We start from the raw sequence: 230686 nt of genomic DNA on the forward strand, positions 1-230686 counted from the left end.
TTGCTCCGGGAGGAAGTCACCATGGCCATAGGCTGGATCACCTTGTTGAAGACCGTCCCCTGGGCGGATGTCATCGCCACTGCACCGGTGGTCGCCGACGGTGCGAAAAGGCTCTGGAAGACGGTTGGCAGGAAGACGCAGTCCGACACCGTCGCAACTGACGAGAGCGCGGAGGCGGTACCCGCCGACGCTGATGCTGCGACGAAGCTGCAGTCGAGGCTGCTTGCGCTCGAGAATACCTCGCAGGATCTGCACGCCCAGATGCTGGCGTCGTCCGAGCTGATCAATGCGCTCGCCGAACAGAATACCGAACTGGTGAAACGGGTCGAGGCCAACCGCGTTCGCCTGCTATGGCTGTCCGTTTCCACGCTTGTCACCACCGCAGCGGTGGTGCTCTGCCTGATTTTGCTGCTGCGCGCCTAGACAGGCGACAGTCGATCACCGCGAGCCTGCGCGGACGCCCCCTGTCCCGGCTTCGGCGCATACGTGCCGGACAACACGCTCCGGATTGAAAAACCCCCTCCATAGCCTATGTTGAGATCACACGGCATGGTGGAGGTCGTTACCATGATCACGGAATCGCACTGCATTGCGCGCTTCGCTTCCGGCTGGCGCGCGCTGACCGGGCTGTTGGCCGCGGCCACCACAGCATTCGCCCTGCCGGCCGCAGCGGCGGCACAGGAGGAATGGCTCTCCCTCGGCAGCAAGCACTGGTCCCCGACCGTGTTTTCCAAGACCGGCGCAGGCACCGAGAACGCCGTTGCCGAGGCGCGTGTCACACGGGCTGCGATCGAGGGCTGGTGCGCCAACTGGACCCCCGGCGACCGCGACTGCGTGCGCAGCCAGCTTTCCACCCCTGAGGCGAAAAAGACCTGGCGCGCCACGGCCAACTGTATCAAGGGCCGCATCACGGCGGTCGATGGCAACACCTACACCCTGGCCGGACGCTGGGACAACGCCGACATCGGTGGCGGACGCACGCGCTGGCGGGATGCCTCGGGGCAAATCGTCGGGCGTGACAACGCCAGCGGCGGACTCGGCATCTCACAGCAGTGGGAGGTGCTGTGCCCCGCAACGGCCGCCTCTGCACGCCCGGCGGCGCCATCCAGCAGCGGCGTTCAGCGTCCGGCGCAGTCCGCTGCGACAACGGCAGGCTTCACCGTCGGCGAAACCGTATATGCCCGCTACGGCGCCGCCTGGGTTCGTGGCAAGGTCACCCGCATCAGCCGGGTCAGTGGCGCCAAAGGCCCGGAGCTTGCCTATAACGTCACACTCGAAAACGGTGAGCGCGGGCTGCTGCCTGCACACATGATGCGAAAGACGCAGGGCAGATAACGCCCCAGCGCCAGCGCGGTCGCCCAGCCACTCCCGCGTCTCCGTCACCGTCAGTCCGGTGGTCGTCACCGGGGCGCGTTAAAATGCGTCCTCAACGACAAGAAGAACACGGGAGACCCGATGAGTCCGGACATTCAGTCGTATTTGCAGCGCCTGCCCGATTTGCTGACGGAACTGGCAACCGTGGAACTGTTTTACGAACTCGGCGTGCTTGCGCTCGCAGGCCTCATCGCCTGGGTGATTCACCGCACGATGCGCGAGTCCTTGCGCGCCGGGCTTGAGGCCGCATCCAGCAAAGGCCTGCGTCATCTGACCCTGCGCACTGCCCAACGCATCCTGCTGCCGGCAACGATGCTGCTCGGGGTGCTGCTCGGCCGCGGCGCCCTGCGTTCGGCACAACTGCCTGTCGGCCTGCTCGATGTCGCCGTGCCCCTGCTGCTGTCGCTGGTCGCCATCCGCCTGCTGGTGTACGTCCTGCGCAAGGGTTTCCCGGTGACCCCGGCGCTGAAGACGTGGGAGAACCTCATCTCTGGCAGCATCTGGGCCATGGTGGCACTGCATCTCGTGGGCTGGCTGCCTGCCGTCGAAGCCACGATGGACGAACTCGCCTTCAATATCGGCGCCTCGCGCATCTCGCTGCTGGCCACGGTCAAGCTCGTCGCACTCGTCGCCCTGCTGCTGACCCTCGCGTTCTGGGTGTCCGGAGTGATCGAGCGGCGCATGCGTGCATCCACCCACATGACGCCCTCGCTGCAGGTCGCCTTCGGCAAGTTCAGCAAGGTGTTCCTGATCGCGCTGGCCTTTCTGCTCGCCATCGACGCGGTGGGCATCGACCTCACCACGCTCACGGTGTTCGGCGGAGCGCTCGGCGTGGGCATCGGTTTCGGCCTGCAGCGTATCACCAGCAACTTCATCAGCGGCTTCATCCTCGTGCTCGACCGCTCGATCAAGCCCGGCGACGTGATTTCGGTCGGCGGCAACGATGCCAAGTTCGGCTGGGTGCAGGAGTTGCGCGCGCGTTACGTGGTGGTGCGCGACCGTGACGGCGTCGAGCGACTGATCCCGAACGAAAACCTGATCACGTCCGAAGTGGTGAACTGGAGCTACTCGGACACCAACACCCGTGTGCGACTGCCGGTGCAGATCAGTTACAGCGACGACCCCGAGCAGGCCATGGCCCTGCTGCTCGAAGCGGCCAAGGCCTCGCCGCGGGTGCTGCCCCTGCCGGAGCCCGCCGCGCGCATGCTCGACTTTGCGGACAGCGGCATCCAGCTCGAACTACGGGTGTGGATCAGCGATCCGGAGAACGGCATCGGCAACGTGCGCACCGACATCAACCTCGCGATCTGGAAGCTGTTCAAGGCCGCAGGCATCTCCATCCCCTTCCCGCAACGGGATGTGCACCTTCACACCGTAGCCGCACCGGAACTGGCCGCTGCACAGGAGCGCCCCGCGTGAGCGCGCGCAGCGCGGGACGGGGCGATGTGGATCAGATGCCGGTGAGCTCGCGGTAGGCGCGCCGCGTCTCGGGCGACACCGCTTCCAGCACCTGTTCGTGACTGGTCTTGTGGCGCGCCAGCAGGCGGGCAGAAGCAATCGTCCGCGATTTGCAGAACCAGTGGCAGGTATGCTGCATCAGGTACATTTCTGCCGACAGCAGAAAGGCGCGTTCGCGCGGCGAGCGGCCCGCTTCGTTTTCCACTGCGCGCTCGAAGCCGCGGGCATGGATGTCGAAGGCCTTGCCCAACGCGAAGGTCGAGGACGGAAACAGGCGGTCGGCGTGGGGCAGAGCAAGCGGCAGCGTGCTGATGAGCACCTGCGCAGCGTCGATCCGCGCGATGTCCGCAGCAAGACGACGAAACTGACTGGCGAGTGCGGTCTCGTGCGACTGCATCAGCGCGAGAACCTGATCCTGACGGTTCGGGTCCTGCTCGCCAAGGGCACGGTCATAGCCCTCGGCCAGCGTCTCCATGAGTTTTTCGATCTGGTAGTTGCTCAGGTGGCTGCCCAGCAGGGTGATGCGGCGACGCTGATCCCGGGACTTGAGCACCAGAACACCAACGGCCGCGAACATGAAGATAAAATAGGTTTCCATCCCGCTATTGTCCTGTGTGCCACGCATATTGGGCAACTCCGGCAATCAGGAAGCCTTGCACAATTCATGTCAGGCACGACTGTTACCACGCCGGCGCCACGACAGCCGGCGGGACAAGGTATCATCCGTGCGGTAGCGACGAAGCCCGACACCGCGCCCTCGCCTTGCAAAGCCAGGCCAGCCGTTCACCGGGCACGCCGTGAAGCCGTTCATCTGCTCACGCGCGCCATCAGGCCTCGCCACCGTCACCCACACTTTCCGCACTGTCGACCGCGCCGGCGATGATGGCGGGCACTCCATACCGGCCCGCAGCAGGACAGAACCCAATGTCGTCAGAACACTTCACCGCAGGCAAGGACGCCGCGCTCGGCCACGCCAAACTGCACAGGACCCCGCAGGCAGCATGAAAACACCGCACAGAATCGCCCCACTGGTCGAAGACGGCCTCGTCGACAGCGTGCTGCGTCAGCTCATGAGCGGCAAGGAGGCAATGGTCTACGTCGTCCAGTGCGGCGACGAAGTACGCTGCGCCAAAGTGTACAAGGAGGCCAACAAGCGTGGCTTCCACAAGGCAGTCGACTACACCGAAGGCCGCAAGGTGAAGAACAGCCGTCAGGCGCGCGCCATGGCCAAGGGCTCGCGCTACGGCCGCCAGGAACAGGAAGCAGCGTGGCAACACGCCGAAGTCGACGCCCTGCGCCAGCTCGCCGCAGCCGGTGTGCGCGTGCCCGTACCCTACGACTTCCACGAAGGTGTGCTGCTGATGGAGCTGGTGGCCGATGAAGACGGCGAACCCGCACCGCGCCTCAACGACATCGAACTCAGCGCCGACGACGCCCGCACGTTTCACGCCTTCCTGATCCGTCAGGTGGTGCGCATGCTGTGCGCCGGCATCGTGCACGGCGACCTGTCCGAGTACAACATCCTGGTCGACCATGCCGGCCCGGTCATCATCGACCTGCCACAGGCGGTCGATGCCGCGGCCAACAACAACGCCAAGCGCATGCTGGCGCGCGACGTGGACAACCTTGCCGACTACTTCGGCCAGTTCGCCCCCGAACTGCTCCAGACCCGCTACGCCGATGAAATCTGGGCGCTGTACGAAACCGGAAAACTGCTTCCCGACAGCCCGCTCACCGGCACCTTCAAGGACGTCGAGACCCTGGCCAATCTGGATGAAGTGATGCAGGTGATCGACGCCGCGCGCCGCGAAGAAGCCGCACGTCAGGCAAGAATGGCCGGCGAAAGCACGGACGGCGCCGACGACAACTGAGCCACGGGCTCAGGACGCCTCGCTGGCATCGAGCAGGCGCTCGCACTCCAGCATCATCGCCTGCGCCAGCTCTGACTGGTAATTGGGGTCGAGCGCCTCCATCATTTCATACGCAGTAAAAAGCCCGGCCTCACGCGACAAGGTGGCGGCGATCTGCCGCGCCATGTCGTCGCTCAAGCCAGAGAGCTGCTTGCGCTCGGACTGCGGCAGCGTGCGTTTCGTGCGCCGCAGCCAGTCCGCCGCCAGCGTCGCCCCCTGCCCTTCGTTCATCCACTGCCCATGCTCATAGAAGGCCGACAGGCGTTCGGCAGTGAGCGCGAAGATCAGCGCAATGCGGATGCCGCGCTCAGTGGGCGGCGTGCCCTGCGGGTTGTCGAAAATCATGCGTCTGGGTCCGTGTGTTCGCGCTGCCACTGGATTTGATAACGGGTACTGCGACCACCTCCGGGCAACCTGACGAGGCAGCCCTTGGCGATGAGGTCTGCGAGATGGCGGGTGGCCGAGGACGCGGTCAAGCTGCGCTTCGGCGCAGTGAATGGCGCTGCGCAAGCTTACAAGGAAGCACTGCAACCAGGGTGTGAGATTGATGGCCTGCTCAGGCTCGGGCAGTGTCTGCGCTCGTTTGAGCTGCTGTTAACAGCCCTTGCGATCAGCCAGGATGGCAACAGAGATGGCGTAGAAACGGATGCTCTGCGGCTCGCACTGTGCGAGCGCGGCATCGGTGCGTTTGCAGTTGGAAGAGTGATGCGAATGCCAACGTTATTCGGCTCATGCAATGAGCCGAATAACGTTCCGGGAAAGACGCCACGCTTACGGGAAGGATGGCGAGCGGGTACGTCCAGTCGCTATCAGGCTCCGCCCGGCTTCCCGGCGCGCTTGACGATACCGCGCTGCGGGTCGTAACCCCATGCGGCGAGCAGGAAAAACACGGCCAGGCAACCCACGACGATCGCCAGCGATTGCGGCGCCCACTGCCCGTACAGCGCAAAGCGCGTCGCCTCCACCGCGTGGCTGAAGGGGTTCCAGCTGGCGATGAAGTGGATCACGCTGGCGCCGGATTCTTCCAGCTTCCACAGCGGATACAGCGCCGGCGACACGAAGAACATCGGGAAGATGACGAAATTCATCGTGCCGGCGAAGTTCTCCAGTTGCTTCACATGCACCGACAGCAGCAGCCCGAGCGCCCCCAGCATCATCCCCGACAGCACCAGCACCGGCAGCGCATACAGCCAGCCCGACCACGGCACGCCCACGTCGAACAGCGCCGCGATCGCCAGAAACACGTAGGCTTGCAGCACCGACAGCAGCGTACCCGCCAGCAACTTGGCAAACAGCAGGTAGGCGCGTGGCAGCGGCGCGGTGAGCAGCAACCGCATCACCCCCATCTCGCGGTCGTACACCATCGCCAGCGAAGACTGCATGCCGTTGAACAGCAGCACCATGCCGAGCAGACCGGGCACGATGTAGGTCTGATAAGGGATATAGGTGTCGTAAGGCGGGATGATCGACACCCCGAACACGTTCTGGAAGCCGGCGGCAAACACCACCAGCCACAGCAGCGGACGCACCAGGGCTGAGGCCAGACGGCCACCCTGGCGGACAAACTTGGCCACCTCTCGGCTGGTGACGGCCTGCAGGGCGAGGAGCGCATGGCTCAGTTTCATGTCGGGGTTCCAGGTCGGCTGGTGGGTTCAGGGTCAGGGTTTGCAGCGGCTGTCGCGCTGATCGAAGCCCAGCGTGTCCATATTGTTCTGCTGATGCAGGAAGCCCTGGATCGGCGCACGCTCGATCACCGAGTTGTGGGTGGCGAGCAGGATGGGCTGGCGCAACTGGCGATCCCAGGGGCGAAAGCCGAGCCGGTTGCCCTTGAAGCCATCGATCGTGATCTCGTCGCCGGCGAGGTAGCTCACCAGCTTGGCGAAAGGCGCATTGTCGGTGCGCACCACCGCCTCGATCACCGACTTGATCGCAATCCACGCCGCCCAGTCGGGGCTCGACGGCTGGCGCTCGGCCTGCTTCTGCATGCGGCTGGACAGTTGCGGCGCGCCGTGGCGCTCCCACGCCCAGTGCCAGGCCTCGGCAACCAGGCCCTCACTGCCCACGACCGGACGCGGGCGCACGGTTCGATACGGCAGATTGCGCGCGAATTCGCCGTCGCTGTCCGCAACGAACACCACATCGTGATCGGCTCCACCCGTCAGCAGCAGGGGATTGCCCTGATCACGTTGGCGCGGATCGTTGCTGAGCACGAAGCTGCGCTTGTCCACGATCTTCAACCCGAAGCGTTTTGCCGACGTCTCGAAGGCTGCGCCCAGCAACTTGTCGGCCGCCAGCGGCCCTTCCAGCAGCAGCACCGAACGCCACTTGCGCGACACCAGATACTGCGCCATCGCGTCGGTCTGCATCGCATGGTTGGGCAAGGTGTGGAAGAGATGCGGCTGGCATTGCTCCTGACGTAGCACGTCGTCTGCGGCCGACACGTTGAACAGCAGCAGTTCCTTGCCGCGAGTGGCCCTGGCCAGTTCGGCCACGACCTCGGCCGGCGCGTCGACCAGGAAATAGCGCACCCCCGCAGACTGCAGCGTATTCACCTGCGCCAGCAATGCTGCGGCGTCGGCACCCTTCACCCGTTCGAGCGCGAACTCGAGCTTGAGCGCCTGGCCGACGAAACGCGCTTCCCGCATCGCCACCTCGGCGCCGGCAAAGGGCCTGCCAAAGGCTTGCGACAGATTGCGATGGAAGGTTCGCTTCTCGTCGTATCGCGCATCCTTGTCGAGCTCAAGGAAGGCGAAGCGGATGGTCTCTGCGGCAGCAGGCAGGCTGAACAACAGCACGGCGACGATGGCCAGCGATCGGCGAAGGAGAGTCGAAAATGGCATGTGAAATTCCCTGGAGTCTGGCGACTGCCGGGCAAGCAGCGGCCCCGCAGTCGCACCAGCAGCGTTCGGATCAGTCGTCAATCACCGCGGTATGCGGCACGCGCCCGACCGGAACCGAACGCAACACCTTGTTGTTCCTGGTATCAACGATCGACATGTCGTCCGACAGCCCATTCACAACGAACAACCGACTTTGGTCGCGGCTCAGGGTGACACCCCACGCGCGCTGCCCGACCAGCACGTATTCCTTCACCGCACGGCTGGCGACATCGACCACGGCGACATGGTTGGCACGCCCCAGGGTGACATAGGCGGTCTTGCCGTCGCGGGTCATGGCGATGCCGACCGGGGTCACATCGTCGGCACGGAAGCCCTTGGGCGCGAACGATACGGTGCCCTTGATCTCGTTTTTCCTGCCATCGATGATGGTGACCGAGCCGCCGAGTTCGTTGGTGACCCAGATCTCGCTGCTGTCCGGGGTGGCGGCGAAGCGGCGCGGCCGGTTGCCGACCACGATATTGGCGGCGATTTCGTTGGTCGCGGTGTCGATCACATGCACCATGTTGGCAACTTCCGAGGTCACATACAGGCGCTTGCCGTCAGGGCTCATCATCACGCCCTCAGGCTCCTCGCCGACCTCGATCTCGGCCACTTTCTTGCCGGCCGCGACGTCGATCACCGACACCTTGGCGTCTTCTTCCATCGACACATAGAAGCGCTTGCTGTCAGGGCTGAAGGCGAACATCTCCGGATCTTCGCCGACTTCAATCGAGCGTTCCACCGCCAGCCTGGCGATGTCGATCACGTCCACCCGCTCGGAATTGCTCGCGATCACGAACAGTTTCTGGCCGTCAGTGCTGAGCCTCATGTCGCGCGGTCGCTCACCGGTGGGAATGGTCTTCACCACCGCGTAGGTCTTGCCGTCGAGCACGGTCACCGCATTGTCGTTCTCGCTGCTGACAAAGATCTGGCCGGAGCCCTTGGCGTGCACGGCGCTCACAGGCAGAAGTAACAGCGCACTGGCAGCGAGTGCCATGCTGAGGGAGTTCAGACGCATGAGGACAATCTCCTGTTGGTTATTCATTTTGACGACTGCAGCGATCCTGATGAGGGTTCGCCACCCTCCGTCATGGTCATGAAAGCCTCGGCCAGCGACGCCACACCGGAAGCGGCCACCAGCGACTGCGGCGTTCCTTCGGCGAGGATCTTTCCACGGTGCAGCACGATCACGCGATCGGCTTCCTCAGCCTCATCCACCAGGTGCGAGGCCCACAAAATACCCACGCCGCCCTCGCGCAGCGCCAGCACCTCGTCCAGCAGCTGTCGACGCGAGGCAGGGTCGAGCCCCACCGTGGCCTCGTCCATCAGCAAGACCGAGGGTTTGTGCACCAGCGCCCGCGCCAGTTCGACCTTGCGCCGGTTGCCGCCGGAGAGCTCGCGTACCCGGTCGTGGGCGCGTTCGGACAGCCCCAGCCGTTGCAGCGCATCCGCAATCCGGGCCTTCGATTCGCGCCCGGCGATGCCATGCAGGCGGGCGTGAAACACCAGATTGGCCTCCACGCTCAGGTCGAGGTCGAGCGTCATCTGCTGAAACACCACGCCGATACGGCCCAGCGCTCGCACCGGTTCGCGCTGCATGTCGTGACCGCACACCCGCACCACGCCGCCGTCGGCATTGAACAGGCCGGTAAGCAGCTGGAACAGGGTGCTCTTGCCCGCCCCGTTCGGCCCCAGCAGCGCAACGAACTCGCCCGGCCTCACCGTCAGGCTGACGCCCTTGAGCGCCTCGCGCGTGCCGTAGGATTTGCGCACCTCCTCGACCTGCAGCGACCACTGCGCGACCACCACGTCCTCATGCATCCGTGCGCACCTCAATGTTGTTTCTGCCCTGTGCCCTTCCCTGACCTGCATTTCCACTTTGATCCAGCAAACCGGCCAGCAGGGCCGGATGGCGGTCGAGCAGTTCGCGCTGCAGTGCGAGCACCGCGGCATCGTTGGGCAAGCGCGGACCGCTCAACCCTTCCCGCCACTCCAGCATCACCCTGCCCGGCGCACCGGACATGAAACACACGCGACCGCCCAGCGCCAGTGCCTCGCGCAGGTCGTGGGTAACGAACAGCACGGAGGTATTGCAGCGCTGCCACAAACTGACCAGCATCGCGCGCAGGCGGTCGGCGGTGGGCGCGTCGAGCGACACGAAGGGCTCGTCCATCAGCAGCACCCGGGGCTCGATCACGAAGGCCCGCGCCAGCGCCACCCGGCGCTGCATGCCGCCGGAGAGCCGGCCCGGATAGGCGTCGAGCACGTCGCCCAGTTCCATCGCCTGCAACAGGTCGCGCGCCCGTGCCGGTGCAGTCGGATCATCGCCCGCCACCAGCAGCACGTTCTCGATCACGGTCAGCCACGGCATCAGACGCGGCTCCTGGAACATGAAGCCGATGCCGTCCTGCAAGGGACTGCCATCCAGGGTGACGCGCCCGCTCACATCGTGATCGAGCCCGCCGACGACGTTGAGCAAGGTGCTCTTGCCGCAGCCCGAGGGGCCGACCACACAGACAAATTCGCCCGGCTGGACCTGCAGCCGCAAATCTGCCAGCGCAATATGCGAGCGCCCGCCCCGGTCCGGATAACACTTGCGCACAATCTCGATATCCAGCATCGCTCAGCCCCTCCACCGCGTCAGCCGGCGCTCGAGCGGGCGCAGCGCAAAGGCCTCGACCACCAGCACGATCGCGGCGAACACCAGCGTATAGGCCAGGATGCCGGCGATGTCGAAGAACTGGAAGAAGACATTGAGCTGGAAGCCGATGCCGTTGCTGCGCCCGAGCAGCTCCACCACCAGCACGATCTTCCAGATCAGCGACAGCCCGGTGCGCGCGGCTGCCATCAGATAGGGGTAGAGCTGCGGCAGATACACCCGTGACAGCGTGCGCCAGCGCGGCAGGCGATAGGCGCTGGCGACCTGCATCAGGCGCGGATCGACCGCACGTGCGCCCTCGCGCACGGTAACGATCACGGTGGGGATCTTGTTGATCGCCACCGCGACAATCGCGGCGGTGTCGTTGAGGCCGAACCAGACGTAACACAGGATGATCGTGACCAGCGCCGGCACATTGAGCCCGAGCACCAGCCATCCGTCGAGGAAGAGATCGAGCGTGCGCCAGCGCCCCATCGCGATGCCGATCACGGTGCCAATCACCATCGCGGCGGCAAACGCGATCACCACCCGCGACAGGGTGATGCCCAGGTGATACGGCATCACCAGCGACAGGGTTTCGTCGATCACACGACCGAACACCGTCAGCGGCGCTGGCAGCGCGTTGCTCTGCAGCACGGACGCCAGCACATGCCACAACACCACGAACACGAGCAGCGAAGCGAGGCGAACGCCCGCGTCGCCGCCATGGCGAAAGCGCCTGGAAAGTGGCGCGGATGCCGCAGCCAGATGCTGTGCAGCGGTGTCGTGGCCGGCGCCCTGGACCCGCTCGATCACCGTTCCAGGCCCCCGGCCCAGAAGGTACCGCTGGCAAGCGATGTGGCCTTGCCGACCAAGGCCTGCCCGCCCTCGGCGGCGAGGATGGCGAACACCTTGCGTGCCACCTGCTCGGACTCACCCATGCTCGCAGCGGGAATGCCCGCACGGAATCCCTCGCGCAGCGCCACGAAAGTGGCATCGTCCGTGACCTTCATCATCGGCCGCAGCTCATCCCACACCGCGTCCGATTCAAGCATGTGCTGCTTGGTCGCGGCCGAGGCGCGCAAAAAACTGCGTATCGCCTGCGGATGCGCCGCCGCCCACTTCTCACGAAAAACCCAGCCCACCAGCGGCAACTCGGCATCCACGTCGAGGGTGCGCAGGATCTCGCCCATGCTCAGCAGCGGCACCATGCCCGCGGCCCGCAGGCGCGCGCCGTAGTGCCAGAAGTTCATCGCCGCGGGAAATTCCCCGCGCAGCATCAGCTCGTTGAGCAGCGGCGGCGCAACGAAAGCCGGCTCCAGCCAGCCTGCGGCGTCCGCTCCCACGGTGCGGCGGGCATAGGCGCGCAGCAGCAGCCAGCTCTTGTCGAGTGGCCCGCCGGCCACACCCAGACGCTTGCCCTTGAGGTCGGCGAACGTTTTGACCCCGGCGTCGGGACGCACCATCACCCCGCCCACCGCCAGCGAATACGGCACAAAGGTGAAGTCCTGCCCCTCGGCGCGCTGACGCGCAACCCAGATCCAGTCATTGACCACGACATCGACTGCACTGCCGAGCATGGCGATATTGGCTGCATCCTTCAGCGCCAGCGGCACGACCTCGATCCGCACGCCCTCGCGCTCGGCAAACCCGCCTTTCTGCATCACCGCCAGTTCCCAGCTGACCGTGCCGAACTGCAGCACGCCAACCCGCAGCACCGGCAGTTCGGCAGCACGAACCGGCGCCGCCGTGAGGCATAGCAGCGCGAAGAGCGCCAGGCCGGCTCTCAGAAACGACATCATGGCGCTCTCCCCCGTTCTTGTTCGCTGTATTCCCGTGGGCAGGAAGCAACGCGGCAACCAGTTTCTGCGGGGCCGACGCTGTATGCGCCACCCCGCCCGATCACCTTAACGGGTGGCGATGTACATCGTGATTTCAAACCCAAAACGAAAATCGCAGGCTGCAGGGGTTTCCCATTTCATGACGTGTCTCCTGTTGGTCGGTAAAGCGACATGGCGTTCTGGATGACCGCTCACAGCCCCAGTGTGCCTTCGGCGTCGCATCCGCCGCATCAGGATTCCGACCGAAATCGCCTCATGATTTTCATGAGATCCAGGATCAAAGGGATCAAAGGGGTCAGAGTCGTTTGATCGCTTCGTTTCGCCTCAACCCACCGCGCGCTTGAAGATCCAGTTGCGGTTGGTATTGCTGTCCGGTGCCTGCATCAGCTCCCAGCCCTGGGCGCCGAGCTTGTTCAGCTCCGCCAGCACGACCTCCGTATAGGCGCGCAGGCGGTCTTTTTCGCGGCTGCCGTGGGCGCGGGCGACGTCTTCGGCGATCTGGTGGATGTCGCTGCGGATCTGGTACTCAAAGCATTGCATAGGGTGCTCGATAGGGTGATGAGGTGCGCATGGCAGGACGCCAGCACATGGGCGACAATAACACCCAACTCCTGCACCGGCCGCCCCGCATGCGCATCCATTTCACCATCCTGCCGGAAGAAGTCGACATTACCGCCATCCGCGCCCAGGGCTCGGGTGGGCAGAACGTCAACAAGGTGTCGAACGCGGTGCACCTGCGCTTCGACATCGCCGCATCGTCGCTGCCCGAGGCCATCCGCGAGCGCCTGCTGCGCCTCGGCGACCAGCGCATCAGCAAGGACGGCGTGATCATCATCAAGGCACAGGCCTTTCGCAGCCTGGAAAAGAATCGTGCCGAGGCAATCCGCCGACTGGAGGAACTCATCGAGAGCGCGGCCACGGTGCAAAAGACGCGCCGACCGACGCGCCCCACCCGGGGCTCGGTTACGCGCCGGCTTGAAGGCAAGACCCGGCGCGCCGCGGTCAAGGCCGGAAGAGGAAGGGTCGGCGAGTAGCATCCGTCGGCAACCCTGTCATAATGGAGGCGCTGCACGAGCGGGCGAGGCTCTGCCTGACCACCGAATCAGCGCATCATGCCTCTCCGCGCAAGGCGCGAACGCATGACCGCCAATGACATCCCCCACAACGGTGCCCTCGTGGAGGACAAGCCTCCGACCGGGGTCATCCGGCGGCGCCCATTTATCTTGTGCTGCTCCCCTCGGAAACGGAAGCATCAAGTAACCGTTTCTCCTTCCTTCACCCGCGTTCGATTCTGCCCTACGGGGCAATCAGAGGAGGCCACTTGGCCAAGCCAAATTACCAGTTCGAGAAACGCCAGCGAGACCTGGCAAAGAAGCGCAAGCAGGAAGAAAAACGCATCCAGAAACTCGCCGCCAAGGCGGCAGGCGGCAGCGACGACAATGCCGACGCCGAGCCTGAAGTTGAAGCAGCAGAAAGCAACACCCCGCCGCTTGCCTGAGGCCTGAAGCGGTCAAGCGCAGCGACGGCCACACGGGATGGTGCGCCACCATCCTCAGTGGCTGGCGAAAACCTCGTGACTGCCGTCGCTGCCGAAACTGACGACCTTGTAACGATCGGCCGGATACGGCCCCTCCATGCCAGGCGAACCCATCGGCATGCCCGGCGCCGAGATGCCGACGATCTTCGGCTGCTCGGTCAGCATCCGCTTCACATCAGCGGCCGGCACATGGCCTTCGACCACATAGCCGCCCACCTTCGCGGTGTGGCACGAGCCGAGCGCCTGCGGTACGCCGGCGCTGCGCTTGACGTCGCTCATCTGCGCTGAAGCGATCTCTTTCACCTTGAAGCCGTTCTCACGCATGTGCTCGGCCCATTTGCCGCAACAGCCGCAATTCGGGTCCTTGTACATCGTCACCTCCTCGCCGGCAGCCAGTGCAGGCGAGGCCGATACGGCCGCGACCAGCGCGGTGGCGAGCACGAGTCGATGCGGAAGACGGAATCGTGTGGAATGCGGGTTCATGAAACCTCCTTGTGACAGTTTGATATCCGGGCCAATCAGGAAAAAGACGCCAGCGGAAGGACAATCTCGAAGACCGTGCGCCCCGCGTCCGATACTGCGCTCACGCGCCCGCCGTGGGCCTCGACAATCGAGCGGGTGATGGCCAACCCCAGTCCGGCGCCCTCGCCATGCCGGTGACGCTCCGGCCCTGCGCGGTGAAAGCGTTCAAAGATCCGGCCAAGCTGCTCGGGGGCGATGCTGTCGCCGGCGTTGCACACCCGCAGCACGGCCTCACCCTTCGAAGCCGAAACATCGATGTCCACCGTTGTGCCGCGCGACGCGTGCCTGAGGGCATTCGACAGCAGGTTTGAAACCGCGCGCCGCAACATCAGTCGGTCGCCGCTGACCCGTGCTTCTCCGTTGACCTCGACACGCACGCCCTGTTCCTCGGCGAGCGCATCGTAGAACTCTGCCAGCGCGCGTGCCTCGTCGGCCAGCGACACCACTTCGGCGGGTCGCGGCAGGTGTCCGTTCTCGGTCTGCGCCAGAAACAGCATGTCGCTCACCATGCGCGCGATGCGTTCGTACTCCTCCAGATTCGAGCCAAGCACTTCGCGGTACTCTTCGGTGCTGCGCGCACGCGACAGCGCGACGGCGGTCTGCGTCATCAGGTTGGAGACCGGCGTGCGCAGTTCGTGGGCGATATCGGCGGAGAAGTCGGCGAGGCGCTGGAAGGACCGTTCGAGGCGTTCGAACATGCCGTTGAGCGCCTCTACCAGTTCGCGCACCTCGGCCGGCGCATCGCCCTCGATCAGGCGTACGCCGAGACGATCCGCCGACTGCCGCCTTGCCACCTCGGTCACCCGGCGCAGGGGTGCGAGACCTCTGTGCGCGGCCAGCCAGCCCAGCAGCGCGGCCACGGCCGTCGCCACCACGATACCGATCCACATCCGCATGCGCACCTCGTCGAGGAAGCGGGTGTGATGAACAATATCAAGCCCGAGCAGCACCCGGACCGGACGCGAGGAAAGCGGCATCTCCAGCACTGTTTCGCGCCCCACGAAGTCACGCCCGTCCAGCCGCCACGCCCCGCTACCATTGGCGAGAGCCTCGCCTGCGAGTTGGGCAGGGGCAAACTGTGATGCGTTGAGCACGTAGATCACGCTGCCCTCATCGTCGCGCATCAACAGCGACACCCCGTCGTGACCGGTAAAGGCATCGTCCAGCGCCTGCGGAAGCGCCTCCAGCTCCGCAGCAGAACCCACCCGCTGCAACAGCTTGGCGATCAGGCTGAACTTGCCCGACAGTTCGTGCTCGTCCAGCTCGCGAAAGTGATCCTCGGCAGCACGTCCGAGCACGACCCCGACGACAATAAGCAGACAGGCGGTGAGTACCGCGAAGAGCAATCCCAGGCGTGCGGTCAGCGACAGCGGAACGCGCACGCTCAGCTCTCCCCGGTCGCTTCGAGCACGTAGCCCATGCCGCGCACGGTACGGATCAGGCGCGGCTCGAAGGGCTCGTCCACCTTGGCGCGCAACCGCCGCACGGCCACTTCGATCACGTTGGTGTCGCTGTCGAAATTCATGTCCCACACCTGCGAGGCGATCAGCGAACGCGGCAGCACCTCGCCCTGCCGCCGCAGCAGCAACTCAAGCAGCGCGAACTCCTTGGCGGTGAGGTCGATGCGCACACCCGCGCGCAGCACGCGCCTGCGCACGAGGTCGAGTTCGAGGTCGGCCGCACGCAGCAGCTCGGGCTCCTTCGCCTTGCCCCGGCGCAACAGGGTACGCACACGGGCAAGCAGCTCGGAAAAGGCAAACGGCTTCACCAGGTAGTCATCGGCCCCGAGCTCCAGGCCACGCACCCTGTCCTCGACCTGGTCGCGCGCCGTAAGAAAGAGCACCGGCATCTCCTGCCCCTGCCCGCGCACGGTCTGCAATACGCCCCAGCCATCAAGCGAGGGCAGCATCACGTCGAGCACGATCAGGTCGTAACCGCCGCCAAGCGCCAGGTGCAGACCGTCGAGTCCGTCGCGCGCGAGATCGACCACGAAGCCCGCCTCGACCAGGCCCTGGCGCAGGTAGTCGCCGGTTTTGGGTTCGTCCTCGACAATCAGGATCTTCACGGCTTGCCCGCCTCGAATGCAGTGTTCCCCATATTGTGCCCGCCGCCGCCCAGCGTCGAGCCAGGATTACAAAGATGTAATGTTCGCGTCAGCTTTCTGTCCGTCACCGACAGGCAAGATTGCGTGGCTCAAGTCGGACACGTATCTTCGTTGCCCCGCCTATCACCAAGACTGACCATCCATGACCTCTTGCGCCCGCAACAACAGCTTCAACGCAATTTCCACGCTGCCCGGGCACGAGCGGAGGCAGCCATGACCAGCCGCCGCCGCTTTATTGCTGCCGGTATCGCCAGCGGCTTGCTTGGCTTCACCTCCATGGCGCGCGCCCATGGCGACGCTGCCCACACTGGCAAGGCAAAGACACCCGATGCCGCCGAGCAGCAGGCGTGGGGAATTGCCGGCGCACCCGGCAAGGCGCACCGCACGATCCGCATCGAAATGAGCGACGACATGCGCTTCACCCCGGACCGTATCGCGGTGAGGCTGGGCGAAACCATCCGCTTCGAGCACCACAACACGGGTGCGGTACTGCACGAGATGGTCATCGGCACGCCGGAAACACTCGCCGAGCACGCAGCCCTGATGATGCGTTTTCCAGACATGGTGCATGACGAGCCGTGGATGGCGCACGTCCCGGCCGGCGAGAAGGCGGAAATGACCTGGACCTTCAACCGCGCAGGGGATTTCGAATTTGCCTGCCTGATGCCGGGCCACTATCAGGCAGGCATGAAAGGCGCGCTCATCGTCCGTTGAGCCGGAGGCTAACGCCACTCACCGCCACGGCAATCACTCGTACAGACCCACATAAGGAACAGCCATGAAAACCACCCTCGCCACCCTTGCCGTCGCCACCTTCGCCACCCTCGCGATCAGTGCCCCTGCGCTTGCCAGCAACGACCACGCTGGGCACCAGGCCGGCATGGGCAACATGCACGACGCTGCCGGGATGATGTCAGAGGGCACGGTGAAAAAGCTCGACGCGGCTGCAGGCAAGCTCACCATCAGCCACGGCCCGCTCGCCAACCTCGACATGCCGCCCATGACCATGGTGTTTCGCGCCAGCGATCCTGCCCTGCTGAATGGCGTAAAGGTTGGAGACAGGATCCGCTTCAAGGCGGAGCGCGTCAGTGGTGCCTTTACCGTGACCGAACTGGAAGTCGCCAAGTAATCCGTCCCCCGGTGATCGCTCCCCACGGGGCCGGGGCGCAGCACGGGTCGGGCCGGCTACGCACCAGCGCGCACCGTCGAATCCACTGCTGGAACCGCCCCGCATGCCTCGCCTGAACGCGAACTGCAAGCGACTCCTTGTCTGAAACTCTCTTTCATCAAGGCCGCCATGACTGATCTGCGCCTTCCCCGGGGACTGCTGGCAACTTCGGTCCTCTATGCCTTGCTCAGTGCCGCGCCGGCGCTGGCCGACGGCCCGATGCTCGGCGGCAGCGTCGACGGACTGATCGAACATGCCCGCCTCCACAACCCGGCCTTTGCCGCCGAACGGGCCGAGGCCGAGGCTGCACGCGAGCGCATCGAACCCGCCGGCGCGCTGCCAGACCCGGCATTCCAGATCGAACTGATGGACGCCACCAACACCATGCGCGGTGGCGGCACAACGATTCTGCCGGGCGAGGTGGGCGAAACCCGCTATCGCGTGGTGCAGTCGTTTCCCGCCTGGGGCAAACGCGAACTCGACGTCCGCGCCGCCACCGCACGTGCAGGACGCGCCGACGCCGGACGCGAAGCAGTGTGGCTGGAGCTGAGCGCGAGCATCAAGGGCGCGTGGCTGCGCTACTACGCAGCCGACCGCGAAGCCGTATTGAACCGGGACGCACTGCGCCTGCTGCAGGGTCTTGAGGAAATCACCCTCTCACGCTACCGCCTCGGCCTGCTGCCGCAGCAGGCCGTACTGCGCGCGCAACGCGAGATCACCGCCCAGCGCCTGTCCCTGGTTGCCGTCGAGCAGCGCCGCCGCACGGCCGCCGCCGCCCTCAACGCACTGCTCGCGCGCGCACCGAACAGCCCGCTTGCCGCACCGGCGGAACCGGCGCCGCTCGTCGACCTGCCGCCCATCGACCAGCTGCTGACACATACCCGCGACCGTAACCCGCTGCTTGCAGCCGAAGCCGCCGGCGTTGAAGCCGCCCGCTTCGAGCGCGACCGCACCTGGCGCGACCGCTACCCGGACTTCAGCATCGGCCTCACCAACAACCGTCCGCGCGGGGGCGACCCATCATGGGATGTGATGTTCGAGGTCATGATTCCGCTGCAGCAATCGGCACGGCGGGCCCGCGAGCGCGAGGCGACCTACATGCTGACAGCTGCCGACGCCCGCCGCGAAGCGGTGGAGGCGAAGCTGCAGGGTGAGCTTGGCAGCGCACATGCAGCCTACAGCGCGGGCCACGACAGCCTGCGCCTGTTGCGCGGCACCCTGCTGCCGCAGGCAGAAGCCACGCGTGACGCCAGCCGCTCGGCCTTTGCCGCCGGCAGCGTCGACTTCGACACCGTGCTCGAAGCCGAGCGCCAGTTGGTGGCCACCCGCCTCGCCCTGCTGCAGGCCGAACTCGACGCACGCCTTGCATTGACCGAACTCGAAAAGATTGCTGGAGAGCTGCCGTGAATTCAGGCCTGAATCGCTCGCTGACCGCACTTGCGGTCGTACTCGCCCTTGGCGCAGGCTACTGGGCAGGCAGCCGTAACGATGCCATGCCCAACGCGATGGACACGGCAGCAGCGCCTGCAGGCACTGCACAAGGCGACGCCAGCGGTGAGGCGCGCAAGATTCTTTATTACCGCAACCCGATGGGCCTGCCCGACACCTCGCCCGAGCCCAAGAAGGACTCGATGGGGATGGACTACATTCCGGTGTATGCCGACGACACGCCGGACGACAGCGGCGTGGTCCGTGTCAGCCCTGCGCGGGTACAGACCCTGGGGGTGAAGACCGCGCTGGCTGAAAACAAGGTGCTCGACGCCGTTGTTCGCGCCGTGGGTCGTATCGAAGTCAATGAACGCACCGTGGTCGACGTTGCCCCCCGCTTCGAAGGCTGGATCGAACGCCTCTACGTCAATGCCGTGGGCGACCCGGTTCGTCGCGGCCAGCCGCTGTTTTCGGTGTACAGCCCCGAGCTGCAGTCCGCCGGCGAGGAGCTGAATATTGCCGAACGCCTGCAGCGCAGCAGCGCCGGCAGCGATCCCGTCGCCGCCGAAGCGGCCGCCCGCCTCGCCGATGCCACCCGCGCACGCCTGCGCAACTGGGAGATCGCGGCGCCGGCCGGCGGAAAAGTCCCGTCGCGCCAGACCTTCAACGCCCCCGCCAATGGCGTGGTGCTGGAAAAACGCGCGGTTCAGGGGGCACGCTTCATGGCAGGCGAGGCGATCTACCGCATTGCCGATCTCTCCACCGTGTGGGTCATCGCCGACATCTTCGAGCAGGACCTGGCCCGGGTACGGGTCGGCCAGGCGGCGACGATCAGCCTCGACGCCTTTCCCGGACGCAGCTTCGAGGCCCGCGTCGATTATCTCTACCCCACGCTCAACAGCGCCACCCGCTCCACGCCGGTGCGACTGACGCTCGACAATCGTGACGGTCTGCTGCGCCCGGGCATGTTCGCGCATGTCGATCTGGCCAGCGCTGGCGCTGCGCCACGCGTGACCGTGCCGATTTCGGCAGTGATCGACGATGGCGCCCGTCAGGTCGTGCTGCTCGCCCTCGACGAGGGCCGCTTCAAGCCGCAGCCGGTCAAGCTCGGACAACGCGGACGCACCGAGGTGGAAGTGCTCGACGGCGTGCAGGCAGACGACCGCGTGGTGGTGTCGGCCAACTTCCTGATCGACTCCGAGAGTCAGCTCAAGGCCGCGCTCTCCAATCTGAGCGAAGCGGACGAAGCCGCAACCACCAGTTACGAGGCCTCTGGCGTATTCGAGGCCGCCGACACCGAAAGCGGCACGGCGACCTTCACCCACGAGCCGATTCCCGCCCTGAAATGGCCGGACATGACCATGGATTTTGGCCTCGACACCCCCGAGCTGACCGCTGACATCGCGCCGGGCACCCCGGTCCGCTTCACCTTCGAGCAACGTGCGCCGGGCGAATTCGTCATCACCCGCATCGACGAGGTGAAGCCAGGCGCCGCAAGCGCTGCGTCCGACAGCGCCCACGGGAGCCACTGACATGCTGGATCGCGTCATCGACTGGTCCGCGCGCAATGTCTTTCTCGTCATTCTGGCAACGCTGTTCCTGATCGGCGGTGGCCTCTATGCGGTCAAGAAGACGCCGCTCGACGCCATCCCCGACCTCTCGGACGTGCAGGTCATCGTCTACACCGACTATCCCGGACAGGCGCCGCAGGTGGTCGAGGATCAGGTGACCTATCCGCTCACGACCTCGATGCTCGCGGTGCCGCGGGCCAAGGTGGTGCGCGGCTTCTCGATGTTCGGCGCGTCCTATGTGTACGTGATCTTCGAGGACGGCACCGACATCTACTGGGCGCGTTCGCGCGTGCTCGAATACCTCAGCTCCGCCGCGGGGCGTCTGCCTGCCGGCGTGGCGCCGCAGATTGGCCCGGACGCGACCGGCGTCGGCTGGGTGTTCCAGTACGCGGTGACGGGCAAGAACATGTCGCTTGCCGACACCCGCAGCCTGCAGGACTGGTATCTGCGCTATCAACTCACCCAGGCCGAGGGCGTCTCGGAAGTGGCCAGCGTCGGCGGCTTCGTGCGCGAGTACCAGGTGACGGTCGACCCGCACCGCCTCGCCACTTTCGGCATCGCGCTCGACGAGGTGGGCAAGGTGATCAGCGCCTCCAACCGCGACGTTGGCGGACGCGTCATCGAGATGGCGGAAAAGGAGTACATGGTGCGCGGCCGCGGCTATCTGCGCGGCGTGGAGGACATCGAGAACCTGGTGCTGAAAAGCGTGGGCGGCACGCCCGTTACGGTGGCCGACATCGGCCGGGTGGAGCTGGTGCCGGCCGAACGGCGCGGCATCGCCGAACTCAACGGCGAGGGCGAAGTCGCTTCCGGCATCGTGATGGCCCGCTTCGGCCAGAATGCGCTCGACGTGATCGCCAGCGTCAAGGCCAAGCTCGCCGAGCTCGCGCCCGGCCTGCCGGAAGGCGTCGAGATCATTCCGGTGTACGACCGCTCGACGCTGATCGAGGACGCCATCGCCAACCTGAAATGGACGCTGATGGAAGAAAGTTTGATCGTGGCTGCGGTGTGCGTCATCTTCCTGCTTCATGTGCGCAGCGCGCTGGTCGCCATCATCACCCTGCCGCTGGGCATCCTGGTCGCCTTCATCGCCATGCGCGCGCTCGACCTGGGTTCCAACATCATGAGTCTGGGCGGCATTGCGATTGCCATCGGCGCCATGGTGGACGCGGCGATCGTCATGATCGAGAACGCCCACAAACGGCTCGAGCGCCTGCCACCCGATGCCACGCGTGCCGAACATGCGCAGACCATCATCCGCGCCTGCAAGGAGGTAGGGCCGGCGCTGTTCTTCTCGCTGCTGATCATCACCGTGTCCTTCCTCCCGGTGTTCACGCTCGAAGGCCAGGAGGGCCGCATGTTCTCGCCTCTGGCCTTCACCAAGACCTTTGCCATGGCCGGCGCGGCGCTGCTGTCGGTGACGCTGGTACCGGTGCTGATGCTGTTCTTCGTGCGCGGGCACATCCTGCCGGAGGCGAAGAACCCGGTGAACCGCTTCCTGATCTGGGTCTACCGCCCGATCATCCGCCAGGTGATGCGCTTCAAGGTACTCACCATCCTCGTCGCCCTGGTCGCGATGGCGGCAACCGTCTTCCCGGCTCGCCAGATCGGCTCCGAATTCATGCCCACGCTCAACGAAGGCGCAATCTTCTACATGCCCGCGGCCCTGCCCGGCATGTCGGTGACCGAAGCCGGACGCCTGCTGGCCACCACCAACCGCATCATCAAGACCTTCCCCGAAGTGGCCTCGGTCTATGGCAAGGCCGGTCGTGCCAACTCCGCCACCGACCCGGCGCCGCTGGAAATGTTCGAGACCGTCATCAATCTAAAGCCCAAGGACGAATGGCGTCCCGGGCTGACGGTGGATGGATTGATCGCGGAGATGGACGCCGCACTCAAGTTCCCCGGGCTGGCCAACTCGTGGACCATGCCGATCAAGGCCCGCATCGACATGCTCTCCACCGGCATCCGCACCCCGGTCGGGGTCAAGGTGTTCGGCAAGGACCTCGACACCCTTGAGCAGGTGGCACGCCAGGTCGAAGCCGCCGTGCGCAGCCTGCCCGCCACCTCCAGCGCCTATGCCGAACGTGTCGCCGGCGGCTACTACGTGGATATCGAGCCGCGCCGCGACCAGATCGCGCGCTACGGGCTGAGCGTCGGCATGGTGCTCGACGTGGTCGCGACCGCACTCGGCGGCGACAGCGTCACCACCACCGTCGAAGGGCTGGAGCGCTACAACGTCAGCGTGCGCTACCCGCGCAGCCTGCGCGATGATCCGCAGCGCATCGCCACCGAGATCTATGTGCCGACCGCCAACGGTCCGATCCCGCTCGGCCAGCTGGCAACGGTCAGCCTGCAGCGTGGCGCGCCGGCGATCCGCACCGAGAACGCGCTGCTTGCGGCCTACGTCTATGTCGACACCCGCGACGGCGACATCGGCGCCTTCGTCAAGCGCGCACAGCAGGCGGTGACCGAGCAGGTCAGCTTCCCGCCCGGCTACTACGCCACCTGGAGCGGCCAGTTCGAGAACATGGAACGCGCCAAGGCCAAGCTCGCCGTGGTCGGACCGCTGACGCTGGCGCTGATCTTCGTGCTGCTCTATCTCAACTTCCGCCGCTTGAGCGAAACCCTGATCGTGATGCTGTCGGTGCCTTTCGCCTTGGTGGGCGGCGTCTGGCTGATGTGGTGGCTCGACTACCAGATGAGCGTTGCGGTGGCGGTCGGCTTCATCGCGCTCGCCGGGGTGGCGGCGGAAACCGGCGTGATCATGCTGATCTACCTTGATCAGGCGTGGAAGGAGATCCGGGCCAGACGCGCTGCGGAAGGTCTCGCCCCGACCCCGGCCGACCTCTACCACGCCATCATGGACGGCGCGGTGGAGCGCGTGCGCCCGAAGATGATGACGGTGGTTGCGATCATGGCAGGCCTGTTGCCCATCATGTGGAGCACCGGCACCGGTTCGGAAGTCATGAGCCGCATCGCCGCCCCGATGGTGGGCGGGATGATTTCTTCCACCGTGCTGACGCTGGCAGTGATTCCGGCGCTGTATGCCCTGGTCAAGGAGTGGCAACTCAAGCGCGAGGGGCGTATATAGCAGGCATGAGCGACCCCGGCCCCGCGAGCGAAGCCTCTCCTCTCAAACCGTCTCCGAAGGCGGGGCTGCCACCTGCGATCTGGATGCTGGGCTTTGTCAGCCTGCTGATGGATGTGTCTTCCGAGCTGATCCACAGCCTGCTGCCGGTCTTCCTGGTCACCAGCCTGGGCGCGGGGACGCTGGTGGTCGGGCTGATCGAAGGCGCGGCCGAGGCCACGGCGCTGATCGTGAAGGTCTTCTCCGGCGTGCTGTCCGATTACTGGGGCAAGCGCAAACCGCTGGCAGTGCTCGGCTACGGTCTCGGCGCACTGTCCAAGCCACTGTTCGCACTCGCCAGCGGCCCCGGTCTGGTGCTGGGTGCGCGGCTGATCGACCGTGTCGGCAAGGGCATCCGCGGCGCGCCGCGCGACGCGCTGGTTGCCGACATCGCCCCGCCCGAGATGCGCGGCGCGGCGTTCGGTCTGCGCCAGTCGCTCGACACCGTCGGAGCCTTCGTCGGCCCGCTGCTCGCCATGGGGCTGATGCTGCTGTGGGCAAACGATTTTCGTGCGGTGTTCTGGGTCGCCATCGTGCCCGGCGTGCTGTCGGTGGCGCTGCTGCTGTTCGGCGTACGCGAACCCGAACGTCCGCCACAGGCAAGGCGCACCAACCCGCTCAAGCGCGAAAACCTTCGCCTGCTGTCCTCAGCGTACTGGTGGGTGGTCGCGATCGGGGCCCTGTTCACGCTGGCGCGCTTCTCCGAAGCCTTCCTCGTGCTGCGGACGCTCGATGGCGGACTGGCGATCGCACTGACCCCGCTGGTGCTGGTTGGCATGAACGTCGTGTACGCCCTCACCGCCTACCCCTTCGGAAAGCTGTCGGATGGCGCGAGCCACACGCTGTTGCTGGGACTGGGGCTCGCGGTGCTGATCGCGGCCGACCTCATCCTCGCCTCCGGCACGCACTGGACGTCGCTGGTGGCAGGCATTGCGCTGTGGGGGCTGCACATGGGCATGACGCAAGGCCTGCTCGCGCGCATGGTGGCCGACAGCGCCCCTGCCGAACTGCGCGGTACCGCCTACGGCTTCTTCAACCTCGTCAGCGGCCTCGCCATGCTGCTGGCCAGCGTGCTCGCCGGCTTGCTGTGGGAAATGCACGGCGCACAATGGACATTCATCGCCGGCGCCGGCTTTGCCCTGCTTACGCTGCTGGCGACGTTTCTGCCCCGCCGGGCCGGCACACCGGCCAGCGGCGCCTAGGCGTGTAGATCCACTAGGCCGGCCCCGCACCGGACTCGGGCTCCGCCTTGCGGCTCATGCCCGACTCATTGATGAGCCAGTTGCGGAACGCCGCAACAACCGGCCGTTCGGCGGTCTCCTCCGGCGTCACGATGTAGTAGGCAAAGCGCCGCCCGAGCGATATGTCGAAGGGTGCGATCAGCTGTCCTGCGGCAATCTCTGCGGCAACGAGCGGCCGCGACAGCAGGGCAACGCCAAACCCGCCCAGCGCCGCCGCAATCGCAAGACCCGAGTCGGTGAAGTGCGGCCCCGCCGTCGTATCCACCCCCTTCACACCCGCCACCTTCAGCCACTCGGCCCAGTTCGGCCGCTCCTGCAGATCCTGAATGGTGTCGTCATGGATCAGCGTCTGATAGCGCATGTCCGCCGGCTTGCGCAATGGCAGCTTGCCGCGCAGCAACTGCGGGCTGCACACCGCGGTGTAGTCGGTTTCGAGCACCAGATCGACGCGACAGCCGGGATAGCGGCCGTGACCGTTGCGAATCCAGACTTCAGGCGCATTACTAAGTGCCGCCTCGACGTCGGGCAGACGCTGGGGCGCCGCATCGCCGCGGTCGATCATGGCCGCCGAGCCTGACAGATGCAGCTCGACATCCGGATACATGCTGGTAAAGCGCTGCAGTCGCGGCAACAGCCAGCGCAGCGCAAGCGATGGCGGCGCCAGCACGACCAGACGCGGGTCGGGCGCACATTCGCGCACGGCCGCAACCGCTGCCGTGAAGCAGTCCATGCCCTCGCGCAACTTGGGCAGCATCGCCATGCCTTCCGGCGTCAGCTCCAGCGCGCGGGTCAGGCGACGGAACAGCGAAACCCCGAGATGCTCCTCGAGCGTGCGAATCTGGTGGCTGATCGCGGTCGGCGTGACAGACAGTTCCTCTGCCGCACGGCGGAAGCTGAGGTGGCGGGCAGCCACCTCGAAAGCACGCAGGGCATTGAGCGGAGGAAGACGTTCGACCATACAGATGAGATTTTCTAATCCGTCGGATGACAATTCATCGTTTGTTGCGCCGCAACATTCGCGCTAGATTTACACCGTTCCCACACGACGGGAACACGTAAAAGGAGCGTCAAAATGGAATACAAGCCCGAACAGATCGACTCAATCGTCCGTGAGGCCAACCGCCTCCGCAGCGAGGAGCTCGGCCGCCTGATCGCGGCCGGCCTCAGCAGTGCCCAGCAACTGGCTGCCTTCGTCATGCACAAACTGAACCTGTCTTCGCGTCACGCCCATCGCTGAGCCTGACCCGTGGCCGCCCTCGAGTCCCCCTCGGGCAGCACGTATCTGATCGAAAACACCGAACTGGCACGTCAGCCGCGCCCTTGCGCACGCTGATGTGCCAGCTTCGTTTACGGCGGCAACAGCCTTACTGCAGCTGATCCAGCGCCTGCTTCAGGCTGGCCACGGTGCGCTCGACGTTGTGCAGTTTGTCGAGACCGAACAGCCCAAGGCGGAAGGTCTTGAAATCGGCCGGCTCGTCACACTGCAGCGGCACGCCTGCTGCGCTCTGCACCCCGACTGCAGCAAACTTGCTGCCGGTACGGATGCCGTCGTCCTCGGTATAGCTCACCACCACACCGGGCGCCTTGAAGCCATCGGCAGCCACACTCCGGATGCCCCGGCCCTCAAGCAGCTCGCGCACTCTCGCACCCAGTTCGATCTGTTCGGCGCGAACCTTCTCCAGGCCGTAGGCTTCGGTTTCCTTCATCACGTCACGCAACTTGACCAGTGAGTCTGTAGGCATCGTGGCGTGATACGCATGTGCGCCGCCTTCGTAAGCCTCCATGATCTGCAGCCACTTCTTGAGGTCGCAGGCGAAGCTGGTGCTGGCGGTATTCTCGATGCGCTCACGCGCCAGCCTGCTGAACATGACCATCGCGCAGCACGGCGATGCGGTCCAGCCCTTCTGCGGCGCACTGATCAGGATATCGACACCGGTTTCGGCCATATCGACCCACATGGCGCCGGATGCGATGCAGTCGAGCACGAACAGGCCGCCTTCGGCATGCACGGCCTGGGCAACGGCCTTGATGTAGTCGTCGGGCAGGATCATGCCGGACGAGGTTTCGACATGCGGCGCAAACACGACGTCGGGTTTGTGCTGACGGATCGCGGCGACCACATCCTCGACCGGCACCGGCGCAAAAGGCGCCTGCGGGCCGGAGTTCACCGGGCGGGCCTTGAGCACGACAGCGGTTTCGGGAATGCGCCCCATGTCGAAGATCTGCGTCCAGCGGTAGCTGAACCAGCCGTTACGGATCACCAGCGCGCGCTTGCCGGTGGCGAACTGACGCGCCACGGCTTCCATGCCGAAGGTTCCGCTACCGGGCACGATTGCCACGGCATCGGCATTGTAGGCGCGCTTGAGCATGGCCGACAGGTCGCGCATGACGCCCTGGAAAGCCTTGGACATGTGGTTGAGCGCGCGGTCGGTGTAGACCACAGAGTATTCGAGCAGGCCGTCGGGATCGACGTTATCTAGCAAAGCGGGCATCGTGCCTCCTTATTGATATCCTGGCCGCCCGGTGGCACACGGGCCCTGCCGGGACGGTTGAAGGGCGGTCATTGCAACTGCCGTTAGCCGATGATTGTAACCACTCCTGTCGCAGCCGTGGTTTCAACCTCAACGCGAGCTCAGCCGATGATGGACCTGGCAGCGAGCCCCAGCAGCGCACAGCCCGCAATGACGTGGATCACGTTCATCCTGAAGCGGAACAGTGCCAGCGCGGCGACAAGCGCAATCAGCGCCGAGGGCCAGTCGAACGCGCCCTCGAAGCCGGCCGGCCACAGCACGTGATAGCCGAAGAAGAGCGCCAGGTTCAGGATCACCCCCACGACCGCTGCGGTAATCGCGGTGAGCGGCGCGGTGAACTTCAGGTCGTCATGGGTGGATTCCACCAGCGGCCCGCCCGCCAGGATGAAGAGAAAGGAGGGCAGGAAGGTGAACCAGGTCACCAGCGCTGCGGCCACGGCGCCCGCCAGAAAGCGCGTTTCGGGGCCGAACAGCTCAGCGACGTAGCCGCCGACGAAGCCGACGAAGGCGACCACCATGATCAGCGGACCGGGCGTGGTTTCGCCCAGGGCAAGGCCGTCGATCATCTGCGTCGGACTCAGCCAGCCGTAGTGCCCGACCGCCCCCTGATACACATAGGGCAGCACCGCATACGCGCCGCCAAAGGTCAGCAGGGCCGCCTTGGTGAAGAACCAGCCCATCTGCGTGAGCGTGTCATTCCAGCCGAAGGACGCCGTCAGCAGCCCCATCGGCACCACCCACAGCAAGGCGCCGCAGGTGAGCACCATCGCCAGCCGGCGCCAGCTGAAGCGGGCGTGCACGGGTGTCGGCGTGTCATCGCCGATCAGGGCAGCGGTGGCCGTGCTTGCCGCGCCTGCATGCCCGCCACCTGCGCTGAACCGGGCCGGGGCAATGCGCCCGCCGATGAAGCCCGCCAGCGCCGCGCCAGCCACAATGGCGGGAAACGGCAGATGCAACGCAAAGATGGCGACGAACGACGCCCCCGCGATTCCCCACAAGGCCGAGTTCTTCAGCGCGCGCGAACCGATGCGGTGCGCGGCCTGCAGCACGATCGCGGTCACGGCAGGCTTGATGCCGTAAAACAGCCCCGCAACCAGCGGGACATTGCCGAACGCGATGTAGATCCACGACAACGCAATCAGAATGAACAGCGAAGGCAGCACGAACAGCGCGCCGGCCATGAGCCCGCCCCAGGTCCGGTGCAGCAGCCAGCCGATGTAGGTCGCCAGCTGCTGAGCCTCGGGGCCGGGCAGCAGCATGCAGTAGTTGAGCGCATGCAGGAAGCGCTTCTCGCTGATCCAGCGCCGGCGCTCGACCAGCTCGGCGTGCATGATCGAGATCTGCCCGGCGGGACCACCAAAGCTGATGAAGCCGAGCTTGAGCCAGAACAGGAAAGCCTCACCCGGGCTGACGCTGGCGGGCGGCTCGCAATCAGGTACCGGCACAGCCGCGGAAGCACGATCGGACATCATCGCTCGACAAATCACTGAGAGGCGGCGAGCTTAGCGTGCACAGGCTTCAATCAATAGCGTTTCAGGACCGCGGCATGAGCGCGCGCAACACCGGGCCGGAACTCGCCGCCCGCCACAGGCTCTACCCACTTTCCCCCACGGCGTCTTCCTCATGCGCAATCAAGCACTCTGCACGCTCCTGCTCGCATGCGCTGCCATCAGCGGCGTCCCCACGGTTGCGGCAGCGCCCGCCGCCCCTGTCGGTGATCGCACGCCCGGCTGCATCGGACCAGCCACCTGGGCCAACCCGCAGGCCAGCGGCATCCGCGCCACGCCCGGACCCGCAACCGTGGCCTCGATGGCGCTGCGGGATGTAGTCCTGCTCGGCGAGCAGCACGACAACGCCGACCACCACCGCTGGCAGCTCCAGACCCTCGCTGCCCTGCACGCCCAGCGCCCGGACATGGTGATCGGATTCGAGATGTTCCCGCGCCGCCTGCAGGCGGTGCTGGATCAGTGGGTCGGGGGCAGCCTGAGCGAAGCACGCTTTCTGGAGCTCACCTCATGGGACACGATCTGGCGAATGCCCGCAGAACTCTACATGCCGCTGTTCCAGTTCGCGCGCCTCAACCGTATCCCGATGCTTGCGCTCAACGTCGAGCCGCAACTGATCCGCGACACCTCTGCGGGTGGCTGGGCGTCCGTACCGGAATCGAAACGCGAGGGCGTTGGCCGGGCGGCTGCGGCCCCGTCCGCGTATGTGGATGAGCTGTTCGAGGTGCACAAGGCACATGCCGACATGCGTGGCCACATGCGCGGGCATGGTGCCGGCGGCGCCCGGGGCGCAGCCGGCCGCAACGACCCTGCCTTCCGCAACTTCGTCGAGGCGCAGCAGGTATGGGACCGCGCAATGGCCGAGGCGCTGGCGAGCCGCTCACGCGCCACCGCCGACGGCGGCAGCAAACCCCTTGTGGTCGGCATCATGGGGGGCGGACACATCCGCGGCGGGCACGGCGTGCCCCACCAGCTGCGGGATCTCGGCATCGACAGCATCGGCACGCTGCTGCCGATCGCGGCGTCGACCCCGTGCGCCGACATTCCCGGCGGCCTCGCCGACGCGGTGTTTGCCATTCCCGAACAGGCGCTCGACGCCCCGCCCCCGCCCCGCCTCGGAGTCGGGCTGGAGGCCCATCGCGAAGGCGTGCGGGTTGCCACGGTATCGCCGGCCAGTCTCGCCGAGCGTTCGGGCTTTGCCGTCAGTGACATCATCATCGAAGCCGCGGGCGAGAAGACGCCAACGCTGGCCGGACTGATCGCCACCATTCGCACGCAGCCTGCCGGCACCTGGCTGCCGATGACAGTGAAGCGCGGCAGTGAAACCCTCGAGCTGATCGTGCGGTTTCCGGCGAAGTCATGAGCGCAGTGCTCACCTGCGTGCTGCGGCCGGGGGTGTGGCTCCGGGCCATGTGGCTCGCGCTCGTCGTGCTGCACTCAGGCGTCGCCAGCGCAGCGGCGGATGACCGGCTGCCCTCGATCGCCCTGAAGCTGAGCCTCGACCCCGACACCCGTGCCTTCGACGCCGTAGCCGAAATCCGGCCGCAGTCGGCAGACTTCATCTTCGCGCTGCATCAGTCGCTCAGCGTCACCTCGGCCAGTGTCGACGGCCGTCCGCTTCGCGTCGAGCCGGGCGGCCGCCGGGGCGAGATCCGCAGCTGGCGCATCGTCCTGCCGGCCAACGGAACCCTGCAGCTGCACTATGGCGGCACCCTGCCGGCGCTCGACGCCCGACTCGATCACCGCGACGTCCTTCAGCGCCTGCTGCCTGCCGCCTCGACCGCCGGCAGCTTTCTGCCCGCCGGCAGCGGCTGGTACCCGCACCCCGGCGCCATGTTCACCTACCGGGTCGAGCTCACCGTACCCGCCACACAGCGTGCGCTCGTGGCCGGCCGCCTGATCGCCGAAACACAGCCGCAGGCGGACGACGCCACTTACCGCGCAAGTTTCGAGTTCCCTCACCCCGCCGACGGCATCGACCTGATGGCCGGCCCCTGGCAAATCAGGGAGCTGCAGGTGCCGCGCACGGACGCCGGCCCGCTGCGGCTGCGCACCTACTTTCCCGCCGACCTCGACGCCGTCGAAGGCCTGCCGGCTGCCTACCTGGACGATACCCGGCGCTACATCGAGCGCTACAGCGAAGCCATCGGCCCCTATCCCTTCGACAGCTTTTCGGTCGTCGCAAGCCCCCTGCCTACCGGCTTCGGCATGCCCACGCTCACCTACATCGGCGCGCAGGTGCTGAAGCTGCCCTTCATCCGTGCCACTTCGCTCGGTCACGAGGTTCTGCACAACTGGTGGGGCAACGGCGTGTTTGTCGATTATCAGCGCGGCAACTGGTCCGAAGGACTCACCACCTTCATGGCCGATCATGCCCACAAGGAAGAGGAGTCCGCTGCTGCCGCGAGCGCAATGCGCATGGGCTGGTTGCGCGACTTCGCCGCCACCCCCACAGCGGACCAGCCCACGCTGACCTCGTTTCGCTCCCGCACGCATGGCGCGGCCGCAGTGGTGGGCTACGGCAAGTCGGCGATGCTGTTCCTGATGCTGCGCGACCTCATCGGCGAAGAGGCGTTCAAGCGTGGTATCCAGCTGTTCTGGACCCAGCACCGCTTCAGGGTGGCAGACTGGGACGCGCTCCGCAGCAGCTTCGAGACCACCTCGGGGCGGTCACTAGCAACCTTCTTCGAGCAGTGGCTCACACGCCCCGGTGGGCCAGCGCTCACCCTCGACAAGGCCAGCGCAACGCAGCACGGGAGCAGCGTCCGGCTTACGCTCGAACTCAGTCAGTCGTTCCCCGCCTATGTGCTTGAGGTGCCGCTCAGCCTGAGCTATGCCGATCATCATGAAACACGCCGGGTCAGTCTCGATCAGCGCCGGCAGCGCCTGATGCTTGAACTTCCGGCGCTGCCTCAGCGGGTCGCACTCGACCCCGAGCTGCGACTGTGGCGGGTGCTGTCCGCGAACCAGTTGCCGCCCATCCTGCGCCAGTGGATCAGCGCCCGTTCCCCGCGCCTGATCATCGCCGACGACCAGGCAGGACCGGACGCATCAGGCTTCACGGCATCGGCGCAGGCGCTGGCAGATGCAGTGTTCGAGAACCCTGCCCGGCGTACATCCATTGCTAACCTGAAGACCGACACGACCCCTGTGCTGCTGATCGGTCGCCATGCCGCCGTCGACGCTTCACTTGCCACCGCCGGGCTGCCGCCCCGCCCTGACCAGCTGGGAGTGCGCGGCAGTGCGCAGGTGTGGACCACTGCAGACCAGGCGCATGCGCCGCTGGCCGTCGTTTCGGTCGCAGACACCGATGCGCTGCGCGCCTTGCTGCGCCCGCTGCCACATTACGGCGCCCGCAGCTGGCTGGTCTTCGATGGTCGGCGCGCAATCGAACAGGGGGTGTGGTCTGCGTCGGGAATGGAGATCCCGGTTCGAACCGGCAACTGAGCCCGGACGCGAATCGCGCTGGCAGGCACACAGGGAGAACCACACTATGCAGTGAGCCTCGTCCGTCTACAATCTTCTAAACAGGATGGAGACAGCAGCCCATGAGCCAGCACACCCCAGGCGCCAGCGATAACACCACCCGCGTCGCCCCGCCGCCACGCGCGCCGCGAAGCTACCCGGCGCAGAAACCAACCGATGTCTATCTGTTCGGCACCTGCGTGCTCGACCTGTTTTACCCGGATGCAGGCATGGATACGATTCACCTGCTCGAACGCGAAGGCATCCGCGTGCATTTCCCCCAAGGGCAGACCTGTTGCGGACAGCCCGCCTACACCTCGGGCTACACGGATGACGCACGTGAGGTAGCCCGCGCCCAGCTCAAGCTCTTTGCGCGCGACTGGCCGGTGGTCATCCCGTCAGGGTCGTGCGCGGGGATGTTCTGCCATCACTATCCGGAACTCTTCGCCGCAGAGCCCGACACCCTGAAGCAGGTGGAGTCACTTGCCGGACGCACCTACGAGCTGGCCGAGTTCCTGCTGGAAGTGTGCAAGGTCCGTTTCGAGGACAGCGGCGAGCCGGTCAAGGTGGCGCTGCACACCTCGTGCTCGGCGCGCCGGGAGATGGGCACGCACATGCACGGTCGCGCACTGCTCGCACAGCTCGAGCAGGTCGAACGCGTCGATCACGACCACGAGAGCGAGTGCTGCGGTTTCGGCGGCACTTTCAGCGTGCGCATGCCGGACATCTCGGGCGCAATGGTGCGCGACAAGACCGCGGCCCTGAAGGGCTCGGGCGCGGCCGAGGTGGTCAGCGCCGACTGCGGCTGTCTGCTCAACATCAATGGCGCGTTCGAGAAACAGTACGACCGCCTGCGCGGCGAGCACCTTGCCAGCTTCCTGCTGCGCCGCTCCGGCGGCAAGACCACGGGAGCTCAGTCATGAACGCACCAGCCCCCAGCCAGGCCACCACCCCGACTGCGACAACGGCTGCGCACGCACCCGCCATTCCGATGACGTTCAAGCAGCGCGCACACGGCGCAGTGCACGACAAGCAGCTGCGCAGGAACTTCCGTGGCGCGATGGATTTCCTGATGGCCAAGCGCGCGGCGCAGTTTCCCGACGGCGACGAGCTCGAACGCCTGCGCACCTTCGGCAACCACGTGCGCGCACGCGCGCTGTCGAAACTGCCCGAACTGCTTGAGCGCCTCGAAACCAACCTGACCCGCAACGGCGTCAAGGTGCACTGGGCCGAGACCGTCGACGAGGCCAATGCGATCGTGCATGAGATCGTCAGCGCGCATGAAGCGAAGCAGGTGATCAAGGGCAAGTCGATGGTGAGCGAGGAAATGGAGATGAACCATTACCTCGAGGGCCACGGCGTCGATTGCCTCGAGTCCGACATGGGCGAGTTCATCGTCCAGCTCGGCAACGAGAAACCGTCGCACATCATCATGCCGGCCATTCACCTCAATGCCGGCCAGGTGGCCTCGCTGTTTCACGACAAGCTCGAAGTCGATTACACCGAGGACGTCGACAGACTCATCCAGATCGGACGCGAGACGTTGCGGCGCAAGTTCTTCGAGGCCGATATCGGCGTATCGGGGGTGAACTTCGCCATCGCCGAGACCGGCTCGCTGCTGCTGGTGGAGAACGAGGGCAACGGCCGCATGTCGACCACGGTGCCGCCGGTCCATATCGCGGTCACGGGCATCGAGAAGGTGGTGGAGAACCTGCGCGACGTGGTGCCGCTGCTGTCGCTGCTCACCCGCTCCGCCACCGGACAGCCGATCACCACCTATGTGAACGTAATCTCCGGCCCGCGCAAGGCGGAAGAGCTCGATGGCCCGCAGGAAGTGCACCTGGTACTGCTCGACAATGGCCGCAGCCAGGCCTTCGCCGACAGCGAGCTGCGCCAGACCCTGAACTGCATCCGCTGCGGCGCCTGCATGAACCATTGTCCGGTCTATACCCGTATCGGCGGCCATGCCTACGGCACGGTGTATCCCGGCCCAATCGGCAAGATCATCACCCCGCACATGCTCGGACTGGAAGAGACCAAGGACCTGCCCAGCGCATCCTCGCTGTGCGGCGCCTGCGGTGAAGTGTGTCCGGTCAGGATTCCGATTCCGGCCATCCTGCGTCGCCTGCGCGAGGAGAACGTCCGCGCGCCCGACGCCAGCCCGCAACACATGCGCGGTCAGGGCAGCAAGTATTCGCGCGCCGAGGGCATGGCGTGGAAGGGCTGGCGCCTGCTCAACACCTCGCCCCGCCTGTATCGCGTCTTCAACCTGGCAGCCACCCGCCTGAGCGCGCTGACCCCGCCCAAGCTCGGCCCCTGGACCCAGCACCACAGCGCCCCGAAGGCCGCCCCGCGCAGCCTGCACGAACTGGCCCGCGACCATCTGGGAGAAGACTGAATGAGCGCCAAGGAACGCATCCTCGCCAAACTCGGGCACAGCCTCGCCGGCACCACGCCGCTCGCCGACGACTACGACGAAGCCCTGCTCACCGAACCGTGGACCTATGCGCCCGAACAACGCATTCCGCGCCTGCGTGAATTGCTCGAAGCCGTGCACGGCGAAACGCAGCTGACCACCACCACCGACTGGCCTGCGCGGGTCGTCGAAGCGCTGACCGCACGGGGCATCGACGAGTTGCTGATCTCGCCCGACACCCCGCATGGCCAGCAGTTCGCCAGCCACCTTGCGGATCAGGCCAAGGCAATCCGGCTCAAGGCCTACGACCGCCCGGTGGAGGAATGGAAGGACGAGCTCTTCTTCAATACCCCCGCCAGCCTCACCGGCACGCTCGGCGGCATTGCGGCCACCGGCAGCCTGATCATGTGGCCGACCACGACCGAGCCGCGGCTGATGAGCCTGGTGCCGCCCCTGCACATCGCCCTGCTCAAGGCGAGCGAGGTCTACGACAATCTGTACACCGTGCTGCAGGCACAGTCCTGGGCAGCAGGCCTGCCCACCAACGCCCTGCTGGTGTCCGGCCCATCCAAGACGGCGGATATCCAGCAGACGCTGGCCTACGGCGCCCATGGCCCGAAAGAGCTGATCGTGCTGATTCTCGAAGACGCCTGACGTCTCCGCCCCGCGGGCCGGACCGGCTCGCGGGACACCGGTGCCGTTTTCTCGAGCAAGGTTCTTGAACCGGCATCGCCCCCGCGGCGAGAATATGCGCCGACAGATCACTGGCCCACCCCCATGAGCATCCCAATCCGTTACGTCGAACCCGTCTTTCGTCCGCCGAGCGAAGCCGACTCCCTGATCCTGCCGGTTACCGACGGCTGCTCGTGGAACAAATGCACCTTCTGCGAGATGTACACCGCACCTCAGAAGGCGTTTCGTGCGCGCAGCGAGGACGAAGTGCTCGAGAGCATCCGCAAGACCGGTGCGCGCTACGGCGACCGCATCCGGCGCATCTTTCTCGCCGACGGTGATGCACTGGTGCTGCCGACCCGGCGCCTGCTGAACATTCTCGAGACCATCCGGCGCGAGATGCCTGCCGTGCGCCGGGTGTCGAGCTACTGTCTGGCCCGCAACCTGGCAAAGAAAACCGTCGAGGAATTGCGCGCGCTGCGCGAGGCCGGGCTCTCGCTGGCGTATCTGGGTGCGGAGTCGGGCGACGACGTGGTGCTGGCGCGGGTCAACAAGGGCGAGACCTTCGACTCCACCTGCGAAGCGCTGGACAAGCTCGGCTCGGCCGGCATCACGCGCTCGGTGATGATCCTCAACGGCCTCGGCGGCCAGGTGTTCAGTGAGCAGCATGCCGACAATTCCGCACGCCTCGCCAACGCCACCCAGCCCGAGTATCTGGCCACGCTGGTGGTGAGCTTCCCCACCGGCGAAGCGCGCTTCCGTGCCGACTTCCCCGAGTGGGAGCCGCTCGATCAGCACGGCCTGATCGCCGAGATGGAACGCTTCCTGTCGCAGCTCGAATTGCGCCGCACGGTGTTCCGCTCCGACCATGCCAGCAACTGGCTGGTGCTGAAGGGCACCCTGGGCGCAGAAAAGGACCGTCTGCTGACGCAGGTCCGCGCCGCCCTCGCCGACCCGGAACATGCCCACCTGCGTCCGGCCTGGGCGCGCGGACTCTGATCTGCGGACTTACCCGAATCGGGATCACAAACCCCCACGACAAGGTCTATGCTTGATAAGATCGCGGGTTCGCGCACGCACCCAAGTAACTGATCGCAGTGCGATTTAGTGGCAGGAGCCTTTCATGTTCTACGGCATCACCGACCTGACGACCTTCATCCTCGGCACCATTTTCATCGTGTTGCTGCCGGGGCCGAACTCGCTCTATGTGATGTCGGTTGCCTCGCGCCTTGGCGTGGCTGCAGGCTATCGCGGCGCCTGTGGCATTTTTGTCGGTGACATGATCCTGATGATTCTGGCCACGACCGGCGCGGCCTCCCTGCTGCGGGCGACGCCCGAGCTGTTTCTGGTCATCAAGTATGCCGGTGCGGGCTACCTCGCCTGGCTGGGCCTGAGCCTGCTGCGCAGTTCATTTGCAAGCTGGAAGCAGCGCGGCGAAGAATCCGGCGAAACCACGCCACCCGTCACCAACGCATCCAGCCCCTTCCGCACCGCGCTGATGATCAGCCTGATGAACCCGAAGGCGATCCTGTTCTTTGTTTCCTTCTTCATCCAGTTCGTCGACCCGGGCTACGCCTGGCCGGGCCTGTCCTTCATCATTCTCGGCATCATCGTGCAGATCTGCAGCGCGCTGTACCTGTCGGCGCTGATCTTCGGCGGCGTGCATCTGGCGCGGCAGTTCCGCCGCCGGCGCCGCCTTGCCGCTACCGCAACCGGCAGCGTCGGCGGGCTGTTCATCGGATTCGGGCTCAAACTGGCCAACGCCACGCTGGGATGAGCGTGGCGCGCCAGCGCAAGCGGTTCAGCGACCGTTGCTGAACAGGGCTTTGAGCTTTGCCGCATTCTGCGGGCTGGCCTGCTCGATGCCGGCCCATCCTGCCTCGTAGGCCTTGGCACGGAAGAGATTGACCTGCGCTTCCGGAAGCGCGTAGGTCTCGATGCCGGCCTTGGCCTGCTTTGCCTTTTCCTCGGTCGCGGTCGCCAGATCCTTCTCGTTCTGGGCTTCGGCCCACGCCAGCTGCTTTTCAAGGAAGGCTCGCTGAGCCGCGTCGAGCTTCTTCCAGGTGTTCTGGTTCATGAAGAAGCTGACTTCGACGTTGTAGAAACCGGGCTCCACGCGATACTTGGTTTTCTCCTGCCAGCCGAGATCGAACATCCCGATCGAAGGCCAGCCGTAACCATCAACCACCCCGCGCTCGAGCGCGGTATAGACCTCACCCGGCGGCACCTGCAGCGGCGCGGCACCGACCGCCTGGAAGAAGGCACGATAGACCGGCACGCTGCGCAGCTTGAAGCCGGAGAAGTCACTCCCGCTTGGCTTCTTCGTGGTGTAGATGTGGTAATCAAGCCCGTCCGACACACGCGCCAGCCAGACCATGTTCGCCTTCTGGCGGTGGATGCTGTCCAGCAGCGCGTAACCACCGTTGGCGCGGATTTCCGACATCGGCTTCTCGGCCAGCGTCATTGCCAGCGCCTCGGGCACGAGATTGGCGTGAAACACCCCCGTGCTGTTGGCGAAGTCCACCACCCCGGCACGCACTGCGTTGCCCACCTCGAACGGCGGCATGGACTCTGGACCGCCCACTACCCGGATCTGCATGATGCCCTTTCCCTCGGCGTTCACCTTGTCGACGAAGGCGTTGAAGCGCTGCGAGAAGAAGGTGTCCTTGCCAAAGGCGCTGACCGCCTTGAGCGTGATTTCCGCCGCCTGTGCTGAGGTGGCGAGCAGCGAGAGCAGCACACTTGCGGTGAGTATTCCGTATTTTCTCTGCATGGTAGATCTCCGTGGGGTTGGTGCAGTCGGGTGGGGAACGCTCAGCTCATCAGCCGTGGCAGGCCGACAGCCAGCCACGGCACGGTGAAGATGAGGCCGAGGACGATCAACTCGATCACAAGGAAAGGGGTCGCTGCCGCATAGATCTGCGGCAGGCGGATGTGCGCCGGGGCAACGCTCTGCATCACCATCAGCAGCAGGCCGAAGGGCGGTGTGAGCAGCCCCATCTCCATCGCGATCAGCATCATCACCCCGAGCCAGACGGGGTCGATGCCAGCCGCAGAGGCCAGGGGCATGAAAAAGGGCAGCGTGATCATCATCATGCTGACCTGGTCGATGACGCAGCCCAGCACCAGCAGCAGGAGCAGCATGCCGACGACCAGCATCACCGGCGACAGCTCGAGTTCGGTGATCAGCCCGAGCAGGCCCGACGTTGCGCCGGAGAAGCTGAGCAGCTGCGAGAAGGTCGTCGAGGCCACGAGCACGAACAGGATGATGACCGAGATGCGGGCCGTTTCCATCAGCGCCTTGAACAGCGCATGCAGCGTCAGCGCGCGATAGGCCATGGTCGCCACCACCGACGCCAGCGCACCGATTGCAGCCGATTCGGTCGGAGATGCCCAGCCTGCCAGCATGCTGCCCACGACGGCGACGAAAATGCCGAGCAGCGGCACCACATCACGCAGGAAGGGCCACCAGCGCGCCCAACCCACAATGGCCGGCCCGTCCTGTGCGTCGACCGGTGCCAGTTCGGGGTGCGCGCGGCAGCGCAGAATCACGTAGCCGAGAAAGCCGATCGACATCACCAGGCCGGGCAGGATGCCGCCGATCAGCAACTGGCCGATGGAGATGCCGGCCAGACTGCCCAGCATCACCGCCAGCGCCGAGGGCGGAATCAGCATCGCAATGCCGCCCACGGCCATGATCGGCCCCATGGCGAGCGTCGGGTGATAGCCGCGTCGCAGCATCTCGGGCAGCAGCGTGCCGCCCATCATTGCCGTATTGGCGATGGTCGAACCGGACAGGGACGCGAAGGTCGTGCCGCCCAGCACCGCCACGACCGACAGGCGTCCGGGCAGGCGGGTGATCAGACGTTCGATGGCCTCGATCGCCCGGTAGGCGAGGCCGGTATGGAACAGCACCTCGCCCATCAGCACGAAGAGCGGGATCGGGGTGAGCGAGAAACTGCTGATCGAGCCCACCGAGTTGCGCACCAGTTGCCCGAGTCCTGCCTCGCCGCCGAGGAAGATCCAGGCGCCGAGCAGATTGACGCCGAGAAAGCCGAATGCGACCGGCACGCCGATCAGCATCAGCGCAAACAGGGTGCCCAGCATCAGGGCAAGTGCTGCCTGCCATTCCATCTCAGCGTCCTCCGCGGCGACGCGTCGCCGCATGCAGCCGGCGTGCGAATTCAACCGTCAGCAGGATGAAGGCGAAGCCCATGGGCAGGTTCAGCCACCACTCGGGAAAGATCAGGACCTTGAACACCATGCCGCCCTGCTGTGCGGCGTCGAGCGCCACCAAGACGCACTGCCACGCAAGCACCGCACTGATGAGCAATCCAAACGTATCGGTCAGCAGTTCGAGCCACCAGCGACCGACTGCAGACGAAGCTCGCAGCAGAATGTCGATGCGGATGTGGTCACCCACGTAGAGCAGCCAGGGGGCTGCGATGAAGGTGGCAAGCATGAGCATGTACTCGGTGACCTCGACACTCCATGTCAGCGAACCAAGGCCGAGATTGCGCATGAACACGTCGGCACAGACGAGCAGTCCCATTGCGCCGAAGAGCAGCGCCGACACCAGTCCACAGCCCGACATCAGGGCGTGATAGGCGCGGTTTGCGGGGGAGCGGAAGGCGGGCTGTGAATGCTGAACAGTCATACGTTGGCACCTGCCGTAAAATTAATTTAGGCATCAACATATCAGCAGTAAATCTTCATGTCCACGCGCGTTCATCGCGACTCGCCGACAAACCGTGCGACACCGCGCAGCACCCCGACGCCAGCGTAAAACCACAATCAAATCATGGCGATAGCGCCGCACCACGGGGGTGCAGGGAACACCCGCATGCACCTTAAAGGATCACGTTTTCGCGACTCGATCAAACGGATGCTGCATAGCACAACGGCTTATTTCATTGCAAAACAAGGTCTTGTCGTTTTCCTTCGTCATGCTTTGAAGCTGGCATGATTGACGCTTGACTGTAGAGGCGCAGTCACACATGAACCGGCAGTTCCGAACGCGCTTCTGCGGCGTTTGCATGGCTTTCGCAGCATGCCTGAGGGGGCCGGTGCAGTGACGAGCAGATCTTTGAATGCCCTACAAAAAGTAAAGGAGACAGATCATGCCGAGCCGCCCTATCCACCACGTCCTTGCCGACCGCAAATTCGTCTGCGTGCCATTTGACATGCCCGTGCGGGAGGTCACCCGTCTGATGCTTCAGCACAACGAGAGCGCTGCACTCGTCACCGAGCATGGCATCCTGACCGGCATCTTCACCGAGCGTGACGCCACCTTTCGCGTGCTGGCCACCGGCATCGACGCCGACCTCACGCCGGTTGGCGCAGTGCTCACGCACAATCCCCAGGCCATCACCGAAGACCGTCCCTTCGGTCACGCCCTGCACATGATGTTCGAGGGCGGTTTCCGCCATGTACCGGTGGTGAACGCAAGCGGGCGGCCGACCGGCGTCGTGACCGCGCGCGACGCGCTCGGCCTCGAGGCCGAGGCCTTTGGCGCCGAACTCGTCCGACGGGAAGAGATCACCGTCATTCTGTAAGTAAAGACGCCCTGTTTCCGCAACGGGGACAGGGCGCGTTCTGCTTCATTTCCGGAAACGGATCTGCCGGCAGGCAGCTATCGCGATCAACCGCATCGCCTGCACCCGGCCGTAGCTCACCTTCCCAGTGCCAGAATCCAGTCGACGAGACGGCGTGCATTGCCTTCAGTGATCGCAACCGCATTTGGCGGCATCGACAAGCCGCTGACCTTGCCCTTCCAGTGGCTGCTGTAGGGGCTGGAGCCCTCAAGGACGATACGGGTCAGGAACTCGCCTGCGCCGGGCTTGCCTGCGTACTGCTTGCCCACGTCCTGCCACGCCGGCCCGATGGGCGCCAAACCGTTCGGCCCCGGCTTGCCCGATTCGATGCTGTGACAGGTCAGGCATCCGCTTGCGGAGGCGAGCTTCATCATCTCGGCGTCGGCCATCGGGTCAGCTGCGTGCGAACTGGCAGCAAGGGCGAACACTGCAATACCTGCAAATGATCGAATGGAAATCACGTTAAAAGCTCCTTCTGGATGAATGCTGGTTGTTCCGGGGCGGAAACGGCGCACGAGCCACCCGCGCCAGGGCACGGAAGCCGCCACCGCCCGCGTGCTGCCCGGTCATGCGGACCGGGCAGCATTCACATCAGGACTTGTGCAGCTTGAACACCCACACCGAGCCACCCTGCTCAAGCGTGTTGATGCGGCGGGCAACATCGCCCCCCCACAGCGGCACCGCACCGCCCCAGCCGGAAACGACGGCGATGTACTGCTCGCCATTCTCTTCCCAGGTCACCGGGGGCGCGATCACGCCGGAGCCGGTCTGGAACTGCCACACTTCCTCACCCGTCGTGGCGTTGATCGCCTTCAGGTAACCCTCCGGCGTACCGTAGAACACGAGGTTGCCTGCGGTGGTCATCACGCCACCCCACAGCGGTGCGCTGTTCTTGACCTCCCACACGATCTTTCCGGACACCGGATCGACTGCGCGCAGCGAACCGATGTAATCCTCGTACAGCGGCTTGATGGTAAAACCGGCGCCCAGATAGGCTGCGCCGCGCTTGTACGACACCGGCTCGTTCCAGATGTCCATGCCCCACTCGTTGGCCGGCACGTAGAAGAGACCGGTCTTCGGGCTGAAAGCCATCGGCATCTGGTTCTTGCCACCGAGGAAGGACGGTGCGGCGAACACCACCTCACCCTTCTGACCATCGCCCCCCCCTTCGGTGAAGGGGTTGCCCGGACGCTTGTCGTCGTTGTACATCGGACGGCCGGTCTTGAGGTCGTAACCCTTTGCCCAGTCGATGCGGCTCACGAAGGGGAAGGCATTGATCAGCTTGCCGTTGGTGCGGTCATTGACGAGGAAGAAGCCGTTCCGGTCGGCCTTGCCACCGGCCTTCACCATCTTGCCGGTCTTCGGATCGTTGTATTCGAAGGAGATGAATTCGTTCACCCCGTCGAAGTCCCAGCCGTCATGCGGCGTACCCTGGAAGTGCCACACGATCTTGCCGGTATCGGGATTGATCGCGATCGTGGAGGACGAATACAGGTTGTCGCCCGGACGCAGCCAGCTGTTCCACGGTGAGGGGTTGCCGGTGCCGATGTAGATCAGGTCGGTATCCGGATCATAGTAGGCCGCCTGCCAGGGAGCCGCGCCGCCCGTCTTCCACAGGTCGCCGGGCCAGGTTGCGTTGGTCTTGCCGGAGATGCCGTTGTCGCTCGGCTTGCCGTCCTTGTCGAACTTCTGCCCCATGTGACCTTCGACCGTCGGTCGGGTCCAGATCAGCTTGCCGGTCTTCGCATCGCGTGCATCAACGCGGCCGACTACGCCGAACTCGCCGCCCGAGTTGCCGGTGATGACCATGCCCTTGACGATCTGCGGCGCAGCGGTAAAGGAGTAGCCCGCCTTGTAGTCCTCGATTGTCTCGCGCCACACCACCTTGCCGGTGTCCTTGTCCAGCGCCACGAGCTTGGCGTCGAGCGTGCCGAAGATCACCAGGTTGTCGTAGATCGCGGCGCCGCGGTTGATCACGTCACAGCACGGCATGATGCCGTCGGGCAGACGGGCCTCGTACTTCCACAGCTTCTCGCCGGTCTTGGCATCGAGCGCAAACAGACGGCTGTAGGAAGCCGTTACGTACATCTTGCCGTCGAAGATGAGGGGCTGGGATTGCTGACCGCGCTGCTTCTCGCCACCGAAGGAGAACGACCAGGCCGGAACGAGATCCTTCACCGTTTCCGTATTGACCTGCGTCAGCGGGCTGTAGCGCTGACCCTTGGTACCCAGACCGTGAGTGACCACCTGGGTGGTGATCGTGGCGTCGTTGACGATGTCGTCATTGGTGACTTCTTTCGCGGTGGCCTGCGTCGCTCCCAGCACCAGCAGCGCGCCGGCAATGACGCTCAGCCGGCGTGGTGCGGCAGACATCCTTGATCTTGTACTCATCGTTTTCCTCCTTGGTCTCTCGGTATTTGTCTCAGGCAAGCTCCTGCGGATCGTGCAGACACCGCAGACCTCCTGCCCTCCCTGTCTGCAAGCGTCATGCCATCCCGCAAGCACTGGCCCTTCGGTTTCACCCGGTGCCAGCGCCTGTATCAAATCAAGGCAAGTGCTCCAGAATGGAACACGAAACAACACATGGAACACCCGTAAAGCGAGCGAGTCCCGCGTCGGGCCTGCGGGGCAAGGCGACTGGCACAGGCATTGCATGTAGACGCGCAAGAACGGCGCGGCACGAACCGCGCCTCAGAGGAGACACAATGCGTCTGATCACACTGATCGCCGGCGCGGCCCTGGCATTCGCCCTGGCGCCGCTTGCGTTCGCAGCAGCTGAAAGCCCCGCGCAGGACCCGCTCGGCTCCTCGCGCTGGGGCGACATGAAGCGCGAGTTCTTTCGCGACGAACGGGTCGTCTTCGATGAGCGCGTGAAGGTGTCCGCGCCCGCCACCGCAGAGGACGCCATGAACGTGCCGGTCAAGGTCGATGCCAGCGCGCTCGCAGGGGTCGAGGAAGTGCTCGTCTTCGCCGACTTCAACCCCATCGTGAAGGCGCTCAGCTTTGAACCCGGACGGGCACGCAGCGTCCTCGGCTTCCGCCTCAAGCTGCAGCAATCAACCCCGGTTCGCGCTGCAGCGCGCACGGCGGATGGCATCTGGCATGTCGGCGGCATCTGGGTCAATACCACCGGAGGCGGCTGCACCCTGCCCTCGACCGGCGCCGGATCGCCGGAGTGGGAACAGCGCCTGAACGAGGTCAGTGCACGCCTGTGGCCGCGAATCGATGGCGGCACCCGGTTGCGCCTGCAGGTGATCCATCCGATGGACACCGGACTGGCCCCGGGCATTCCGGTGTTTCACATCGATGAACTGGGCGTGCTGCTGGCCGGGGGCGAGCAGCTGATGATGATCCGTCCGGCCGAACCCGTTGCCGAGAATCCGCTGTTCACCATCGACATCCCGCCCGGCATCCTCGGCACCGGCGTGCTGAAGATCAACGGACGCGACAACAACGGCAACCGCATCGACGCAGAGGTGACGCAATGAGCAGGCGGCACACCGCAAGCCGTGGCCCGAAGCTGATCGCAGCCCTCGCGCTCGGCCTGCAGGCCCTGCTGTTCTCCCCCTCCGCCCTCACCGCTTCCTTCGACTACGAACTCGCGCCGCGCGAGATTGCCGACGGCGTCTACGTGCTGGTCGGCCTCAAGGAGGACTTCTCCTTCGACAATGGCGGCAACATCGTAAACACCGGCTTCATCGTCGGCCCCAGCGGCATCACCGTGATCGACACCGGCTCGTCAAAGCGCTACGGCGAGCAGCTGCGCAACGCCATCGCCCGCATCAGCCCCTTGCCGATCGTGAAGGTGATCAACACCCACCATCATCCGGACCATTTCCTCGGCAATCAGGCCTTCCCTGCGGACACGCTGTCGGCCACCGCGGTGACCATGCAGGGGATCGGCGACGAAGGCCCGGCCTTTCTTGACAACATGTACCGCCTCAACGGCGACTGGATGCTCGAAACCGAGATCGCCGCGCCGCACGCCGCGCTCGCTGCGGGCCGGATCGACGCGGGGGGGCGCACACTCGAACTCATTGCCTTGAGCGGCCACACCCCGGCCGACCTTGCCGTGCTCGACATCGCCAGCGGCACCCTGTTCGCCTCCGACCTGGTGTTCAACGGCCGTGCGCCCACCACGCCGCATGCCAGCATCGACCAGTGGCTGAAGGCCCTGGATCAGCTGCAGCAGATCGACTTCCGCCACATCGTCCCCGGACACGGCGACCCTGCCACGGACAAGGCGCCCATCGAGCAGACCCGCCGCTACCTGCAGTGGCTGCAGCAGTCCATCCGCGAGGGCGCCGAACAGGGGCTGGACATGACCGAGATGCTGGCACGGCCGGTACCGGCCGAGTTCTCCGGCCTCGCCGAGGTGTCGCGCGAATACCTGCGCTCGGTGACCCATCTGTACCCGGCGGCGGAGCAGGCCGCCCTGAGCCGAGGCAGCCGCAGATGATCCGCCCTGAGCACCGCATGTCGACGACGGAGGCGCATCCGCGATGAAGACCGACACCGGCAGCACACCCCAGCGCCCGCAGCGGGGCGGTATCCGCATCAGCCTGCATGCGCGCCTCAGCCTGATCATCACCGCTCTGCTCGCGCTTGCACTGATGGCAGGCGCGGCCGTGTGGACGAGTGAAGCCCGCAATACCATCCATGAGGAAACCGAGGCGGCCAATCGCGTCGCAGCTCAGTGGCTCAGCGTGCTGGTCGCCGAAACCCGGCGCGACCCGCTGCAGGCCGAAACCAATCTGGTGTCCGCCCTGCACGAAATCGGCCGCATCCGCGCCCATGTGATCGAGGCGAGCACGGCCAGCGGCGAACTCGTCTATCGCTCGCCCGGCCCCACCTACAAGGCCGGGCGCAGCGCCCCGGAATGGTTTGCGGCACGCCTCACGCCCCAGCTGCCGCTGCGCCATTTCGCCACCGGAGAGCTGCAGCTGAGCCTGATCCCCGACCCGTCGCGCTCGGTGCTCGACGCATGGGACGACCTCCGTGGCCTGTCGGGCTGGTGCCTGGCCCTGCTCCTGCTGGCCTGGGTCGGCAGTCACGCCGCACTCAACCGTGCGCTGCAGCCGCTACGGGCGATTGACGACGCCTTCGCGCGGGGCGCCGCAGGTCATTTCGACCGCCGCCTTGCCGTGGGTGGTGTGCCCGAGCTCGATCGCCTGGCGCACAGCTACAACCTGCTGGCCGAACGGCTCGACCACAGCCTGGCCAACAACACCCGGCTCGAAGCGGACCAGCGTTTCGCACGCGCGCTGCAAAGCCATCTGGAAGAGGATCGCCGAGCCATCGCGCGCGAGCTGCATGATGAACTCGCGCAGGGCATCACCGCCGTGCGCGCCATCGCAGGCGCGATTCAGCAGCGCAGCGCCGACCAGCCCGGCATCCATGGCAGCGCCCAGGCCATCGTCTCCATGGCGGGTCAGATGCATGACGGGGTGCGCGCAATCCTGCAGCGCCTGCGCCCGCCCAGTCTCGGCCACGGCGGCGTCGACGAGGCAGTGAAGACCCTGTGCGAACAATGGTCTGCGCTGCATCCCGACATCCGCCTCAAGTGCAGCACCGAGACGCCGGGGCGCGAAGTCGACGATGCGCTGCAGCTCACGGTGCAGCGCCTGCTGCAGGAGGGGCTGACCAACGTGGTACGCCACGCCGGGGCCAGCGAGGTCGAGGTCGCGCTGCACTGCGCGGACAGCAGCATCGAGCTGCGCATCACCGACAACGGCTGCGGCCTCGGTGCGCCCTGCACTGACGACCGCCCGCGCTACGGCCTGACCGGCATGCAGGAACGCACGCTGGCACTCCGCGGCGAACTGCGCTTCGAGCCCGCGCCCCGGGGCGGGCTGAGCGTTTGCGCCACCCTGCCCCTGCACACCCCCACGGAGACCACGACATGACATCGCTGAACGGACTGCGCATCCTGCTCGCCGACGATCACGCCATCGTCCGCATGGGCTTCCGCCTGCTGATCGAAGGCGCCGGCGCCACCGTCGTCGCCGAAGCCAACAGCGGCGAAACCGCGCTGACCCTGCATGCCGAACACCGGCCCGACGCCCTGGTGATGGATGTATCGATGCCCGGCATGGGCGGGCTCGCCGCGCTCGACCGCCTGCTCGCCCATGACAGCGATGCCCGGGTACTGATGCTGTCGGCGCATGAGGACACCCAGATTCCGTCGCGTGCCCTGCAGGCCGGCGCCACCGGCTATCTCTCCAAGCGCGCAGATCCGGCCGAGCTGATCAGGGCGATCGCTGCGGTGGCGGGCGGTCAGCGCTATATCGACGCCGATCTCGCGCCCCGCCTCGCGCTCGCGTGCCTGGGCAACAGCAGCGACCCGGCGGACACGCTGACTGGCAAGGAATTCAGCGTATTCCTGCAGCTCGCCCGCGGGCACTCGGTGACCGAAGTCGCCGGCACGCTCAAGCTCAGCACCAGCACCGTCGGCACCCACCTGTATCACATCAAGCAGAAGCTCAACGCCGCAAATGCGGCCGAGCTGGCACTGATCGCGGTGCGCTCAGGCCTGGTGGAAGCCTGAGCGGAAGCGCCTCAGCGGTAGACCAGGTCGCGCAGGGCCAGGCTCAGCTGCGGCACATAGGTGATCAGCAGCAGGCAGGCGACGACCGTGCCGACAAAGGGCAGCAGGGGGCGGATCAGCCGCTCCAGCGGCACCCTGGCAATGGAGCCGGCAGCGAACAGGTTCACCCCGAACGGCGGGGTGATCATGCCCAGTGCCAGGTTGATCACCATGATGATCCCGAAGTGCACCGGATCGATGCCAAAGGCCACTGCCACCGGCAGCAGCAGCGGCGCCAGCACGACGATCGAGGCCGACGTCTCGATGAACATGCCGATCACGAACAGCGCCGCATTCACGCCCAGCAGAAAGCTGACCTTGTCGCTGAAGACCTGCGCCAGCCACTGGCCGAGCGCATCCGGCACGCCGGCGCGGTTGAGCAGAAAGCCGAACACGCCCGCATTGGCGATGATGAACATGATGGTCGCGGTCGACACCACCGAGCGATGCAGGGTGGCAGACAGCGTGGAAAAGCTGATGCGGCGGTAAATCAGCATGCCCACCACCACCGCGTACACCACCGCAACCACCGACGCCTCGGTCGGGGTGAAGATGCCGCCGTAGATGCCGCCCAGAATGATGGCCGGCATCAGCAGGGCCAACCACGCGCGCTTGAACGCCGGCCACAGTGCGAGCCGGCCCTCGCCGTCTTTGAGCCCCAGACCATTGCGACGGGCGTACAGCCACACGTAGGCCATCAGCGCACCGGCAATCAGGATGCCCGGCACCACGCCGGCAATGAACAGCTCGCCGGTGGAGGTGTCGGTGGAAACCGCAAACAGGATCATCGGAATCGAGGGCGGAATGATCACGCCCAGTTCGGCCGCGGTCGCCTGCAGCGAGGCAGCAAAGGGCGCGGGGTAGCCGTGGCGTACCATGGCCGGGATCAGGATCGCACCGACCGCAAACGTGGTGGCGACACTGGAGCCCGCGACGGCGGCGAAGATCATGCAGGTGAGGACACAGGCCATCGCCAGCCCGCCCTGCACGCCGCCAACCAGGCCCTTGGCGAACTCGACCATGCGTTCGGAGATGCCGCCGGCCTCCATCAGGTTGCCGGCCAGAATGAAGAAGGGAATCGCGACCAGCGGATACTTGTCGAGCGCGGCATAGAGTTGCTGTGCCACCACCAGCGAGGGCAGATTTGCCGCACTCACGCCTGCCATGGCCCCAAGGCCGATCGACACCGCAATCGGCACCGTCAGGCCGAAGAACACGAGCATCGAGACGATCATCAACTGGGACATGGTGGGGCTACCGCATTGTTCGTGAAAAGGTGGATCGGGTCGGGCGGGTGTCAGCCCTGTGCGTCGTTACGCAGGGCCGGGGTATCGGCGCTGTCGCCGAGCCGGGCCAGGACGGCGATCGCGGCCAGCGCGGCGCCAATCGGGATGGCGACGTAGACCCAGGAAATTGAAATGTCGAGACTGGGCACGGTCTGAAAGCGCACCCGCCAGGTCATCTGACCGCCGATCCAGGCAAGGAAGCCGAGGAAGCCGGCGCAGATCAGGCTCACCAGCAGGTCGAGCCAGCGCCGGTAGAACGTGCCGAGCAGATTGCGCAGCAACTCCACCCCCAGCATCATGCCCTGGCGAAAGGCCAGCGCGACGCCGAGCAGGACGGTCCAGATCAGCAGTGCGCGGGTGAGCACCTCGCTCCAGTCCGCCGGCGCTTCCAGTACGAAGCGTGCGATGACCTGCCAGAAGCCGGCTGCGACCGCAGCGACCAGAAACAGCTGGGCGAGGATGGACACACTCTTGAACAGGATGCGGTCCAGACGACGAATCAAAGTCATTTTGCTGCCCGGAAAAAACAATGTCGGCCCTCAGGCCGACAGATGCACGGGGCATGCGGCGGGCCCGCGGGGGCCTGCCACATGGGTCTTCCGCATGGGACTCAGCGGGTGTTCCTGATCGATTCGATCAGCGCCTTGTCGAACTTCTTGTAGTACTCGGGGTACACCGGCGCCATCGCGTCCTCGAAGGACTTGCGATCAACCTTGGTCACGATTTCCATGCCTTCGGCCTTGAGCTGCTCCACGCCTGTCTTCTCGACATTGTCGACGAAATCCCGCATGGCCTGCGAAGCCTTCCTGGCGGCTTCGAGGAATTGCTGCTTTTCGGCGTCCGACAGGCCTTCATAGACCGTCGGCGAAACCATGATCACCGTCGGCGCATAGACGTGGCCAGTCAGCGACAGGTGTTTCTGCAGCTGTGACAGCTTGGCCGAGGTGATGACCGACAGCGGATTCTCCTGGCCGTCGATGGTGCCCTGCTGCAGCGCCGTGGCCACTTCCGGCCAGGCCATCGGCGTCGGCAGGATGCCGATCTGGCGGAACGCGAGAATGTGGATCTGGTTCTCGGTGGTACGGATCTTCAGGCCCTTGGCATCGGCCGCGCTGGCTACCGGGCGCTTGCTGTTGGTGAGGTGCCGGAAACCCTGCTCACCCCAGGCCAGCGCAACCAGACCGCGCTTCGAGAACTCGGACAGCATGTCCTGACCGATCTTGCCGTCCAGCACCTTGCGTGCGTGCGTGAGATCGCGCATCAGGAAGGGAATGTCGAACACGCCGGTCTGCGGCACGAAGTTGAGCGTCGCACCGGTCGACAGGATGGCCGCGTCGATCGTACCCAGCTGCAGGCCTTCGATGACTTCGCGCTCACCGCCCAGTGCGCTGTTCGCAAACTGCTGGACCTTGAACTTGCCCTTGCTCGACGCCTCGAGCGACTTCGAGAACGCTTCGCCGCCGGCACCGTAGTGCGAACTGGCCGACAGCGCATACGCCATCTTCAGGGTGGTTTCCGCTGCTGCGGGCGCTGCGGCGCCGACACCGGCGATGGCGGTAAAGGCAGCAAGAATGGGAGCAAGCCAGGGTTTGCGCATCGAATTTCTCCGGGGAATTTCTGAAAACATGCCGATCAGATCGGCAAAAAAGCGGCTGCAATGCGAAGAGGATCAGGCTCCCTTCACCGCACGAAGCCGGCAATGCTACCCCGCACAAGACCTCGCTTCAAGAACGCATTGAAAAACAGGCCTGTACGCCACGCCCCAGGGGGCGCCACCGGAGCGGATCCGGAAATGCAAATGCCATTCTCAAAAACACCGGCCCAGGACCGTCGCGGCGAACCGCGCACGCAGCGTGCGGGCCGGCGAGGTCTGCACCCGCCCCCCGCCGTGGCCGCACGCCCAAAGCATTCTCCTGATCGATCACCTCCCGCCGGCGCATTACGCATAGTGGGCCCCAGCTTCACGATGGACTTGGCGTCGCGGGCGAAGCAGAGCCGCAAACGGCCACCGCCCTTTCCCTCACAGGAAGGCAACATGATCAGCTTGTACTACTCCCCCGCCGCAACCCGCTGAAGGTTGCCCTTTTTCCTTGAAGAAGCCGGACTCGAGTACGAAGTGCGCGGAAAAACGGCAGCTGCTCACGGTCGCCCTCGAGCAGGTACTGGCGGATCTCGGGGCGGATGGCCTAGACCAGATAGCGGATGTTCCCGATCACCGGATAGTTTCGCCGGACGGCCTGGCGTGTCTGCGCCAGATCGACGATGGCGACCACGCTCAGCGCACCGGACACAAGCGCGACCGGCCACGCCCATTCATGCTGCAGAAACGGCAGGCTGCCCAGTGCAAGCAACACGCAAAGCGCAAGAAATGCGTAACGACTGAGCAGCGACAGACTCATGAGGGCTCGCGTACAGGCTGATGCGGATGTCTGGAATATGGCGCCGACGGCCGTGGTCGACCGCAACCACCGACAAGGAAAGTTCTGTCCGGCGAGCCGGAGCCGCGCCCTTTCGGCCAAGCGCAACAGGTTCCGATGCGCGCACGATGATTGCGAGCGAATGCGGTTGCAGCCATCTCCGGACGCAGCCTTGCACTGCGTCAAGACGTCGGCAAGGCAAGGCGCGTAGGCTTGAATCAGAGCTTCTTCCGCTCTGTTTTTTCATTCTGTCCTTCATTCGGGGCAACATCATGACGACCAGCATCTTCTTCATCCCCAGCGTCAACCTGATGGGCAGCGGCTGTCTCAAGGACGCCGCGCTGGCCATACAGTCGCACGGCTGGAAAAAGGCGCTCGTCGTGACCGACGCGCCGTTGGTGCGCGCCGGTCTCGCAGGACGCGTCACCGAACTGCTCGGCGACGTGGCACGTGCGATGGGCTGCGACGTGCAGGGGCTCGATGCAGACGCTGCGGCCGTGCTCTGCCAGCAGGCCATCCGGGATCTGGCCGCCGACGTGGACATTCCGGCCGGGGTGGGACAACTCGGGGCCAAGGAGGCCGACATCCCGACCCTCGCCGCCAACGCAATGAAATACGCCTGCGGCCTCACCAATCCGGTTCAGCCGAGTTTTGAAGAGGTCTGCGCCATCTATCGCGCCGCCCTGTAAGCGAAAGCGCCGCGCCGCCGGGTCTGTAAGGCGGTGCGGCGCTCGGCTGCCCACGGGAACGACACTACATCCCGAGTGAATTCAGCAATTCATCGTGCTCGCTGGTGCCGGACACGGCTGGCGCAGGCCGCGCGGCCGTTGCGCCATGAACCTGATCCATCAGCGCGTCCGGGTCGGGCACTTCGCTGGCATCGAAGTCATTGAGCTTGATGAACTCGGTGCGGTCGATGGCCAGCTCAAGGTAGAAGATGTTGTTGCGACCGGTGAAGAAGGTGGCGCGCCGCGCCTCGGGCTTCTCCAGGTGGGTGTCCACGCTCAGGATGACCTGCTTGCTGAGCGCCATCATCTTGGGCTGATTCTGCGTAATGTGGGTCTGCAGCTCGCGCGCCACCTTGGCGGTGAAATCGCCCACGGACTGATTCATCAGCTCACCCATCACGTTGCTGACCTCGTCCGAGGTGTGGCTGGTAGTCAGCTCGTCCTTGGACATGCCCATGTTCAGCATGTACTGCTCGTACAGCTCCATCGCCGCCGGGGCGGAAAAATTGATGACAACCAGACCGGAAAAGCCGCCGTCGAACAGCACAAAGCAGCCGATATCGGGCTTGAGACAGGTTTTCGAGATCCGCTGCACCATGCCGGAGTAGCGGATCTGGCTCTGCGTGGTCACACTCAGGACCCGGCTCACCGAATCGCACAAGCTTCTGAGGATGTCTTCAGTGCCAAAGACAACGGGGTAGTTTTCGTTACTCATCGTTCTGCTGCCGCCTTGCCGAAGAAGTGTAGGCCAATATATAGCACGCTCTCGACCGATACCCACAGCCCTGATGCTGCCATTATGCAGACTGCGCCGCGGATCAGCGCAGACATCCTGCACGCATCATCGTGACCGGGAACCCACACGCCCTGCGCCGCCCGCTCGCATCCTCCCTCATTTGACCGCTGCCTCGCCGGCCGGCCCACTGTTCGGCCCGGCCGCGAGCTCGCATTCCTGCGACGCCGGGCCGGATGCCCCCTAAAACACTGAAAAATGGGGGCCCACATGCGCATGCCGGTTTCGATACGCGTGCGTGAGAGGCATAATATCGGGTAGTCGACTGCAGAAGCGTTGTCAGCCGTCGTCTGTGGCGACAGGGGGTCGCCATGGATTCATGGTCAAAAAATCAATATTGAGGGAAGCAATATGGTTGCAGGGAAATCGAAGATCATCTACACGCTCACGGACGAAGCGCCGATGCTGGCCACGTGTGCTTTCCTACCCATTATCCGGACCTTCACCGGCCCCGCAGGCATCGAGATCGCCAAGAGCGACATCTCGGTGTCGGCCCGCATCCTGTCTGAATTTTCCGACTATCTGACCGAAGAGCAGAAAGTGCCGAACGCGCTGGCCGAGCTCGCTCGCCTGACGCAGGAACCGGACACCAACATCATCAAGCTGCCCAACATCAGCGCCTCGGTGTCGCAGCTGAGCGCAGCAATCAAGGAGCTGCAGACGCGCGGCTTCAAGATTCCCGATTTCCCCGAAAATCCGAAGACCGACGAAGAAAAGGCGATCAAGGCACGTTACGGCAAGTGCCTCGGCTCGGCGGTAAACCCGGTGCTGCGTGAAGGCAACTCCGACCGTCGCGCCCCCGCTGCGGTCAAGAGCTACGCGCGCAAGAACCCGCATTCGATGCAGCCCTGGAGCCAGGCCTCGCGCACCCACGTGTCGCACATGAAGCACGGCGACTTCTATCACGGCGAAAAGTCCATGACCCTGGACCGCGCCCGTGACGTGAAGATGGAGCTGACGACCAAGAGCGGCAAGAACATCGTGCTCAAGCCGAAGATTTCGCTGCTCGACGGCGAGATCATCGACAGCATGTTCATGAGCAAGAAGGCACTGTGCGACTTCTACGAAGAGCAGATCGAAGATGCGCGCAAGACCGGCGTCCTGTTCTCGCTGCACGTGAAGGCGACGATGATGAAGGTCTCGCACCCCATCGTCTTCGGCCACTGCGTCCGCATCTACTACCGTGACGCTTTCGAGAAGCACGCCGCACTGTTCGAAGAGCTGGGCGTGAACGTGAACAACGGCATGGTCAATCTGTACGACAAGATTGCAACCCTGCCCGAGTCCAAGCGCGACGAAATCATCCGCGACCTGCACGCCTGCCACGAGCACCGCCCCGAACTGGCGATGGTCGATTCGGCCAAGGGCATCACCAACTTCCACTCGCCGAACGACATCATCGTCGACGCGTCGATGCCGGCGATGATCCGCTCCGGCGGCAAGATGTGGGGCACTGACGGCAAGCAGTACGACTGCAAGGCCGTGATGCCGGAATCCACCTTCGCCCGCATCTACCAGGAGATGATCAACTTCTGCAAGACCAACGGCAACTTCGACCCGACCACCATGGGCACCGTGCCCAACGTCGGTCTGATGGCGCAGCAGGCCGAAGAGTACGGCTCGCACGACAAGACGTTTGAGATTCAGGAAGCAGGCGTTGCCAACATCGTCGACCTCGAAACCGGCGAAGTGCTGCTGTCGCAGGACGTCGAAGAGGGCGACATCTGGCGCATGTGCCAGGTCAAGGACGCGCCGATCCGCGACTGGGTGAAGCTGGCCGTGACCCGTGCCCGCAACTCCGGCATGCCCGCGATCTTCTGGCTCGACCCCTATCGTCCGCACGAGAACGAGCTGATCAAGAAGGTCGAAAAGTACCTGAAGGATCACGACACCACCGGTCTGGACATCCAGCACATGTCGCAGGTCCGCGCCATGCGTTACACGCTGGAGCGCGTCGTCCGCGGTCTGGACACCATCTCGGTGACCGGCAACATCCTGCGCGACTACCTGACCGACCTGTTCCCGATCATGGAACTCGGCACCAGCGCCAAGATGCTCTCCATCGTTCCGCTGATGGCTGGCGGCGGCATGTACGAAACCGGCGCCGGCGGCTCCGCACCGAAGCACGTCAAGCAGCTGGTCGAAGAGAACCACCTGCGCTGGGATTCGCTGGGCGAATTCCTGGCACTGGCGGTGTCGCTCGAAGAGCTGGGCATCAAGACCGGCAACGACAAGGCCAAGGTGCTCGCCAAGACGCTCGACAGTGCGACCGGCAAGCTGCTCGACAACAACAAGTCGCCCTCGCCCCGTACCGGCGAACTCGACAACCGCGGCAGCCAGTTCTACCTCGCGATGTACTGGGCACAGGCACTGGCCGAGCAGAACGACAATGCCGAACTGAAGGCGCACTTTGGCCCGATCGCGAAATCGATGACCGAGAACGAACAGAAGATCATCGACGAGCTGAAGTCGGTTCAGGGTCAGCCGGTCGATATCGGCGGCTACTACCTCGCCGACTCCGACAAGTGCAAGGCGGTCATGCGCCCGAGCGCAACCCTCAACGAACTGTTGAAGGCTGCACGCGTGTAATGCAAGACACCGGACGCCGGGCAACCGGTGTCCGGCCAGCGGTAAATGCAGAGGGGCTGTGCGACGAGCACAGCCCCTTTTGTTTTCCTGGCTCCATCGACCTGCCCTGCCGGGGCGTTCGCACCGCTACCCCCTGCTCCCTGGCAGTCAGCTGCCTGACCGTGATCTCATGATTATCATGAGACGGATTCGGCGAACGTGCTGAGGCTGCGCGCCGCGAAACCCAATAGAGTGAAGCGCATCAGCGGACGGCGATGTGCCAGACCGCGATCCACAATCGACCAGGACTCGGACCATGGACGACCGCCAACTCCGCACGACGCCGCTTCGGCTGGCCGCCCTCCTCTGCCTCGGCCTCGCTGCCGGCACATCCTTGGCCGAGGATCAGCCCCTTGGCGCGATCGTCATCACCGGCAGCCGGGTGGAGGTTTCACCGTTCGACGTGCCCTATTCGGTCGAAGGCGTCCCGCTGTCGGAGAACGCGGCCGAGGGCTTGCGGGTGAACGTCTCTGAAGTGCTTGCAGGCGTGCCCGGGGTGGTGGTGCAGAACCGGCAGAACTATGCGCAGGATCTGCAGATCTCGGTTCGCGGCTTCGGTGCCCGCGCCGCCTTCGGTGTGCGCGGGGTGAAGCTGATCGCAGACGGCATCCCGGCCACGAACCCCGACGGCCAGGGCCAGGCAGCCACCTTCAACCTCGATACCGCGGAACGCATCGAAGTGCTGCGCGGTCCGTTTGCAACCATCTACGGCAACCATGCAGGCGGCGTCATTCAACTGTTTTCGCGCGACGGCAAAGGCACGCCGCGCGTGAGTGGCGGCATCGCCGGCGGCGATCACGGCACGCTGAAGATCGACATCGGCGCGGAAGGCGAGAAGGACGGGATTGGCTACGTGCTCGACGCCTCGCACTTCGAGACCGATGGCAAGCGCCGCTACAGCGCGGCAACGCGCGACCAGGGCTTTGCCAAGCTGACGCTGAACCCGGACGAGGACAGCAAGCTGACCCTGATCGCCAGCGGCCTGCGCCAGCCCGACACAGAGGACCCGCTCGGTCTCACCTGGAACACCTGGAAGCGTGACGACACCGCGGTCGAAAGCGTTGCCCTGCAGTATCAGACACGAAAGAGCATCGAACACATGCAGGGCGGCGCCGTGTACGAACGCCGCTTCGGCGAGGACAGACTGCAGTTGCAGGCCTATGCCGGGCAACGCAGCGTGATCCAGTATCAATCGATTCCGAAAGTTGCGCAGAGCGCCATCACCCAGGCCGGCGGCATCATCGATTTCGATCGCGACTTCCATGGTTTAGGCGCACGCTGGATCGCACAGCGCTCGCTGGAGCACGGCAAGCTGACGGTCACCACCGGCTTCGACTACGACCGTTCGCAGGACGACCGTCAGGGGTACCAGAACTTCATCGGCAACACGCTGGGGGTAAAGGGAGAATTGCGCCGCGACGAGATCGACACCGTCACCAGTCTCGATACCTACGTGCAGGCCCGCTGGCAGCAGGGCGACTGGGACTGGTCGCTGGGCGTGCGTCACAGCAACGTGAAGTTCGACGTGGACGACAACTTCATCGTCGGCGCCAATGGCGACGACAGCGGCACGGTGCGCTACCGCAAGACCACGCCGGCCTTCGGCGTACTGTGGCGGGCGACACCGCTGCTGAACCTGTACGCCAGCATCGGCACCGGATTCGAGACCCCGACCCTGACCGAGCTGTCGTATTCCGCCGCAGGCGGCTTCAATTTCGACCTCAAGCCCTCGCGCAGCCGCCAGATCGAGCTGGGCCTGAAGGCCTACGTGGGCGAAACCGGCCGCATCAACGCAGCCCTGTTCCAGATCCGCACCGAGGATGAAATCGTGGTCGCGGGCTCGAGCGGTGGCAGAACCGACTACACCAATGCGGGGCAGACCCTGCGTCAGGGCCTCGAGCTGGCGGCGGAAAGCAGCCTGACCCGCAGCCTGAGCGTGCGTGGTGCGCTGACCTTCATGCGCGCGGTGTATGACGAAGCCTTCGCCACGGTGGAATCCGGCAATCGCATTCCCGGCGTACCGGCGGTTTCGGCCTACGCCGAACTGGCGTGGAAGCCGTTTGCCGGCCTGAACACCGCAATCGAGGCGGTGCATCGCAGCAAGGTGCAGGTCAATGACAACAACGACGACCGCCCCGCGCCGGCCTACACCCTGGTCAATCTGCGCCTGGGCGCCGAACAGCAGTCCGGCCCCTGGACCTTCAACCAGTTGCTGCGACTGGACAACGTCTTCGACCGCAAGTACGTCGGCTCGGTGATCGTCGGCGACCGCAACGGCCGCTACTACGAACCGGGCCCAGGGCGCAGCGTGTATGGCGGCGTTCGCGCCACCTACCGCTTCTGAGCCGGCGCCCGTCATGCGCATGCCACAACGCCTCCGCAAGGCCCTGCTCGCCATCGGCATGACCTGTGCTTTGTTCGCAGCGCCCTGCACCCGGGCCGCCGACGCCGACGCGGTCACCCTCGCCATCGAGAACGCCGCTGTCGACGATGTCAGCATTGCGCTCACTGACGCGATTGCGGAAGAAGGCATCACGGCACCGTCCGAGAGCCACTTCGGCGACATGCTGGCGCGCACCGCCCCTGAACTCGGCCACCGCGCCGACCTCTACGCCGAAGCCCGGATCTACACCTTCTGCAGCGCGGTCGTTGCCGCGAAACTGGCGACCGAGTCGGCGCACAACATCGCCCACTGTCCGCTGTCGATCGCGGTATACAGCCTTCCCGCCGACAAGGGCAGCGTGTATCTCGGCTACCGCCGCAGTGTCGACTCAGCGGGCGGCCGTGCCGCCGATGCGCTGCTGGCCCGAATTGCCGCACGCACCGCAGCACAGTTTCAGCACGCAGTCTCCCCCGCAACGCGCTGATTGCGCCGCCCGGCAGCGTGTGTCACGCATCGGCCGCGCACCTACCGCCAAAGCCATATACTCCCGTGCAAGGCGATCAGCGCCAGACAGCGCGCGGCCAAGGCCTTTCAATGAGCCGAAACGGGTGCGCAAAACGACCTGTTTGTGCGATAGTACTCGCCCGCTATCCGGTGGCCCATGGCCCGATCGGCGAAGCCGCCCGAGAATGAGAAGCACGCGGCAGTCTCTCCGCCCGACCGGTCCTCTGACAGCGGACATCACGCCAACAACGGAGATGAAGATGAAGCTTCGAAGCATTGCAACCCTCGGCGCAAGCCTGGCACTCGCGTTCGCAACCACAGTCGCGTCCGCAGAAACCCGCGTCACCTTCAAGGCGGCCAAGGCCGGCACCTCGTACTATCAGATGGCCGTGCAGATCGGCGAGACCGTCAAGAAGACCAGCGCGGGCGACATCATCGTCACCGTCGAGGAAAGCCAGGGTTCGGTGCAGAACGTGATGGAATCCGCCGCACGCGGCAAGCACTACATGTTCACCTCGCCGCCCTCGCTCGTCGACAAGGCGGTCGCCGGCGAAAAGCCCTTTGACCCGGAAGAGGCCACGTTCAAGAAGATCCGCGCGCTGTTCCCGATCCCCTCGCTGACCATGCACTACGTGGTTCGCAACGATGCCGGTATCAAGACCTTTGCCGACCTCGCCGGCAAGCGCTTCGTGACCGGCAAGGGCTCCTTCGGTGCCGCGGAAGCCGCGCGCAACTTCAAGCTGTTCGGGCTTGAGGGCAAGATCGACGTCATCGACATCGAACTCTCCGGCGCCGGCGCTGCGATGAAGAACCGCCAGGTCGACGGCTTTGCCACCGCGGGTTCGTGGCCGGCCCCCAACGTGGTCGAAGTGGCTGCAAGCTCGCCGGTTCATCTGCTGTCAATGAGCGACGAGCAGATCAAGGAGACCGGACATAGCCGCATGGTGATCCCCAAGGGCACCTACCCGGGCATGACCGAAGACATCGTCACCACCTCGCTGCCGGTGATCTCCTACGCCCTGACGGACATGGACGACGCCACTGCGTACCAGCTGACCCGCAGCTACTGGCAAGGTCTTGCCGAGATGGCAAAAACCAACCCGTGGTGGAGCGGTGTGCTGCCGAGCCTCCTCGACAACATCACCGTAAAGCTGCACCCGGGCGCGCTCAAGTACTACACCGAAGCCGGCATCGCCGTGCCGGACCGGCTGAAGTAAGCCAGCTCCATCGTGCGGCGTCCGCGGACGCCGCCCTGCCCCGTTTCCCGCCGCGCCCGCACTTCCTGCGGGCGCCATCACTTTCAGATCATGACCGACACCTCCCCCGCTGTGGCCCCAGCCCTGGCGCCCCGGCACTCACTCCTGTCCCTGCACTCCGTAATGGTGCTGCTCGCCTTTGCCTCGGTGGCCTTCCACCTGTGGCTGGTGACTGCAGGCCTGATCCCGCACCTGGTGAGCCGCCCGCTGCACATCATCGCGGTGCTGCCCTTCGTCTTTCTGTTCACCGCGCAGCCCGCCACCGGCTGGCGCCGCGTGATCGACGTTGCCCTGTGCGCCTTCGGCCTTGCCGCCTGCATCTACGTGCTGGTTCAGTACGAGGCGCTGGACGAGCAGTACGGTCGCCTGCGCGGCACGATGCAGTTCGTGGTGGCCTGGGGCCTGATCCTGCTGGCACTCGAGATGGCGCGGCGGCAGGTTAAATGGGCCATGCCCTCAACCGCGGCGCTGGCCCTGCTCTACGGCCTTTTCGGGCAGTACCTTCCGGGCGAACTCGGCCATGCGGGCATTCCGCTGGCCAGCTTTCTGGGTACGCTGACGATTACCGAAGGTGGCTTGTGGGGCAGTCTCACCGGCACCTCGGCCGAAGTCGTCGCGGTGTTCGTCATCCTGGGTGCGGTGATCGGCGCAGGCGAAGGCGGTCAGGGGTTCATGGCCGCGTCCATCGCGCTCGCAGGTCGTCTGCGCGCCGGTGCGGCCAAGGTTTCGGTGCTCTCGTCCGCCCTCTTCGGCTCAATCTCGGGTTCGGCATCGGCCAACGTTGCCTCGACCGGCGCCATCACCCTGCCGACGATGAAGCGCCTCGGCTATCCGCCCGCGCTCGCGGCCGCCGTGGAGGCCGTGGCCTCGTCCGGCGGTCAGATCATGCCGCCGGTGATGGGTGCAGGCGCCTTCATCATGGTCGAGTTGCTGCGCACCACCTACAACGAGATCCTGATGGCAGCCCTGCTGCCGGCGGTGCTGTTCTTCTGGGGCGTGTGGGCGGGCTGCGACCTGTACGGCCGCCGCTACGGCCTTGAGCCGATGCGGGCCAAGGACATCCCGCCCTTTGCCCGCGTGGCGAAACTGGTCCTGTTCTTCCTCGTGCCTTTCGGACTGCTGCTGGGCATCCTGTTCCTGTCCGGCAATACGCCGCAGTACGCGGGGGCCGCGGCCACCGGTGCCAGCGCAGCACTGTTGCTGTTCAACGACCAGCTGCGTCCGTCGCTGACGCGCTGGGCCAGCCGGCTGGTGGAGGCCGCTGTCAATGCGGCACGCCAGATCGCCACCATCGCCGCCATCATCCTGTGCGCGGGCCTGATCATCGGCGTGCTCAACATGACCGGCCTCGGCGTCAAGATCACCTCGCTGATCCTCGGCCTGTCGGGCGGCAACCTGTGGGGCGCCTTGCTGCTGACCGGCCTGGCCTGCCTGATCCTGGGCATGGAAGTGCCCACGACTGCGGCCTACGTCATCTGCGTGGCAGTTGCAGGCCCGGCGCTGATGGAGATCGGGCTGCCGCCGCTTCAGGCCCACCTGTTCATCTTCTGGTTTGCGCTGCTGTCGACGATTACCCCGCCAGTGTGCGGCGCGGTCTTCATCGCGGCGGGCATGGCAGGCGCCCCGTGGCTGAAGGTTGCGTGGCATGCCATGACGCTCGGCGTCGGCCTTTACATCGTGCCGCTTGCCTTCGTCGCCAACCCCTCGCTGACCGCCCTCGGCTCGACCCCATGGCTGGCACTCGCAGCATGCGTGAAGATCGGCATCGGTGTGTGGATGGTGAGCCGTGGCCTGATCCACCGCGAAGCCATGACCGTACGTGCGCTGTGGGTGGCCGCCGGCATGGTGGTGATCTTCGCCTTCGGCATCTGAAACAGCGCCGGCGAGCGTCTGATGTCGCCGGGCACAGCCCGGCGGCTGTCCTGGCCGCTCCCGGGTGTTCCGGCACCATTTCGGCACCATGATGTCCCACCCTGAAGCAGGTCAATGCCTGCAGGGAGGACGCCATGAAGCAGATCCTGATCGTCGGGGCAGGCAAGATCGGTGCAGTGATTGCAGACTTGCTGAGTGCCTGCGGAGACTACGAGGTCACCGTGGCAGATCGCGATGGTGATGCGCTCGGTCGCCTTGAAACGGCGCTGCCGGCGCTGACCGTGGAGACGCTCGACGCACATGACGACACTGCGCTGTCTCCCATCCTTGCCAACAAGTACGCACTGATCAACGCCAGCCCCTTCGGCATGAGCGCACGCCTGGCGCAGGCCGCGGCCGGTGCCGGCGTGCACTACTTCGACCTCACCGAAGACGTCGCCAGCGCACACAGCATCCGCGACCTGGCTCAGGATGCCAGCACGGTGCTGATGCCGCAGTGTGGTCTCGCCCCCGGTTTCATCTCGATCGCGGCCCATGATCTGTGCACCCGCTTCGACACCCTGCACAACGTGCACATGCGGGTCGGTGCCCTGCCCCGCTTTCCGTCGAACGCGCTCAAGTACAACCTGACGTGGAGCACTGACGGGCTGATCAACGAGTATCTCAACCCGTGCGAAGCCATCGTCAACGGCGAGCGCCGCGAGATGCCCGCGCTCGAGGAGCTCGAGCACTTCTCGCTCGACGGTGACAGCTACGAAGCCTTCAACACCTCGGGCGGACTCGGCACGCTGTGCGACACCCTCAAGGGCCGGGTGAGAAACCTCAACTACCGCACGGTGCGCTACCACGGACACCGCGACGTGATGAAGCTGCTGCTCCACGACCTGCGTCTGGGCGAACGCCGGGACCTGCTCAAGGACATTCTCGAAGCGGCGATTCCAGTCACGATGCAGGACGTGGTGCTGGTGTTCGTCAACGTCAGCGGCATGCGCGAAGGCCGCCTGATGCAGGAGACCTTCGCCCGCAAGATCTACAGCTGCAGCATCAACGGCACCCTGCGCAGCGCGATCCAGATCACCACTGCCAGCGCCCTGTGCACCGCCCTGGACCTGCTCGTCGAAGGCCGCTTGCCCGAACGCGGATTCGTGCGCCAGGAGGACATCCGCTTCGACGATTTCATGTGCAATCGATTCGGGCGCAATTTCATGATCGATGGCGTCGAACCCGACTCGGCTTCGACCGGCGGCGAGTGCAGAACGATGTAGTCCGGCCGCGCCCATGCTCAAGGAGAACAGGATGAATACGCACGACATCTTTCGTCATCTCGGCATCGATACCTCGGTGCTCCGCACCGGCGACGTGTGGGTGGATTCTCCCATCGACGGAACACGACTGGCACAGCTCGCCCCCGACACCGCAGATATCGTCGACACCAAGATCGCCCTCGCCAGCCGCGCCTTCGATACCTGGCGCCGTGTGCCCGCGCCGCGCAGGGGAGAACTGATCCGCCGCTTCGGCCTTCTGCTGCGTGAGCACAAACCCGTGCTCGGGGCGCTGATCACGCTTGAGTGCGGCAAGATCATCGCCGAGGGTGAAGGCGAGGTGCAGGAGATGATCGACATCTGCGATTTCGCGGTCGGCCTGTCGCGTCAGCTCTACGGTCGCACCATCGCCTCCGAGCGCCCGCTGCACGCCCTGCGCGAAACCTGGCACCCGCTCGGGCCGGTGGGCATCATCAGCGCCTTCAACTTCCCGATGGCGGTGTGGTCGTGGAATGCCGCACTTGCCCTGGTGTGCGGCGACAGCATCATCTGGAAACCTTCGATCAAGGCCCCCCTGTGCGCGCTGGCCTGCCAGCACCTGCTCGAGCGGGCCGCGAGCGACATGGACGACGTGCCGCCGGGACTCTCCTGCGTGCTGATCGGCAACAACGACACCGGCAGCCTGCTGGTGGACGATCCTCGCGTGCCCCTGATCAGCGCCACGGGCAGCTGCACGATGGGGCGACAGGTCGGGCCGCGAGTGGCGCAGCGCTTCGGGCGCACCATTCTTGAGCTCGGCGGCAACAACGCCATCATCGTTGCACCAAGCGCCGATCTCGAACTCGCACTGCAGGCGATCACCTTTGGCGCGGTCGGCACCGCCGGACAGCGCTGCACCAGCACGCGCAGGGTCTTCCTTCACCAGCAGGTGCGCGACGAAGTGCTTGCGCGACTGAAGAAGGCCTGGACCGGCCTCGTGATTGGCGACCCGCGCGAGCCCGACACCCTGATCGGCCCGCTGATCGACCGTCAGGCCTTCGAGAGCATGACCCTTGCCCTGCAAGCGGCGCGCGCACAGGGCGCAGCAATCACCGGAGGCGAACGCGTGCTGAGCGATCTCTACCCCCAGGCCTGGTACGCGAGACCAGCCATCGTGGAAGGTACGGACAGCCTGCGCAACAGCCTGGAGGAGACCTTCGCGCCCATCCTGTACTGCTTCGAGTACACGGATCTCGACGAAGCGATCGAACGCCACAATGCCGTACCTCAGGGCCTGTCGTCGGCGATCTTCACCCGCGACCTGCTCGAGGCCGAGCATTTCCTGTCCGCAGTGGGCAGCGACTGCGGCATTGCCAATGTGAACGTAGGCACCAGCGGCGCCGAAATCGGGGGCGCCTTCGGCGGCGAGAAAGAGACCGGTGGCGGCCGCGAGTCGGGCTCCGACGCCTGGCGCGGCTACATGCGGCGCTCGACCGCCACCATCAACTTCTCGACGCAGTTGCCGCTGGCCCAGGGCGTGAACTTCGGGACCTCCTGAGGGCCGTGTCCACGGAGCACGGGGACGCGCGGACGTCACAACCGGATACCACCCCGGGCACAGGCAATTCGCCCAGACTTTGCCTGCCGATGCACGGCCACCTGCAGTGGCCCGCATCGCTGACACGACCTGCAAGTAATTCGAGGAGACGACAATGGGCAAGAAAATCCTGATGATCTGCGGCGATTTCTGCGAAGACTATGAAACCATGGTGCCCTTCCAGACCCTGCTCGCAGTCGGCCATACGGTGCATGCCGTGTGTCCGGGCAAGAAGGCGGGCGAAACCATCGCCACCGCAATTCACGACTTCGAGGGCGACCAGACCTACACCGAAAAGCGTGGTCACAACTTCAGCCTCAACGCGAGCTTCGACGAGATCGACCCCGCAAGCTACGACGCACTGGTGATTCCCGGCGGTCGCGGCCCCGAGTACCTGCGCCTCAACGACAAGGTCGTCTCTGCCGTGCGCCACTTCTTCACCGCCAACAAGCCGGTCGCCGCCGTGTGTCACGGCGCGCAGTTGCTGGCCGGCGCGCGCGTGCTTGAGGGTCGTACCTGCTCGGCCTACCCGGCCTGCCGGCACGATGTCGAGCTTGGCGGCGGCACCTATGCCGACATCCCGATCGACCAGGCCGTCACCGACGGCAACCTGGTCACCGCCCCGGCGTGGCCTGCACATCCGGCATGGCTCGCCCAGTTCCTGACCCTGCTCGGCACCCGCATCACCCATTAAGCGATGTCCGGCACAGGCCCGGTGTCGCAACACGCCGGGCCTGCGCCTACAATGCCATGGAGAACACTGCCCGGCGGACCAGCACATGTGCCAGATCTTCACCCATGCAGAACCCGACCTCTACGCCTGCCGCGCCCGGTCGATCAGGCTGCGCGGCGTCGCGACGAGCATCCGTCTGGAGAACATCTTCTGGCAGGTACTGGAGGAAATCGGCCAGCGCGACGGGCTCACCGTGCCGCAACTGGTCACCCGCCTGCACGACGAACTGACCGCCGCGGGCAAGCTGCAGGATCGAAGCAACTTCACCTCATTCCTGCGCGTGAGCTGCACCCGCTACCTCGAACTCGAAGTCACCGGCCTGATTCCGGCCGACCGCGCAGTCCCCATCGGCTCGCTCGACGCCGACACGGTGCTCGCCGGCGAACGCCGAGCACCGCTGCCACTCGCGCGCGTGCGCAGCGTGGCCTGACACCAGGCGGCCCCGTGGGCCCGGTTACATGCCCTGATAGATCGGCCCCTCTCCGCCCTGCGGCACGACCCAGTTGATGTTCTGCGTGGGGTCCTTGATGTCGCAGGTTTCGCGATGCACGCCAGAACACGCAATTCCGGGGATTGGTCTCGCGCTACAGGACATCGCTGCGAAACCGGTCCGCAACCGCCCGTCAGTCTTCGAGACTGCGCGCAGCCCCGATCAGCGCCGGCCACGGCGCATCGATCACAAAGGTCGGAACCTCCGCGAGGTAGGCGCTGAAGCGGCCCTTGTGCTCAAACCGCGCGCGAAACGGCGAGGCATCGAAAAACGCGCCGAGTCTGGGCACGATGCCGCCGCCAATGTAGAGACCGCCCCGCGCGCCCAGAATCAGCGCAATGTCGGCAGCGACCGTGCCGAGCAGCGCACAGAAGTCGTTCACCACGGTGACGCAGTGTTCGCACTCACCGCTCAGCGCCCGGCGGGAGATCTCGCCCGGGTCCAGCGCCTCGGCCACCCTCCCGCTCAGGGCCGCGTTCGCCTCATGGAGCGCAACCAGCCCCGCCCCGGAGATCAGACGTTCGGCCGAAACATGTGAATAGCGGCGTGCAAGCAGCCCGATCAGTTCAGCCTCATGTGCGGTGCTGGCCGCAAGGGTGACATGCCCGCCTTCGCCCTCGAGCGGAATCCAGCCCTTTCCGTTGGGCAGCAAGCCCGACACCCCCAGGCCGGTGCCGGGGCCGACGACGCCGATCGCCCGCCCCTTTGCCGCCCGACCACCGCCGACCTGTCGCAGCTCATGCGGTGCAAGCGCCGGGATCGACAGCGCCAGCGCGGTGAAGTCGTTGAGAAAGCACAGGCGCGCCAGGCCCAGGTCGCGGCGGAGCGCTTCGATCGAAAACGCCCAGTCGTGATTCGTCATGCGTATCTGGTCGCCATCGATCGGGGTGGCGATGCCGATTGCCGCCCATACGGGCTGCACGCTACCGCAATCCTTCAGATAGCGCGCGATGACCTCACGCGGGCCGGCGAAGTCGGCACAGCGAAACGTCTCGACCTGCTGCGGCAGGCAAGCGGGGCCATGAATGAGCGCGAAGCGGGCATTGGTCCCGCCGATGTCGCCGACCATTCGTGGAAAGCTGTCAGGATGCGAAGTGGGCATGAAAAAGGGACTCTGAAGCGCTGAATGACAAAGCGGAGCGGCCCGCAAGCGTCTGGAACCCAGTCTCGCACGAAAGCGCGCACCCTCCAATACGCCCCTGATACGGCGCTGCTTGCACTCGCTTGCCTTGGCCGCAAGTGAAGATTGGGGTGCTATGGCATTGGCAACTCCGGTATCGTTGTAACTGATGAAAAAAATTAACTGTTCCGCGCGGCAGGACTTCAGTGGCGACCACCCGCCGCTCAAGCACGTCCGCAGATTTGGTGACTGACATGAACCCGACCACCGTACTTACGCATCCCGTCACGCCTGCATGGCAGGCCCTGGCCGCGCATCATGCCGACATTGCCGAAGCCCAACTGCGCGACCTGTTCAAGGACGATCCGCAGCGCTTCGAGCGCTTCTGCCTGCGTGCTGCTGGCCTGACACTCGACTACTCGAAGAACAGGATCACCACGGACACCGTCGGACACCTGCTCGCCCTCGCACGCGAAAGAGGGCTTGAAGCCGCACGCGATGCGATGTTCGCCGGCGCGCACATCAACAACACCGAAGATCGCGCAGTGCTGCACACCGCCCTGCGCAATCCGGCCGGCAGCCGGGTCGAGGTCGATGGCGAGGACGTCATGCCCGCGGTGCTGGCGGTGCGCAAGCGGGTGGGAGACTTCGCCGAGGCTGTCCGCGACGGAAAATGGACGGGCTACACGGGCGAAGCGGTCACCGACGTGGTCAATATCGGCATTGGCGGCTCCGACCTCGGGCCGGCCATGGCCTGCGAGGCGCTGGCCGCACATGGCCATCCGCGGCTGCGGATGCACTTCGTGTCGAACGTGGATGGCGACCAGCTGGCACGTGTGCTGGCCAAGGTCGTTCCGGCGCGCACGCTGTTCATCATCGCATCCAAGACCTTCACCACTATCGAGACCATGACCAACGCGGCCAGTGCGCGGGCGTGGTTCCTCGCAGGCGGCGCCAGCGAGCAGGACATCGCCCGCCATTTCGTTGCGGTATCGACGAACGCCGCCCGGGTGGCCGAATTCGGCATCGCCGCCGACAACATGTTCGGCTTCTGGGACTGGGTCGGCGGGCGCTACTCGATGTGGTCGGCCGTTGGCCTGCCGGTTGCGCTGTACGTCGGGCGCGAGGGCTTCGAAGCCATGCTCGACGGCGCGCATGCGATGGACCGGCACTTTGCCGAGGCGCCGCTCGAAGCCAACATGCCGGTGATTCTTGCCCTGCTTGGCGTGTGGTATCGCAGCTTCTTCAACGCCGGCAGCCAGTGCATCGCACCCTATGCCCAGGCGCTGTCGCGCATGCCGGCCTACCTGCAGCAGCTGGAGATGGAGAGCAACGGCAAGTCGGTGACGCGGGACGGCCAGCCGGTCGCATCGCTCACCTGTCCGGTCGTGTGGGGCGAGCCCGGCACCAACGGACAGCATGCCTTCTTCCAGCTCCTGCATCAGGGCACCGACCTCATCCCGGTCGATTTCATCGCGCCGCTCAAGGCCAGCCATGGGCTGCCCGATCACCATCGCCTGCTGCTGGCCAACTGCATCGCCCAGAGCAAGGCACTGATGGTCGGCAAGACAGCCGCCGAAGTGCGCGCGGAGCTCGCCGCGAGCGGCATGGATGCCGACGCCGCGCAAGCGCTCGTGCCGCACCGCGTCTTCCCCGGCAACCGCCCCAGCAACACCCTGCTCATGCCCGAGCTGTCGCCGCGCACGCTCGGCACCCTGATCGCGCTCTACGAGCACAAGGTCTTCGTGCAGGGCGTCATCTGGGATGTGAACAGCTTCGACCAGTGGGGCGTCGAGCTCGGCAAGCAGATCGCCACCCGCATCGCCGGCGAGCTGGCGGGAGGCCCGGCGGGCGAACATGACGCTTCCACTCTGGGCCTGATTGCGATGGCACGCACCAGCGCGTCCTGATGCAGGGCGAGCAGCCCGGCGAAGCGCGCTGAGTGAGTCGCGAAGAGCGTACGGCACTCCGCACTGCTCGCATCGCGGCATGACCTGGTAGTCTCTCGGAAATGCATTGCGAATGTCGCAAGCACCTGCGTTTCCAGTCACTGCCACGATGTCCAGCACAAACAACTACTACGACAAGAATGCCCCGCAGTTTTTCTCCAGCACGGTGGACGTCGATATGTCCGCCCTGCATGAGCGCTTTCTGGCCGGGATCCCGGCAAAGGGCCTGATCCTCGATGCAGGCTGTGGCTCGGGCCGGGACAGCCGAGCGTTTCTGAACCGCGGATACAGGGTTCGGGCGTTCGACGCCAGCGCTGCGCTATGCGAACTGGCTTCACGGCACATCGGACAGGCGGTCGAGATGCGCGGTTTCGACGAAGTCGATGAACTGCTCTGCTACGACGGCATCTGGGCGTGCGCAAGCCTGCTCCACTTGCCCGGCGTGGATATGGATGCTGCGCTGGCACGGTTGTGGGCCGCACTCAAGCCCAATGGCGTTTTCTACCTGAGCTTCAAGCTCGGAGAGGGTGAGCGGGTGCAGGACGGGCGCCACTTTACCGATGCAACCGAGGCAAGGATCCGTGCCTGGATTGCCCCCTTCGCCGACCTTGCTGCAGCGGAGTGCTGGACGACACAGGATCAGCGCCCCGGACGCACCGAGCAGTGGATCAACGCGTTGATCCGCAAGCGCGGGCCCGCAGCGACCAAGCTCATTGTCGGTGGCGAACGCAATCACTTCCTGCCTCACCTGTGTGCAGCAATCAGCCAGGCGGACGAGATTGACCTCGCCGTTGCCTTCATCAAGACAACGGGTCTGCGACTGCTCTTGCCCGATCTGCGCGCTGCGCTAACCCATCAGGAAGGTGAGGCGAAAGACGGGACGCGTGCGCCGGTGCGACTGCGCGTTGTGACCAGCGACTATCTTGACGTGACCGATCCCGAGGCACTGCGGTTGCTGATGCTGCTGAAGGAACTCGGCGCGCAGATCCGGGTATTTGAATCCGCGGGCAGCAGCTTCCACATGAAAGCCTATCTGTTCGCACATCTTCACGGCGGCAACGAGTTACGCGGTACGGCCTTCATCGGGTCGAGCAATATCAGTCGTCAGGCGCTCAAGGATGGCCTGGAATGGAACTACCGCGTCGACTACCCGGGCGATGACGGTTTCCTTCAGGCACGCTCGCGCTTTGAGGAGCTGTTTCGGTATCCGCGCACGGTGGAGCTGACTGATTACTGGATCGATGCCTACGAGCGCCGCCGGGTTCAACTTCCGCAGGCAGTCTCGCCCGGCAGCAACGAGGTGGAGCCACCTCCCGTCCCGTCCTCGATTCAGCGTGAAGCGCTGCAGGCGCTGGTGGCGACGCGTATTGAAGGATACAGGCGTGGCCTGGTCGTGCTGGCCACAGGGCTCGGCAAGACATGGCTTGCCGCGTTTGATTCCGAGCAGGTGCGAGCCCGTCGCGTGCTGTTCGTCGCCCACCGCGAGGAGATTTTGCAGCAGGCCGCCGAAACCTTCCTCCGCATCCGGCCGGCGGCACGCGTGGGCTTCTATGCCGGGCAAGTACGGGACCGCGATGTCGACGTGCTCTGTGCGTCTGTGCAAACGCTTGGGCGAGCAGCACACCTGGAGTTTTTTGGGCCGCAGCACTTCGACTACATCGTGATCGACGAATTTCACCACGCGGCTGCGCCAACCTATCGCCGTTTGCTTGCGTACTTCGAGCCGCGCTTTCTGCTTGGCCTGACCGCAACACCGGACCGGACCGATCAGTCGGACATTCTCAGCCTGTGCGACGACAACCTCGTATTCACCTGCCAGCTCTTTGCCGGTATCGAGGCTGAACTGCTGGTACCCTTCCACTACTACGGCATCTACGACGAGTCGGTCGACTACACCGGCATTCCGTGGCGCAACGGCCGTTTCGACCCCGAACAGCTGTCCAACAAGCTGGCCACCCTTGCGCGTGCACGACACGCATTGCGCCAGTGGCAGTCGCGCGCCCAGGCACGCACCCTCGCATTCTGCGTATCGATTCGGCACGCGGAATACATGGCCGAGCAATTTCAACGCGCGGGCATTCCCAGCGCTGCGGTTTACGCTGGATCAGCAATGAGTCGTGGGGATGCGCTTGAGCAGTTGGCGGAAGGCCGCTTGAAGGTCATTTTCTCGGTCGATCTGTTCAACGAGGGCGTCGACCTTCCAGCCATCGACACGGTAATGATGCTGCGCCCGACCGAGTCCAAGATCCTGTTCCTGCAGCAGCTTGGTCGCGGGCTGCGCAAAGCGCCGCACAAGGACAAGCTCGTCGTGCTCGACTTCATCGGGAACCATCACAGCTTTCTGCACAAGCCCCAGGCACTGCTGGCGGTGGGTACGAGCTATCGGCAACTGGCGGCCTTTGCACGCAAGGTCGAGAACGGGGACCTGGAATTGCCGGATGGCTGCTTCATCAACTACGACCTCCAGCTCATCGAGTTTCTGAAGTCGCTCGACAGTGACAGCGCAGCCAAGGAGTACGAAGCACTGAAAGGCGCACTCGGCCGCCGCCCCTCCCTGGCGGAGTTCTACCGCGCCGGCGTCAGCGTATCGCGCATGCGTCAGCAACACGGCTCGTGGTTCGAACTCGTGCTCGACCAAAAGGATTTGTCGGCTGATGAGGAAAGTGTCGCCCTCGCACAGAAGCGCTTCCTGCGTGAGGTCGAAAATACGGCGATGACCAAGAGCTACAAGATGGTCTTGCTGGAGGCGCTGCAGGAGCTGAACGGCTGGCTGGAATCCCCGACACTTCATGCGCTCGCTTCGCAGTCATGGCGGGTGCTTCAGCGGCGGCGCCCCTTGTTGGCAGATCTGCCTGCCACACTCTCCACGGGGACCGACGAGGCACCGGAAACCTGGTTACGGTACTGGAAGGACAATCCGGTCAACGCCTGGATCGGTGGCAATCGAACGAACGGTGCCGACACATTCTTCCGCGTGCTTGATGACCGGTTCGTGCCGACCTTCGTCGTACCAGAAGATCGCGCAGCCGCATTCTCTGAGCTGGTGCAGGAATTGGTCGACTACCGTCTTGCTGCTTACGAGGTGCGAAAGACAACCGCGCCGGAAGGCGGCGGCAATGTCATCCCGCTGCGCAGACCCGCGCCCGAGCGCACCGAACTGCCTTACTTTCCGAATCTGAGAATCGCCTGCGGCCATTTCAGGACCGGACGGGCGGATGCCGAAGAACACCGCAGCCTTGGGGCCGGCTACGGCCGCCTGGACCCTGCTCGCCACTTCATCGCCCGGGCGAGCGGCAACTCGATGGACGGCGGCAAAAACCCGATCCGGGACGGCGACTATCTCCTGCTGGAGCTCATCAGCCCCGGCAGTGCCGGTTCGATCACTGGCGCGACGGTTGCCATCGAACGTGGCGACGGCACTGGAGACAACCAGTACCTGCTGCGGGTCGTCACCAAAGGGCCTGATGGGCAATACGTCCTCAAGGCCAACAACCCCGCTTACGAAGACATGGCGTCAAGCGATGAGATGCGCACGCTGGCGCGATTCAAGGCCGTCATCGACCCGTTGGAACTCATGCATGGCGAGCGTCTGATGCGGGAGGAGATTCCCGCTCTGTTTGGCGAGGCGTTCAACCCCGGCAACTGGAACAGCGGGCATGTCGTACTTGCCAACAAGAATGCGCACATCCTGCTGGTGACACTGAACAAACAAGGCAAAGCCGAGGACCACCGCTATCTGGACCACTGGATCGACGAACACAGCTTCCACTGGCAAAGCCAGAACGCGACGACACCAGAGAGCAAGCGGGGCCGCGAGATCATCGAACATCAGAAGAAGGAATTGGCGCTTCACCTGTTTGTGCGCGAACACAAGCTTGAAGCGGGCAAGGCAGCACCTTTCACGTATTACGGACAAGTCCGGTACGTCAGCCATACGGGCAGCGCGCCGATGAGTGTGGTGTTTGCAGTGGGTGAGTGAAGCAGGATGCAGTGCGGGCATCTTGATCGGCAAGATGCGACGGTATGGCGCGAAAAAATCGCGCGGCGAACCTGGCTCCGAATTTTTTGGAGCAGAAATGGCGCAAGCTCGACCTGAGCCTTGCGCCAAAGCACCGCAGTAAACGAAAAAAGCCTTGACAAATCAAGGCTTTTTCGCGGGATTTTTGGTCGGGGAAAGAGGATTCGAACCTCCGGCCCCTGCGTCCCGAACGCAGTGCTCTACCAGGCTGAGCTATTCCCCGACACTGATTTACAACTTTGCTTCGTGCTCTGCGAAGCCAAAAACTATATCAGTAATTTCTGGCAACTGCAAAGTCCGATAATTGTAGCAACGCATCCTTGAAAATGGAAGGGGGAAGTGTCGAAATAGCGTCGATTGCACGATCAGCTTCTTCCCGCGCATAACGCCGTGCCTCGTCCAGCGCTTTGGTGCTCTGAATGGCGGCGAGTACGGCCGCAAAATCGTCGCGTCCGCCGTTCTCGATTGCGCCCCGCACCAGTGCGGCCTGCTCGGGCGTACCGTGCTGCATGACGTGGATCAGCGGCAGGGTGGGCTTGCCTTCGGCGAGGTCGTCGCCGAGGTGCTTGCCGGTTTCCGCTTCGTCAGCTGAGTAATCGAGCACGTCGTCGATGATCTGGAAAGCCGTGCCGAGATGCATGCCGAAGGCTGCGAGACGGGTCTCGATGGTTTCATCCGCACCGGCGAGGATGCCGCCAAGCCGGGCGGCCGCTTCGAACAGCTTGGCCGTCTTGTAGCGGATGACGCGCAGGTAGTCGTCGATTTCGACGTCGGCATCATGGCAGTTGAGCAACTGCAGCACTTCCCCTTCGGCGATGACGTTGGTTGCATCCGACAACACGTCCATTACCCGCATGTTGTTGACGCTCACCATCATCTGAAAGGCGCGCGAGTAGAGGAAGTCGCCCACCAGAACCGAAGCGGCGTTGCCGAACAGGGCGTTGGCGGTCTTGTTGCCGCGCCGGAGTTCGGATTCGTCGACCACGTCATCGTGCAGCAGGGTGGCGGTATGGATGAACTCCACCACCGCAGCCAGCTCGTGATGATGCGTGCCGCGGTAGCCCATCGCGCCGGCCGCAAACAGGACGAGCGCGGGGCGCAGGCGCTTGCCACCGCTGTGAATAATGTATTCCGCGACCTGCCGGATCAGAACCACATCGGAGTGAAGTCGCTGTCGGATGACGGCATCCACCGCCTGCATATCGGCGGCAATAGGTGCAAATAGCTGCTGGGCGGACAAGACTGGATGCTCGCGGAAAAAACGGGATGGTAGGGGGCTGCTGCAAGGCGCGTCAAGGAAGACCGCGGATTGATCGGTTGAGAAACGAGCCTCTGTTAGGCAGGAAACATATCCGAGGCACGCACTCGGTCGGGGAAATCGGTGATTACAGTCTCAACCCCCATGCGCAGCAAGGCTTTCGCGCGCTCGGCGTCATTTTCGGTGTACACCGCAAGATGATAGCCACTGTCACGGACCGTCCGGGCCTGTGCTGCATCGAGCGCGTCTGCGCAGACATGAATCGCGTGCACGCCCAGGCCTGCTGCGCGGCTGGCCCAGTCCTCCGGCAAATCCTCGACCAGCAGACCGTAGATCGCGCCGGGCAGAATCTCCATTGCCGCAGCCAGGGACGCATCTTCAAACGAGGAGATGACCAGCCCCGGCACGCCATTGGCGCGCCCCCGGAGAAGATGGTCGGCGACAACGCGCCCGGTCTGATGCTCGAAACCGGCTGCGGGCTTGATCTCCAGATTCACCGCCAGACCAAGGGCCGCACAGCGCGCGAGCGCCTCGTCCAGCGTCGGCAGCCGTTCGGCGGCAAAGGGCGCATCAAACCAGCTGCCGGCATCGAGCTTGCGCAACTGCGCCAGCGTGTGACGACTCACCTCACCGTGGCCACTTGTCGTTCGCTCCAGCGTTTCGTCGTGAATCAGCAGCGGAAAGCCGTCTGCGCTGAGCATGACATCGAACTCGACGCCGCGACAACCATGCTTCACCGCAACCTCAAGCCCGGCCAGCGTGTTCTCCGGCGCTAGCGCGCCGCCGCAGCGATGCGCCAGCACCTGAGGCAGAGGCCACAGCAGCACTTGGATCAGCTCCCGGCAGCGCGCACCACGGCGTTGTCGAGTGCTTCCTTGGCCGCCTTGCGGTCGGCCCAGACGCCTGCAAGCTCTTCGTCGATGATGCGCCTCACCTTCTCGCGCCCCACGACCGGCTGTGCGGCCGAGTCACCCGTCACCGGCTTGTTGGTAAGCTGGCCGACCGCCACCTTGATGTTCTCAAGATCGGTTCCGAGCAGTTCGCTGCGCGAGGCCAGCAGACCCGCACGATTCAGGGGCAGATAACCCGTTTCGCGCTGCCAGACGACCTGGTTTTCAGGCTGCAGCCAGAAGCTGACGAACTTCGCGACACCCTTGTACTCGGCCGCCTTCTTTCCTGCCGCAACCCACATGGCCGGGCCGTCGGCGAGCGTGTTTTGCGGCGCACCCGGAAAATCGTCGTAGTACGGCAACTGCGCCACACCGACATCGATCGTGCCCTTGCTGCGGAATCCGGCCCAGCTGTTGGACGGGGCCGCAATGACCGCGCATTCGCCGCTGGCAAAATGCTGCCCGGCTTCGTTGCCACGCTCGAACACCTGCAGGTAACGCGCCCGGTGCCAACTCGCCATCATCGCGACGTGCTTGACCTGGAACATGCCGTTGAACGACGGTGCGGACACTTTTCCGCGCATCGCTGCAACCGGTTCGTTGTGCCACGCGCTGAGGTTCTCCACCATCACCCGGCCCGGCTCAGCCACCGTATAGGGGCAGGTATGTCCGGCATCGGCGAGGCGGCCGAGGACGGTCTGAAGATCGAACCACGTTGCCACGCTGGTGGTTTCCGGATTCATCCCGGCACGCCGCAGTGCATCGCGGTTCAGGAACAGCACCGGCGTCGACAGGCCGATCGGAAGCGCCAGCAGCTGGCCTTTGGAATCCACCGGGGTGCGCGTCATCATTGCGGGCGGGCGCAGCGTCTGCAGCGCGCTGCCGGTTTCCTTCATCACCGCGTGCAAGGGCTTGAAGCGGGGCTTGCCGGCCAGGAAACGCTCTTCATCGTCGCCCTCGAGAATCATCAGGTGCGGCGCGTTGGCAGACTTCCAGTCCTGCTCGGACAGCACCACCTGGTATTCCTTGCTCTGCGCGTTGAAGCGCTCGACCAATGCCTTCAGGGATGCCGCGCCTTCCTCGGGAAGACGCTGAAAGAGCTCGATCTGCTGCACTTCAGCAGGCTTGGCGGGCGCTGCCGCAACCGCATGACTGGCGACCGCAAGCACGGACATGGCGCCAATGCCGAGTGCGCGACGAAAACCGAATCGGGAAACGAATGAATGCATGGGATATCTTGATCTCAGGACTGGAACGAGCCGTGTTCGGAATAACGCACAAGGCGTGCGATAAGTTTCAAATTATAGACGGCGTGCGTGAGAAGATCGTGAAGGGCTCACATGCGCTCACATCTTGATACAAGCTTCAAGATTTCGGCTGCGCTGCCGTTAGCTTCAATAACGTCAATCGATTCGAACAGACCATGCGCAAGAAGATTCGGTTTCTGATCCTGCTGGCCCTGATTCCGCTGACAACGGGGTGCGACCAGCTGATCGAACTGCTCGAGCTTCCCAACCCGGCGAAGGAGGCCGCGCTGGCAGAGGCGGAAGGCCAGGCCATCGGCAGCGCCTGTCGTCATGCCGGTCGTTCGCTGGAGGATTGCTACCTCCTCAACCCCTCGGCACAGAAGGCGGCCGTGTTCGCGGGCTGGCGGTCGATGAACGACTACATGATGGAAAACAAGCTGGAGGTTGTGCCCTCGCAGCTGCAGGCCAAGTCGGCTGCGGCCGACTCCGCTGCCCCGGCACCCGCTGGCGCGCCCGCTTCGGCGCCTCCGGCCAAGGCAGGCGCTCACTGAGGGGCGGGCACAATGCGCGCTCAGGGCGCGGGATTGGTGTAGAGCAGGTGAATGCGCTCGATCGCCTCAAGCAGCTCCGGGGTGAGCGGTTTCGACCAGGCATCCAGATTTTCCGCCAGCTGCGCTGAAGTACTGGCGCCGATGATGGTGCTCGCCACGCAGCTGCGGTGATACACGAAGGACAGGGCAAGCTCGGTCGGCGTCAGGCCATGCTCGCGCGCAAGCTCGGCATACGCCGCCACCGCGGGTTGAACGTTCGGCTTGGTGTAGCGCTGCCCGAAGGACTCGAACTCATTCAGACGGCCCGCTGCAGTCGGGTTTGCAAGATACTTGCCGGTCAGGTGCCCGAACGCGAGCGGGGAATACGCCAGCAGGCCGACCTGTTCGCGATGACAGACCTCGGCCAGGCCATACTCGAACACTCTGGTCAGCAGGCTGTATGCGTTCTGCGTCGACACCACGCGCGGCAGCCCGGCTTCGGCAGCGATGCGCACAAACTCCATTACCCCCCACGGATGCTCGTTGGACAATCCGACGTGGCGGACCTTGCCCTCGTCCACCAGTTCGGCCAGCGCCTCGAGCTGAGCACGGATCGGCGTGCACTCGCGCTCCTTGGCGGGGTCGTACTGCCACTGCCCGAACAGCGGCTGATTGCGTTCCGGCCAGTGCAGCTGATACAGGTCGATGTAGTCCGTCCGCAGGCGCCGCAGACTGCCCTCGACCGCCTCGCGGATATTGGCGCGGTCGAGCGCCAGTGGCCCGCCACGAATCCAGCCCAGACTGCGCGCCGGCCCCGCCACCTTGGTGGCAAGCACGACTTTTTCACGCACCTGCCGGCTCAACCAGTTGCCGACAATGGTTTCGCTCGCGCCACAGGTTTCAGCGCGCGCCGGCACCGCGTACATCTCGGCGGTGTCGATGAAGTTGAGACCGCGCTCAAACGCCATGTCGAGCTGATCATGCGCGTCGGCCTCAGGCGTCTGCTGCCCAAACGTCATCGTCCCGAGGCACACCGCGGACACCCGCGGCCCCTGCTCGCCCAGCACCCGATAGATCATCCCGCCGTCGCTCATCCGCATTTCTCCTGTTGATTCAAGCCGTCACGACATATCATGCGACCCTTCGCATCACCATGATACTTCAGCGCCCCGGCGCACTCTGCCCATGTCCGACCATACCCCGCCCGCCAGTATCGCCATCTCCGGCCTGCTCGCCTACTGCCGCCCCGGTTTCGAAAAAGAGCTGGCTTCCGAGCTGGACGACATCGCCGCCGACGCAGGCATGATCGGCTTTGTCCGCACCCAGCCCAACTCGGGCTACGCGGCCTTCGAAGCCTTCGAACCCGTCCCCGTCTCCACCCTGGGCGAACACGCCGACTGGCGCAAGCCGGTGTTCGCCCGTCAGCTGCTGCCGTGGTTCGCGAAGGTCGACGACCTGCCCGAACGCGACCGCGCCACGCCCATCGTTGCCGCGGTGCATGCTTCGGGTCAGCGCTTTTCCGGCGTCGTGCTCGAAACCCCGGATAACGACGAGGCCAAGCAGCAATCCGGCTTCTGCCGCCGCTTCGCCGAGCCGCTCACCCGCGCGCTAGAGAAAGCCGGACGGCTGCGCACCAGTCGCACCGGTCTGCCGGTGCTGCACGTCGTCTTTACCAGCCCGACCACGGCCTGGCTCGCCTCCGGCCTGCCCGGCATGTGTGCGCCGTGGCCGATGGGCATCCCGCGCCTGCGCATGCCCTCCAACGCGCCCAGCCGCTCCACGCTCAAGCTGGCCGAAGCCTTCATGACCCTGCTCTCGGACGAGGAGCGCGAGAACAACATCCGCGCCGGTCAGCGCGCGGTGGACCTTGGCGCAGCACCCGGCGGCTGGACCTGGCAACTCGCCAACCGCGGCTTGCGGGTGATTGCCGTCGACAACGGCCCGATGAAGGACTCGGTGATGGCGACCGAGATGGTCGAGCACCTCAAGGCCGACGGCTTCACCTGGCGCCCGCAGCGCGCGGTGGACTGGATGGTGTGCGACATGGTCGAGCAGCCGAGCCGGATTGCGTCGCTGATGGCCGACTGGGTGGCGACCGGACGCTGCCGCCACACCATCTTCAACCTCAAGCTGCCGATGAAGCGCCGCCTCGAAGCCGTGGAGCAGTGCCGCATCCTGATCCAGAAACGGCTCGCCAGCGTCGGCCCCTACGACCTGCGCATCAAGCAGCTGTATCACGACCGCGAAGAGGTCACCGCGTACCTGACGCTCAAGCGCTGAGCCCGTTCCAGCGCCCCGCGCAAAGCCGGTTCTGCCGGCTGTGCGCGGGATCGCGCGCATTCGTGCGACCGCGCCCTCTCCGAGACCGGCACAACACTCCCGCACATGCACTTGCGCCGGAAGCACTTGTCACAAAACGCTTTTCGGCCTGTGTGTATAATCCTTTCTTTTTTCCGTATCCAGCCCGCCCGCCGGCACCCGCACTCGTCAAGGGCGCATTCCCGGCGCATGCTCATCCTGACACCCACAGTGGTCACATGGTTGCGCGGCAGTTGGCCCAACCAGAAAGGCGCTCATGAGTTTTGCCGACCTCGGCCTCATCCCGGAACTCCTGCAAGCCGTAGCAGAATCCGGCTACACCGACCCCACCCCGATCCAGAGCCAGGCAATCCCCATCGTGCTTGCCGGCAAAGACATTCTGGGCGGCGCCCAGACCGGCACCGGCAAGACCGCAGGCTTTACCCTGCCCCTGCTGCAACGCCTTGCCCGCCATGCCAGCACCAGCACCTCCCCCGCCCGTCACCAGACACGCGCGCTGATTCTCGCGCCGACCCGCGAACTGGCGATGCAGGTGTATGAGTCGGTCAAGACCTACAGCAAGCACATCCCGTTGCGCTCGACCTGCATTTACGGTGGCGTCGACATGAAGGCCCAGGTCGCCGAACTGCGCCGCGGCATCGAAATCGTCATCGCCACGCCGGGGCGCCTGCTCGACCACGTCCAGCAAAAGACCATCCAGCTCAACCAGGTCGAAATGCTCGTGCTCGACGAAGCCGACCGCATGCTCGACATGGGCTTCATCCCCGACATCAAGCGCATTCTTGAGCTGCTGCCGGCGAGCCGTCAGAGCCTGCTGTTCTCGGCCACCTTCTCCGACGAGATCAAGAAGCTCGCCGACCAGATGCTGAAGGACCCGCAGCTGATCGAAGTCGCGCGCCGCAACATGGTGTCGGAAACCATCACGCACGTCGTGCACCCGGTCTCCGCTGGCATGAAGCGCAACCTGCTCGCGCACCTGCTGCGTCATCAGCCCGACACCCAGGCACTGGTCTTTGTTGCCACCAAGATCGTATGCGGCCGCCTCGCCCACTTCCTGGAGCGCAGCGGCATCTCCGCCGATGCCATCCACGGTGACAAGGGGCAGCAACAGCGCACCGAAACCCTGGAGGCGTTCAAGGCCGGCAAGCTGCGCGTGCTCGTGGCCACCGACGTTGCCGCACGCGGCATCGACATCGACGAACTGCCCAACGTCATCAACTTCGAGTTGCCACACACCGCCGAAGACTACGTCCACCGTATCGGCCGCACCGGCCGTGCCGGCCACAAGGGCAACGCGGTGTCGCTGGTGTGCTCGGAAGAAAAGCACTATCTTGCCGACATCCAGAAGCTGATCAAGCTCGAGATTCCGCAGGAAATCGTGCCCGGCTTCGACCCCGACCCCGATTTCTTCGAAGCCGGCAGCCGTCACCGTGGTCGGCGCAGTGGCGGCGCCAGCGCATCCATGCCAGCCGAACCACGGCAGAGAGCGCCGGCTGCACCCCGCGCTGCACCTGCCGCAGGCGAGTCGCGCGGCGGCCGCAATGGCAACACAGGCGGTGGAAATCGCGGCAGGCAGAGGTCCACTGTCGCACCGGACGGCTTCGATTTCAGCAAACCCTACGAATCTGCCCGCGCCCCCGAAGCGACGGCGGACACCGGCGCACCCGCTGAAAAATCCGCGCCGCGCCGCCCGCAGCGTCCGATCGCGGTACTGCTGGGCGGGCTGGGGCGGAAATAGGCCCGCGTCGCCCGGCTATTCGACCGATTTGGCGGCAGCACTTCAAGTATCCTGAACTCATGCCGATAACAGGCTTGGACACTTGGACATGCTGTCGCCGATGAAGCACGCAGGTCCCGCAAGGGACAACAACAATCCTGATGAGCCCTTCGTCCCCGACCTCTCGGAGGGGGCAGAAACCGGCGTGTATCTGGCCCTGCTCGAGCTCATCGACGAAGGCCTGATCATTACCGGCGACGAGCGCATCATCGACGCCAACAGTGCAGCGTGCCGACTGCTTGAGCGCGATTACCGGCAGATCGCCGGTCGCCCCCTGACCGAACTCTTCGTCGACGAGCAGGCTTTTCTCGAGGCGCGCGCCCGGGTGCTGATTCAGGGCGAAATGCGCGGCACCCTGCAGATCGCCCTCCCCGATGGCAGCCCACGCACTTTCCGCTTTGTCGCTGCAGCCCGCCTGCGGCCAGGCATCCATGCCCTGATCCTGAGCCCCGAGCATCCGACAGACACCCCGGCCGGGCCATCAGACACCGCACCTGTGGCCCAGGCAGACAGTGTCTGGCCCCGACTGGCCGCCGCGCTTGCGCAAGCGGTCATCGTGATCGACGAGCGCAACCGCATCAGTGCCGCCAACGCCGCTGCACTCGACACCCTTGGCATGACCCGTAGCGAGCTGATCGGCCACAACGCCGACCACTGCCTCGACATTCACTGGCCCGCGCCTGGCGCCCCCCCGGTCGCCCGCATCAGCCCGCGCAGCAACCCTCAGGCACTCGACGCCCGCGTCCTTGCCGGCCCGCGCGACGGCTGGCACCTGTTGCTGCTGCCGCCGCCCCGCATGAACCTCACGGGCGGCACCGCATCCGCCGACCCCAGGCCGCCACGCGGCCTTCAGCACCCCAGAATCGAAAGCACACGGCTCGACCTGCACTTTCAGCCCCTGGTCAACGTGCGCAGCGGCGCGATTCATGCAGGTGAGGCCTTGCTGCGCTGGCACCACCCCCGCCTCGGGCTGATTCCGTTCCGCGACTTCGCTGGCGCCGCACGTGATGATGGCCGCCTGCCCGAACTGGGCGGCTGGGCGCTGCGGGCCGCCTGCCGTGCGGCAAACTCGTGGCCGCTCACACAGGGACGCGCACCCACGGTGACCGTCAACATCGCGATCGAACAGATCATGCACGGCGCCCTCGTGCAGCAGGTCATCACCGCATTGAGCGAAAGCGGGATCGCACCGAAGCGCCTGGAGCTCGACCTCGACGAAGCGGTGCTGGCAGTACCGGACGACAATATCTCGGCCACCCTGAGCTCGCTCGCCAGCCTCGGCGTGCGCCTTGCCATAGACGACTTCGGTCACGGCCTGAACTCCATGCCGCGTCTCAGGCGCTACCCCATCCAGGCCTTGAAACTTGCGCCGGAACTGGTGAGCGGCGTGGGCAAGGACGACGACAGCAACGCCCTGGTCGAGGCCATCGTGTGCATGGCCGCACCGCTGGGCCTCAAGGTTCTTGCTCGCGGCGTGGAGAACGAGGCGCAACAGTCCTTCCTGCTCGCGCTCGGCTGCGGACTGCAGCAGGGACCACTGTTTGGCGCACCGATGGCCGACGTGGAGTTCGCCCGTTTTCTATCGGGTCAGCTTTTTTGTTAGGATCGCTGCGGGTCCGGGCTTGAAACTTCACTTCCATGCAACAGGCAGACAAATCCACGATGCTCGACAAGGCACGCTATATCGTCGTTGAAGGGCCGATCGGCGCGGGCAAGACCTCGCTCGCCATCCGCCTGGCGGAGCATCTGCAGGCCAACACCCTGTTCGAGCAGCCCGAAGCCAACCCCTTCCTGGCGCGCTTCTACCAGAATGCCGAGCGCTGGGCGATGTCGACCCAGCTGTCGTTCCTGTTCCAGCGCATCGACCAGCTCGCCGCGCTGCCCCAGGACGACGCCGAAGCCCCGCGCATCGTCTCCGACTTCCTGCTCGAGAAAGACCCCCTCTTTGCCAGCCTGAACCTCACCGACGAAGAGCGTGCGCTGTATCAGCGCGTGTTCGACGCGATGAAACCGGCCGCACCGCCCAAGCCCGATCTGGTGATCTACCTGCAGGCACGCGCCGACACCCTGGTCGAGCGCATCCGCAAGCGCGGCATGGAGGCCGAGCGGCGCATCACCGAAGCCTACCTCGAGCGCGTGGCCGACCATTACGCGCGCTTCTTCTACCAGTACGAAGACGCGCCCTTGTTCGTCGTCGATGCTGGCATACTCAATCCGGTTGATAACGAAGCTGACTTCGAACTGCTGGTCGACCGCCTCCGCAACATGCGCAGTTACCGCGAATTTTTCGCCTACGCGGGCTGAACGGACGCACCGCACGTTCAATTCCTGCTTGTGCATTGCACCAGTTTGGTGAAAACTGCGCCCTCCTTTCAGGAGCGAACGATGAGCTACCTCCAGGACAACAAACCGATCACCCTGTTCGAGCTGGGCAAGATGCGCGCCGAAGGCCGCAAAATCGCCATGCTCACCTGTTATGACGCGAGCTTCGCCACCCTGGTGGAGCGTTGTGGCGTGGACGTGGTGCTGGTTGGGGACTCCCTCGGCAACGTGCTCCAGGGCCAGAAGTCCACGCTCCCGGTCACCATGGAGCACATGGTGTATCACACCGAATGCGTCGCACGCGGATGCAACCGTCCGTTCATCGTCGCCGACATGCCCTTTGGCAGTTACCACGAGAGCCCGGCACAGGCCATGCGCAATGCCGCACGGCTGATGTCAGCCGGCGCGCAGATGGTCAAGCTCGAAGGCGGCGAGTTCATGGCCGAAACCGTGCATTTCCTGGTCGAACGCGGTGTACCGGTCTGCGCTCACATCGGCCTGACGCCGCAATCGGTCCATCAGCTGGGTGGTTACCGGGTTCAGGGCCGCAATGAAGCCGGCGCCGAACGCCTCAAGGCCGACGCACTCGCGCTCGAGGATGCCGGTGCAGGCCTGATGGTCATGGAAATGGTGCCGGCAACGGTGGCCACCGAGATCACCTCCATTCTCAAGTCGATGGCCACCATCGGCATTGGTGCCGGCCCGTCATGCGATGGCCAGGTCCTCGTGCTGCATGACCTGCTCGGTGTCTATCCGGGCAAGACGGCCCGCTTCGTTCGCAACTTCATGAACGGCGCAGGCAGCATCGACGAGGCCGTCACCGGCTACGTCGCTGCAGTCAAGGATGGCAGCTTCCCCGCGGCAGAGCATTGCTACTGAAGCACTCCGCCCGCGGATATCAAGAGGTTAAAAACATGCAGATTCACACCACGATCGAGTCGCTGCGCGCAGCGCGCGCCGAAGCCGGCCGTGTCGCCCTTGTGCCCACCATGGGCAACCTGCACGAGGGACACATCGCGCTGATGCGTCAGGCCGGCACACGAGCCGACTGCGTGATCGCCAGCATCTTCGTCAATCGACTGCAGTTCGGTCCCAGCGAGGACTTCGACAAGTACCCGCGCACGCTCGAGTCCGACTGCGAAAAGCTGGAGGCTGCGGGGGTCAGGCACCTGTTCGCGCCCGACGAAAAGGTGATGTATCCGCAGGTGCAGCACTATCACGTTGATCCCGCGCCGGCCCAGGTCTCGATTCTCGACGGAGAATTCCGTCCGGGACACTTCCGCGGCGTCGCCACCGTGGTGCTGAAACTGCTCAATATCGTGCAGCCAGACGTGGCGCTGTTCGGCAAGAAGGACTACCAGCAACTGATGGTGCTGTCCAACATGGTGCGCGAACTGGCGCTGCCGGTCGAGGTCGTGCCCGGTGAGACGGTGCGTGCAGACGACGGCCTCGCGCTGTCCTCCCGCAATGGTTACCTGACAAACGAGCAGCGTGCCGAGGCGCCTGCCCTTCACCGGCTACTGACACGCATCAGCGCGGCGGTGCGCAGCGGCGACCACGACTTCCTGAAGCTCGAAACCGAGGCGATGAGCGAACTCGCCGCGCGTGGCTGGAAGCCTGACTACGTTGCCATTCGCCACCGCGCAGACCTTCAGCCACCGGTGCATGCCGACGACCCGCTGGTCGTGCTCGCGGCAGCAAGGCTTGGTGTAACCCGACTGATCGACAACCTCGAGATCTGAGCTGCGATGTCGCATCAGGGTTCGCCCTGCCTTGCAAGCTTGCGCGTAACATCTCAAGCTATGACGAATTAGAAAGAATCGCCCATGACGGCGAGTAGCTGTACGGACCCAAAGGAGGAAACCCGGAGATGACGACTACCGTAGGACAGATTCTTGCCCAGAAGGGCAACAAGGCCATGGCAGTGCTACCCGAAAGCTCCGTGCTCGACGCATTGCGGATCATGGCGGAACACGATATCGGCGCAGTACTCGTTGTTGAGGGCGAGCGCCTTGTAGGCATCTTCACCGAGCGCGACTACGCACGCAAGGTCGTGCTCAAGGGGCTGGTATCGCGCGATGTAAAAATCCGCGAGCTGATGACGGCGAACCCGCGCACGGTCACGCCGTCGTGCACGGTCGATGAGGTCATGCAGACCATGACTGAAAACCGCTTTCGGCACCTGCCGGTTGTCGAAGACGGCAAGATTTCCGGCATCGTGACCATCGGCGACATGGTGAAGTGCATCGTCAGCCAGCAACAGGCCACCATTGAGCAGTTGTCGAACTACATCGCCGGCGACCTGGCGACCTGAACCTCTTCTGGCGGAGCCCCCCGAGAGGGGCTCATCCGCCAGCAGACAGGCCCGCAGGCTCAGCTCAGGGCCTTGCCCACGACTTCCGCCACATCCGGCGACAGCCCTTCCGCGGCCAGTACGCGCTCGAGTTGCGGCCGGATGCTGGCCTGCAGCTCGGGGGTGTAACGCCGCCAGTTTTCCAGCGCCCGAGCCATCCGCGAAGCCACCTGCGGATTGGTCGCATTGAGCGCAATCACCTGATCGGCCCAGAACACGTGCCCGCTGCCGTCCGCGGCGTGGAACTCCCCCGCGTTGGCACGGAAGAAGGTGCCGAGCAAGGCATAGACCTTGTTCGGATTCGACAGGCTGAAGGCCGGATCGGACATCAGGGCGTGCACCCGCTCCACGGTCGGCTCCGCCGCATCGCTCCAGCGCCACGCCCCGGCCTGCAGGGCAAACCACTTGTCGAGCACCAGCGGGTCCTTGAGATAGCGCTGATGGAAGGCCTGCAGCGCGGCTTCGCGTGCTGCGCCTGACACCTGCGCGAGCGCAGCCAGGGCGCCGAAGCGCTCGGTCATGTTGGTGGCTGCATCGAAACGCGCCTGTGCCAGCGCCAGGCCCTCAGCGTCGCCCGCGGCGGCCAGATAGCGCAGGGCGAGATTGGCCAGCGCACGGCGACCGGCGTCAGCCGGATGGTAGCGGTATTCGCCGGGCACCTGCATTGCCGCGAACAGTGCTCTCCACTCACCCGCCAGAACCGAGCCCAGATGGCGCGTGAGCCCCACCAGCGCAGCACGCAAGGCCTGCGGATCGGCAACGCTCATGCGCTCGAGCAGGAAGCCTTCGGCCGGCATGGACAGCGCTTGAGCACGAAAGGCCGGGTCGAGCGCCGTGTCTTCGAGCAGCGTGCGGAAAGCCGCGACGAAGGCCTCGGGCACGGCCTGCATGGTACCGCCGGCTGAGGCCAGGATGATGCGCTCGCTGTAACGCTGCGCGGCATCCCAGCGGTTGAAGGGGTCGCTGTCGTGGGCCATGCGGAAGGCCAGCCGTGCATCGTCTTCGTCCAGTTCCAGAATCACTGGCGCCGAGAAGCCCCGCAGCAGCGAGGGCACGGGCTCGGCCGCGAGGCCGACGAAACGGAAGTGCTGCTCGGCCGAGTTCAGCGCCAGCACCCGCGTCGTTGCACCCGGCTGAGCCTCACCCTCCAGCTGCAGTGCGCAGTCACGCCCGTCCGGTCCGATCAGGCCGAGCGCCACCGGAATCACCAGCGGCTGCTTCTCGGCCTCGCCCGGGGTCGGCGGCGTATGCTGACTCAGGCTCAGCGTGTAGCTGCCGCTGGCCGCATCCCACGCACCAGCGGCCCGCAGGCGTGGCGTGCCGGACTGGCTGTACCAGTGCATGAACTGATCGAGATCGCGACCATTGGCCTCGGCCATCGCATCGACGAAATCGTCGCAGGTCACGGCGCAGCCGTCGTGATAGCTGAAGTACAGATCCATGCCGTTGCGGAAACCCTCGGGCCCGAGCAGGGTGTGCAGCATGCGGATCACTTCCGCCCCCTTCTCGTACACCGTGGCGGTGTAGAAGTTGTTGATTTCCTGATAGCTGTCGGGGCGGATCGGGTGCGCCATCGGCCCGCCGTCTTCCGGGAACTGTGCCGCACGCAGCACCCGGACATCGTCGATGCGCTTTACCGCCCGCGCCGAGGCCGCGCCTTCGGGGCCGGCTGCGCGGGCGAGCATGTCGGCCGAGAACTGCTGGTCGCGGAACACGGTAAGGCCTTCCTTGAGCGTGAGCTGGAACCAGTCACGGCAGGTCACGCGGTTACCCGTCCAGTTGTGGAAGTACTCATGCGCCACCACGCTCTCGACGTTCTCGTAGTCAATGTCGGTTGCGGTGTCCGGCTTGGCCAGCACGAACTTGGTGTTGAAGATGTTGAGGCCCTTGTTCTCCATCGCCCCCATGTTGAAATCGGCCACTGCAACGATCATGAAGCGGTCGAGATCAAGCTCGAGGCCGAAGGTGGTCTCATCCCAGCGCATCGAGTGGATGAGCGAATCCATCGCATGCTCGCAACGGTCGAGGTTGCCTTCCTCCACCCACACCTGGAGCAGCACCTTGCGCCCGGACGCGGTCTCCACCTCGCGCTCAAGCGCAACCAGCTTTGCCGCAACCAGTGCAAACAGATAGGACGGTTTGAGGAAGGGATCTTCCCACTTCGCGTAGTGCCGCCCGTCGGGCAGATCGCCCTGTTCAAGCAGGTTGCCGTTCGACAACAGGACCGGGCAGGCTTCACGGTCGGCATCGAGGGTGACGGTAAAGCGCGCCATCACATCCGGACGATCGGGGAAGCAGGTGATGCGGCGGAAGCCCTCCGCCTCGCACTGGGTGAAGAAACCGCCATTCGACAGGTAGAGCCCGGAAAGCGTGGTATTCGCTTTTGGATTGACCCGGGTGACCACTTCGAGCGTCACCGATTGCTCGGGGCCGGCCACGTCGATTTCGAGCAGGCTGCCATTCTCACGCAAGGCGCCGGCGGACGGCTCCACACCGTCGATGCTCAGCGAGATGCGCTCCAGCGCCTCACCCCACAGGCGGATCGGCCCCACGCCAGCTGCCGCAGGGTTGCGCACACAAACCATGCGATTGGTGACGATCGTGCCCGTGGGCTCGAGCCGGAAATGGAGGTCGATGCGCTCGACGCTCCAGGCCAGGGGCTGGTAATCGACCCGTTGAATGGTGGGGGCTTGTTCGGTTCTCATTCTGACTCCGGCTTTGGCAGCGACTTGCGGCGAAACCGGAAGTGTAAGGCGCCCGGGGCCACATGCCCAACCACAAGACGAACGTGCGTACTGAGGCAGGGTCGAGCCGCCGGTACCGCCCGCGCCAGCGAGCCCGGCTGCAGGCGTGCGTCTCCGGCGTCAGTCGCCGAAGTCAGTCGCTGGAGTCAGCGGCACACGCGGTCGGTCACCATGACGTCGCCGTTGGACTGGGCGAGAATGTGTTTGGTCACGCTCCCCAGCAGCAACTCTTCCAGCAGCCCCAGGCCGCGCTTGCCGATCACGATCAGGTCGCAATCCTGCTCCTGTTCCTGCGCCAGAATCGTGGCCGCAGGATCCCCGTGCAACACGATGCGACGAACCCCTGCGTCCCCGAGCCCCGCGGCCGTCACAAGGGCATTCATCTTCTCCACGGCCTCGCGCTTGGCGGTGACCCGCAAGGCGGCCAGCGCGTCGCTCTCGACACCGGCGTAACGCAGCTTGCCCTCAAAAGGCACTTCGAAGGCATGCAGCAGAATCAGATCCGCCTTTGGTGCCACTGAGCGGGCGAAACGCAGCGCATCTGCGGAGCGCGGGGAAAAGTCGACCGGAACCAGCACGCGCTGATAGTTCTCATGCGGCATCTGCTTCACCACCAGCACGGCCCGTGTGGTCTTGCTCAGAATGCGCTCGGTCGTCGTCCCGAGCAGCCACTCGCGCACCACGCTCGACCCGCGCGCGCCCAGCACCAGCAGATCCGCATCGATCACTTCCGCGTACATGCTCAGTTCCGACAGTACCGCACCGGTGGCGAGATGCATGTCGACCTTGGCGCCGAAGCGCTGGCCGATATCGTCGACCAGTTCGCGGACTTCGCCGCGCACCTCGTCGAGCAGACGCGCCGCCACGTCACCGGTACCGACATCGACCAGATGCCGCAAGGCATTGAGACCGCCGCCATTCACCACATGCGCAATCGACAGCCGCGCGCCGACGTCGGTTGCCACCATTGCAGCCCGCTCCGCAGCGTGCCGCGCAAAGGCGGAAAGATCACTTGCCGCAAGCAGCGTACGAATCGATTGCATGGGTCACCCTCCCTCATCTCATCCGGAATCGCTGCCGACCCCGGTCCGTTATCGAATTGCGCCCCGCGCGGGCTTTACCTGCCTCAGATCCTGCGCAACAGGATTTTCTCTGCCTCGACCAACAGCAGCACGATCACGCCGAACAGCACGATTCTCACCCACTCTTCCATCCCCAGCGCCTCGGTACCGAAAAGGACCTGCATCGCCGGCAGGTACGTGAACAGCGCCTGGCAAATCAGCAGCAAGGCAATTGCATACAGCACGTAGCGATTACCGAAGAATCCCTCGCGATTGAGGATGGATCCGTAAAAGCTGCGCACATTGAACAGGTAGAACACTTCGCCGATCAGGATCGCATTGACGGTTACCGTTCGTGCCGCCTCCAGCCCGGCACCCCGGTTCAGCTCCCACAGGAACAGCCCCATCCCGCCCGCGACCAGCAGTACGCCAACGAACACGATACGCCATACCAGGAAGCGGGTCAGCAGGGGTTCCATCGGATTGCGCGGCGGACGCTGCATGATGTCGCGCTCGGGTGCCTCAAAGGCGAGCGCAAGCGAGAGCGTCACCGCCGTAATCATGTTGACCCACAGGATCTGCGCCGGCGTGATCGGCATTGTCAGCCCGAACAGCACCGCAGCGAGCACCATCGCGCCCTGACCGATATTGGTGGGCAGGATGAACACGATGGCCTTCTTGAGGTTGTCGTATACCCGCCGCCCTTCCTCCACCGCCGCGGCCACCGACGCAAAGTTATCGTCGGCAAGGACCATCTCGGCCGCCTCCTTGGCCGCCTCCGTGCCCTTGCGCCCCATTGCCACGCCCACATCGGCGCGCTTGAGCGCGGGCGCATCGTTGACGCCGTCCCCGGTCATCGAGACCACCTCGCCCTGCGCCTGCAGCGCCTTCACCAGCCGCAACTTGTGCTCGGGGCTGGCGCGGGCAAAGATATCGACGTCGCCGACCACACCTGCAAGCTGCGCATCGTCGAGCGCTTCGATATCGGCCCCGGTGATGGCCCGTTGCGCCGACGCCAGACCGAGTTGCTGACCGATCGCCCGTGCGGTGACGGCATGGTCCCCGGTGATCATCTTCACGCGGATGCCGGCCGACAGGCAATGCGCGACCGCCTGCACCGCCTCTTCACGCGGCGGGTCGGTCAGGCCAAGGATTGCGAGCAGAGTGAAACCACCGGGTTCGACATCGTCGAAGTCGAGCGCAGTCCGACGCTCCGTGTCATGGCGTTCAGCGATTGCCAGCAGGCGCATGCCCTGTGCCGCAGCCCGCTCCATGCCGGCATGCCAGTACTCGGGCTGCAAGGGGGCGTCCAGTTCGCCTTCGCGCTGCGTTGAACACAATGACAGCACGCGCTCTGGCGCCCCCTTGAGCAGGATCAGGCCCCCGCCGCAGTGATCGTGATGCAGGGTTGCCATGAAGCGGTGCTCGGACTCGAAGGGGATCGCATCGACCCGCGGCATGGCCTCGCTCTCGAACGCCGCATCAAGACCGGCCTTGGCGGCGAGCGTCAGCAGGGCCCCCTCGGTCGGATCGCCAACCAGACTCCACACCTCGCCATCCAGCGCCAGCGTGGCGTCATTGCACAACAGCGACGCGCGGCCAATACGCTGCAACTCCGGAGACGCAAGCGCGTCGATCTCCTCGGCACCGCGGCTAAAGCCGCCGTGGGGCGCATAGCCTGCCCCGGAAACGGCCAGCGCCCCGTCCGCGATCAGCACCTGCTGCACGGTCATCTCGTTGCGCGTCAGGGTGCCGGTCTTGTCGGTGCAGATTACCGTGACCGAGCCCAGGGCCTCGACCGCGGGCAGGCGCCGGATGATGGCATTGCGCCGTGCCATCGCCTGCACACCGATTGCCAGCGTGATCGTCATGATTGCCGGCAGCCCTTCCGGGATTGCCGCGACGGCAAGGCCGACCGCCGCAAGAAACATCTCCCCCGACGGATAACCCCGCACCAGAACACCAAAGGCGTAGGTGACGCTTGCGATGGCCAGGATGGCCCACGTCAGCACACGTCCGAAGCCGGCCAGCTGCCGCAGCAACGGCGTGCTGAGCGACTCCACCTCGTTGAGCATCGCGCTGATGCGGCCGATCTCGGTTCGGCTCGCGGTCTCCACCACCAGCCCGACCGCCTGGCCGTAGATCACCAGCGTACCGGAATAGGCCATGCACGCGCGATCGCCGAGCGCGGCGTTCGCAGTCACCGCTTCGGTGCGTTTCTCGACCGCAAGCGACTCGCCGGTCAGCGCAGCCTCTTCAATCCGCAGGCTGCGCACCTCAAGCAGGCGCAGGTCGGCCGGCACCTTGTCACCCGACACCAGAAAGACGATGTCTCCCGGGACCAGTGTGTCTGCCATCACTTCCTGCCGGTGCCCGTCGCGCAGCACCTGAGCATGCAGCGAGAGCATGTTGCGAATCGCATCCAGCGCCCGCTCGGCCTTGCCCTCCTGAATGAAACCGATGATGGCATTGATCACGACCACGCCGAAGATCACCCCTGCGTCGACCGCATGCCCCAGCGTCGCGGTAACGACGCCGGCGGCCAGCAACACATAGATCAGCACATTGTGGAACTGGAGCAGAAAACGCAGCCAGGGGCCGCGTCGCTGCGGTGGCGGCAATGCATTCGGCCCGAAGCGGGACCGGCGCGATTCAAGTTCGGCAGTGCTCAGACCGGTGCGCCGGCACGCTTTCAGTCGCTCGATTGCATCGGAGGCCGAACTGGCGTGCCATTCAGCCTGCGCGCCACCCGGTTCATGCTCAAATCTGGCATTCATTTGCGGACACCTGGATCAGGTTCAGAAACACTGCATACATGCTTGCACATATCTACATGCAACGACTGCTTTGGTTCCCTTGAACACGTGCTGACGTGCAAATGGGTGTTGGGGAGTACGCCCGGATCATCCGGCTTGATATAGCGCATTGCCATCGCTTCGACACTGGCGGAAACTTGAGCCATTCGTTTTCCGGAGGGATGTGCCATGACGCCAGAGTCGGTTCACGACATCCGCAACCTCAGCCTGCTCGGCCACGCCGGCTGCGGCAAGACCTCATTGCTCGAAGCACTGCTAGCAGCGTCCGGCGCCATTCCGAGCGGTGGCAGCGTGGCACGTGGCGACACCGTTTCCGACCACGACCCGCAGGAAAAGGCCATGGGGCATTCGCTGGCCGCAAGCCTGACCCATCTCGAATGGTCGGGCCACTGGATCAACCTGCTCGACACGCCGGGGCTGCCCGACCTTGCCGGACGCGCACTCTCCACGCTGCCTGCGGTCGAAACGGCGGCAATCGTGGTTCATGCGGCGACCGGGATCGAGAGTGGAACGCGCCGCATGATGGCAGCTGCAGCGGGAAAATGTCGCATGATCGTGGTGAACGCCATCGACGCGGCCGGCGCCGACTTCGCAGCGCTCACCGCTTCCATCGCCGACGAATTCGGCAGCGAGTGCCTGCCGATCAACCTGCCCTCGGCCGACGGCAGTTCCGTTGTCGACTGCTTTTTCGCGCCCGACGCTTCGCTTGCGACCGCATTCTCGACGCCCGCAGCCGCGCACGACGCAATCGTCGATCAGGTCATTGAGCTCGACGAAGCGCTCATGGCGCGCTATCTCGAACAGGGCGAAGCACTCGACCCCGAGCAGCTGCACGCCCCCTTCGAACAGGCATTGCGCGAAGGCCATCTGATTCCGGTCTGTTTCGTGTCGGCCAGAACGGGCGCCGGGGTCAGCGAGCTCCTCGATATCCTGGGGCGGCTGATGCCCGACCCGACCGAGGGCAACCCGCCCCGCTTCATCAAGGGCGAAGGGCCAGCGGCCGTCGCCGTCAGCACCGAGCCCGATCCGGCACAACACGTCCTGGCCCATGTGTTTCAGATCAGCAACGACCCCTACCGCGGCAAGATCGCGCTCTTCCGAGTTCATCAGGGAACGGTCGAGCCCGGCAGCGCGCTGTTCATCGGCGATGCGCGCAAACCCTTCAAGGTCGCCCACCTCCTGCGCCTGCAGGGACGCAACGTAACCGAAACCGCGCGCGCCGTACCGGGCGACCTGTGCGCCGTCTCGCGCGTCGACGAAGTCCATCGCGATGCCGTCCTGCACGACTCGCACGACGAGGACCAGTTCCACCTCGAACTGCCGGCCTATCCGCAACCCGTGTTCGGCCTGGCGCTGATCGCACGCAAACCGGCTGACGAACACAAGCTGGCCGAGGCCCTGGTTCGCCTGACCGACGAGGATCCCTGCCTGGAGGTGAGCTACGACGCGCGCGGACACCACACGGTCGTGCGCGGGCTGGGCGAGCAGCACCTCAAGATCGTGCTCGATCAGCTCGCCAGTCGCTGGAACCTGCAGCTCGACACCGCCCCGCCGGCAATTCCGTACCGCGAAACCATCTCCGCGAAGGCAGAGGCGCGTTACCGTCACAAGAAGCAGAGCGGCGGTTCGGGGCAGTTCGGCGAAGTTGCCCTGCGCGTCGAGCCGCTGTCCCGCGGCGAGGGCCTGCAGCTCGCCGACGAAGTAAAGGGTGGCGCCATCCCGACGCATTTCATGCCCGCGGTCGAAAAGGGCGTCCGTCAGGCACTGGCCGAAGGCGCCGTGGCAGGTTTCCCGATCCACGACCTGCGCGTAATCGTGACCGACGGCAAGCACCATGCTGTGGATTCGAACGAGATCTCGTTTTCCACCGCAGCGCGTCACGCCCTGACCGAAGCCGTGCTCGCCGCCCGCCCGCAGATCCTCGAACCCATGCTCGAAATCACGGTGAAGGTGGCTGACGACCGCTTTGGCGAGGTCAGCGCCGAGCTTGCCGGGCGTCGCGGCCACCTCACCGCCACCGACAGTCCCGCGAGTGGCTGGACCATGATCTCGGCACGTGTGCCGATGGCCAGCATGGATGGGTTTGAAGCGCGGCTGAAAGCAATTTGCGCAGGCGAGAGCGAATTCATGATCGAAGCCGGCGGCTACGAGCCTGCCGCGGCCGAAACACAGGCACAATTGCGCCGGGAACACAGCGCGCAGTAGTCCCGATGCAAGGCCGGCGCGGCTTGCGGGTCACGCCGGCGAATTCATTGACCCGGCATGCCTGGTCGCCAGAAAAAACCTGAGTCGCGACCCGAAACGCAATGGAACTGTCCGAACGTCACCGCACCTACTGGCGGCGCAACCTGATGCTGACCGGCACCCTGCTGGCAATCTGGTTCGTCGGCACCTTCGTCGCCGGCTACTACGCTGAAGAACTCAACACCCTGAGCTTTATGGGTTTTCCGCTCGGATTCTACGTCTTCGCACAGGGCTCGCTGATCGCCTATCTCGTGATCATCGGCATCTACGTGCGGGTCATGAACCGGATGGACCGCCGCTACGGCGTATCCGAACGCCGCTCCTGAGCCCGCCCCGGCCGGCCTGCTTGCCGAGCCACGAACCTGCCTCCGCGAGACATGAATCTCAAGCCCGGGACATTGCGGCAGGTACTTACTGCCCCGGCTTTTCTGCGGCGGATGCAGGCTTGCCCCGCTTCTTGATCACCATCGGATGTGCTTGGCGGCTGAGGATGAAATCAGCGAAAAACTTGCACCAGATCGTGCTTCCAGCAACTGCGCTCCAGGTCTCGTAGTCAGGCGCAGTTCCGCCAACGCCAAACGCGACATACAAAACAACCCAGCCGACGATGAAAATGATGATGCCGGCGCCAATCAGGTTGATCGCAGCTGCATAGGGTGCGTACTTTTCAGGATTGGGTGGTGCCTCGCCACGCTTGAGCGCAACCTCGGAAAAATCCCGCTTGAAGACGATGCGCCACGCACGTCTCATCCAGAAGAAAGTGATAGGAAACAAGGCCAGGAAAAGAATCCAGGTAATGGCAACACTTATAGTCATCAGGCACTCCTCTTATACAGGCTTGCAGACACACCGAAATTGCCTGCAAGGTGCCACAAAACAAAAAACCCCGCCATTGAATCCGGCAGGGTTTTACCTGCATCGCGCGCCTCGCTGGGAGCCACGCGATGCAGGATTACTTCAAGCGTGCTTAGTGCGCGCCGTCGACCGCCTTGGAACCGCGGGGGATACGAACGCTCTCGACCAGAGCCTGGATGTGCTCGGGCGGCTCTTTCGTAACCTTGTCGACCATGAAGGCAACTGCGAAGTTCACCAGTGCGCCGATTGCACCGAACGCTTCCGGCGTGATGCCGAAGAAGGAGTTCGGGCCGCCGATCAGGTCGGTGAATTCAGTACCCTTGATGAAGAAGATACCCTTGTGAGCGAACACGTAGAACAGGGTGAGGAGCAGGCCGGAAAGCATGCCGGCGATGGCGCCTTCCTTGTTCATCTTCTTCGAGAAGATACCCATCATGATGGCCGGGAACAGCGAGCTACCAGCAATACCGAAGGCCAGAGCCACGGTACCGGCGGCGAAGCCCGGGGGGTTCAGACCGAGATAACCGGCCAGAACAATCGCGAAAGCCATGGAGATCTTGCCCACGAGCAGTTCGTTCTTGTCCGAGATATCCGGATTGATCACGTTCTTCACCAGGTCATGCGACACGGCGGACGAGATGGCCATCAGCAGACCGGCAGCGGTGGAGAGCGCAGCAGCCAGACCACCTGCAGCGATCAGTGCGATCACCCAGTTGGGCAGCAGTGCGATTTCCGGGTTGGCCAGCACGATGATGTCGGGGTTGACCGTCAGCTCGTTGCCTTTCCAGCCTGCAGCTTCAGCCTTGGCCTTGGATTCGGCGTTGGCAGTCGGCTTGTCGTTGTAGTACTGGATGCGACCGTCGCCGTTCTTGTCTTCGAAGGCCAGCAGACCGGTTTGCTCCCAACGCTTCATCCAGGCCGGACGCTTTTCAGCTTCGAGGCTGGCTTCGGCAGCGTACAGATCACCACCCGCCGCAACAGCGGAGTTCACCGTGGCGTGGAGGTTGTACTTGGCCATGGCGGCAACGCCAGGTGCAGTCGTGTACAGCAGGGCGATGAAGACCAGCGCCCAACCAGCGGACGAACGTGCATCCTTGACCTTCGGCACGGTGAAGAAGCGAACGATCACGTGCGGCAGGCCTGCGGTACCGATCATCAGCGACACGGTGTAGACGAACATGTTCAGCGTGCTGCCCGGAACAGAGGTCGTGTATTCACCGAAGCCGAGATCCGTCACCACTTGGTCGAGACGTGCCAGCAGGGTCGTGTCGGTACCGACCAGCGTGCCACCCAGGCCAAGTTGCGGCAGGACGTTGCCCGTCAGCTGCAGCGAGATGAACAGCGCCGGAACCGTGTAGGCCAGGATCAGAACAACGTACTGGGCTACCTGGGTGTAGGTAATGCCTTTCATGCCGCCGAACACGGCGTACATGAACACAATGCCCATACCGATGTAGATACCGGTGTCGTTGGTCACGCCGAGGAAGCGCGAGAAGGCCACACCCACACCCGTCATCTGACCGATAACGTAGGTGATGGAAGCGGTCAGCAGGCAGACCACTGCAACCGTGCTGGCGGACTTCGAGTAGAAGCGGTCGCCGATGAACTGGGGCACGGTGAATTTGCCGAACTTGCGCAGGTACGGTGCAAGCAGCATCGCCAGCAGAACGTAGCCGCCGGTCCATCCCATCAGGAACAGACCGCCGCCGTAGCCCATGTTGGAAATGAGGCCGGCCATCGAGATGAAGGACGCTGCCGACATCCAGTCAGCGCCGGTTGCCATGCCGTTGGCGATCGGGTGAACTCCGCCGCCCGCGACATAGAACTCGCTGGTGCTACCGGCACGCGCCCAGATGGCGATGCCGATGTACAGCGCAAAACTCGCGCCGACCACCACATAAGTAATTGTCTGAAGATCCATGTGTCCGCCCCTTACTCTTCGTCAACGTCAAATTGCTTGTCGAGATCACCCATCTTCTTCGCATAGTAGAAAATGAGGACGACGAACACATAAATCGACCCTTGCTGCGCGAACCAGAATCCCAACGGGTAGCCACCAAGGTGGATGTTGTTGAGCATCGGCGCGAAGAGAATGCCGGCGCCGAACGAAACCAAGAACCAGATGATCAGGATCTTGGTTAACAGCGCCAGCGTAGCCTTCCAATAGGCTGAACTGTTGTTTTCCATACTGTCTCCTCTCGATGATTGTTGCCTGCCTTGCGACCGGAGCGGCCGAAATCAGGCCAGCCGACAAAACTGCAGGGGGATTATATGAATGCGGATCTTACTTCTGGCTTACAAAGAGACACTTCTTCGTCAGTTTGGGCGAACCGCCATTCGCATATCGCCCTCCAGCCAAGGCTGAAAGGGGCGAAATCCCTGCTCCCTGCGCCCTGATTGCCGCGTAATATTCGATCACGCCGGTTACGGCGCTTACAGGAAAACGCCGATGCACTGACGCCCCCTCCGGTGCTAGGCTTGCGGCGATATTTTTCCGGCACGGGAGCCACGATGTACAAGCATATTCTGGTCGCAATCGACGATAGCGAGACCTCGACCAAAGCCCTCGACGAAGCCATCGCGCTGGCGCGACTGCACGACGCGGTGCTGGAGATCGCGCACGCTGTGGATGAGTCCATGCTTCAGGCGTTTTCGAATCACGGCGTGACGCTGGTGGACCACGGCAAGCTGCAGGACGCCCTGCTCGACGGCGGGCGCCAGACCCTGAAGGACGCGCTGGAAAAGGCACGTGCGGCCGGTCTGACGCCGCGCGAGCGCTTTCTCGCCGCAGAAGATCTGCATGCTGCGGACCAGATCGCACAGGCGGTCGAAAAATCCGGCGCCGACCTGCTGGTCGTCGGCTCGCACGGCCGCCGCGGCTTCCGTCGCATGCTGCTCGGCAGCGTGGCCGAAAACCTGGTACGCAAGGTTCACGTATCGGTGCTGATCGTGCGCGGCGAACACTGACCCCGGACTCCATCCGGCAGAAAAAACCCCCGCTATCCGAGAGGATGCGGGGGTTTGTTACTCTGCAGCGCGACTGATTCCAGCCACGACAGGCCGGCGCGGAATTACATGCGTTCGATCATTGCGTCGCCAAAAGCAGAACAGCTGACTTCGGTTGCACCGTCCATCAGACGCGCAAAATCGTAGGTTACGACCTTGTCGCCAATTGCCGCTTCCATCGACTTGATCACCAGATCGGCCGCTTCAGTCCAGCCCAGATGGCGCAGCATCATTTCGGCGGACAGAATCAGCGAACCGGGGTTCACCTTGTCCAGGCCGGCATACTTGGGCGCGGTGCCATGGGTTGCCTCGAAGCAGGCATACTGGTCCGAGATGTTCGCCCCCGGCGCAATGCCGATGCCGCCAACCTGTGCTGCGAGCGCATCGGAGATGTAGTCGCCGTTGAGATTGCAGCAGGCAATCACGTCGTACTCGCCCGGACGCAGCAGGATCTGCTGCAGGAAGGCATCCGCGATCGCATCCTTGACGATGATCTCGCGGCCCGTTTTCGGGTTCTTGAAACTGCACCACGGACCACCGTCGATCGGCGCCGCACCGAACTCGGTCTTTGCCAGCTCGTAGGCCCAGTCACGGAAGCCACCCTCGGTGTACTTCATGATGTTGCCCTTGTGCACGATGGTGACGCTTCTGCGGTCGTTGTCGATCGCGTACTTGATCGCTGCGCGCACCAGCCGCGTGGTCCCTTCCTTCGAGACCGGCTTGATGCCGATGCCCGAGGTATTCGGGAAGCGGATCTTGGTCACGCCCATCTCTTCGGTCAGGAACTTGATGACCTTCTTCGCCCCTTCGGACTCGGCCTGCCACTCGATGCCGGCATAGATGTCCTCGGTGTTCTCGCGGAAGATCACCATGTCGGTCTTGGTGGGGTCCTTCAGCGGCGAGGGGACGCCCTTGAAGTAGCGCACCGGACGCACACACTGGTACAGGTCGAGCTCCTGGCGCAGCGCCACGTTCAGTGAGCGGATGCCGCCACCGACGGGCGTCGTCATCGGCCCCTTGATCGACACCGAGAATTCCTTGAGCGCATCGAAGGTTTCCTTCGACAGCCATTCGTCGGGACCGTAGATCTGGGTGGACTTCTCGCCGGCGAAGACCTCCATCCAGTGAATCTTCTTCTTGCCGCCGTAGGCCTTGTCGACGGCGGCGTCGATCACCTTGATCATGACCGGCGTGATGTCAACGCCAATGCCGTCACCTTCGATGAACGGGATGATCGGATTGTCTGGGACCGGCTGCCCCGGTACGATCTTCTGGCCACCGGTGGGTACCGTGATTTTGGATTCGCTCATTGCTGCTCCCTCACTGGATTCTGATTGACCTTTCGAAGGGTGCGACTGTCATCGACAGCCGGGACGAAGAGGCTTGTCTCTGGAGCCAGATCGCCACGCCACCGGAAAACGATTATCGCCCATATCCGGCGCATCCGAAACAAGGCATCCCGGTCGCACATGGGCGCAAATGATAAAATCCCGACCAGCCCCGAGCACCATCCGGGCAATCGCAAACAAGTCCTGACGGAGGAGCGAGAGGATGGATGCACCCATGGGAGAGAATCCGGTTGCGCAGGCGATTGCGCAGACGCTGATCGAAGGCTTCAACAAGCACTACCGGATCTTTCGCGACACGTCCCGACGCGCAAAAGAGTACTTCGAGTCGGGCGAATGGCAGGCACAGCTCGACGCGGTGCGCGAGCGCGTGCAGTTTTACGACGACCGGGTGAACGAAACCGTTGCCCGCCTGCATGGAGAGTTCGACGCCGACTCGCTGGACGACACCACCTGGCAGCAGGTCAAACTCCACTTCATCGGCATGCTGATCCGGCACAAGCAGCCCGAGCTCGCCGAAACCTTTTTCAACTCGGTGTGCTGCAAGATCCTGCATCGCACCTACTTCAACAACGATTACATCTTCGCGCGGCCCGCAAGTTCGACCGAATACATCGACTCCTACCCACCGGTGTACTCCAGCTACTACCCACAGGAAGCCGGACTGCGCGCCACAGTAAAGAACATCATCGAAGACTTCGACTGGCAGCGCCCGTTCGAGGATCTCGAACGCGATGTCGACTTCATCGTGCGCACCACGCAAGCGCATCTGGCGTCCTGGCCCGAGATGGAGGTCAACTGCCAGATCCAGGTCCTGTACTCGGCCTTCTATCGCAACAAGACGGCCTACATCATCGGTAAGGCCATCAACGGCTATCAGGAATACCCGTTCACGCTGGCGGTGCGCCACACGCCGTCGGGAAAGCTTTTCATCGACACCCTGCTGCTCGATCCGTGGCGCATCTCGGTGCTTTTTTCGCTGTCGCGCGCCTACTTCATGGTCGAAATGGAAGTGCCCTCGGGTTACGTCCAGTTTCTGCGCTCGATCATGCCCAACAAGCCGCGCAGCGAGATCTACACCATGCTTGGCCTCGGCAAGCAGGGCAAGACGATGTTCTTCCGCGATCTGGTCTCGCACCTGCGCCACTCGAACGACCAGTTCAGCATCGCGCCGGGCATTCGCGGCCTGGTGATGCTGGTGTTTACGCTGCCGTCCTACCCTTACGTGTTCAAGATCATCAAGGACGTATTCGGGGCGTCGAAGAACATGGACCGCGCCACCGTCAAGCGCAAGTACCTGATGGTCAAGCATGTCGACCGGGTCGGGCGCATGGCCGACACGCTGGAGTTTTCCTACGCCGCACTGCCGCTGTCGCGCTTCCATCCGGACCTGCTCGAAGAGCTGAGTCGTCTGGCACCGACCTCGTTCGAACTCGATGGCGACTCGGTGGTCATCAAGCACCTTTACATCGAACGCCGGATGACCCCGCTCAACATCCATCTCGAGCATGCCAGCGACGAGGGCGTGGAACACGCGGTGCGCGAGTACGGCAACGCGATTCGCGAGATGGCGATCGCCAACATCTTCCCGGGCGACATGCTGTGGAAGAACTTCGGCGTCACCCGCTACGGTCGCGTGGTCTTCTACGATTACGACGAGATCGAGTACATGACGGACATGAACTTCCGCGCCATCCCGCCAGCCCCCTATGAGGAAATGGAGATGGCGGCCGAGCCCTGGTACTCGACCGCCCCCATGGATGTATTCCCGGAAGAGTTCGCCACCTTCCTGCTCGGCACCCCTCGCATTCGCAAGGCCTTTCTGAAGCATCACCGCGACCTGCTGGCGCCGGACTTCTGGCGCAAGGCACAGGACAGCATTCGCAGCGGCCATGTGGAGGACTTCTTCCCCTACCCGCAGGAGTTGCGCTTCTGCAATCTCTACCCGGCGCAGGCAGGACAGGCACCAGCATCAGACACTGAGTGAGCATGGCCGTGCTGGGCAGGCGCGTAGCCCTGCCCAGCACCGGATTCAGCTCAATCGCCGTAATGCTCCGCTTGCCACAAACCGACGGACGGCCGCGCGCCGCCCGTCGTCCCGAAGCTCAGACCGCCACGCCCGGATTGCCGTCCATGCCCTTGAGCGAGGGCAGGTTCAGCGGACGCTGCGAGATGACCTTCTGCGCCCGCAGGTAGTTGGCCACCACATCCCATACCGCAGGCCCGGAATCCTTCGCGGCCTCCGACACCGGCGCCCAGCCCGCCACCTTGTAGGTCTTGCCGGGCTCGATGCGCTTACCCTTGAGCATCATGTTGTCGATGCGCTTGCCCATGCCCGCGTTCGGGTCGCAGCTGTACTGCAGGCCGCCGACGCGCACCATGTCGCCCCCTTGCTGATAGTAGGGATCGGGGTTGAACAGATTGTCGGCCACGTCTTCGAGCACGGTCTTGATCATCTCGCCGCTCATGTCGGTCACCGTCGTCCACGGATAGGTGATCGCGGTCTGGTCGAGCAGGTGCTCCATGGTGATGGTGTCGCCCGGCAGCAGCGAGGTGCCCCAGCGGAAACCGGGCGAAAACGCGATTTCGGCGTCTTTCTCCGCGATCAGCGCATCGACCAGCAACTGATCCCAGGAACCGTTGAAATTGCCCCGGCGATAGAGCATGCCTTCGGTCACCGCCAGCTTTTCGGAGAGCTTCTCGATGAAGGGGGCACGCACCTTGTCGATGAAGTCGGCCATCTCCTTGTCCGCGGGCAGCATGTTCGCGAACACGGGAAGCAGCTTGTAGCGGAAATCCACAACCTTGCCGCCCCGTACGTCGAAATCCATCACACCGAGGAACTTGCCGTTGGAGCCCGCATTGGTCACCAGGGTCTTGCCACCGGGGTTGGTCACCACGGTCGGCGCCGGCATGCCATCGTGCGTATGTCCGCCGAAGATCGCATCGATGCCCGTTACCCTGCCAGCGAGCTTGAGGTCCACGTCCATGCCATTGTGCGAAAGCACGACGACGACCTGTGCGCCTTCTGCGCGGGCGGCATCGACGGCTTCCTGCATGCCCTGCTCCTGGATGCCGAAACTCCAGTTCGGCGTCATCCAGCGCGGATTCGCGATCGGCGTGTAGGGGAAGGCCTGACCGACAATCGCCACCGGGATGCCGTTGATGTTCTTGATCACATAGGGCTTGAACACCGGGTCTTCGAAGTCTGTGGTGCGCACGTTCTGCGCCACGATGTCGATCTTGCCGGCGAAGTCCTTCTCCTCGATTTCCTTGACCCGGTCGGCACCATAGGTGGATTCCCAGTGCAGGGTCATCACATCCACACCGAGCAGCTTGCAGGCATCGACCATGTCCTGCGCATTGGTCCACAAGGCCGTACCCGAACCCTGCCAGGTGTCGCCGCCATCGAGCAGCAACGCACCGGGACGGCTGGCTTTCATCTTCTTGACCAAGGTGGACAGATGCGCGAATCCGCCCACCTTGCCGTAGTTCCTCGCGGCTTCGACGAAGTTCAGATAGGTGAAGGCATGCGCCTCCGCACCACCCGGCTTGACACCGAAGGCCTTGAGAAAGCCTTCGCCCACCACATGCGGCGGCTTGCCGAGCATGTCGCCGACGCCCAGGTTGACGTTGGGTTCGCGGAAGTAGATCGGCATCAGCTGCGCATGACAGTCGGTCATGTGCAGGAGGCTGACGTTGCCGAACTTCGGCAGTTCGTAGAGCTTCTCTGCAGCCGCTTCGGCGCGTGCAATATCGCTGTGCAGGGTCATGCCACCAGCCGAGGCGATGGCCAGTAGCTGGAGAAATTCACGGCGATTCATCGACATGGATGATTCCTTTGAGAGGGTTCGAGCCGACCGCGCAGGCCCGGGCGCACGCCTTGCTCGAGATAAAAAAAGGCCCGGGGCCGAGGCCGCGGGCCCTGCTCCGTACCACTCGTGACCGGTACTTACTGGTTGACCGGTGAGGCCGGATCGAACAGATAGGCCATTACGTGGCGAATCTGCTCTTCAGTGAGGATGCCGCCGTAGCCGTTGCGCGGCATGTCGCTGCACGCGTTGTAGGCCTTGGAGTTCCACAGCTTGCCCCAGGTGTACTTGACGATCTCTTCCGAGTTGCCGCGTATTTTGGCGTAGCCCTCGAGACTGACGCCGATGGTGCCTTCGGACACCTCATTCGGGTCCATCGCGTGACAGTTGTAGCAGCCACCACCGTTGTTGTCGGGGGTCTTGTCGGTCCACGTGAGACCACGACCACTGGCGGCGATCTTCTGCCCTGTCTTCCAGTCACCGCCCGTGTAGTTTCCGTCGGACGGCCACTTGATTGTCTTCATCTCGGCAGCTTCGAGCCGCTTCATGGTCTCCGCGTCGAGCGGCGTCAGGCTGGAGCAGGCCTTCTGGATCGCATCCTGCTTCTGGCGATCGAGTGAAGCGATGCCGCTGGCCTTGAACGAGCTCACCATCATCTGCTCGACCTTGCCTTGAATCTCGTCGGCGTGGGCGAAGGATGCGGCAAGCACGAGCGGGAGCGCACAGATCAGTTTCTTCATGTCATGTCCTCCTTAGCGCTTCACACCGGGCCACTGGGCCGCGGCACCGTTGCCCTTGCCTGCCATGAACACCGACAGGGCAATCGTCACATCCGAAGCGAACACCGGCTCGGCCGTGCGTTGCTGGCGGAAGCAGTCCCACAGGCGGTGCTGCATGGTCCAGAACTGCGAATTGGACACACGGTAGGCCGGCCACGAGCCCCAGCCCGCCGCTGCGCCCTCGGGCTTGGTGATGTTGGGCAGCGACGTCGCACGGATGCGCTTGTCGTCCTGGCTGTGGCAGGTGGAGCAGGCAAAATCCATCGAACCGGTGCGGTAGAAGAAGGCACGCTCGCCCATGTCGTACATCGCCTTCATCTTGGGATGCGACAGGTCGACCGCGATCGGCTTGCCCTTCGAGTGCGTGACCACGTAGGCCACCAGCGCTGCAAGCTTGCCCCGCTCATCCTTCAGGAACTTGCCATTGATGATCTCGGCCGAAGGGATGCCCTGCTGGGTCTCCATGCAGTGCATCAGCCGCGACTCGAGATCCTGCACCTTGCCGGTGTCATCGAAGTAGCGCGGCAACTGCGCCGCGGCGCCCTCGACCACACCCGGTCCGAGGCCAAGGTTACATTGCTCGAGCGTCGCGTTCTTGGGCCCGCGTGCGGTGCGCCAGAGCTCTTCGCCCTCCATTTCGTAAAGCTCGGCCGGATTACCGTCGGCGAGCATTTCACGATAGGCGTCGAAGTTCAGCTCCTCGTTCGCCGACGCCAGCGGGCTGGTCAGCATCACTGCAGCGCCGAGCGCGGTGAACATGAATTGTTTTCTCATCGTCTCTCCTCCTGGGACCTTTCGTTAAGACCCCTGCTTGTGGGCGCACCGGCGTGATCGCCGGCGCTGCCTGGGTCCGCACACCGCGCGCGGCCCCAGGCGAACGATCAGGAAATCTGCACTTCGTCAGTGCGGCTGTCGCCCTTGTTGTCCACCCAGCTCACCGCGACCTTGTCACCCTTGGCCCCGCCGTTGAACTTGAACGCCAGATAGGGGTTGGTGGACACCGAGGCGCCGAACTGGGCCGAGAGCACCACCTTGTCGTTGTGCTTGGCAGTCAGTTCGGTGATGAAGTGTGCCGGAATCACCGCGCCGGACGAGTCCTTGCGCTGGCCGGTTTCCATGACGTGCGACATCAGCACGCGTACTTCAGTCACGCCTTCCTTGGCTGCTGCGCGAATACGCATCGGATTTGCCATCGATATATCTCCTTGATTTCGTGACCGTGCTCAGCCGCCACAGCCGCCGAGCGTGACCTTGATTTCTTTCTTGGCCATGTAGTATTTGCCGTCGGCCTTGACCACCGCGTACACATCCGACGTCTGCCCCATCTTGACCCGGGTCTGGACATCGGGAAGCGTACCTGCCGGAATATCGAAAGTCGCAGCCAGCATGTTCGGATTCTTCTCGATCATGATCGAGATCTGCTCGGTATTGGGAAGGTTGCTCACCACCCCGACCGGCACCACGGCGCCGTTCTCTGCGATATCGGGCGCGGTGATCTGGACATCGGCGCTTTCCACCGGCTTGCCCGCACCCATGGCCGACATTGCAGTATCAAGCGTCTTGGCATCGAAAGCGCTCTTGTTCCAGGCAGCCTCGGCAAGTTCGGGCTTGATCAGACCGGCCGCAGCCAGCAGACCGAGCACGCCCAGACCGCCGCCCGCCTTCAGGGTCTCCCTGCGTTGATTGTTCATCCCGTCTCTCCTCATTGATTTATTACTGCGCTTTCGCGCCCTCCAGAATCCACTGGACGAGCTGTTTGATTTCCTCGTCCTTCACGTGGCCTTGCGGCGGCATTGGCACCGCCCCCCAGACACCCTGACCGCCCGCCTTGACCTTGGCCATCAGCTTCGCGCCAGCGTCGTCCTGATCTTTGTATTTTGCCGCAATTTCGACATAGGCCGGGCCCACAATCTTGTTTGCGACGCCGTGGCATGCCATGCATCCCTTCTCGTTGGCCAGCGCCAGCGCTGCCGCCGCTGCAGAAGGCGCGGCTGCCTCGGCGGCTGCACTCGGCTCACCGGTCGGCTTGCCACGGGTCTGACCCACGGAACGATTCTGCTCGGCAAGGTTGCCGTGCGCGTCCTGCGCATATTCAGGCAGTGACGACACGACCTGCACCTCTTTCTTGCAGTCCTTCATGCAGGCAACGTTCTTCGTGTCCGGCTTGCCACCGTTTCCGATTCCGCCCTTGGCCGCCGACGCGCCCGGCCACATCCCGTGATCGGTCGTCATCCCGTTGCGATTGGGCATGCGCTGCTGAACCTCGGCGATGTTCTGGTCACTGAGCTCAAAGTCTGCCGGCACCACTTCGGCAAGGTTGAGCAGGTAGGCCACAACCGCGTACACCTCGTCGGGCTTGAGCGACTTTGGTGCGGTCCAGGGCATCGCCCGCTGAATGTAATCGAACAGCGTCGATACCGTGGGCACCTTCATCAGCGTGGTGCGTTGCGGAAACGACCCGGTAACGAGCGACTTTACGTGCCCCGTCTTGATGTCATCGCGCGTCGTTCCGCCCACGAGCGGCGTGAACACCTCGTTCGACTCGCCGAACGCCCCATGGCAACTGGCGCAGTGCGCTTCCCACACCTCGATGCCCTGATCAACCGTGCCCTTGCCCTTCGGCAAGCCGGTGAAGTCGGGGCGGACATCGATATCCCACGCCTTGAGCTCTGCTGGCGTCGCTGCGCGGCCAATGCCCTGATAACGATCGAAGGCCGCAGCAGGCGCGACCAGCCCTGCGGTCGCAGCGACAACGACGAGCACTGACAAAGTCTTAGAGAACCTGGACATTGCTCACCTCCCCCGATTCAACCACTTTCCACGACTGGATGGCATTGTTGTGATAGATGGACTTGGTGCCGCGTGCAGCGCGCAGCTGCCCGTAGCCCGGCTGCACGAAGCCGGTTTCGTCTACCGCGCGCGATTGCAGGATGGCGGGTTTGCCGTCCCACACCCAGTCGATGTTGAAGCGGGTCACCGCCTTCGACAGCACCGGCGTCTCCAGGCGTGCCTGGCGCCAGTTGATGCCACCATCGGTCGACACGTCGACGCGGGTAACCTTGCCGCGGCCGGACCATGCCATGCCCGAAATGTTGTAGAAGCCCTTGTCGAGCAGAAGCTGACCGCCGGAAGGCGTCGTGATGACGGACTTGCACTCCTGCACCGAGGTGTATTGCCGGTGCTGGCCGTCGGGCATCAGGTCCATGTAGTGCACCGCCTCGTCCTTTGTCGCCCAGGGCATGTCACCCACTTCGATGCGGCGCAGCCACTTGACCCAGCTCACGCCCTGCACGCCGGGCACCACCAGACGCAGGGGGTAGCCGTTCTCCGGGCGCAGCATTTCGCCGTTCATGCCGTAGGCCACCAGCACCTCGCCCGACTCGACCAGCTCCATCGGAATGGTGCGGGTCATCGATGAGCCGTCGGCCCCCTCGGCGAGGATGAAGCGCCCCTTCTTGTAGTCGGCGCCGCACATGTCGAGAATGGCCTTCAGCGGCACACCGGTAAACTCCGAACAGGACAGCATGCCATGGCTGTACTGCACCGTCGGCACCGCGACATTGCCCCACTCCATGCCGGTGTTCGCTCCACACTCGATGAAATGAACCCTCGACACCGACGGCAAGCGCATGATGTCGTCCATGGTGAACACCGAACTGGACTTCACCAGCCCGTTGATCATCAAGCGGTGCTTTGACGGATCGATGTCGTGCCAGCCCTGATGGTGACGCTCAAAATGCAGCCCTGACGGGGTAATGATTCCGAACAGGCCCTGCAGCGGCGTGAAGGCGACCGATGAACCACCGACGCGGGTCAGGCCCGGGCTCTCGCGCCGCACCAGACCGCGCTCGTACTTCGACGGCAGGCCATAGGGGTTTGCTGCCACCGGCAGCCCGAGGCTTGTGGACCACGGCGGCAGATTCAGGATCGCCGGATCCCCCTCGCCTGCCGCGCGCGCCACGGCAGGCGCCATCATCGCTGCGCTGGCGCCGATGAACGCCTTGCGCAAGAAGTCACGCCGCCCCTCCTTTACCGACTGAATGTCCTCGTCGGTCAGGAAGTTTTCTGGCGCGGGTCTCACCCGACCGAGCCGGAACTCACTGTTATCCATGCCTATGCTCCCCCTCTGCATTCGATCACTCGTATTTTGATGTTGCGCATCGTTCAATGCCCGGCGCCGAGATCCTGCTCGAGCCTGAGCAACTCCTCACGCTGTGGTGCCGACATGTCGCCACGCGAGGCGATGCTCACGCACACCGTGCGACACAGATCGGCGAAGTTCGGATCGACGATCCGGTAGATGACCTGAGCGCCATCCCGACGACGATCCAGCACCCCGGCGCGATACAGCAGATTCAGGTGGCGCGAGGCATTTGCCTGCGTCAGCCCGATCGCCTCCACGACCTCATTGACCGCACGCTCCTCACTGCACAGACAGTGAAGAATCTTGAGTCGAGTGGGCTCCGCCAGCAGTCCAAAGTACTCAGCCACGCTTTCGAAGACCTTGTTCAACTCGTTCATGACGCGCCCGGCCTTATGCACTGATTGAATCAATCTATAACCATACACGTATATGGTCAACTACTAATATTTGTGCATTGCGCAAAAATCATCTCGCCGGAAAATTCCAAAGGAATGCGCGAAAAAGGGTGCTTTGAATGCAAAACAGCTGGGATATACTGATTTTGCGAAGTGCCTTTCGAGCGCAAGACACGCGCCCGCACGCGGCCGCAGTGCCGGTCGATGGCGTTCGCACACATCAAGAAATCAAGAGGAGGAAGACGTGAACGCCAAACTCGCACTCACCACGCTGTGCCTGGCGAGCCTCGCCGGGCTCGCGCATGCGAAAGACCAGGATCCCAATCTGGCGCGCAACCTGGCTGCAACCTGCGCCAACTGCCACGGCACCAGCGGCAAGAGCCTCGGAGGCATGGAAAGCCTCGCGGGCGAGCCCAAGGAAAAGCTCCTGCAGAAACTCGCCGACTTCCGCTCTGGCGCAAAACCGGCCTCGATCATGCACCAGATCTCAAAGGGTTACACCGACGAGCAACTCGACATGATCGCCGCGTACTACGCAGCGATGAAGTAAGAACCGGGGGAGAAAACAATGCAGAACAGACGCGATTTCCTGAAATCAGCCGGCGTGCTCGGTGCCGGCTCCACCCTGCTTGGACTTGCCGGCTGTGCGGGCATGGCACGCGCTTCGGGCGGACATGTGGTGGTGGTGGGCGGCGGCTATGGCGGCGCCACGGTCGCCAAGTATCTTCGCATGTGGAGCGAAGGCCGGGTCAGTGTCACGCTGATCGAGCGCAACACCGAGTTCGTTTCCTGCCCGATGTCGAACCTCGTCATCGGCGGACTGAAGAACATGGCCGACATCACCATCAGCTATGACAATCTGCGCACGCGCTGGGGTGTGAAGGTCATCACCGATGAAGTGCTCGCGCTCGATGCGAGCAAACGTACCATCAGTACCGCACGCAACGGCGTCATCGCATACGACCGTGTCGTCCTCTCGCCCGGCATCGACTTCATGTCCGAGCGCATCGGCGGCCTCGCCGGCAATGAAGAGCGCATCCCGCATGCCTGGAAGGCCGGTCCGCAGACGGTCGTGCTGCGCCAGCAACTGCAGGACATGAAGGATGGCGGCGTTTTCGCCATGCACATCCCCAAGGCCCCCTACCGTTGCCCGCCCGGACCCTACGAGCGCGCCTGCATGGTGGCCAATTATCTGCGCAAGGAAAAGCCGAAATCCAAGGTGCTCGTGCTCGACTCAAACGGTGAGATCCAGTCGAAGAAGGCCCTCTTCACCAAGGCCTTCGAGGGCTACAAGGGCATGATCGAGTACATGCCCAACAACGAGTTGCGCAGCGTGAATGCAGCCACGCGCACCGCCGAACTCGACTTCGAAAAGGTCAAGGCCGACGTGCTCAACGTCATCCCCCCGATGCGTGCGGGCAACATCGCCACGCAGTCGGGTCTGCCGCTGATCAACGACCGCTGGGTTGATGTCGAGTGGCTCGGCTACGAAGCCCGTGGTGTGCCAGGGGTTCATGTCATCGGCGATGCGCTGTTCCCGGCGCCGACAATGCCGAAGTCGGGGCACATGGCCAATCAGCAGGCCAAGGTCGTGGCGGCCGCCATCATCAACCTGCTCGCCGGACAGGCACCGAACCCCACTCCGGTGGTCATGAACACCTGCTACAGCTTTGTCGACGAAAAGAACGCCGTGCACGTCGCGTCGGTGCACCAGTACGACGACGTGAAAAAGCAGCCGATGCCGGTTTCGGGTGCGGGCGGCGTGTCGGTTGCGGCAAATGAGATCGAGGGCAAGTTCGCCCATGCCTGGGCACAGAACATCTGGGCTGACATGCTGACCTGAGCCCAGCGCAGCTGCGTCATACCTGATGCGTGCATGACGAAGGGGCCCGGACGGCCCCTTCCTTTTTTGCCCTGCCGACTCAGTTCAAGGAACTGATGTAGAGCGCAACAGACCTGATCTCAAGCTCGGTCAGCCTGGAGGCAATCGAATGCATCACCGCGTTGTCGTTGGTGCGGTTGCGCGTATTGAACGAGCGCAGCTGTCTTTCGATGTACTGCGGCACCTGCCCCGCGAGCCTGGGCAGTTGCGACGTTCCAAGCCCCCGCTCTCCATGGCAGGACGCACAGGCGGCCACGCCTGAATACTCGTTTCCGCGGAGGAAGATGAAACGACCGATCGCCGCCAGTTCGCCATCCTGCACGTCCTGCGCACGCGTCGGCTTCTTCTCGAAATAGACACCGAGGGCCAGCATCTCCTCAGGAGCGAGGTCGGCCGCCATGTTCACCATGGTGTCGCTCTGACGCCGACCGGCCTTGAAGTCGGCCAGCTGCTTGGCGATGTACTGATAGTGCTGCCCGGCCAGGCGCGGATACAGCGCGGTTGTGCTCTCGCCTTCTACCCCGTGGCAAAGAAAGCAGCGCCCCATGTTGATCTCTTCCGCGCGCGCAAGGTCGACCTCGGGAAAATCCGCCGCCCGGGCTGCAGACGACACGCACAGCGCCAGCAAGCTCGAAATTACCGCATATTTCCAGTGACTCATCATCGTCTCCCGCCTGTTCTTGTGTTTGGACAGGAAAGACTATCAGAACTCGCTAATACATCAAGCATGTACCACACGGGGCATTCAGCCCTCGGCAGCCCAGCCCAGCTCCATCACCCACGGCCCCGTGCCGGCACCGAGCGCGGCCAGGACGTAAGGCACGACAGGTTCGGGCAAGGCGTCGCGATCAAACCACGCCAGGTGGCCGCACTTTGTCGGCTCGCAGATGACGGGATCCCCCGTCCAGTCGCGGGCGAGCATGAAGAAATCAATGCGGTTGGTGTCGGACAGGCGGTGCACGACACCGAGGAACTGGAGGTCTGCCTCACGCAGACGCAATCCGGTTTCCTCGCGCATTTCACGCACTGCCGCCTGATGCACGGACTCACCGGGCTCGACATGTCCGCCGGGGAGACTGTACTGGCCGTCAAAGAAACCGGTGCCCGAGCGTCGCATCAGCAGGATGCGGCCCGCTGTCTCGCACAGCACATGCACACCGGTTGGAATACCTGGATGCGTCATGCCTGCTCAATGCTTTCCGGTACTGCCGAAACCACCCGCCCCGCGCTCACTGGACGCAAAATCGTCAACGACGTTGAAGCCCACCTGCACCACGGGCACGACCACCAGTTGCGCGATGCGCTCCATCGGCTGAATGGTGAACACGTCGCGGCCCCGGTTCCACACGGAGACGAAAATCTGCCCCTGGTAGTCGGAGTCGATCAGACCCACAAGGTTGCCCAGCACGATGCCATGCTTGTGCCCGAGACCCGAACGCGGCAGCACCATCGCTGCGAGCCCGGGATCGGCGAGGTGAATGGCAAGGCCACTGGGCACCAGCGTCGTTTCGCCCGGATGCAGCAGGATCGGCGCGTCGAGGCAGGCACGCAGATCAAGCCCGGCCGCACCCTCGGTGGCGTACGCAGGGGGATGGCCCTTGAGGCGGGCATCGAGCAACTTCACATCAATGCGTTGCATGACTCTTCCTTGTCAGTTGTGCTCTCGCCCTGCGGGTGCGAGCAGATTCGCCAGATGTTCGACAATCTCTTGTGCCAGCATCGACTTGGCCGCGCGCGGCAGCGGATGGCGGCCACGCTCATCATAGAGAGCGATGGTGTTGTCGTCGCCGCCCATGCCGTCAGCTACCAGATTTCCCACCAGCATCGGCAGCTTCTTGTTCTTGCGCTTGCCTTCGGCGTAGGCATCTAGATCACGGCTTTCAGCCGCAAAACCGACACAGAACGGCGCATCGGGACGTGACGCCACCTCAGCGAGAATGTCGGGATTGGGCGTCAACTCGATGCGCATTGTATCGCCCGACTTCTTGATCTTGTGCTCTGCAGGCTGCAGCGGCCGGTAGTCCGCCACTGCCGCCACGCCGATAAAGACGTCGGCCGCGGGCAAGGCATCAAATACCGCGGCACGCATCTCAAGCGCACTGCGCACATCGACCCGAAGCACTCCGGCAGGCGCAGCCAGCGCAACCGGGCCACTCACCAGCACCACCTCGGCGCCGGCCCGCGCACACGCCGTGGCGAGGGCATAGCCCATCTTGCCCGAACTGGTATTGGTGATCGCACGCACCGGATCCACGGCCTCGAAGGTCGGGCCCGCCGTCAGCACCACCTTGCGCCCGGCAAGGCGCTTCGGCGTGAAGAAGGCAATCACCGCCTCCAGGATCTCTTCCGGCTCGAGCATCCGCCCCATCCCGACCTCGCCGCACGCCTGCTCACCTGCAGCCGGCCCGATGATCGTCACCCCATCGCCAGCCAGTGTTGCCGCGTTGCGTTGCGTCGCGGGATGCTCCCACATCTGGCGATTCATCGCAGGCGCCACCAGCAGCGGGATGTCGCGCGCAAGGCACAGGGTCGTCAACAGATCGTCGGCGCGGCCCTGCGCGAGCCGCGCAAGACAGTCGGCTGTGGCAGGCGCGACCAGCACTGCGTCCGCATCGCGGCTGAGGTCGATGTGGGCCATGTTGTTATCCATGCGTGCATCCCACAGATCCGTCCACACCGGATTGCCCGACAGTGCCTGGTAGGTCACGGCCGTGACGAAACGCGCGCCCCCCTCGGTGAGTACCACGTGCACATCGGCGCCCGCCTTGACCAGAAGGCGGACCAGCTCCGCCGCCTTGTAGGCCGCGACGCCTCCGGTAACGCCGAGAACGAGTTTCCTGCCCTGCAGTTCATTCATGACATTCAGGTTAAACTATCAGTACATTGGTATAAACGGGATCGCCATGGCAATCACCGACTGGCCCGAATGCGAACGTCCTCGAGAAAAGCTGCTTGGTAGCGGCGCGCACGCCCTTACCGACTCGGAACTGCTCGCCCTGTTTCTGCGCGTCGGCATCCGCGGACAGACCGCCGTCGACCTCGCGCGCAATCTGCTGTCCCGCTTCGGCTCACTCACACGCCTGTGCAATGCCAGCGCGGAAGAGTTCTCCGCCGTTCCCGGCATGGGGCTGGCGAAGTATGCCCAACTGCAGGCGGTGATGGAACTGGCCCGACGCGCCCTGGCCGAGCAGATGAGCGAACGCAGCCTGTTCGACTCACCCACCGCCGTGCGGGACTGGCTGCAACTTCACCTTGGCCACCTGCCGCATGAAACCTTCTGCATTCTCCTCCTCGATGCCCGCAACCGCCTCATCGAAGCCGTCGACCTGTTCCGGGGCACGCTGACCCAGACCAGCGTCTACCCGCGCGAGGTCGTCAAGCTGGCACTCGAACACAACGCCGCCGCCGTGATTCTCGCCCACAACCACCCGTCCGGCGCGGCCGAGCCCAGCACCGCAGACGAGTTGCTGACCCGCACGCTGCGCAATGCGCTCGACCTCGTAGACATCCGGGTCCTTGATCATTTCATCGTCCCGGCCCACGGCCGGCCGCTGTCTTTTGCCGAACGCGGACTGCTGTAGTCGCCTGCAACAATCGAAGGACGTAATTACTGAGAATGCACTTGCCTTAACCCCTGCTCTTACGCTATCCTCCATCGTTTTCGCAATCCGAATTCCCTGGAGCATCGTATGGCTCGCGTCTGCCAAGTGACCGGTAAAGCACCGATGGTGGGAAACAACGTTTCCCACGCAAATAACAAAACCAAGCGTCGTTTTCTCCCCAACCTGCAAAACCGTCGGTTCTGGAGCGAATCCGAGAACCGCTGGATCCGCTTGCGCGTATCCAATGCCGGTCTGCGGACGATCGACAAGAAGGGCATCGACATCGTCGTTGCCGAACTTCGTGCCCGCGGCGAAAAGCTCTAAGCCCTGGCGTTAACCCTGCGGCCCAGCGCCGCGCGAACTGAACGGAGAACGCCATGGCAAAAGGCATCCGCGAAAAGATCAAGCTGGAATCAACCGCCGGCACGGGTCATTTCTACACCACGTCGAAGAACAAGCGCACCACCCCGCAGAAGCTCGAATTCAACAAGTACGACCCGGTCGCGCGCAAGCACGTCCCGTACAAGGAAATCAAGCTGAAGTAAGGATGCAGCGGGCTACGGCCTGCTACGTTCGGCGTCAGACGCCGCGCGTTACATGCTCCAAAAGAGAAAGGCCACCTGCAAGGGTGGCCTTTCTCTTTTGGCTGCGCCACCGGGGCGCAGCCTAAGCATAATCAGGCGCTCTGGATATTCGAAGCCTGCTTGCCCTTGGGACCCTGGGTCACGTCGAACGAAACCTTTTCACCTTCCTTCAGGGTCTTGAAACCGCTCATGGTGATGGCGGAGAAGTGTGCGAACAGATCGTCACTACCATCATCAGGCGTAATAAAACCAAAACCTTTGGAATCGTTGAACCACTTAACAGTGCCAGTTGCCATATTGCCTTAATCCTTCAAAGTGACTTAGTACAGCCCGGGGCCCTCCCGGACGGCGCGTCAATCAGGCATTCGAACATTTCACCTGACGCCTTTGTCGATTAACCGACAAGCCGACGACCGACTCAACGCTTGCAACACGCGATCAACACACGTCTCGGTTTTTACGCACTTGTCCGCATAGCGTCAACGGATAAATGCAGGCACTGAGCTGCTGCAACGCAACAACATCCCACACTTTCCGGCCCTTCATGGCACGTTTCTGGCTTGAATTCCAGTGCGATTCATGTGACGACGCGGCGCAGGGAAGACCTTGATATCCCTTTTTCCAACCCCAGATATTCTGGCAAACGCTCAGTTGCACTCTGCATCGAGTTGATTAGAATGAGTCGCATGGCCACTCAGAAACAAGACGGATTCGTACTGGAAGCAAAGCGGACAAGCACTCGTCCGCCCCCGCTCTTCAAGGTGCTTCTGCTGAACGACGATTTCACACCAATGGATTTCGTTATCGAAGTTCTGCAGAAATTTTTTGCCATGGACCGCGAACGCGCCACGCGGGTCATGCTCCAAGTCCACAGAGAGGGCATGGGCGTGTGTGGTGTTTTTCCACGGGACATCGCATCAACCAAGGTGGAACAGGTCGTTTCCCATGCTCGTCAGCACCAGCATCCGTTGGTATGCGTGATGGAGGAAAATTGAATGATCGCGCAAGAACTTGAAGTCAGCCTGCACATGGCCTTTGTCGAAGCCCGGCAGAAGCGTCATGAGTTCATCACGGTGGAGCACCTGCTGCTCGCACTGCTCGACAACCCCTCTGCCGCCGAGGTGCTTCGCGCCTGCGCCGCCAATACCGACGAACTCCGTCGGGAACTGACCAACTTCATCAACGAGCACACGCCCAAGGTTGAAGGAAGTGACGAGATCGACACCCAGCCGACGCTCGGCTTCCAGCGCGTCATTCAGCGCGCCATCCTGCACGTCCAGTCGTCGGGAAAAAAGGAAGTGACCGGCGCCAACGTCCTGGTGGCAATCTTCGGCGAGAAGGATTCTCATGCCGTCTATTTCCTCCAGCGGCAGAACATCTCGCGCCTTGATGTGGTGAATTTCATCTCTCACGGCATTGCAAAAACGCCCCAGGGTGGTGCATCCCCGCAAAACCGCAGCGAACCCGAACAGGGCGAGCAGGAGCAGGAAGAGAAATCCGCCGGTGGTGCGCTCGAGAACTACACCCAGAATCTGAACCAGCAGGTTCTGATGGGCAAGATCGATCCGCTCATCGGACGCGACAAGGAAGTCGAGCGCGTCATCCAGACCCTGTGCCGTCGGCGCAAGAACAACCCGCTGCTGGTTGGTGAGGCTGGTGTCGGCAAGACCGCCATCGCCGAAGGTCTCGCTCATCGCATCGTGGAAGGACGCGTGCCCGAGATCCTCGAGAACGCGCAGGTCTTCTCGCTGGACATGGGCGCCCTGCTCGCGGGCACCAAGTACCGCGGCGACTTCGAGCAGCGCCTCAAGGCGGTGCTCAAGCAGTTGGTAGAAAACAAGGATGCCGTCCTGTTCATCGACGAGATCCATACACTGATCGGTGCAGGCGCGGCATCGGGCGGCACGCTCGACGCCTCCAACCTGCTCAAGCCGGCGCTGTCCTCCGGACAGCTGAAGTGCATCGGCGCGACCACCTACAACGAGTTCCGTCAGATCTTCGAGAAGGATCACGCCCTGTCGCGGCGCTTCCAGAAAGTGGACGTGGTGGAACCCTCGGTGGCCGAAACGGTGGAGATCCTCAAGGGGCTTAAGTCACGCTTCGAGGAGCACCACGGCATCAAGTACTCGGCATCGGCCCTTGCCAGCGCAGCGGAGCTGTCGGCCAAGTACATCAATGACCGTCACCTCCCGGACAAGGCGATCGACGTCATCGACGAGGCCGGCGCCGCACAGCGCATTCTGCCCAAGTCGAAGCAGAAGAAGACCGTCGGCAAGAACGAGATCGAGGAAACGGTCGCCAAGATCGCCCGCATTCCGCCGCGCTCGGTGTCCAACGACGACAAGACCGCACTCAAGACACTCGAGCGCGATCTCAAGAACGTCGTGTTCGGTCAGAACGCTGCCATTGACGCGCTTGCGAAGGCGATCAAGATGTCCCGCTCCGGCCTGGGCAATCCGGCGAAGCCCATTGGCTCTTTCCTGTTCTCCGGCCCGACCGGGGTGGGCAAGACCGAGGTCGCCCGTCAGCTGGCCTACACGCTCGGCATCGACCTGGTTCGCTTCGACATGTCGGAGTACATGGAGCGTCACGCGGTCAGCCGCCTGATCGGCGCGCCGCCGGGTTACGTCGGCTTCGACCAGGGCGGCCTGCTCACCGAGCAGATCACCAAGAAGCCGCACTGCGTGCTCCTGCTCGACGAGATCGAGAAGGCACATCCCGACATCTACAACATCCTGCTGCAGGTCATGGATCATGGCGCCCTGACTGACAACAACGGCAGACAGGCGGACTTCCGCAACGTGATCATCATCATGACCACAAACGCGGGCGCCGAGACGATGCAGAAGTCGGTGATCGGTTTCTCCGCCAAGCGCGAAGCAGGCGACGAACTCGCCGACATCAAGCGCATGTTCTCGCCCGAGTTCCGCAACCGGCTCGACGCGACGATCTCGTTCAAGGCGCTCGACAGCGAGATCATCCTGCGCGTTGTCGACAAGTTCCTGATGCAGCTCGAAGCCCAACTGCACGAGAAGAAGGTGGAGGCCCACTTCACCGATCAACTCAAGGCCTGGCTGGCCGAGCAGGGTTTCGATCCGCTGATGGGTGCGCGGCCGATGGCGCGACTGATTCAGGACACCATCCGCTCGGCACTGGCGGACGAGCTCCTGTTCGGACGGCTCGCCAGCGGCGGCAAGGTCACGATCGATCTCGACGAAGACGACAAGGTCAAGCTGGTGTTCGATCAGCCGGAAGTTGCAACCGCCTGATCCTCCGGGTGTGGTCTCAGGAAAGCGCGACCAGGATGGTCGCGCTTTTTTACGCCCCTGCCCGGGTGTTCGTCGGCACGGCCCCTCCGTTATGATCACGGCCTGAACCCGATCCGAATCCAATCACTCAGGGAGTTCTCATGCCTATTCAGACAGCCGATCTTTGCGACGCCCACGAAGACAAGGTCAGCGTGGTTGCACCGATGTTCCGCAGTTTCGGTGGCCGCAGCGCCTTCGGTGGCGCCATCAGCACACTCAAGCTGTTCGAGGACAACGCGCTTGTACGCAAGACGCTTGAGTCGGAAGGCAATGGTCGTGTGCTGGTCGTCGACGGCGGCGGCTCAATGCGTTGCGCACTGGTCGGCGATCAGCTCGCCGAGCTCGGCGTCAAGAACGGCTGGGCGGGCATTCTCGTCTATGGCTGCATCCGTGACTCGAAAGCCATCGGCGAAATGGATCTGGGCGTATTCGCGCTCGGCACCCATCCGCGCAAGACCGTCAAGCGCAATACGGGCGAACCTGAGCTGCCGGTGACCTTCGGTGGCGTCACCTTCACGCCCGGACACTATGTCTATGCCGACGAGGACGGCGTGATCGTCTCGGCCACGCCGTTGATCTGAATACCGGACCACTTCCAGGCCCTCGATCGTCGGGCATGTCCTGTGCGCCGCAACAGGACATGCCCGACTTTTCATTTCACCAGCCTGATTCGCGTTCCACGATACAAAATATTGAAAACAAACTACTGTTTTCATTTAATAACTTTTTTTCTTATGTCTTATATAAGACCTATTGCTGCTAAGCAGAATGCAACCTATACTGTTTTGCAACCGGCGCTGATTTCTCCCTCGAATATGCGCTGGCAGAAATCGATCGGTTGAGCCGGTTCCTGATCCCGGCAAACCCTGGTTGTCCCCCCTTATCAAACAGACAAGGAAGCATGATGAACCTGACTCGCGAACAGCAAATTGCCGCCCTCGAAAAAGACTGGGCCGAAAATCCCCGCTGGAAAGGCATCAAGCGCGGCTATACCGCTGCTGATGTCGTCCGCCTGCGTGGTTCCTTCCAGGTCGAGAATACGCTGGCCCGCCGCGGCGCCGAAAAGCTGTGGAGCCTGGTGAACAACGAGCCCTACGTAAACTGCCTCGGCGCACTGACCGGCGGTCAGGCCATGCAGCAGGTCAAGGCCGGCATCAAGGCGATCTATCTGTCCGGCTGGCAGGTTGCCGCCGACAACAACGAATACGCTGCCATGTACCCGGACCAGTCCCTGTACCCGGTTGATTCGGTGCCGAAAGTCGTGGAGCGCATCAACAACGCCTTCACCCGTGCCGATGAAATCCAGTGGTCCAAGGGTGTAAACCCGGGCGACGCCGGCTACATCGACTACCACGCTCCCATCGTGGCTGACGCCGAAGCAGGTTTCGGCGGCGTGCTGAACGCCTTCGAACTGATGAAGGCCATGATCCGCTCCGGCGCTGCTGGCGTGCATTGGGAAGATCAGCTGGCTTCCGTGAAGAAGTGCGGCCACATGGGTGGCAAGGTGCTGGTCCCGACCCAGGAAGCCGTGCAGAAGCTGATCGCTGCCCGTATGGCTGCGGACGTCTATGGCGTGCCGACACTGGTGATCGCTCGTACCGATGCTGAAGCAGCCGACCTGCTGACGTCCGACTACGACGAGAACGACAAGCCCTTCCTGACCGGTGAGCGCACTGCCGAGGGCTTCTACAAGACCAAGAAGGGTCTTGACCAGGCCATCTCCCGCGCCATCGCCTACGCTCACTACGCCGACCTGGTGTGGTGCGAGACGGGCACGCCGGATCTGGAATTTGCCCGCAAGTTCGCTGAAGCCGTGCATAAGGTCCACCCGGGCAAGATGCTGGCCTACAACTGCTCGCCGTCCTTCAACTGGAAGAAGAACCTGGACGATGCCACCATCGCCAAGTTCCAGCGCGAACTCGGCGCCATGGGCTACAAGTACCAGTTCATCACTTTGGCTGGTATTCACAACATGTGGTACAACATGTTCGACCTCGCCCAGGACTACGTCGCACGCGGCATGTCGGCCTACGTCGAGAAGGTTCAGGAGCCGGAATTCGCTGCTCGCGAGCGTGGTTACACCTTCGTGTCGCACCAGCAGGAAGTCGGCACCGGCTACTTCGACGAAGTGACCACCGTCATCCAGGGCGGCAAGTCCAGCGTGACCGCACTGACGGGCTCCACCGAAGAAGAGCAGTTCCACTAAGTCGAACGATTTCGGGGGCGGTTTTTGCCGCACCCGGTTTCAGTCGCAAGAAAAACCGCCCGGTGCAAATGCACCGGGCGGTTTTTTCATGTGCTTCCACGGGCCTCACTCAAGCCCGGCGACGTTCAGTCGCGGCCGGCGCCCCTGCCGTCAGCCTTGCCCGACCCCATCTTGTGGTGCCCACCACCGTGGCGGCCTCCCATACGGTCAAACTCGGCGTCGAAGACGGTTTTCTGTGCATCGGTCAGCTGCGCATAGAAGACTTCCACCGCCTTGCGCATCTCGGCCATCTCGGTTTGACGCAGCTTGCTCACTTCCTCCATTTTCGCCATGCGATCAAGGACGGTGACCGGGCGATCCTCGGCGTTGCGGGCCATCATGTGCGACGCCATGCGCTCGCCACGGTCCTTCATCGCAGCCTTGAAGTCATTCCATGCCGGCTTCTGGGCGGGAGTCAGCACCAGCGCCAGTTCGAGCTTGGCGGCCTGGACTTCACCACGCTGCGCCATCCGTTCCTTCATCTTTTCGGGACTCATTTGCTGCATGCCCTGCCTGCCGTCCCGCATGCCCATGCCATCGCAGTCACCTCCACGCGCAATGGCCGAAGCGCCAATTGCAGAAGTAGCGATGATTGCTGCGGCGATCGAAGTCTTGATCCAGGTTTTCATGATGATGCTCCTCGAGTTTTTCGGTTGATCTCCCGCCCATTGAACTCCTGTCATTGGGCGACGGGTTCATTTGACCACCGCGATGTAAATGACAAGTGTCAGGAACGGGCGGAATTGCACGCTGATGTCTCTGAGGGCGCACTTGATACGCTGGGATACAAGAATGCTGGCGCGGCAGCTTAAGATTCGGGCTGAGGAGAACCTGAATGTCAAACCAGCAAGACCATATCCTGATTGTTGACGACGACCGTGATATCCGCGGACTGCTCGCAGACTACCTTGAGAAGCAGGGCCTGCGCTGCACGACGGCTGCAGACGGGCGCGAGATGAAGGCTGCCCTTGAAAGCCACAGGATCGACCTGATCGTACTCGACGTGATGATGCCAGGCGAAGACGGGCTCACCCTGTGCCGCAACCTGCGCGCAGGGAACGGGCCGAATGCGGCCACCCCGATCCTGATGCTCACTGCGCGCGGAGAGGACATGGACCGCATCCTGGGACTCGAGATGGGCGCCGACGACTATCTGCCCAAGCCCTTTGTACCGCGTGAGCTCTATGCGCGCATCCGGGCCATTCTCCGCCGCGCACGCGCGCTGCCGCCCAATCTCGAAGTCACGGCATCTGCCAGCGCACGCGAACTCTGTTTTGCCCACTGGCGACTCGATACCGTGAATCGCCACCTCGTCGACGAGGACGGCACCGTGGTCGCATTGTCGGGTGCCGAATATCGCATGCTTGGCGTCTTTCTCGCCCACCCCCAGCGCGTGCTGTCACGCGACCAGTTGATGGAGTTCACCCAGGGGCGCGAAGCCGAGGTGTTCGACCGCTCCATCGATCTCCTGATCAGCCGCCTGCGTCAGCGCCTCGGTGACAATGCGCGCGAGCCTGCAATCATCAAGACGGTGCGCAATGAAGGTTACGTGCTGGCCTGCGAAGTCACCCCGGGCGATCGCGGGAAAGCACCGCAATGAAACTGCCCTGGCCCAGGAGCCTGTTCTCGCGCCTGATGCTGATCTGGCTCGCCGGTATCACGCTGGTGCTCGCAGTGAGCTTCATTCTGTTTGTCGGCGAGCGCGACCGGGTCGGTCGCAATGCGCTGTTCCATGGCATCGCACAGGAAGTTGCCGCCACTGCCGATGTCCTCGACCGCATGCCCGAGAACGAGCGCGAGCGCTGGGTGGATCAACTTGGGCGCAGACGTCTGCGACTGAGCCTGCGCCCCTTGCCGGACGACCTGCCCCCGCTGCCAATCGAACATCCGCTCCTCCCTGCGCTCAAGGAAGCCATGCCTGAACGCGAAGTCGCTCTCTTTGCCAGCAGACACGGACACGAAGGGCGCCCATCCCTTTTCATTGCGCTGCGCTTGAGCGACGGATCGCCACTCAGCATCCGAATGCCAGGCATTCGCTTTGCACCCGACCTGCGCCCCCCGCACCCGGGACAGCTGATCTCCGCCCTGCTCGCACTGATCGTGGGTGTCAGCCTCCTCACATGGTTCAGCGTCCGCATTGCAACCCGACCGCTGTCGCGCATGGCCGACGCTGCGCGCGCGCTTGGAGAGGATCCCGATCGCGCCCCCATGGACGTTCGCGGACCGACGGAAGTGGCCAGCGCCGCCGCAGCCTTCAACCAGATGCAGCAGCGCATCGGCGAACACGTGCGTGAGCGCACCCGCATCCTGGCTGCGATTTCGCATGATCTGCAGACCCCGATCACGCGACTGCGCCTGCGTGCCGAAATGGTCGATGACGATGCCTTGCGCGCAAAGGTACAGTCCGACCTCGATGCGATGCAGAGTCTGATCAGGGAAGGACTGGACTACGCCCGCAGCATGGAGGGCAGCAAGGACAGGCAGCCCATCGATCTGACCCGCCTGCTCGAAGCACTGCGCGACGATGCTCAGGACATGGGGTGGACAGTCACGCTGACGGGCCGCGCGGACCGCCCCTTCAACGGGCAGGTCACGGCGCTGCGGCGCGCACTGTGGAATCTGATCGAGAACGGCGTGAAGTTCGGCGGACAGGTCGATGTCACGCTGAGCGGGCAGCCCGATCATGTCGAAATCCGCATCCGCGATCACGGCCCTGGACTGGAAGAAGCCGAGCTCGAGAAAGTATTCGAGCCCTTCTACCGCACGGAATCCTCACGCAACCGTGAAACCGGCGGCACCGGGCTGGGCCTTGCGATTGCACGCAACCTGCTGCGCACCCAGCACGGCGAGGTGAGCCTTGCCAACCACCCGGAAGGCGGACTGGAGGCGACAGTCGCGCTGTCCGGGACGCAGGCCTGAAGGCGAAGCCCAGTCGCCGTGCGCACATCGGTTGGCGCGTCACGGGCCGACCTGATACTGCGCAGCCAGCGCCCTGAAGCGATCGACTTCTGCCGCGGCCCAGTCCGGCGCCCTTCCAAGCTCTTCGGCCAGAATCGCTGCAACCGCAGGTGCGGCGCGAACCGCCGCTTCAGCATCGAAGAACAGCGCCCGATGGCGACGGGCAAGGACATCTTCAACCGTGCGCGCGAATTCGGCGCGTGCAGCATATCGGACCTCGGCTTCGGTCAGCGTCAGCCCTTCTGCAAGGATGTTGTCCGCGCCGGGCAGGCGCAGCACGTCCTTGCGATCGAGCCCATAGACATCGCCATCACTCTTCTCCGGCGCACCATGCAAACGCAGACGGGCAGTCGCCGAAGAACGCTGCGGCAGCCCGCCAACCGGCTGTGCGGCATCGATTGCATCCTCGGCCATCACTCGATAAGTCGTCCATTTTCCACCGGTGACGCTGACCAGTCCCTCGGCCGAGACGTCCACAAGATGCTCACGTGACAACTGTCGCGTGGGGGAGTCACGGCCCCCTCCGATGAGGGGCCTCAGGCCGACGAAGACCGCGCGTACATCCGCACGGGATGGAGGGCGTTCAAGATAGCGTGCTGCGGTCTCCAGGATGAAGTCGATCTCGCCCGGCAGGGGCCGTGGCTCGAGAGGCAGATCGCTGCGCGGCGAGTCGGTGGTGCCCAGCAGCACCTTCCCCTGCCAGGGAATCATGAACAGCACGCGGCCATCGTCGGTATGCGGCACCAGCAGCGCGTCCTCACCGGGCAGGAACGCGCGATCCACGACCAGATGCACACCCTGACTGGGGCTGAGCATGTCATGGGCGTCAGCCCGCGCCAGGCGGCGCACGCTGTCGGCCCACACCCCGGACGCATTGATCACCACCCTGGCGCCAACGCGATATGCCTGCCCGCTCTCCACATCGCGCAGATCCACCCCGCAGACCTTCCCGCCTTCGATTGCAAGCCCCGTCGCGGCACAGTAATTCACTGCCAGACCGCCGAAATCGCCTACGGTGCGCGCCAGGGTCAGGGCCAGCCGCGCATCGTCGAACTGGGCGTCCCAGTAGGCGATTCCGCCGCGCAAACCATCACGCTTTACAGTGACCAGCGCGGCAAGCGTGTCGTCGACGTTCAGCACCTTGCTGCGGGCAATGCCGCGGCGGCCGGCCAGCAGGTCGTACAGGCCGAGCCCGGCCGCGAGCATCGGTTTGTCGTGCAGCCGGTATGCAGGCACGACAAAGCGCAGAGGATGGACCAGATGGGGGGCGTTCTCGAGCAGACGGGCGCGTTCGGCCAATGCTTCCCGCACCAGCGGCAGGTTGCCCTGCGCGAGATAGCGCACGCCGCCGTGAATCAGCTTGGTCGCACGCGAGCTCGTACCCTTGGCAAAATCCTCTGCATCCACGACCAGCACCGAATATCCGCGCGCGGCAGCGTCGACTGCGCAGCCCAGCCCGGTTGCCCCGCCGCCAATCACGACCACGTCCCATACTCTGGGCTCCGACAGCCGGACCAGCAAGGCCTGCCGCGCCCGTTCGGCCAGACCGCTCTTCGCCGACGCCGTCATGAATGCCCCCAACTGCGGACGCATGCAATGCCGTGCGCCCATGCGGTACGTCGTGCAAGCCGCCGATCCTCGGCAAGACCTGGCTCGAACACCCTGTCGACCTGCCACTGCCGGCTAAGCGCATCGGTGTCAGGCCAGACGCCCACACCGAGTCCGGCGAGATAGGCCGCGCCCAGCGTCGTGGTCTCGAGCATTTTCGGACGCACGACCGGCACCCCCAGGAGGTCGGCCTGCATCTGCATCAGCAAGTCGTTGGCGGCCGCGCCACCATCGACCCGCAGTTCGCACAGCGGGCTTGCACCGTCGAGCTGCATCGCTTCAACCAGATCCAGAGTCTGCATCGCGATCGCCTCCAGCGCGGCGCGCGCCACGTGCGCGGCCCCCGTTCCGCGCGTGAGCCCGAGCAAGGTGCCACGGGCGTTCGGATCCCAGTAAGGCGCGCCAAGACCGGTAAACCCAGGAATCATGACGACGCCACCGCTGTCCGGCACACTGCCGGCCAGGGTTTCGATGTCCGCCGAGTCCTTGATCAGGCCAAGTGAGTCGCGCAGCCATTGCACGATGGCGCCGCCCATGAACACACTGCCCTCGAGCGCATAGATCGGCGGCCCGTCGCCCGACCAGCCAATCGTGGTCAGCAGGCGATGGGTGGAAACCACTGCCTCGGTGCCCGTGTTCATCAGCAGGAAACAGCCCGTGCCATAGGTGTTCTTGGCCATGCCCGGGGCAAAGCAGCACTGCCCGAAGGTCGCGGCCTGCTGGTCGCCGCCGATTCCGGCAATCGGGATCGAAGCGCCGAACACATCGGGGTCGGTCTCGCCGCACACACCGATACTGTCCACGACACGCGGCAACACCGACGCCGGAATCCCGAAGCCTTCAAGCAGGCCTTCGTCCCAGGTCCGGGAATGGATGTCGAACAACAGGGTGCGTGCCGCGTTGCCCGGATCCGTCAGATGCAGTCTTCCACCGGTGAGATGCCAGATCAGCCAGCTGTCGATGGTTCCGAACGCGAGTTCACCGCGCTCGGCCCGTTCGCGGGCACCCGGCACGTGATCCAGGAGCCAGGCCAGTTTGGTCGCTGAAAAATAGGGGTCAAGCTCAAGCCCGGTGCGGGCGCGAACATCCTCGCTCCAGCCGCGTGCGCGCAAGGTCTCGCAGCGATCGGCCGTGCGCCTGTCCTGCCATACGATCGCAGGCGCGACCGCCCGCCCGTCGCTGCGCGACCACAGCACCGTGGTCTCGCGCTGATTCGCGATCCCGATCGCGGCAATCTCGCTCGCCGTCAGTTTCGCGTTCTCGAGCGCAGCTCGTGCGCAGTCAAACTGGGATTGCAGGATCTCGTGCGCGTCATGCTCAACCCAGCCCGGTTGCGGAAAATGCTGAGCAAACTCCAGCTGGGCATGACCGCACACCCGTCCCTCCGCATCGAAGACCATCGCGCGCGAACTGGTCGTTCCCTGATCCAGGGCAAGAACATGTGCCATTGGCGACTCCCGGGCAGAATTCAGACAAAGCGTAGCCCCTCAGGGACAAACTGACCAGCGCCCGGCGCAATCCGCGCCCGTCGGCACGCGCAGGTGTGGTTCAATGCGCCCCTCATACATTGCAACGCAGCATCAAGGCCATGCCCGCCATCTGGATGATCATCGCCAGCTTTCTCTTCGCCTGCATGGGCGTTTGCGTAAAGCTGGGTGCCGATCAGTTCTCCACCGGAGAGCTGGTTTTCTACCGTGGGGCGCTGAACATCGTGATGATGACCATTGCCTCGCGCATGACCCACATCGCGCTCAGCACCCCGCACTGGCGCATGCAGCTGTCACGCAGCCTGTCGGGCTCGCTCGCGCTGATGTGCTACTTCTTCACCATCGGCGTCCTGCCGCTGGCAACCGCGGCCACCCTGAGCTACACGTCGCCGATGTTCGTCGCCATCCTGCTGATCCTGCTTTTCGGCGAACGACTCCGGTTTGCGGTCGCGGTCGCGCTGCTGGCAGGCTTCGCGGGCGTCGTCCTGCTGCTGCGCCCCACCCTGCAGCCGGGTCAGTGGCTTGGCGCGATTACGGGCCTGGGCGCGGGGATGATTTCCAGTCTGGCTTACATCAGCGTGCGTGAGCTGGGCAAGGCCGGCGAGCCCGAGATCCGCACGGTATTCTGGTTTTCCTGCGTGACCACGGTGCTCGGCGGGGTCTGGGCCCTGACCGGCGAACTGCATCGACCCGATGCGGGCGGGCTCGCCATTCTGCTCGGCATCGGCCTGTTTGGCGGACTCGCCCAACTGGCGATGACGCGCTCCTACCGCTTCGGCAAGACGGTCGTCTCGGCCGCGCTCAGCTACAGCACGGTCATTTTCGCGAGCCTTTTCGGCATGGCGATCTGGGACGAGACGCATCCCCCTTCGGCCTGGCTCGCGATCGCACTGATCATCGTCAGCGGTCTCATGGTTTCCTTCGCATCGCGGCGCAGGGCCGACGATTGAGCCCGACAGCGGCGAGGGCTATAGTAGGCACACAAGCACAACAGCACGGAGGCCGTCATGATCAGCACCGACCACAAGGGCAATCTGGTAGCAGTGACCGTATTCGGCGAATTTACCCTGGCCGACTATCGCGAGTTCGAGGAACTGGTGAACTACAAGATCCAGTTTGTCGGAACAGTGGATTTGCTGTTCGACCTGCGGGAGATGGCGGGCTTCACGCTTGACCTGGCCTGGGAAGAGATCAAGTTCTCGCGCGAGCATGCGCACGACTTCCGCCGCATCGCGATTCTCACCGACGACCAGTGGGTGACCTGGAGCGCATGGATTTCCCAGCTCTTCGTCGATGCCGAAGTACAGGTCTTCAGTTCGGACGAGGACGCCCGCGCCTGGCTCGGCGTTGCGGCTGAGGCCACCCCGTGAGTGCCTCCTATTCGGCACTGATCGGCGCACGAGACCTGGCCGAACGCATTCACGACCCGGACTGGGTCATCTTCGACTGCCGGTCCGACCTTGCCAACCCGGATTTCGGCCGCGACGCCTATGCAAGCGGCCATATTCCGGGGGCTTTCTTCATGGATCTCGATGAAGATCTCAGCGGCCCCAAGACGGGCACCAACGGACGCCACCCCCTGCCCGATCCCGCAGCCCTTGCCGCCCGCCTCGAGGCCTGCGGCGTAGGCAACCATACCCAGGTCGTGGCTTACGACGACGCTGGCGGCATGTATGCCGCACGCCTGTGGTGGATGCTGCGCTGGCTTGGACACCACCGTGTTGCCGTGCTCGACGGTGGCCTGCAGGCGTGGTGCAGCGAATCCCAGGCGTTGAGCGCTGCAATTCCGGAAGCGCACCCGACACCATCCTACTCCCTGTGCCTGCAGCCCTGCCGCGTCGACGTCGACACGGTTCTGGCGCATCTCGGCCAGCCAGACATGCTGCTGATCGACGCGCGCAGTCCGGACCGCTTCCGTGGCGAAAACGAAACCCGCGATCCTGTCGGCGGACATATCCCAGGAGCGGTCAACCGTTTCTTCGGCGACAACCTCGACACCCGGGGCTGCTTCAGGGATTCGCAGACGCTGAGAGCGGAGTTCGAAGCGCTGCTCGACGGCCGCGACCCTTCCGAAGTCGTTCATCAGTGCGGCTCCGGCGTCACCGGCTGCCACAATCTGCTCGCCATGGAAGCCGCGGGCCTGTCCGGCTCGCGCCTTTACGCCGGCTCGTGGAGCGAATGGTGCGCCGATCCGAAACGGCCAGTCGCAACCGGGCCGGCCTGAGCCCGCCTACCAGTCAATACGCTCCACCAGCCCGAGCGAACGCCCGAGAAAGCGTTCGCCGATGGTCTGAAAGCGCAAGGGAACATCGGTCACCACGTAGCGGTAGCTGGCCGGGCGCCTGCCCACATGAGCCAGCCCTTCGGCATGCAGGCAGCGGGCCGCGAGCTCGGCCGTCGTGACCGCGGAATCGATCAGACGCACCCCCTCCCCGACCACATCGCGCAGCAAAGGCTTGAGCAGGGGGTAGTGCGTGCAGCCGAGGACGAGGCTGTCCACCTCTTCCGCCAGCACCGGACGCAGATACTCCTGCGCCGTCATGCGCGTGACCGGGTGCTCCAGCCAGCCCTCCTCCACCAGCGGCACGAACAGCGGACAGGCTTGCGAATACACCCGCACCCCGGAGTCGAGCGCGTGCATCCGCACCGCGTAGGCGTTGCTGTTGATCGTCGTCGGCGTACCGATCACGCCGATCCTGCCGGCGGGCGAGGCTGCGACCGCGGCCTGCGCCCCGGCCTCGATGACGTTGATGACCGGAATGCCGCCGGCACGCTCGGCCACCACGTGTGCCGCTACGGCGGCCATCGTGTTGCACGCGACGATCAGCATCTTCACATCCTGCTGCAGCAGAAAGTCGGTGATCTGTCCGGTGAAGTGCTCGATCGTCGCCACCGACTTGACCCCGTAGGGTACCCGGGCGGTATCGCCGAAATAGACGATGCTCTCCAGTGGCAGGCGCTCCATCAGCGCCCGCACCACGGTCAGCCCACCCACGCCGGAGTCGAACACGCCGATGGGCCGCGTTGCATCCGCCCTCATGCGGCCCCCGCCAGGGCATGCATGCCTGCCCGACCCGGATCCTTCATTCGAGCACGACGGCAGCAAACTTGCGCTTGCCGACCTGCAGCACCACGGTTTCGCCCGCGAGCAGCACCAGTCCCTTGTCGGCGACGCGTTCCCCGTTGAGCCGCACCGCCCCCTGATCGATCATCCGCATTGCCTCGGACGTCGTTCCGGTCAGGCCCGCCTGCTTGACCACCTGGAACACCGGCAGGCCCTCTCCCACGACCACCCTGACCTCCGGAAGATCGTCGGGAATCGCATTGCGCTGGAAGCGTGCCTCGAAGTCGCTCAGCGCATCTTCGGCGGCCTGCTGACCATGGAAGCGGGCGACCAGCTCCTGCGCCAGCATCACTTTCACGTCGCGCGGATTCCGACCCTCGTCGATCGAACGCCGAAGGCCTGCGATATCGGCAGTGGAACGGAAGGACAACAGATCGAAGTAACGCCACATCAAGGTGTCCGACACCGACATCGTCTTGCCGAAGATTTCCTTCGGCGCCTCGGCAATGCCGATGTAGTTGCCGAGCGACTTCGACATCTTGTTCACACCGTCCAGGCCCTCGAGCAGCGGCATCATCACGACGCACTGCGGCGACTGCCCGTGACCCTTCTGCAACTCACGCCCCATCAGCAGGTTGAAGCGCTGGTCCGTACCGCCAAGCTCCACATCGGCCTTCATGGCCACGGAGTCGTAACCCTGACACAAGGGATACAGGAATTCGTGAATCGCAATCGGCTGATTGTTCGCGTAGCGCTTGGAAAAGTCTTCTCGCTCAAGCATGCGCGCAACCGTCTGCTGCGCAGCGAGGCGAATCATCCCGGCCGAGCCGAGACCTTCCATCCATGCAGAGTTAAAGCAGATCTCGGTCCGTTCGGGATCCAGAATCTTGAAGACCTGCTCCTGATAGGTCTTGGCATTCTCCAGGATCTGTTCCCGCGACAGCGGCGGCCGCGTGCTGTTCTTGCCGCTGGGGTCACCGATCATCCCTGTGAAGTCACCAATCAGGAACATGACTTGATGCCCGAGCTCCTGAAAGTGCCTCAGCTTGTTGATCAGCACCGTATGCCCAAGGTGCAAGTCAGGCGCGGTCGGATCGAAACCTGCCTTGACCCGCAAAGGCCGTCCGCTTTTGAGCTTTTCAACGAGTTCGCTTTCAATCAGCAACTCGTCGACTCCCCGCTTGATCAGCTCGATCGCGGCCTGCACATCACTCATCATGTATCTCCAGTCATTCGTTCACCGGCCTGCTGCAAATCTTTGTTAAACTCGAAAAAGTTTTTGCCCGGGTCAAATCATGCAGGTCAGAAAAACCACGATTCTAGCCGAACTGCCGTCCAAGCTCCTCAGCCGTAAGCGTCCGTGGCTCATCGCAGGCGTCGCTGGCGTCTCGCTCCTCGGCGTCGTGGCAGCCACCGCAGTCGTCCCGCAAACCTCCCCCGCTGCGCCATTCATCGCCAGCACTGTGGTCGAGGACATTGCGATCGCGCCGGTCAGCGTCGCTGCCGCACACACGCTGCCCTACGTTCACGACGACAGAATTCAGCCAGGCGACACGCTTCCCGCAATCTTCCGACGCCTTGGCATCGACGACAGCGAAGCGCTCTCCTTCATCCTGAACGACGAGGCAGGCTCACAGGCACTCCGTCAGCTGCGCGCAGGCCGCTCGATGACCGCCATGGTCACGCCCGATGGCAAGGTGCTGTCCATCAGCCTGCCGCTGAGCGGCGGCCGCTACACCATCGAACGCGATCAGGCGGGCCAGAACTTCGAGGTCCGCAGCGAGGAAAGCACTGCGGTCGAGACGATTGTCGAAATGCGTACCGGCACCATTCGCCACTCGCTTTTCGGTGCTACCGATGAAGCCGGACTTCCGGACAGCGTCGCCAGCAAGCTGGTGGACCTGTTCGGCACCGAGATCGACTTCCATACCGATCTGCGCAAGGGCGACAGCTTCAGCGTGGTGTACGAAACCATCTACGACGAAGGCTCGAGCATCCGTTCGGGCCGCGTGCTTGCGGCCGAGTTCATCAATCAGGGCAAGCGCCACGTCGTGGTGCTGCATGACACCGCGAACGGCAAGGAACAGTACTACTCGGGTGACGGGCACAGCCTGCGGCAGGGCTTCCTGCGCTCGCCCCTTGAGTTCTCCCGCGTCACCTCGGGCTTCGGCCGCCGCCTGCATCCGATTCACAAGAGCTGGCGCGCGCACAAGGGCGTCGATTTCGGCGCACCGCGAGGCACCCCGGTCAAGGCCACATCTGACGGCGTCGTCGCCTTTGCCGGCAAGCAGGGTGGCTACGGCAACATCGTGATTCTCCGCCACCGCGGCAAGCTCACCACTGCCTACGCCCACCTCAACAATTTCAGCCGCAACCTGAAGCCGGGAATGGCAGTCGACCAGGGTGACGTCATCGGCTTCGTCGGCTCCACCGGATGGGCGACCGGCCCCCACCTGCACTACGAAGTGCGCGTGGACAATGTCGCACACGACCCCATGAAGATCGCCCTCCCGGCCGCGGACGCACTGGAAGGAAAAGAACTCGCTCGCTTCAAGCGCAATGCCGAGCCTCTGCTGCAGCGCATCGCACTGCTCAACTACAAGGCAACGGTCGCAAGCCGCTGAAAGCCGGCACGCAGTAAAAAAAATGGGGCGCCAAGGCGCCCCATTTTTTTTCATCCCGACCAGATCAATCAGGCCGAGAACGAAGACCCACAACCGCAGGTGCTGGTTGCATTCGGGTTACGAATGACAAACTGCGACCCTTCGAGGCCTTCCGTGTAATCGATTTCAGCACCGACAAGGTACTGGTAACTCATCGGGTCAACCAGCAGCATCACGCCATTCTTCTCGAACGTCGTGTCATCCTCATTCACTTCCTCATCGAAAGTGAAACCGTACTGGAAGCCGGAGCAACCACCACCGCTCACAAACACGCGAAGCTTGAGCGAAGGGTTGCCCTCTTCTTCGATCAGCTCGCGCACCTTGCCGGCTGCGTTATCGGTAAATACCAGGATGTCCGGGGTTTCAACTTCAGCGTTCATGTTCTCTCCTCTGTCAAGGGCAGGGGGCGATGATGCGCCATCCGCCCTCCCACGTCAAAGTCGGATCATCTCCGACCGTACAAGTTCCCAGATGGGCCGACGCAAACCGTGTCAGGAGCGGGCATTGCAGACATGATGCATGTGCGCCAAATTCCCGACCACAGCCGCTTCACGGGGCTGTCGATCACCGACACTAGCACAAGCACGTCCGCTTTGCGCATACCGGACCGCCAGCCAACTCCGAGTCGATGCGCGCAGCCCTGACAACTCTCCGTCCGGAAAGCCCGGAAATGCAAAAAGCCGCCCCAGGGGACGGCTTCTCGTGCAGCACAAAACGCGATTAGCGCTTCGAGAACTGCTTGGCGCGACGTGCTTTACGCAGGCCGACTTTCTTACGCTCGACTTCACGTGCATCGCGAGTCACCAGGCCTGCGGTACGCAGATCCGGCTTCAGGTCGGCACTGTAATCGATCAGCGCACGGGTGATGCCGTGACGCACGGCACCTGCCTGACCGGACTCACCACCGCCAACCACGTTGACCATGATGTCAAAGCGATCTTCGTTGCCGGTAAGCACCAGCGGCTGACGCACGATCATGCGGCCGGTTTCACGGGAAAAGAACTCATCAACGGGCTTGCCATTGACGACGATGTTGCCGGAGCCCGGCTTGATGAATACACGGGCGACCGCGGTCTTGCGGCGACCGGTACCGTAGTTGTAAGTCACAGCCATTTATGGCTCCTTCAGATCTCGAGAACTTTCGGCTGCTGGGCGGCATGCGGGTGCTCGGCACCGGCATAGCACTTCAGCTTCTTCAGCATGGCATAACCCAGCGGACCCTTCGGCAGCATGCCTTTCACGGCTTTTTCCAGCACGCGCTCGGGGAAGCGCTGCTGCAGCTTGGTGAAGTTGGTCTCGTAGATACCGCCCGGGTAGCCGGAGTGGCGATAATACTTCTTGTCCAGCGCCTTGTTGCCGGTCACGCGCAGCTTCTCGACGTTCACGACGACAATGAAGTCACCGGTATCGATGTGCGGCGTGTAAATGGACTTGTGCTTGCCACGCAGGCGGCGGGCCACTTCGGAAGCAAGACGGCCAAGCACCTTGTCCGTGCCGTCGACAACGAACCAGTCGCGCTGTACTTCGTGCGGCTTGGCAGAAAACGTTTTCATTTGAAACCTCGATCTTGTCAGGCCTGGCGTGCCGGCCACCAAACGGAAAGCTCGAAATCATAGACCCTTCCCGTACCTCATGTCAATGAGAACACGCGAAAGAAATCCGGCACAACATCCAGGACCGAGCGTAGAAAAAAAAACGCAGCCCCTGGGGGACTGCGTTAAATCCACACCAAAGGAGGAGGGTGGAGGAGACACTGATTTGGATCGCTGGCTGCTGTTCGCAACACGTTTCCGATCCGACTGAGGCGAATTATCCAGAAAGACCTACACGCGGGCAAGCATTATTTGTGCGCCGCACTACAAATGTTTTGATTGATTTATAAATTTACTCTATGCGGACTCTAGCATATGTTTTCAAACAGATTTTTCACACAAATGAGCGCCCCGGAGGCTCCGTTTATTCCATTCAAGTAAATATCAAACCACCGTCATTGTGCACCGCACAATACATGCACATCAAGCTATACAGCGCCACCCCTGCTCTTCGGTAGAATCCTGCAAACTTTGCATCCCCGCCCAACCTTCAACCTCCCAAGGAGAGCTTCAACAATGGAATGCACCATCAAATGGGTCGATGGCATGAGCTTCAGAGCCGAAACCGGCAGCGGCCACCTGATCAACATGGACGGCGCACCGGACGCAGGGGGACGTAATCTTGCACCACGCCCGATGGAATTGATGCTCGCCGGCGCAGGCGGATGTACCGCCTTTGACGTCGTGCTGATTCTCAAGCGCGGCCGTCAGGACATTCGCGACTGCGCTGTCCGGCTGGAAGCCGATCGTGCCGATACCGACCCCAAGGTCTTTACCCGCATCCGCTTTCATTACACGGTGACCGGCAAGAACCTGAAGCCCGAAAGCGTCGAGCGCGCAATCCACCTTTCGGCAGAAAAGTACTGCTCGGCATCGATCATGCTCGGCAAGACCGCCGAGATCACGCACGAATGGACGATCGTCGAAGCAGAATGATTCGACGCACGGAGGGCGCCAGGCGCCCTCCTCTCAAACGCGGTAGACCGTTTCGGTCATCACCCGCGAGAACAGCCTCATCAGCCCCTTGACGGGCGCCGGGAGCTCATTGGCCCCAAGCCGGACTGCCGTGTTGGCGTGACTGATTTCATCCGCCTTCATCTGCTCGACAATCGCGCGTGACTTGCGATCTTCGGCGGGAAGGCGCTCCAGGTGTCCGTGGAGGTGAGACTCGACCTGGCGCTCGGTCTCCGCCAGGAAGCCGAGATTCCAGCGATCGCCAAAGCGCCCCGCCAGCATGCCGACAGCAAGCGAGCTGCCATACCAAAGGGGGTTGAGCAGACTCTTGCGCCCGCCGAGTTCGGCGATGCGCTGTTCGGTCCAGGCGAGGTGCTCAGTCTCTTCCTGGGAGGCCTGCTCAAGCGCCTTCCTGATCGATTCGTCCTTGGACATCAGTGCCTGCCCCTGGTAGAGGGCCTGCGCGCAGATCTCGCCACAGTGATTGACACGCATCAGCGCGGCGGCATGACGCTTCTCGTCTTCGTCAAGCGGCGCATCGGGCAGATCATTGCCCGGCACCGGCCTGACGGTCATTGCCGGCGCGAAGACCGTTCGCAGCGCCTTGTCGAAATGAATGATGGCCTGATCGAGCATTACCTGCCTCCCTGCATCGGACTCGCCACCGTCCCGTAGCCGGATTTCAGGCGGCGCAGCACTTCATCGACACTGCGCGGGGGAGCGGGCCCGTCGCAGAACAGTTCGTAGGCCAGCGCAGCACGCGGACGGTTGTAGGTGTTGTCGAGGATCGGAGCCCATTCGCTCCCCTTGACCGGCACCCACTCGCCATTCTTGCTGGCACTGGCATAGATCCGGCGCTCGTTGGTGTTGCAGCGGATACCCTCGAACGTGACGTTTTCGGCACCACCCGGCGTGCGAATCACCAGCACATAGCGCACGATCTGATCGGCCCCGACGGTGAGTGTGTCGCGGTCGAACATGAAGCGATTCGGCGACGACGCACTGACGAAGAACTCCTGCAGGCTGGCCTCGGCAGGCGCAGCCGGCATGACGACATCACCTTCCTTCCAGTTGGCGACCCGATCCTCGAACGCTTCCTGCGCAAATGCACTCGAGGAGGCCAGCGCAGACAGCAGTACTGGCGTCACCAGCCTGTTCAGCATGCGACGCACATTACGGAGATTCAAGACAATAGCTCCCGTTGCGAGGCCGGTGGCCCCGATCTGCAAGATGAACGACGAGCACCTCCGCCTCAGGCGGAAGGTCCTTCGTCAAGCCGGTAGGCATCGGGCAGTTCGAAAGAGCGGGCGCGAAACAGCACTCTGGACAGTTCCGTCAGCGCCAGTTGGTACACTTGACGCTTGAACTCGATGACCGCATCGAGCGGAACCCAGAAGTCGTTCCAACGCCAGGCATCGAACTCCGGATGAGTACTGGCGCGCAGGCATACATCCGTATCACGCCCAACCAGTCGCAGCAGAAACCAGATCTGTTTCTGTCCGCGATAGGTGTTGCGCCATTCCCGCTTTATCCAGTGCTTGGGAACGTCATAGCGCAACCAGCCGCGCGTGCGGCCGAGGATCTTGACGTGCTCGGGGCGCAAGCCGACCTCCTCGAACAATTCCCGATACATGGCCTGCTCCGGCGTTTCGCCGTGCTTGATGCCACCTTGAGGGAACTGCCACGAGTGCTCACGAATGCGCTTACCCCAAAACACCTCATTACGCGTGTTGACCAGGATGATGCCGACGTTCGGGCGATAGCCTTCACGATCGAGCATGATCAAACCTTCAATTTGGCTTAGTTGACACGGATTTTTCCACACTTGCGACCACTTTGAAAGCACGCCCCATCCGTCGTTCCCGGCAATCGACTTGGCGGGACCTCCGCACCCCGGTGCCGGCATACGCTAGAATTCGCAGATTCGACACTACAATCCGACGAAATTCCCATGCGCGCCAGCCAGTTTCATCTGTTCACCCTCAAGGAAGCCCCTTCAGACGCCGAAGTCGTCAGCCAGAAGCTGATGCTGCGCGCAGGCATGATCCGCAAGGTCGCCGCGGGCATCTACAACTACATGCCGATGGGCCTGCGTTCGATTCGCAAGGTGGAGGCCATCATCCGCGACGAGCTCGATCGCGCAGGGGCAATGGAAGTGGTGATGCCGATCGTGCAGCCTGCCGAGCTGTGGCAGGAGACAGGTCGCTGGGACAAGATGGGTCCGGAGATGCTGCGCTTCAAGGACCGTCACGATCGCGACTTCGCCATGCAGCCGACTTCGGAAGAGGTGGTGACCGATATCGCCCGCCAGGAACTGAAGAGCTACCGTCAGCTGCCGAAGAACTTCTACCAGATTCAGACCAAGTTCCGCGACGAGCGCCGCCCCCGATTCGGCGTGATGCGTGGCCGTGAATTCGTGATGAAGGACGCCTATTCCTTCGACCGCGATGCGGAAGCAGCCGGTCGCAGTTACGACAACATGTACGCGACGTACTGCCGCATCTTCGACCGCATCGGCCTCGAGTACCGTGCTGTTGCGGCCGACACCGGCGCCATCGGCGGCGATCGCTCGCACGAGTTCCAGGTGATTGCAGATACCGGCGAAGACGCCATCGTCTATTGCCCGGACTCCGACTACGCGGCCAACATCGAACTTGCCGAGGCGCTCGCGCTGCAGGCTGTTCGCGGCGAGGCGCGGGTCGCGCTCGAGAAGACACCGACGCCGGGCAAGGCGACCTGTGCCGATGTCGCCGACCTGCTGCAGGTTGGGCTCGACACGACGGTCAAATCGCTCGTACTGGCAAGCGATGAAACCGACGACAAGGGCGAAGTGGTCAAGACTACCTTGTGGCTGCTGCTGGTTCGCGGAGACCACTCGCTCAATGAAGTGAAGGCCGGAAAGATCGAAGGACTGGGGAGCGATTTCCGCTTCGCGACCGAGACCGAGATCATCGAGCACTTCGGCTGCAAACCCGGCTACCTCGGCCCGATCGGGCTCAGAAAGCCTGTCCGCGTTGTTGCCGACCGCAGCGTTGCCAACATGGCCGACTTCATCTGCGGTGCCAACGAGGAAGACTTCCACTACACCGGCGTGAACTGGGGGCGCGACCTGCCCGAACCCGATTTCGTTGCCGACATCCGCAACGTGGTCGAGGGCGACCCCTCACCCGACGGCAAGGGTGTGCTCGCCATCCAGCGCGGCATCGAGGTGGGCCATGTGTTCTATCTCGGCAACAAGTATTCGAAGGCCATGAATGCGAGCTTCCTCGATATCGACGGCAAGCCGAAGCACTTCGAGATGGGCTGCTACGGCATCGGGGTGACCCGCATTATCGGCGCTGCCATCGAGCAGAATCACGATGAGCGCGGAATCATCTGGCCAGCCGCCATCGCACCGTTCGAGGTGGTGATCTGCGGCGTCGGCTGGGGCAAGTCCGAACTCGTGCGCGACGAAGCGACCCGGCTCTACGAAACGCTGAAGAGTGCAGGCATCGACGTGATCCTCGACGATCGCGACGAACGTCCGGGCGTCATGTTTGCCGACTGGGAGCTGATCGGTGTGCCGCACCGGGTCACGATCGGTGACCGCGGACTGAAGGAAGGCATGGTCGAGTACCAGACCCGCCGAGACGGCGAGCAACACAAGCTCGCGCCCGCAGACATCGCCGCCCACGTCATCGCTCAGCTGCGCGCCTGAGCCGGCCAGCACCCTAGCTCATGACAGCCCCCCGCCCGTTCCGGAACACGCGCCGTCTGCTGGGGGCTGTGCTGCTGTCGCTTGCTGCGAGCCAGGCGTTTGCAGGCGCGCAGCAGTACGAACCGCTCGCGGCGAGCGTGCGCGCAGCCCTGCATGAAGCGGTCAGTGACGCCGCCCCGCCCACGCTGCCGATCGGCGACGCAGGCGAACGCGCCCGCTGGCTGAGCGACATGTCGCGCAGGCTGGAGAAACGCATCCCCGACGAGAACTACCGCACCGAACTGCTCACGTCGATTCATTACGAAGCGACGCGAGCAGGGCTTGACCCGCAGATGGTGCTCGGTCTGATTCAGGTCGAAAGCAACTTCCGCAAATACGCGATCTCGTCTGCGGGTGCGAGGGGTTTCATGCAGGTCATGCCGTTCTGGCTGAAGGTCATCGGGCGCGAAGACGACAACCTGTTCCACCTGCGCACGAACCTGCGCTACGGCTGCACCATTCTTCGCCACTATCTCGACATCGAGAAAGGCGACCTCTATCGCGCCCTGGGGCGGTACAACGGCAGCCTGGGCAAACCGACCTACCCCAACCTGGTGCGCACGGCCTGGGAGCGCCACTGGTCGTGGACACCCACACGCCTTGCGGCCGGCGAGGGCGCGGTAAAGCCCAACTGACTACCGCGCCCGACGGCGCGCACTCAGCCAGCCACGGCCGTCAGCGACTTCACCTCGGGACTCGAGGTCGAGGTCGAGCCTGAAGACTTGTCCTGCGGACGCTGCTCGGACTTCGCTGCAGCTGCAAGCGGCTGAACATCGCCCGACACTTCACCGCCTTCTTCGATCAGGATCCGACCATAGCGGATCTTGCCGCTGACACGGCCGGTGGAATGAATGAACAACTGCTCGCGAGCGGTCAACTCACCGTCGAACACGCCGTGAATCTCGGCGATGTCGATTCCAACCTTGCCACTGAAGGCGCCCGCTTCGGCGATGCGGATCACCCGGCTGTCCATCGTTGCCTCGACGCGGCCCTCGACCACCAGCGTATCGCAATCGAGAATCTCGGCGCCCTTGAGCTTGACGTCAGGACCGACGATCAAACGGCTGCCACTGCCCGTCGCCTCCGCCGCGCTTGCGCCCCCATCGGCCCGGTTTACGTCCTGATCCACAGGCTTCGACACACTGTCGGGTGCAGGCGACACCGTACTCGGCGATGTGCTCGCGCCGGAAGACGTCGTGCTCGTCGTGAGCGCCGGCGAAGTACTGCCGACAGGCCTCGAACTGCGACCTACAGCGGGTTCGGATGATTTGGGGAACATGCTGGGCTTGTTGAACATGGCATCTCCTGATTGAGGCGACGCTCCGGAATGGAGCATCAAGGCAGCGTAATGCAAGCACCGTACCCGGCAGGAAAAAGCCTTACACGACAATAACCTGAAGAATGGCGACGTGCGGAATCTCTCCGCCCCCCCGCGCGACACATCAAAATGTGTCGCCATCAGGCGACAGCGGCCGGCACCAAAGACCGAATGGCTTGCTGCAAATGCACTTCCCGATGTCGTGAAACGGCGACGCCCCGGCATTGAAACATCATCTTGCACTTGCTTACCGGAGGCAGCCGCTCGCCCCGCCTACACTCGGTTCATTGCGCTTTACCACTCAAGCATAGACGACACCATCACCCAATGCTCCTCCAACCGTCTTCCGACCGCCCAAGCCGTCGCGCGCATCTGCCGCAGCCGGCCACACGCGCGACCGGCAGCAGCGCCGGACCGGCCATCATCAGCCGCAGCGAGCGCATGCAGACTTTGCTGGATGAAGCGCGGATGCTTGCCAATACCGATGCGAGCGTGCTGATACAGGGAGAGAGCGGCAGTGGCAAGGAGCTGCTGGCGCGCTTCATCCACCAGTCCAGTCCGCGCGCCGCCGCCCCCTTCATCGCGATCAACTGCAGTGCGATTCCCGAACATCTGCTCGAATCCGAGCTGTTCGGTCATGTCCGCGGCGCATTCAGCGGCGCCATCAACGCCCATCCAGGCCTGTTCGAGGCCGCCAATGGGGGCACCTTGCTGCTCGATGAGATCGGAGACATGCCGCTGACGCTGCAGACCAAGCTGCTGCGAGTGCTGCAGGAGCGATCGGTGCGGGCCGTCGGCGCCATGCACAGTCGGCCGGTCGACGTGCGCATTCTGTCCGCGACACACTGCGACCTGCGCAGCGCGCGGGCAGAGGGACGCTTTCGGGAGGATCTCTACTACCGGATCAAGGTCGTCGGCCTGCACCTGCCCTCGCTCGATGAACGGCGCGAGGACATTCCCCTGCTCGCCACACACTTTCTGGAGAACATTGCCCGGCGCGACGGCAAGCGTCTGCGCGGATTCTCGGCGCGGGCACTGCAGGCCTTGTGCCTGGCCGACTGGCCGGGAAACATCCGTGAGTTGCAGAACGTGATCGAGCAGGTGTGCGCCCTCAGTACCGGCACACAGATTTCACTCGCGCAGGTCGAGCGCGCACTGCACGGGAGCTCGTGCACGCGCCTGAGCTATGCCGAAGCGAAAGCACGCTTTGAACGGGACTACCTGACCCAGTTGCTGTCTCTGACCGGCGGCAACGTGTCCGACGCGGCCAGACTGGCCGAGCGCAATCGCACCGAGTTCTACCGCCTGCTGCAGCGCCACGAACTGGATCCGGAGCGCTTTCGCAGCAAGTGCCACTCAGCGCCCGGCGCGGCGGGCTGAGAGCCCATCAGGCGGTGCCGCCGACGGTGAGTCCGTCGATACGCAGGGTGGGCTGACCGACGCCAACCGGCACGCTCTGACCGTCCTTGCCACAGGTACCGACACCGGGATCAAGTGCCATGTCGTTGCCGATCATGCTCACGCGGGTCAGTACATCGGGGCCATTGCCGATCAGGGTTGCCCCCTTCACCGGACGCGTCACCTTGCCGTTCTCGATCAGATAGGCCTCGGCGGTCGAAAACACGAACTTGCCCGACGTGATGTCGACCTGTCCGCCACCGAAGTTCACCGCATACAGGCCCTTCTTGACCGACTTGATGATCTCGGCCGGATCCTTGTCGCCATTGAGCATGTAGGTATTGGTCATGCGGGGAAGCGGCAGGTGCGCATAGGACTCGCGACGACCGTTGCCGGTTGGCGCCATGCCCATCAGGCGGGCATTCATCGTGTCCTGCATGTAGCCGGTGAGAATGCCATCCTCGATCAGCACGGTATTTTCGGTCGGATTGCCTTCGTCGTCGATGCTCAGGGAGCCGCGACGGTCCGGGATGGTGCCGTCATCCACCACCGTGACGCCGCGTGCTGCGACCTGCTGACCGATGCGGCCCGCAAATGCCGAACTGCCCTTGCGGTTGAAGTCACCCTCCAGCCCGTGACCGATTGCCTCGTGCAGCAGGATGCCCGGCCAGCCGGGGCCGAGCACGACCGGCATGGTGCCGGCCGGCGCCGGGTCGGCATCGATGTTGACGCTGGCCTGATGCACCGCGGCCCTGGCGAAGTCCTGAAGGCGTTCGTCGCAGAAATAGCCGTAATCGTAACGTCCGCCGCCGCCGGCACTGCCCTGCTCGCGCCGCCCGTTGGACTCCATGATCACCGTGATCGAAACCCGCACCAGCGGGCGCACATCGGCGGCCATGTGGCCATCGTTGCGCGCCACCAGCACGACTTCCCAGGAGCCAGCGATGTGCGCCATCACCTGGGTGACGCGCGGGTCTTCAGCGCGGGCAAAGCCCTCCAGCCGTTCCAGCAGCTTCACCTTGGCGGTGTCGTCGAGCGAATCGAGCGGATCGTCCGCACGATACAGGCGGCTGCGCGTCTTGTAAGGCGTGATCACTGCCTTGCGCCGATCGCCGACGTCGGCGATCGCACGGGTTGCGGTCGCGGCACCGACAAGCGCGTCCAGCGAGATATCGTCCGAATAGGCAAAGGCCGTCTTCTCGCCACTGATGGCGCGCACACCGACGCCCTGTTCGATGTCGAAGCTGCCGGACTTGACGATGCCCTCCTCCAGACTCCAGGCCTCGGAGCGCTGATACTGAAAATACAGGTCGGCGTAATCGATCTGATGCCGCATCAGCTTGCGGAACACCTTTTCCAGCTCGGCCTCTCCCAGCCCATAGGGCGAGAGCAGGTATTTGTCGGCAACTTTCAGGGGGTTCTTGCTCATCATGTATCCAGTTTAGGCGCTACCGCTTTGACCCGGCTCGCGCGAATTCGATCATTCTGCCACTCAGGCAAGGGCCGCCGGTTAACCGAGACAGCGGTGGCGCAGGGCCGGCAGGCTGTCCCGCAGCGAGGCAAGACGCTCAAAGTCCACATCCGCCGTCACCACGCCGGGCCCGGTTTCGAGCACATTCATCACTTCGCCCCAGGGGTCGACGATCATCGTATGCCCCCAGGTCACCCTGCCACCGGGGTGCTCGCCGCCCTGTGCGGGCGCCATGACGTAGCACTGATTCTCGATCGCACGGGCACGCAGCAGGACTTCCCAGTGCGCACGACCCGTCGTGTAGGTGAAGGCCGCCGGCAGGATGATGAGATTCACCACCCCCATGGCCCGAAACAGCTCCGGAAAACGCAGGTCGTAGCACACCGACAGGCCCGTGCGGCCCACGGGCGAGTCGAAGGTGCTCACCGTCTGTCCCGGCTCAATGGTAACCGACTCGTCGTAGCGCTCGGCACCGCGCTGAAAACCGAACAGGTGAATCTTGTCGTAACGGGCGCGTCGTTCGCCGCGGTCGTCGAACACCAGCGTGCTGTTGCGCACCTTGTTGTCGGCCTCCGCCACCAGCGGCAGCGTGCCGCCGACCAGCCATACGCGGTGACGTCTTGCCGCCGCACTCAGGAAATCCTGTATCGGCCCGCTCCCCTCGGACTCGCGCGCCCTGACCTTGGCCATCTCGTCGGTCGACATCAGGGGGAAGTATTCCGGGAGCGCGACAAGGCGCGCTCCATCCGCAGCGGCCCTGGCGATCAGACCTTCGGCAGCAGCCAGATTGGCCTCGACGTCCGGGCCTGACACGGTCTGGATCGCAGCAATTCTTACGGTTCCGGACAGGGGCGCATCAGCTTCGGACATCAATCGGTTTCCTCATGGTTTGGTCGCTGCGGGTTTGGCCGCGGGTGTCGAGCGACCGGGTATCAGGCCACCCACCGGTGAAGCCAGCTTCTCGACCACGGGATCGTTCCAGCTGCCGGTAATCGAATAGTCGAAGGCGAAGAGCTTCTCGATCGGGTCGCTGAGTGCCTTCTGCGCCAGATAGGTCACGACCCCCGCTACCGGATTGATCAGTCCCGCAGCGGCGCCAATCGCAATCGACTCCGACAGCGTCGGTTGCACGGTGACCCGCAGGTCCTGTGTTTCCTTGTCGATGTCTGCCACACCACGCATCAGCACCCGCGCCGCCGGCCCCCGGATCTCGAGATCTTCCGAGTGCATCACCCCGGCAGCGACATCGATGCTACCGGAAATGCGATCAAAGGCGAATCCTTGGGAGAAAACGTCACGGAAATCGAGCGAGATCCGCCTTGGCAGCGCCTGCAGGCTGAGAATGCCGAGCAGTCGCCCAACGCCGGGCTCCAGCTGGTTGAACTGCCCTTTCTCGGCATCGAGGTCGAGCTTGCCGTTCAGCGTCGGATAGTCGATGCGGGTCGGCGCCCCCTGCCAGCTCACCTGCCCGCCCAGGGTCGCCCGCCCGCCGCGCACGGCATCGGGGTAACCCAGCGCCCGGGTAAAGCGCCCGATGTCAGCCGTCTCCAGCACGAAGTCCAGTTGCGTGCGCGCGCTGGCACCCGGCTGCCACAGGCCGTTCCCGCTCAGGCGCCCATCGGGATGCACCAGCAGGAAGCGCTCGAGCCACCACTGCGCACGCCGGTTGCGTGCAAGCACTTCCAGCCGCCCGAGCTCAATGCCGCCGACTGCGAACCGCTCGACCCGGACATCCAGGCCGGGCAGACTGCGCGGCAAGGTCGTGCGCGTGGCCGCAGCATCGTCCGTGTTCTCGCAGTTGCTGATCGCCAGGCGCCGGAAACGTGCGGCGAGCGTGCCATCGCCCGCTTTGCGCCAGTCGAAATCGCCCTCGGCTTCAGTGCTGTCGATACGCGCTTTCCAGCCCCCGTCGTCGGCCACCGCCTTCAGCCTGAGGTCATTGAGCTGCTGCCCGAAGGCCTCCACCCGGGCCGCCTCAAGGTTCAGCCCGGTCAGCGGCGGCATGTCGCCGGACGCAGCCGACGCGGAAGCGCCCTCCGCCTCCACATCCGGCTCTTCGCTGTTGCCGAGCGCGCGACGCCACGCGTCCACATCCAGTTGCTCGAGTTTCGCGTTGACCTGCACGCCCTTGGCCGCCATCCGCACCGGCTGAAAAACGCCGATGCCGCCGCGGACGATGGCTCCATCGGAGCCCTGCTCCACTGCAAGCGCCAGCCGGTCGCCCAGACTCGCGCCGAGGGTCGTGACCCCGTCCGTGGGAAACACGATGTCAACTGTCAGCGGCCAGCGCTCTGCCGCACGTTTGTTGAACGGATAGGGCAGGCTTGAGCCGATGCCCTCGAGCTCCGAGCGCACCGCAACCTTCGTGGCGTCGCGCCCGATGGCAATGTCGGTGAGCCAGGTGCCCGTTCCCGACAGGTGGTCCAGCGCAGCCCACCCCATTTCGGCCTGCGCGGCACTTGCATTGATACCGCCACGCACCTTGAACTGCACCCGTCCGTCGGGCAGGGTCGCAGCGCTCAACTGCATGGGTTCGCCAAAAAGACGGGCTCGCGCTTCCGGGATATTGAGCTGCGCCGCGGTGAAGCGCAGGTTGCCGGCGGCCTCTTCCATCGGCGGCAACCCCTTCACCACCCACAGGCGATTGCCACTGAAACGGTAGTCACCGGTCACCGCGGTATCGACCACGTGACGCAGGGGCATGACCAGCTTGAGGCTGAGGCTGCCGTTGCCCTCGGCACGCATGTGGTCGGTGAAGCCATCGATCTGCTTGCGCACCGGGCTCTCGCTTACGAAGCGCAGAAAATCGGCCGTCGTGCCATTTGCGCGACCGGTCAGCGTCATGGTTTCACTCGGCATCACGTCCAGATCGGGCACGTTCGCCACCACATTGCTCAGCCTGACCCCGAAAATCTGGCCACGCGAGGCTTCGATGCTCATCCCCGGCCCTTCGAACCGAACCTCGCCGTCAATGCCTTCGATCGGCGGCCAGTCGGGCGCGTACTCAAGCCGCCCGTCAGCCACCTTGATGGAGACCAGAAACTGCCCCTGCCCATCGCGGAAGGGAAACTCATCCAGACGTCCCTTCAGCCGCAGCCTCGCATCGGGCACCGTGGCACGCTTGATCGCAGTGCGCACCCACTCGTGGGTGTCGTGGTTGATCACCAGGGGCAGGTAGCGCCACACGGTCGTGCCGTCAGCCCGCGTGAGCCGCGCGGAGAGGTCGATCTCGCCCGCACCGCCGGGCTCCACCCAGTAGCGGCCGGCAGCGCTGCCCTCCGCATCCTCATTGTTGAAACTGGCCGAATCCAGTGCGATCTCGACCCGCCCGTCACGCCGGGCCCAGCCCCCGTCCGCCCTGAAAGTGGAAAAGACCAGACGCGGATTGACGAACACCTCGGGCAAATCGACGTGCGTGTCGCGACCGGCAAGCAGAAAGCGCCCCGACTGCTCGGTGCCTTCCACTTCGCCGGACAGCCCCCCCACGCCGGGCAAGGACTCCCGCGCTGCAAGCCCCATGCCTTCGAAGCGGGCAGCAAGCGTCCATGACTGCGGACTTTCGACACTCCCTTTCCAGTCGAGCTTCAGCGCCGTGACCTGACCGCGCGGATCGAAGGCTGCCAGACGCTCACGTACGCTGTCGCCCAGCGGCAGATGTGCGGCAAGGCGCGCCAGAACGGCGAAATCGAGCGCATTGGCGCTCACCGCGCCACCCCCCGCCCGGCTTCCCTCGGGGTGTTGCACCCGAAGGTGGAAGTCGGTCGGTGCCATCTCCACCCCATCGCCGGTGGCCAAGGCAAGCCCACGCGACTCGAGCTCGAATCCGCTGCCCCAGCGCCGGGCTGAGAGGCGTCCGCTCAGCTGAGTCAGCTGCAGTTCGGGCAAGGCCGGCGCCAGTCGCATCGCAGCTGCGCTCAGTGCCACATCCGCATTCATTGCCGTGGCGGCCGCGCCGTCGAAATCGATCCACAGGCGCACGCCGCCTTGCCCACTGAGTTCGACCGGATAGTCCACCCAGGACTTCCATCCGCCGAGATCGGCACGCTCGAGATCGACATACAGCCGCCCAACCGTCGCCGTCAGATCCGCGGCGGAGAAACGCGTCAGCTCGCCACGCACATCCAGCGCGGACGCCAGCGCACCTGGAGGCTGCGCATGGAGCGCGAAACGCTGCTTGCTGTAGCCCTTCTCGAACGTGAATTCGACGTCCTCAAGCTGCAGCTCGGGCGCCTCGCGCAGCACATCGGTCCACGACAGCCGGGCATTGCGCACAACCACCTTGCGCTGCGCGAGCAACCAGTCGAGGAAGCTGCCGTCGCCGCCCTCGCCCTCGATCTGCAGCCCGGCGATGACGACGCTGCCATCGGCGTTGCGCCGCGCCTCGATCGAAGGCCCCACGATTTCAAGGCGATGAAAGTAGGGACGCAGGCGCAGCAAGGAGGACCACGCCAGCGTGGCATCCACCTGCTCGAGCCGCAGGGCCGGACGCCCTTCCGCATCGCTCACCGACAGCCCGGCAAGATGCAGGCGCGGGCGCAGACCGGACCAGTCGGCGCTCAGCCCCTCGATACCGACCGGCAGACCACTGACGCGCGACAGCTCGTTTGCGATCTCGGCCCGGTAAGCGCCCACTTGCGGCACCACCACCCAGCGCAGCACCAGAAACAGTCCACCGAACAGGAACCACACCAGCAACAGCGCTGCACCAAGCCTGCGCGGAAGACGGCTGCGCGCCCGCGCGCCCTCGGCAGCGGGGGGTGAATCGGGTGAAAGCGGTTTCGTGCTCATGTGCATGGGACCGGCACGGCGTCCGGAAACTCCCTTGAGATCAGACGGCATCGGGTGGCTTGGCTACAATCACGTCCTAGCGCCTTGCCCTTGCTGCTAGCACCACCGGACAGGAAGGCGCGAATTCTACCAATGTTCCGGAGCGCTTCACCCATGTCACTCGAATCTGCCATGTTGCCAGATGTAATCCGTCACGCTGCCGGCCTGTCGCGCTTTCTGCAGCGCATGCTCGATAGCCGTCCCTGGCTTGCAGAAAGCCTGGCGGCCAGCGTCGACCGCGCGATCGGGGGCGACGACATGCGCGCGTTCATCGACGCCCGCGGCGCCGATGAAGCGCAGCTGCGCCCGACCCTGCGTCATCTGCGCACCTGGGTGATCTGCCACCTCATCGTTCGCGACCTCGGCGACCGGGCCGACCTTCCCGAAGTCACGGAAACCATGACGGTGCTTGCGGAAGTCGCCGTTCGCCATGCACACGACGTGCTGCGCGAACCACTTGTGCAGCGCTACGGTCAGCCCCTGTCGCCCTCGGGCTGGGAGCAGGAGCTGCTGGTCATCGGCATGGGCAAACTCGGCGGGCGCGAGCTCAACGTATCCTCCGACATCGACCTCATCTTCACCTACCCGGAAGATGGCGACACCGGCGGCAAGAAGGTCATCAGCAACTTCGAATTCTTCGAGCGCCTCGGCAAGCAGCTGATCCAGGCGCTGGCCGACGTCACCGAGCACGGCCAGGTCTTCCGGGTCGACATGCGCCTGCGCCCGAACGGCGACTCCGGTCCGCTGGTCGCGAGCTTCGACATGCTGGAAAGCTATTTCATTACCCAGGGACGTGAATGGGAGCGCTATGCCTGGATCAAGGCCAGAGTGCTGGCAGGCGAGCGCTGGCCCGAGCTCGAGCAGATCTCGCGCCCCTTTGTTTTTCGCAAGTACCTGGATTTTGGCGCCATCAACGCCATGCGCGAACTGCACGCGCAGATCCGGCGCGAGGTTGCGCGGCGCGACCGTGCACAGAACATCAAGCTCGGCCCCGGCGGCATCCGCGAGATCGAGTTCATCGCCCAGGTCTTTCAGCTGATTCGCGGTGGCCGCGACACCGAGTTGCAGGACCGCCCCACGCTCAAGGTGCTGGCAGGCCTGGCCGAGCGTGGCATTCTCGCCGACACCACGGTGAATGCGCTGAGTGAAGCGTATGTCTTCCTGCGGCGACTGGAACACCGCCTGCAGTATCTGGACGACGCTCAGACTCACGACCTGCCGCAGAGCGACGCCGACTGTGCGCTCATCGCCCGCGCAATGGGCTTCGACGACTACCCCTCGATGCTCGAGGTGCTCGAGTCCCACCGCAGCAATGTCAGCCAGCATTTCGATTCGGTCTTTGCCGACCCCAACCAGGAAGACCACTCACTGGATTCGATATGGTCGGGTGCCGAGGATGTCGAGCTGACCACGCCGGCGCTGGCAGCCCTTGGCTACCATGATCCGGGAAAGGCGGCCTCGAGGCTTGCCGCCATCCGCAGCAGCGCACGCTACATTCAGCTGACAAACAAGATCCGCGGCCGCCTCGACGCCCTCATGCCCCGCGTCATCGAGGCGGCTGCGGCCACGCAGGGCGCCGATGAAACCCTGTCACGCTGCCTCGACCTGCTCGAAGGGATCAGCCGTCGCGGCGCCTATCTCGCACTCCTGCAACAGTATCCGCAGGCGCTGCGCAGGGTGGTCGATCTGATCAGTGCATCGCGCTGGGCCGCGCAATACCTGGGACGCCATCCCATCCTGCTCGACGAACTGCTCGACGACCGCAACCTGGAAGCCGTGCCCGACTGGGCGCGCTTCCGGGCCGAACTCGAAGCCCAGCTCGATGCCATCGAGCCGGACATGGAACGTCAGATGGACCTCATGCGTGAGCAGCATCACGCCCAGTCGTTCCGCTTGCTGACCCAGGACATCGCCGGCCTGCTGTCGGTGGAAAAGCTTGCCGACAACCTGTCAGCCCTGGCCGACACCATGGTCGAGCTCACCATCCCCCTGTGCTGGCGCAAGATCAAGATCCGCCACCGGGAATCCCCCGCTTTCGCCGTCATCAGCTACGGCAAGCTGGGCGGCAAGGAGCTTGGCTACGCGTCGGACCTCGACATCATCTTCCTCTACGATGACGACGCGCCCGAAGCGGCCGAGGTCTATACCCGCCTCGCACAGCGCACAAATACCTGGCTGTCGAGCCAGACTGCGGCAGGCAAACTGTTCGAGACCGATCTCCGTCTGCGCCCCAACGGTGACTCCGGCCTGATCGCGTGCTCGCTCGAGGCGTTCCGCAAATACCAGCTCGAGTCTGCATGGGTGTGGGAGCACCAGGCGCTCACCCGCGCCCGCTTCACCGCGGGAGACCCGGAGCTCGGTGCCGCATTCGAACGCATCCGCTGCGAAGTGCTGCGCATGCCGCGCGATGTCGAGAAGCTGCGCACCGACGTGCTCGAGATGCGCGCGAAGATGCGCAGCGCACACAGCGGCAAGAGCAGCCAGTTCGACCTCAAGCACGACCACGGCGGCCTCATCGACGTCGAGTTCCTGATCCAGTATCTGGTGTTGGGCTATGCCCAGACCTATCCGGAGCTGACCGGCAATCTGGGCAACATCGCGCTGCTGCGCATGGCCGGCGAACTCGGCCTCATCCCCGCCGACCTCGCCGCCGCCTGCGGCGACAGCTATCGCAGCCTGCGCCACCTGCAGCACCGTCAGCGCCTCAACGACCTCGCATCGCGCGTGTCGCTGCAGGAGGCCGAGTCCGCGCGCACACCCGTGATCGCACTCTGGCAGCAGGTATTCGGCACCACATGACTCCCCCGGGGTCTGTCATGGAAATGAACATGACGCCCATTTTTGCGGCAGATAGAATGCGTTCATATCAATTTCGAGGATGCTCGCCCGTCGCGGCGACATCGCCCCGATGAGTCAGGAAATCGAACTCAAGCTGAGCCTGCCAAGCCGCTCGCTCCCCGCGCTGCGCCGCCACCCCCTGGTTGCCGGTGCGCCGCGGGAAGGCAAGACGTGCACGCTGGACAATACGTACTACGACACCCCGGAGCTCGCGCTCAAGGCGCGCAAGGTGGCCGTGCGCACCCGCCACCAGGGCCGGCAGTGGCTGCAGACGGTGAAGTGTGCGGCGGTGTCGACCGGTGGGCTTTCGCAGCGCCCGGAATGGGAGCAGCCCTACACCGACCGCTTCGATTTTTCCGCCATCGACGTGCCCGAGGTCGCAAAGCTGCTCTCGCGGCACAAGGACGAACTGGTACCTGTTTTCACCACCCGCTTTCGCCGCGAAACACGGCGCTACAGCCCGCGCGAAGGCGTCTGCATTCTTCTCATGATCGACACCGGAAGCGTCGAGGCGGTCAGCCGCAGCGCACCGATCTGCGAACTCGAACTCGAGCTGGTGGAAGGCAAACCGCTCGATCTGCTCGAACTGGCCTGCGAACTCGCCCGGACCCTGCCGCTGATGCCCGGCGACGTATCGAAGGCGCAGCGCGGATACCAGCTCTTCCTCGACCTGCCCGCACGTCCGACCAAGGCAGAAGCCATCGAGCTCTCCCCCGACGACACCGTTATCGAAGCCTTTCGCCGGCACGCCTTCGGCTGCATCCGTCAATGGCAGGCCAATGCGTCGGCGATCAACGAGGGCCACGACGGCCCCGAGTTCATCCATCAGCTGCGTGTCTCGCTGCGGCGGCTGCGCTCGCTGATCAAGCTGTTCGCCCCCGCCCTGCCCACCGAGTTTGTCACCGAATGGAACGACCGCCTGCGCGATAACGCAAACCGGTTTGGCGACACGCGCGACCTCGACGTGCTCCACGCCGAGCTGCTCGCGCCCGTGGTGGCCGAAGGGCTCGCCGACGGCGCCGAAAGCGGCCTGCCGCCGCTGCTGAAGCTCATCGAAACCGCACGCCAGCAGGCGCGCAAGGACGCCTTGCACAACATCACGCACTCCGCGCAAGGGCGGCTCGTGCTCGAACTCAACGCCGCACTGCAGGGGCTCCCGGTCAGCAACCTGATTGCCGCGGTCGACCTCAAGACCTTCGCCCGTCTTCAGCTCGATCGACTGCGCAAGCGCGCACGGCGCCGCTACGAAGCGTCGGTCACCCTCGTTCCCACTCAGCTCCACACCTTGCGCATCGCAATGAAGCAGCTGCGGTACGGGCTTGAGTTCTTCGGCTCGCTTCTTCCCGCGCGCGCAGTCGAGCGCTATCTGACAGGCGTCACCGAAGCGCAGGGCACACTCGGCTTCCTGAATGACGTCGATGTGGCCCGCGGCCGGCTCAATGCATGGGCCGGCAAGCGCAGCGACCTGCTGGCAGCAGCTTCATTCATCATCGGATGGCACGGACCGCGCTACGCCCGCCTTCGACGCCGGGTGCTGCAGGAGGTCGAACCCCTGCTGTGGGGAAAGACACCGTGGTGAACCCCTGAATTCCGCCGCTGTCATACCCGTGCAAGACGTGCCGGTTACGCTAACGGCCCCTGACAAGATGGAGCACGGAATGGACTTGCTGTTGTGGCGCCACGCTGAAGCGGTGGATGGAACGCCCGATCACTCCCGCGAACTCACCGAGCGCGGGCTGAAGCAGGCTCGCCGGATGGCGGGCTGGCTTGACGCGCACCGGCCCAAACGCCTCAGAGTGCTGGCGAGTCCGACCGTGCGTACGCGGCAGACAGCCAGTGCATTCACCGACGACTTCGAGATCGTTCCCGCACTTGGACCCGATGCCGGTGTGTCCGACATGCTGGCAGCGTCCGGCTGGCCCGACGCCAGCGGCGCCACGCTGATCGTCGGTCATCAGCCCGGGCTTGGTCGCCTGGCCGCGCTGCTGCTGTCCGGCGCAGAGGCCGACTGGACGATCAAGAAAGGCGCGCTGTGGTGGTTTACCAACCGGGTCCGCGACAACGAAACCCAGACTGTCCTGCGCGCGGTCATTCCAGCCGATTTCGCCTGAGCACGGAAGCATTCCCGCAGACGCCTCCAGGGCTCGACGACGACGGGAATTTTCGCAGGTCTGACTTGTCTTAAGTTTAATCTGGCACACTACAAGGCTGTCGCGATACCGGATCGTTTTAGCGGTTTCGCGGGTGCATTCAGGCGCCAGCCAACATTGCGTAAGATAGGGTCTTTCCTGCAAAGCGGATCATGCTCAAACGTATTCTGCCCACCCATGACAGCATCAAGAAAAGCCGGCTGCTGAGCTGGCTTGGGCCGCGTGTGCACGACCCCTCGCTTTGGCACATCAACCGCCGGGCCGTTGCGCGCGGCGTTGCCATTGGCGCATTTTTCGGCCTGATGGTACCGGTGGCGCAGATCCCGGCCGCTGCAATCGCCTCGCTCTTTCTGCGCGGCAATCTGTGGATTGCGGCCGTGTCGACCCTGGTCAGCAACCCATTCACCTACGCGCCGATCTACTACTTTGCCTACCGTCTGGGCGCGAGCCTGATCGGCGCTCCGGTCCCGCAACATGCTGCGAACCTGAGCCACGATGCCGTTTCCCAGGCATGGATCAGTCAGATCACCGACCTGTGGGCCTGGATCTCGGGCATTGGCCAGCCGCTGGTACTGGGCATGCTGCTGATGGCGCTCAGCGGCGCTACCATCGGCTACTGGGGCGCAAGACTGTTCTGGCGCTACAAGGTCATTTCGAAGCGTCGTCGTCTGCTTCATGCACGCGTCCTGCGCCAGGCTCACTGAGGCTTCACCGCGCAGCGCATCGTGCTTTTTTGCAGTGCATGATCAGCGTATGCTGGCGGCTCCGGCCCCCAAACCATACCTATCGTCCCAGTCATGAACACGGAAATCCCCAACGGCACCCCCGACGTCATCGACGGCGTCAATCGCGTCTACTACGACGGCTACTGGATCAAGGCCTACAAGCCTCCTGCCGATTCGCTGCAGGCAAAAAAGACCCTGATCCAGGCCCTGACCCGCAGACTGTTCAACCATGTTGAACACGGCATCAACATTCCCGGCAAGCGTCTCAACGAAGCACGGGAAGCCTACGAGCAGGAGCAGGACCCCGAACGCAAGCGTGTGAAGGGCGCGATGCTCGCGGGTGCGATGTTCAACCGCGCCACCGACATTTTCACCAAGCTGGTCGAAATGCAGGAACTGGGGATCGAGATCGAATCCGACAACGCCCTGATGCGCGAGTGCGGCGTATGTCTGCATGAAGCGCTGATGCTGGGACGGATGGTCCGGCATCGCAGCGGAGAAGAGGGTATCGACGAACTATGGGGCGAGCCCTTCCGCGCCTTCTCGATTCCGGTCGAGGCCTTCTATGAAAGCCGTTACATCAAGATTGCCCAGACCCTGCGCGATATCGACAGGATCGCATCGGTCATGGTCGACACCTTTGCCAGCGACCCGCTGTTCGTCGGCATCGACGAACTCGTGCGTCACTTCACCGACCTTGCCAAGGACAAATGCGAAACCCTGCGCACGGACAGCAACCTGTTCGACGTGTGGGCCGAGTTCGTGGTGTCTTCCGAGCGCCTGGCGGCGTTCGCCCCGCACCTGCCGGACGATCCCGATCCGGCCACCCTGCGCCGTGCAGCCGACGGGATGCGGCTGATCCTGCAGGGGCGCGATCTGCTCAACTACATCAGCCGGGCGCGCGTGACCATGCCCAAGAGCCGGCGCGAGTACTTCGAGCGCTGCGAGCACTACGCCCGCATCTTTGCCGGCCTCGACAGCCCCCAGACACCTGAGTGGCTGTCGGCACCCTGAGCACGCTCAGGCGATGATGCCCCCGCCGAGGCAGACCTTCGACTCATAGACGACGACGCTCTGGCCGGGCGTCAGCGCCCACTGCGCCTCGGCGAAGACGATCTCCGCGCGCCCGTCCGCAATGCTGTCGATTTCGCAGGGCATGTCGGGGGTGCGGTAACGCGGCTTGGCGGTGTACACCCAGTGCGTATGGGGGTCGCGCCCGGCGATCCAGTTCAGGTCGATCGCCGTCAGCCGCTCCTTGAGCAGCGCGGGGTGTGCATGCCCCTGCACCGCATAGAGCACGTTCGACTTCACGTCCTTGCGCGCCACATACCAGGCGTCGTGCTCGCCAGCCTCATCCTGGTTGCCCTTGATGCCGCCGATGTGCAAGCCCTTGCGCTGGCCGATCGTGTGGTACATCAGCCCCTGGTGCTCACCAATGACGCGATCGTCGTCGAGTGCGCGGATCTCGCCCGGCGAAGTCGGCAGATAACGCATCAGGAACTCACGGAAGGGACGCTCGCCGATGAAGCAGATGCCGGTCGAGTCCTTCTTCGTGGCGACGTGCAGGCCCGCGGCCTCCGCGATCTTGCGCACTTCGCGCTTGTAGATTGCACCGAGCGGGAACAGGGTCTTGGACAGCTGTGCCTGATTGAGACGGTAGAGGAAATAGCTCTGATCCTTGGTGCCGTCCTCAGCCTTCAGCAGCTGGAATTCGCGCCGGCCGTCGTTCTCCCACTCCCGCACCTGGGCATAGTGCCCGGTGGCGATCCGATCGGCGCCGAGCGCCATTGCATGATCGAGAAAACAGCGAAATTTGATCTCGGAATTGCACAGGATGTCAGGGTTCGGCGTACGGCCGGCTTCATACTCGCGCAGAAAGTCGGCGAACACGCGATCCTTGTACTCGGCACTGAAGTTCACCACCTCGAGGTCGATGCCGATGACGTCGCACACCGAGGCCACGTCGACCAGATCCTGCCGCGTCGAGCAGAACTCCGAATCATCGTCGTCCTCCCAGTTCTTCATGAACAGGCCCGTTACGTTGTAGCCCTGGCGTTTGAGCAGCAGCGCCGTGACGGCAGAATCCACCCCGCCGGACATGCCGACCACCACCTTCATCCCACCTGCATCCTGCTTACTGGACATTCGGTCCGTCTCCATCTAACCAGTCGGCCAAGGACAGCACGATCGCTGCCTCGCCATTGTCGACAAACCAGCTGTCGATTACGAAACGCTCGCCCGGCCTGCTGTCGGGAATCGGCGCCGGTGCGGGCACGTCGTCCAGCACCTCCGCACAATCACACAGGGCCAGCATCAGTGGCACATGATCGGGCACGACGACTGCCGGTCGCAAGCTCACGGGCGGCTCCACCTCTTCGACGACCGCGCTGAAATGCTGGAGCACGAAGCGGGTGCGCCTTGCCGGCTCCAGCACCCGGTGAAAGCGCAACATGTCACGCGCCTCAATCAGTTTCAGGAACCGCGTCGTGTTCGTCGAATGGTCTATGCAATCCATCCGGCCATCGACACCCTGATCGAAATAATTGCCGGCGCGATCGGCGCCAACAGGCGTCTGAACACCTGCCTCACGATAAAGCCTGCCCACCACGGCAGCAAGCACGGCGCGCTCTGTCGCCGGATCTGACGCCGCAAGCAACTGCCCACGTGCCTGCTCAAGCAGGGCAGCGTCGAACGCAACCGTCTCGGTGGCAACACAACTGTAGTTGAAACACACGGGCACCCGCACCTCCTGCGCAGGCACCGCCGCGCTGAACAGTGCCAGCAGCAGCGCGAAGACCTTGCCCATCAGTCGTAATGCCGCAGCAGATCGAGGTCGTAGCGCCGCCCCGAAAGCCAGTCGTCAACACACTGCACGATCAGCGGACTACGATGCCGATCCGCCGTTGCACGGATCTCTTCCGGGCTCATCCACACCGCGCGCACGATGCCATCATCCAGTTCGAACCCGGGCACTTCCTCGCCGACCCGCCCGCCGAAGGCGAAGCGCAGATAGGTGATGTCGCCTTGCGGACGGGGCCACTGATACACCCCGACGAGATACTCCGGCACAAAGCGGTGCGCGGTTTCCTCGAGCGTCTCCCGTATCGTGGCCTGAACCAGGGATTCGCCTTCCTCGAGGTGGCCCGCCGGCTGATTGAAGCGCAGCCCATCCTCAGTCTCTTCCTCCACCATCAGAAAGCGGCCATCGCGCTCGATCAGCGCTGCAACAGTGACATTCGGTTTCCAGCTGCGGTCCATGAGACGTCCGGCATCCAAAGAGCGGCATTTTACCCTTGTGCGCGTTTGCTTGTGATCGAGATCTGTCCCCCGCGTTTGCGCTAGAATTCGAAAGTTAAGCCCGGAGCGTCCGGGCGCATCCAAACACTTCTCATCGGTGGAGAACCTGATATGTCCATGGCTGATCGCGACGGTTTTATTTGGCAAGATGGCAAGCTCGTTCCGTGGCGCGACGCGACCACGCACGTGCTGACCCATTCCCTGCACTACGGCCTGGCCGTTTTCGAAGGGGTACGCGCCTATAACACCGCCAACGGTACCGCGATCTTCCGTCTCGCCGAGCACACCCAGCGCCTGATCAATTCGGCCAAGATCTACATGATGGACATCCCCTACTCCAAGGATGAACTCATGGAAGCGCAGAAAGAGGTGGTGCGCGCCAACAAGCTCGAATCCTGCTATCTGCGCCCGATCGCCTTCTACGGCTCGGAGAAGATGGGCATTTCCACCCGCGGCTCCACCGTGCATGTCGCCATCGCCGCCTGGCCCTGGGGCGCCTACCTCGGCGAAGACGGTCTCGAGCGCGGCATTCGCGTCAAGACCTCGTCCTATACCCGCCATCACGTCAACTCGACGATGCCGCGCGCCAAGCTCGCCGGCACCTACCCGAACTCGATCCTGGCCAACCTCGAAGTCACCAAGCAGGGCTACGACGAAGCCCTGCTGCTCGACAACCAGGGCTTCGTGGCCGAAGGCGCGGGCGAGAACCTTTTCGTGATCAAGGATGGCAAGATCTTCGAACCCGAGATCGCCTCTGCACTGACCGGCATCACCCGCGACTCGATCATCACCATCGCCCGCGAGTTCGGCCTCGAAGTGCAGTCCAAGCGCATCACCCGTGACGACATCTACATCGCCGACGAAGCCTTCTTCACCGGCACTGCAGCCGAAGTCACCCCGATTCGCGAACTCGACGACCGTACCATCGGCGAGGGCAAGCGCGGCCCGCTCACCACCAAGATCCAGGCCCGCTTCTTCGACGTCGTCAACGGTCGTGCCCCTGAATACCAGCACTGGCTGGCCAAGGTCTGAGGAGGTTTTCATGACTGACAACAAGGCTCGTACCGTCGAAGTCACCGCGCACGACCTGCCGGTGCATTGTCCGCGCCCTGACTCGCCACTGTGGGCGCAGCATCCCCGCGTCTTCCTCGACGTTCTCAAGGAAGGCTCGGCCACCTGCCCGTACTGCAGCACCAAGTACGTTCTCACCGGCGAAGCCCCCAAGGGGCACCACTGAGCGGGATCGGCACGCTCGCCCCTGCACCGCGACATGCGGCAGCCGGGGCGGCTGCCTTTCCTGCGCCCATCCGGTACACATCGTGAGCGAATCCGTGTTCACAACCCCAGCCGAGGCGGAAGCCGCGTTTTACGACGCCCTCGCACGTGCCGACCTCAACACCATGATGTCGGTCTGGTCCGAAGAGGATGAGGTCGTCTGCGTGCACCCGAACGGCCCGCGCATCGTCGGCCTCGCATCCGTACGCGAACTGTGGCGCCAGATTTTCGCCAGCGGCGCACGCCTGAACATCCGCACCACGCAGGCGGTCGTGAGTGAAACCCTGGTGCTGGTCGTCCACAACGTGCTCGAAGAAGTCGCCGAGGCAGGCAGTGAGCCAGGCGGCCCGCCAATCGTAGCGACCAACATCTATTCACGCGGCGCCAAGGGCTGGCGCATGGTGATGCATCACGCCTCGCCCACTCCCAACCTGATGGATATCCAGGTCCAGGGTACGCCACGCGTGGTGCATTGAGCGCGATGCGCGTACCCGCCTATGAAGCCCCATGGTGGCTGCCAGGCGCGCATCTGCAGACCATCCTGCCCGTGGCCCGCAAGGGCAAGGCGCCCGCGTATCATCGCGAGCGCTGGGACACGCCCGACGGCGACTTCATCGATCTCGACTGGCTCGCAGACGCCCCCTCCGATGCGCCGCTCGTCGTCCTCTTCCACGGACTTGAGGGCTCGAGCCGTTCGCACTATGCCCGGGCCCTGATGCGCGCGCTCGCGGCACGCGGCTGGCGTGGCGTGATTCCGCACTTCCGTGGCTGCTCGGGCGAGCCCAACCGCCTGGCGCGCGCCTACCACTCGGGCGACAGCGCAGAGATCGACTGGATTCTGCGCCGGCTTCACGGCGTCGCCGGACAGGCGCCGCTGTTTGCCGCCGGCGTATCACTGGGCGGCAATGCCCTGCTGAAATGGCTGGGCGAACAGGAGGCGGATGCCGGAAATGTAATCCGTGCCGCGGCGGCCATCTGCCCGCCGCTCGACCTGACCGTTTCCGGTCATGCGCTCGCACGGGGCTTCAATGCGGTGTACACCCGACACTTCCTGAATACGCTGAAGGGCAAGGCCCTGCACAAGCTTGCGCAGCATCCGGACCTGTTCGATGGGCGACGAATTCGGCACGCTGCCACGCTATTCGACTTCGATGACGTCTACACCGGACCGGTGCATGGCTTCTCCGGTGCAGCCGACTACTGGCAACGTGCCTCGTCCCGCCCATGGCTGGCTGCAATCCGCTGCCCGACGCTGCTCCTGTGCGCGGCCAACGACCCCTTCGTTCCCCCTGCCGCCTTGCCCACTGCGCACGAACTGAGCGCAGCGGTCCACTTCGAGTGCACCGCCCAGGGCGGCCATGTCGGCTTTCTCGACGCACCGTGGCCCGGTTCGCTCGGCTGGTTGCCACAACGCCTGTTGCAACATTTCGATGCAGTACTATGAAGGGGATAGAACACCGATGAGCATCGGTACAACAGAATCGCCAAAATCCTCTGGCATACTATGCTGCACTGCACCCATTTCAAACTGGAAGCCCACATGACCCAGACTGCGCACGCCCTGCCCGCCCCGGAAATCTTCAAGGCCTACGACATTCGCGGCATCGTCGACAAATCCCTGACTGCCGATGCAGTCCGCGCCATCGGCCACGCCCTCGGCTCTGAAGCAGTGGCACGCGGTCAGAAAACGGTTGCAATCGGTCGCGACGGCCGCCTGTCTGGCCCCGAACTGGCCGGTGCGCTGGCCGACGGCATCCGTGCGGCGGGTGTCGATGTGGTCGATATCGGTTGCGTCCCCACCCCGCTGAGCTACTTCGCCGCTTACCAGCTCGGCACCAACTCCTGCGTGTCCGTCACCGGCAGCCACAACCCGCCCGACTACAACGGTCTCAAGATGGTGCTCGGCGGCCAGACGCTGTTCGGCGACCAGATCCAGGCCCTGCGCCAGCGCATTGCGGACAACAACCTGAGCCACGGTGCAGGCAAGCTCACCACGGCCAGCGTGGATGAGGCCTATCTCGAGCGCATCGTCAGCGACGTCAGGCTCGCCCGCCCGATGAAGATCGTCGTCGATTGCGGTAACGGCGTGGCCGGCGGCATCGCACCCGAACTGTTCAAGCGCCTGGGTTGCGAAGTCATCGAGCTGTTCTGCGAGGTCGATGGCAACTTCCCCAACCACCACCCGGACCCGTCCAAGCCGGAGAACCTGCAGGATGTGATCCGCGCCCTGCAGGAGACCGACGCTGAACTCGGCCTGGCTTTCGACGGTGATGGCGACCGCCTCGGCGTGGTCACCAAGGACGGCGAGATCATCTATCCCGACCGCCAGCTGATGCTCTTCGCCGAGGACGTGCTGACCCGCGTGCCTGGGGGCGAGATCATCTATGACGTGAAGTGCACCCGCAATCTGGCAGGCTGGATCAAGGATCGCGGCGGCAAGGCCACCATGTGGAACACCGGCCACGCGCTGGTCAAAGCCAAGCTCAAGGAAACCGGCGCCCCGCTCGCGGGCGAGATGAGCGGCCACATGTTCTTCAAGGAGCGCTGGTACGGCTTCGACGACGGCCTGTATGCCGGCGTGCGTCTGCTCGAGATCCTGTCGCGCCATCCGGACGGCAATGCCGTACTCAAGGCCCTGCCGGATGCGGTTAGCACGCCTGAGCTGAACATCAAGATGAACGAAGGCGAGCCCTTCGAACTGGTGAAGCGACTGAAGGAAGGCGCGGCTTTCGACGGTGCGCAGGAAGTCATCACGCTCGATGGCGTTCGCGTCGAATACGCAGACGGCTTCGGCCTCGCCCGCCCGTCCAACACCACGCCGGTCGTCGTGCTTCGCTTCGAAGCCGACAGCGAGGAAGCCATCGCTCGCATCCAGGCGGATTTCCGCAAGGCCATCGAAGCGGTGTGGCCGGGCATCAAGCTGCCGTTCTGATCTCTGAAGAGGCTTGAATGATGACAAGGCGCCTGGGGTAAATCCCGGCGCCTTTTTCTTTGCTCATCTCTTTAATCGGCTGCACTTTTTCCCGTGCCGTACTGGCACGCGGGCGGGGTATTTGCTCCGCCGGCTGCACAAACACCCCACCCACATGCCAACGCCGGTGCCAGAACTCTGTTGAAACGCAGAAAAGGGGAACGCCACCACGCTCAGGCATAGGCTCTCCTCCATTCAGAGATCCGCCAACACCAAAGGCAGCGGTGCCTTTCCGTGACGGGCTGTCGAGAGCGCCGTCGGATGAGGTGCTGCGGCGGAAACAAGGCGGCGCATGTCTGAGGGCGCGCAGCGACCGAGTTTGCGCCGACGCCGCCGCAGTGCCTCATCCGACGGGAAGCCGAAGGCCGCGAACGTCTGCCCGGCACGGGAAGGCACCGCTGCCGACCACGGAGTCCCGCCACTCAGACAACACAGACCATCGGAAACCACCCTCACAATAAAAAACGGCTGCATGAGCCAAAGCCCACACAACCGCTTTTCAATCCTGAAACAGCCAGCAGCTTACAGCTTGCCGTCCACCCAGCCCTGCACGCCAGCCAAAGCCGCCGGCAGTTTTTCAGGATCGGTGCCGCCCGCCTGCGCCATGTCGGGACGGCCGCCGCCCTTGCCACCCACCTGCAGCGCAACGAAGTTCACCAGTTCGCCAGCCTTCACCTTGGCAGTCTGATCCGCAGTCACACCGGCAATCAGCGACACCTTGCCATCGACCACCGAAGCCAGCACGATCGCGGCCGACTTCAGCTTGTCCTTGAGCTTGTCCATGGTCTCGCGCAGCGTCGGCACGTCCGCGCCTTCCAGCACCGCAGCCAGCACCTTGACGCCCTTGACGTCTGCCGCCTGATTCACCAGATCGTCGCCCTGGCTCGCGGCCAGCTTCGACTTCAGGCGCGCCACTTCCTTCTCCAAAGCGCGTACGTTGTCGAGCACGCCCGACACGCGCTCGGCAACCTCATCCGGCTGCACCTTGAGCAAGGCCGAGACCCCGTGGACGCGACGCTCCTGCTCCTGCAGGTAACGCAGCGCGTTCTCACCGGTGATCGCCTCGATACGGCGGACCCCGGCGGCCACGCCGCCTTCCATCACCACCTTGAACAGGCCGATGTCACCGGTGCGGCCAACGTGCGTACCACCGCACAGTTCCTTCGACGTGCCGATGCTGAGCACCCGCACCTCGTCACCGTATTTTTCGCCGAACAGCATCATCGCGCCCGACTTCTGCGCATCCTCCAGGCCCATCACCGCGGCCTCGGTCGCCGAGTTCGCCAGAATCTCACGGTTGACGATCTCCTCAACCTCGCGAACCTCCTCCGCCGTCATCGGTGCCGAGTGCGCAAAGTCAAAGCGGGTCTTGTCCGGATCGACCTGCGAACCCTTCTGCTGCACATGCGCGCCGAGAATCTCGCGCAGCGCCTTGTGCATCAGGTGGGTGACCGAGTGATTGCGCGCTGTTGCCGCGCGGGCCTCGGTATCGACCTTCGCGGTGACGCCCTGCCCCACCGACAGCCTGCCGGTCTTGAGCACACCGTGATGGCCGAACACCGTCGCCTGAATCTTGAGCGTGTCCTCGACCGCAAAGATGCCCGCAGCGCCCTTGAGCTCGCCGCGATCGCCCACCTGGCCACCGGACTCCGCATAGAAGGGCGTGTCGTCCAGCACCACCACACCGAGATCACCCTCGACCAGCTCATTGACCGCGACGCCATCCTTGTACAACGCAAGGATGTTGCCCTTCGACTCGAGATGGTCGTAGCCGTGGAACGTGGTGGCCGGCCCCTCGTATTCGAGGTTTGCCGTCATCTTGAACTTGCCGGCCGCACGGGCCTGCTCTTTCTGGCGTGCCATTGCCGCATCGAAGGCGGCAGCATCCACCGTCACCTCACGCTCGCGACAGATGTCTGCCGTCAGGTCGAGCGGAAAACCGTAGGTATCGTGCAGCTTGAACGCCGTATCACCGTCGAACACCGCCTTGCCGGCCTTCTGCATCGCATCGAGCTCGGCCTCGACAATCGCCATGCCGTTCTCGATGGTGGCGAAGAAGCGCTCCTCTTCCTGGCGCAGCACGTCCATCACCCGCTTTTCGCCCTCTTTCAGCTCGGGATAGGCAACCCCCATCTCGGCGACCAGATCCGGCACCAGACGGTTGAAGAAGGCAGCCCGTGCACCGAGCTTGTAGCCGTGGCGGATTGCACGACGGATGATCCGACGAAGCACGTAGCCGCGACCTTCGTTGCCCGGAATCACGCCATCGGCAATCAGGAAGGAGCAGGCGCGGATATGGTCTGCCAACACCTTGAGCGAGGGCGAATCCATGTCTGCGGCGCTGGTTTCGCGCGCAGCCGCGGCAATCAGCGTCTGGAACAGATCGATCTCGTAGTTGGCATGCACACCCTGAAGCACAGCCGACACCCGCTCCAGACCCATGCCGGTATCCACCGACGGTTTGGGCAGCGGATGCATCACGCCAGCCTCGTCGCGGTTGAACTGCATGAACACGTTGTTCCAGATCTCGATGTAGCGGTCGCCGTCTTCCTCGGGCGATCCCGGGGGGCCGCCCCAGATGTGCTCGCCGTGATCGTAGAAGACCTCGGTACACGGGCCGCAGGGGCCGGTGTCGCCCATCATCCAGAAGTTGTCCGACGCGTAACGCCCGCCCTTGTTGTCACCAATGCGGATGACACGCTCGGCAGGCACGCCCACTTCCTTCGTCCACAGATCGTAAGCCTCGTCGTCCTCGGCATACACCGTCACCCAGAGCTTGTCCTTGGGCAGCTTGAACACTTCGGTCAGCAACTCCCAGGCGTAGGTGATCGCTTCACGCTTGAAGTAGTCGCCGAAGCTGAAGTTGCCCAGCATCTCGAAAAAGGTGTGGTGACGCGCGGTATAGCCCACGTTTTCGAGGTCGTTGTGCTTGCCACCGGCACGGACGCACTTCTGCGACGTGGTCGCGCGGGTATAGGGCCGCTTGTCAAAGCCAAGAAAGACGTCCTTGAACTGGTTCATGCCCGCGTTGGTAAACAGCAGGGTCGGGTCTTCGTGCGGCACCAGCGACGAAGAGGCCACGATCTGGTGGCCCTTGGATTCGAAGAACTTGAGGAACTTGTCGCGAATTTCGGCAGATTTCATGGGGTTGGCATTCAGACAGGACGAGTTACCCGGCGCAGCAGGCGAATGCATCAGTTTATCATGAGCACCAAGCACGTCTGCGAGCGCACTGCACCCGACGCAGTCCTCTATAATTTACGTTCACGTCAACTCAATAACAGAGACAAGCATGGGACACCGACTTTCCAAGATCTACACCCGCACCGGCGACGCCGGCACCACCGGCCTCGGCGACGGCAAGCGGGTATCGAAGAACAGCTTGCGTATCCACGCGCTTGGCGAGGTGGACGAGGTGAATGCCATCATCGGCCTGCTGCTGTGCGAGGAACTGCCGGAAGATGTGCAGTTGCTGATGACCAATGTCCAGCACGACCTGTTCGATCTTGGCGGTGAAGTGTGCATTCCGGGCATGAGCATGATCACCGGAAAACAGGTGGACCACCTCGAAGCCGAACTCGACCGCCTCAACGAACCGCTGGAACCGCTCAAGGACTTCATCCTGCCCGGCGGCACCCGTGCTGCAGCCCTTGCCCACCACGCCCGGACGGTGTGCCGCCGCGCTGAACGCGCACTCGTGGCACTGGCGCTCGAAGAGGCGGTGAATGACGGCCCCCGCCAGTACCTGAACCGCCTGTCGGACCTGCTCTTCGTCCTCGGCCGGGTGCTCAATCGCGCAGGCGGTCGCGGCGATGTACTGTGGCAGAAGCGCAAGAATGCCTGATCCCGGTTGCGGCCGGAGCTCCTGAACTCAGGAGCTTCCGTCGTCGCCGAACAACGCGATCTGCTCCATGCCGCGCTGCTCGAGACCGGTTTCGGCGAAACGAACCCCGACCCCGAGCAGGCGCACAGGCAAGCTGCGGCGAACGTAGCCCTCGTCAAGCAGCGCCGTCCAGATCCCGGCATCCGGCGCTGCGGACACGCACTCCACGGTCGTCTGCGAGAAATCGGCAAACTTGATCTTCACGACGGCCTTGTGCACAGGGCGCAGCTCGCGTGCGCGATCGAAACGGCGGAAAAACTCGTCGATCAGCGCAGGCAGCGCGCCGCGGCAGGCGGCCAGATCGGGGAGATCGGTCACATACGTCGTCTCCACCGATAGGGACTTGCGGATACGGTCGCTGCGCACTGGGCGCTCGTCGATTCCCCGGCACAGGCGGTAGAGCGCCGCCCCGAAGCTGCCGAACTCGCGCGACAGATCGACCAGACGCCAGCTGCGCAGATCGGCACAGGTCTCAACCCCCAGCCGGCTCAGCTTTGCCGCGGTCACCTTGCCTACACCAAAGAGCTTCTTCACCGGCAGCGCCGCGACGAACGCGTCCACATCCTGCGGACGCACGACGAACTGTCCATTCGGCTTGTTCCAGTCGCTCGCCACCTTGGCAATGAACTTGTTCGGCGCAATGCCGGCCGACGCGGTGATGCCTACCTCGTCGTGGATGCGGGCACGGATTTCCTGCGCCATCAGCGTGGCCGACCCCTTGCAGCGCTCGACGCCACTGACGTCGAGATAGGCCTCATCCAGCGACAGCGGCTCCACCAGCGGCGTGTAGTCGCGATAAATGTCGAGGATGTGACGGGAAGCCGCTCGGTAGCGCTCGAAATCGGGCGGCAGCAGAATGAGCTGCGGGCACAGCTTCAGCGCACGCATGGTCGACATCGCCGAATGCACGCCAAAGGCACGGGCTTCGTAGTTGCAGGTCGCGATCACGCCGCGCGTCTCCGCACGCCCGCCGACGGCCACCGGCAACCCGACCAGCGCGGGGTTGTCGCGCATCTCCACCGCAGCGTAAAAGCAGTCGCAATCGCAGTGAATGATCTTGCGCGAAATCGCCGCACTCTCGGCCGCTTCCGACGAAGCGCCTGCCTCTCCCTCCTGCAATTGAATCGTTCCCCTGTTGTCTGGCCACCCGGCGAACCCACCGTGCAGCTGAACCGAGATGATCGGGCCAGGCCCGGCCGGGCGCAAGCACCGTCGCCGGCCCGACGCGAAACATGGACCACTTCAATTCGAAACACGCCCGCAGTAGCATTCACATGCAGGCTGACAGCGCGCGAGCGTGCGCGCATGCTTGAGGCTGCCGACCGGGCAAGGGAGTCCATTCCATGCTGTTTCGCCACCACCCCTCTCATACCGTCAGCCTCGCCCTGCAGGGCGGCGGCGCCCATGGCGCATTCACCTGGGGCGTGCTCGATGCCTTGCTGGAAGACGGCCGCCTGGGTTTCGACGGTGTCAGTGGCACCAGCGCGGGCGCAATGAACGCAGTGGTGCTGGCCAGCGGACTGCTGCAGGGCGGGCGAGACGGCGCGCGCGCCGCGCTTGAACAGTTCTGGCACGCAATCGCCGCAAGCGCACCGGCGGACCTGCCATTCGGCGCGGACGACGAATCCGGCGCCGGTCTGTCTGCCGGCATCCGTATGATGATGCAGTGGGCGCGCAACTTCTCGCCGGAACAGCTCAACCCTTTCGACGTCGATCCCCTGCGCGACATCCTCACAGCGCAGATCGATTTCGATCAGCTGCGCGCGGCGTGTCCGGTCAAGCTCTTCGTCGCGGCCACGCATGCCAACACCGGCAAACTCAGGCTGTTCACCGCCAACGAGATGAACGCGGCGGCAGTGCTTGCCTCGGCCTGCCTGCCTTCACTGCACCGCGCGATCGAGATCGACGGCGAACCCTACTGGGACGGCGCCTACTCAGCCAATCCCGCGGTGTTCCCGCTGTTCTACGACTGCGCTACCCACGACATCATGCTGGTGCTGCTCAGCCCCTTGCTGCACGGTGAAACGCCCCGCAGTGCGGACGAGATCCGGGCGCGCTCGCTCGACCTTGCCTTCAACTCCACCTTCTTGCGCGAGATGCGCATGTTTGCCCACGCCCGCGAATTTGCCGGTGGCGGACTGATGCCCCGGGGCCGACTGGAACGGCGCCTGCAACGCACCCACTTCCATCTGATCGAGGCCGACGAACTGCTCAGCCAGCTCGCATCAGTGACGCGGCTGACGCCGAGCCTGGCCTTCGTGAACATGCTCCGGGACCAGGGCCGGGCCCGCACCAAGACCTGGCTGGCCGCGCATTACCCTGCACTCGGGCGACGCTCCTCGGTCGACCTGGAAAAAATGTTCTACTGAGCGCGCCGCTGCATGAACAGGAATTGCACCCTGCAATGAAAAACGGGGACGCATCGTCCCCGTTTCGATTCAGGCCTCGGTTGGTGCTCACTCCCGGCGCTCACTCCCGGCGCTCATTCCATCTCTGCGGCCCGCTTCACCCGGCGCTGACGCACACCCTCTGCGAGCACGTCGAGCACCAGCACGCTGTCTTCCCAGCCGATGCAGGCATCGGTGATGCTCTTGCCGTACTCCAGCTCAACGCCCGGCTGGAGGTCCTGACGGCCCTCCTTGAGGTGGGACTCGACCATCACACCGATGATGCGGTCCTCGCCTGCCGCCATCTGACCGGCAACATCCTTTGCCACCTCGATCTGCAGACGGTGCTGCTTGCGACTGTTGGCGTGAGAGAAGTCGACCATCACCTTGCCCGGCACACCGCCGGCGGCAAGATCCCTGCACGCGGCATCCACGCTCTCGGCGTCGTAGTTCGGTGCCTTGCCGCCGCGCAGGATGGCGTGGCAGTCCTCGTTGCCGCGGGTGGTGACGATGGCCGAATGCCCGGCCTTGGTCACGCTGAGGAAATGGTGCGGTGCCTGTGCCGCCTTGATCGCATCCACCGCGATTCGCACGTTGCCGTCAGTACCGTTCTTGAACCCGACCGGGCACGACAGGCCCGAAGCCAGTTCGCGATGGACCTGGCTTTCGGTCGTACGCGCACCGATGGCGCCCCAGGCGATGAGGTCGGCAATGTACTGCGGGGTGATCATGTCGAGAAACTCGGTGCCCGCCGGCAACCCGATCTCGTTGACTTCCCACAGCAGCTTGCGTGCGAGGCGAACGCCCTCGTTGATGGCATAGCTGTTGTCGAGGTAGGGGTCGTTGATCAGCCCCTTCCAGCCTACCGTGGTGCGCGGCTTCTCGAAATAGACACGCATCACGATCAGCAGGTCGCCCTTGAGGCGGTCAGCCTCGGCCTTCAGCTTGTGCGCATATTCGAGCGCGGCCTTGGCGTCGTGGATCGAACAGGGCCCGATCACCACCAGCAGGCGATCATCCGCGCCGTAAAGAATGCGATGGATGGCCTGACGTGCCTCGTATGCAACTTCAGCCGCTTTCGGTGTCGCCGGAAACTCCCGCAGCACGTGCGCGGGCGGCACCAGTTCCTTGATTTCGGAAATGCGGACGTCGTCGATATGAATCTTCATTGAGGCGGACATGATGAAAACCCTGCGTTCAGGCTGAAGTAAGCCCTCGATTCTAGCCCAAGTCCCCGCAACACTGCGCCCCGGTCGAAAACAAGGGCACCGGCCTGCCGCCACAAGGATCACGCACCAGGCATGTTCCGGCTGTAAGCCGGACCGCATCGAGAACCCTTTCGCTTGCGCCACGTCATACGGGAGCCCCAGGCCGGGATCGGCAGCAAACGCACCAACCGGTGTAAGAATCCGCCACCGTCCAGCGACTGACTGATAACCCTGCCGCACTCTCCCAAACACGGACCACGATCATGCTCATCAAACGCCCTGACGATATCGCCGCATCCGAGATCACGCCGCGCGCCCTGTTCGAGGACCGCCGTCGCTTCCTGCTCAAGGCGGGTGCGGGCGTGATTGCGGGCGCTGCACTGTGGAACGGCCTGCCGCGCGCCGCCGACGCCGCGCCGATGAAGCTGTCGCCACTGCAAGCCTCGCCATTCAGCATCAGCGAAGAACAGACCCCATACAAGGCGGTCACCGGCTACAACAACTACTACGAGTTCGGCACTGGCAAGGAAGATCCGGCGATGAATGCCGGCGTGCTGCAGACGCGGCCCTGGACCGTGCGGGTTGAAGGCCTCGTGGGCAAGCCGCGTACCTTCGACATCGACGAGCTGCTCAAGCTGGCGCCGCTGGAAGAGCGCATCTATCGCCTGCGCTGCGTCGAGGCCTGGTCGATGGTCGTGCCCTGGGTGGGTTTTCCGCTCGCCGCCCTGCTCAAGCAGGTCGATCCGCTGGGGAGCGCAAAGTATGTCGAGTTCGTCACCCACTACGATCCCAAGATCATGACCCGCCGCCAGATTCTCGACTGGCCCTACACCGAGGGTCTGCGTCTGGATGAGGCCATGCATCCGCTCACCATTCTGGCGCTCGGCCTGTACGGCGAAGTGCTGCCGAATCAGAACGGTGCGCCAGTGCGGCTGGTCGTGCCCTGGAAGTACGGCTTCAAGAGCGCGAAATCCATCGTCGCCATCCGCCTGCACGAGACCCAGCCCGCAACCGCCTGGAACAAGTCGGCGCCGCAGGAGTACGGTTTCTACTCGAACGTGAATCCGGAGGTGGATCATCCGCGCTGGAGCCAGGCCACCGAGCGTCGCATCGGCGATTTCCGCAAGCGCCCCACGCTGATGTTCAACGGCTATGCCGAACAGGTTGCCAGCCTCTATCAGGGCATGGACCTGCGCAGGCAGTTCTGAGTATCCTCGCCAGATGAACCCTGCAATGCGAACCGTCAGCGCCGACCAGATCGGCGCCATCAAGGCTTTTCTCTTCCTGTTGTGCCTGATTCCCGGCGCCCAGCTCGTCCTCGGCTGGCGGGCCGACCAGCTCGGCGCCAACCCGATCGAGTACATCACCCACGCCACCGGCAGCTGGACCCTGCGTTTCCTGCTGATCACGCTCGCCATCACGCCACTGCGGCGCTATACCGGCCTGCACTGGCTGGTACGCCTGCGCCGCATGCTCGGCCTGTTCGCTTTCGCCTACGGCGCGGCGCACTTCGCCATCTATCTGTGGCTGGATCAGTTCTTCGACTGGGCGGCCATCGCCAAGGACATCCTGAAGCGTCCCTACATCACCGTCGGCTTCACCGCGCTGGTGCTGATGGTGCCGCTCGCAGCGACCTCGACCAACGCGGCGATCAAGCGCCTCGGCGGCCGACGCTGGCAGGCGCTGCACCGCTCGATCTACGCCATCGCGATCTTCGGCGTGCTGCATTACTGGTGGCTGGTGAAGGCGGACATCCTGCAGCCGGTGGTCTACAGCCTGATCCTCGCCGCACTGCTGGGGCTTCGCGCCTGGTGGCGCGAGCAGGAGCGACGCCGGCAGCTGTCCACCCCGCCGCCGGTGGCACCCTCGCTCAAGGGCAAGGTCATTCGCATCGTGCCCAAATGAACATCGGCCCCGTCTGCGCAGCGTGTGCGCGGGCGGGGCCGGTCTACCGGATACGGACCGAGGCTGCGCTCAGTCCTGTTTTGGCCGGATTGCGTGCTTCGGCCGCCAGGCCTTGATCACGGCTTCATCGGTTTCGACATAGGGGCCACCCATGAGGTCGATGCAGTAGGGCGTGGCTGCAAAGATGCCGACATGGACCACGCAGCCATCGGCCGCGCGCACCCCTTCGAGGGTCTCCTTGATCGACTTCGGCTGCCCCGGCAGGTTGATGATCAGGGTCTTGCCACGGATCACCGCGACCTGCCGCGACAGAATTGCCGTGGGCACGAAATTCAGACTGATGCGACGCATCTCTTCGCCATAGCCGGGCATCTCCTTGTCGCCCACCGCCAGCGTCGCCTCAGGGGTGACGTCGCGCGGCGAAGGACCGGTGCCACCGGTAGTGAGAATCAGCGAACACCCGGCCTCATCTGCGAGCTCGATCAGGGTTTGCTCGATGACCGGCCGCTCGTCCGGAATCAGGCGCGTCTCGGCCGACCACGGCGAGGTCAGTGCCTTGCCCAGCCAGTCCTTCAGCGCAGGAATGCCCTGATCTTCGTAACGGCCGTCCGAGGCCCGGTCACTGATCGAGACCAGGCCGATCTTGATGTGTTCGCTCATGCACGCTCCACGTCGTCGCTATCGTCGGGTTCATCCTCGTCGCCCGCTTCCTCTGCCGCACCGGCACGGTCGAGATCGCGCAAGACCTTGAAGATCTCGCGGAAGGCCTTGGGCGGTTTGTTCTGCTCACGCTCCTTGATCGCATTGCGGCGCAGGGTGCGCAGGTGCTGGATATCAACGTCCGGCCAGGTCTCGACCACGTACTCGATGACCTTCTCGTCCTCGACGAGGTCGCTGCGCAGCTTTTCCAGCCGGTGCTGACGCGCCACCTCGGCCGACGATGCGCCGCGGAAAAGCTCCAGCTGCGCCTGAATCGGTTCGGGATCAACGCTGCGCATCAGCTTGCCGATGTACTGCATCTGACGGCGCAGGGCTTCATCCCTGCGGGTCAGACGTTGCGCATCGCGGATGGCGATGAACAGGGATTCGGGCAGCGGCACCTTGCGCAGGCGGGTCGGCGGCAGGGCGACGAGCTCGGCGCCGAGGTCCTGCAGCGCCTGCATCGCGCGCTTGCGGCTGCTCTTGCTCGGCGGCTCGTACTCGGACTCGTCGTCGTGCGGGCCGTTGGAACGGGGTGAATCAGCGTGAGAAACCATCGTAGGGCAAGCATCGGGCGGGATCGGGTTAAGATTATAGCCTTTGCTTACCGGTCTTCAGTCCATGTCCGCTTCCGGCTTCTCTTTCTCCCAGCCTCATTTGCGTGAAATCGCCGCAGATATCCTCAAGTACGCGAAGAAACGCGGCGCCTCCGCCTGCGAAACCGACGTATCCGAAGGCTTTGGTCAGTCGGTCGCCGTACGCAAGGGCGAAGTGGACACAATCGAGTACAACCGCGACAAGGGCATCGGCATCACGGTGTACCTCGGGCAGCAACGCGGACACGCGAGCACCTCGGACTTCTCCAAGGCTGCGCTGAAGGCCACGGTGGATGCAGCGCTCTCCATCGCCCGCTTCACCGCGCCCGACCCTTGCGCCGGCCTCGCCGACAAGGCCCTGATGGCGAAGGACTGCCCCGACCTCGATCTTTTCCACCCGTGGGACATCACGGTGGACGGTGCGCTCGACCTTGCTCGCGAATGCGAGGCGGCCGCTTTCGGCGTGAGCCCGAAGATCAGCAACTCGGAGGGCGCGAACGTCTCCATCCAGCAGTCGCACTTCGTATCCGCCAACAGCCTCGGCTTCATGGGCGGTTACGCCAGCAGCCGTCAGGGCCTGTCGTGCTCGGTGATCGCGGGTGAAGGCGAGCACATGCAGCGCGAGTTCTGGTATGACTCGCGGCGCGACGCGGCCGACCTGATGAGCGCAGCCGACGTGGGCCGCATTGCCGGCGAGCGCGCACTGGCACGACTCGGCGCCAGGAAGATCCGGACCTGCAAGGTGCCGGTCATCTTTGAAGCGCCGCTGGCGGTGGCACTGATCGGCAACTTCGTGCAGGCCGTCAGCGGCGGCTCGCTGTATCGCAAGTCAAGCTTCCTGCTCGACAGCCTCGGTCAGCAGGTGTTCTCGCCCATCGTCAGCATTGCCGAGCGCCCCCACCTCAAGAAAGCCTTCGGTTCGGGCTATTTCGACGGCGAAGGCGTGGCCACGCACGACCGTGATGTCGTCATCGACGGCGTATTGCAAGGCTATTTCCTGTCCAGCTACTCCGCGCGCAAGCTCGGCATGCAGACCACCGGCAATGCCGGCGGCTCGCACAACCTCCGGGTCAGCGCCGGCGAAGACGGCCTCGAGGCCATGATCCGCAACATGGACAAAGGCCTGCTGGTGACCGAACTGCTCGGCCACGGCGTCAATTACGTCACCGGCGATTACTCGCGCGGCGCAGCCGGTTTCTGGGTGGAGAAAGGCAAGATCAAGCACGCGGTCGAGGAAGTCACGATTGCGGGCAACCTGCGCGACATGTTCCGCAACATTGTGGCGATCGGCAACGACGCGCTGCCGCGCGGCGCCAAGCATTGTGGCTCCATCCTGATCGAGCAGATGAAAGTCGCCGGACGCTGAACCACGGATGACAGGGGGTACGGTGCAATCACCGTCCCTGCCTGCGCCCACGTTCAGGGCACGCCCTGCACGCCTCGCCTGCACCTCTCGCCACGGCTGCGAATGGCCGCACGCATAACCATGCACGAATGATGGCTTTTATACTGTTCCATGAACCTCGCCTATAGCATCCGGCTCCAGCGGCGAATCCGGATCTACGCCACCATCGGCATCCTGTTGACAGGCCTGCTGGTTGCCATTGCGACCGCCATTCCGCTTTACCACGATGCGCATGATCGTGCCGCGACCGCCTATGTCGAGGACGCCCGCGCCCGTGCCCGCTCTGCCGGACAGTTCATCGGCAAGGCCCACGACATCGCACGCCAGATCGCCAGTCGCAGCGGCATCCGCGATCAGCTCGAGGCCTATAACCGGTGGGAGATCGACAGGTCGGAATTGGTCGAATACTCCGCCCCGCGCATTCGTGACGCGCTGAGTCAGGGCAGAAACATTGCGGGACTGGTGCGACTCGACAAGGGCAATGATCCGGTCATCGAGATCGGTCAGCAGATCCCCGCATCCCTCCTGCAGATCGCCTCGTCGAAGGAACCCGTCGCGTGCGGACCGCTGCGCATCGACGACAAGATCATGCTGCTGGTGAGCGCCCCCGTTCTGTCGCGCGACGGTGCTCGCGCAGGCACCGACATTCTCTCCTTCGAGATGGCGGCACTCGACGAACTGCTCAACAATGAACCTAAAGGCGAGCACAACACCCGCCAGCTCCTGTTCAACAGCACCGACCAGGCAGTGGTGGAGTTCAACCGTCTGACGCCCGGCGGTCGGCTGCTGGATGCGGGGCAGCCGGAACAGGCCTTCCTTGAACGTGCTGCGGGCGGCATGACCGGGCTGGACGGGTTTGAACGAAGCGACGGGTCGGCCAGCATGGTGGCCTATGCGCCCCTGCCCGAGATGCCGGGCTGGGGTCTTGCGCTGGTCACCCCTGCGCGCGCCTTCGATACGCCGGTCCTGTTTCGTCTTGCGAGCCCGCTGCTGATGATCACCCTGCTCGTCCTTGGAGGCGCGTGGCTGACGGCGCGCGCCATTCGCCCGGTCGCAGACAAGGTCGTGCAGCAATCACGAAAGCTGGGCGAGATGAGCGAGAGCATGGCACTGGCGGCATCCGTCTTCGAGGGCAGCCCGCAGGCCGTGCTCATTCTTGACGCGACGCACCACATTCTGGAGACCAATGAGGCCTGCCACACCATTACCGGCTTCGGCCTCGTGGAATTGCGCGGCAGAACGATGAGTCAGGCCCTGTGCATCAACACGGATGAGGGCAGCATGTGCAACGAACTCTGGCGTGGAGTTGATGAGGCCGGCGAGTGGCACGGTGAAGTCCGTCTGATGCGCCGCTACGGGGAAACCTTCCCTGCCTGGTGCAGCATCAATGCGGTGCTCGACGACAGCGGCAAGCCACGCCATTACATCGCCATGCTCTCGGACATCAGTGACAAGAAGCAGGCCGAGGACCGCATCCGTCACCTTGCCCAGCATGACCCGCTGACCGGCCTGCCCAACCGCAGCCTGCTCGCCGACCGCCTCGAGCACGCACTGGAACGAGGGCGCCGGAGCGAAAGCCGTGTGGCGCTGCTGTTCATCGACCTCGACCGCTTCAAGCACGTAAACGACAGCCTCGGCCACCCTGTGGGCGACCGCCTGCTGCAGGAGGTTGCCCACCGGCTTCATTCGACAGTGCGCCAGCAGGATACCCTTGCCCGTCAGGGCGGAGACGAGTTCGTCGTCATTATCGAAGACGTCGAAGGCCCGGACGATGCCGCGCGGGTTGCCGTGAAGCTTCTGGCCACGCTCGAGTCGCCGGTGACTCTGGATGGGCACGAGATCTTCGTCGGCGGCAGCATCGGGATCAGCATCTTCCCGAGCGACGGAGACAGCAGCGAAGCCCTGCTGCGCTGCGCCGATTCAGCCATGTATGAAGCCAAGGAACAGGGGCGCAGCACCTATCGTTTCTACACGGCCGAACAGACCCGCATCAGCCGCGAACGCTTCGAGCTCGAGAGCGGACTGCGTCGTGCCATCGAGCGTGATGAACTGCGCCTGTTCTACCAGCCCCAGGCGGCGTGTGCGAACGGCCAGCTGGTGGGTGTAGAGGCGCTGGTGCGCTGGCAGCATCCGGAACGCGGGCTGGTGCCGCCCGACCGCTTCATCCCGCTCGCGGAAGAGATCGGCCTCATCGGCCAGATCGGCGAATGGGTGCTGAACACGGCCTGCGCCCAGGCCCGGCAGTGGGCACAGGCCGGCCATCCTTTGCGGGTTGCGGTCAATCTGTCGAGCCATCAGGTGTCGCAGGACAAGCTCTTCGACACCGTGAAAGGGGCACTCAATCGCAGCGGCCTGGCGCCCAGCCTGCTCGAGCTCGAAATTACCGAAGGGCATGTGCTCAAGCGCGTCGAGGAATGCATCGTCGAACTGCATCGGGTCAAGACACTGGGCGTCAGCCTTGCGATCGACGATTTCGGCACCGGCTACTCCTCATTGAGCTACCTGAAGCGCCTGCCGGTCGACCGGCTCAAGATCGACCGCAGCTTTGTCGAGGGCATTCCGGACGACCACGACGACATCTCGATCGTGGCCACCATCCTGTCGATGGCACGCAACCTGGGCATGGGCGTGATCGCGGAAGGCGTGGAAACACCCGCCCAGATCGAACATCTGGTTGCGGCCCGCTGCGGCGAATACCAGGGCTATCTGCTGGGCAAACCCATGCCGCCCGACGCGCTGCAGGACTGGATGGACCGCCACCGGGCCAGTCACCCGGACGCCTGACCCGTCTCAGCGCGGGCCGGGTCCGGCCTCGCGCAAGGCCCTCAGTGCGGCCTGACCCGCACGCCCGTCGCTCTTCAGCCCGAGCGCTTCCAGCTCCAGTTTCAGCGCCTCGCGTGTGCGGGAGCCGATCATGCCATCAACCTCACCGATGTCGTGCCCACGATCCAGCAGCAGGCGCTGCAGCTCACGGCGCTCGGCCCGCGACAGCCCGGCATCGTCCGTCGGCCAGGGCGCAGCAAATGCGCTGCCGCCACGCAGGCGATCGGAGAGATGCGCGATCGCAAGCGCATAGCTTTCGGCCGCGTTATAGCCGTAGAGCGCGTCGAAATTGCGTCCGACGAGGAAGGCCGGGCCTTCCTTGCCAGCCGGCAACAACAGGCCACTGACCGGCGTCTCTTCCGGCAGCGGGCTGCCATCGACCTGCGTCAGCCCGTACTTAACCCAGTCGCGCGCCGGCCGCTTGCTGCGGCGTCCGGCAAGACCGGCGTCAAAGCCTGCGGGCAAGGCCACCTCGAAGCCCCACCGTTCCTCGGTACGCCATCCTGCACGGCGCAGGAAGTTGGCGGTCGATGCCAGCGCGTCGGGCACGCTGTCGACCAGATCCCGGCGTCCGTCGCGGTCGAAGTCGACTGCCAGGCGCATGAAGGTGGATGGCATGAACTGGGTGTGACCAAAGGCGCCCGCCCAGGAACCGGTAAGGCGCTCGGGTGCGACATGGCCTTCCTGGATGATCTTCAGCGTGGTGAAGAACTCGCCCTTGAAGAATGACTGCCGGCGCCCGAAACACGACAAGGTCGACAGCGATGTCAGCAAGGGCCGGCTGCCAAAGTTACGGCCAAAGTTGCTCTCGACGCCCCACACCGCGACCACCGTGGCGGGATCGACGCCATAGACGGCTTCCACCCTTTGCAGCACTTCACCCCACTGCTCGAGCATCGCCCGCCCATCGGCAATGCGCTCATCGTCGACCAGTGCCGCGATGTAGTCCCAGATCGGCGTAACGAACTCCGGCTGCGCATCGAGGAAGCCGAGCACGGCCATGTCGGGCTCAAGTCCTGCGGCATGCGCGTCGAAGGTCGACTGCGTGACACCATGCTGAGCCGCCTCGGTACGCAGGCGATCGAGACAGTCTGTAAAAGCCTGGTCCGCAAGGGCGGGAAGGGGCAGCGCCAGCAGCGCGGACAGGGCCAGTGAGCGGGAAGTCAGATGGGATGAGCGCGTTTTCATGCCGACATTCTACCCTCGGCAGCGGCTGCGGGCTCCACTCTTGCCCGCGGCAAGCGTCCCCGACACACCCGTTTCAGGCTACGATCGCCGCACTGCACAAACGATCCCTTGCCATGGACCTGCTCACCGACATCATCCTGCGCGCCGGCCGCTCGGCAGTCGAGCTCTCGCTCTTCGTGCTCCTTCCGATCATGGTGGTGATGCTCTCGCTGATGCGCCTGCTCGAAGCAAAGGGCCTTATCGACGTGGTCATCGCACGCATCACCCCTGCGCTGCGCCCCCTCGGCCTCACCGGGCTGGGCGTGTTTGCGGCGTTGCAGATCAGCTTCGTGAGCTTCGCGGCGCCCGTTGCCACGCTCACCATGATGGAGAGCCGAGGCTGCTCCGACCGCCATATTGCGGCCACCCTCGCCATGGTGCTGGCGATGGCTCAGGGCAACGTCACCTTCCCGATGGCAGCGATGGGCCTGGCCTTCGGCCCCACCCTGATGCTGTCCGCAATCGGCGGTCTGGTTGCGGCAGCGGTCACCTACCATCTGTTCGGCCGCGGCCTGTCGGCGGCTGAAGCGCCGCTGGACGAAACCCTCCACCACCGGGTGGCCGACGACGCCAAGGGGGTGCTCGACGTCATCAACCGCGCTGGGGCCGAAGCCTTCAAGATTGCCATCGGCGCGATTCCGATGCTGGTGCTGGCCCTGGTCGCGGTCATGGTGCTGCGTCTGACGGGCACCATCGACCTGCTGACCCAGCTGCTTGCCCCGGGCCTGACCATGGTCGGTATCGACCCCGCGCTGATCCTGCCCACGCTCACCAAGTTCATTGCCGGCGGCACCGCAATGATGGGGGTGATGGACGACATGCTGAAAGCCGGCTCCGCCACGGTGACCACACTCAACAGCAGCGCAGGCTTTCTCATCAGCCCGCTCGATGTCCCCGGCGTGGCGGTGCTGATTTCTGCCGGCCGGCGGGTGACCAAGGTATGGAAGCCAGCGGTCTTCGGCGCTGCCGTGGGCATCGTGATCCGCACCGCAGGGCACGCCCTGCTCTGAACCTGGCCGCCGCCCCACGGCGCACCGCCAGCCGCGGCGGGTTAAGCTTCCGCTTCCGTCCGAATGGAGAACTGCCATGCTTCAGGCCCTCACCCTTCTGCTCGTATTTCAGCTCGTCGGCGAAGTGATCGTGCGCGCCTTCGCCCTGCCCGTGCCGGGCCCGGTGATCGGCATGGCCCTGCTGTTTGCCGCCCTGATGCTGCGCGGCGGGCCGAGTGAATCCCTGCGCGACACTGCGGGGTCACTGCTGCAGCATCTGTCGCTGCTGTTCGTGCCAGCAGGAACCGGGGTGATCCTGTACGGCAGCCGGCTTGCCGAAGAATGGCTGCCGCTGACCGCTGCGCTCCTGGGCAGCACCTTCCTGACCATTGCCCTGACCGCGCTGCTGTTGCGCGCGCTCGGCAAGCGCAGCCGCCATCCGGAGCGTCCGTCGTGAACGGCGACCTGAACGAGATCTGGGTCTATCTCTCGACCACCCCGCTGCTCGGCCTCACCCTGACCCTGATCGCCTACCAGGCCGCCTTCTGGATCTACAAGCGGCTCGGCTTTCACCCGCTGGCCAACCCGGTCCTGATCGCCGTGGCGATGCTTGCCAGCGTGCTGCTGCTGACCGGCACGCCCTACACCACCTACTTCGACGGTGCCCAGTTCGTGCACTTCCTGCTCGGCCCTGCCACGGTGGCGCTGGCCATTCCGCTGCATGCACAGTGGCCGCGCCTGAAGGCCATGGCCGGACCGCTCCTGATCAGCCTGCTGGCCGGGTCGCTCACCGCGGCGCTGTCGGCCTACGCCATCGGCGCAGCGCTGGGCGCCAGCCGCGAGTCGCTGATGTCGCTCGCGCCCAAGAGCGTCACCACACCGATCGCCATGGCCGTCGCCGAGCGCCTGGGCGGCCTGCCTTCGCTGACCGCAGTGCTGGTGATCATGACCGGCATCCTCGGCGCCGTCGGCGCACGCTACATCTATCAGTGGCTGCGCATCGAGGACCACGCCGTGCGCGGCTTCGCCATCGGCATTGCCTCGCATGGCATCGGCACCGCGCGCGCCTTCCAGGTCAGCGAACAGGCCGGCGCCTTTGCGGCCCTCGCCATGGGCCTGAACGGATTGGTCACCGCCCTGTCTCTGCCATGGATCCTGCCCTGGATCGAAAGCCTGCTCAACCGCTGAACACACACCCCTGGAAGGTCTACTGAATGCTGAGTGCGGTATATCGCTGGATTGATCGCAACATCCTCGAACTCGGTCGCGAGATGCGACTTTCCTACCTCCCGCCGCTGATGGTCTATTGCGCCGCCGGCGTGTCCGGGCTCACCGGCATCGTCGGGACCTTCTTCATCAAGGACTATCTCGAGCTCTCGGCCGCCTTTCTCGCCGCACTCGGCTTCTGGGCCGGCATCCCGTGGGCGCTGAAGATGCCCATCGGCCACATGGTCGATCTGCTGTGGCGCTACAAGAGCGGGCTGGTGTATCTGGGCGCGAGCCTGATTGCCGCCAGCCTGCTGATCATGTGCGGCCTCATTGGACAACCCTCGGCCATGCGCACAGTCATGCCGGTCGAAGCCTGGTTCGTGCTCTCGGCCCTGCTCGCACCGGTGGGCTACGTCATGCAGGACGCAGTCGCCGACGCGATGACGGTCGAAGCCGTTCCCCGTATCGACGCCGCCGGCAAGCCGATCGCAGCCAACACCATCCGGCTGATGCACACCACGATGCAGATGCTCGGCCGGGTGGCGATCATCGGCGGCAGCGTGCTCGTCTCCATTGCCAACGTGGTGATGTTCCAGGGCGCGGAGAACCTGCCGGAGGTGGAAAAGGTCGCGATCTACCTTCAGATCTACGAGATGGCGCTCGTCATCCCGCTGCTGTCGGTCAGTGGCGTGGTGCTCGCAGGCTTCCTCAAGCGCGCCGAAGCGCGCCGCCTCGCCGGCCTGGGTCACAGCCAGCGCGAGATCGACCGCCTGGTGCATGATCCGGAAGAGAAAACCCAGCCTAACTGGTGGATTCTGGGCGGCAGCGCCGCCTTCGTCGCGCTGACGCTCACGGTGGGTCTGTCCGGTATCGAATATGGCCAGGAGATCATCTTTGTCGGTTCCTTCGCCGTGATCGCAATGATGATGGGCCGGTTGCTGCGCGAGCTCCCGCCGGAGCCCGCCCGCACCCTGCTTGGCACGGCCATCGTCATCTTCGTGTTTCGCGCCATGCCGGGAACCGGGGCCGGCGCCGGCTGGTGGATGATCGACGAACTCGGTTTCGACCAGTCCTTCCTGTCCAGGCTGGATCTCATCACCAGCGCCCTGACCCTGGCGGGGCTGTTCCTGTTCCGCCGCTTCATGGCAGAGAAGCCGATTGCCTCCATCGTCATCTTCCTGACCCTTGCCGCCACCGTGCTGACCCTGCCCATCATCGGGATGTATCACGGCCTGCACGAATGGACCGCAAGCATGACCGGCGGCATTGTCGATGCGCGCTTCATCGCCATTGCCAACACCGCGCTCGAATCACCGCTCGGTCAGGTGGCCATGGTGCCGATGCTGGCGTGGATTGCGAACTCGGCCCCGCCACACCTCAAGGCGACCTTCTTTGCCGTCATGGCCTCATTTACCAACCTCGCCCTGTCCGCCTCGCAACTGGGCACGAAATACCTGAACGAGATCTTCACCATCACGCGCGAGGTGAGGGATGCTGCAAGCAACGCCATCAAGCTGCCTGCCGACTACAGCGAACTCGGCATGCTGCTCGTGGCCGTCACCGCGCTCGGGCTGTGCCTGCCCTTGCTGGCCATCTGGATCACCCGAAAGCTCGGCCTGCGCTGCGCCTGACAAGGCCGTCCGAGGCGCTCGCGCGCACGCGTGAGCGCCTGCCCCGGATACCAGGTGCATTTTCGCCACCGCGCAGGATGACACCCCCGGGAAACCCATCTGCATCTATCATGACACTGCCGGCAAGACAGGGGGCAGCGCGGACGCACAGACTGTGCCGGTGCCATGAGCCGATGACTGGGGACACCACATGAAGGAACCGGACTATCCGCCCGATGAGGCCGAGCGCCTTGACGCGCTGCTCGCGCTCAAGCTGCTGGACACCCCGGGCGAGGACCGGTACGACCGCATCACGCGCCTTGCTCAACGTCTGTTCAAGGTGCCGATCGCGCTGATCAGCCTGATCGACGCGGAGCGCCAGTGGTTCAAGTCGCGGCAGGGCCTCAGCGCCACCGAGACACCGCGCAGGATTTCATTCTGTGGCCACGCCATCCTGCAGGATGGCATCTTCATGGTGCCCGACACCCTCGACGCCCCCCGATTTGCCGACAATCCGCTCGTCACCGACGCGCCCGGCATCCGCTTCTATGCCGGCGCGCCGCTCTCCACCCTGGAAGGCTTTCGCATCGGCACGCTGTGCCTCATCGATACCGCTCCGCGCGAGCTCTCGGCAGAGGATCAGCAGTCGCTCAGAGACCTGGCCGATCTGGTTCAGTCCGAACTGACGCAGATACGGGCGCAGCAGATGGTTGAAGCCCTGCACAACCAGGAGGCGCGCATGCGTGCCATCGTAAACACGGCGATCGACGGCATCGTGACCATCAACGACGCCGGTATCGTCGAATCCTTCAACCCCGCAGCGGAGCGCATTTTCGGGTACGCCGCAGAAGAGGTGCTCGGCAACAACGTCAGGATGCTGATGCCCGAGCCATATCATTCGGAGCACGACGGCTACCTCGAACGCTTCCTCCGCACCCGCGAGCCCCATGTAACCGGCATTGGTCGCGAAGTCGTGGGCCGCTGCAAGGATGGCAGCACCTTCCCGATGGACCTCGCGGTCGGCGAAACGGAGCTCGGCTCCCGCCGCCTCTTTACCGGCATCATCCGCAATATCAGCGTACGCAAGAACGCGCAGCGCGATCTCGCTGCGCGCGATGCGATGCAGAAAGCCATTCTCAAGGGCGTGAGCTACGCGATCGTCGCCACCGACGAGAGCGGCACCATCCGTGCCTTCAACCCGGCAGCCGAGCGCATGCTGGGCTTCGATGCCAGCGAAATGATCGGCCTCAGCAGCCCGCTCGTTTTTCATGACCCGCTTGAGCTCCGTGCCAGAGCCGCCGAGCTTTCAACCGAATTCGGCTGCACCATCGCGACGGATTTCCATGCAATCGTCGCCCGCACGGCTCGCCTCGGCGAGGCAGACGAGCGCGAATGGACGCTCATCCGCAAGAACGGCTCGCGCCTGTCCGCCATGCTGTCGGTCACCGCGCTGCAGGACAGCGACGGGCGCATCAGCGGCTTTGTCGGCATTGCCTACGATCTGACCGAGCAGAAGGAGAGCGAGCGCCTGAAGAAGGAGTTCATCTCCACCGTCAGCCATGAATTGCGCACACCGCTGACATCAATCAGGGGATCACTCGGCCTGATCATGGGTGGCGTTGCCGGCAGCCTGCCGTCACAGGCGGCCAAACTGGTCGAGGTCGCCCATCGCAACAGCGAGCGCCTAGTCCGGCTGATCAATGACATGCTCGACATCGAGAAGATCGCATCGGGAAAGATGGCGTTCAACCTCAGTGCCCAGGCACTTCTTCCGGTCATCACTCAAGCCATCGATGCAAGTCGCGGGTATGCACGCGAACTCGGCGTGGCCTTCGAGCTCCACGACGACACCGAGGACGTTCATGTCCGCATCGACAGCGACCGCCTGGTGCAGGTGCTGACCAATCTGCTGGCCAACGCGGCGAAGTTCTCTCCGCGCGGCGCTTCCGTCCGGATCTCGGTCCAGGTCAGCAACGGACGGGTGCGCATCGCGGTGACCGACAGCGGCCCCGGCATTCCTGCGGCGTTCCAGCACCGGATATTCCAGAAGTTCTCCCAGGCCGACGCATCCGACGCCCGCCAGAAAGGTGGCACCGGACTCGGACTGGCGATTTCGCGCGCGCTGGTCGAGGCAATGTCGGGCACCATCGGCTTCGACAGCTCGACATCCGGCACCTGCTTCTGGGTCGAACTGCCCTGTACCGGCCCCGCCACACAACGCCCCTCCCCGGCGCCGGAGCAGGCCCACGGCGCCCGCATCCTGGTGTGCGAGGACGATCCGGATTTCGCCGAGCTGATCCGATTCGTCCTCGAAGAGGCGGGCTACCGTCCAGACATCGCGTACAGCGCCGCAGCGGCAAAATCCATGCTCCGGCAGCACGCCTACGACGCCATGACGCTCGATATCGGGCTCCCGGACCAGGACGGCGTCTCCCTGATTCGCGAACTGCGCGGCGAAGCCTATGCGCGCAATCTCCCTGTCGTCGTGGTGACCGCAACGAGAGTCGCCGGCAAGGCCAGACTGGGCGGCGAACTCGCCATTGCCGACTGGCTGGAAAAGCCGGTCGATCACAAACGCCTGCTTGCAGCGCTCGACAACTCCCGCAATGGTTCCGAGGGCAGCGCCGACAGACCGCGCATTCTTCATGTCGAGGATGACCACGACGTCCACCGCTTCGTCGAAGCACTGATCGCGAACATCGCCATGATCGACCACGCCTACGACCTGCAGGCAGCGCGCGCGCTGCTGTCGGAAAACGCCTACGATCTGGTGATCCTCGATCTGGGCCTGCCCGACGGTTCGGGCTGGTCACTCGTACCCGTGATCGCGAGCAAACAGCCCGAACCGCGAGTGGTCGTGTTCTCGGCGAGCGAACTGTCCGAGCACGATTCGCAGCAGTTTGCAGCCTGTCTGCTCAAGTCGAGCACCGATAACGATCGGCTGCTGTCTACGCTTCGGACACAGATTCAACGCAACCTGCCGAGGGGCCAATGAACCCTGATCTGCTCAAGAAAATTCTCTACGTCGAGGACGAGCCCGACATCCAGACCGTTGCCACCATGGCCCTGCAGGCGCTCGGCGGCTTCGAACTCGAGTGTTGCAGCTCCGGCGCCGAGGCGGCAGCCAAGGCGCCCGCCTTCGAGCCCGACGTGATTCTGCTTGACGTCATGATGCCGGTCATGGACGGTCCCTCGACATTGCAAGCCCTGCGCCAGCTCCCGGGCCTTGCCCTTACGCCGGTCATTTTCATGACCGCAAAGGTGCAACCGCAGGAGGTGGCGCATTACCGGGCACTCGGCGCGCTGGATGTCATCCACAAGCCCTTCGATCCCATGAGCCTTGCAGATCAGGTGCGCCAGATCTGGCTCCATGCGGAGGCGTTCGACCTTGAGTAAGGAGGCCCTCGCAAGCCGGCTCGCGGCGCTGCAGCGCCGCTTTATCGACCAGTTGCCAGAACGGATGCAGCGGCTGCGGGAGGCCTTGTGTCCGCCCGCCGGACAGGAAGCGTGCCTGAGCACGGCCCGCGCGCTGACGCATGGTCTCTCCGGCTCGGGCGGAACCTTCGGCTTCCCGGAGATCAGCGATGCTGCGCGGGCACTGAGCAACGCTCTTCAGCGTCATGACGAGCACCACCCACCGGAAGCCGTTCAGCCCCTGCTTGAAGCGCTTCAGGCTGCCGTCAGCAAGGCCCTCCGGCAAGGCGACACGACGCCACGGCCGCTTGTCGAGCGCAAGGCATCCGCCCCCGCAGACGCTGCGCTGCCAGTGCTTCTGATCTCGGCCGATCAGGCGCTCGCAGGCGAGCTTCGTCTCAAGCTCGGCCACTTTGGCTATGCGGTTCGTGCCTTCGATACGGTGGCGGCCGCGCTCGGGCACGCGGGTGAGGACAGCCCGCTCGCCCTGATCGTCGACAGCGACTTTACCGATGACGAGAAGGGCGGCGTTCAGGCACTGACCGAGCATCCGTTCCCTGCGCCACGCAAACCGCCGCTCGTCTTCATCTCGGCGCGCGACGATTTCGAAGCCCGCCTGGCGGGCGTGCGAAATGGCGGGCAGGCCTATTTCACCAGACCGGTGGAGATTCCTGCGCTCGCCGCCACCCTCGATACCCTGACCGAGCGTATTCCGCCGATGCCACCCAGAGTCCTCATCATCGAGGACGACGAGAACGTTTCGCGCTTCTACGCCGAAACCCTTGATGCGTCGGGAGTCGTGCCAACCTGCCTCACCGACCCGACCCGTCTCGCCCAGGCACTCTCGGAGTCCCGCCCCGATCTGATCCTGATGGATCTCTACCTTCCCGGGTGCGACGGCATCGAACTGGCCTCGCTGATCCGGCAGCAGGACGCCTACGTCAGCATTCCGATCGTGTTCCTGTCGAGCGAAACGGCCGAAGAGCAGCAACTGCTCGCGCTCAAGAGCGGCGCGGACGACTATCTCACCAAGCCGGTCGATCCGACACGCCTCGTATCCGTCATCTGCAGCCGCGCACGGCGGGCAGGTGTGCTGCGCGAGCATATCGACCACGACAGCCTTACCGGCCTGCTCAATCACGGCAGGCTCGAAGAGCGACTGGAGCTCGAACTGCTGCGCTCCAAACGGCTCGGACATCCACTGGCATTCGCAATGATCGACCTCGATCATTTCAAGTCGGTCAACGACAGCCATGGCCATGCCGCGGGCGACCAGGTGTTGCGCGCCCTCGCACGGCTGCTGCAGAGCCGGCTGCGCCGCACCGATGTTGCCGGCCGCTACGGTGGCGAGGAATTCGCCCTCATCCTGACCGACACCGACGGGGCGTCGGCGCAGCGAATCCTGGAGCCGCTGCGCAAGGAGTTCGCCGCCTTGAGCCACCTTGCGGACGGCGCGAGCTTTCACGTCAGCTTCAGTTGCGGGATCGCCGACTTTCCCACCCATCCGGATGCACCCTCCCTCGCGACAGCCGCCGACGATGCGCTTTACGACGCCAAGGAACGCGGTCGCAACCGCATCGAACTGGCCCCCTCCCCCCATGCCCGCCCGGCCGCCTAGCACGGAGCACATCCATGGAAGCATTGCCCTCCCTCAAGGTACTGGTCGTCGAAGACGATCCTTTGCAGCGCGAAGCCTGCGAAGCCTTTCTCGGGGCGCTGGGCCAGCGCGTCGTCACGACAGCCAGTGGCGATGACGCCATTACCCTTTTCGAGCGAGAGGAACCCGACCTTGTCCTGATGGATGTGCTGCTGCCGACGATCGACGGCTTCGAGACCACGCGCCGCCTCCGGGCGCAGTGGGGCGAACACTGGGTGCCAATCATCTATCTCACCGTCCTCGACAGCTCCGCACGGCTGATCGAGGGACTGGAAGCCGGAGGCGACGACTATCTGGTGAAGCCGGTGAGCGTGGATATTCTGGAAGCCAAGCTTCGCTCCGTGATTCGCACGCTCTCGCTGTACCGGCAGATCGAAGAGTCGCGTGACGACCTGAAACGCGCAAACATCACGCTCACCCGCGCCAACCGGGAGCTCGACACCTTCGCCTATTCGGTCGCACATGATCTGAAGGCACCACTGCGCGCAATCGATGGCTACCGCGGGCTACTGATGGAAGACTACGCCGAACGCCTGGCGCCCGAGGCGAAAGACTACCTCGAGCGAATCGGCCTCAGTGTCGCCCACATGAACACCCTGATCGACGACATGCTCGTCTATTCGCGCATCGAACGCGGCACACAGAAAACCACTACGCTGGAACTGAAGCCGCTCATTGAGAGCGCCTTGCAGCTCTATCAGCGCGAACTCGACGCGAGCAAGGTGCAGGTCACCGTCACCGCCACAGGCAGCCTGAGTGCAGATCGCAGAGGGATCGAACTTGCGCTCAGAAACCTCATTGGCAATGCCGTGAAGTTCGTGGCATCGGAGCCTTCCCCAAGCATCGAAATCGGCTTTGAGCAAGACGCCGATCGTCAGCATCTGTGGGTCAGTGACAACGGCATCGGCTTTGACATGCGGCACAGCAACCGCATATTCGACATCTTTCAGCGCCTGCACCCGTCGGACCGATACCCTGGCACCGGCATCGGACTCGCAATCGTGAGAAAGGCCATCGAGCGCATGGGCGGGCGCGCATGGGCCGAAAGCAGCCCGGGCAAGGGCGCCTGCTTCCACCTGGAATGGCCCGCCTGAAAGATATTGTGAGGTGAAAAACTGCCCGGCCCGGGCAAGATCACTGCCTGGCCGGCAACAGACCGGCGCTCAGCGGGTCATGCCACGCACAGCAACTGACCACCGCGCATGCCGGCGGAACAGATCAGGCCGAAACGCGAACCGTGGAGGGTGCAGCCTGGCTGCTCGGACGCGACGAGTTGTCCAGATAGAGCTGAACCGCTGGCTGATTTGCAGCCGAAGCGACGTCGGGTTCGTTTTCTGCCTGCGCAGTCGCGGTCGACACACCACGCGCGCCCGCCGAAGCCTCCGGCGTCTGCCGGACACTCGCAGGATCGCTGGCCGGCCCCGGCGTCGCCACGGCTGATTCAGTCTCACGGCTTGCCGCTGCCTCTGCGGGCCGGGTCACGGCTTCGACCCCGCTTTCGTTTGCCTGAGCAGCCTGCGCGGTCAGGACTGCGGCCTGCTCCGCAGCCCGGCCCTCTTCGCTGATGCTGACCTGCGCCGAGGACTCGGTGTCTTCGGCACCCGAATCGCGGACGACCGCCTGTTCGGCCTGTCGTGACGACTGGCGGGCTGATTGCAAAGCGGCAGTATCCGCGGCGGGAAGCCGCATTGTGGTATCCATGATGCCCTCCGGTATCAGGCGTCCTCCGACGCCAGACGGCCCGGGCGTTCAGCCGCCAAATCAGGCTGACGCTCGCGGCGTGCGACTAAAGTATAGACCGTCGGTACGACGAAGAGTGTGAAGAAAGTGCCCAGCAGCAGACCGCCGACAATCACCCAGCCGATCTGTTGCCGGCTTTCGGCCCCGGCGCCGGTGGCCAGTGCGAGCGGAATCGCGCCCAGCACCATGGCGCCGGTGGTCATGAGAATGGGGCGCAAACGCGTGACCGATGCCTCGATGACTGCGGTACGCAGCGACTCGCCCCCTTCGCGCAACTGGTTGGCGAACTCGACGATCAGGATGCCGTGCTTGGTGATCAGGCCCACCAGCGTGACCAGCCCGATCTGGCTATACACGTTGAGCGTACCGCCGGTCAGCCACAGCGCAGCAAGCGCCCCAGCCATCGACAGCGGGACGGTGAGCATGATGATCAAGGGATCGCGAAAACTTTCGAACTGGGCTGCCAGCACCAGATAGATGAAGGCCAGGGCGAGCAGAAAGGTCAGCGCGAGACTTGCGGAACTGCTCTTGAACTCACGCGACTGTCCATCGTAGTCGATGGTATAGCCAGCCGGCAGCACGCGGCGGCTGACCTCTTCCACGAAGGCGAGGGCCTCACCCATCGAGTAGTCGGGTGCCAGATTGGCCGTGATTGCCACCGCACGACGCTGGCCAAAGTGATTGAGCTCACGCGGGCTCAGACTCTCATCCACGGTGAGCAGATTGGACAGCGGCACCATCCCGCCATCCTTGCCGCGCACGAAGATGTCGCGGATGTCGCGCGGGTCGGTCCGGCTGCCGGCATCCATCTGCACCACGACGTCGTACTGCTCCGCATCGCGCTTGTAGCGCGTGACCTGGCGGCCGCCGAGCATGGTTTCGAGCGTGCGTCCGATGACATCGATCGAAACACCGAGGTCTGCAGCCTTCTCCCGGTCAACGAGCACCCCGAGTTCGGGCTTGGTGAGCTTCAGATCGGTGTCCGGCGAGATGAAGCCGGGGTTTGCCTGCAACTCGTCGACAATCCTGTCGGTGTACTCGCCCAGCTCCTCGTAAGACGCCGAACTGAGCACCACGACGTTGATCGGACGCGACCGCGAACTCTGCCCGAAAGCAGCCGGCAAGACCGGGAAGGCATTGATGCCGGGAATCGCCCTCAGCTTTGGCCCCAGTTCGCTCGCGATCGCGGACGCATTGCGCTCGCGCTCCGACCAGTCGGTAAAGCCGGCAAAGGAGATGCCCTGGGATACCGTCGGATTCCCGGTGATGACCAGATAGCGATCAATGTCGGCCGTGCGGCTGAAGATGTCCTCGACCTGTGCCGCGTAGCGCGCCATGTAATCGATCGTCGCCCCTTCCGGGCCACTGAAGATGCTGACCACCCGGCCGCGATCCTCGACCGGCGCCAGTTCGGACTTGAGCGCCCCGAGCAGCACCACTGCGGAGGCCGCAACCAGGCCAAACGCGAGCATCACCAGCCAGCGCAGTTCCAGCATGCGCGTGAGCACGCGCCGGTAGGTGGAACCGAGACCGACGAGAAAGCGTTCGATCAGGAGGTACAGCCATCCATGACTGCGTTCATGGCGCAGCAGCTTTGAGCACATCATCGGCGACAGCGTCAGCGCCACGAAACCCGACACGATCACCGCCCCCGCCAGGGTCAGCGCAAACTCGGCGAAGAGCTTGCCCGTCCGGCCGGTCATGAAGGCAACCGGTGCATACACTGCGGCCAGCGTGACGGTCATCGCCACGACCGCGAAGCCAATCTCCTTTGCGCCACGGAAGGCCGCCGCCATCGGCGCCATGCCCTCCTCGATATGGCGGTAGATGTTCTCCAGCACCACGATGGCATCGTCGACCACCAGCCCGATGGCGAGCACCAGCGCCAGCAGCGTCAGCGTATTGACCGAAAACCCCATCACATACATCAGCGCGAAAGCCCCGACCAGCGACACCGGGATGGTGACCAGGGGCACCAGCATCGCGCGCCAGTTGCGCAGGAAGAACAGGCACACGATCGCCACCAGCAGCACCGCTTCCCAGACGGTGGAGAACACTGACGCGATGGAGCGCTCGATGAACACGGTCGTGTCATTGGCGATCGTCATCGACATGCCCTCGGGCAGCTCAGCCTCGAGCCTGGGCAACATCTCCAGCAAGCCCTTCTTGAGCTCCAGCGGATTGGCGGTGGACTGCTTGATCAGGCCCAGCGAGATGGCGGGCTTGCCCATGAAGCGCACCGACGTGCGCTCATTGGCGGGCGCCACCTCGACACGGCCAATGTCGCGAATCCGCACCGGGTAGCCATCGGGCGTACTGGCCTGACGCACCACCACCGCACCGAACTGCTGCGGATCGACCAGGTCGGTGCGCGCCACCACCGCGAACTCGCGCTCGCGCCCCTCTATGCGCCCAGCAGGAAGCTCGACGTTCTGACGCCGGATGGCATCCTCGACATCCTGCGCGACGAGGCCGAAAGCGGCCAGGCGATCGCGATCGATCCACACCCGCATCGAGTAGCGGCGCTCGCCATACACGCGCGCATCGGCCGCCCCCGGCAAGGTCTGCAGCCTGGGTTTGACGATGCGGCTGGCAAAGTCGCTCATCTCCAGCGGCGAATGGCGGTCGGATGAGAACGCGACCCAGATGATCGGACTGGCATCGGCCTCCACCTTGGCGATCACCGGCTCGTCCACATCATCGGGCAGCATGCGGCGCGCCCGCGACACCCGGTCGCGCACGTCGGCCGCCGCACTGTCGGCACTGCGCTCGATGCGGAAGCGCACCGTAATCTGGCTGCGCTCCTGGCGACTGATCGACGACAGCACATCGACGCCTTCGATTCCGGCCAGCGAGTCTTCCAGTGGCTTGGTGACCTGGGATTCGACGATCTCGGCACTGGCGCCGCGATACGTGGTGTCGACCGTGACCACTGGTTCGTCGATGTTTGGATACTCGCGAATGGTCAGGCGCGACAGCGACATCAGGCCGACGAGCAGCACCATCAGCGACAGCACGGTCGCAAAGACCGGGCGCTTGATGCAGATTTCGGAAAGAACCACGCTGCCCTCGCTCAGTCCGGGCCAGCGGCGGCGACCGCAGCCACCGGGACGATGCTCACCGCAGCACCATCGCGCAGCTTGAGCTGACCGGCCGTCACCACTGTATCGCCGACGGCAGGCCCTTCGACGAGCTCGACCATGCCGCCCCGACGAGACCCGGTAAGCACATCAACCCGTTTTGCCCTGCCTTCATCGACGCGATAGACGAACTGCACGTTTCCAGGTGCGGCAACCAGCGCCTCTTCGGGAACGACAGGCACCTCGGGGCGGGCCTCCAGAATCAGGCGCACACGCACGAAAACACCGGGGCGCAGACGATTGCCGCTGTTCGCCAGCCGGGCACGCAGTTGCACCGCACGGCCCTGGGCATCGACCAACGGGTCGATGGCGTCGAGCATGGCGTCGAAACGCTCGCCCGGCAGCACATCGCTCGTGACTTCGAGCCGCTGCCCGACCTCCAGCCGTCCGAGGTAAAGCTCGGGCAAGCGGAAATCAAGCTTGAGCGTGTCAACATCCTCAACGTTGACCAGTGCCTCGCCATCCTTGATGTAGTCGCCGACACTCACCTTGCGGATTCCGGCAATGCCGTCGAAGGGGGCACGAATCCGGGTACGTTCGAAACGCGCCTGCGCCAGCGCAACCGATGCGCGCGCCGCCTCCAGTTGTGACTTCGCGGTGTCGAGGCCGCTCTGGCTGAAGAACTTGCGCGCGAACAGATCTTCCGCACGGCGGTGATTGGCCACGGCCAGATTCAGACTCGCCTGCGCCTGCTGCAGTTCGGCGCGCTGCACGGAAGCATCGAAGGCCACCAGCACATCCCCTTTGCGCACCGGCGCACCGTCGCGAAAACCAATCTCTGCGATACGGCCGGCCACCTCCGGGCGCAGCACGACCGATTCGTTGGACACCAGGGACCCCACTGCGGTGACATCGTCGGCCATGGCCTGAGTCCTGACCGGCTGCACCTCCACCGCCACAGCAGCGGCAACGGCCTTGGCAGCGCCGGACTGAGCAGCGGCCGAGGCCGGCGCACCGCCGGCGCGAACAGGCATCGTGGAGGAACGGCTGGACTGCCAGGCATAAAGCCCAAGCATCACGAGTCCGGCAAGACTCAGGGCAAGGACCAGCGGGCGGCGGTTGGACATGACATCGAAACTCTGGTCAGGTTGAACGACAAATGGGCGAAGAATTGTCACACAACACGCATATGACGGGCGGACCATACGCACCGCTCCGGTCGCAGCGATTTTTTTGCGACGGCAGCATTCAGAGCACAAGCCGCGACCGGAGTTCCATTTGCACCAAAGCCTTTTCGCACGGGCGCCGGCGGGTCACACGAGGCGCCGGCCCGAGCGCGCATCCACACCCCACCCATGGGGGCGGATTACCCAGACAAAAAGGCCGGAAAACATCTCCGGCCTTCGTACTGCATCAACCGTGAATCTCAGCGCTCAGCCGACGATGGTCTGCGCCTCTCCATCCTGGCGCGCATCGATGCGACCGATCCGGTGCACCGTCTCGCCGGCAGCACTCAGCTGTGCGGTCACCGCGTCGGCCTGGTCTGCTGCCACCACCACCGCCATGCCGATACCGCAGTTGAACACCCGGTACATCTCCTGCATGTCGACGTTGCCTGCCTCCTGCAGCCACTGGAACAGCGGCGGCAGCTTCCAGCTCGCAGCGTCGATGCGTGCGACGAGTTCGTCGCGCAGAATGCGCGGCACGTTTTCGGTAATGCCGCCGCCGGTAATATGGGCCATGCCCTTGACCACGCCCGGCATCGCCTGCATCAGTGCGAGCAGCGGCTTGACGTAGAGGCGGGTCGGCTCCATCACCACGTCACGGAACTTGCGGCCATGGAAATCGGCGTCCAGGTCAGGCTGGGCGACATCGATGATCTTGCGGATCAGCGAGTAGCCGTTGGAATGCGCACCGCTCGAGGCCAGGCCAAGCACCACGTCGCCCGGCACGATCTTCGAGCCGTCGATGATGTCGGCCTTCTCCACCGCACCCACCGCAAAGCCGGCGAGGTCGTATTCGCCATCGGGATACATGCTGGGCATCTCGGCGGTTTCGCCGCCGATCAGGGCGCAACCGGAGAGTTCGCAGCCCTGGGCGATGCCCTTGACCACATCGGCCGCGGTGTCGACATCGAGCTTGCCGCAGGCAAAGTAGTCGAGAAAGAACAGCGGCTCCGCACCTTGCACCAGAATATCGTTCACACTCATGGCCACCAGATCCTGACCAACGGTGTCATGCTTGTTCCAGTGGAACGCCAGCTTGAGCTTGGTGCCTACACCGTCAGTACCGGACACCAGCACCGGCTCGCGGTATTTTTTCGACAGTTCGAACAGGGCGCCGAAACCGCCGATGCCACCGAGCACTTCGGGACGCATGGTGCGCTTGGCGAAAGGCTTGATGCGGTCGACCAGGGCGTCGCCGGCCTCGATGTCGACACCGGCATCACGATAGGAAAGGGAGGTTTTGTGCGCGCTCAAGATCGTTCCTCTGGCAGTACGGAAGCAGAATTCAACCCCTGTGGCAGCGCCCCGAGCTTGAGGCAATACCGCCAAGTGGCTACATTTACGTGTTTCGCGGGTCATATCGGCCCGCAGCTAGCTCATAATTTTACTTGAAATGAACATGCCCCGCGCCGATCGTCTGCAAACTGCTGCCTGGGCAGGTGCCGCCCTGGCACTGGTCGGCCTGTTCTGGCTGCTGTCTCCCATCCTTGCCCCCTTCGTCGTAGCCGGCGTGTTTGCCTACATCTGCGACCCTGCGGTCAATTGGCTGGTGCGACGAAGAGTGCCGCGCGCCGCCGCCGTGCTGCTGGTCATTACCGGCCTCGGCCTGATTCTGGTCACGCTGACGCTGATCCTGATGCCGATGCTGTACCGTGAAGCCGTCACCCTGATGCGACGCCTGCCCGACCTGATCGAGCTGTTCAACCTCCGCGTGAGTCCCCTGCTGCAGGCACGCTTCAATATCGACCTGCAGCTTGATTCGGCGCAGGTCCGCAGCTTGATGACCCAGCACTGGGACAATGCGCAGGACCTGATCCCCATCCTGCTCGGTCATCTCAAGACGGGCGGAATGGCCATCGTCGGCGTACTTGCCAACCTGTTCCTGATTCCGGTGGTGATGTTCTATCTGCTACAGGAATGGCCGCGCATTGTTGCGGGCCTGCAACACATCGTGCCGCGCCCCTGGATCGGCCGCACCATGCGCATCATCGGCGACGTCGACTCCGTGCTGTCGGAGTTCCTGCGCGGTCAGCTCTCGGTGATGCTGTTGCTGGCCATTTTCTACAGCCTCGGCCTCTGGCTTGCCGGACTCAAGTTCGCGCTGCCGGTCGGCGTCGTTACCGGGCTGCTCGTGTTCATTCCCTACGTCGGCTTTGGCGGGGGCCTGCTGCTGGCCATTCTCGCTGCCCTGCTGCAGGGCGACAGCTGGTCGCCGCTGATCGGTGTCGCCGTGGTCTATGGCATCGGTCAGCTGCTCGAGAGTTTTCTGCTCACGCCCTACCTGGTCGGCGAGCGCATCGGTCTGCATCCGCTGGCCGTCATCTTCGCCCTGATGGCCTTCGGCCAGCTGTTCGGTTTTGTCGGCGTGCTGGTCGCACTGCCGGTGAGTGCAGCCTTGCTGGTGGGCCTGCGCGAACTCAGCGCAGCCTGGTTTTCCAGCCCGGTCTATCTGGGCCAACGGAAGGACACATGAAGCAACTGGTACTGGACATCCGCAGCGACGCCCCACCCACGCTGGACAATTTCGTGGTCGGCGCCAACAGCGAGCTCGTCGCCAGCCTGTCGCTTCTCGCGACCGACCGCAGCCTGCTGCCCGCGCCCCATCTCTACCTGTGGGGGACGAGCGGAAAGGGCCGCAGCCACCTGCTGCAGGCCGCGGTCGCGGTTGCCGCCGCAAATGGGCGCCAGACGCACTACCTGAATGCAGACACCGTGCGCGATGCGCTACCCGAAACGCCCGACGCGCTGCTGGCAATCGACGACATCGACCGTCTGCGCCCGGAAGCGCAGATCGCGCTCTTCAACGCATTCAATCGCGCCCGGCTCAACGGACAATCACTGCTGCTGGCGGGCCTGCAGCCGCCGCTCGCCCTCGCGCTGCGCGAAGACCTGCGAACACGCATCGGACAGAGTCTGATCTTCGAAGTCCAGCCGCTGGACGACGATTCACGCGCAGCGATTCTCGCAACACTGGCCGAACGCCGTGGTCTGCGCCTGGCCGACGAAGTCGTCGACTTCCTGATGCGCCACGGTCGTCGCGACCTGCCCAGCCTGCTCGCGGCGTTCAACGCACTCGACGCCGCATCGCTGGAACAGAAGCGCCCGATCACCCTGCCCCTGCTGCGCGAGATGATGCAGCAGGGCCTGGCAATCTGAATCGCGCTTCACCACCCGTATCGACACCATCACCACGCTTACCCGGAACACCTCATGGATCTCGTACTGTTCGACCTCGACAACACCCTGCTTGCCGGCGACTCAGACTTCGCCTGGGCTCAGTTCCTGATTGGCAAGGGCGTACTCGACCGTGAAGTGCAGGAGGCGAAGAACATCGCCTTTTACGAACAGTACAAGAATGGCACCCTCGACATTCACGAGTTCCTCGACTTCCAGCTTGCACCGCTCGCCCGCCACCCACGCGAACAACTCGACATGTGGCACCGCGAGTTCATGGAACAGAGCATTCGGCCGATGATCACCCCGAAGGCCAGAGCCCTGGTCGAGCAGCACCGCTCAAGCGGCGCGATGGTCGCGGTGGTTACGGCAACCAACAGCTTCGTCACCGGCCCGATCGTGCGCGAATTCGGCATTCCACACCTGATCGCCACCATCCCCGCCCAGGAGAACGGCCAGTTCACCGGCAAGCCACGCGGCATCCCCTCGTTCAAGGCGGGCAAGATCGAACGCGTCGATGCCTGGCTCGAATCCCTCGGCCTCCACGATGGCAGCTTCGACAGCACGTGGTTCTACAGCGACTCGCACAACGACCTGCCGCTGATGCAGCGCGTGCAGCAGCCGGTTGCGGTCGACCCGGACGACACCCTGCGCGCATACGCAGCCAGCCACGCCTGGCCGGTGATCTCGCTGCGCTGAACACGCCAATCCGTCATGGCCTGCGGCTGCATCGGTTATGATTGCAGGCTTGACTCGCACGAAAAACTGAAGCCTCGATGATTCGAAAACTGCTACGCAAGGTTTTTACCCGCGTTGCCACCCCTGTCCGCACCGACCCGGCCCTGATTCCCGTCGACCTGCATGGCATTCGCAGCGAACAGCTTTCGCCCGCTGCGCGCAAGACCTGCGCCGTGCTGCAGGAGAACGGTCACAAGGCCTATGTGGTTGGCGGCGCAGTGCGTGACCTGCTGATCGGCCACCCCCCCAAGGATTACGATGTGGCCACCAGCGCCACACCGGAACAGGTTCGCGCACTGTTCCGGCGCTCGCGCATCATCGGCCGCCGCTTCAAGATCGTGCACGTGATGAGTGGGCCCGAGACCATCGAAGTCTCGACCTTCCGCGCCAGTCAGGACGCCGAGACCGACGAGCACGGACGCGTCCTGCACGACAACGTTTACGGTTCGCAGGAAGAAGACGCCAGCCGGCGCGATTTCACCGTCAATGCGCTGTACTACGACCCGGGCACCGAAACCATCATCGATTACCACCACGGCGTTGCCGATGTGCGGCAGAAGACGCTGCGCATCATCGGCGACCCGCGCACACGGTATCGCGAAGATCCGGTGCGGATGCTGCGCGCCGTGCGCCTCGGCGCCAAGCTGGGGCTGTCGATCGACCCGGCCGCGCGCGCGCCGATCCGCGAGATGGCCGTCCTGCTGGAAAACGTGCCCGCGGCACGCCTGTTCGACGAGATGCTCAAGCTGCTGTTTTCGGGCTACGCGGTCAAGTGCCTGACCCAGTTGCGCGAAGAAGGACTGCATCACGGCCTGCTGCCACTGCTCGACGTCATCCTCGAACAGCCGATGGGCGAGCGCTTCGTGTGGCTGTCGCTGGAGAACACCGACGAACGCGTGCGCCAGGACAAATCCGTCTCGCCGGGCTTCCTCTTCGCCACCTTGCTGTGGCACGAAGTGCTCAAGGCCTGGGAGGTTCGCAAGAGTGCCGGCGTCGCAAACCAGCCCGCACTGTTCGAGGCGATGGACGAAGTCCTCGATACACAGGCGCGCAAGCTCGCGATCACCCGCCGCATCGTTGGCGACATCAAGGACATCTGGGCACTGCAACCGCGCTTCGACAAGCGTGCAGGCAAGACGCCCTACCGCCTGATCGAGCAGCCGCGCTACCGCGCCGGCTGGGATTTCCTGCGCCTGCGTGCGCAGTCTGGCGAGATCCCGATGGAGATTCCCGACTGGTGGAACAACTTCGCACACGCCGGGCACGATCAGCGCGAAAACCTGCTGCGAGCAGCCCCGCAGACGGCCGACGCGCCTGCAAAGAAGCGCCGCCGCAAAAGGCGCAAACCCGCAGCAGCCGACGGTGAAGCAGCAATGGCGGACAGCAGCGCAGAATGAGCTCAACCCTCGTGCGTGCGTACGTCGCGTTTGGTGCCAACCTGGGGGAACCGCGCGCAGCGCTCGATTGCGCCATCCAGGCGCTGTCAGCACTTCACGGAACCCGTGTCGTCGCCTTCTCGTCGTGTTACCGCACCGCGCCGGTTGGCGTGGAAGGCGAGCAGCCGGACTACACCAATGCCGTCATCGCGATCGACACCACGCTCGCGCCACGGCCCCTGCTTGAATCCCTGCTCGCAATCGAACATGCCGGCGGGCGCACCCGCGACTACCATCAGGCGCCGCGGACCATGGATCTCGATCTCCTCCTGCACGGCGACGCGATCGTCGACGAGCCGGGCCTGGTGCTGCCGCATCCGCGCATGCACCAGCGTGCATTCGTACTGCAGCCACTGGCAGAGATCGCGCCCGATGCCTCGGTTCCGGGCATCGGCCAGGTAACAGACCTTCTGCCCGGCGTGGCCGACCAGCAGATTTCCCGCCTCTGACATCTTCGCCGTGCCCGCCTGGCTCACCGTCCCTGCCGCCCTGCAGAACGTTCCCGTGTGGATGCAGACGGCCGCGCTGCTGACGCTCTCCAACGTGTTCATGACCTTCGCCTGGTATGGACACCTGAAGAACCTGCAGCACCGCGCGTGGTACGTCGCGGCACTGCTGAGCTGGGGCATCGCCCTGTTCGAATACCTGTTGCAGGTTCCGGCAAACCGGATCGGCGCCACAACGCTCAACCTTGCCCAGCTCAAGATCATGCAGGAAGTGATCACGCTGGTGGTCTTCGTCCCCTTCGTGCTGATCTACATGAAGCAGCCGCTGAAGCTGGACTATCTGTGGGCTGCGCTGTGCATGCTGGGTGCCGTGTATTTCATCTTCCGCAACTGAGTGATCAGTAGTCCAGCAGGCTGCGGCAGGTTTCCTGGCGCCCGGTCAGCTGACTGAAGCGGGCAAGGCGCTCGCGCACAAACTCATCCGACACCCTGCGATCCGAACAGTAGTCCCGCAGATGCATTGCATGGGCCAGGTTCTGCATGTCGGCCACGGTCTTCGCCAGCGCGGGAAAGGTATAGCCTTCGGTGCTGCGCCAGTCCTTGTCCAGCGCGGCATCGGCGGCCGGCGCGGAAGCAGGCGCAGAAGCAGGCGCGGGAACGCCCTGACCATGAGCAGCGGGCAGACAGGCAAGGCAGAGAAGTGCAACAAGCGTGGGTAAACGCATCGGGCCGCAGACCGGAAAGGGATACCTTCCAGTCTACGGCCCGACTTCGTTCAAACTTGAGGGATCAGGCCTCCAGCGCCTTCACGTGCGTAATCACCTCACCAATGGCCTGCTGCGCACTGCCGTACAGCATGCGGCAGTTGTCCTTGTAGAACAACGCGTTTTCGATGCCTGAGTAGCCCGCGCCCTTGCCGCGCTTGACCACGATCACGTTGTGCGCCATGTCCACGTTGAGGATGGGCATGCCGTAGATCGGGCTGCTCTTGTCGGTACGCGCCACCGGGTTCACCACGTCGTTGGCACCGATCACCAGCGCCACATCGGCCTGCGGGAAGTCGGCGTTGATCTCCTCGAGGTCGAAGATCTTGTCGTAGGGCACACCGGCCTCGGCCAGCAGCACGTTCATGTGCCCCGGCATCCGCCCCGCCACCGGGTGAATGGCAAACACCACCTCCACCCCGGCCTCTTCGAGCAGCTGCGCCATCTCCCACACCTTGTGCTGCGCCCCGGCCACCGCCATGCCGTAACCGGGCACGATGACGACCTTGCTCGCGTAACGCATCACCGACGCGGCATCAAGCGCGGAGAACTCCTTCATCGTGCCTTCGATGGCCTCGCCCTCACCCTCTGCCGCCGCGCCGGTAAGCGGGGCGAAGATGATGTTCTTGATCGGGCGGTTCATCGCCTTGGCCATCAGCTGCGTGAGCAGCGTACCCGAGGCACCGACCACGATGCCGGCCACGATCAGCGCGGGGTTGCCGAGCACGAAGCCTTCGAAGCCCACGGCCAGACCGGTGAAGGCGTTCAGCAGCGAGATCACCACCGGCATGTCGGCGCCGCCGATCGGCATCACCAGCACCGTGCCGAGCGCGAGCGCGAGCACGAAGAAGATGAACACTTCAAAGCCGCTCGGTTGCGCCGAGTAGCTCACCGTCAGGCCCACGCCGAAGGTGGCCAGCGCGAGGAAGAAGTTGACGTTGTTCTGCGCCGGCAGCCGGATCGCTTTCTTCATGATCCCCTGCAGCTTGGCAAAGGCCACGCAGGAGCCGGAGAAGGCCACCGCACCGATGATCGCGCCCAGCGCCATCAGGGTGGAGGTGATGCCGTCGTGCGCTGCACCGCGCACCAGTTCGACCCCGGCAATCGCCGCCGCCGCACCGCCGCCCATGCCGTTGTAGATGGCAACCATCTGCGGCATGTCGGTCATCTTCACCGTCTTGCCGCTCCACCAGGCCACGCCGCCGCCGAGCACGATCGCGGTGACGATCAGCCCAACGTTGTGCAGCCCCGGCATGAAGAAGGTGACCACCGTGGCGCCGATCATTGCGAAGCCGGCCCAGACGATGCCGCGCCTTGCGGTCACCGGCGAACTCATGGCTTTCAGGCCGAGGATGAACACCACCGCGGCGATGAAGTACGCCATGCTGACAAACCAGTTTGAACTCATTTCGCGCCCCCTTCCTTGCGCTCACCGGGCTTGAACATGGCCAGCATGCGCTCGGTCACGATGTAGCCACCGGCGGCATTCGCAGCCCCAAGGAACACCGCGAAGAAACCGATCACCAGTTGCACCGGGTCTTCCGGGTCGGCATGGCCGAGGGCGACCATGGCACCGATCAGCACCACGCCGTGCACGAAGTTCGAGCCCGACATCAGTGGCGTGTGCAGGATCACCGGCACGCGCGAGATGACTTCGTAGCCGGCAAACGCGGCCAGCATGAAAATATAGAGTGCGGCAAAGCCTTCCATGATGTCTCTCCTTACAGACCGAGGATCTGCTTCACACCCGCGTGGCGCACTTCGCCCGCGTGAGTGAGACAGCATCCGGCCATGACTTCGTCTTCCCAGTCGAGCGCGAGCGCGCCGTCCTTGATGAAGGGCGAAATGAAGTTGAACAGGTTCTTGGCGTACATTTCCGAGGCGTGCACCGGCATGCGGCTGGTGATATGGGTGGGACCGATCACGAGCACGTCGTTGATCCACACCTTCTCGCCCGCGACCGTGCCTTCGACGTTGCCGCCGCTCTCGGCGGCCATGTCGACGACTACGGCGCCGGGTTTCATGCGCGCGATCATGTCCGCGCTGATGATCTGCGGTGCCCGCTTGCCCGGAATCGCGGCGGTGGTGATCAGCGCATCGCACTGGCCCACAGCCTTGGCCAGGCGCTCGGCCTGTCTGGCTTTCTCTTCGTCGGTGAGTTCGCGCGCATAGCCACCCGTGCCCGCTGCGGCCACGCCGGTGTCGACGAACTTGGCGCCGAGCGATTCGATCTGCTCACGGGTTTCGGGGCGCACGTCGTAGGCTTCGACCATGGCGCCGATGCGGCGCGCGGTGGCAATCGCCTGCAGTCCGGCCACGCCGGCACCGATCACCAGCACCTTGGCCGGGCGGATGGTGCCTGCAGCGTAGGTGAGCATGGGGAAGAACTTGGGTGAGTGGTCCGCGGCAATCAGCGCGCACTCGTAGCCGGCCACTGCGGCCTGGCTGGAGAGCGCGTCCATGCTCTGCGAGCGCGAGATGCGCGGCAGCAGTTCGAGCGCAAAGGCGGTGATCTGCTTCTCCTGCAGCAGCTTCACCCGCTCGGCGTCCGCCCACGGCTGCAGCATGCCCAGCAGCACGCTGCCCGGCTTCATCGCCGCGATCGACGCCGTCGTCGGCGGCTGCACGCACAGCACCACCTCCGCTTCGCCGAACACCGCAGCGACGTCATCGACCAGACTGACCTCGGCAAACGCTTCATCACGGAAATGCGCCGGCACGCCTGCGCCGACCTGCATCACCACATGGGCACCGAGGCCCTGATATTTCTTGACCACATCCGGCACGACCGACAAGCGTCGTTCTCCATCAACGGTCTCCGCTGGCACTCCGATCAACAGAGGCATGGGCGACTCCTCCCTTAGGGATTGAAAAGGCTTAAGGTACGTCGGGCCTGTGAATTATTGTAGTTTCTCCCTGCCTTACACCGTTACGGTGCCGGGCCGACGCTGATCAGATATTACCGCGTCTCACGTTGGCTGCAACTCTGCCGACATGAAAGCGTACGGAAATTGGATAAGACCGGAAGAAAAATGCGGAAAGCGGACGCCGAACGGCGCCCCGATGGCGCGAAGCCGGCACGCCGCCCCGGCGTTCGCGAAGCGCGGGATTCTCAGCTGTTCGCGATAGCCGCCACTGCAGGCACTTCGACAAAATTGATGATGGCCAGGGAGATATTGTCTCCATAGCCCTCGGCACGAACCCGCGCCTCGTCGATGAGAAACTGCGCAGCCTCACGCGCCTTGCGTGAATGGAGCGCGTCCGCGAGTTCCTGATCGGAGAAATAGGCCCAAAGACCGTCGGAGCAGATCAGGAAGCTGTCGCCGCCCGCAAGCGATGAAGTGCAGCCATGATTGATCTGGGGCAAGCGGTCGCTGCCAAGACATGACAGCAGTACGTTGCGCTGGGGGTGGTTGAGCGCGGCAGCCTCATCCAGCCTGCCCTTGCGCTGCAGTTCGCCCACCAGCGAATGATCGAGGCTTCGAGCCAGCGGCTTTCCATCGCGAAAATGATAGAGCCTCGAGTCGCCGCAATGCGCCCAGTAAGCCTGGCCGTCGAAAAGCATGAAGACGACGACCGTGCTGTGCGGGTCCTGCTCGCTGGTGAAGCGGGTCAGGCGGATGACCGTATGCGCTTCATTGATCACGCCATCCAGCAGATGTTCGGGCGTTTCGTGCATGGGCGCGAAGGCCTCGAAGTTCTGCCTGGCCTTGAGCATCACCTGCTCTGCCGCCATGGCGCCGCCACTATGACCGCCCATGCCATCGGCAAGCACCGCCATCATCGTGCCGCGTCGCGTCGGATGCGCAAACAGTGCAACGCGATCCTGCTGCTCCTTGCGGTCGCCGATATGACGCGCTACACAGGTTTCGACGGAAATGGGCATGACAAGGCTGGCTACAACGAAGGTCGCAATGATAGCAATGACGGCCCACGCTGGGGCGTCATTGCCAGGCTGAAGCCACGCTTACTGCAAACACCGTGACGAAAATCACGGCATCAGCCGCATTCTATGCGCTTGTCACGCCAAAAGATCAAGCCGGAAATCCGTTGAGCCGCGAATCGAGCAGTTCGATCCAGTGCCGCACCGGCGTCTGTGTTCCAGCCTGCAGATGTGTGATGCAGCCGATGTTCGCCGACGCAATCGCGCCCGCCCCGCCTTCGCACAGGGCCGCCAGCTTGTTGTCACGCAGCGTGTGCGAGAGCTCGGGCTGCAGCAGCGAGTAGGTACCAGCCGAACCGCAGCAAAGATGGGCGTCACGCACCGGCGTCAGATCGTAGCCCGCAGCGTCCAGCAAGCGCTCGACGCCGCCACGCAACTTGAGGCCGTGCTGCAGCGAACAGGGCGCATGCCATGCCAGCGGCGTGCGCCTGTTGCCCTTGGCGGCGAGCAGACGCGCCAGATTGTCGACCTCGGCAACGATGACCTCGCTGATATCGCGCGTCAGCTCACTCACTTTTCGTGCCTTTTCGGCATATGCAGGATCGTTGCGCAGAATGTGCCCGTAATCCTTGACCTGGGAGCCGCATCCAGACGCTGTCATGACGATGACTTCGATATCGCCGGCCTCGATCACCGGCCACCATGCGTCGATATTGCGCTTCATGTCCGCCTTGCCACCTTCGTGATCGTTGAGGTGGTGGCGCACCGCACCGCAGCAACCTGCGCCCGGCGCCTCCTGCAGCGAAATACCGAGTGTATCCAGCACCCGCGCCGCCGCCGCGTTGATCGAAGGCGCCATCGAGGGCTGCACGCAACCGGCCAGGGTCAGCATGCGCCGGCCGTGACGAGGCCGCGGCCACGGGCCTGCGGGTCGTGCAAGCGGAACCTTGTCCTTGAGCGTCTCCGGCAACATGCCGCGCACCATCCGCCCCGCCTTCATCGCCGCGCCGAACAGACCCGCACGCGGAACGAACTCGCGCAAGGCCCAGCGCACTGCGCGATCGGCTCCTCGACGTGGCACCTTGGTCTCGACCACATGCCGACCGATATCGACCAGGCGCCCGTACTGCACCCCCGAAGGACAGGTCGACTCGCAAGACCGGCACGTCAGGCAGCGGTCGAGATGCAGCCGGGTCTTTTCGGTCGGCTCGTGGCCTTCCAGCACCTGCTTGATCAGGTAGATGCGGCCACGCGGGCCGTCGAGTTCATCGCCGAGCAGCTGGTAGGTCGGGCAGGTGGCGGTGCAGAAACCACAATGCACGCAGTTGCGCAGGATTTCGTCGGCCTCGCGTCCATCAGGTGTATCGCGAATAAAGTCGGCAAGCTGGGTCTGCATGCTCAGATTCCTTGGTAGAGCCGGCCGGGGTTGAGAATCCCCGCGGGATCGAAGGCCGCCTTCAGGCGCCGGTGGATGGTCAGCAAGGGCGCAGCGAGCGGGGTAAACACGTCGCTGCTGCGATCGCCGCCACGGAACAGGCTTGCATGCCCGCCGAGCGCCGCAGCGCGGGCGCGGATCTCGTCAGCAGGCGCGTCCGAGATGAGCCAGCGCTGCGCGCCACCCCATTCGATGAGCTGCCTGCCAGCAAGCTGCAGTGGTTCCGCCACGCTGGGTACCGACAAGCGCCACAAGGGCATGTCGGCGCTGTCTGCAAAGAAATCACCCTGCTGCTCACGCAGGGACTGCCAGAACATCGGGGCGGCCTGTTCATCCAGCGCATCACCTCCGAGCCGGGAACACGCCGCGCTCACCGCCGCTTCCGCCCCCGACAGCCGCAGCGTGAGCGCGCCGTCCGCCCATGCCGAGGCGGACACCGGCAAAGGCTGACCACCCCATTCGTTGAACCGGTCGATGGCTTCCGACTCGGAGAGCTGGAACCGCAGGGTCTGCTCCGCCACCGGGCGTGGCAGTACCTTAAGCGACACTTCGAGAATGATGCCCAGGGTGCCCAGGCTGCCAGCGATCAGCCGCGATACGTCGTAGCCCGCAACGTTCTTCATCACCTGCCCGCCGAAGGACATCACTTCGCCGCGACCGTCGACAATCTTTACACCGAGCATGAAGTCGCGAACCGCGCCGGCCGATGCCCGCCTCGGCCCCGAAAGCCCTGCCGCCACGCAGCCTGCAAGCGTCGCGCCTGCGCCGAAGTGCGGCGGTTCAAAAGCGAGGAACTGGTTCTGCTCGGCAAGCACGGCCTCCAGATCGGCAAGCGGCGTGCCGCCGCGCGCCGTCACCACCAACTCGGTTGGCTCATAGCTGACAACCCCCGCATGCGCGGCAACGTTCAACACCTCGCCCTGAGCCTCGCGGCCCAGAAAGCGCTTGGTGCCGCCGCCCTCGATGCACAGCGGCGTGCCGCTGGCGGCCGCCCCCCGAATCTGCTCGGCCCAGGCCGAAACCAAGTCACTCATTGCTCATCCACCTTTTCTCTTGTCTTTTGCTCCGGCCCGCGTCCGATGCGCCCACGCAGCGTCAACCACGCGCCGAGCAGGGAAAGCACCGGCACCGCGACGAACAGAAACTGTATCCAGCCCTTGTTCACCTTGAACGCACCCCTCAGAAGCGCGGCAATTCAGGATGCGGCAACTCGCCGCCCTTTACGTGCATGCGCCCGTACTCGGCACAGCGGTTCAGGGTCGGAATCGCCTTGCCCGGATTGAGCAGGCCCGCGGGATCGAATGCGGCCTTGACGCGGAAGAACTGATGCAGTTCGCTGCGCTTGAACTGCGAGCACATCTGGTTGATCTTTTCGATGCCCACCCCATGCTCGCCAGTGATGGTGCCGCCGAGGGTGACCGACAGCTCAAGAATCTCCGCACCGAACGCCTCCGCCCGGTGAAGCTCGCCTTCCTGGTTGGCATCGAACAGGATCAGCGGGTGCAGGTTGCCGTCGCCCGCGTGAAAGACGTTGATGCAGCGCAGTGCGTAACGCGTCTCCATGTCCTGGATGGCGCTCAGCATCTCGCCCAGACGCTTGCGCGGAATCGTGCCGTCCATGCAGTAATAGTCGGGAGAGATTCGGCCTGCAGCCGGGAACGCCGCCTTGCGTCCGGCCCAGAAGCGCATCCGCTCGGCTTCGTCACGCGACACCCGGATTTCCGTTGCGCCGCTGTGTTCGAGCACCGCACGCACGCGGGCAATCTCTTCGGCCACCTCCTCCGGCGTACCGTCGGACTCGCACAGCAGGATGGCCTTGGCATCCAGCGGATAGCCGGCCCGCACGAACTCCTCAACCGCCGCGGTCGCCGCCTGGTCCATCATCTCCAGCCCTGCCGGGATGATGCCGGCGGCAATGATCGCAGCCACCGCATCGCCCGCGCGGATGACGTCATCGAATGCAGCGAGCACACACTGCGCAAGCTGCGGCTTGGGCGTGAGCTTGACCGTAACCTCGGTAACCACCGCCAGCATGCCCTCGGAGCCGGTGATGAGCGCAAGCAGGTCGTAGCCGGGGGCGTCGAGCGCATGGTTGCCGAACTCGACCGCCTCGCCATCGATGGTGACGCCGCGCACGCGGAGCAGGTTGTGCACCGTGAGCCCGTACTTCAGGCAATGCACGCCGCCCGAGTTTTCGGCCACATTGCCGCCGATGGAGCACGCAATCTGCGACGACGGATCCGGCGCGTAATACAGGCCGTGCGGCGCGGCGGCCTCGGAAATGGCCAGATTGCGCACCCCGGGCTGCACGACCGCAGTACGCGCATGCGGATCCAGCTTGAGGATGCGATTGAAACGCGCCAGTGACAGCAGCACCCCGTGGGTATGCGGCAACGCGCCCCCCGACAGCCCCGTCCCCGCACCCCGGGCCACCACCGGCACCCCAAGCGCGGAGCAGGCCTTGAGCACTTCAACCACCTGCGCCTCGGTCGTTGGCAGCGCAACGACCAGCGGCAGCGCACGATAGGCGGCCAGGCCATCGCACTCGTAGGGCCGCAGATCCTCACTTTCGTACATCAGGGCACCCGGCGGAAGCACGCGCGCGAGCGCTTCGACCACCCGCGCCTTGTCGACCGCGGAGAAATCCGCTTCCTGCTCGCCGAGGGCGATGTCCTCATTCAGATTCATGCTGTCTCTCCATGCTTTCCCGCCCGATTGAACGCACTGTCGATCCGATGCTCATGCCGCGCCACGACACCCAGACGGCAGGCTGCCGCTCCGAGATGGGCTCTTGCCGCCTCGCCGGCGGCCTGTGCATCGCCGAGCTTGATTGCTGCAAAAATACGCCGGTGCTCCGCCTGCGCATTGGCGGCACGACCTGCGCGATGCCCCTCCTCACTCCACGTCGGCAGGCGTGATGCAGAAAACTGCCGCCCCATGTAGGTCAGGAAGCGCTCCAGCTGACGATTGCCGGATGCTGCGGCGATCGCCACATGAAAAGCGTCATCCGCCGACGCGCCGCCCTCGCCCCGCTGCAGGGCCCGCTCCATCTCATCGAGCGCAGCCGCGATCCGCGACAGGCTCTCCGGGGTGCGACGCTGCGCGGCCAGCTCGGCAGCGCCACTTTCGACCATCGTACGCAACTCGAATGTATCCGCCACATCCTCGTCAGCGGGAGCTGACTCGCGCACAAGCCGAAAACTGCTTTCCCCCGGCGCCGCGGCAACGAAGGCCCCGAGACCCTGCCGCGTTTCCACGCAGCCTTCCGCCTTGAGACGGGAGATGGCCTCGCGCACGACCGCGCGACTGACGCCGAACCGTTCGCACAACAGCTTTTCGGTAGGCAGTTGCGTGCCGGGCACCAGGCCCAGCTCGCCAATCCACGCTTCGATCTCGCGCGAAACGGTATCACTGAGCCGCGGAGGCCGGTTCAGCGGGCGCGGGGAGGAGGTTGTCAACTTGTCAGACATGTTGCGAATGATAGCGCAGCAGTGCCCACAGACGATTGGGGTTTTCCCGACTCCCTGTATCCATGGCTGCGCCTTGAGTGCGACGGCTCTGCCACGCATCACTCAGCATTTGCTAATATTCGCCCTCGATTCTTGTCCGGGCAATGTCATGACCACACGCGCCTCTGCAGCGCGGCTCCTGCCCTTTTTGGCCTGGCCCGGCCAGTGGGCCAGGTACGGCATTCGCGGCGACCTCATTGCCGGCCTCACGGTTGCGCTGGTCATGGTGCCGCAGTCGCTCGCCTACGCGCAGCTCGGCTCGCTCCCGCCCTACATCGGCCTCTACGCGGCCTTGCTACCCGCGCTCGTTGGCGCGCTCTTTGGCTCCTGTGGCCAGCTTTCCACGGGACCGGTTGCCCTGACTTCACTGCTGACCGGTGCAAGCCTGTTGCCGCTCGCAAGTCCCGATACGCCCGAGTTCCTTGCGCTGGCAGTCCTGCTGGCGCTGATGTCCGGTCTCATCCAGCTCGCCCTCGGGGTGCTGCGCCTGGGCTGGCTGCTCAATCTGCTGTCACATCCGGTCCTGATGGGTTTCATCAACGCCGCTGCGCTGGTGATCTGCATGTCACAGCTCCCCCCCCTGGTCGGCGTCAAGCTGCACAACGGCGGTCAGTTTCTTGCAGACTTTCTGAACGCACTCGGCGAGGTGGGCAACATTCACCTTCAATCAGCCGCCTTTGGCATCGGCGCGCTCATATCCCTGACACTTCTGCGCCGCCTGGCGCCACGCCTGCCCGGCGTGCTGATCGTTGTAGGCACCAGCATTGCCCTCTCGGCGTGGCTGGAATTTGCCGCTCAGGGCGGCGCAGTGGTGGGCGCAATCCCTGCGGGACTCCCGCCGCTGTCGATACCCGACATCAGAACGGACGCCATGGTCACCTTGCTGCCCACTGCCTTCGTGATCGCGCTTGTCAGTTTCATGGAAGCCGCCTCGAGCGCCAAGGTCATCTCCGGCAAACTGCGCGAGCCCTGGGACCAGAATCAGGAACTCATCGGACAGGGCCTGTCGAAGCTCGCCTCGGCCTTCACCGGCAGCCTCCCGACCAGCGCCTCGTTCTCCCGTTCCGCACTCAGTTTCACCAACGGCGCGCGCACCGGCCTGTCCGCACTGGTCACGGTTGCCGTGGTCGTGGCGACGCTGATCTTCTTCACGCCACTGCTCTGGCATCTGCCCAAGCCCGTGCTGGCTGCGGTCATTCTTCAGGCCGTGTTCAACCTGCTCGATCTCAAGGCCCTTAAGAAGGCCTGGCAGGCAAACCGTGACGACGGCGTTGCGGCAGCCCTCACCTTTGTCGCCACGCTCTCCTTCGCCCCCAACATTCAGAACGGCATCCTGACCGGCCTGCTGCTGTCGCTGTCGCTGATGGTCTATCGCAGCATGACGCCGCGCGTCGCGCTGCTGGGGCTGCACGCCGACGGCACCTATCGCGACCTCGAACGCTTTGACCTCGCCCATCCTCATCCGCATGTCGTCATCCTGCGCTTCGACAGCCCGCTGAGCTTCGTCACCGCCGCCACCTTCGAGGACGCCACCCTGCGGGCCGCACGCGCCCAGCCGGATGTGCGCACCGTGCTGATCTCGGGCGCTGGCATCAATGACATCGACGCCACCGGCCTGCACATGCTCACCGCCCTCGTCGACCGCTTTGCGCTTCAGGGCCAGGCACTCGCCTTCTGCGGACTCAAGAAACAGGTCATCGACGCCATGCAACGCGACGGCCTGTGGCCTCGAATCGAGCCCCACGCGGCCTACCGTACCGAACAGCAGGCACTGGACCAGCTGCTCCAGGATGCACCGGAGTGATTACGCACTGATTAATATTGACTTTTCCCTGCGCACGCAATACAGTACCCGACTCTTTGCAAAAACCATCAATCGGAGCAACTCCATGTACGCGGTGATAAAAACCGGTGGCAAGCAGTATCGCGTCGTCGCCGGCGAAAAGATCAAGGTAGAACAGATACCGGCCGACGTGGGTTCCCAAATCACCATCGACCAGATTCTCATGGTCGGCGAAGGCGAGGCCGTCAAGATCGGCACGCCGGTGGTTTCCGGAGCTTCCGTCACGGCTTCCGTGGTGTCCCACGGTCGTCACGACAAAATCAAGATTTTCAAGATGCGCCGCCGTAAGCACTTCCAGAAGCACCAGGGGCATCGTCAGAACTACACCGAAATCCGCATCGACGCGATTTCGGCCTGAGCCAGGAGGTAAGTCGACATGGCACATAAAAAAGCTGGCGGTAGTTCCCGTAACGGCCGCGACTCAGAATCGAAACGACTCGGCGTAAAGCGCTACGGTGGTCAGTTCGTACTCGCAGGCAACATCATTGTTCGCCAGCGTGGCACTGAATACCACCCGGGCGACAACGTCGGCATCGGCAAGGATCACACCCTTTTCGCACTGACCAACGGCACCGTCAAGTTCATGGTGAAGGGCCCCGCCCGTCGCCGTACCGTGACGATTCTGCCTGAGGCAGCCGAGGCCTGATTTTCGCCTCGCGACCGGAAAAGCCCTATCCTTGCGGTAGGGCTTTTTTGTTTGTATCGCATCACCTGCTTTACCCGCTCCATAACCAGTACCCCTGCGACCCGGCTCGCGGCACCTGCCGCACCTGCCGCGTCCCTGCCAGCCGGAAGCATCATGAAGTTTTTTGACGAAGCCCGAATTGAAGTTGTTGCCGGAGACGGCGGCAACGGCGTTGCCACCTTCCGCCGCGAGAAATACATTCCGCGTGGCGGCCCCAACGGTGGCGACGGCGGTCGCGGCGGCAGCGTGTACGCAGTGGCCGACCGCAACATCAACACCCTGATCGACTATCGCTATACCCGCCACTTCCGCGCTGAACGTGGCGAGAACGGTGGCAGCCGGGACTGTTACGGCAAGGGCGGTGAGGACATCACCCTGCGCTTCCCTGTCGGCACGGTGATCACCGAGCACGAAACGGGCGAGATGATTGCCGACCTCGACGAGGACGGCAAGAAGATCCTGATCGCCAGCGGTGGCCGCGGCGGTCTGGGCAACATCCACTTCAAGTCGAGCACCAACCGCGCACCACGCAAGCGCACCATGGGCCAGGAAGGCGAGCGGCACATGCTGCACCTCGAGCTCAAGGTGCTCGCCGACGTCGGTCTGCTCGGCCTGCCCAACGCCGGCAAGTCGACCTTCATCCGCGCCGTCTCTGCAGCCAAGCCCAAGGTCGCCGACTACCCCTTCACCACGCTGGCGCCGAACCTTGGCGTCGTCCGCACGGCCGAAAGCCGCAGCTTCGTGATTGCCGACATTCCCGGCCTGATCGAAGGCGCGGCCGAAGGCGCCGGCCTCGGCCACCAGTTCCTGCGTCACCTGCAGCGCACCCATGTGCTACTGCACCTGGTCGACCTCGCTCCCTTCGACCCCGAGGCCGACCCCGTACGTGACGCCAAGGCCATCGTCGATGAGCTGCGCAAGTACGACGAAGAGCTCTACAACAAGCCACGCTGGCTCGCCCTCAACAAGCTCGACCTGATCCCGGAAGAAGAGCGCGCCGAACGCATCGCCGCCTTCCTCGAGGCCTACGGTCCGGTGGAACGCCACTTCGAGATCTCCGCACTCAAGGGCGACGGCTGCAAGCCGCTGGTCTTCGCCATTCAGGACTTCCTCGACGGTGAGCGCGCGCGCATCGAAGCCGAGCGCCAGGAACGCCTCGCGGCCGAGCAAAGCCGCCTTGCAGCGATCGACGCCGCGCGCGCCGAGGCAGAAGCTGCCGCGCTCGAAGCCGACCTCGACGACGAGGATGATGAGCACGACGACGATAACGCCAGCGAAGCCGATCAGCAGGACGACACCACTCCCCGCTAACACTGCACCCAGGCAGTCGAACACCATGAGAGAGAAGATCAGGAATGCGCGCCGGCTGGTCGTAAAGGTCGGCAGCGCCCTTGTCACCAACAACGGCGCAGGCCTCGATCACGCCGCACTCGACGACTGGGCGCGTCAGATCGCGGTACTGCGCAGCAACGGCCGCGAAGTCGCCCTGGTCTCCTCCGGCGCCATCGCGGCGGGCATGCAACGACTGGACTGGACCAAGCGCCCGCAGGAGATGCACAAACTGCAGGCCGCTGCTGCAGTCGGCCAGATGGGCCTTGTCGAAGCCTATGAGAAGGCCTTCTCGCGCCACGGCCTGCAGACCGCGCAGATCCTGCTTACGCACGCCGACCTCGCCAACCGCACCCGTTACCTCAACGCCCGTTCGACGCTCACCACCCTGCTCGGACTCGGCGTGATTCCGATCATCAACGAGAACGACACCGTCGTGACCGACGAGATCAAGTTCGGCGACAACGACACACTGGGCGCGCTGGTTGCCAACCTGATCGAAGCCGAGACACTGATCATCCTCACCGATCAGAACGGCCTGTACACCGCCGACCCGCGCAAGGACCCCGCAGCCAGCCTGATCGGAGAAGGTCGCGCGGAAGACCCCGTGTACGAGTCCATGGCTGGCGGCGCCGGCAGCGGCATCAGCAAGGGCGGCATGATCACCAAGATCAAGGCCGCACAGCGCGCCGCCCGCAGCGGCGCCCACACCTGCATTGCCAGCGGTCGCGAAACGAACCCGCTGCTGCGCATTGCTGCAGGCGAACCCGTCGGCACCCTGCTCTACGCCAGCAGCTCGCCGCTGCAGGCGCGCAAGCAATGGCTTGCCGATCACCTGCAACTGGCCGGCGATCTCGTGATCGACGATGGCGCAGTTACCGCGCTGAAGAACGGCCGCAGCCTGCTCCCCGTGGGCCTGATCGAGGTCAGGGGCGACTTCAGGCGTGGCGCAGCAGTGGCCTGCCGCAGCATCACCGGCGAAGAAGTGGCCAGAGGCCTGGTCAATTACAGCGCATCCGAATGCCGCCGCATCGCCCGAAAGCCGACCAGCGAGATCGAGAAACTGCTTGGCTACATCGACGAACCGGAACTGATACACCGGAACAACATGATTGGTCGCTGAGGGTTGCGCGTCGCTCTGCGACGAAATGCACACGCACCCAAAGAGCGCAAAGTACAATCTGTCTGTGCTTCCGGAACAATGGTTATGCAAATAACACGCCTGGGCAAATAGGATCGCCTTTGCGCCAGGCTGCACAGGAGGCGTCAGAATGACCAAGTGCAGAAAATGCCTGCTCCCGGCCTCAGCACCTGGAGCGGAGCTTGACAACGCGGGGGTCTGTGCGTTTTGCCGGCAGAACGCACCGCAAGAGAAGACGCCCCCTTCGTCGGCGGCCTTTCTCGACGACCTCGAGACAACGCTTGCCGCCTGCCGCAACAATCCCAATTCAGAATACGACTGCATCGTCCCACTCAGTGGCGGCAAGGACAGCCTCTACCTGCTACACCGCCTGAAGGTCGACTACGGCATGAGGGTGCTGGCGTTCACATGCGACATCGACCTTCCGCCCGTTGCGTGGAAGAATATTCGACTCGCTCTCAAGAAACTCGATATCGACCATCTGGTATTTGCGCCCGCCTTCGGCTTTCTGAGCAAACTCTTCCGCTACCTGCTTTGCAACCAGGAAGCCCGCGGTGCCGTATATACCGTTTCATACGTCTATGCCCCGCTTTTTGAGGGGGCAGCAATTCGGCTGGCGATCGAGAAGAACATTCCACTGATTCTGGCCGGCTACTCGCCGGGCCAGCCGGAGCCGGAGCGCATGCTGTACGAGTTTTCTCCGACGCTCATTCGCGAAGAAGACTGGACGCCGCCTCACCTTGCGACCTGCGGCGAGTTCTCGGAAGCTGAACTCACCGCCTTTTACAACCCGAAGAAGCTCCCCGCCGCTACCGCATTCCCGCGTTACCTTGCCCCGTACCACGCCTGGGACTACGATCAGGACAAAGTCATCCGGAAGGTCACCGAACTCGGACTGGTGCAGCGCAGCTCGCATGCAAGCCCGATCGTGAGCAATTACCCGATCAACTGGCTCATGATGTACTCGGATCTCAAACAATTCGGCTACAACCCTTACGCACCGGAGTTTGCAGCACTGATCCGCGAGGGGAAGGCGAGTCTTGCATACTGGCGCATCATGGCTCCCGTCGTCGACTTCATGATTCGCAACAAGCTGGGCCTTGGCAGGGAGGTCAGACGCAGCATGGAATGGCTCGGACTGCGAGACGATGACCTGCGCATCAACCTGCCCAAGGGCGCGTACGACCCTCCGTTGCTGCGAGACGCCTGACATGCCCGCCCCGACAACAACCCTGCCAGAACGGCTGCTAGCGCGGTGCAAGGACACCCCGGATGCTGTCGCCTATCTCCATCGGGGCGATGATGGAAAATGGCTGCCCGTCACGTGGCATACCGTTGCTCAGCGAGCAATCGGCATCGCTCGCGGGCTCTCACTGCTTGGCGTGCAAGCAGGTGATCGCGTGGCAATCATGCTGCCCACCTCACCAGAATGGGAATACTGTCAGCAGGCCGTACTCATGCTTGGCGCAACAGTGGTCGGAATCGACGCTCATGACGCCCCGTCCAATCTGCACCATATCCTTGAGCTGACTCAGCCGCGCGCGCTGGTCACAGGTAACGAGCGTCAGCTTGCGCTCATCAGGGAAACCTGGCGGGTGCCCGAGATTATCGTGGTCGCTGAACCCGAGGTGCCCCACCCGGATATCCACGCACTTGCGGACTTTTTGCAGACACTCGATACCGGCGCAACGCCCCCCTCAGCGCCCTCGCCCGACGACATTGCAACAATCGTATTTACTTCGGGAAGCACGGGGACACCGAAAGGCATTGCGTACACTCACCGCCAGGTTGCGCTTGCCTGCGATGCGATTCTTGATCGCTTTCCCTCGATCTCCAACGAGACCACCCTCGTTTGCTGGCTGCCACTCTCCAACCTGTTTCAGCGCATCATCAACCTGTGCGCAATTGTCTGTGGCGCAAGATCCTATTTCGTTTCCAACCCGCAGGACATCGTCCGCCTTCTCCCGGAGATCCAGCCCTCCCTGTTTATCGGCGTACCGCGGTTTTTCGAGAAGCTGCATGCGGGCATCATGGCAGAGGTCGCAAAGCAGCCCGCACCTGTCAGGCTGCTGATTGCTGCGGCCTGGACAACAGGCATGAAGACTGCAGCAATGCAACGGTCTCATGGTCAGGTCAGCCTCACCTGGCGCGCCCTGTCCATGCTCGCCAACCCGATACTGGCACGCTTGCGCGCAGTCATGGGCCAGCGCATGCAGTTCATGGTCAGCGGCTCGGCGCCGCTACCCTCCTGGCTCATGGATCGCTTTCACGGGCTTGGCTGGCTTGTGCTTGAAGCCTACGGTATCAGTGAAAACGTCATGCCGGTCGCACTGAACACCCCGACGCACTACCGGTTCGGCAGCGTAGGGCGCGCATTGCCAGGAAACGAACTCCTTGTTGCCGAAGACGGCGAACTACTCATACGTGGAGATGGCGTGTTCAGCGGCTACTACGGGGCAGACGCGCACGACACCCCCATAGACAGCGAAGCGTACCTGCACACCGGGGACTTCGCCCGACTCGACGCCGACGGTTACGTCTGGCTTGAGGGGCGCAAGAGCGAGGTCTTCAAGACCTCGACCGGGAGGCGGATCGCGCCAGCCCCACTCGAGGCAGCGCTCAAACAGATCGATTATGTCGATCACGCCATTATCGTGGGGCGAGACCGCCCTTTCCCGGTGGCCATCATTACCCTCAGCCCTGAACACGAAATGGGAAAGCAGGTACAAACGCCTGAGGGGCAAAAGACGATAAGCAGTGACGTCGCCAGGGCATGCGAAGCATTTACCCCCTACCAGCGCCCAGGCGCGGTCATCGCAAGCACAAGACCACTCGGAATTGCGACTGGCGAGCTTACCGCAAACCTGAAAATTCGTCGCAAACAGGTTGAAACGCGATTTGAGCGCGATATCGAGCGGGCCTATGAAGCCCCGCGCCTGTCACCTGACACGGACATCCGAACCAACCCTCCGGTGATTCTGACCCCATGAATACTTATTTCCTAACCGGCGCATCCGGTGCCGTTGGCAGCGCGATCGTCCCCCTGCTTCATGCCAACGAGAACGTGAAACTGCGCATTCTGCTGCGCGCTGAATCGGATCAGCATCTCGCAGAGAGATTCGAGAAACTGTGTGCGTTCTGGGGGATCGCGGCTGACGCCGAAACCCGGCGCCGTATCACCCCCCTGCGCGGAGACGCAGCCGAACCCAACTTCGGAATGCCTCCCGTCGATTACGCCAAAGTCGTCAGTGACACCACTCATATCGTTCATTGCGCTGCGAGCGTACGGATGAACCTCAGCCTGGAAGAGGCCCGTCACTCAGCGGTAGGTTCGATGCAAGCCATTCTGACGCTCGCCCGGAAGCTTGCCGAGAACGGCACCCTCCGCAAGATCGATCTGGTGAGCACTGTCGGCATTGCGGGAAAGCGCTCGGGCGCGCTGCCCGAGACCTGGATCGATGAGCCCCGCGAGTTTCACAACACCTACGAACAATCGAAATCCGAAGCCGAGGCCTTGGCACGCAAAGCCCTCGAAGAGGAGAAACTGCCCATCACGATCCACCGGCCAAGCATGGTGATCGGCGACTCGCGCGACGGCAAGATCATCCACTTTCAGATTTTCTACTTTATCTGTGACTTCCTTTCCGGGCGCCGCACGTTTGGCCTGTACCCGGACTTTGGAGACGTTCGCCTCGACACCATTCCGGTTAACACGGTTGCCAGCACGATCGTCTCCTCAAGCACCGATCCCGAAACAGTCGGATCGATCTTCCACCTGTGTTCGGGTCCCGAGAAATCGATCAGACTCGTCGACCTTCGCCTGCTTGTCAGGGACGCATTCCACAGGCACGGACTCAACGTCCCGTTTGCACTGAAACTGCCTATTGGTCTTTTCATGGGCGCGCTCAACCTTGCCGGGCGATTCATGCAACCGGAGCAGAGGCGAGCGCTGGCAACGCTTCCGATCTACATGGACTACCTTGCCGATCAGCAGGGCTTCGATAATCGAAAGTACAGCGCCTGGCTTGAAAGCCGAAAAGAGGCGATTCCCGACGCCAAGGACTACTTGCCGCGAGTGCTCGCACGTTTTCTTGAGCAGAAACATCCGCTCGGGCCCAACTGAAGGGTCTCTGCGAGGTAGCGACAGCCAGACAGCTCACGAGCCTCCCGCAACGTCCGCATCTGTCACAGAGCGGGGATCACACCACAAAAAAAGGGCACCCGAAGGTGCCCTTTTTCACAGCCACTGATCAACGATCAGGCGCGACGGCGACGTACCAGACCACCGCCGAGAAGGCCGAGGGCCAGAAGCGCCAGCGTACCGGGTTCCGGAACCTCTGCAACACCGCGGGTGTTCAGCGTACCAGCCAGACACCATGCGCCGGTTGCTGCAGTACCGGTCGAGCAACCGTTTGCCAGTCCGCCAGAAACGTCCAACGGATTCAGAACGAAGTTGTTGGCCGATTCCGTGTAAGCGAGGTCAGCCGTACCACCCGCAGCGTCGGGCACGCCGTTGCCGTCAAGGAAGGCAGCAAAAGCCGCATTTCCAGCAGCGGTGTCAACATCAAGCAGACCGTTGCCGAAGAAGTTCAGCGTTGCGCCGCTGAGGTTACCGGATGCCTGACTGACCACGTTGGCCGGAGTCGCGCCACCAAGGTTGCCGTGTCCGGTCAGCGACGCATACAGCGTGCCGCCCATGATCGTAGCCAGGTTCGCGTTCGAGTTCTGCGTCAGCAGGTTCAGGAGCGGACCGTTGAGGTAGTACAGGTTTACATCGGTACCGGTGAACTGGATGTCGGTTGCCGACGTGAAGGTACCGCCGGTGAAGTTCACCGTGTAGAACAGGCCGCATCCACCGCCAGCGGTGCAGTAGTTGCTGTTGCCGTTGATCGTGGTGATGTAGCCGTAGCCCATGCCAGAACCCGTACCCGGTGCAGTGGTGGCCGGATTGATGAACTGCTGGGCAAGCGTCATCGTTTCGATGTGGGTATTGGACGCACCAAGCGTACCAAAGTCAATGCCTGCAACCACCACGGCGGAAGCAGGAGCACTTGCCAGGGCTGCGCCGGTTGCGAGTGCGATCGCGATAAGATTTTTTTTCATTCCAGCACCTCTTGAGTAGTGTGAATTCGTTGCAGAACATCCGCTGCTACCAATAAGCAGTTAGCGTGCCAACAGTGTGGAATGACGTCTAAGTCAATGTTTTACATTAATTAAAAACAAAAACTCTCATTGCGAAAAAGCGTCCTGGATTCGTGAATGTAAAAAATCCCGACAGCCACACCAGCATCACAAAGCGGTTAATCCCGCCCGAAACCTGAACGCTTCCCCACACACCCGCGATGCCAATGCCTTTCCTTGAATTCACCGCGATGTGCCGGAGCATGCGGCTTCACACCACGGGTCAGAGGCCGGGAGGATCAGTCGGCTCGACGCCGCTCGCCGGCATTGCACTACCGACATCGTAGCGGCCCGGCGCTATCACCCCCTTGGGGTCCAGCGCCTTCTTGATGCGACCATTCAGACTCTTCAGTTCGGGGGCTCCGCGATAAACAGAGTCCCACCCGGCCAGCCCCGCGCGATACTGTTGAAGATTGACCGCCTGCATATCCTGCACCAGCCGCGCGTAAAGTCCCTTTGCGCGCTCTACCTCATCAGGACTTTCCTTGTCATAGATGATCGCCATCAGGCACACGACTGAGCGCGGATTCATCATGAGCATGGCAACGTAGAAATCAAAGTCGTACTCTTCGAAGGTTTTTCGCGAGTCGGCAAGGTAACGCACGATCTCGGCGCCGATCACCGGCAGGATCGGCGCAAACCAGATCAGCCCGCAGCGGTCGGCAGCTGGATCGACATCGCTGTCCGGACGCGATGCGCCATGCCGGTAATAGGCATGCCGCACGAAGTACTCTGTCGGAATGCCTTTCAGAATCCTGTGCGCGTGAGGCGCAAGCTCAAGGACTGGAAGTGAGGTCTTGCCCAATCCATGCAGGAACGGAAGCATCCAGTCGTTTTTCTTCACCAGTCTGACGAGCTTATCGAGGAGCGATAGCCGCCCATCGGTCAGAAAAATCAAGCGCCCATAGGGGCCGAGCTCGCGGCGCAGCAGCTTGCGCTGCACCTTCACCTGCTCGCGCGTACCGTACAGCCCCCCGCCACAACTCCAAGGCGAGATTCGATACTTGTGCCGAAGGCCGTCAAGGTCAGCGGCGGAAAGCCGCCCCTTGGACGGCACATCTTCATGCAGGCGTTGTGTCAGAACAGTGATTGTGACGAAGTCATTGATCATGTGCAGCTTGCTTACAGCCACGCCCAACAGCGCAAGCTTGCGGTATGCGTCCATGACGGCCGGCACGTCGGCCTCATTTCGAATTTCAAAGACATAGGAATTGTATTCTTCAGGCTCAGGCATCAACCACAAGCCCGCCTGTGTCACCACTCCGAGGTTCGACTGGCTGAACAGCCCCTCGATATAGGGCCCCAAGCCCCATTTGTGTGTATGCCAGGTTCTTTGCGATTTCGACGAAGTACCAATCTGAACCAACTCGCCTGTCGGCAAGACGACTTCAAGGCCGCAGAGGTTTCCGAAGTGATCCCCGTAAGGCGTTTCACCAATACCTCGCTCCAGGGCGTTGCCAATGACACTGCCTTCCGGAGGGCCATCGGTGCAGTCCGCCCAAAGCCTGGAGCCTGTCTCCCTGAGATAGGCGTTCAACTGCTGGTAGCTTACGCCGGGCTCAATGACGACATAGGCGAGTTCTTCATTTACCTCAAGCACGCGGTTCATGCGCTCAAGGATGAGCACGATCGCGCCATCCTCTGTCGCCAGCGACGCTCCATAGCCCCAGTTCTTTCCCGTGCTGAACGGCCAGATCGTCAGTCCGTGCTCGCCAGCAAGCTTGATGACCCGGGAAACCTCCTCCCCGCTCCCCGGAAAGACGACCGCTGCGCAACGTTTCTGCCACGGAATGGTGCACCGGGAATAACGATCAAGATCTTCGCTGCTTGTACAGACGAACTCCGACCCGACGATTGCTTTCAGCTGGTCGGAAACCTGCTGCGTAAACCGCGTTTCGCTTTGTGTATTTGGCATCGTCCGTCCAGTCCTATTTGAGCGCTTTCTTTTTGGATTGAGGCTTTGGAACATTCAACAGTACAAGGCTTCCCGATTGTCTCCCGAGCCTTCGCCTGCGGATCCTGTTCGTCCAGAGGCAGTTCCAGAGCCAGCCATTGCCGCCGACTGCGATGTGCCCTTCAACGATTCCCAGACCTCCCGCAGGCAGTACTGAGGCAAGCTTACCAAATCCCTTCCCGTCCACGCACCGGAACTGCAGACCGCACCTCACGCCATCGCGCACAGTCAATCATCCTCGGCCGGCACCCTCACGCAGCCGTTGCGCCAGAGACCGGCGCTCGCTTGGCACCGCTTCCAGGCGACAACCCCGTGCATTATTGGTCCAATGAAAATATGATAAGGGTCAAATGATGGACGCCAACCTCTAATGCATCTGCCCCCAGTGACACTCGCTCGCCAATCGATCGCGCTGGCAGCACGAAACGTTGCTCGCCAGAGGAGACGGGCACTTCTCGCGCTGGCAACATTGGCCGGAGGAGTGATTGCATATCTTCTCGCCGGTGGTTTCATCAACTGGATATACCAGGATATGCGGGAGTCGACGATCCACTCCCAGCTTGGCCACATCCAGATCACACGCCCAGGCTACTTTCGCGAAGGACTGGGTGATCCATACGCCTATCTGTTGCCCAGCGACACGGCTGCGGTAACCGAAGCCGTGGGCGAGCGACTCCGCACGGTAGCCCCACGGCTCGCATTCAGCGGCCTTCTCAGCAAGGACGACGCAACGGTGTCGTTTGTTGGCGAGGGTATCGACCCGGAACGAGAAGCCCCAATCACGCGTGCAATTATTATTGCCGCGGGATCCGATCTGCCAAACAGCCCACCTAACTCGGTTTTGCTGGGCGAAGGGCTGGCGGCAAATCTGGGTGCAGTACCAGGAGACTCGGTCGTACTGCTCGCGACCACTGCGTCCGGGGGGGCAAATGCAGTAGAGCTGACCGTGTCCGGCACCTTTGCAACTGTCACCAAGGCCTACGACGATACAGCGCTCCGGGTCCCGATTGACGTCGCTCGCAAACTCATGAGGGTGGACGGATCGACCAGTTGGGCGGTGCTTCTTGATCGCACCGCGGCAACGGCGGAAGTTGCCCAATCTCTCCGCAAAGCCCTGCCTGCCGCAGAGTTCGAGGTTATCCCCTGGAGTGAGCTCGCCGATTTCTACAACAAGACGGTAGAACTGTTCTCGCGCCAGATTGGTGTCGTACGGATCCTGATTGCACTGATCGTCATACTCAGTATCTCCAATACGCTTTCAATGGCCGTCATTGAACGCACTGGCGAAATCGGAACCTCCATGGCGCTTGGAGTTCGGCGACGTGGCGTTCTGACGCTGTTCATTTTCGAGGGGGCGCTACTGGGGCTCGCTGGAGGCATCATCGGCGTTGCGCTCGGCTACCTGTGCGGGGAGATCGTTTCGCTGATCGGCATTCCAATGCCGCCACCGCCAGGCATGGCACGTGGGTATATCGGCGCCATTTCCATTTCGCCGGCCTTGGCAATCGATGCGTTCCTACTGGCATTCGTGACGACCCTGCTCGCCAGCGTATTCCCCGCATGGAAGGCGTCACGCATGAATATCGTTGACGCGCTGCGTCACCAGCGGTGAGCACGATGCTATTCAAACTCGCTCTGCGCAATATCTTCCGCCAGAAAGTCCGGACCGCAATGACACTTGCAGCGATCATCTTCGGCGTAGCCGGACTGATTCTGTCGGGTGGCTTCGTTCAGGACATTTTCGTGCAGTTGGGGGAGGCAATCATTCACTCCCAAACAGGCCACGTACAGGTATTTCGCCAAGACTTTCTGGAGAAGGGCACACGTCAGCCGGACCGCTACCTGATCGACCAACCGGAAGCCGTCGCCGACCTGATCAAGGCGCAACCGGGGGTCAACGAAGTGGCTGCGCGTCTGAGCTTTGCAGGCCTGCTCAACAATGGCAAACGTGACCTGCCGATCATTGGCGAGGGAGTAGAGCCGGACAAGGAGTCCCGTCTGGGCACCTATCTCAGCATTACGGCGGGGCGTCAGCTGACCGACGACGACACCTTCGGAATGATGATCGGACAGGGCGTCGCTCACTCCCTCGGCGTCAAGCCCGGCGACTCGGTGATCCTGGTCATGAACACGACGGATGGCGCACTCAATACGCTCGACTTCGAGATCATTGGCGTCTTCCAGAGCTTTTCCAAGGATTTCGACGCCAGAGCTGTACGCATTACCCTTGGTGCCGCCCGCGAACTGATGGCTACGGCCGGCGCTAATCTGCTGGTGGTGACGCTCGATCGCACCGAGGACACAGAGACTTCTCAGGCGGCCATTACAGGCGCCCTCCCTGCGGGACTGGACTCGCGCAACTGGCGGCAACTTTCGGATTTCTACGACAAGACCCTGCAGCTGTATGACAGACAGTTTGGCGTGTTGCAGCTGATCATTCTTTTCATGGTCGTGCTTTCTGTTGCAAACACCGTCAACATGAGTGCCTTCGAGCGCCTTGGTGAGTTCGGAACGTTACAGGCGTTGGGCAACACGCGCAGGCAGGTTTTTCGCCTGATCCTGCTCGAGAATGCACTGCTGGGTCTGATTGGTGCGACACTCGGTGTGCTGACTGGCATCATCCTTGCTTTAACGATTTCCGCAATCGGCATCCCGATGCCTCCTCCTCCGAATGCAAACGTGGGCTACACGGCATTTATCAGGGTAGATTCCGCCACTGTTGCGATTGCCTTCCTGATCGGGGTGGCTGCAGCTGCGCTTGCTGCCATATTTCCTGCGAACCGTGTAGCGTCAACGCCTGTCGTCGACGCACTCCGGCAAAGCAACTAACGCTTTCAGGCTCACGAATCATGAAGATCTTCGAACGCTTCAACCTCGGCCACGGCTTTCGCAAGTACTTCGAGATTGCACCGGCAACGAACGAAGCCCTGCGCAACGACGTCTTCCGCATCCGCCACGAAGTCTATTGCGAAGAGCTGAAGTTCGAGCCGGAGCGTCCTGACCGGCTTGAAACCGACGAATACGATCCGCACAGCCTGCACTGCCTGATCCGCACCTCGAACGCACCCAATCACCTGGTGGGGTGCACCCGGCTGGTATTGGCAAAGCCGGACGATCCGCTTGCGCCGCTGCCATTCGAACGTACCTGTGCGAACACGCTTGACCGCTCGATCATCGATCCGCTAAAGCTTCCGCGCGACCGCATCGCAGAGGTGTCGCGCCTTGCGGTGCGAGGCACGTACCGGCGACGGAAAGGCGACGACAAGGCCGCAGTCGCGATCAGTGACGATGACTTCGGTACGGGCGACCGCCCTCGCTTTCCCTACATTCCGATCGGCCTCTACCTCGGGGCCGTGGCACTGGCTGCGCGCAGCGGCATCGACACGTTGTTCGTCCTCACCGAACCGCGTCTCGCGTCGCACTTCGGCAAGCTCGGCGTCGACATCCGTCAGATCGGCGGGCCGGTGGAGCACCGGGGCACTCGCGTTCCTTCAATGATGGACGTACCCAGCATCATCAAGAACATGCGTTTCCTGGTAAAGCCGATGTGGCGCGTGGTGCAGGAAGAGATCGAGAGCGGCTTCGAAGACGCATCGGGCAGCAAGAAGCTCACCGGGGACTGAACGCGCGTGCGGCACCTTGTCTGCGCGCTCTCAAAATGAACGAAGGCCCGCAACATGCGGGCCTTCCTGTTACTGCTCAGGCTTCATCCGGATGGATCACCCAGCCAGCGCCTGCTTGATCTGATCGAGCGTGCTCGGATCGTCGATCGTGGTCAGGTCTCCGGCATCGCGGCCTTCTGCCAGCGCCTGGATGGAACGACGCAGCATCTTGCCTGAACGGGTCTTGGGCAGACCGTTGATGAACAGCACACGGGCCGGACGTGCGATTGCGCCAAGGCTCGCATCCACCTTTTTCATCACCTCTTTCTCAAGTGCCGCACGCTTCTCTGCCGTATCGACCACGCTGGCATCCTTCACCACCGCGAACGCCATCGGCATCTGACCCTTGAGTTCGTCGTGCACACCAACAACCGCCACCTCGGCAATTGCGGGATGCGTCTGCACCGCCTCCTCAATCTCGCGGGTTCCCAGACGATGGCCGGCGACGTTGATCACGTCGTCCATGCGCCCAAGGATGGTGTGATAGCCCTTCTCGTCCTTGATGCCCCAGTCCGACGACGAGTACACCACCGGATCGGTGAAGAGCGTGAAGTAGGTCGACACGAAGCGCTCGTCCTGCCCCCACACGGTGGACAGACAGCCAGGCGGCAGCGGCGGCACGATGCCGACAATGCCTTTCTCGTTGGCGCCACACTCGGTGCCGTCCTCGCGATAGATGCGAAGGTCGTAGCCGTAGACCGGGAAGGCCGGCGAACCGAGCTTGATCGGGCTGTCTTCGACACCGCGGCACACGGCCAGCATCGGCCAGCCGGTTTCGGTCTGCCAGTAGTTGTCGATGACCGGGATGCCGAGCTCTTCCATGATCCACTGGTGCGAGGTCTCGTCCAGCGGCTCGCCCGCCAGGAAGAGGTGCTTGAGCGAGGACAGGTCGTACTTCTTGAGGAAGGCTGGATCCTGCTTCTTGAGCACACGCACCGCGGTCGGCGCCGAGAACATCACGCTCACCTTGTACTTCTCGACAATCTGCCACCAGATGCCTGCATCAGGACGCAGCGGCGTACCTTCGTACATGATGGTCGCCATGCCGCCGACCAGCGGGCCATAGACGATGTAGCTGTGACCGACCACCCAGCCGATGTCCGAGGTCGAGAACATCGTCTCGCCTTCGCCGCCGGTAAAGATGTGTTTCATCGACGCAGCCAGCGCCACCGTGTAGCCACCGGTGTCGCGCTGAACGCCCTTGGGCTTGCCCGTGGTGCCGGAGGTGTACAGGATGTAGCTCGGCTCGGACGATTCAAGCCACGTCACTGGCACTTGCGCATCCATGTGCTTGGCACGAAGCGCAGCGTAATCGACGTCACGTCCCTCGACCTTGGGGAAACCCTTGTCGAGACCGCGGTCGATGATCAGCACCTTGGCCGGCGGAAACTCGGCCAGCTTGCAGGCTTCGTCGACCAGGTGCTTGTAGGGCACCGGCTTGCCGTTGCGCATGCCGGCGTCCGAACTGACCATCAGCACGGGCTTGGCATCGTCGATACGAGTGGCCAGCGAGCCGGCGGCGAATCCACCGAACACGACCGAGTGAATGGCGCCGATGCGGGCGCAGGCCAGCATCGCAAACGCAGCCTCGGCAATCATCGGCATGTAGATCAGCACACGGTCGCCACGCTTCACCCCGAGTTCGAGGTAAATCGCGGCCATGCGCTCTACTTCGCGCTGAAGTTCGGAGAAGGAATACACCTTCTCCTCATTCGTCTCGGTGGAAATGTAGACCAGCGCGCGATCGTTCGGCCGCTTTGCGGCATGACGGTCTACTGCGTTGTAGCAAAGGTTCGTTTCGCCGCCCTTGAACCACTTCACGAAAGGCGGGTTGGAAAAATCGCAGACCTGGTCAGCCGGTTTGTGCCAGTCGACCAGCTGCGCCTGCTCGCCCCAGAAGCCGTCGCGATCCTCGATCGACCTGCGGTGAAAGTCCATATACGTAGTCATAAGCATCCTCTCCCTTGTATTTTCCCTGTACTTGCAAATGACATGCCGTCCACCGAAAGAAGCCGGCAATACGGCACGGATACAACTCACACGGAGGTTTGGGTTCCCTCCGTATCATCACTGCCGGACACGCGCCCCTTGTCGTATTGTTTGAGCAGTTCGAGCGGAAGCCCGCATTGCAGCCGGGACTCCATTAACTCGAGCAGGGGAAGCAGTGTGGCAATGACATCCGGCAGTCGCTCAGCCACCTCGTCGGCGGCTCCGACCCGGAGTTGAAGCAGGGCATGGTCGATGCTGATTGCCTGCTTCAAATGACGGTCGACCATGGCCTGATCGACTTCTCCCTGATCACCGACCACCCGGTTGCCGCCCGCGACGACGCCGCGCTGCACCCGTTTGGCCGCTGTTTCGATCAGGTGTTCCACTGTCTGCATTCCGTCGACCGCAGAACTGGAAACACCGATCGTGACACTGATGCGAATCCGCTCGTCGCGGTAGGTCATCACCAGCTTTTCCATTGCACGCTGCAGCCGCAGGGCAAAGGCGCAGCACCCGATAAGGTCCGTGCTGGGTGACAGGACAGCAAAGCGCGATGGCGCCAGCTGCGAGACAGTGTCCTCCTTGCGCACCTTGGTGGACAGGATCTTGGACAGCTTGCGTGTGATCAGCTCGGCGACATGTGAGCCATGCCACTCGCCGAGCTGCTCGTAGTGATCGATATCGATCACCATGACCGAGATGTCGGCCCGATGCCGACGCGCAAGTGCCATTTCCTGCTCGGCATGGTGGCTGAGGTAGGAGGCCGTGGCCAGGCCGGACACGGGATCGAGCGGACTCTGTGTGGCGAGTGCGGCACGACTTTCATCGAGCTCACGCCGGGTGCGTGCATGGCGGACGAGCGAATCCAGTCGTGCCACCAACTCGACGCTGCTGGCGCCCTTTGCCACGAAGTCGTTTGCACCGAGCCTGAGCGCCTTGTCCCTCGCCTCGTCGTCCTCGTCGCCCGAAATGATGATGACGGGGAGGTCCTGAACCCGCTGGACCCGCGACCCGCGAATACGCTCCAGCAGGCCAAAGCCGTCCAGACGCGGCATGCCGATATCGGTCAGCACCACCTGGATTGCCGGATCCACCAGCAGGGCCTCCCAGCCCGCCTCGCCATCGGCTTCGTCGCGGACATCAAAGCGGCCGCGAATATGCTTGGTAATCGTCGCCCGCACCATGCGCGAATCGTCGACAACCAGCACCTTCGTCATCGGCAGGCTTTCGTCATCGCTCATGGTCGGCTCGCTTTCAGGGTCTCAGGCGCCGACGCGAACGACGGTCCGCCCCTTCACCCGCCCCTCGATGAAGGCACCGAATGCATCGGGCAGTTCATCGAGATCAATCACACGGGTGACTTCGGCAAGGTGCTGCGGTTTTAGGTCGCCCGCCAGACGATCCCACACGCGCTGGCGCGTCGGAAAGCCCATGTAGCCCGAGTCGATGCCAAGCAGGCTGACACCACGCAGAATGAACGGGAACACTGTGGTATTGATGTTGAAGCTCGCCGCGTTGCCGATGCTTGCCACCGTACCCGCCTGCTTCATCGTGGCCAGGACCCAGTGCAGCACCTGACCGCCGACGTTGTCTACTGCGCCGGCCCACTGCGCGGCTTCGAGCGGACGCGTCTTGTCGAAATCGACGTCGCTGCGCAACAGGATCTCGGCCGCACCCAAGCCGGTGAGGTACTCACGCTCGGCGGCTTTCCCGGTCAGCGCAACCACGTGGTAGCCAAGTTGCGCCAGCATGTCGATGGCCAGGCCGCCGACCCCCCCCGTTGCACCGGTGACGATGACCGGGCCGTTGGCAGGTGCCAGTCCGTTGTCTTCCATGCGCACCACGCCCAGCGCGGCGGTAAACCCGGCCGTCCCAAGCGCCATGGCCTCGAAGAGATCAAGGCCCGCAGGCAGCGGGACAACCCAGGCTGCCGGCACGCGCGCGTATTCAGCATAACCACCGTGATGCGCGACACCGATATCGAAACTGGTTGCGATGACCTTGTCGCCCTCAGCGAAGCGGGGGTCGGCACTTTCGACCACCACGCCCGACATGTCGATACCGCCTGCACAGGGAAAACGACGAATGATCTTGCCCGTCCCGGTAGCCGCCAGTGCGTCCTTGTAGTTGATGCTGGAGTAATGAACCCTGATCAGCACCTCGCCCGCATCCAGCGCATCGGGCGCAAGCGTCGTCAGCGCGCCACCGGCTTTGCGGTTCTCGTCCTGCGTGATTACGTAAGCCTTGAAAGCGTTCATCCGGGCTGTCTCCGTAGCGGTCAAGCGGAAAGTCGCCAAGGATAGCCGGCGTCCGCTGTTATTCTGATCTGATTATAACGAAAAGCGGAGGCCTGCCCTTTTCGGCAGCACGATGCGGATCCCCTTTAATTTGCGACCGGGCCGGTCGATAATCAAACCAATGATCTCCGGGCGGACGACCACATGGCTTTTCTGACTCACGCACTTCCTGCTGTCGACGACTACGTCGAGTTCTTCTCCCATCAGCAGTTGCCGGTTCTGCGTCATACCGTGCGCGAATTCGACGCAATGCGGGAGGAGATCGACAGCGTGAGCGGCAAGCGTGTCGCGAGCGTCGTGCTGGGCGATCCATTGATGACGATGAAGCTGCTTTCCCATCTGGAGCAGCACCGGCGACGTTCGCAGAATCACGATATCACCACGATCGATCGCGCCATCATCATGATGGGCATCACACCGTTCTTTGAAACCTTCCGGGAACTGACAACGGTGGAGGAGACGCTCTCAGCACACCCCAAGGCACTGATCGGCGTGCTCAAGGTCATCGGTCGAGCCCGCAAGGCCGCCAAGCTTGCGCGTGACTGGGCCGTCATCCGGCACGACCTCGACGTGGACGAGATCACCGTCGCAGCGCTGCTGCGCCAGGCCACCGATATCGTGTGCTGGATTTTCGCACCGACACTCACGCAACAGGCCTATGCGCTGCAGGAGGCCGATCACACGCTGCGCAGTTCGGACGCCCAGCGCCAGGTGTTCGGCGTCTCCGCCCGCGACATTCAGCTCGCGCTGGTGCATGCCTGGAAAATGCCTGAACTCCTGATACACCTGCTCGACGAAAGCCGCAGCGACCACCCCCGGGTGCGCACGATCACGCTTGCTGCAGACGTCACCCGCCACCTGGCACATGGCTGGGAGGACGATGCGCTACCCGACGACATCGCCGACATCTGCGCCTTGCTGCATATTGCACCCGACGCCCTGCTGCGCCGACTCAACGCCCCCGATTCGGCCTTCTCCCGCTTTCTGCCGCCCGATGCCTGAGCGACCGGATCGCAACCAGAACAGACGCAGCAGCCCATTCCTGCGCAGTCCTGCCAAGGCAGTTCGCAGCCGTCGCGCATCGGCAGCCGCCCCCGCAGCAGGCACCTGAGCGCCAGGCCCCAAGGCGCAGATGCAGGATTCATGCACCAGCACGCATGTCACATGCCGGCACTTGCGTTAACATGGCGAGTACAAGATATGCGAGCAGGGATATATTGGGGGCCGATGCATGAGTGTAATGAGTGCAGTCTTTCTCGGCGGGGCGGTCATCGCCCTGCTTTATGGCATCGTCGTGTACAACGGCCTGGTGCAGCTCAAACACAACGTGGCCAAAGCGTGGGCCAACATCGATGTGCTGCTCAAGCAGCGCCACGATGAACTCCCCAAGCTGGTGGAAGTCTGCCGCCAGTACAAACAGTTCGAGCAGGAAACCCTCGCCCGCGTGACCGAGGCACGTGCGCGCGTCTCCAGCGCTCGCGAAAAGCACGATGTCGCCGCCCTTGGCGCAGCAGAGGGAATGTTGCGGATGGGGCTCGGTCAGATCTTCGCCGTTGCCGAGGCCTATCCGGAACTGAAGGCCAACGAGCATTTCATGCAACTGCAGACCCGCATCACGGCACTCGAGAACGCCATTGCAGACCGTCGCGAGCTCTACAACGAATCGGTCAATGTCCACAACATCCGGATCGAACAGTTTCCGGACCTGTTCGTTGCCAGGCTATGCCAGTTCGTCGCCCAGCCCCTGCTCGAGTTTGCGACAGCCGAAAAGGCCGACGTGGACATGAAGGCCTTGTTCGGTGCCTGAGAACGGGTCGCCCTTCCCTGCAACGCGCTGACGCATGCTGGTTCGCCTGCGCCGCGACGGCTTCAATGCTGCGCTTCCGTTTGCCCAGCTCGCGCTGATCGTTTTTGCACTTCGTGCCGACACCGGCTGGGGTAGCGTGCTCGCGCTCGCCCTCTTGCTGGCGACGGGGCTTTTCGGCTGGTTGCGCTCGGTCCGGCATGCGCGGCTGATTCTCGACACGCCCACTTCACGCATCGCCTCGGCGGCCCAGGGCTATACCGAACTGCGCGGACGCGGTCACCCTCTGGACGGCACGCCAGTACTGTCCCCGCTCAACGGTCTGCCCCTGCTCTGGTACCGGCTCTCCGTTTATCGCAAGACCAGTGACGGAAAATGGCGCCATGCGGAGACGCGTGAGAGCGACGCCTCGTTTCTCCTCGACGATGGTTCCGGCGTCTGTGCAGTCGATCCGGAAGGCGCGGAGATGCTCGTGCGTCGTCGCGACGTCAGCGAACGTGGCGACCTGCGCCAGATCCAGTGGTCATTGCTCAAGAATGACCCGGTTTACGTGCTGGGTGATTTCTTCACGCTTGGCAGTATCTCGCCGGATCTGGACATCTCGCGCCAGGTGCGCGAACTGCTCGCGCACTGGAAGTCAAACCAGCCCGAACTCCTCAAGCGCTTCGACCTCGATGGCAATGGCAGCATCGACCTTCAGGAGTGGGAACTCGCCCGTGCACAGGCCAGACGCGAGGTGCTGCGCCAGCGCGACGAAATCCTCACGGCGCCGGAAGCGCACGTTATACGAAAACCACAGCAACGCCTGTACCTGATCTCCGACCTTGACCCTCAAGCCCTCGCGCGCCGCTACCGCCGGTGGTCGATCTTTCACCTCGCAGTCTTTCTGGGCGCGGCGGGAGCCACGGCCTGGCTTCACCAGATCGGCGTCTTCTGAAAAGGCCCGGGCTGCTCGGAGTACAGCCCCCCCAAGGCCGGCCTCAATCTAGCCAGCGCCGCGACTCTCGAGGGCCTCCCAACGCAACATCGCGGCATCAATCTCGCCTTCGATCTCATCCAGACGGGCGCTGAGCTGGGTCACCTCCTGCGGTGCACGCTGGTACAGGCCCGGATCGGCGAGCCTGGCCTGCACTGAGGCCTGCTCGGCCTCAAGCTTTGCAATTTTGTCGGGCAGACTCTCAAGCTCGCGCTTCTCGTTGAACGACAGCTTGTCGGCACGCTTAGCCACTGGTTTTTCTGCCGCAACCGCCTTGCTTGCGCTCGCCTGCGTGCGCTGTGCGGCGACCCGCTGCGCTTCGCGCTCGGCCTGCACCCGCTGCCATTCAGCGTAACCGCCTGCATACTCGCCCCAGTGACCATCCCCTTCTGCCGCGATCACCTGTGTGACCACGTTGTCGAGAAAGGCGCGGTCGTGGCTGACCAGAAACAGCGTGCCGTCATAGCTTGCAAGCAGGTCTTCGAGCAGATCGAGGGTTTCGATATCAAGATCGTTGGTCGGCTCGTCCAGCACCATCACGTTGGCAGGCCGTGCAAACAGGCGGGCCAGCAACAGGCGGTTGCGCTCGCCCCCCGACAGCGACTTGACGGGCGAACGCGCACGCTGAGGCGCGAACAGGAAATCGCCGAGATAGCCGATCACATGCTTGCGCTCGCCGCCAATCTCGATGAAATCCGATCCCGGGCTGATGACCTCGGTCAGGGGCAGCTCCGGATCGAGCTGGGCGCGCAACTGGTCGAAATAGGCCACGGTGAGCCGGGTGCCACTCCGGATACTGCCCTCGTCCGGCTCGATCTCGCCCAGAATGAGCTTGAGCAAGGTCGTCTTGCCCGCACCATTGGGGCCGATAAAGCCAATCCGGTCGCCGCGCATGATCCGGGTGGAGAAATCACGCACCACCACGCGGTCGCCATAGGCCTTGGTC

At 63.8% G+C, this 230686-nt stretch carries 207 protein-coding genes, 1 tRNA gene and 2 pseudogenes (1 of these 210 running past the window's edge); 112 read left to right on the top strand and 98 right to left on the bottom strand.

The features are described 5' to 3' along the window. Window positions 1–21: 21 nt before the first annotated feature. The 3 genes from CEW83_RS09370 to CEW83_RS09380 all read left to right on the top strand — a co-directional run bounded on the left by CEW83_RS09370 (window position 22) and on the right by CEW83_RS09380 (window position 2793). The gene (locus CEW83_RS09370) at window positions 22–423 is read left to right on the top strand and encodes a hypothetical protein (protein WP_108949102.1); all 402 of its coding nucleotides are present in this window, start codon (window positions 22–24) and stop codon (window positions 421–423) included. 144 nt (window positions 424–567) lie between these two features. Beyond that, window positions 568–1335: a hypothetical protein gene (locus CEW83_RS09375; RefSeq protein ID WP_159099436.1), complete on the top strand. Its 768-nt coding sequence runs from the start codon at window positions 568–570 to the stop codon at window positions 1333–1335. A 120-nt stretch (window positions 1336–1455) separates the two neighbouring features. After that, on the top strand, window positions 1456–2793 hold the full coding sequence (locus CEW83_RS09380) for a mechanosensitive ion channel family protein (protein ID WP_108949104.1): 1338 nt from the start codon (window positions 1456–1458) through the stop codon (window positions 2791–2793). A gap of 31 nt (window positions 2794–2824) precedes the next feature. On the opposite strand, the gene CEW83_RS09385 is transcribed toward CEW83_RS09380, so the two are convergent. Then, window positions 2825–3430, bottom strand: a complete 606-nt coding sequence (locus CEW83_RS09385; RefSeq protein WP_108949105.1) for a hypothetical protein — start codon at window positions 3428–3430, stop codon at window positions 2825–2827. 403 nt (window positions 3431–3833) lie between these two features. Here CEW83_RS09385 and CEW83_RS09390 point away from each other — a divergent pair, with 403 nt between their 5' ends. Further along, complete coding sequence (locus tag CEW83_RS09390) at window positions 3834–4703, top strand: PA4780 family RIO1-like protein kinase (protein WP_108949106.1); 870 nt, start codon at window positions 3834–3836, stop codon at window positions 4701–4703. 9 nt (window positions 4704–4712) lie between these two features. Here the strand turns inward: CEW83_RS09390 and CEW83_RS09395 are convergent, their stop codons facing one another. From CEW83_RS09395 to CEW83_RS09440, 10 genes are all read right to left on the bottom strand, one after another. Further along, on the bottom strand, window positions 4713–5087 hold the full coding sequence (locus CEW83_RS09395; protein WP_199915253.1) for a hypothetical protein: 375 nt from the start codon (window positions 5085–5087) through the stop codon (window positions 4713–4715). Window positions 5088–5551: 464 nt separating this feature from the next. Further along, a complete protein-coding gene (locus CEW83_RS09400) occupies window positions 5552–6367 on the bottom strand; it encodes an ABC transporter permease (RefSeq protein ID WP_108949107.1) in 816 nt (271 codons plus the stop codon). A gap of 33 nt (window positions 6368–6400) precedes the next feature. Next, a complete protein-coding gene (locus tag CEW83_RS09405) occupies window positions 6401–7582 on the bottom strand; it encodes an ABC transporter substrate-binding protein (RefSeq protein ID WP_108949108.1) in 1182 nt (393 codons plus the stop codon). Window positions 7583–7652: 70 nt separating this feature from the next. Next, window positions 7653–8639, bottom strand: a complete 987-nt coding sequence (locus CEW83_RS09410) for a PQQ-dependent catabolism-associated beta-propeller protein (RefSeq protein WP_234419043.1) — start codon at window positions 8637–8639, stop codon at window positions 7653–7655. A 23-nt stretch (window positions 8640–8662) separates the two neighbouring features. Continuing rightward, window positions 8663–9442, bottom strand: coding sequence for an ABC transporter ATP-binding protein (locus CEW83_RS09415; protein ID WP_108949110.1), 780 nt, complete (start codon window positions 9440–9442; stop codon window positions 8663–8665). Then, the gene (locus tag CEW83_RS09420; RefSeq protein ID WP_108949111.1) at window positions 9435–10241 is read right to left on the bottom strand and encodes an ABC transporter ATP-binding protein; all 807 of its coding nucleotides are present in this window, start codon (window positions 10239–10241) and stop codon (window positions 9435–9437) included. Before CEW83_RS09420 ends, CEW83_RS09415 begins: the two co-directional genes overlap by 8 nt. A gap of 3 nt (window positions 10242–10244) precedes the next feature. Continuing rightward, window positions 10245–11072 (bottom strand): ABC transporter permease, encoded by an 828-nt coding sequence (locus tag CEW83_RS09425; RefSeq protein ID WP_420094099.1) that lies wholly within the window; start codon window positions 11070–11072, stop codon window positions 10245–10247. Then, window positions 11072–12061 carry an ABC transporter substrate-binding protein gene (locus CEW83_RS09430; protein WP_108949113.1) on the bottom strand — a complete coding sequence of 330 codons (990 nt, stop codon included), beginning with the start codon at window positions 12059–12061 and terminating at the stop codon, window positions 11072–11074. Before CEW83_RS09430 ends, CEW83_RS09425 begins: the two co-directional genes overlap by 1 nt. 105 nt (window positions 12062–12166) lie before the next feature. After that, complete coding sequence (gene pqqA, locus CEW83_RS21705; RefSeq protein WP_108951310.1) at window positions 12167–12241, bottom strand: pyrroloquinoline quinone precursor peptide PqqA; 75 nt, start codon at window positions 12239–12241, stop codon at window positions 12167–12169. 183 nt (window positions 12242–12424) lie between these two features. Continuing rightward, window positions 12425–12640: a hypothetical protein gene (locus CEW83_RS09440; protein ID WP_108949114.1), complete on the bottom strand. Its 216-nt coding sequence runs from the start codon at window positions 12638–12640 to the stop codon at window positions 12425–12427. 89 nt (window positions 12641–12729) lie between these two features. Between CEW83_RS09440 and arfB the strand changes: the two genes are divergently transcribed. Together arfB and CEW83_RS21230 are read left to right on the top strand one after the other, a co-directional pair. Next, a complete protein-coding gene (arfB, locus tag CEW83_RS09445) occupies window positions 12730–13134 on the top strand; it encodes an alternative ribosome rescue aminoacyl-tRNA hydrolase ArfB (protein WP_108951311.1) in 405 nt (134 codons plus the stop codon). A 287-nt stretch (window positions 13135–13421) separates the two neighbouring features. Further along, window positions 13422–13598 carry a hypothetical protein gene (locus CEW83_RS21230; RefSeq protein ID WP_199915255.1) on the top strand — a complete coding sequence of 59 codons (177 nt, stop codon included), beginning with the start codon at window positions 13422–13424 and terminating at the stop codon, window positions 13596–13598. Between the two features lie 54 nt (window positions 13599–13652). On the opposite strand, the gene CEW83_RS09450 is transcribed toward CEW83_RS21230, so the two are convergent. From CEW83_RS09450 to CEW83_RS09460, 3 genes are read right to left on the bottom strand one after another with little or no spacing between them, the layout of a single operon-like run. Beyond that, window positions 13653–14120, bottom strand: a complete 468-nt coding sequence (locus CEW83_RS09450) for a DUF411 domain-containing protein (protein WP_108949115.1) — start codon at window positions 14118–14120, stop codon at window positions 13653–13655. 35 nt (window positions 14121–14155) lie between these two features. Further along, window positions 14156–15541 (bottom strand): heavy metal sensor histidine kinase, encoded by a 1386-nt coding sequence (locus tag CEW83_RS09455; RefSeq protein ID WP_108949116.1) that lies wholly within the window; start codon window positions 15539–15541, stop codon window positions 14156–14158. A gap of 2 nt (window positions 15542–15543) precedes the next feature. After that, entirely contained in the window at window positions 15544–16224 is a 681-nt protein-coding gene (locus tag CEW83_RS09460) for a heavy metal response regulator transcription factor (protein WP_108949117.1), read from the bottom strand. A gap of 252 nt (window positions 16225–16476) precedes the next feature. Between CEW83_RS09460 and CEW83_RS09465 the strand changes: the two genes are divergently transcribed. The 6 genes from CEW83_RS09465 to CEW83_RS09490 all read left to right on the top strand — a co-directional run bounded on the left by CEW83_RS09465 (window position 16477) and on the right by CEW83_RS09490 (window position 24762). Further along, a complete protein-coding gene (locus CEW83_RS09465; RefSeq protein WP_108949118.1) occupies window positions 16477–16977 on the top strand; it encodes a cupredoxin domain-containing protein in 501 nt (166 codons plus the stop codon). A 64-nt stretch (window positions 16978–17041) separates the two neighbouring features. Further along, window positions 17042–17392 carry a copper-binding protein gene (locus CEW83_RS09470; protein WP_108949119.1) on the top strand — a complete coding sequence of 117 codons (351 nt, stop codon included), beginning with the start codon at window positions 17042–17044 and terminating at the stop codon, window positions 17390–17392. Window positions 17393–17560: 168 nt separating this feature from the next. Further along, complete coding sequence (locus tag CEW83_RS09475; RefSeq protein WP_108949120.1) at window positions 17561–18838, top strand: TolC family protein; 1278 nt, start codon at window positions 17561–17563, stop codon at window positions 18836–18838. A gap of 20 nt (window positions 18839–18858) precedes the next feature. Beyond that, on the top strand, window positions 18859–20391 hold the full coding sequence (locus CEW83_RS09480) for an efflux RND transporter periplasmic adaptor subunit (protein WP_108951312.1): 1533 nt from the start codon (window positions 18859–18861) through the stop codon (window positions 20389–20391). A gap of 1 nt (window position 20392) precedes the next feature. Beyond that, window positions 20393–23524: an efflux RND transporter permease subunit gene (locus CEW83_RS09485; protein ID WP_108949121.1), complete on the top strand. Its 3132-nt coding sequence runs from the start codon at window positions 20393–20395 to the stop codon at window positions 23522–23524. A 5-nt stretch (window positions 23525–23529) separates the two neighbouring features. Next, window positions 23530–24762: an MFS transporter gene (locus CEW83_RS09490; protein WP_234419044.1), complete on the top strand. Its 1233-nt coding sequence runs from the start codon at window positions 23530–23532 to the stop codon at window positions 24760–24762. 13 nt (window positions 24763–24775) lie between these two features. Here CEW83_RS09490 and gcvA read toward each other — a convergent pair whose 3' ends face one another. Next, on the bottom strand, window positions 24776–25759 hold the full coding sequence (gene gcvA / locus CEW83_RS09495; RefSeq protein WP_108949123.1) for a transcriptional regulator GcvA: 984 nt from the start codon (window positions 25757–25759) through the stop codon (window positions 24776–24778). A 114-nt stretch (window positions 25760–25873) separates the two neighbouring features. Between gcvA and CEW83_RS21035 the strand changes: the two genes are divergently transcribed. After that, on the top strand, window positions 25874–26038 hold the full coding sequence (locus CEW83_RS21035; protein ID WP_159099437.1) for a hypothetical protein: 165 nt from the start codon (window positions 25874–25876) through the stop codon (window positions 26036–26038). A 127-nt stretch (window positions 26039–26165) separates the two neighbouring features. On the opposite strand, the gene CEW83_RS09500 is transcribed toward CEW83_RS21035, so the two are convergent. Further along, window positions 26166–27293, bottom strand: a complete 1128-nt coding sequence (locus tag CEW83_RS09500) for an aminotransferase class V-fold PLP-dependent enzyme (protein WP_108949124.1) — start codon at window positions 27291–27293, stop codon at window positions 26166–26168. A 140-nt stretch (window positions 27294–27433) separates the two neighbouring features. Further along, window positions 27434–28801, bottom strand: a complete 1368-nt coding sequence (gene chrA / locus CEW83_RS09505) for a chromate efflux transporter (RefSeq protein WP_108951313.1) — start codon at window positions 28799–28801, stop codon at window positions 27434–27436. A gap of 154 nt (window positions 28802–28955) precedes the next feature. On the opposite strand from chrA, the gene CEW83_RS09510 reads away from it, so the two are divergent. The 7 genes from CEW83_RS09510 (at window position 28956) to leuE (ending at window position 37167) form a co-directional block, all read left to right on the top strand. Beyond that, a complete protein-coding gene (locus CEW83_RS09510) occupies window positions 28956–30200 on the top strand; it encodes a ChaN family lipoprotein (RefSeq protein ID WP_234419045.1) in 1245 nt (414 codons plus the stop codon). Further along, a complete protein-coding gene (locus CEW83_RS09515) occupies window positions 30197–32284 on the top strand; it encodes a M1 family metallopeptidase (protein ID WP_108949125.1) in 2088 nt (695 codons plus the stop codon). The genes CEW83_RS09510 and CEW83_RS09515 overlap by 4 nt, the downstream gene beginning before the upstream one ends. Before the next feature lie 101 nt (window positions 32285–32385). Then, a complete protein-coding gene (locus CEW83_RS09520) occupies window positions 32386–33225 on the top strand; it encodes a (Fe-S)-binding protein (RefSeq protein ID WP_108949126.1) in 840 nt (279 codons plus the stop codon). Continuing rightward, window positions 33222–34700: a LutB/LldF family L-lactate oxidation iron-sulfur protein gene (locus tag CEW83_RS09525; RefSeq protein ID WP_199915256.1), complete on the top strand. Its 1479-nt coding sequence runs from the start codon at window positions 33222–33224 to the stop codon at window positions 34698–34700. The genes CEW83_RS09520 and CEW83_RS09525 overlap by 4 nt, the downstream gene beginning before the upstream one ends. Next, complete coding sequence (locus CEW83_RS09530) at window positions 34701–35372, top strand: LutC/YkgG family protein (protein ID WP_108949128.1); 672 nt, start codon at window positions 34701–34703, stop codon at window positions 35370–35372. A gap of 123 nt (window positions 35373–35495) precedes the next feature. Further along, window positions 35496–36389: a radical SAM protein gene (locus tag CEW83_RS09535; RefSeq protein ID WP_108949129.1), complete on the top strand. Its 894-nt coding sequence runs from the start codon at window positions 35496–35498 to the stop codon at window positions 36387–36389. A gap of 124 nt (window positions 36390–36513) precedes the next feature. After that, on the top strand, window positions 36514–37167 hold the full coding sequence (gene leuE / locus CEW83_RS09540) for a leucine efflux protein LeuE (protein ID WP_108949130.1): 654 nt from the start codon (window positions 36514–36516) through the stop codon (window positions 37165–37167). A gap of 24 nt (window positions 37168–37191) precedes the next feature. On the opposite strand, the gene dctP is transcribed toward leuE, so the two are convergent. From dctP to CEW83_RS09555, 3 genes are read right to left on the bottom strand one after another with little or no spacing between them, the layout of a single operon-like run. After that, the gene (gene dctP / locus CEW83_RS09545; protein ID WP_108949131.1) at window positions 37192–38163 is read right to left on the bottom strand and encodes a TRAP transporter substrate-binding protein DctP; all 972 of its coding nucleotides are present in this window, start codon (window positions 38161–38163) and stop codon (window positions 37192–37194) included. Between the two features lie 41 nt (window positions 38164–38204). Next, window positions 38205–39524: a TRAP transporter large permease gene (locus tag CEW83_RS09550; RefSeq protein WP_108951315.1), complete on the bottom strand. Its 1320-nt coding sequence runs from the start codon at window positions 39522–39524 to the stop codon at window positions 38205–38207. Window position 39525: 1 nt separating this feature from the next. After that, a complete protein-coding gene (locus CEW83_RS09555; protein WP_108949132.1) occupies window positions 39526–40047 on the bottom strand; it encodes a TRAP transporter small permease in 522 nt (173 codons plus the stop codon). Between the two features lie 463 nt (window positions 40048–40510). On the opposite strand from CEW83_RS09555, the gene CEW83_RS09560 reads away from it, so the two are divergent. Beyond that, window positions 40511–40945, top strand: coding sequence for a cyclic nucleotide-binding/CBS domain-containing protein (locus tag CEW83_RS09560; RefSeq protein ID WP_108949133.1), 435 nt, complete (start codon window positions 40511–40513; stop codon window positions 40943–40945). Window positions 40946–41061: 116 nt separating this feature from the next. Here the strand turns inward: CEW83_RS09560 and CEW83_RS09565 are convergent, their stop codons facing one another. Next, window positions 41062–41445, bottom strand: a complete 384-nt coding sequence (locus CEW83_RS09565; RefSeq protein ID WP_234419046.1) for a c-type cytochrome — start codon at window positions 41443–41445, stop codon at window positions 41062–41064. A gap of 130 nt (window positions 41446–41575) precedes the next feature. Further along, window positions 41576–43375: a PQQ-dependent methanol/ethanol family dehydrogenase gene (locus CEW83_RS09570; RefSeq protein WP_108949134.1), complete on the bottom strand. Its 1800-nt coding sequence runs from the start codon at window positions 43373–43375 to the stop codon at window positions 41576–41578. Between the two features lie 314 nt (window positions 43376–43689). Here CEW83_RS09570 and CEW83_RS09575 point away from each other — a divergent pair, with 314 nt between their 5' ends. From CEW83_RS09575 to CEW83_RS09590, 4 genes are read left to right on the top strand one after another with little or no spacing between them, the layout of a single operon-like run. Next, entirely contained in the window at window positions 43690–44472 is a 783-nt protein-coding gene (locus CEW83_RS09575; protein WP_108949135.1) for a quinoprotein dehydrogenase-associated SoxYZ-like carrier, read from the top strand. Further along, complete coding sequence (locus CEW83_RS09580; RefSeq protein ID WP_108949136.1) at window positions 44469–45443, top strand: quinoprotein relay system zinc metallohydrolase 1; 975 nt, start codon at window positions 44469–44471, stop codon at window positions 45441–45443. Before CEW83_RS09575 ends, CEW83_RS09580 begins: the two co-directional genes overlap by 4 nt. 43 nt (window positions 45444–45486) lie before the next feature. Continuing rightward, window positions 45487–46890, top strand: coding sequence for a histidine kinase (locus CEW83_RS09585; protein WP_108949137.1), 1404 nt, complete (start codon window positions 45487–45489; stop codon window positions 46888–46890). After that, complete coding sequence (locus tag CEW83_RS09590) at window positions 46887–47531, top strand: response regulator transcription factor (RefSeq protein WP_108949138.1); 645 nt, start codon at window positions 46887–46889, stop codon at window positions 47529–47531. The genes CEW83_RS09585 and CEW83_RS09590 overlap by 4 nt, the downstream gene beginning before the upstream one ends. 11 nt (window positions 47532–47542) lie before the next feature. Here CEW83_RS09590 and CEW83_RS09595 read toward each other — a convergent pair whose 3' ends face one another. From CEW83_RS09595 to CEW83_RS09610, 4 genes are all read right to left on the bottom strand, one after another. Next, a complete protein-coding gene (locus CEW83_RS09595) occupies window positions 47543–48817 on the bottom strand; it encodes a TRAP transporter large permease (protein ID WP_108949139.1) in 1275 nt (424 codons plus the stop codon). A gap of 50 nt (window positions 48818–48867) precedes the next feature. Then, entirely contained in the window at window positions 48868–49365 is a 498-nt protein-coding gene (locus CEW83_RS09600; protein WP_108949140.1) for a TRAP transporter small permease, read from the bottom strand. 101 nt (window positions 49366–49466) lie between these two features. Beyond that, entirely contained in the window at window positions 49467–50453 is a 987-nt protein-coding gene (locus CEW83_RS09605; protein WP_108949141.1) for a TRAP transporter substrate-binding protein, read from the bottom strand. A gap of 589 nt (window positions 50454–51042) precedes the next feature. Continuing rightward, window positions 51043–51255: a hypothetical protein gene (locus CEW83_RS09610; protein WP_199915257.1), complete on the bottom strand. Its 213-nt coding sequence runs from the start codon at window positions 51253–51255 to the stop codon at window positions 51043–51045. A gap of 290 nt (window positions 51256–51545) precedes the next feature. On the opposite strand from CEW83_RS09610, the gene CEW83_RS21365 reads away from it, so the two are divergent. Beyond that, window positions 51546–51962 carry an iron-containing alcohol dehydrogenase gene (locus tag CEW83_RS21365; protein WP_234419047.1) on the top strand — a complete coding sequence of 139 codons (417 nt, stop codon included), beginning with the start codon at window positions 51546–51548 and terminating at the stop codon, window positions 51960–51962. Window positions 51963–52026: 64 nt separating this feature from the next. Here the strand turns inward: CEW83_RS21365 and CEW83_RS09620 are convergent, their stop codons facing one another. Further along, a complete protein-coding gene (locus tag CEW83_RS09620) occupies window positions 52027–52716 on the bottom strand; it encodes a DUF3334 family protein (RefSeq protein WP_108949143.1) in 690 nt (229 codons plus the stop codon). 429 nt (window positions 52717–53145) lie between these two features. On the opposite strand from CEW83_RS09620, the gene CEW83_RS09625 reads away from it, so the two are divergent. The 9 genes from CEW83_RS09625 (at window position 53146) to CEW83_RS09665 (ending at window position 65438) form a co-directional block, all read left to right on the top strand. After that, the gene (locus CEW83_RS09625) at window positions 53146–55383 is read left to right on the top strand and encodes an NADP-dependent isocitrate dehydrogenase (protein ID WP_108949144.1); all 2238 of its coding nucleotides are present in this window, start codon (window positions 53146–53148) and stop codon (window positions 55381–55383) included. Between the two features lie 295 nt (window positions 55384–55678). Then, window positions 55679–57766 (top strand): TonB-dependent receptor family protein, encoded by a 2088-nt coding sequence (locus tag CEW83_RS09630; protein ID WP_108949145.1) that lies wholly within the window; start codon window positions 55679–55681, stop codon window positions 57764–57766. 19 nt (window positions 57767–57785) lie between these two features. Continuing rightward, complete coding sequence (locus tag CEW83_RS09635) at window positions 57786–58289, top strand: DUF302 domain-containing protein (RefSeq protein ID WP_234419048.1); 504 nt, start codon at window positions 57786–57788, stop codon at window positions 58287–58289. A gap of 280 nt (window positions 58290–58569) precedes the next feature. Continuing rightward, complete coding sequence (locus tag CEW83_RS09640; RefSeq protein WP_199915258.1) at window positions 58570–59526, top strand: TAXI family TRAP transporter solute-binding subunit; 957 nt, start codon at window positions 58570–58572, stop codon at window positions 59524–59526. A gap of 90 nt (window positions 59527–59616) precedes the next feature. After that, window positions 59617–61437 carry a TRAP transporter permease gene (locus CEW83_RS09645; RefSeq protein WP_199915259.1) on the top strand — a complete coding sequence of 607 codons (1821 nt, stop codon included), beginning with the start codon at window positions 59617–59619 and terminating at the stop codon, window positions 61435–61437. Window positions 61438–61571: 134 nt separating this feature from the next. Beyond that, a complete protein-coding gene (locus CEW83_RS09650) occupies window positions 61572–62702 on the top strand; it encodes a saccharopine dehydrogenase family protein (RefSeq protein WP_108949149.1) in 1131 nt (376 codons plus the stop codon). Between the two features lie 31 nt (window positions 62703–62733). After that, complete coding sequence (locus CEW83_RS09655) at window positions 62734–64236, top strand: aldehyde dehydrogenase family protein (RefSeq protein WP_108951317.1); 1503 nt, start codon at window positions 62734–62736, stop codon at window positions 64234–64236. 154 nt (window positions 64237–64390) lie between these two features. Then, a complete protein-coding gene (locus CEW83_RS09660; RefSeq protein WP_108949150.1) occupies window positions 64391–64969 on the top strand; it encodes a DJ-1/PfpI family protein in 579 nt (192 codons plus the stop codon). An 85-nt stretch (window positions 64970–65054) separates the two neighbouring features. Further along, the gene (locus tag CEW83_RS09665) at window positions 65055–65438 is read left to right on the top strand and encodes a ribbon-helix-helix domain-containing protein (protein WP_108949151.1); all 384 of its coding nucleotides are present in this window, start codon (window positions 65055–65057) and stop codon (window positions 65436–65438) included. 24 nt (window positions 65439–65462) lie between these two features. Here the strand turns inward: CEW83_RS09665 and CEW83_RS09670 are convergent. Both CEW83_RS09670 and CEW83_RS09675 read right to left on the bottom strand, forming a co-directional pair. Continuing rightward, window positions 65463–65558 (bottom strand): annotated as a pseudogene (locus CEW83_RS09670) (4Fe-4S dicluster domain-containing protein); the annotation flags it as partial. A 73-nt stretch (window positions 65559–65631) separates the two neighbouring features. Then, window positions 65632–66600, bottom strand: coding sequence for a glucokinase (locus CEW83_RS09675; RefSeq protein WP_108949153.1), 969 nt, complete (start codon window positions 66598–66600; stop codon window positions 65632–65634). A 272-nt stretch (window positions 66601–66872) separates the two neighbouring features. Here CEW83_RS09675 and pgi point away from each other — a divergent pair, with 272 nt between their 5' ends. Together pgi and CEW83_RS09685 are read left to right on the top strand one after the other, a co-directional pair. Beyond that, entirely contained in the window at window positions 66873–68528 is a 1656-nt protein-coding gene (gene pgi, locus CEW83_RS09680) for a glucose-6-phosphate isomerase (protein WP_108949154.1), read from the top strand. Window positions 68529–68676: 148 nt separating this feature from the next. Continuing rightward, entirely contained in the window at window positions 68677–72546 is a 3870-nt protein-coding gene (locus CEW83_RS09685; RefSeq protein ID WP_108949155.1) for a DUF3427 domain-containing protein, read from the top strand. Between the two features lie 185 nt (window positions 72547–72731). Here the strand turns inward: CEW83_RS09685 and CEW83_RS09690 are convergent. The 4 genes from CEW83_RS09690 to CEW83_RS09705 all read right to left on the bottom strand — a co-directional run bounded on the left by CEW83_RS09690 (window position 72732) and on the right by CEW83_RS09705 (window position 75962). Further along, window positions 72732–72808: transfer RNA gene (locus CEW83_RS09690), tRNA-Pro, on the bottom strand. 48 nt (window positions 72809–72856) lie between these two features. Then, window positions 72857–73825, bottom strand: coding sequence for an octaprenyl diphosphate synthase (gene ispB / locus CEW83_RS09695; protein WP_108949156.1), 969 nt, complete (start codon window positions 73823–73825; stop codon window positions 72857–72859). A gap of 95 nt (window positions 73826–73920) precedes the next feature. After that, a complete protein-coding gene (gene ugpQ / locus CEW83_RS09700) occupies window positions 73921–74670 on the bottom strand; it encodes a glycerophosphodiester phosphodiesterase (protein ID WP_234419049.1) in 750 nt (249 codons plus the stop codon). Between the two features lie 5 nt (window positions 74671–74675). Beyond that, a complete protein-coding gene (locus CEW83_RS09705; protein ID WP_420094094.1) occupies window positions 74676–75962 on the bottom strand; it encodes an extracellular solute-binding protein in 1287 nt (428 codons plus the stop codon). 194 nt (window positions 75963–76156) lie between these two features. Between CEW83_RS09705 and CEW83_RS09710 the strand changes: the two genes are divergently transcribed. Next, on the top strand, window positions 76157–76531 hold the full coding sequence (locus tag CEW83_RS09710; protein WP_108949157.1) for a hypothetical protein: 375 nt from the start codon (window positions 76157–76159) through the stop codon (window positions 76529–76531). A 20-nt stretch (window positions 76532–76551) separates the two neighbouring features. Here CEW83_RS09710 and CEW83_RS09715 read toward each other — a convergent pair whose 3' ends face one another. Further along, window positions 76552–77589, bottom strand: a complete 1038-nt coding sequence (locus CEW83_RS09715) for an aldo/keto reductase (RefSeq protein ID WP_108951320.1) — start codon at window positions 77587–77589, stop codon at window positions 76552–76554. Window positions 77590–77695: 106 nt separating this feature from the next. Between CEW83_RS09715 and rlmM the strand changes: the two genes are divergently transcribed. From rlmM to CEW83_RS09750, 7 genes are all read left to right on the top strand, one after another. Beyond that, complete coding sequence (rlmM, locus tag CEW83_RS09720) at window positions 77696–78790, top strand: 23S rRNA (cytidine(2498)-2'-O)-methyltransferase RlmM (protein ID WP_108949158.1); 1095 nt, start codon at window positions 77696–77698, stop codon at window positions 78788–78790. Between the two features lie 295 nt (window positions 78791–79085). Beyond that, entirely contained in the window at window positions 79086–80567 is a 1482-nt protein-coding gene (locus CEW83_RS09725) for a DEAD/DEAH box helicase (RefSeq protein WP_108949159.1), read from the top strand. An 88-nt stretch (window positions 80568–80655) separates the two neighbouring features. Further along, complete coding sequence (locus CEW83_RS09730) at window positions 80656–82209, top strand: EAL domain-containing protein (RefSeq protein WP_108951321.1); 1554 nt, start codon at window positions 80656–80658, stop codon at window positions 82207–82209. Between the two features lie 59 nt (window positions 82210–82268). Continuing rightward, window positions 82269–82910 carry a deoxynucleoside kinase gene (locus CEW83_RS09735; protein WP_108951322.1) on the top strand — a complete coding sequence of 214 codons (642 nt, stop codon included), beginning with the start codon at window positions 82269–82271 and terminating at the stop codon, window positions 82908–82910. Between the two features lie 81 nt (window positions 82911–82991). Continuing rightward, window positions 82992–83807, top strand: a complete 816-nt coding sequence (panB, locus tag CEW83_RS09740) for a 3-methyl-2-oxobutanoate hydroxymethyltransferase (RefSeq protein ID WP_108949160.1) — start codon at window positions 82992–82994, stop codon at window positions 83805–83807. Between the two features lie 35 nt (window positions 83808–83842). Then, entirely contained in the window at window positions 83843–84670 is an 828-nt protein-coding gene (gene panC, locus CEW83_RS09745) for a pantoate--beta-alanine ligase (RefSeq protein ID WP_108949161.1), read from the top strand. Window positions 84671–84798: 128 nt separating this feature from the next. After that, window positions 84799–85242 (top strand): CBS domain-containing protein, encoded by a 444-nt coding sequence (locus CEW83_RS09750; RefSeq protein ID WP_108949162.1) that lies wholly within the window; start codon window positions 84799–84801, stop codon window positions 85240–85242. Between the two features lie 59 nt (window positions 85243–85301). On the opposite strand, the gene pepN is transcribed toward CEW83_RS09750, so the two are convergent. The 3 genes from pepN to CEW83_RS09765 all read right to left on the bottom strand — a co-directional run bounded on the left by pepN (window position 85302) and on the right by CEW83_RS09765 (window position 91863). Then, window positions 85302–87986, bottom strand: a complete 2685-nt coding sequence (gene pepN, locus CEW83_RS09755) for an aminopeptidase N (RefSeq protein ID WP_108949163.1) — start codon at window positions 87984–87986, stop codon at window positions 85302–85304. A gap of 185 nt (window positions 87987–88171) precedes the next feature. After that, window positions 88172–89068: a universal stress protein gene (locus CEW83_RS09760; protein WP_108949164.1), complete on the bottom strand. Its 897-nt coding sequence runs from the start codon at window positions 89066–89068 to the stop codon at window positions 88172–88174. Between the two features lie 83 nt (window positions 89069–89151). Beyond that, window positions 89152–91863: a cation-transporting P-type ATPase gene (locus tag CEW83_RS09765; RefSeq protein ID WP_108949165.1), complete on the bottom strand. Its 2712-nt coding sequence runs from the start codon at window positions 91861–91863 to the stop codon at window positions 89152–89154. A gap of 207 nt (window positions 91864–92070) precedes the next feature. On the opposite strand from CEW83_RS09765, the gene fusA reads away from it, so the two are divergent. After that, window positions 92071–94107: an elongation factor G gene (fusA, locus tag CEW83_RS09770; protein ID WP_108949166.1), complete on the top strand. Its 2037-nt coding sequence runs from the start codon at window positions 92071–92073 to the stop codon at window positions 94105–94107. 101 nt (window positions 94108–94208) lie between these two features. Next, window positions 94209–94472 carry a DUF4212 domain-containing protein gene (locus tag CEW83_RS09775; RefSeq protein ID WP_108949167.1) on the top strand — a complete coding sequence of 88 codons (264 nt, stop codon included), beginning with the start codon at window positions 94209–94211 and terminating at the stop codon, window positions 94470–94472. 85 nt (window positions 94473–94557) lie between these two features. Here CEW83_RS09775 and CEW83_RS09780 read toward each other — a convergent pair whose 3' ends face one another. From CEW83_RS09780 to CEW83_RS09790, 3 genes are all read right to left on the bottom strand, one after another. Next, window positions 94558–94962: a hypothetical protein gene (locus tag CEW83_RS09780; protein ID WP_108949168.1), complete on the bottom strand. Its 405-nt coding sequence runs from the start codon at window positions 94960–94962 to the stop codon at window positions 94558–94560. 151 nt (window positions 94963–95113) lie between these two features. Then, window positions 95114–96922, bottom strand: a complete 1809-nt coding sequence (locus CEW83_RS09785; protein ID WP_108949169.1) for a sodium:solute symporter family protein — start codon at window positions 96920–96922, stop codon at window positions 95114–95116. An 11-nt stretch (window positions 96923–96933) separates the two neighbouring features. Continuing rightward, entirely contained in the window at window positions 96934–97188 is a 255-nt protein-coding gene (locus tag CEW83_RS09790) for a DUF4212 domain-containing protein (protein ID WP_108949170.1), read from the bottom strand. Window positions 97189–97512: 324 nt separating this feature from the next. On the opposite strand from CEW83_RS09790, the gene CEW83_RS09795 reads away from it, so the two are divergent. Continuing rightward, window positions 97513–97968 (top strand): universal stress protein, encoded by a 456-nt coding sequence (locus CEW83_RS09795; protein ID WP_108949171.1) that lies wholly within the window; start codon window positions 97513–97515, stop codon window positions 97966–97968. A gap of 104 nt (window positions 97969–98072) precedes the next feature. On the opposite strand, the gene icd is transcribed toward CEW83_RS09795, so the two are convergent. Then, a complete protein-coding gene (icd, locus tag CEW83_RS09800; RefSeq protein ID WP_108949172.1) occupies window positions 98073–99317 on the bottom strand; it encodes an NADP-dependent isocitrate dehydrogenase in 1245 nt (414 codons plus the stop codon). Window positions 99318–99558: 241 nt separating this feature from the next. Here icd and aceK point away from each other — a divergent pair, with 241 nt between their 5' ends. After that, a complete protein-coding gene (gene aceK / locus CEW83_RS09805; RefSeq protein ID WP_108949173.1) occupies window positions 99559–101340 on the top strand; it encodes a bifunctional isocitrate dehydrogenase kinase/phosphatase in 1782 nt (593 codons plus the stop codon). Window positions 101341–101458: 118 nt separating this feature from the next. On the opposite strand, the gene soxB is transcribed toward aceK, so the two are convergent. From soxB to CEW83_RS09845, 8 genes are all read right to left on the bottom strand, one after another. After that, window positions 101459–103183 carry a thiosulfohydrolase SoxB gene (gene soxB / locus CEW83_RS09810; protein ID WP_108949174.1) on the bottom strand — a complete coding sequence of 575 codons (1725 nt, stop codon included), beginning with the start codon at window positions 103181–103183 and terminating at the stop codon, window positions 101459–101461. Between the two features lie 122 nt (window positions 103184–103305). Then, window positions 103306–103905 carry a sulfur oxidation c-type cytochrome SoxX gene (gene soxX / locus CEW83_RS09815; RefSeq protein ID WP_108949175.1) on the bottom strand — a complete coding sequence of 200 codons (600 nt, stop codon included), beginning with the start codon at window positions 103903–103905 and terminating at the stop codon, window positions 103306–103308. Between the two features lie 12 nt (window positions 103906–103917). After that, window positions 103918–104718, bottom strand: a complete 801-nt coding sequence (gene soxA / locus CEW83_RS09820) for a sulfur oxidation c-type cytochrome SoxA (protein ID WP_108949176.1) — start codon at window positions 104716–104718, stop codon at window positions 103918–103920. A gap of 107 nt (window positions 104719–104825) precedes the next feature. Next, window positions 104826–105137 carry a thiosulfate oxidation carrier complex protein SoxZ gene (gene soxZ, locus CEW83_RS09825; protein WP_199915261.1) on the bottom strand — a complete coding sequence of 104 codons (312 nt, stop codon included), beginning with the start codon at window positions 105135–105137 and terminating at the stop codon, window positions 104826–104828. Window positions 105138–105167: 30 nt separating this feature from the next. After that, the gene (gene soxY / locus CEW83_RS09830) at window positions 105168–105635 is read right to left on the bottom strand and encodes a thiosulfate oxidation carrier protein SoxY (RefSeq protein ID WP_108949177.1); all 468 of its coding nucleotides are present in this window, start codon (window positions 105633–105635) and stop codon (window positions 105168–105170) included. 22 nt (window positions 105636–105657) lie between these two features. Then, window positions 105658–106734 carry a c-type cytochrome gene (locus CEW83_RS09835; protein WP_108949178.1) on the bottom strand — a complete coding sequence of 359 codons (1077 nt, stop codon included), beginning with the start codon at window positions 106732–106734 and terminating at the stop codon, window positions 105658–105660. Next, window positions 106718–108055: a sulfite dehydrogenase gene (soxC, locus tag CEW83_RS09840; RefSeq protein ID WP_108949179.1), complete on the bottom strand. Its 1338-nt coding sequence runs from the start codon at window positions 108053–108055 to the stop codon at window positions 106718–106720. The genes CEW83_RS09835 and soxC overlap by 17 nt, the downstream gene beginning before the upstream one ends. Before the next feature lie 53 nt (window positions 108056–108108). Then, entirely contained in the window at window positions 108109–108465 is a 357-nt protein-coding gene (locus CEW83_RS09845; RefSeq protein WP_108949180.1) for an ArsR/SmtB family transcription factor, read from the bottom strand. Window positions 108466–108727: 262 nt separating this feature from the next. On the opposite strand from CEW83_RS09845, the gene CEW83_RS09850 reads away from it, so the two are divergent. Further along, the gene (locus tag CEW83_RS09850) at window positions 108728–109033 is read left to right on the top strand and encodes a c-type cytochrome (protein ID WP_108949181.1); all 306 of its coding nucleotides are present in this window, start codon (window positions 108728–108730) and stop codon (window positions 109031–109033) included. Window positions 109034–109051: 18 nt separating this feature from the next. Continuing rightward, the gene (locus CEW83_RS09855) at window positions 109052–110326 is read left to right on the top strand and encodes an FCSD flavin-binding domain-containing protein (RefSeq protein WP_108949182.1); all 1275 of its coding nucleotides are present in this window, start codon (window positions 109052–109054) and stop codon (window positions 110324–110326) included. A 79-nt stretch (window positions 110327–110405) separates the two neighbouring features. On the opposite strand, the gene CEW83_RS09860 is transcribed toward CEW83_RS09855, so the two are convergent. The 4 genes from CEW83_RS09860 to coaBC all read right to left on the bottom strand — a co-directional run bounded on the left by CEW83_RS09860 (window position 110406) and on the right by coaBC (window position 113222). Beyond that, a complete protein-coding gene (locus CEW83_RS09860) occupies window positions 110406–111026 on the bottom strand; it encodes a c-type cytochrome (RefSeq protein ID WP_332871108.1) in 621 nt (206 codons plus the stop codon). An 84-nt stretch (window positions 111027–111110) separates the two neighbouring features. Next, complete coding sequence (locus tag CEW83_RS09865; protein WP_108949184.1) at window positions 111111–111548, bottom strand: NUDIX hydrolase; 438 nt, start codon at window positions 111546–111548, stop codon at window positions 111111–111113. Window positions 111549–111554: 6 nt separating this feature from the next. Next, on the bottom strand, window positions 111555–112004 hold the full coding sequence (gene dut / locus CEW83_RS09870; protein ID WP_108949185.1) for a dUTP diphosphatase: 450 nt from the start codon (window positions 112002–112004) through the stop codon (window positions 111555–111557). Window positions 112005–112016: 12 nt separating this feature from the next. Next, window positions 112017–113222: a bifunctional phosphopantothenoylcysteine decarboxylase/phosphopantothenate--cysteine ligase CoaBC gene (coaBC, locus tag CEW83_RS09875; RefSeq protein WP_108949186.1), complete on the bottom strand. Its 1206-nt coding sequence runs from the start codon at window positions 113220–113222 to the stop codon at window positions 112017–112019. Between the two features lie 46 nt (window positions 113223–113268). Here coaBC and radC point away from each other — a divergent pair, with 46 nt between their 5' ends. The 3 genes from radC (at window position 113269) to rpmG (ending at window position 114512) form a co-directional block, all read left to right on the top strand. Continuing rightward, on the top strand, window positions 113269–113946 hold the full coding sequence (gene radC, locus CEW83_RS09880) for a RadC family protein (protein ID WP_108949187.1): 678 nt from the start codon (window positions 113269–113271) through the stop codon (window positions 113944–113946). Between the two features lie 108 nt (window positions 113947–114054). Continuing rightward, complete coding sequence (rpmB, locus tag CEW83_RS09885) at window positions 114055–114291, top strand: 50S ribosomal protein L28 (protein ID WP_108949188.1); 237 nt, start codon at window positions 114055–114057, stop codon at window positions 114289–114291. 53 nt (window positions 114292–114344) lie between these two features. After that, window positions 114345–114512, top strand: coding sequence for a 50S ribosomal protein L33 (rpmG, locus tag CEW83_RS09890; protein WP_108949189.1), 168 nt, complete (start codon window positions 114345–114347; stop codon window positions 114510–114512). 131 nt (window positions 114513–114643) lie between these two features. Here the strand turns inward: rpmG and CEW83_RS09895 are convergent, their stop codons facing one another. Continuing rightward, complete coding sequence (locus tag CEW83_RS09895) at window positions 114644–114847, bottom strand: cold-shock protein (RefSeq protein ID WP_108949190.1); 204 nt, start codon at window positions 114845–114847, stop codon at window positions 114644–114646. Between the two features lie 390 nt (window positions 114848–115237). Here CEW83_RS09895 and clpS point away from each other — a divergent pair, with 390 nt between their 5' ends. The 4 genes from clpS (at window position 115238) to aceA (ending at window position 120065) form a co-directional block, all read left to right on the top strand. Further along, window positions 115238–115546 (top strand): ATP-dependent Clp protease adapter ClpS, encoded by a 309-nt coding sequence (clpS, locus tag CEW83_RS09900; RefSeq protein WP_108949191.1) that lies wholly within the window; start codon window positions 115238–115240, stop codon window positions 115544–115546. Then, on the top strand, window positions 115547–117820 hold the full coding sequence (gene clpA / locus CEW83_RS09905) for an ATP-dependent Clp protease ATP-binding subunit ClpA (RefSeq protein ID WP_108949192.1): 2274 nt from the start codon (window positions 115547–115549) through the stop codon (window positions 117818–117820). 140 nt (window positions 117821–117960) lie between these two features. Then, window positions 117961–118440: a ribonuclease E activity regulator RraA gene (rraA, locus tag CEW83_RS09910; protein WP_108949193.1), complete on the top strand. Its 480-nt coding sequence runs from the start codon at window positions 117961–117963 to the stop codon at window positions 118438–118440. Between the two features lie 323 nt (window positions 118441–118763). Beyond that, the gene (gene aceA, locus CEW83_RS09915; RefSeq protein WP_108951324.1) at window positions 118764–120065 is read left to right on the top strand and encodes an isocitrate lyase; all 1302 of its coding nucleotides are present in this window, start codon (window positions 118764–118766) and stop codon (window positions 120063–120065) included. Between the two features lie 125 nt (window positions 120066–120190). Here aceA and CEW83_RS09920 read toward each other — a convergent pair whose 3' ends face one another. Continuing rightward, the gene (locus CEW83_RS09920) at window positions 120191–120733 is read right to left on the bottom strand and encodes a Spy/CpxP family protein refolding chaperone (RefSeq protein ID WP_108949194.1); all 543 of its coding nucleotides are present in this window, start codon (window positions 120731–120733) and stop codon (window positions 120191–120193) included. Between the two features lie 206 nt (window positions 120734–120939). Here CEW83_RS09920 and CEW83_RS09925 point away from each other — a divergent pair, with 206 nt between their 5' ends. Further along, window positions 120940–121704 (top strand): response regulator, encoded by a 765-nt coding sequence (locus CEW83_RS09925; RefSeq protein WP_108949195.1) that lies wholly within the window; start codon window positions 120940–120942, stop codon window positions 121702–121704. After that, window positions 121701–123023, top strand: coding sequence for an ATP-binding protein (locus CEW83_RS09930; RefSeq protein WP_108949196.1), 1323 nt, complete (start codon window positions 121701–121703; stop codon window positions 123021–123023). Before CEW83_RS09925 ends, CEW83_RS09930 begins: the two co-directional genes overlap by 4 nt. 39 nt (window positions 123024–123062) lie before the next feature. On the opposite strand, the gene CEW83_RS09935 is transcribed toward CEW83_RS09930, so the two are convergent. Both CEW83_RS09935 and glpK read right to left on the bottom strand, forming a co-directional pair. Continuing rightward, window positions 123063–124631, bottom strand: coding sequence for a glycerol-3-phosphate dehydrogenase/oxidase (locus CEW83_RS09935; protein WP_108949197.1), 1569 nt, complete (start codon window positions 124629–124631; stop codon window positions 123063–123065). Further along, a complete protein-coding gene (gene glpK / locus CEW83_RS09940; protein WP_108949198.1) occupies window positions 124628–126118 on the bottom strand; it encodes a glycerol kinase GlpK in 1491 nt (496 codons plus the stop codon). The genes CEW83_RS09935 and glpK overlap by 4 nt, the downstream gene beginning before the upstream one ends. Before the next feature lie 140 nt (window positions 126119–126258). On the opposite strand from glpK, the gene CEW83_RS09945 reads away from it, so the two are divergent. From CEW83_RS09945 to CEW83_RS09955, 3 genes are read left to right on the top strand one after another with little or no spacing between them, the layout of a single operon-like run. Next, window positions 126259–127107: a DMT family transporter gene (locus tag CEW83_RS09945; RefSeq protein ID WP_108951325.1), complete on the top strand. Its 849-nt coding sequence runs from the start codon at window positions 126259–126261 to the stop codon at window positions 127105–127107. Between the two features lie 57 nt (window positions 127108–127164). Beyond that, entirely contained in the window at window positions 127165–127527 is a 363-nt protein-coding gene (locus CEW83_RS09950; RefSeq protein ID WP_108949199.1) for an STAS/SEC14 domain-containing protein, read from the top strand. Beyond that, window positions 127524–128381 (top strand): sulfurtransferase, encoded by an 858-nt coding sequence (locus tag CEW83_RS09955; RefSeq protein ID WP_108949200.1) that lies wholly within the window; start codon window positions 127524–127526, stop codon window positions 128379–128381. The genes CEW83_RS09950 and CEW83_RS09955 overlap by 4 nt, the downstream gene beginning before the upstream one ends. A gap of 6 nt (window positions 128382–128387) precedes the next feature. Here the strand turns inward: CEW83_RS09955 and murI are convergent, their stop codons facing one another. Then, window positions 128388–129197 carry a glutamate racemase gene (gene murI, locus CEW83_RS09960; protein WP_108949201.1) on the bottom strand — a complete coding sequence of 270 codons (810 nt, stop codon included), beginning with the start codon at window positions 129195–129197 and terminating at the stop codon, window positions 128388–128390. A gap of 43 nt (window positions 129198–129240) precedes the next feature. After that, entirely contained in the window at window positions 129241–130437 is a 1197-nt protein-coding gene (gene tyrS, locus CEW83_RS09965; protein WP_108951326.1) for a tyrosine--tRNA ligase, read from the bottom strand. A 79-nt stretch (window positions 130438–130516) separates the two neighbouring features. Between tyrS and CEW83_RS09970 the strand changes: the two genes are divergently transcribed. Further along, complete coding sequence (locus CEW83_RS09970) at window positions 130517–131845, top strand: M23 family metallopeptidase (protein ID WP_108949202.1); 1329 nt, start codon at window positions 130517–130519, stop codon at window positions 131843–131845. A gap of 68 nt (window positions 131846–131913) precedes the next feature. Here CEW83_RS09970 and erpA read toward each other — a convergent pair whose 3' ends face one another. The 3 genes from erpA to rplM all read right to left on the bottom strand — a co-directional run bounded on the left by erpA (window position 131914) and on the right by rplM (window position 133437). Then, window positions 131914–132264 carry an iron-sulfur cluster insertion protein ErpA gene (gene erpA / locus CEW83_RS09975; protein WP_108949203.1) on the bottom strand — a complete coding sequence of 117 codons (351 nt, stop codon included), beginning with the start codon at window positions 132262–132264 and terminating at the stop codon, window positions 131914–131916. A gap of 340 nt (window positions 132265–132604) precedes the next feature. Next, window positions 132605–132997 (bottom strand): 30S ribosomal protein S9, encoded by a 393-nt coding sequence (gene rpsI, locus CEW83_RS09980; RefSeq protein WP_108949204.1) that lies wholly within the window; start codon window positions 132995–132997, stop codon window positions 132605–132607. An 11-nt stretch (window positions 132998–133008) separates the two neighbouring features. Then, complete coding sequence (gene rplM / locus CEW83_RS09985) at window positions 133009–133437, bottom strand: 50S ribosomal protein L13 (RefSeq protein WP_108949205.1); 429 nt, start codon at window positions 133435–133437, stop codon at window positions 133009–133011. Between the two features lie 555 nt (window positions 133438–133992). Between rplM and CEW83_RS09990 the strand changes: the two genes are divergently transcribed. Continuing rightward, window positions 133993–134412: an OsmC family protein gene (locus CEW83_RS09990; RefSeq protein WP_108949206.1), complete on the top strand. Its 420-nt coding sequence runs from the start codon at window positions 133993–133995 to the stop codon at window positions 134410–134412. A gap of 33 nt (window positions 134413–134445) precedes the next feature. On the opposite strand, the gene coq7 is transcribed toward CEW83_RS09990, so the two are convergent. From coq7 to CEW83_RS10005, 3 genes are all read right to left on the bottom strand, one after another. Further along, a complete protein-coding gene (gene coq7, locus CEW83_RS09995) occupies window positions 134446–135066 on the bottom strand; it encodes a 2-polyprenyl-3-methyl-6-methoxy-1,4-benzoquinone monooxygenase (RefSeq protein WP_108949207.1) in 621 nt (206 codons plus the stop codon). Then, window positions 135066–135617: a CNP1-like family protein gene (locus CEW83_RS10000; RefSeq protein ID WP_234419050.1), complete on the bottom strand. Its 552-nt coding sequence runs from the start codon at window positions 135615–135617 to the stop codon at window positions 135066–135068. The genes coq7 and CEW83_RS10000 overlap by 1 nt, the downstream gene beginning before the upstream one ends. Window positions 135618–135682: 65 nt before the next feature. Next, window positions 135683–136210, bottom strand: coding sequence for an RNA pyrophosphohydrolase (locus CEW83_RS10005; protein WP_108949209.1), 528 nt, complete (start codon window positions 136208–136210; stop codon window positions 135683–135685). A gap of 171 nt (window positions 136211–136381) precedes the next feature. On the opposite strand from CEW83_RS10005, the gene CEW83_RS10010 reads away from it, so the two are divergent. Continuing rightward, window positions 136382–138127, top strand: a complete 1746-nt coding sequence (locus CEW83_RS10010) for a proline--tRNA ligase (protein WP_108949210.1) — start codon at window positions 136382–136384, stop codon at window positions 138125–138127. Window positions 138128–138147: 20 nt separating this feature from the next. Beyond that, window positions 138148–138801, top strand: coding sequence for a lytic transglycosylase domain-containing protein (locus CEW83_RS10015; protein WP_108949211.1), 654 nt, complete (start codon window positions 138148–138150; stop codon window positions 138799–138801). Between the two features lie 23 nt (window positions 138802–138824). Here the strand turns inward: CEW83_RS10015 and CEW83_RS10020 are convergent, their stop codons facing one another. Then, the gene (locus tag CEW83_RS10020; protein WP_108949212.1) at window positions 138825–139463 is read right to left on the bottom strand and encodes a bactofilin family protein; all 639 of its coding nucleotides are present in this window, start codon (window positions 139461–139463) and stop codon (window positions 138825–138827) included. A 438-nt stretch (window positions 139464–139901) separates the two neighbouring features. On the opposite strand from CEW83_RS10020, the pseudogene CEW83_RS10025 reads away from it, so the two are divergent. Beyond that, a pseudogene (locus tag CEW83_RS10025) lies at window positions 139902–140864 on the top strand (sigma-54 interaction domain-containing protein); the annotation flags it as partial. 7 nt (window positions 140865–140871) lie between these two features. Here CEW83_RS10025 and tldD read toward each other — a convergent pair. The 3 genes from tldD to CEW83_RS10040 form a co-directional block, all read right to left on the bottom strand. After that, window positions 140872–142314 (bottom strand): metalloprotease TldD, encoded by a 1443-nt coding sequence (tldD, locus tag CEW83_RS10030; RefSeq protein WP_420094095.1) that lies wholly within the window; start codon window positions 142312–142314, stop codon window positions 140872–140874. Window positions 142315–142392: 78 nt separating this feature from the next. Further along, the gene (locus tag CEW83_RS10035; protein WP_108949214.1) at window positions 142393–143223 is read right to left on the bottom strand and encodes a carbon-nitrogen hydrolase family protein; all 831 of its coding nucleotides are present in this window, start codon (window positions 143221–143223) and stop codon (window positions 142393–142395) included. A 12-nt stretch (window positions 143224–143235) separates the two neighbouring features. Next, window positions 143236–147141, bottom strand: coding sequence for a YhdP family protein (locus CEW83_RS10040; protein ID WP_108951328.1), 3906 nt, complete (start codon window positions 147139–147141; stop codon window positions 143236–143238). Between the two features lie 153 nt (window positions 147142–147294). On the opposite strand from CEW83_RS10040, the gene glnE reads away from it, so the two are divergent. The 5 genes from glnE (at window position 147295) to CEW83_RS10065 (ending at window position 153907) form a co-directional block, all read left to right on the top strand. Next, window positions 147295–149979, top strand: a complete 2685-nt coding sequence (gene glnE / locus CEW83_RS10045) for a bifunctional [glutamate--ammonia ligase]-adenylyl-L-tyrosine phosphorylase/[glutamate--ammonia-ligase] adenylyltransferase (RefSeq protein ID WP_108949215.1) — start codon at window positions 147295–147297, stop codon at window positions 149977–149979. Between the two features lie 79 nt (window positions 149980–150058). Beyond that, window positions 150059–151597: a CYTH and CHAD domain-containing protein gene (locus CEW83_RS10050; protein ID WP_332871109.1), complete on the top strand. Its 1539-nt coding sequence runs from the start codon at window positions 150059–150061 to the stop codon at window positions 151595–151597. 79 nt (window positions 151598–151676) lie between these two features. Further along, on the top strand, window positions 151677–152129 hold the full coding sequence (locus CEW83_RS10055; RefSeq protein WP_108951330.1) for a SixA phosphatase family protein: 453 nt from the start codon (window positions 151677–151679) through the stop codon (window positions 152127–152129). A gap of 191 nt (window positions 152130–152320) precedes the next feature. Further along, window positions 152321–152872, top strand: a complete 552-nt coding sequence (locus CEW83_RS10060; RefSeq protein ID WP_108949216.1) for a DUF2062 domain-containing protein — start codon at window positions 152321–152323, stop codon at window positions 152870–152872. A 93-nt stretch (window positions 152873–152965) separates the two neighbouring features. Beyond that, window positions 152966–153907, top strand: a complete 942-nt coding sequence (locus CEW83_RS10065) for a hypothetical protein (RefSeq protein WP_108949217.1) — start codon at window positions 152966–152968, stop codon at window positions 153905–153907. Between the two features lie 6 nt (window positions 153908–153913). Here CEW83_RS10065 and mnmA read toward each other — a convergent pair whose 3' ends face one another. The 3 genes from mnmA to CEW83_RS10080 are packed head-to-tail and all read right to left on the bottom strand — an operon-like array spanning window position 153914 to window position 156151. After that, complete coding sequence (gene mnmA / locus CEW83_RS10070) at window positions 153914–155011, bottom strand: tRNA 2-thiouridine(34) synthase MnmA (RefSeq protein ID WP_108949218.1); 1098 nt, start codon at window positions 155009–155011, stop codon at window positions 153914–153916. A gap of 16 nt (window positions 155012–155027) precedes the next feature. After that, on the bottom strand, window positions 155028–155699 hold the full coding sequence (locus CEW83_RS10075) for a hypothetical protein (protein ID WP_108949219.1): 672 nt from the start codon (window positions 155697–155699) through the stop codon (window positions 155028–155030). After that, a complete protein-coding gene (locus tag CEW83_RS10080; protein ID WP_108949220.1) occupies window positions 155699–156151 on the bottom strand; it encodes an NUDIX hydrolase in 453 nt (150 codons plus the stop codon). The genes CEW83_RS10075 and CEW83_RS10080 overlap by 1 nt, the downstream gene beginning before the upstream one ends. Window positions 156152–156301: 150 nt before the next feature. On the opposite strand from CEW83_RS10080, the gene CEW83_RS10085 reads away from it, so the two are divergent. The 5 genes from CEW83_RS10085 (at window position 156302) to CEW83_RS10105 (ending at window position 160397) form a co-directional block, all read left to right on the top strand. Then, window positions 156302–157222, top strand: coding sequence for a branched-chain amino acid transaminase (locus CEW83_RS10085; protein ID WP_108949221.1), 921 nt, complete (start codon window positions 156302–156304; stop codon window positions 157220–157222). Window positions 157223–157232: 10 nt separating this feature from the next. Beyond that, on the top strand, window positions 157233–157427 hold the full coding sequence (locus CEW83_RS10090) for a zinc-finger domain-containing protein (protein WP_108949222.1): 195 nt from the start codon (window positions 157233–157235) through the stop codon (window positions 157425–157427). Between the two features lie 94 nt (window positions 157428–157521). Beyond that, a complete protein-coding gene (locus CEW83_RS10095; protein WP_234419051.1) occupies window positions 157522–157941 on the top strand; it encodes a YybH family protein in 420 nt (139 codons plus the stop codon). 5 nt (window positions 157942–157946) lie between these two features. Beyond that, the gene (locus CEW83_RS10100) at window positions 157947–158909 is read left to right on the top strand and encodes a hydrolase (RefSeq protein ID WP_108951331.1); all 963 of its coding nucleotides are present in this window, start codon (window positions 157947–157949) and stop codon (window positions 158907–158909) included. A 96-nt stretch (window positions 158910–159005) separates the two neighbouring features. Then, entirely contained in the window at window positions 159006–160397 is a 1392-nt protein-coding gene (locus CEW83_RS10105; RefSeq protein WP_108951332.1) for a phosphomannomutase/phosphoglucomutase, read from the top strand. 561 nt (window positions 160398–160958) lie between these two features. On the opposite strand, the gene alaS is transcribed toward CEW83_RS10105, so the two are convergent. Next, window positions 160959–163580: an alanine--tRNA ligase gene (gene alaS / locus CEW83_RS10110; protein WP_108949224.1), complete on the bottom strand. Its 2622-nt coding sequence runs from the start codon at window positions 163578–163580 to the stop codon at window positions 160959–160961. A gap of 148 nt (window positions 163581–163728) precedes the next feature. On the opposite strand from alaS, the gene CEW83_RS10115 reads away from it, so the two are divergent. Beyond that, window positions 163729–164280, top strand: a complete 552-nt coding sequence (locus CEW83_RS10115) for a cob(I)yrinic acid a,c-diamide adenosyltransferase (protein ID WP_108949225.1) — start codon at window positions 163729–163731, stop codon at window positions 164278–164280. 27 nt (window positions 164281–164307) lie between these two features. Here CEW83_RS10115 and dinB read toward each other — a convergent pair whose 3' ends face one another. After that, window positions 164308–165333, bottom strand: coding sequence for a DNA polymerase IV (dinB, locus tag CEW83_RS10120; RefSeq protein WP_234419080.1), 1026 nt, complete (start codon window positions 165331–165333; stop codon window positions 164308–164310). Window positions 165334–165662: 329 nt separating this feature from the next. Between dinB and CEW83_RS10125 the strand changes: the two genes are divergently transcribed. Beyond that, window positions 165663–166688, top strand: coding sequence for a patatin-like phospholipase family protein (locus tag CEW83_RS10125; protein ID WP_108949226.1), 1026 nt, complete (start codon window positions 165663–165665; stop codon window positions 166686–166688). 113 nt (window positions 166689–166801) lie between these two features. Here CEW83_RS10125 and aroG read toward each other — a convergent pair whose 3' ends face one another. Then, the gene (gene aroG, locus CEW83_RS10130) at window positions 166802–167887 is read right to left on the bottom strand and encodes a 3-deoxy-7-phosphoheptulonate synthase AroG (protein ID WP_108949227.1); all 1086 of its coding nucleotides are present in this window, start codon (window positions 167885–167887) and stop codon (window positions 166802–166804) included. Window positions 167888–168177: 290 nt separating this feature from the next. Between aroG and msrP the strand changes: the two genes are divergently transcribed. Further along, on the top strand, window positions 168178–169122 hold the full coding sequence (msrP, locus tag CEW83_RS10135; RefSeq protein ID WP_108949228.1) for a protein-methionine-sulfoxide reductase catalytic subunit MsrP: 945 nt from the start codon (window positions 168178–168180) through the stop codon (window positions 169120–169122). Window positions 169123–169135: 13 nt separating this feature from the next. Beyond that, a complete protein-coding gene (locus tag CEW83_RS10140; RefSeq protein ID WP_108949229.1) occupies window positions 169136–169819 on the top strand; it encodes a sulfite oxidase heme-binding subunit YedZ in 684 nt (227 codons plus the stop codon). Window positions 169820–169888: 69 nt separating this feature from the next. Here CEW83_RS10140 and mog read toward each other — a convergent pair whose 3' ends face one another. Both mog and yjgA read right to left on the bottom strand, forming a co-directional pair. Beyond that, window positions 169889–170479, bottom strand: a complete 591-nt coding sequence (mog, locus tag CEW83_RS10145) for a molybdopterin adenylyltransferase (protein WP_108949230.1) — start codon at window positions 170477–170479, stop codon at window positions 169889–169891. Next, complete coding sequence (gene yjgA, locus CEW83_RS10150) at window positions 170476–171075, bottom strand: ribosome biogenesis factor YjgA (protein WP_108949231.1); 600 nt, start codon at window positions 171073–171075, stop codon at window positions 170476–170478. The genes mog and yjgA overlap by 4 nt, the downstream gene beginning before the upstream one ends. Window positions 171076–171139: 64 nt before the next feature. On the opposite strand from yjgA, the gene pmbA reads away from it, so the two are divergent. Together pmbA and CEW83_RS10160 are read left to right on the top strand one after the other, a co-directional pair. Beyond that, entirely contained in the window at window positions 171140–172480 is a 1341-nt protein-coding gene (gene pmbA, locus CEW83_RS10155) for a metalloprotease PmbA (protein ID WP_108949232.1), read from the top strand. 150 nt (window positions 172481–172630) lie between these two features. Further along, complete coding sequence (locus CEW83_RS10160; RefSeq protein ID WP_108949233.1) at window positions 172631–175303, top strand: EAL domain-containing protein; 2673 nt, start codon at window positions 172631–172633, stop codon at window positions 175301–175303. A gap of 6 nt (window positions 175304–175309) precedes the next feature. Here CEW83_RS10160 and CEW83_RS10165 read toward each other — a convergent pair whose 3' ends face one another. Continuing rightward, window positions 175310–176530 (bottom strand): lytic murein transglycosylase, encoded by a 1221-nt coding sequence (locus tag CEW83_RS10165; protein WP_108949234.1) that lies wholly within the window; start codon window positions 176528–176530, stop codon window positions 175310–175312. A gap of 113 nt (window positions 176531–176643) precedes the next feature. Between CEW83_RS10165 and CEW83_RS10170 the strand changes: the two genes are divergently transcribed. The 8 genes from CEW83_RS10170 (at window position 176644) to CEW83_RS10205 (ending at window position 186542) form a co-directional block, all read left to right on the top strand. Continuing rightward, window positions 176644–177579: a nucleoside recognition family protein gene (locus CEW83_RS10170; RefSeq protein WP_108949235.1), complete on the top strand. Its 936-nt coding sequence runs from the start codon at window positions 176644–176646 to the stop codon at window positions 177577–177579. Window positions 177580–177655: 76 nt separating this feature from the next. Further along, window positions 177656–178015 carry a CidA/LrgA family protein gene (locus tag CEW83_RS10175; RefSeq protein ID WP_108949236.1) on the top strand — a complete coding sequence of 120 codons (360 nt, stop codon included), beginning with the start codon at window positions 177656–177658 and terminating at the stop codon, window positions 178013–178015. After that, window positions 178012–178746, top strand: coding sequence for an LrgB family protein (locus CEW83_RS10180; RefSeq protein ID WP_108949237.1), 735 nt, complete (start codon window positions 178012–178014; stop codon window positions 178744–178746). The genes CEW83_RS10175 and CEW83_RS10180 overlap by 4 nt, the downstream gene beginning before the upstream one ends. Window positions 178747–178772: 26 nt before the next feature. Further along, entirely contained in the window at window positions 178773–180398 is a 1626-nt protein-coding gene (locus CEW83_RS10185; protein ID WP_108949238.1) for a hypothetical protein, read from the top strand. 190 nt (window positions 180399–180588) lie between these two features. After that, window positions 180589–183372: a PAS domain S-box protein gene (locus CEW83_RS10190; protein WP_108949239.1), complete on the top strand. Its 2784-nt coding sequence runs from the start codon at window positions 180589–180591 to the stop codon at window positions 183370–183372. After that, complete coding sequence (locus CEW83_RS10195) at window positions 183369–183773, top strand: response regulator (RefSeq protein WP_108949240.1); 405 nt, start codon at window positions 183369–183371, stop codon at window positions 183771–183773. The genes CEW83_RS10190 and CEW83_RS10195 overlap by 4 nt, the downstream gene beginning before the upstream one ends. Next, on the top strand, window positions 183766–185409 hold the full coding sequence (locus CEW83_RS10200) for a diguanylate cyclase domain-containing protein (RefSeq protein WP_159099439.1): 1644 nt from the start codon (window positions 183766–183768) through the stop codon (window positions 185407–185409). Before CEW83_RS10195 ends, CEW83_RS10200 begins: the two co-directional genes overlap by 8 nt. 14 nt (window positions 185410–185423) lie before the next feature. Continuing rightward, on the top strand, window positions 185424–186542 hold the full coding sequence (locus tag CEW83_RS10205) for a response regulator (RefSeq protein ID WP_108949242.1): 1119 nt from the start codon (window positions 185424–185426) through the stop codon (window positions 186540–186542). 124 nt (window positions 186543–186666) lie between these two features. Here CEW83_RS10205 and CEW83_RS10210 read toward each other — a convergent pair whose 3' ends face one another. The 4 genes from CEW83_RS10210 to purM all read right to left on the bottom strand — a co-directional run bounded on the left by CEW83_RS10210 (window position 186667) and on the right by purM (window position 192748). Continuing rightward, window positions 186667–187149 (bottom strand): hypothetical protein, encoded by a 483-nt coding sequence (locus CEW83_RS10210; protein WP_108949243.1) that lies wholly within the window; start codon window positions 187147–187149, stop codon window positions 186667–186669. Between the two features lie 14 nt (window positions 187150–187163). After that, on the bottom strand, window positions 187164–190250 hold the full coding sequence (locus tag CEW83_RS10215) for an efflux RND transporter permease subunit (RefSeq protein ID WP_108949244.1): 3087 nt from the start codon (window positions 190248–190250) through the stop codon (window positions 187164–187166). A gap of 11 nt (window positions 190251–190261) precedes the next feature. Next, the gene (locus tag CEW83_RS10220; protein ID WP_108949245.1) at window positions 190262–191395 is read right to left on the bottom strand and encodes an efflux RND transporter periplasmic adaptor subunit; all 1134 of its coding nucleotides are present in this window, start codon (window positions 191393–191395) and stop codon (window positions 190262–190264) included. Window positions 191396–191701: 306 nt separating this feature from the next. Beyond that, on the bottom strand, window positions 191702–192748 hold the full coding sequence (purM, locus tag CEW83_RS10225) for a phosphoribosylformylglycinamidine cyclo-ligase (protein ID WP_108949246.1): 1047 nt from the start codon (window positions 192746–192748) through the stop codon (window positions 191702–191704). Between the two features lie 139 nt (window positions 192749–192887). On the opposite strand from purM, the gene CEW83_RS10230 reads away from it, so the two are divergent. The 6 genes from CEW83_RS10230 (at window position 192888) to CEW83_RS10255 (ending at window position 197682) form a co-directional block, all read left to right on the top strand. Then, window positions 192888–193967, top strand: coding sequence for an AI-2E family transporter (locus tag CEW83_RS10230; RefSeq protein WP_108949247.1), 1080 nt, complete (start codon window positions 192888–192890; stop codon window positions 193965–193967). Further along, window positions 193964–194650: a DnaA regulatory inactivator Hda gene (hda, locus tag CEW83_RS10235; RefSeq protein ID WP_108949248.1), complete on the top strand. Its 687-nt coding sequence runs from the start codon at window positions 193964–193966 to the stop codon at window positions 194648–194650. The genes CEW83_RS10230 and hda overlap by 4 nt, the downstream gene beginning before the upstream one ends. A gap of 54 nt (window positions 194651–194704) precedes the next feature. Continuing rightward, window positions 194705–195367 carry an HAD family hydrolase gene (locus CEW83_RS10240; RefSeq protein ID WP_108949249.1) on the top strand — a complete coding sequence of 221 codons (663 nt, stop codon included), beginning with the start codon at window positions 194705–194707 and terminating at the stop codon, window positions 195365–195367. Window positions 195368–195444: 77 nt separating this feature from the next. Beyond that, a complete protein-coding gene (gene pcnB, locus CEW83_RS10245; protein WP_108949250.1) occupies window positions 195445–196803 on the top strand; it encodes a polynucleotide adenylyltransferase PcnB in 1359 nt (452 codons plus the stop codon). Beyond that, window positions 196800–197291: a 2-amino-4-hydroxy-6-hydroxymethyldihydropteridine diphosphokinase gene (gene folK, locus CEW83_RS10250; protein ID WP_108949251.1), complete on the top strand. Its 492-nt coding sequence runs from the start codon at window positions 196800–196802 to the stop codon at window positions 197289–197291. Before pcnB ends, folK begins: the two co-directional genes overlap by 4 nt. 61 nt (window positions 197292–197352) lie before the next feature. Then, on the top strand, window positions 197353–197682 hold the full coding sequence (locus CEW83_RS10255) for a DMT family protein (protein WP_108951334.1): 330 nt from the start codon (window positions 197353–197355) through the stop codon (window positions 197680–197682). Window positions 197683–197686: 4 nt separating this feature from the next. On the opposite strand, the gene CEW83_RS10260 is transcribed toward CEW83_RS10255, so the two are convergent. The 10 genes from CEW83_RS10260 to CEW83_RS10300 all read right to left on the bottom strand — a co-directional run bounded on the left by CEW83_RS10260 (window position 197687) and on the right by CEW83_RS10300 (window position 206840). Then, window positions 197687–198013, bottom strand: a complete 327-nt coding sequence (locus tag CEW83_RS10260; protein WP_108949252.1) for a hypothetical protein — start codon at window positions 198011–198013, stop codon at window positions 197687–197689. Between the two features lie 64 nt (window positions 198014–198077). After that, window positions 198078–199460: an NAD(P)(+) transhydrogenase (Re/Si-specific) subunit beta gene (locus tag CEW83_RS10265; RefSeq protein ID WP_108948929.1), complete on the bottom strand. Its 1383-nt coding sequence runs from the start codon at window positions 199458–199460 to the stop codon at window positions 198078–198080. Further along, window positions 199457–199762, bottom strand: a complete 306-nt coding sequence (locus CEW83_RS10270; RefSeq protein WP_108949253.1) for an NAD(P) transhydrogenase subunit alpha — start codon at window positions 199760–199762, stop codon at window positions 199457–199459. The genes CEW83_RS10265 and CEW83_RS10270 overlap by 4 nt, the downstream gene beginning before the upstream one ends. A gap of 11 nt (window positions 199763–199773) precedes the next feature. Next, entirely contained in the window at window positions 199774–200898 is a 1125-nt protein-coding gene (locus CEW83_RS10275) for an NAD(P) transhydrogenase subunit alpha (RefSeq protein ID WP_108949254.1), read from the bottom strand. 266 nt (window positions 200899–201164) lie between these two features. Beyond that, a complete protein-coding gene (locus tag CEW83_RS10280; RefSeq protein ID WP_108949255.1) occupies window positions 201165–201938 on the bottom strand; it encodes a PP2C family protein-serine/threonine phosphatase in 774 nt (257 codons plus the stop codon). Window positions 201939–202086: 148 nt separating this feature from the next. Next, the gene (glcF, locus tag CEW83_RS10285; protein ID WP_108949256.1) at window positions 202087–203331 is read right to left on the bottom strand and encodes a glycolate oxidase subunit GlcF; all 1245 of its coding nucleotides are present in this window, start codon (window positions 203329–203331) and stop codon (window positions 202087–202089) included. Window positions 203332–203333: 2 nt separating this feature from the next. Next, a complete protein-coding gene (gene glcE / locus CEW83_RS10290) occupies window positions 203334–204404 on the bottom strand; it encodes a glycolate oxidase subunit GlcE (protein WP_108949257.1) in 1071 nt (356 codons plus the stop codon). Then, on the bottom strand, window positions 204401–204535 hold the full coding sequence (locus CEW83_RS21580; protein WP_267896512.1) for a hypothetical protein: 135 nt from the start codon (window positions 204533–204535) through the stop codon (window positions 204401–204403). The genes glcE and CEW83_RS21580 overlap by 4 nt, the downstream gene beginning before the upstream one ends. A 14-nt stretch (window positions 204536–204549) precedes the next feature. Further along, window positions 204550–206058: an FAD-linked oxidase C-terminal domain-containing protein gene (locus tag CEW83_RS10295; RefSeq protein WP_108949258.1), complete on the bottom strand. Its 1509-nt coding sequence runs from the start codon at window positions 206056–206058 to the stop codon at window positions 204550–204552. Next, window positions 206055–206840 carry a FadR/GntR family transcriptional regulator gene (locus tag CEW83_RS10300; RefSeq protein WP_108949259.1) on the bottom strand — a complete coding sequence of 262 codons (786 nt, stop codon included), beginning with the start codon at window positions 206838–206840 and terminating at the stop codon, window positions 206055–206057. The genes CEW83_RS10295 and CEW83_RS10300 overlap by 4 nt, the downstream gene beginning before the upstream one ends. Window positions 206841–206988: 148 nt before the next feature. On the opposite strand from CEW83_RS10300, the gene CEW83_RS10305 reads away from it, so the two are divergent. The 8 genes from CEW83_RS10305 to CEW83_RS10340 all read left to right on the top strand — a co-directional run bounded on the left by CEW83_RS10305 (window position 206989) and on the right by CEW83_RS10340 (window position 216000). Continuing rightward, complete coding sequence (locus CEW83_RS10305) at window positions 206989–208683, top strand: SulP family inorganic anion transporter (RefSeq protein WP_108949260.1); 1695 nt, start codon at window positions 206989–206991, stop codon at window positions 208681–208683. Window positions 208684–208768: 85 nt separating this feature from the next. Then, window positions 208769–209080, top strand: coding sequence for a 50S ribosomal protein L21 (gene rplU, locus CEW83_RS10310; protein ID WP_108949261.1), 312 nt, complete (start codon window positions 208769–208771; stop codon window positions 209078–209080). An 18-nt stretch (window positions 209081–209098) separates the two neighbouring features. Continuing rightward, on the top strand, window positions 209099–209368 hold the full coding sequence (gene rpmA / locus CEW83_RS10315) for a 50S ribosomal protein L27 (RefSeq protein WP_108949262.1): 270 nt from the start codon (window positions 209099–209101) through the stop codon (window positions 209366–209368). A gap of 153 nt (window positions 209369–209521) precedes the next feature. Continuing rightward, window positions 209522–210718 carry an Obg family GTPase CgtA gene (cgtA, locus tag CEW83_RS10320; protein ID WP_108949263.1) on the top strand — a complete coding sequence of 399 codons (1197 nt, stop codon included), beginning with the start codon at window positions 209522–209524 and terminating at the stop codon, window positions 210716–210718. A gap of 25 nt (window positions 210719–210743) precedes the next feature. Further along, window positions 210744–211859 (top strand): glutamate 5-kinase, encoded by a 1116-nt coding sequence (proB, locus tag CEW83_RS10325; protein WP_108949264.1) that lies wholly within the window; start codon window positions 210744–210746, stop codon window positions 211857–211859. Window positions 211860–212007: 148 nt separating this feature from the next. Next, entirely contained in the window at window positions 212008–213087 is a 1080-nt protein-coding gene (locus tag CEW83_RS10330) for a hypothetical protein (protein ID WP_108949265.1), read from the top strand. Between the two features lies 1 nt (window position 213088). Then, window positions 213089–214867: an AMP-dependent synthetase/ligase gene (locus CEW83_RS10335; RefSeq protein WP_108949266.1), complete on the top strand. Its 1779-nt coding sequence runs from the start codon at window positions 213089–213091 to the stop codon at window positions 214865–214867. Beyond that, on the top strand, window positions 214864–216000 hold the full coding sequence (locus tag CEW83_RS10340) for an SDR family oxidoreductase (protein ID WP_108949267.1): 1137 nt from the start codon (window positions 214864–214866) through the stop codon (window positions 215998–216000). Before CEW83_RS10335 ends, CEW83_RS10340 begins: the two co-directional genes overlap by 4 nt. A 134-nt stretch (window positions 216001–216134) precedes the next feature. Here the strand turns inward: CEW83_RS10340 and CEW83_RS21625 are convergent, their stop codons facing one another. Together CEW83_RS21625 and CEW83_RS10350 are read right to left on the bottom strand one after the other, a co-directional pair. After that, the gene (locus CEW83_RS21625) at window positions 216135–216980 is read right to left on the bottom strand and encodes a PEP-CTERM sorting domain-containing protein (RefSeq protein WP_108949268.1); all 846 of its coding nucleotides are present in this window, start codon (window positions 216978–216980) and stop codon (window positions 216135–216137) included. A gap of 301 nt (window positions 216981–217281) precedes the next feature. After that, window positions 217282–218973, bottom strand: a complete 1692-nt coding sequence (locus CEW83_RS10350; protein WP_159099440.1) for an FAD-binding oxidoreductase — start codon at window positions 218971–218973, stop codon at window positions 217282–217284. 409 nt (window positions 218974–219382) lie between these two features. Between CEW83_RS10350 and CEW83_RS10355 the strand changes: the two genes are divergently transcribed. From CEW83_RS10355 to CEW83_RS10365, 3 genes are read left to right on the top strand one after another with little or no spacing between them, the layout of a single operon-like run. Further along, window positions 219383–220624, top strand: coding sequence for an ABC transporter permease (locus CEW83_RS10355; RefSeq protein ID WP_108949270.1), 1242 nt, complete (start codon window positions 219383–219385; stop codon window positions 220622–220624). Between the two features lie 5 nt (window positions 220625–220629). Beyond that, complete coding sequence (locus CEW83_RS10360) at window positions 220630–221841, top strand: ABC transporter permease (protein WP_108949271.1); 1212 nt, start codon at window positions 220630–220632, stop codon at window positions 221839–221841. Window positions 221842–221861: 20 nt separating this feature from the next. Further along, window positions 221862–222635, top strand: a complete 774-nt coding sequence (locus tag CEW83_RS10365) for a PEP-CTERM/exosortase system-associated acyltransferase (RefSeq protein ID WP_108949272.1) — start codon at window positions 221862–221864, stop codon at window positions 222633–222635. A gap of 96 nt (window positions 222636–222731) precedes the next feature. On the opposite strand, the gene CEW83_RS10370 is transcribed toward CEW83_RS10365, so the two are convergent. From CEW83_RS10370 to CEW83_RS10380, 3 genes are all read right to left on the bottom strand, one after another. Further along, on the bottom strand, window positions 222732–224624 hold the full coding sequence (locus CEW83_RS10370; RefSeq protein WP_108949273.1) for a propionate--CoA ligase: 1893 nt from the start codon (window positions 224622–224624) through the stop codon (window positions 222732–222734). Window positions 224625–224710: 86 nt separating this feature from the next. Then, on the bottom strand, window positions 224711–225904 hold the full coding sequence (locus CEW83_RS10375) for a diguanylate cyclase (protein WP_108949274.1): 1194 nt from the start codon (window positions 225902–225904) through the stop codon (window positions 224711–224713). 21 nt (window positions 225905–225925) lie between these two features. Then, entirely contained in the window at window positions 225926–226921 is a 996-nt protein-coding gene (locus CEW83_RS10380; RefSeq protein ID WP_108949275.1) for an oxidoreductase, read from the bottom strand. A gap of 183 nt (window positions 226922–227104) precedes the next feature. Between CEW83_RS10380 and CEW83_RS10385 the strand changes: the two genes are divergently transcribed. The 3 genes from CEW83_RS10385 (at window position 227105) to CEW83_RS10395 (ending at window position 229701) form a co-directional block, all read left to right on the top strand. After that, window positions 227105–227962 carry an HDOD domain-containing protein gene (locus tag CEW83_RS10385; RefSeq protein WP_108949276.1) on the top strand — a complete coding sequence of 286 codons (858 nt, stop codon included), beginning with the start codon at window positions 227105–227107 and terminating at the stop codon, window positions 227960–227962. 229 nt (window positions 227963–228191) lie between these two features. Beyond that, on the top strand, window positions 228192–228767 hold the full coding sequence (locus tag CEW83_RS10390; RefSeq protein WP_108949277.1) for a LemA family protein: 576 nt from the start codon (window positions 228192–228194) through the stop codon (window positions 228765–228767). 34 nt (window positions 228768–228801) lie between these two features. Further along, complete coding sequence (locus CEW83_RS10395; protein WP_108949278.1) at window positions 228802–229701, top strand: hypothetical protein; 900 nt, start codon at window positions 228802–228804, stop codon at window positions 229699–229701. A 48-nt stretch (window positions 229702–229749) separates the two neighbouring features. Here CEW83_RS10395 and CEW83_RS10400 read toward each other — a convergent pair whose 3' ends face one another. Next, window positions 229750–230686, bottom strand: the final stretch of a protein-coding gene (locus CEW83_RS10400) for an ATP-binding cassette domain-containing protein (protein WP_108949279.1). Its footprint extends 974 nt past the window's final position; only the last 937 of its 1911 coding nucleotides appear in the window; its start codon lies off the right edge, out of view — the gene reads right to left on this strand; its stop codon occupies window positions 229750–229752.

It is taken from the genome of Parazoarcus communis, from assembly GCF_003111645.1.
Taxonomy (GTDB): Bacteria; Pseudomonadota; Gammaproteobacteria; order Burkholderiales; family Rhodocyclaceae; genus Parazoarcus; species Parazoarcus communis_A.

Excerpts from the sequence above, each read along its gene's own strand:
- CEW83_RS09370 (WP_108949102.1), top strand. The coding sequence starts at position 22 with ATGGCCATAGGCTGGATCACCTTGTTGAAGACCGTCCCCTGGGCGGAT.
- CEW83_RS09375 (WP_159099436.1), top strand. The coding sequence starts at position 568 with ATGATCACGGAATCGCACTGCATTGCGCGCTTCGCTTCCGGCTGGCGC.
- CEW83_RS09380 (WP_108949104.1), top strand. The coding sequence starts at position 1,456 with ATGAGTCCGGACATTCAGTCGTATTTGCAGCGCCTGCCCGATTTGCTG.
- CEW83_RS09385 (WP_108949105.1), bottom strand. The coding sequence starts at position 3,430 with ATGGAAACCTATTTTATCTTCATGTTCGCGGCCGTTGGTGTTCTGGTG.
- CEW83_RS09390 (WP_108949106.1), top strand. The coding sequence starts at position 3,834 with ATGAAAACACCGCACAGAATCGCCCCACTGGTCGAAGACGGCCTCGTC.
- CEW83_RS09395 (WP_199915253.1), bottom strand. The coding sequence starts at position 5,087 with ATGATTTTCGACAACCCGCAGGGCACGCCGCCCACTGAGCGCGGCATC.
- CEW83_RS09400 (WP_108949107.1), bottom strand. The coding sequence starts at position 6,367 with ATGAAACTGAGCCATGCGCTCCTCGCCCTGCAGGCCGTCACCAGCCGA.
- CEW83_RS09405 (WP_108949108.1), bottom strand. The coding sequence starts at position 7,582 with ATGCCATTTTCGACTCTCCTTCGCCGATCGCTGGCCATCGTCGCCGTG.
- CEW83_RS09410 (WP_234419043.1), bottom strand. The coding sequence starts at position 8,639 with ATGCGTCTGAACTCCCTCAGCATGGCACTCGCTGCCAGTGCGCTGTTA.
- CEW83_RS09415 (WP_108949110.1), bottom strand. The coding sequence starts at position 9,442 with ATGCATGAGGACGTGGTGGTCGCGCAGTGGTCGCTGCAGGTCGAGGAG.
- CEW83_RS09420 (WP_108949111.1), bottom strand. The coding sequence starts at position 10,241 with ATGCTGGATATCGAGATTGTGCGCAAGTGTTATCCGGACCGGGGCGGG.
- CEW83_RS09430 (WP_108949113.1), bottom strand. The coding sequence starts at position 12,061 with ATGATGTCGTTTCTGAGAGCCGGCCTGGCGCTCTTCGCGCTGCTATGC.
- CEW83_RS09440 (WP_108949114.1), bottom strand. The coding sequence starts at position 12,640 with ATGCAATGCTTTGAGTACCAGATCCGCAGCGACATCCACCAGATCGCC.
- arfB (WP_108951311.1), top strand. The coding sequence starts at position 12,730 with ATGCGCATCCATTTCACCATCCTGCCGGAAGAAGTCGACATTACCGCC.
- CEW83_RS09450 (WP_108949115.1), bottom strand. The coding sequence starts at position 14,120 with ATGAACCCGCATTCCACACGATTCCGTCTTCCGCATCGACTCGTGCTC.
- CEW83_RS09465 (WP_108949118.1), top strand. The coding sequence starts at position 16,477 with ATGACCAGCCGCCGCCGCTTTATTGCTGCCGGTATCGCCAGCGGCTTG.
- CEW83_RS09470 (WP_108949119.1), top strand. The coding sequence starts at position 17,042 with ATGAAAACCACCCTCGCCACCCTTGCCGTCGCCACCTTCGCCACCCTC.
- CEW83_RS09475 (WP_108949120.1), top strand. The coding sequence starts at position 17,561 with ATGACTGATCTGCGCCTTCCCCGGGGACTGCTGGCAACTTCGGTCCTC.
- CEW83_RS09485 (WP_108949121.1), top strand. The coding sequence starts at position 20,393 with ATGCTGGATCGCGTCATCGACTGGTCCGCGCGCAATGTCTTTCTCGTC.
- CEW83_RS09490 (WP_234419044.1), top strand. The coding sequence starts at position 23,530 with ATGAGCGACCCCGGCCCCGCGAGCGAAGCCTCTCCTCTCAAACCGTCT.
- gcvA (WP_108949123.1), bottom strand. The coding sequence starts at position 25,759 with ATGGTCGAACGTCTTCCTCCGCTCAATGCCCTGCGTGCTTTCGAGGTG.
- CEW83_RS21035 (WP_159099437.1), top strand. The coding sequence starts at position 25,874 with ATGGAATACAAGCCCGAACAGATCGACTCAATCGTCCGTGAGGCCAAC.
- CEW83_RS09500 (WP_108949124.1), bottom strand. The coding sequence starts at position 27,293 with ATGCCCGCTTTGCTAGATAACGTCGATCCCGACGGCCTGCTCGAATAC.
- chrA (WP_108951313.1), bottom strand. The coding sequence starts at position 28,801 with ATGTCCGATCGTGCTTCCGCGGCTGTGCCGGTACCTGATTGCGAGCCG.
- CEW83_RS09510 (WP_234419045.1), top strand. The coding sequence starts at position 28,956 with ATGCGCAATCAAGCACTCTGCACGCTCCTGCTCGCATGCGCTGCCATC.
- CEW83_RS09515 (WP_108949125.1), top strand. The coding sequence starts at position 30,197 with ATGAGCGCAGTGCTCACCTGCGTGCTGCGGCCGGGGGTGTGGCTCCGG.
- CEW83_RS09520 (WP_108949126.1), top strand. The coding sequence starts at position 32,386 with ATGAGCCAGCACACCCCAGGCGCCAGCGATAACACCACCCGCGTCGCC.
- CEW83_RS09525 (WP_199915256.1), top strand. The coding sequence starts at position 33,222 with ATGAACGCACCAGCCCCCAGCCAGGCCACCACCCCGACTGCGACAACG.
- CEW83_RS09530 (WP_108949128.1), top strand. The coding sequence starts at position 34,701 with ATGAGCGCCAAGGAACGCATCCTCGCCAAACTCGGGCACAGCCTCGCC.
- CEW83_RS09535 (WP_108949129.1), top strand. The coding sequence starts at position 35,496 with ATGAGCATCCCAATCCGTTACGTCGAACCCGTCTTTCGTCCGCCGAGC.
- leuE (WP_108949130.1), top strand. The coding sequence starts at position 36,514 with ATGTTCTACGGCATCACCGACCTGACGACCTTCATCCTCGGCACCATT.
- dctP (WP_108949131.1), bottom strand. The coding sequence starts at position 38,163 with ATGCAGAGAAAATACGGAATACTCACCGCAAGTGTGCTGCTCTCGCTG.
- CEW83_RS09550 (WP_108951315.1), bottom strand. The coding sequence starts at position 39,524 with ATGGAATGGCAGGCAGCACTTGCCCTGATGCTGGGCACCCTGTTTGCG.
- CEW83_RS09555 (WP_108949132.1), bottom strand. The coding sequence starts at position 40,047 with ATGACTGTTCAGCATTCACAGCCCGCCTTCCGCTCCCCCGCAAACCGC.
- CEW83_RS09560 (WP_108949133.1), top strand. The coding sequence starts at position 40,511 with ATGCCGAGCCGCCCTATCCACCACGTCCTTGCCGACCGCAAATTCGTC.
- CEW83_RS09570 (WP_108949134.1), bottom strand. The coding sequence starts at position 43,375 with ATGAGTACAAGATCAAGGATGTCTGCCGCACCACGCCGGCTGAGCGTC.
- CEW83_RS09575 (WP_108949135.1), top strand. The coding sequence starts at position 43,690 with ATGCGTCTGATCACACTGATCGCCGGCGCGGCCCTGGCATTCGCCCTG.
- CEW83_RS09580 (WP_108949136.1), top strand. The coding sequence starts at position 44,469 with ATGAGCAGGCGGCACACCGCAAGCCGTGGCCCGAAGCTGATCGCAGCC.
- CEW83_RS09585 (WP_108949137.1), top strand. The coding sequence starts at position 45,487 with ATGAAGACCGACACCGGCAGCACACCCCAGCGCCCGCAGCGGGGCGGT.
- CEW83_RS09590 (WP_108949138.1), top strand. The coding sequence starts at position 46,887 with ATGACATCGCTGAACGGACTGCGCATCCTGCTCGCCGACGATCACGCC.
- CEW83_RS09595 (WP_108949139.1), bottom strand. The coding sequence starts at position 48,817 with ATGTCCCAGTTGATGATCGTCTCGATGCTCGTGTTCTTCGGCCTGACG.
- CEW83_RS09600 (WP_108949140.1), bottom strand. The coding sequence starts at position 49,365 with ATGACTTTGATTCGTCGTCTGGACCGCATCCTGTTCAAGAGTGTGTCC.
- CEW83_RS09605 (WP_108949141.1), bottom strand. The coding sequence starts at position 50,453 with ATGCGCAAACCCTGGCTTGCTCCCATTCTTGCTGCCTTTACCGCCATC.
- CEW83_RS09610 (WP_199915257.1), bottom strand. The coding sequence starts at position 51,255 with ATGAGTCTGTCGCTGCTCAGTCGTTACGCATTTCTTGCGCTTTGCGTG.
- CEW83_RS21365 (WP_234419047.1), top strand. The coding sequence starts at position 51,546 with ATGACGACCAGCATCTTCTTCATCCCCAGCGTCAACCTGATGGGCAGC.
- CEW83_RS09620 (WP_108949143.1), bottom strand. The coding sequence starts at position 52,716 with ATGAGTAACGAAAACTACCCCGTTGTCTTTGGCACTGAAGACATCCTC.
- CEW83_RS09625 (WP_108949144.1), top strand. The coding sequence starts at position 53,146 with ATGGTTGCAGGGAAATCGAAGATCATCTACACGCTCACGGACGAAGCG.
- CEW83_RS09630 (WP_108949145.1), top strand. The coding sequence starts at position 55,679 with ATGGACGACCGCCAACTCCGCACGACGCCGCTTCGGCTGGCCGCCCTC.
- CEW83_RS09635 (WP_234419048.1), top strand. The coding sequence starts at position 57,786 with ATGCCACAACGCCTCCGCAAGGCCCTGCTCGCCATCGGCATGACCTGT.
- CEW83_RS09640 (WP_199915258.1), top strand. The coding sequence starts at position 58,570 with ATGAAGCTTCGAAGCATTGCAACCCTCGGCGCAAGCCTGGCACTCGCG.
- CEW83_RS09645 (WP_199915259.1), top strand. The coding sequence starts at position 59,617 with ATGACCGACACCTCCCCCGCTGTGGCCCCAGCCCTGGCGCCCCGGCAC.
- CEW83_RS09650 (WP_108949149.1), top strand. The coding sequence starts at position 61,572 with ATGAAGCAGATCCTGATCGTCGGGGCAGGCAAGATCGGTGCAGTGATT.
- CEW83_RS09655 (WP_108951317.1), top strand. The coding sequence starts at position 62,734 with ATGAATACGCACGACATCTTTCGTCATCTCGGCATCGATACCTCGGTG.
- CEW83_RS09660 (WP_108949150.1), top strand. The coding sequence starts at position 64,391 with ATGGGCAAGAAAATCCTGATGATCTGCGGCGATTTCTGCGAAGACTAT.
- CEW83_RS09665 (WP_108949151.1), top strand. The coding sequence starts at position 65,055 with ATGTGCCAGATCTTCACCCATGCAGAACCCGACCTCTACGCCTGCCGC.
- CEW83_RS09675 (WP_108949153.1), bottom strand. The coding sequence starts at position 66,600 with ATGCCCACTTCGCATCCTGACAGCTTTCCACGAATGGTCGGCGACATC.
- pgi (WP_108949154.1), top strand. The coding sequence starts at position 66,873 with ATGAACCCGACCACCGTACTTACGCATCCCGTCACGCCTGCATGGCAG.
- CEW83_RS09685 (WP_108949155.1), top strand. The coding sequence starts at position 68,677 with ATGTCCAGCACAAACAACTACTACGACAAGAATGCCCCGCAGTTTTTC.
- CEW83_RS09705 (WP_420094094.1), bottom strand. The coding sequence starts at position 75,962 with ATGCATTCATTCGTTTCCCGATTCGGTTTTCGTCGCGCACTCGGCATT.
- CEW83_RS09710 (WP_108949157.1), top strand. The coding sequence starts at position 76,157 with ATGCGCAAGAAGATTCGGTTTCTGATCCTGCTGGCCCTGATTCCGCTG.
- CEW83_RS09715 (WP_108951320.1), bottom strand. The coding sequence starts at position 77,589 with ATGATCTATCGGGTGCTGGGCGAGCAGGGGCCGCGGGTGTCCGCGGTG.
- rlmM (WP_108949158.1), top strand. The coding sequence starts at position 77,696 with ATGTCCGACCATACCCCGCCCGCCAGTATCGCCATCTCCGGCCTGCTC.
- CEW83_RS09725 (WP_108949159.1), top strand. The coding sequence starts at position 79,086 with ATGAGTTTTGCCGACCTCGGCCTCATCCCGGAACTCCTGCAAGCCGTA.
- CEW83_RS09730 (WP_108951321.1), top strand. The coding sequence starts at position 80,656 with ATGCTGTCGCCGATGAAGCACGCAGGTCCCGCAAGGGACAACAACAAT.
- CEW83_RS09735 (WP_108951322.1), top strand. The coding sequence starts at position 82,269 with ATGCTCGACAAGGCACGCTATATCGTCGTTGAAGGGCCGATCGGCGCG.
- panB (WP_108949160.1), top strand. The coding sequence starts at position 82,992 with ATGAGCTACCTCCAGGACAACAAACCGATCACCCTGTTCGAGCTGGGC.
- panC (WP_108949161.1), top strand. The coding sequence starts at position 83,843 with ATGCAGATTCACACCACGATCGAGTCGCTGCGCGCAGCGCGCGCCGAA.
- CEW83_RS09750 (WP_108949162.1), top strand. The coding sequence starts at position 84,799 with ATGACGACTACCGTAGGACAGATTCTTGCCCAGAAGGGCAACAAGGCC.
- pepN (WP_108949163.1), bottom strand. The coding sequence starts at position 87,986 with ATGAGAACCGAACAAGCCCCCACCATTCAACGGGTCGATTACCAGCCC.
- CEW83_RS09760 (WP_108949164.1), bottom strand. The coding sequence starts at position 89,068 with ATGCAATCGATTCGTACGCTGCTTGCGGCAAGTGATCTTTCCGCCTTT.
- CEW83_RS09765 (WP_108949165.1), bottom strand. The coding sequence starts at position 91,863 with ATGAATGCCAGATTTGAGCATGAACCGGGTGGCGCGCAGGCTGAATGG.
- fusA (WP_108949166.1), top strand. The coding sequence starts at position 92,071 with ATGACGCCAGAGTCGGTTCACGACATCCGCAACCTCAGCCTGCTCGGC.
- CEW83_RS09775 (WP_108949167.1), top strand. The coding sequence starts at position 94,209 with ATGGAACTGTCCGAACGTCACCGCACCTACTGGCGGCGCAACCTGATG.
- CEW83_RS09780 (WP_108949168.1), bottom strand. The coding sequence starts at position 94,962 with ATGACTATAAGTGTTGCCATTACCTGGATTCTTTTCCTGGCCTTGTTT.
- CEW83_RS09785 (WP_108949169.1), bottom strand. The coding sequence starts at position 96,922 with ATGGATCTTCAGACAATTACTTATGTGGTGGTCGGCGCGAGTTTTGCG.
- CEW83_RS09790 (WP_108949170.1), bottom strand. The coding sequence starts at position 97,188 with ATGGAAAACAACAGTTCAGCCTATTGGAAGGCTACGCTGGCGCTGTTA.
- CEW83_RS09795 (WP_108949171.1), top strand. The coding sequence starts at position 97,513 with ATGTACAAGCATATTCTGGTCGCAATCGACGATAGCGAGACCTCGACC.
- icd (WP_108949172.1), bottom strand. The coding sequence starts at position 99,317 with ATGAGCGAATCCAAAATCACGGTACCCACCGGTGGCCAGAAGATCGTA.
- aceK (WP_108949173.1), top strand. The coding sequence starts at position 99,559 with ATGGATGCACCCATGGGAGAGAATCCGGTTGCGCAGGCGATTGCGCAG.
- soxB (WP_108949174.1), bottom strand. The coding sequence starts at position 103,183 with ATGTCGATGAATCGCCGTGAATTTCTCCAGCTACTGGCCATCGCCTCG.
- soxX (WP_108949175.1), bottom strand. The coding sequence starts at position 103,905 with ATGAAGAAACTGATCTGTGCGCTCCCGCTCGTGCTTGCCGCATCCTTC.
- soxA (WP_108949176.1), bottom strand. The coding sequence starts at position 104,718 with ATGAGAAAACAATTCATGTTCACCGCGCTCGGCGCTGCAGTGATGCTG.
- soxZ (WP_199915261.1), bottom strand. The coding sequence starts at position 105,137 with ATGGCAAATCCGATGCGTATTCGCGCAGCAGCCAAGGAAGGCGTGACT.
- soxY (WP_108949177.1), bottom strand. The coding sequence starts at position 105,635 with ATGAACAATCAACGCAGGGAGACCCTGAAGGCGGGCGGCGGTCTGGGC.
- CEW83_RS09835 (WP_108949178.1), bottom strand. The coding sequence starts at position 106,734 with ATGTCCAGGTTCTCTAAGACTTTGTCAGTGCTCGTCGTTGTCGCTGCG.
- soxC (WP_108949179.1), bottom strand. The coding sequence starts at position 108,055 with ATGGATAACAGTGAGTTCCGGCTCGGTCGGGTGAGACCCGCGCCAGAA.
- CEW83_RS09845 (WP_108949180.1), bottom strand. The coding sequence starts at position 108,465 with ATGAACGAGTTGAACAAGGTCTTCGAAAGCGTGGCTGAGTACTTTGGA.
- CEW83_RS09855 (WP_108949182.1), top strand. The coding sequence starts at position 109,052 with ATGCAGAACAGACGCGATTTCCTGAAATCAGCCGGCGTGCTCGGTGCC.
- CEW83_RS09860 (WP_332871108.1), bottom strand. The coding sequence starts at position 111,026 with ATGAGTCACTGGAAATATGCGGTAATTTCGAGCTTGCTGGCGCTGTGC.
- CEW83_RS09865 (WP_108949184.1), bottom strand. The coding sequence starts at position 111,548 with ATGACGCATCCAGGTATTCCAACCGGTGTGCATGTGCTGTGCGAGACA.
- dut (WP_108949185.1), bottom strand. The coding sequence starts at position 112,004 with ATGCAACGCATTGATGTGAAGTTGCTCGATGCCCGCCTCAAGGGCCAT.
- coaBC (WP_108949186.1), bottom strand. The coding sequence starts at position 113,222 with ATGAATGAACTGCAGGGCAGGAAACTCGTTCTCGGCGTTACCGGAGGC.
- radC (WP_108949187.1), top strand. The coding sequence starts at position 113,269 with ATGGCAATCACCGACTGGCCCGAATGCGAACGTCCTCGAGAAAAGCTG.
- rpmB (WP_108949188.1), top strand. The coding sequence starts at position 114,055 with ATGGCTCGCGTCTGCCAAGTGACCGGTAAAGCACCGATGGTGGGAAAC.
- rpmG (WP_108949189.1), top strand. The coding sequence starts at position 114,345 with ATGGCAAAAGGCATCCGCGAAAAGATCAAGCTGGAATCAACCGCCGGC.
- CEW83_RS09895 (WP_108949190.1), bottom strand. The coding sequence starts at position 114,847 with ATGGCAACTGGCACTGTTAAGTGGTTCAACGATTCCAAAGGTTTTGGT.
- clpS (WP_108949191.1), top strand. The coding sequence starts at position 115,238 with ATGGCCACTCAGAAACAAGACGGATTCGTACTGGAAGCAAAGCGGACA.
- clpA (WP_108949192.1), top strand. The coding sequence starts at position 115,547 with ATGATCGCGCAAGAACTTGAAGTCAGCCTGCACATGGCCTTTGTCGAA.
- rraA (WP_108949193.1), top strand. The coding sequence starts at position 117,961 with ATGCCTATTCAGACAGCCGATCTTTGCGACGCCCACGAAGACAAGGTC.
- aceA (WP_108951324.1), top strand. The coding sequence starts at position 118,764 with ATGAACCTGACTCGCGAACAGCAAATTGCCGCCCTCGAAAAAGACTGG.
- CEW83_RS09920 (WP_108949194.1), bottom strand. The coding sequence starts at position 120,733 with ATGAAAACCTGGATCAAGACTTCGATCGCCGCAGCAATCATCGCTACT.
- CEW83_RS09925 (WP_108949195.1), top strand. The coding sequence starts at position 120,940 with ATGTCAAACCAGCAAGACCATATCCTGATTGTTGACGACGACCGTGAT.
- CEW83_RS09930 (WP_108949196.1), top strand. The coding sequence starts at position 121,701 with ATGAAACTGCCCTGGCCCAGGAGCCTGTTCTCGCGCCTGATGCTGATC.
- CEW83_RS09935 (WP_108949197.1), bottom strand. The coding sequence starts at position 124,631 with ATGACGGCGTCGGCGAAGAGCGGTCTGGCCGAACGGGCGCGGCAGGCC.
- glpK (WP_108949198.1), bottom strand. The coding sequence starts at position 126,118 with ATGGCACATGTTCTTGCCCTGGATCAGGGAACGACCAGTTCGCGCGCG.
- CEW83_RS09945 (WP_108951325.1), top strand. The coding sequence starts at position 126,259 with ATGCCCGCCATCTGGATGATCATCGCCAGCTTTCTCTTCGCCTGCATG.
- CEW83_RS09950 (WP_108949199.1), top strand. The coding sequence starts at position 127,165 with ATGATCAGCACCGACCACAAGGGCAATCTGGTAGCAGTGACCGTATTC.
- murI (WP_108949201.1), bottom strand. The coding sequence starts at position 129,197 with ATGAGGGCGGATGCAACGCGGCCCATCGGCGTGTTCGACTCCGGCGTG.
- tyrS (WP_108951326.1), bottom strand. The coding sequence starts at position 130,437 with ATGAGTGATGTGCAGGCCGCGATCGAGCTGATCAAGCGGGGAGTCGAC.
- CEW83_RS09970 (WP_108949202.1), top strand. The coding sequence starts at position 130,517 with ATGCAGGTCAGAAAAACCACGATTCTAGCCGAACTGCCGTCCAAGCTC.
- erpA (WP_108949203.1), bottom strand. The coding sequence starts at position 132,264 with ATGAACGCTGAAGTTGAAACCCCGGACATCCTGGTATTTACCGATAAC.
- rpsI (WP_108949204.1), bottom strand. The coding sequence starts at position 132,997 with ATGGCTGTGACTTACAACTACGGTACCGGTCGCCGCAAGACCGCGGTC.
- rplM (WP_108949205.1), bottom strand. The coding sequence starts at position 133,437 with ATGAAAACGTTTTCTGCCAAGCCGCACGAAGTACAGCGCGACTGGTTC.
- CEW83_RS09990 (WP_108949206.1), top strand. The coding sequence starts at position 133,993 with ATGGAATGCACCATCAAATGGGTCGATGGCATGAGCTTCAGAGCCGAA.
- coq7 (WP_108949207.1), bottom strand. The coding sequence starts at position 135,066 with ATGCTCGATCAGGCCATCATTCATTTCGACAAGGCGCTGCGAACGGTC.
- CEW83_RS10005 (WP_108949209.1), bottom strand. The coding sequence starts at position 136,210 with ATGCTCGATCGTGAAGGCTATCGCCCGAACGTCGGCATCATCCTGGTC.
- CEW83_RS10010 (WP_108949210.1), top strand. The coding sequence starts at position 136,382 with ATGCGCGCCAGCCAGTTTCATCTGTTCACCCTCAAGGAAGCCCCTTCA.
- CEW83_RS10015 (WP_108949211.1), top strand. The coding sequence starts at position 138,148 with ATGACAGCCCCCCGCCCGTTCCGGAACACGCGCCGTCTGCTGGGGGCT.
- CEW83_RS10020 (WP_108949212.1), bottom strand. The coding sequence starts at position 139,463 with ATGTTCAACAAGCCCAGCATGTTCCCCAAATCATCCGAACCCGCTGTA.
- tldD (WP_420094095.1), bottom strand. The coding sequence starts at position 142,314 with ATGATGAGCAAGAACCCCCTGAAAGTTGCCGACAAATACCTGCTCTCG.
- CEW83_RS10035 (WP_108949214.1), bottom strand. The coding sequence starts at position 143,223 with ATGTCCGAAGCTGATGCGCCCCTGTCCGGAACCGTAAGAATTGCTGCG.
- CEW83_RS10040 (WP_108951328.1), bottom strand. The coding sequence starts at position 147,141 with ATGAGCACGAAACCGCTTTCACCCGATTCACCCCCCGCTGCCGAGGGC.
- glnE (WP_108949215.1), top strand. The coding sequence starts at position 147,295 with ATGTCACTCGAATCTGCCATGTTGCCAGATGTAATCCGTCACGCTGCC.
- CEW83_RS10050 (WP_332871109.1), top strand. The coding sequence starts at position 150,059 with ATGCTCGCCCGTCGCGGCGACATCGCCCCGATGAGTCAGGAAATCGAA.
- CEW83_RS10055 (WP_108951330.1), top strand. The coding sequence starts at position 151,677 with ATGGACTTGCTGTTGTGGCGCCACGCTGAAGCGGTGGATGGAACGCCC.
- CEW83_RS10060 (WP_108949216.1), top strand. The coding sequence starts at position 152,321 with ATGCTCAAACGTATTCTGCCCACCCATGACAGCATCAAGAAAAGCCGG.
- CEW83_RS10065 (WP_108949217.1), top strand. The coding sequence starts at position 152,966 with ATGAACACGGAAATCCCCAACGGCACCCCCGACGTCATCGACGGCGTC.
- mnmA (WP_108949218.1), bottom strand. The coding sequence starts at position 155,011 with ATGAAGGTGGTGGTCGGCATGTCCGGCGGGGTGGATTCTGCCGTCACG.
- CEW83_RS10075 (WP_108949219.1), bottom strand. The coding sequence starts at position 155,699 with ATGGGCAAGGTCTTCGCGCTGCTGCTGGCACTGTTCAGCGCGGCGGTG.
- CEW83_RS10080 (WP_108949220.1), bottom strand. The coding sequence starts at position 156,151 with ATGGACCGCAGCTGGAAACCGAATGTCACTGTTGCAGCGCTGATCGAG.
- CEW83_RS10085 (WP_108949221.1), top strand. The coding sequence starts at position 156,302 with ATGTCCATGGCTGATCGCGACGGTTTTATTTGGCAAGATGGCAAGCTC.
- CEW83_RS10090 (WP_108949222.1), top strand. The coding sequence starts at position 157,233 with ATGACTGACAACAAGGCTCGTACCGTCGAAGTCACCGCGCACGACCTG.
- CEW83_RS10100 (WP_108951331.1), top strand. The coding sequence starts at position 157,947 with ATGCGCGTACCCGCCTATGAAGCCCCATGGTGGCTGCCAGGCGCGCAT.
- CEW83_RS10105 (WP_108951332.1), top strand. The coding sequence starts at position 159,006 with ATGACCCAGACTGCGCACGCCCTGCCCGCCCCGGAAATCTTCAAGGCC.
- alaS (WP_108949224.1), bottom strand. The coding sequence starts at position 163,580 with ATGAAATCTGCCGAAATTCGCGACAAGTTCCTCAAGTTCTTCGAATCC.
- CEW83_RS10115 (WP_108949225.1), top strand. The coding sequence starts at position 163,729 with ATGGGACACCGACTTTCCAAGATCTACACCCGCACCGGCGACGCCGGC.
- dinB (WP_234419080.1), bottom strand. The coding sequence starts at position 165,333 with ATGCGCGACAACCCCGCGCTGGTCGGGTTGCCGGTGGCCGTCGGCGGG.
- CEW83_RS10125 (WP_108949226.1), top strand. The coding sequence starts at position 165,663 with ATGCTGTTTCGCCACCACCCCTCTCATACCGTCAGCCTCGCCCTGCAG.
- aroG (WP_108949227.1), bottom strand. The coding sequence starts at position 167,887 with ATGTCCGCCTCAATGAAGATTCATATCGACGACGTCCGCATTTCCGAA.
- msrP (WP_108949228.1), top strand. The coding sequence starts at position 168,178 with ATGCTCATCAAACGCCCTGACGATATCGCCGCATCCGAGATCACGCCG.
- CEW83_RS10140 (WP_108949229.1), top strand. The coding sequence starts at position 169,136 with ATGAACCCTGCAATGCGAACCGTCAGCGCCGACCAGATCGGCGCCATC.
- mog (WP_108949230.1), bottom strand. The coding sequence starts at position 170,479 with ATGAGCGAACACATCAAGATCGGCCTGGTCTCGATCAGTGACCGGGCC.
- yjgA (WP_108949231.1), bottom strand. The coding sequence starts at position 171,075 with ATGGTTTCTCACGCTGATTCACCCCGTTCCAACGGCCCGCACGACGAC.
- pmbA (WP_108949232.1), top strand. The coding sequence starts at position 171,140 with ATGTCCGCTTCCGGCTTCTCTTTCTCCCAGCCTCATTTGCGTGAAATC.
- CEW83_RS10160 (WP_108949233.1), top strand. The coding sequence starts at position 172,631 with ATGAACCTCGCCTATAGCATCCGGCTCCAGCGGCGAATCCGGATCTAC.
- CEW83_RS10165 (WP_108949234.1), bottom strand. The coding sequence starts at position 176,530 with ATGAAAACGCGCTCATCCCATCTGACTTCCCGCTCACTGGCCCTGTCC.
- CEW83_RS10170 (WP_108949235.1), top strand. The coding sequence starts at position 176,644 with ATGGACCTGCTCACCGACATCATCCTGCGCGCCGGCCGCTCGGCAGTC.
- CEW83_RS10175 (WP_108949236.1), top strand. The coding sequence starts at position 177,656 with ATGCTTCAGGCCCTCACCCTTCTGCTCGTATTTCAGCTCGTCGGCGAA.
- CEW83_RS10185 (WP_108949238.1), top strand. The coding sequence starts at position 178,773 with ATGCTGAGTGCGGTATATCGCTGGATTGATCGCAACATCCTCGAACTC.
- CEW83_RS10190 (WP_108949239.1), top strand. The coding sequence starts at position 180,589 with ATGAAGGAACCGGACTATCCGCCCGATGAGGCCGAGCGCCTTGACGCG.
- CEW83_RS10195 (WP_108949240.1), top strand. The coding sequence starts at position 183,369 with ATGAACCCTGATCTGCTCAAGAAAATTCTCTACGTCGAGGACGAGCCC.
- CEW83_RS10205 (WP_108949242.1), top strand. The coding sequence starts at position 185,424 with ATGGAAGCATTGCCCTCCCTCAAGGTACTGGTCGTCGAAGACGATCCT.
- CEW83_RS10210 (WP_108949243.1), bottom strand. The coding sequence starts at position 187,149 with ATGGATACCACAATGCGGCTTCCCGCCGCGGATACTGCCGCTTTGCAA.
- CEW83_RS10220 (WP_108949245.1), bottom strand. The coding sequence starts at position 191,395 with ATGTCCAACCGCCGCCCGCTGGTCCTTGCCCTGAGTCTTGCCGGACTC.
- CEW83_RS10230 (WP_108949247.1), top strand. The coding sequence starts at position 192,888 with ATGAACATGCCCCGCGCCGATCGTCTGCAAACTGCTGCCTGGGCAGGT.
- hda (WP_108949248.1), top strand. The coding sequence starts at position 193,964 with ATGAAGCAACTGGTACTGGACATCCGCAGCGACGCCCCACCCACGCTG.
- CEW83_RS10240 (WP_108949249.1), top strand. The coding sequence starts at position 194,705 with ATGGATCTCGTACTGTTCGACCTCGACAACACCCTGCTTGCCGGCGAC.
- pcnB (WP_108949250.1), top strand. The coding sequence starts at position 195,445 with ATGATTCGAAAACTGCTACGCAAGGTTTTTACCCGCGTTGCCACCCCT.
- folK (WP_108949251.1), top strand. The coding sequence starts at position 196,800 with ATGAGCTCAACCCTCGTGCGTGCGTACGTCGCGTTTGGTGCCAACCTG.
- CEW83_RS10255 (WP_108951334.1), top strand. The coding sequence starts at position 197,353 with ATGCAGACGGCCGCGCTGCTGACGCTCTCCAACGTGTTCATGACCTTC.
- CEW83_RS10260 (WP_108949252.1), bottom strand. The coding sequence starts at position 198,013 with ATGCGTTTACCCACGCTTGTTGCACTTCTCTGCCTTGCCTGTCTGCCC.
- CEW83_RS10265 (WP_108948929.1), bottom strand. The coding sequence starts at position 199,460 with ATGAGTTCAAACTGGTTTGTCAGCATGGCGTACTTCATCGCCGCGGTG.
- CEW83_RS10270 (WP_108949253.1), bottom strand. The coding sequence starts at position 199,762 with ATGGAAGGCTTTGCCGCACTCTATATTTTCATGCTGGCCGCGTTTGCC.
- CEW83_RS10275 (WP_108949254.1), bottom strand. The coding sequence starts at position 200,898 with ATGCCTCTGTTGATCGGAGTGCCAGCGGAGACCGTTGATGGAGAACGA.
- CEW83_RS10280 (WP_108949255.1), bottom strand. The coding sequence starts at position 201,938 with ATGCCCATTTCCGTCGAAACCTGTGTAGCGCGTCATATCGGCGACCGC.
- glcF (WP_108949256.1), bottom strand. The coding sequence starts at position 203,331 with ATGCAGACCCAGCTTGCCGACTTTATTCGCGATACACCTGATGGACGC.
- glcE (WP_108949257.1), bottom strand. The coding sequence starts at position 204,404 with ATGAGTGACTTGGTTTCGGCCTGGGCCGAGCAGATTCGGGGGGCGGCC.
- CEW83_RS10295 (WP_108949258.1), bottom strand. The coding sequence starts at position 206,058 with ATGAATCTGAATGAGGACATCGCCCTCGGCGAGCAGGAAGCGGATTTC.
- CEW83_RS10300 (WP_108949259.1), bottom strand. The coding sequence starts at position 206,840 with ATGTCTGACAAGTTGACAACCTCCTCCCCGCGCCCGCTGAACCGGCCT.
- CEW83_RS10305 (WP_108949260.1), top strand. The coding sequence starts at position 206,989 with ATGACCACACGCGCCTCTGCAGCGCGGCTCCTGCCCTTTTTGGCCTGG.
- rplU (WP_108949261.1), top strand. The coding sequence starts at position 208,769 with ATGTACGCGGTGATAAAAACCGGTGGCAAGCAGTATCGCGTCGTCGCC.
- rpmA (WP_108949262.1), top strand. The coding sequence starts at position 209,099 with ATGGCACATAAAAAAGCTGGCGGTAGTTCCCGTAACGGCCGCGACTCA.
- cgtA (WP_108949263.1), top strand. The coding sequence starts at position 209,522 with ATGAAGTTTTTTGACGAAGCCCGAATTGAAGTTGTTGCCGGAGACGGC.
- proB (WP_108949264.1), top strand. The coding sequence starts at position 210,744 with ATGAGAGAGAAGATCAGGAATGCGCGCCGGCTGGTCGTAAAGGTCGGC.
- CEW83_RS10330 (WP_108949265.1), top strand. The coding sequence starts at position 212,008 with ATGACCAAGTGCAGAAAATGCCTGCTCCCGGCCTCAGCACCTGGAGCG.
- CEW83_RS10335 (WP_108949266.1), top strand. The coding sequence starts at position 213,089 with ATGCCCGCCCCGACAACAACCCTGCCAGAACGGCTGCTAGCGCGGTGC.
- CEW83_RS10340 (WP_108949267.1), top strand. The coding sequence starts at position 214,864 with ATGAATACTTATTTCCTAACCGGCGCATCCGGTGCCGTTGGCAGCGCG.
- CEW83_RS21625 (WP_108949268.1), bottom strand. The coding sequence starts at position 216,980 with ATGAAAAAAAATCTTATCGCGATCGCACTCGCAACCGGCGCAGCCCTG.
- CEW83_RS10350 (WP_159099440.1), bottom strand. The coding sequence starts at position 218,973 with ATGCCAAATACACAAAGCGAAACGCGGTTTACGCAGCAGGTTTCCGAC.
- CEW83_RS10355 (WP_108949270.1), top strand. The coding sequence starts at position 219,383 with ATGCATCTGCCCCCAGTGACACTCGCTCGCCAATCGATCGCGCTGGCA.
- CEW83_RS10360 (WP_108949271.1), top strand. The coding sequence starts at position 220,630 with ATGCTATTCAAACTCGCTCTGCGCAATATCTTCCGCCAGAAAGTCCGG.
- CEW83_RS10365 (WP_108949272.1), top strand. The coding sequence starts at position 221,862 with ATGAAGATCTTCGAACGCTTCAACCTCGGCCACGGCTTTCGCAAGTAC.
- CEW83_RS10370 (WP_108949273.1), bottom strand. The coding sequence starts at position 224,624 with ATGACTACGTATATGGACTTTCACCGCAGGTCGATCGAGGATCGCGAC.
- CEW83_RS10375 (WP_108949274.1), bottom strand. The coding sequence starts at position 225,904 with ATGAGCGATGACGAAAGCCTGCCGATGACGAAGGTGCTGGTTGTCGAC.
- CEW83_RS10380 (WP_108949275.1), bottom strand. The coding sequence starts at position 226,921 with ATGAACGCTTTCAAGGCTTACGTAATCACGCAGGACGAGAACCGCAAA.
- CEW83_RS10385 (WP_108949276.1), top strand. The coding sequence starts at position 227,105 with ATGGCTTTTCTGACTCACGCACTTCCTGCTGTCGACGACTACGTCGAG.
- CEW83_RS10390 (WP_108949277.1), top strand. The coding sequence starts at position 228,192 with ATGAGTGTAATGAGTGCAGTCTTTCTCGGCGGGGCGGTCATCGCCCTG.
- CEW83_RS10395 (WP_108949278.1), top strand. The coding sequence starts at position 228,802 with ATGCTGGTTCGCCTGCGCCGCGACGGCTTCAATGCTGCGCTTCCGTTT.